At 59.3% G+C, this 229928-nt stretch carries 209 protein-coding genes, 2 tRNA genes and 1 pseudogene (2 of these 212 only partly in view); 96 read left to right on the top strand and 116 right to left on the bottom strand.

The window, feature by feature from the left end; genetic code table 11:
* A protein-coding gene (locus NL116_RS07100) for a LemA family protein (protein WP_494376570.1) crosses the window boundary here: on the bottom strand, positions 1-326 show its 5' portion. 283 nt of this gene lie to the left of the window's left edge; only the first 326 of its 609 coding nucleotides appear in the window; its start codon is at positions 324-326; the stop codon falls past the left edge of the window.
* Positions 327-561: 235 nt separating this feature from the next.
* On the opposite strand from NL116_RS07100, the gene bglX reads away from it, so the two are divergent.
* On the top strand, positions 562-2853 hold the full coding sequence (gene bglX / locus NL116_RS07095; RefSeq protein ID WP_494376569.1) for a beta-glucosidase BglX: 2292 nt from the start codon (positions 562-564) through the stop codon (positions 2851-2853).
* An 89-nt stretch (positions 2854-2942) separates the two neighbouring features.
* On the opposite strand, the gene NL116_RS07090 is transcribed toward bglX, so the two are convergent.
* The 5 genes from NL116_RS07090 to NL116_RS07070 form a co-directional block, all read right to left on the bottom strand.
* Positions 2943-4100 carry a phospholipase D-like domain-containing protein gene (locus NL116_RS07090; protein ID WP_494376568.1) on the bottom strand — a complete coding sequence of 386 codons (1158 nt, stop codon included), beginning with the start codon at positions 4098-4100 and terminating at the stop codon, positions 2943-2945.
* Between the two features lie 2 nt (positions 4101-4102).
* Positions 4103-4693, bottom strand: a complete 591-nt coding sequence (locus NL116_RS07085; protein ID WP_494376567.1) for a YceI family protein — start codon at positions 4691-4693, stop codon at positions 4103-4105.
* A gap of 104 nt (positions 4694-4797) precedes the next feature.
* A complete protein-coding gene (locus tag NL116_RS07080; protein WP_494376566.1) occupies positions 4798-5115 on the bottom strand; it encodes an amidase in 318 nt (105 codons plus the stop codon).
* Entirely contained in the window at positions 5112-6206 is a 1095-nt protein-coding gene (locus tag NL116_RS07075; protein ID WP_494376565.1) for a serine hydrolase domain-containing protein, read from the bottom strand. The genes NL116_RS07080 and NL116_RS07075 overlap by 4 nt, the downstream gene beginning before the upstream one ends.
* An 85-nt stretch (positions 6207-6291) precedes the next feature.
* Entirely contained in the window at positions 6292-7179 is an 888-nt protein-coding gene (locus NL116_RS07070) for an acyl-CoA dehydrogenase middle domain-containing protein (RefSeq protein WP_494376564.1), read from the bottom strand.
* 153 nt (positions 7180-7332) lie between these two features.
* Between NL116_RS07070 and olsB the strand changes: the two genes are divergently transcribed.
* Together olsB and NL116_RS07060 are read left to right on the top strand one after the other, a co-directional pair.
* The gene (gene olsB / locus NL116_RS07065) at positions 7333-8088 is read left to right on the top strand and encodes an L-ornithine N(alpha)-acyltransferase (protein ID WP_494376563.1); all 756 of its coding nucleotides are present in this window, start codon (positions 7333-7335) and stop codon (positions 8086-8088) included.
* Positions 8088-8879: a lysophospholipid acyltransferase family protein gene (locus tag NL116_RS07060; RefSeq protein WP_494376562.1), complete on the top strand. Its 792-nt coding sequence runs from the start codon at positions 8088-8090 to the stop codon at positions 8877-8879. The genes olsB and NL116_RS07060 overlap by 1 nt, the downstream gene beginning before the upstream one ends.
* 42 nt (positions 8880-8921) lie before the next feature.
* Here the strand turns inward: NL116_RS07060 and NL116_RS07055 are convergent, their stop codons facing one another.
* A complete protein-coding gene (locus tag NL116_RS07055) occupies positions 8922-9500 on the bottom strand; it encodes an acyl carrier protein phosphodiesterase (protein ID WP_494376561.1) in 579 nt (192 codons plus the stop codon).
* 171 nt (positions 9501-9671) lie between these two features.
* Here NL116_RS07055 and NL116_RS07050 point away from each other — a divergent pair, with 171 nt between their 5' ends.
* From NL116_RS07050 to NL116_RS07040, 3 genes are read left to right on the top strand one after another with little or no spacing between them, the layout of a single operon-like run.
* The gene (locus tag NL116_RS07050; RefSeq protein WP_007983055.1) at positions 9672-9974 is read left to right on the top strand and encodes an ArsR/SmtB family transcription factor; all 303 of its coding nucleotides are present in this window, start codon (positions 9672-9674) and stop codon (positions 9972-9974) included.
* Between the two features lie 35 nt (positions 9975-10009).
* The gene (locus NL116_RS07045; protein ID WP_494376560.1) at positions 10010-11176 is read left to right on the top strand and encodes an MFS transporter; all 1167 of its coding nucleotides are present in this window, start codon (positions 10010-10012) and stop codon (positions 11174-11176) included.
* A gap of 28 nt (positions 11177-11204) precedes the next feature.
* On the top strand, positions 11205-12254 hold the full coding sequence (locus tag NL116_RS07040; RefSeq protein ID WP_027925598.1) for an alkene reductase: 1050 nt from the start codon (positions 11205-11207) through the stop codon (positions 12252-12254).
* Positions 12255-12480: 226 nt separating this feature from the next.
* On the opposite strand, the gene emhR is transcribed toward NL116_RS07040, so the two are convergent.
* Positions 12481-13113, bottom strand: coding sequence for an efflux system transcriptional repressor EmhR (emhR, locus tag NL116_RS07035; RefSeq protein ID WP_494376559.1), 633 nt, complete (start codon positions 13111-13113; stop codon positions 12481-12483).
* Between the two features lie 266 nt (positions 13114-13379).
* Here emhR and NL116_RS07030 point away from each other — a divergent pair, with 266 nt between their 5' ends.
* The 4 genes from NL116_RS07030 (at position 13380) to NL116_RS07015 (ending at position 20747) form a co-directional block, all read left to right on the top strand.
* A complete protein-coding gene (locus NL116_RS07030) occupies positions 13380-14537 on the top strand; it encodes an efflux RND transporter periplasmic adaptor subunit (RefSeq protein WP_494376558.1) in 1158 nt (385 codons plus the stop codon).
* A 3-nt stretch (positions 14538-14540) separates the two neighbouring features.
* Positions 14541-17705 carry an efflux RND transporter permease subunit EmhB gene (gene emhB / locus NL116_RS07025; protein ID WP_494376557.1) on the top strand — a complete coding sequence of 1055 codons (3165 nt, stop codon included), beginning with the start codon at positions 14541-14543 and terminating at the stop codon, positions 17703-17705.
* Positions 17702-19162: an efflux RND transporter outer membrane subunit EmhC gene (gene emhC / locus NL116_RS07020; protein ID WP_494376556.1), complete on the top strand. Its 1461-nt coding sequence runs from the start codon at positions 17702-17704 to the stop codon at positions 19160-19162. Before emhB ends, emhC begins: the two co-directional genes overlap by 4 nt.
* Positions 19163-19490: 328 nt before the next feature.
* Positions 19491-20747, top strand: coding sequence for an OprD family porin (locus NL116_RS07015; protein WP_494376555.1), 1257 nt, complete (start codon positions 19491-19493; stop codon positions 20745-20747).
* A gap of 135 nt (positions 20748-20882) precedes the next feature.
* Here the strand turns inward: NL116_RS07015 and pcaC are convergent, their stop codons facing one another.
* The 11 genes from pcaC to pcaR all read right to left on the bottom strand — a co-directional run bounded on the left by pcaC (position 20883) and on the right by pcaR (position 31608).
* Complete coding sequence (pcaC, locus tag NL116_RS07010; protein WP_452625212.1) at positions 20883-21275, bottom strand: 4-carboxymuconolactone decarboxylase; 393 nt, start codon at positions 21273-21275, stop codon at positions 20883-20885.
* A 10-nt stretch (positions 21276-21285) separates the two neighbouring features.
* On the bottom strand, positions 21286-22077 hold the full coding sequence (gene pcaD / locus NL116_RS07005; RefSeq protein WP_494376554.1) for a 3-oxoadipate enol-lactonase: 792 nt from the start codon (positions 22075-22077) through the stop codon (positions 21286-21288).
* Positions 22078-22088: 11 nt separating this feature from the next.
* Positions 22089-23453 carry a 3-carboxy-cis,cis-muconate cycloisomerase gene (locus NL116_RS07000; RefSeq protein WP_494376553.1) on the bottom strand — a complete coding sequence of 455 codons (1365 nt, stop codon included), beginning with the start codon at positions 23451-23453 and terminating at the stop codon, positions 22089-22091.
* A 45-nt stretch (positions 23454-23498) separates the two neighbouring features.
* Positions 23499-24803, bottom strand: a complete 1305-nt coding sequence (locus NL116_RS06995) for an MFS family transporter (RefSeq protein WP_494376552.1) — start codon at positions 24801-24803, stop codon at positions 23499-23501.
* A 126-nt stretch (positions 24804-24929) separates the two neighbouring features.
* The gene (pcaG, locus tag NL116_RS06990) at positions 24930-25496 is read right to left on the bottom strand and encodes a protocatechuate 3,4-dioxygenase subunit alpha (RefSeq protein WP_494376551.1); all 567 of its coding nucleotides are present in this window, start codon (positions 25494-25496) and stop codon (positions 24930-24932) included.
* 1 nt (position 25497) lies between these two features.
* Positions 25498-26202, bottom strand: coding sequence for a protocatechuate 3,4-dioxygenase subunit beta (pcaH, locus tag NL116_RS06985; RefSeq protein ID WP_027925612.1), 705 nt, complete (start codon positions 26200-26202; stop codon positions 25498-25500).
* Positions 26203-26239: 37 nt separating this feature from the next.
* Entirely contained in the window at positions 26240-27445 is a 1206-nt protein-coding gene (gene pcaF / locus NL116_RS06980; RefSeq protein ID WP_494378017.1) for a 3-oxoadipyl-CoA thiolase, read from the bottom strand.
* Positions 27442-28221, bottom strand: coding sequence for a CoA-transferase subunit beta (locus tag NL116_RS06975; protein WP_494376550.1), 780 nt, complete (start codon positions 28219-28221; stop codon positions 27442-27444). The genes pcaF and NL116_RS06975 overlap by 4 nt, the downstream gene beginning before the upstream one ends.
* Positions 28221-29078: a CoA transferase subunit A gene (locus tag NL116_RS06970; RefSeq protein ID WP_494376549.1), complete on the bottom strand. Its 858-nt coding sequence runs from the start codon at positions 29076-29078 to the stop codon at positions 28221-28223. The genes NL116_RS06975 and NL116_RS06970 overlap by 1 nt, the downstream gene beginning before the upstream one ends.
* Positions 29079-29279: 201 nt before the next feature.
* A complete protein-coding gene (gene pcaK, locus NL116_RS06965; RefSeq protein ID WP_494376548.1) occupies positions 29280-30626 on the bottom strand; it encodes a 4-hydroxybenzoate transporter PcaK in 1347 nt (448 codons plus the stop codon).
* A 139-nt stretch (positions 30627-30765) separates the two neighbouring features.
* Entirely contained in the window at positions 30766-31608 is an 843-nt protein-coding gene (gene pcaR / locus NL116_RS06960) for a pca regulon transcriptional regulator PcaR (RefSeq protein ID WP_027925617.1), read from the bottom strand.
* Between the two features lie 674 nt (positions 31609-32282).
* Between pcaR and NL116_RS06955 the strand changes: the two genes are divergently transcribed.
* The 3 genes from NL116_RS06955 to NL116_RS06945 all read left to right on the top strand — a co-directional run bounded on the left by NL116_RS06955 (position 32283) and on the right by NL116_RS06945 (position 35765).
* Positions 32283-32483, top strand: a complete 201-nt coding sequence (locus tag NL116_RS06955) for a hypothetical protein (RefSeq protein ID WP_007935837.1) — start codon at positions 32283-32285, stop codon at positions 32481-32483.
* Positions 32484-32858: 375 nt separating this feature from the next.
* Complete coding sequence (locus tag NL116_RS06950; RefSeq protein WP_027925618.1) at positions 32859-34334, top strand: inorganic phosphate transporter; 1476 nt, start codon at positions 32859-32861, stop codon at positions 34332-34334.
* Between the two features lie 225 nt (positions 34335-34559).
* Positions 34560-35765 (top strand): ISL3 family transposase, encoded by a 1206-nt coding sequence (locus tag NL116_RS06945; protein ID WP_494373355.1) that lies wholly within the window; start codon positions 34560-34562, stop codon positions 35763-35765.
* A 67-nt stretch (positions 35766-35832) separates the two neighbouring features.
* Here NL116_RS06945 and ccoM read toward each other — a convergent pair whose 3' ends face one another.
* From ccoM to NL116_RS06930, 3 genes are all read right to left on the bottom strand, one after another.
* Entirely contained in the window at positions 35833-35946 is a 114-nt protein-coding gene (ccoM, locus tag NL116_RS06940) for a cytochrome c oxidase subunit CcoM (protein ID WP_027925619.1), read from the bottom strand.
* A gap of 143 nt (positions 35947-36089) precedes the next feature.
* Positions 36090-36251 (bottom strand): hypothetical protein, encoded by a 162-nt coding sequence (locus NL116_RS06935; RefSeq protein WP_007935839.1) that lies wholly within the window; start codon positions 36249-36251, stop codon positions 36090-36092.
* 59 nt (positions 36252-36310) lie between these two features.
* Positions 36311-36652 (bottom strand): aspartate-semialdehyde dehydrogenase, encoded by a 342-nt coding sequence (locus NL116_RS06930; RefSeq protein ID WP_494376547.1) that lies wholly within the window; start codon positions 36650-36652, stop codon positions 36311-36313.
* Between the two features lie 218 nt (positions 36653-36870).
* Here NL116_RS06930 and rapA point away from each other — a divergent pair, with 218 nt between their 5' ends.
* Positions 36871-39717: an RNA polymerase-associated protein RapA gene (rapA, locus tag NL116_RS06925; protein ID WP_494376546.1), complete on the top strand. Its 2847-nt coding sequence runs from the start codon at positions 36871-36873 to the stop codon at positions 39715-39717.
* Positions 39718-39813: 96 nt separating this feature from the next.
* On the opposite strand, the gene NL116_RS06920 is transcribed toward rapA, so the two are convergent.
* Positions 39814-41163 (bottom strand): spinster family MFS transporter, encoded by a 1350-nt coding sequence (locus NL116_RS06920; RefSeq protein ID WP_494376545.1) that lies wholly within the window; start codon positions 41161-41163, stop codon positions 39814-39816.
* A 290-nt stretch (positions 41164-41453) separates the two neighbouring features.
* On the opposite strand from NL116_RS06920, the gene NL116_RS06915 reads away from it, so the two are divergent.
* Complete coding sequence (locus NL116_RS06915) at positions 41454-41819, top strand: YkgJ family cysteine cluster protein (protein WP_494376544.1); 366 nt, start codon at positions 41454-41456, stop codon at positions 41817-41819.
* Between the two features lie 148 nt (positions 41820-41967).
* Positions 41968-44250 carry a putative bifunctional diguanylate cyclase/phosphodiesterase gene (locus NL116_RS06910; protein ID WP_494376543.1) on the top strand — a complete coding sequence of 761 codons (2283 nt, stop codon included), beginning with the start codon at positions 41968-41970 and terminating at the stop codon, positions 44248-44250.
* Here the strand turns inward: NL116_RS06910 and NL116_RS06905 are convergent.
* Positions 44141-45037: an NAD(P)-dependent oxidoreductase gene (locus NL116_RS06905; protein ID WP_494376542.1), complete on the bottom strand. Its 897-nt coding sequence runs from the start codon at positions 45035-45037 to the stop codon at positions 44141-44143. The genes NL116_RS06910 and NL116_RS06905 overlap by 110 nt on opposite strands.
* Before the next feature lie 196 nt (positions 45038-45233).
* Here NL116_RS06905 and NL116_RS06900 point away from each other — a divergent pair, with 196 nt between their 5' ends.
* Positions 45234-47435 (top strand): hypothetical protein, encoded by a 2202-nt coding sequence (locus NL116_RS06900; RefSeq protein WP_494376541.1) that lies wholly within the window; start codon positions 45234-45236, stop codon positions 47433-47435.
* Positions 47436-47738: 303 nt separating this feature from the next.
* Here NL116_RS06900 and NL116_RS06895 read toward each other — a convergent pair whose 3' ends face one another.
* A complete protein-coding gene (locus tag NL116_RS06895) occupies positions 47739-48044 on the bottom strand; it encodes a DUF2288 domain-containing protein (RefSeq protein WP_494376540.1) in 306 nt (101 codons plus the stop codon).
* 351 nt (positions 48045-48395) lie between these two features.
* On the opposite strand from NL116_RS06895, the gene NL116_RS06890 reads away from it, so the two are divergent.
* The 9 genes from NL116_RS06890 to NL116_RS06850 all read left to right on the top strand — a co-directional run bounded on the left by NL116_RS06890 (position 48396) and on the right by NL116_RS06850 (position 56123).
* A complete protein-coding gene (locus NL116_RS06890; protein WP_494376539.1) occupies positions 48396-49523 on the top strand; it encodes a branched-chain amino acid ABC transporter substrate-binding protein in 1128 nt (375 codons plus the stop codon).
* A gap of 232 nt (positions 49524-49755) precedes the next feature.
* Positions 49756-50679: a high-affinity branched-chain amino acid ABC transporter permease LivH gene (livH, locus tag NL116_RS06885; RefSeq protein ID WP_494376538.1), complete on the top strand. Its 924-nt coding sequence runs from the start codon at positions 49756-49758 to the stop codon at positions 50677-50679.
* Positions 50676-51932: a high-affinity branched-chain amino acid ABC transporter permease LivM gene (locus NL116_RS06880; RefSeq protein ID WP_494376537.1), complete on the top strand. Its 1257-nt coding sequence runs from the start codon at positions 50676-50678 to the stop codon at positions 51930-51932. The genes livH and NL116_RS06880 overlap by 4 nt, the downstream gene beginning before the upstream one ends.
* Positions 51929-52696 carry a high-affinity branched-chain amino acid ABC transporter ATP-binding protein LivG gene (livG, locus tag NL116_RS06875; protein WP_494376536.1) on the top strand — a complete coding sequence of 256 codons (768 nt, stop codon included), beginning with the start codon at positions 51929-51931 and terminating at the stop codon, positions 52694-52696. The genes NL116_RS06880 and livG overlap by 4 nt, the downstream gene beginning before the upstream one ends.
* Positions 52697-53398 carry an ABC transporter ATP-binding protein gene (locus tag NL116_RS06870; RefSeq protein WP_123433777.1) on the top strand — a complete coding sequence of 234 codons (702 nt, stop codon included), beginning with the start codon at positions 52697-52699 and terminating at the stop codon, positions 53396-53398. It abuts the gene before it with no gap.
* A gap of 304 nt (positions 53399-53702) precedes the next feature.
* Positions 53703-54005 carry a BufA1 family periplasmic bufferin-type metallophore gene (locus NL116_RS06865; RefSeq protein WP_059181510.1) on the top strand — a complete coding sequence of 101 codons (303 nt, stop codon included), beginning with the start codon at positions 53703-53705 and terminating at the stop codon, positions 54003-54005.
* A 26-nt stretch (positions 54006-54031) separates the two neighbouring features.
* Complete coding sequence (gene bufB / locus NL116_RS06860; protein WP_494376535.1) at positions 54032-54886, top strand: MNIO family bufferin maturase; 855 nt, start codon at positions 54032-54034, stop codon at positions 54884-54886.
* Positions 54883-55644 (top strand): HvfC/BufC N-terminal domain-containing protein, encoded by a 762-nt coding sequence (locus NL116_RS06855; RefSeq protein WP_494376534.1) that lies wholly within the window; start codon positions 54883-54885, stop codon positions 55642-55644. Before bufB ends, NL116_RS06855 begins: the two co-directional genes overlap by 4 nt.
* Complete coding sequence (locus NL116_RS06850) at positions 55641-56123, top strand: DoxX family protein (protein ID WP_494376533.1); 483 nt, start codon at positions 55641-55643, stop codon at positions 56121-56123. The genes NL116_RS06855 and NL116_RS06850 overlap by 4 nt, the downstream gene beginning before the upstream one ends.
* Positions 56124-56171: 48 nt before the next feature.
* Here the strand turns inward: NL116_RS06850 and NL116_RS06845 are convergent, their stop codons facing one another.
* Positions 56172-57086, bottom strand: a complete 915-nt coding sequence (locus tag NL116_RS06845) for a LysR family transcriptional regulator (protein ID WP_494376532.1) — start codon at positions 57084-57086, stop codon at positions 56172-56174.
* 104 nt (positions 57087-57190) lie between these two features.
* Here NL116_RS06845 and NL116_RS06840 point away from each other — a divergent pair, with 104 nt between their 5' ends.
* Positions 57191-57790, top strand: coding sequence for a short chain dehydrogenase (locus NL116_RS06840; RefSeq protein WP_494376531.1), 600 nt, complete (start codon positions 57191-57193; stop codon positions 57788-57790).
* Between the two features lie 19 nt (positions 57791-57809).
* Here the strand turns inward: NL116_RS06840 and NL116_RS06835 are convergent, their stop codons facing one another.
* A complete protein-coding gene (locus tag NL116_RS06835; protein WP_494378016.1) occupies positions 57810-58910 on the bottom strand; it encodes an acyltransferase family protein in 1101 nt (366 codons plus the stop codon).
* Between the two features lie 134 nt (positions 58911-59044).
* Between NL116_RS06835 and NL116_RS06830 the strand changes: the two genes are divergently transcribed.
* Positions 59045-59698 (top strand): COG3650 family protein, encoded by a 654-nt coding sequence (locus tag NL116_RS06830; protein WP_494376530.1) that lies wholly within the window; start codon positions 59045-59047, stop codon positions 59696-59698.
* A 94-nt stretch (positions 59699-59792) separates the two neighbouring features.
* Complete coding sequence (locus tag NL116_RS06825; protein ID WP_494376529.1) at positions 59793-61406, top strand: NAD(P)/FAD-dependent oxidoreductase; 1614 nt, start codon at positions 59793-59795, stop codon at positions 61404-61406.
* Positions 61407-61549: 143 nt separating this feature from the next.
* On the opposite strand, the gene NL116_RS06820 is transcribed toward NL116_RS06825, so the two are convergent.
* The gene (locus tag NL116_RS06820) at positions 61550-62647 is read right to left on the bottom strand and encodes a PLP-dependent cysteine synthase family protein (RefSeq protein WP_494378015.1); all 1098 of its coding nucleotides are present in this window, start codon (positions 62645-62647) and stop codon (positions 61550-61552) included.
* A 236-nt stretch (positions 62648-62883) separates the two neighbouring features.
* Between NL116_RS06820 and nhaA the strand changes: the two genes are divergently transcribed.
* The 3 genes and pseudogenes from nhaA to NL116_RS06805 all read left to right on the top strand — a co-directional run bounded on the left by nhaA (position 62884) and on the right by NL116_RS06805 (position 65282).
* On the top strand, positions 62884-64071 hold the full coding sequence (gene nhaA / locus NL116_RS06815) for a Na+/H+ antiporter NhaA (RefSeq protein WP_494376528.1): 1188 nt from the start codon (positions 62884-62886) through the stop codon (positions 64069-64071).
* A gap of 121 nt (positions 64072-64192) precedes the next feature.
* Positions 64193-65113 (top strand): annotated as a pseudogene (locus NL116_RS06810) (S-type pyocin domain-containing protein); the annotation flags it as partial.
* Between the two features lie 64 nt (positions 65114-65177).
* Complete coding sequence (locus NL116_RS06805) at positions 65178-65282, top strand: colicin E3-like toxin immunity protein (protein WP_494376527.1); 105 nt, start codon at positions 65178-65180, stop codon at positions 65280-65282.
* Positions 65283-65360: 78 nt separating this feature from the next.
* Here the strand turns inward: NL116_RS06805 and NL116_RS06800 are convergent, their stop codons facing one another.
* On the bottom strand, positions 65361-65825 hold the full coding sequence (locus NL116_RS06800; protein WP_123433764.1) for an outer membrane lipoprotein: 465 nt from the start codon (positions 65823-65825) through the stop codon (positions 65361-65363).
* Between the two features lie 132 nt (positions 65826-65957).
* On the opposite strand from NL116_RS06800, the gene NL116_RS06795 reads away from it, so the two are divergent.
* Positions 65958-66194, top strand: a complete 237-nt coding sequence (locus NL116_RS06795) for a hypothetical protein (protein ID WP_494376526.1) — start codon at positions 65958-65960, stop codon at positions 66192-66194.
* A gap of 5 nt (positions 66195-66199) precedes the next feature.
* Here the strand turns inward: NL116_RS06795 and pdxH are convergent, their stop codons facing one another.
* The 5 genes from pdxH to dinG form a co-directional block, all read right to left on the bottom strand.
* Positions 66200-66847 carry a pyridoxamine 5'-phosphate oxidase gene (gene pdxH, locus NL116_RS06790; protein ID WP_494376525.1) on the bottom strand — a complete coding sequence of 216 codons (648 nt, stop codon included), beginning with the start codon at positions 66845-66847 and terminating at the stop codon, positions 66200-66202.
* Positions 66848-66871: 24 nt separating this feature from the next.
* The gene (locus NL116_RS06785) at positions 66872-67972 is read right to left on the bottom strand and encodes an OmpA family protein (RefSeq protein ID WP_494376524.1); all 1101 of its coding nucleotides are present in this window, start codon (positions 67970-67972) and stop codon (positions 66872-66874) included.
* A 115-nt stretch (positions 67973-68087) separates the two neighbouring features.
* The gene (locus NL116_RS06780; RefSeq protein WP_494376523.1) at positions 68088-69233 is read right to left on the bottom strand and encodes a serine hydrolase domain-containing protein; all 1146 of its coding nucleotides are present in this window, start codon (positions 69231-69233) and stop codon (positions 68088-68090) included.
* 148 nt (positions 69234-69381) lie between these two features.
* Positions 69382-71883, bottom strand: coding sequence for a beta-agarase (locus NL116_RS06775; RefSeq protein WP_494376522.1), 2502 nt, complete (start codon positions 71881-71883; stop codon positions 69382-69384).
* A gap of 95 nt (positions 71884-71978) precedes the next feature.
* Positions 71979-74123 (bottom strand): ATP-dependent DNA helicase DinG, encoded by a 2145-nt coding sequence (dinG, locus tag NL116_RS06770; protein WP_494376521.1) that lies wholly within the window; start codon positions 74121-74123, stop codon positions 71979-71981.
* Between the two features lie 99 nt (positions 74124-74222).
* On the opposite strand from dinG, the gene NL116_RS06765 reads away from it, so the two are divergent.
* Positions 74223-74687: a CopD family protein gene (locus NL116_RS06765; RefSeq protein WP_494376520.1), complete on the top strand. Its 465-nt coding sequence runs from the start codon at positions 74223-74225 to the stop codon at positions 74685-74687.
* Positions 74688-74728: 41 nt separating this feature from the next.
* On the opposite strand, the gene NL116_RS06760 is transcribed toward NL116_RS06765, so the two are convergent.
* The 4 genes from NL116_RS06760 to NL116_RS06745 form a co-directional block, all read right to left on the bottom strand.
* Entirely contained in the window at positions 74729-75487 is a 759-nt protein-coding gene (locus tag NL116_RS06760) for a collagen-like protein (RefSeq protein WP_494376519.1), read from the bottom strand.
* Positions 75480-75758 carry a DUF1145 domain-containing protein gene (locus NL116_RS06755; protein WP_494376518.1) on the bottom strand — a complete coding sequence of 93 codons (279 nt, stop codon included), beginning with the start codon at positions 75756-75758 and terminating at the stop codon, positions 75480-75482. Before NL116_RS06755 ends, NL116_RS06760 begins: the two co-directional genes overlap by 8 nt.
* 148 nt (positions 75759-75906) lie before the next feature.
* Positions 75907-76626: a PA1041 family peptidoglycan-binding anchor lipoprotein gene (locus NL116_RS06750; RefSeq protein WP_494376517.1), complete on the bottom strand. Its 720-nt coding sequence runs from the start codon at positions 76624-76626 to the stop codon at positions 75907-75909.
* Positions 76627-76717: 91 nt separating this feature from the next.
* Positions 76718-77407: a PA1041 family peptidoglycan-binding anchor lipoprotein gene (locus NL116_RS06745; protein WP_494376516.1), complete on the bottom strand. Its 690-nt coding sequence runs from the start codon at positions 77405-77407 to the stop codon at positions 76718-76720.
* Between the two features lie 167 nt (positions 77408-77574).
* On the opposite strand from NL116_RS06745, the gene NL116_RS06740 reads away from it, so the two are divergent.
* The 4 genes from NL116_RS06740 to NL116_RS06725 are packed head-to-tail and all read left to right on the top strand — an operon-like array spanning position 77575 to position 79287.
* Positions 77575-78072 (top strand): DUF6231 family protein, encoded by a 498-nt coding sequence (locus NL116_RS06740; RefSeq protein WP_494376515.1) that lies wholly within the window; start codon positions 77575-77577, stop codon positions 78070-78072.
* A 4-nt stretch (positions 78073-78076) separates the two neighbouring features.
* A complete protein-coding gene (locus NL116_RS06735; RefSeq protein ID WP_494376514.1) occupies positions 78077-78553 on the top strand; it encodes a YchJ family protein in 477 nt (158 codons plus the stop codon).
* Positions 78554-78586: 33 nt separating this feature from the next.
* On the top strand, positions 78587-79081 hold the full coding sequence (locus NL116_RS06730) for an LEA/WHy family protein (protein WP_494376513.1): 495 nt from the start codon (positions 78587-78589) through the stop codon (positions 79079-79081).
* Entirely contained in the window at positions 79078-79287 is a 210-nt protein-coding gene (locus NL116_RS06725; protein WP_007906737.1) for an SEC-C metal-binding domain-containing protein, read from the top strand. Before NL116_RS06730 ends, NL116_RS06725 begins: the two co-directional genes overlap by 4 nt.
* Positions 79288-79413: 126 nt before the next feature.
* Here the strand turns inward: NL116_RS06725 and NL116_RS06720 are convergent, their stop codons facing one another.
* On the bottom strand, positions 79414-79965 hold the full coding sequence (locus NL116_RS06720; RefSeq protein WP_494378014.1) for a cysteine hydrolase family protein: 552 nt from the start codon (positions 79963-79965) through the stop codon (positions 79414-79416).
* 144 nt (positions 79966-80109) lie between these two features.
* Here NL116_RS06720 and NL116_RS06715 point away from each other — a divergent pair, with 144 nt between their 5' ends.
* The 11 genes from NL116_RS06715 (at position 80110) to pdeM (ending at position 93953) form a co-directional block, all read left to right on the top strand.
* The gene (locus NL116_RS06715) at positions 80110-80754 is read left to right on the top strand and encodes a glutathione binding-like protein (RefSeq protein WP_494376512.1); all 645 of its coding nucleotides are present in this window, start codon (positions 80110-80112) and stop codon (positions 80752-80754) included.
* 161 nt (positions 80755-80915) lie between these two features.
* Entirely contained in the window at positions 80916-83366 is a 2451-nt protein-coding gene (locus NL116_RS06710; RefSeq protein ID WP_494376511.1) for a penicillin acylase family protein, read from the top strand.
* A gap of 198 nt (positions 83367-83564) precedes the next feature.
* Complete coding sequence (locus tag NL116_RS06705) at positions 83565-84599, top strand: ligase-associated DNA damage response exonuclease (RefSeq protein WP_494376510.1); 1035 nt, start codon at positions 83565-83567, stop codon at positions 84597-84599.
* Positions 84596-86284, top strand: a complete 1689-nt coding sequence (locus tag NL116_RS06700; RefSeq protein ID WP_494376509.1) for an ATP-dependent DNA ligase — start codon at positions 84596-84598, stop codon at positions 86282-86284. The genes NL116_RS06705 and NL116_RS06700 overlap by 4 nt, the downstream gene beginning before the upstream one ends.
* Before the next feature lie 225 nt (positions 86285-86509).
* Positions 86510-87292, top strand: a complete 783-nt coding sequence (locus tag NL116_RS06695; protein WP_494376508.1) for a transporter substrate-binding domain-containing protein — start codon at positions 86510-86512, stop codon at positions 87290-87292.
* A gap of 56 nt (positions 87293-87348) precedes the next feature.
* Positions 87349-88077 (top strand): ABC transporter permease, encoded by a 729-nt coding sequence (locus NL116_RS06690; protein ID WP_494376507.1) that lies wholly within the window; start codon positions 87349-87351, stop codon positions 88075-88077.
* Positions 88074-88784 carry an ABC transporter permease gene (locus NL116_RS06685; RefSeq protein WP_494376506.1) on the top strand — a complete coding sequence of 237 codons (711 nt, stop codon included), beginning with the start codon at positions 88074-88076 and terminating at the stop codon, positions 88782-88784. Before NL116_RS06690 ends, NL116_RS06685 begins: the two co-directional genes overlap by 4 nt.
* A gap of 24 nt (positions 88785-88808) precedes the next feature.
* The gene (locus NL116_RS06680; protein WP_494376505.1) at positions 88809-89927 is read left to right on the top strand and encodes a succinylglutamate desuccinylase/aspartoacylase family protein; all 1119 of its coding nucleotides are present in this window, start codon (positions 88809-88811) and stop codon (positions 89925-89927) included.
* 13 nt (positions 89928-89940) lie between these two features.
* The gene (locus NL116_RS06675; RefSeq protein WP_027925665.1) at positions 89941-90705 is read left to right on the top strand and encodes an ABC transporter ATP-binding protein; all 765 of its coding nucleotides are present in this window, start codon (positions 89941-89943) and stop codon (positions 90703-90705) included.
* 105 nt (positions 90706-90810) lie between these two features.
* On the top strand, positions 90811-93297 hold the full coding sequence (locus NL116_RS06670) for a ligase-associated DNA damage response DEXH box helicase (RefSeq protein WP_494376504.1): 2487 nt from the start codon (positions 90811-90813) through the stop codon (positions 93295-93297).
* Complete coding sequence (gene pdeM, locus NL116_RS06665; protein WP_494376503.1) at positions 93297-93953, top strand: ligase-associated DNA damage response endonuclease PdeM; 657 nt, start codon at positions 93297-93299, stop codon at positions 93951-93953. The genes NL116_RS06670 and pdeM overlap by 1 nt, the downstream gene beginning before the upstream one ends.
* A gap of 48 nt (positions 93954-94001) precedes the next feature.
* On the opposite strand, the gene NL116_RS06660 is transcribed toward pdeM, so the two are convergent.
* Positions 94002-94211 (bottom strand): hypothetical protein, encoded by a 210-nt coding sequence (locus tag NL116_RS06660; protein ID WP_494376502.1) that lies wholly within the window; start codon positions 94209-94211, stop codon positions 94002-94004.
* Positions 94212-94318: 107 nt separating this feature from the next.
* On the bottom strand, positions 94319-94885 hold the full coding sequence (dcd, locus tag NL116_RS06655) for a dCTP deaminase (protein WP_007904652.1): 567 nt from the start codon (positions 94883-94885) through the stop codon (positions 94319-94321).
* A gap of 354 nt (positions 94886-95239) precedes the next feature.
* On the opposite strand from dcd, the gene NL116_RS06650 reads away from it, so the two are divergent.
* Entirely contained in the window at positions 95240-95449 is a 210-nt protein-coding gene (locus NL116_RS06650) for a cold-shock protein (protein ID WP_002554837.1), read from the top strand.
* A gap of 115 nt (positions 95450-95564) precedes the next feature.
* On the opposite strand, the gene NL116_RS06645 is transcribed toward NL116_RS06650, so the two are convergent.
* On the bottom strand, positions 95565-96572 hold the full coding sequence (locus tag NL116_RS06645; protein ID WP_494376501.1) for a DUF481 domain-containing protein: 1008 nt from the start codon (positions 96570-96572) through the stop codon (positions 95565-95567).
* A gap of 135 nt (positions 96573-96707) precedes the next feature.
* Between NL116_RS06645 and NL116_RS06640 the strand changes: the two genes are divergently transcribed.
* The 4 genes from NL116_RS06640 (at position 96708) to NL116_RS06625 (ending at position 101509) form a co-directional block, all read left to right on the top strand.
* The gene (locus NL116_RS06640; RefSeq protein WP_494376500.1) at positions 96708-97088 is read left to right on the top strand and encodes an MGMT family protein; all 381 of its coding nucleotides are present in this window, start codon (positions 96708-96710) and stop codon (positions 97086-97088) included.
* 44 nt (positions 97089-97132) lie between these two features.
* Positions 97133-98692: an AmpG family muropeptide MFS transporter gene (locus NL116_RS06635; protein ID WP_494376499.1), complete on the top strand. Its 1560-nt coding sequence runs from the start codon at positions 97133-97135 to the stop codon at positions 98690-98692.
* A gap of 130 nt (positions 98693-98822) precedes the next feature.
* A complete protein-coding gene (locus NL116_RS06630) occupies positions 98823-100538 on the top strand; it encodes a proline--tRNA ligase (RefSeq protein ID WP_059407885.1) in 1716 nt (571 codons plus the stop codon).
* 17 nt (positions 100539-100555) lie between these two features.
* Positions 100556-101509: a hypothetical protein gene (locus NL116_RS06625; RefSeq protein ID WP_494376498.1), complete on the top strand. Its 954-nt coding sequence runs from the start codon at positions 100556-100558 to the stop codon at positions 101507-101509.
* 99 nt (positions 101510-101608) lie between these two features.
* Here the strand turns inward: NL116_RS06625 and dinB are convergent, their stop codons facing one another.
* Positions 101609-102670, bottom strand: a complete 1062-nt coding sequence (gene dinB, locus NL116_RS06620) for a DNA polymerase IV (protein WP_494376497.1) — start codon at positions 102668-102670, stop codon at positions 101609-101611.
* Between the two features lie 300 nt (positions 102671-102970).
* Between dinB and NL116_RS06615 the strand changes: the two genes are divergently transcribed.
* The 4 genes from NL116_RS06615 to NL116_RS06600 all read left to right on the top strand — a co-directional run bounded on the left by NL116_RS06615 (position 102971) and on the right by NL116_RS06600 (position 107573).
* A tRNA-Met gene (locus tag NL116_RS06615) sits at positions 102971-103047 on the top strand.
* 233 nt (positions 103048-103280) lie between these two features.
* Positions 103281-103357: transfer RNA gene (locus NL116_RS06610), tRNA-Met, on the top strand.
* 278 nt (positions 103358-103635) lie between these two features.
* Positions 103636-106278 (top strand): bifunctional lysylphosphatidylglycerol flippase/synthetase MprF, encoded by a 2643-nt coding sequence (gene mprF, locus NL116_RS06605; RefSeq protein ID WP_494376496.1) that lies wholly within the window; start codon positions 103636-103638, stop codon positions 106276-106278.
* Entirely contained in the window at positions 106278-107573 is a 1296-nt protein-coding gene (locus NL116_RS06600; protein ID WP_494376495.1) for a virulence factor family protein, read from the top strand. The genes mprF and NL116_RS06600 overlap by 1 nt, the downstream gene beginning before the upstream one ends.
* A gap of 433 nt (positions 107574-108006) precedes the next feature.
* On the opposite strand, the gene NL116_RS06595 is transcribed toward NL116_RS06600, so the two are convergent.
* Both NL116_RS06595 and NL116_RS06590 read right to left on the bottom strand, forming a co-directional pair.
* The gene (locus NL116_RS06595) at positions 108007-108294 is read right to left on the bottom strand and encodes a type II toxin-antitoxin system RelE family toxin (protein WP_494376494.1); all 288 of its coding nucleotides are present in this window, start codon (positions 108292-108294) and stop codon (positions 108007-108009) included.
* A gap of 11 nt (positions 108295-108305) precedes the next feature.
* Positions 108306-108596: a Phd-YefM gene (locus NL116_RS06590; protein WP_027925020.1), complete on the bottom strand. Its 291-nt coding sequence runs from the start codon at positions 108594-108596 to the stop codon at positions 108306-108308.
* Between the two features lie 522 nt (positions 108597-109118).
* Here NL116_RS06590 and NL116_RS06585 point away from each other — a divergent pair.
* Positions 109119-109445, top strand: coding sequence for a DUF3077 domain-containing protein (locus NL116_RS06585; protein WP_494376493.1), 327 nt, complete (start codon positions 109119-109121; stop codon positions 109443-109445).
* 186 nt (positions 109446-109631) lie between these two features.
* On the opposite strand, the gene NL116_RS06580 is transcribed toward NL116_RS06585, so the two are convergent.
* A complete protein-coding gene (locus NL116_RS06580; protein ID WP_494376492.1) occupies positions 109632-111533 on the bottom strand; it encodes a potassium transporter Kup in 1902 nt (633 codons plus the stop codon).
* Between the two features lie 288 nt (positions 111534-111821).
* Here NL116_RS06580 and rimO point away from each other — a divergent pair, with 288 nt between their 5' ends.
* From rimO to tsaA, 6 genes are all read left to right on the top strand, one after another.
* Positions 111822-113159, top strand: coding sequence for a 30S ribosomal protein S12 methylthiotransferase RimO (gene rimO / locus NL116_RS06575; RefSeq protein WP_494376491.1), 1338 nt, complete (start codon positions 111822-111824; stop codon positions 113157-113159).
* Positions 113160-113272: 113 nt separating this feature from the next.
* Positions 113273-113746 carry a GNAT family N-acetyltransferase gene (locus NL116_RS06570; RefSeq protein WP_494376490.1) on the top strand — a complete coding sequence of 158 codons (474 nt, stop codon included), beginning with the start codon at positions 113273-113275 and terminating at the stop codon, positions 113744-113746.
* Between the two features lie 190 nt (positions 113747-113936).
* On the top strand, positions 113937-114647 hold the full coding sequence (locus tag NL116_RS06565; protein ID WP_027925014.1) for an rRNA pseudouridine synthase: 711 nt from the start codon (positions 113937-113939) through the stop codon (positions 114645-114647).
* Positions 114648-114723: 76 nt separating this feature from the next.
* The gene (locus NL116_RS06560; RefSeq protein ID WP_494376489.1) at positions 114724-115194 is read left to right on the top strand and encodes a YehS family protein; all 471 of its coding nucleotides are present in this window, start codon (positions 114724-114726) and stop codon (positions 115192-115194) included.
* A gap of 196 nt (positions 115195-115390) precedes the next feature.
* The gene (locus tag NL116_RS06555) at positions 115391-116161 is read left to right on the top strand and encodes an SDR family oxidoreductase (protein WP_494376488.1); all 771 of its coding nucleotides are present in this window, start codon (positions 115391-115393) and stop codon (positions 116159-116161) included.
* A 168-nt stretch (positions 116162-116329) separates the two neighbouring features.
* Positions 116330-117028, top strand: a complete 699-nt coding sequence (gene tsaA, locus NL116_RS06550) for a tRNA (N6-threonylcarbamoyladenosine(37)-N6)-methyltransferase TrmO (RefSeq protein ID WP_494376487.1) — start codon at positions 116330-116332, stop codon at positions 117026-117028.
* A gap of 83 nt (positions 117029-117111) precedes the next feature.
* Here the strand turns inward: tsaA and fpr are convergent, their stop codons facing one another.
* Positions 117112-117891 (bottom strand): ferredoxin-NADP reductase, encoded by a 780-nt coding sequence (gene fpr / locus NL116_RS06545; protein WP_003443014.1) that lies wholly within the window; start codon positions 117889-117891, stop codon positions 117112-117114.
* A 122-nt stretch (positions 117892-118013) separates the two neighbouring features.
* Here fpr and NL116_RS06540 point away from each other — a divergent pair, with 122 nt between their 5' ends.
* Positions 118014-118940: a LysR family transcriptional regulator gene (locus tag NL116_RS06540; RefSeq protein WP_494376486.1), complete on the top strand. Its 927-nt coding sequence runs from the start codon at positions 118014-118016 to the stop codon at positions 118938-118940.
* Here NL116_RS06540 and NL116_RS06535 read toward each other — a convergent pair.
* From NL116_RS06535 to NL116_RS06525, 3 genes are all read right to left on the bottom strand, one after another.
* Positions 118937-119299, bottom strand: a complete 363-nt coding sequence (locus tag NL116_RS06535) for a diacylglycerol kinase (protein ID WP_494376485.1) — start codon at positions 119297-119299, stop codon at positions 118937-118939. The genes NL116_RS06540 and NL116_RS06535 overlap by 4 nt on opposite strands.
* Before the next feature lie 76 nt (positions 119300-119375).
* Positions 119376-120026, bottom strand: a complete 651-nt coding sequence (gene erdR, locus NL116_RS06530; protein WP_494376484.1) for a response regulator transcription factor ErdR — start codon at positions 120024-120026, stop codon at positions 119376-119378.
* Between the two features lie 196 nt (positions 120027-120222).
* Complete coding sequence (locus tag NL116_RS06525) at positions 120223-120981, bottom strand: tRNA-uridine aminocarboxypropyltransferase (RefSeq protein WP_494376483.1); 759 nt, start codon at positions 120979-120981, stop codon at positions 120223-120225.
* Positions 120982-121170: 189 nt separating this feature from the next.
* On the opposite strand from NL116_RS06525, the gene NL116_RS06520 reads away from it, so the two are divergent.
* Positions 121171-121593 carry a PA3611 family quorum-sensing-regulated virulence factor gene (locus NL116_RS06520; protein ID WP_494376482.1) on the top strand — a complete coding sequence of 141 codons (423 nt, stop codon included), beginning with the start codon at positions 121171-121173 and terminating at the stop codon, positions 121591-121593.
* Here NL116_RS06520 and NL116_RS06515 read toward each other — a convergent pair whose 3' ends face one another.
* Positions 121594-121788: a hypothetical protein gene (locus NL116_RS06515; RefSeq protein ID WP_123433723.1), complete on the bottom strand. Its 195-nt coding sequence runs from the start codon at positions 121786-121788 to the stop codon at positions 121594-121596.
* Between the two features lie 371 nt (positions 121789-122159).
* On the opposite strand from NL116_RS06515, the gene NL116_RS06510 reads away from it, so the two are divergent.
* Positions 122160-123278: an LOG family protein gene (locus NL116_RS06510; protein ID WP_494376481.1), complete on the top strand. Its 1119-nt coding sequence runs from the start codon at positions 122160-122162 to the stop codon at positions 123276-123278.
* Positions 123279-123321: 43 nt separating this feature from the next.
* Here the strand turns inward: NL116_RS06510 and recX are convergent, their stop codons facing one another.
* The 6 genes from recX to NL116_RS06480 form a co-directional block, all read right to left on the bottom strand.
* Complete coding sequence (gene recX, locus NL116_RS06505; RefSeq protein ID WP_494376480.1) at positions 123322-123786, bottom strand: recombination regulator RecX; 465 nt, start codon at positions 123784-123786, stop codon at positions 123322-123324.
* A gap of 8 nt (positions 123787-123794) precedes the next feature.
* Positions 123795-124847, bottom strand: coding sequence for a recombinase RecA (gene recA, locus NL116_RS06500; protein ID WP_007907270.1), 1053 nt, complete (start codon positions 124845-124847; stop codon positions 123795-123797).
* Between the two features lie 83 nt (positions 124848-124930).
* Positions 124931-125431 (bottom strand): CinA family protein, encoded by a 501-nt coding sequence (locus NL116_RS06495; protein ID WP_494376479.1) that lies wholly within the window; start codon positions 125429-125431, stop codon positions 124931-124933.
* Positions 125432-125564: 133 nt separating this feature from the next.
* Entirely contained in the window at positions 125565-126137 is a 573-nt protein-coding gene (locus tag NL116_RS06490; RefSeq protein WP_494376478.1) for a glycoside hydrolase family 19 protein, read from the bottom strand.
* A 155-nt stretch (positions 126138-126292) separates the two neighbouring features.
* Complete coding sequence (locus tag NL116_RS06485) at positions 126293-126640, bottom strand: phage holin family protein (RefSeq protein WP_494376477.1); 348 nt, start codon at positions 126638-126640, stop codon at positions 126293-126295.
* Positions 126641-127440: 800 nt separating this feature from the next.
* A complete protein-coding gene (locus NL116_RS06480; RefSeq protein ID WP_494378013.1) occupies positions 127441-128175 on the bottom strand; it encodes an XRE family transcriptional regulator in 735 nt (244 codons plus the stop codon).
* Between the two features lie 213 nt (positions 128176-128388).
* On the opposite strand from NL116_RS06480, the gene mutS reads away from it, so the two are divergent.
* Entirely contained in the window at positions 128389-130956 is a 2568-nt protein-coding gene (gene mutS, locus NL116_RS06475; protein ID WP_494378012.1) for a DNA mismatch repair protein MutS, read from the top strand.
* Positions 130957-131098: 142 nt separating this feature from the next.
* On the top strand, positions 131099-131422 hold the full coding sequence (gene fdxA / locus NL116_RS06470) for a ferredoxin FdxA (RefSeq protein WP_140666315.1): 324 nt from the start codon (positions 131099-131101) through the stop codon (positions 131420-131422).
* A gap of 471 nt (positions 131423-131893) precedes the next feature.
* Here the strand turns inward: fdxA and rpoS are convergent, their stop codons facing one another.
* The 8 genes from rpoS to NL116_RS06430 form a co-directional block, all read right to left on the bottom strand.
* Complete coding sequence (rpoS, locus tag NL116_RS06465) at positions 131894-132901, bottom strand: RNA polymerase sigma factor RpoS (RefSeq protein WP_494376476.1); 1008 nt, start codon at positions 132899-132901, stop codon at positions 131894-131896.
* 106 nt (positions 132902-133007) lie between these two features.
* A complete protein-coding gene (locus NL116_RS06460; protein WP_494378011.1) occupies positions 133008-133865 on the bottom strand; it encodes a peptidoglycan DD-metalloendopeptidase family protein in 858 nt (285 codons plus the stop codon).
* Between the two features lie 212 nt (positions 133866-134077).
* Positions 134078-134713 carry a protein-L-isoaspartate(D-aspartate) O-methyltransferase gene (locus NL116_RS06455; RefSeq protein WP_197678969.1) on the bottom strand — a complete coding sequence of 212 codons (636 nt, stop codon included), beginning with the start codon at positions 134711-134713 and terminating at the stop codon, positions 134078-134080.
* A 41-nt stretch (positions 134714-134754) separates the two neighbouring features.
* Positions 134755-135504, bottom strand: a complete 750-nt coding sequence (gene surE, locus NL116_RS06450) for a 5'/3'-nucleotidase SurE (protein ID WP_494376475.1) — start codon at positions 135502-135504, stop codon at positions 134755-134757.
* On the bottom strand, positions 135492-136550 hold the full coding sequence (gene truD / locus NL116_RS06445; RefSeq protein WP_494376474.1) for a tRNA pseudouridine(13) synthase TruD: 1059 nt from the start codon (positions 136548-136550) through the stop codon (positions 135492-135494). The genes surE and truD overlap by 13 nt, the downstream gene beginning before the upstream one ends.
* The gene (ispF, locus tag NL116_RS06440; RefSeq protein WP_494376473.1) at positions 136547-137020 is read right to left on the bottom strand and encodes a 2-C-methyl-D-erythritol 2,4-cyclodiphosphate synthase; all 474 of its coding nucleotides are present in this window, start codon (positions 137018-137020) and stop codon (positions 136547-136549) included. Before ispF ends, truD begins: the two co-directional genes overlap by 4 nt.
* A 52-nt stretch (positions 137021-137072) precedes the next feature.
* Complete coding sequence (gene fghA, locus NL116_RS06435; RefSeq protein ID WP_494376472.1) at positions 137073-137918, bottom strand: S-formylglutathione hydrolase; 846 nt, start codon at positions 137916-137918, stop codon at positions 137073-137075.
* An 8-nt stretch (positions 137919-137926) separates the two neighbouring features.
* The gene (locus tag NL116_RS06430; protein ID WP_033059912.1) at positions 137927-139039 is read right to left on the bottom strand and encodes an S-(hydroxymethyl)glutathione dehydrogenase/class III alcohol dehydrogenase; all 1113 of its coding nucleotides are present in this window, start codon (positions 139037-139039) and stop codon (positions 137927-137929) included.
* A gap of 107 nt (positions 139040-139146) precedes the next feature.
* On the opposite strand from NL116_RS06430, the gene NL116_RS06425 reads away from it, so the two are divergent.
* Positions 139147-140043, top strand: a complete 897-nt coding sequence (locus NL116_RS06425) for a LysR substrate-binding domain-containing protein (protein ID WP_494376471.1) — start codon at positions 139147-139149, stop codon at positions 140041-140043.
* 163 nt (positions 140044-140206) lie between these two features.
* Here NL116_RS06425 and ispD read toward each other — a convergent pair whose 3' ends face one another.
* The 23 genes from ispD to rpsB form a co-directional block, all read right to left on the bottom strand.
* On the bottom strand, positions 140207-140914 hold the full coding sequence (gene ispD, locus NL116_RS06420; protein ID WP_494376470.1) for a 2-C-methyl-D-erythritol 4-phosphate cytidylyltransferase: 708 nt from the start codon (positions 140912-140914) through the stop codon (positions 140207-140209).
* The gene (gene ftsB, locus NL116_RS06415; protein WP_027924988.1) at positions 140911-141189 is read right to left on the bottom strand and encodes a cell division protein FtsB; all 279 of its coding nucleotides are present in this window, start codon (positions 141187-141189) and stop codon (positions 140911-140913) included. Before ftsB ends, ispD begins: the two co-directional genes overlap by 4 nt.
* Positions 141190-141360: 171 nt before the next feature.
* Entirely contained in the window at positions 141361-142650 is a 1290-nt protein-coding gene (gene eno / locus NL116_RS06410) for a phosphopyruvate hydratase (protein WP_494376469.1), read from the bottom strand.
* A gap of 157 nt (positions 142651-142807) precedes the next feature.
* Positions 142808-143653 carry a 3-deoxy-8-phosphooctulonate synthase gene (kdsA, locus tag NL116_RS06405; RefSeq protein WP_007949350.1) on the bottom strand — a complete coding sequence of 282 codons (846 nt, stop codon included), beginning with the start codon at positions 143651-143653 and terminating at the stop codon, positions 142808-142810.
* 5 nt (positions 143654-143658) lie between these two features.
* Positions 143659-145290: a CTP synthase gene (gene pyrG, locus NL116_RS06400; RefSeq protein ID WP_046029209.1), complete on the bottom strand. Its 1632-nt coding sequence runs from the start codon at positions 145288-145290 to the stop codon at positions 143659-143661.
* 292 nt (positions 145291-145582) lie between these two features.
* Positions 145583-146893: a tRNA lysidine(34) synthetase TilS gene (tilS, locus tag NL116_RS06395; protein ID WP_494376468.1), complete on the bottom strand. Its 1311-nt coding sequence runs from the start codon at positions 146891-146893 to the stop codon at positions 145583-145585.
* A 133-nt stretch (positions 146894-147026) separates the two neighbouring features.
* Entirely contained in the window at positions 147027-147974 is a 948-nt protein-coding gene (locus NL116_RS06390) for an acetyl-CoA carboxylase carboxyltransferase subunit alpha (protein WP_027924984.1), read from the bottom strand.
* A gap of 151 nt (positions 147975-148125) precedes the next feature.
* The gene (gene dnaE / locus NL116_RS06385; RefSeq protein ID WP_494376467.1) at positions 148126-151647 is read right to left on the bottom strand and encodes a DNA polymerase III subunit alpha; all 3522 of its coding nucleotides are present in this window, start codon (positions 151645-151647) and stop codon (positions 148126-148128) included.
* A gap of 76 nt (positions 151648-151723) precedes the next feature.
* Positions 151724-152350 (bottom strand): ribonuclease HII, encoded by a 627-nt coding sequence (gene rnhB / locus NL116_RS06380; protein ID WP_494378010.1) that lies wholly within the window; start codon positions 152348-152350, stop codon positions 151724-151726.
* A gap of 11 nt (positions 152351-152361) precedes the next feature.
* Positions 152362-153492, bottom strand: coding sequence for a lipid-A-disaccharide synthase (gene lpxB, locus NL116_RS06375; RefSeq protein ID WP_494376466.1), 1131 nt, complete (start codon positions 153490-153492; stop codon positions 152362-152364).
* Between the two features lie 2 nt (positions 153493-153494).
* Positions 153495-154271, bottom strand: a complete 777-nt coding sequence (gene lpxA / locus NL116_RS06370; protein ID WP_494376465.1) for an acyl-ACP--UDP-N-acetylglucosamine O-acyltransferase — start codon at positions 154269-154271, stop codon at positions 153495-153497.
* Positions 154268-154708, bottom strand: a complete 441-nt coding sequence (gene fabZ, locus NL116_RS06365) for a 3-hydroxyacyl-ACP dehydratase FabZ (protein ID WP_007907157.1) — start codon at positions 154706-154708, stop codon at positions 154268-154270. The genes lpxA and fabZ overlap by 4 nt, the downstream gene beginning before the upstream one ends.
* A 108-nt stretch (positions 154709-154816) precedes the next feature.
* Positions 154817-155872 carry a UDP-3-O-(3-hydroxymyristoyl)glucosamine N-acyltransferase gene (lpxD, locus tag NL116_RS06360; RefSeq protein ID WP_494376464.1) on the bottom strand — a complete coding sequence of 352 codons (1056 nt, stop codon included), beginning with the start codon at positions 155870-155872 and terminating at the stop codon, positions 154817-154819.
* Positions 155873-155874: 2 nt separating this feature from the next.
* On the bottom strand, positions 155875-156378 hold the full coding sequence (locus NL116_RS06355) for an OmpH/Skp family outer membrane protein (protein WP_008028980.1): 504 nt from the start codon (positions 156376-156378) through the stop codon (positions 155875-155877).
* A 45-nt stretch (positions 156379-156423) separates the two neighbouring features.
* Complete coding sequence (gene bamA, locus NL116_RS06350) at positions 156424-158814, bottom strand: outer membrane protein assembly factor BamA (RefSeq protein WP_494376463.1); 2391 nt, start codon at positions 158812-158814, stop codon at positions 156424-156426.
* Between the two features lie 74 nt (positions 158815-158888).
* Entirely contained in the window at positions 158889-160241 is a 1353-nt protein-coding gene (gene rseP, locus NL116_RS06345) for a sigma E protease regulator RseP (protein WP_494376462.1), read from the bottom strand.
* A 53-nt stretch (positions 160242-160294) separates the two neighbouring features.
* On the bottom strand, positions 160295-161485 hold the full coding sequence (ispC, locus tag NL116_RS06340; protein WP_494376461.1) for a 1-deoxy-D-xylulose-5-phosphate reductoisomerase: 1191 nt from the start codon (positions 161483-161485) through the stop codon (positions 160295-160297).
* A complete protein-coding gene (locus NL116_RS06335; RefSeq protein WP_494376460.1) occupies positions 161482-162288 on the bottom strand; it encodes a phosphatidate cytidylyltransferase in 807 nt (268 codons plus the stop codon). Before NL116_RS06335 ends, ispC begins: the two co-directional genes overlap by 4 nt.
* Positions 162288-163043 (bottom strand): polyprenyl diphosphate synthase, encoded by a 756-nt coding sequence (gene uppS / locus NL116_RS06330; RefSeq protein WP_494376459.1) that lies wholly within the window; start codon positions 163041-163043, stop codon positions 162288-162290. Before uppS ends, NL116_RS06335 begins: the two co-directional genes overlap by 1 nt.
* A 13-nt stretch (positions 163044-163056) precedes the next feature.
* Positions 163057-163614, bottom strand: coding sequence for a ribosome recycling factor (frr, locus tag NL116_RS06325; protein ID WP_007949335.1), 558 nt, complete (start codon positions 163612-163614; stop codon positions 163057-163059).
* The gene (pyrH, locus tag NL116_RS06320; protein ID WP_003172271.1) at positions 163611-164354 is read right to left on the bottom strand and encodes a UMP kinase; all 744 of its coding nucleotides are present in this window, start codon (positions 164352-164354) and stop codon (positions 163611-163613) included. The genes frr and pyrH overlap by 4 nt, the downstream gene beginning before the upstream one ends.
* Before the next feature lie 211 nt (positions 164355-164565).
* Complete coding sequence (gene tsf, locus NL116_RS06315) at positions 164566-165429, bottom strand: translation elongation factor Ts (RefSeq protein WP_007949329.1); 864 nt, start codon at positions 165427-165429, stop codon at positions 164566-164568.
* 191 nt (positions 165430-165620) lie between these two features.
* A complete protein-coding gene (gene rpsB / locus NL116_RS06310) occupies positions 165621-166358 on the bottom strand; it encodes a 30S ribosomal protein S2 (protein WP_007907989.1) in 738 nt (245 codons plus the stop codon).
* Positions 166359-166730: 372 nt separating this feature from the next.
* Here rpsB and map point away from each other — a divergent pair, with 372 nt between their 5' ends.
* The 4 genes from map (at position 166731) to NL116_RS06290 (ending at position 172630) form a co-directional block, all read left to right on the top strand.
* Positions 166731-167513: a type I methionyl aminopeptidase gene (map, locus tag NL116_RS06305; RefSeq protein ID WP_494376458.1), complete on the top strand. Its 783-nt coding sequence runs from the start codon at positions 166731-166733 to the stop codon at positions 167511-167513.
* A gap of 49 nt (positions 167514-167562) precedes the next feature.
* Positions 167563-170265: a [protein-PII] uridylyltransferase gene (locus tag NL116_RS06300; RefSeq protein WP_494376457.1), complete on the top strand. Its 2703-nt coding sequence runs from the start codon at positions 167563-167565 to the stop codon at positions 170263-170265.
* A gap of 43 nt (positions 170266-170308) precedes the next feature.
* Positions 170309-171508, top strand: a complete 1200-nt coding sequence (gene dapC, locus NL116_RS06295) for a succinyldiaminopimelate transaminase (RefSeq protein WP_494376456.1) — start codon at positions 170309-170311, stop codon at positions 171506-171508.
* A gap of 378 nt (positions 171509-171886) precedes the next feature.
* On the top strand, positions 171887-172630 hold the full coding sequence (locus NL116_RS06290) for a M12 family metallopeptidase (protein ID WP_494376455.1): 744 nt from the start codon (positions 171887-171889) through the stop codon (positions 172628-172630).
* A 22-nt stretch (positions 172631-172652) separates the two neighbouring features.
* Here the strand turns inward: NL116_RS06290 and NL116_RS06285 are convergent, their stop codons facing one another.
* Positions 172653-174287 carry a Na+/H+ antiporter gene (locus NL116_RS06285; RefSeq protein WP_494376454.1) on the bottom strand — a complete coding sequence of 545 codons (1635 nt, stop codon included), beginning with the start codon at positions 174285-174287 and terminating at the stop codon, positions 172653-172655.
* A 290-nt stretch (positions 174288-174577) separates the two neighbouring features.
* Here NL116_RS06285 and NL116_RS06280 point away from each other — a divergent pair, with 290 nt between their 5' ends.
* The 4 genes from NL116_RS06280 (at position 174578) to NL116_RS06265 (ending at position 177685) form a co-directional block, all read left to right on the top strand.
* Positions 174578-174886, top strand: coding sequence for an arsenate reductase (locus NL116_RS06280; protein ID WP_231986532.1), 309 nt, complete (start codon positions 174578-174580; stop codon positions 174884-174886).
* Positions 174887-174918: 32 nt separating this feature from the next.
* Positions 174919-175953, top strand: coding sequence for a 2,3,4,5-tetrahydropyridine-2,6-dicarboxylate N-succinyltransferase (gene dapD, locus NL116_RS06275; RefSeq protein WP_494376453.1), 1035 nt, complete (start codon positions 174919-174921; stop codon positions 175951-175953).
* A 125-nt stretch (positions 175954-176078) separates the two neighbouring features.
* Positions 176079-177284: an aminotransferase class V-fold PLP-dependent enzyme gene (locus NL116_RS06270; protein ID WP_494376452.1), complete on the top strand. Its 1206-nt coding sequence runs from the start codon at positions 176079-176081 to the stop codon at positions 177282-177284.
* On the top strand, positions 177281-177685 hold the full coding sequence (locus tag NL116_RS06265; RefSeq protein WP_494376451.1) for a SufE family protein: 405 nt from the start codon (positions 177281-177283) through the stop codon (positions 177683-177685). The genes NL116_RS06270 and NL116_RS06265 overlap by 4 nt, the downstream gene beginning before the upstream one ends.
* A 116-nt stretch (positions 177686-177801) precedes the next feature.
* On the opposite strand, the gene tcdA is transcribed toward NL116_RS06265, so the two are convergent.
* Positions 177802-178620 carry a tRNA cyclic N6-threonylcarbamoyladenosine(37) synthase TcdA gene (gene tcdA, locus NL116_RS06260; RefSeq protein WP_494376450.1) on the bottom strand — a complete coding sequence of 273 codons (819 nt, stop codon included), beginning with the start codon at positions 178618-178620 and terminating at the stop codon, positions 177802-177804.
* 212 nt (positions 178621-178832) lie between these two features.
* Here tcdA and NL116_RS06255 point away from each other — a divergent pair, with 212 nt between their 5' ends.
* The 4 genes from NL116_RS06255 to NL116_RS06240 all read left to right on the top strand — a co-directional run bounded on the left by NL116_RS06255 (position 178833) and on the right by NL116_RS06240 (position 184044).
* Entirely contained in the window at positions 178833-181424 is a 2592-nt protein-coding gene (locus tag NL116_RS06255) for a glycosyltransferase (RefSeq protein ID WP_494376449.1), read from the top strand.
* 197 nt (positions 181425-181621) lie between these two features.
* Entirely contained in the window at positions 181622-182773 is a 1152-nt protein-coding gene (dapE, locus tag NL116_RS06250; RefSeq protein ID WP_494376448.1) for a succinyl-diaminopimelate desuccinylase, read from the top strand.
* Positions 182773-183582, top strand: a complete 810-nt coding sequence (locus NL116_RS06245; RefSeq protein ID WP_494376447.1) for a putative RNA methyltransferase — start codon at positions 182773-182775, stop codon at positions 183580-183582. Before dapE ends, NL116_RS06245 begins: the two co-directional genes overlap by 1 nt.
* Before the next feature lie 84 nt (positions 183583-183666).
* A complete protein-coding gene (locus tag NL116_RS06240) occupies positions 183667-184044 on the top strand; it encodes a hypothetical protein (protein ID WP_007947690.1) in 378 nt (125 codons plus the stop codon).
* Between the two features lie 135 nt (positions 184045-184179).
* On the opposite strand, the gene NL116_RS06235 is transcribed toward NL116_RS06240, so the two are convergent.
* Positions 184180-184389: a cold-shock protein gene (locus NL116_RS06235; protein ID WP_010462862.1), complete on the bottom strand. Its 210-nt coding sequence runs from the start codon at positions 184387-184389 to the stop codon at positions 184180-184182.
* A 166-nt stretch (positions 184390-184555) separates the two neighbouring features.
* On the opposite strand from NL116_RS06235, the gene plsB reads away from it, so the two are divergent.
* From plsB to NL116_RS06220, 3 genes are all read left to right on the top strand, one after another.
* Positions 184556-187054: a glycerol-3-phosphate 1-O-acyltransferase PlsB gene (plsB, locus tag NL116_RS06230; RefSeq protein ID WP_494376446.1), complete on the top strand. Its 2499-nt coding sequence runs from the start codon at positions 184556-184558 to the stop codon at positions 187052-187054.
* A gap of 95 nt (positions 187055-187149) precedes the next feature.
* Positions 187150-187752 (top strand): hypothetical protein, encoded by a 603-nt coding sequence (locus NL116_RS06225; RefSeq protein ID WP_494376445.1) that lies wholly within the window; start codon positions 187150-187152, stop codon positions 187750-187752.
* A 101-nt stretch (positions 187753-187853) separates the two neighbouring features.
* Positions 187854-188543 carry a DUF4197 domain-containing protein gene (locus tag NL116_RS06220; protein WP_494376444.1) on the top strand — a complete coding sequence of 230 codons (690 nt, stop codon included), beginning with the start codon at positions 187854-187856 and terminating at the stop codon, positions 188541-188543.
* Here NL116_RS06220 and NL116_RS06215 read toward each other — a convergent pair.
* The 3 genes from NL116_RS06215 to NL116_RS06205 all read right to left on the bottom strand — a co-directional run bounded on the left by NL116_RS06215 (position 188425) and on the right by NL116_RS06205 (position 193988).
* Positions 188425-189720, bottom strand: coding sequence for a Fic family protein (locus tag NL116_RS06215; protein ID WP_494376443.1), 1296 nt, complete (start codon positions 189718-189720; stop codon positions 188425-188427). The genes NL116_RS06220 and NL116_RS06215 overlap by 119 nt on opposite strands.
* Before the next feature lie 95 nt (positions 189721-189815).
* Entirely contained in the window at positions 189816-192881 is a 3066-nt protein-coding gene (locus NL116_RS06210) for an efflux RND transporter permease subunit (protein ID WP_494376442.1), read from the bottom strand.
* Positions 192882-192887: 6 nt separating this feature from the next.
* Entirely contained in the window at positions 192888-193988 is a 1101-nt protein-coding gene (locus NL116_RS06205) for an efflux RND transporter periplasmic adaptor subunit (RefSeq protein WP_494376441.1), read from the bottom strand.
* 93 nt (positions 193989-194081) lie between these two features.
* On the opposite strand from NL116_RS06205, the gene NL116_RS06200 reads away from it, so the two are divergent.
* Entirely contained in the window at positions 194082-194726 is a 645-nt protein-coding gene (locus NL116_RS06200; RefSeq protein ID WP_494376440.1) for a TetR/AcrR family transcriptional regulator, read from the top strand.
* Positions 194727-194844: 118 nt separating this feature from the next.
* Here NL116_RS06200 and NL116_RS06195 read toward each other — a convergent pair whose 3' ends face one another.
* Positions 194845-195627 (bottom strand): class I SAM-dependent methyltransferase, encoded by a 783-nt coding sequence (locus NL116_RS06195; protein WP_027924956.1) that lies wholly within the window; start codon positions 195625-195627, stop codon positions 194845-194847.
* Between the two features lie 93 nt (positions 195628-195720).
* Between NL116_RS06195 and NL116_RS06190 the strand changes: the two genes are divergently transcribed.
* Positions 195721-196341 (top strand): energy transducer TonB, encoded by a 621-nt coding sequence (locus NL116_RS06190; protein ID WP_494376439.1) that lies wholly within the window; start codon positions 195721-195723, stop codon positions 196339-196341.
* Between the two features lie 34 nt (positions 196342-196375).
* Here NL116_RS06190 and NL116_RS06185 read toward each other — a convergent pair whose 3' ends face one another.
* The 6 genes from NL116_RS06185 to ppc form a co-directional block, all read right to left on the bottom strand.
* Positions 196376-197197, bottom strand: coding sequence for an isocitrate lyase/PEP mutase family protein (locus tag NL116_RS06185; protein ID WP_494376438.1), 822 nt, complete (start codon positions 197195-197197; stop codon positions 196376-196378).
* 34 nt (positions 197198-197231) lie between these two features.
* On the bottom strand, positions 197232-198092 hold the full coding sequence (locus NL116_RS06180) for a DUF72 domain-containing protein (protein ID WP_494376437.1): 861 nt from the start codon (positions 198090-198092) through the stop codon (positions 197232-197234).
* A complete protein-coding gene (locus tag NL116_RS06175; RefSeq protein ID WP_494376436.1) occupies positions 198092-198397 on the bottom strand; it encodes a hypothetical protein in 306 nt (101 codons plus the stop codon). The genes NL116_RS06180 and NL116_RS06175 overlap by 1 nt, the downstream gene beginning before the upstream one ends.
* A 185-nt stretch (positions 198398-198582) precedes the next feature.
* Positions 198583-199257 carry a tRNA (adenosine(37)-N6)-threonylcarbamoyltransferase complex dimerization subunit type 1 TsaB gene (gene tsaB, locus NL116_RS06170; protein ID WP_494376435.1) on the bottom strand — a complete coding sequence of 225 codons (675 nt, stop codon included), beginning with the start codon at positions 199255-199257 and terminating at the stop codon, positions 198583-198585.
* 88 nt (positions 199258-199345) lie between these two features.
* Complete coding sequence (gene adk / locus NL116_RS06165) at positions 199346-199993, bottom strand: adenylate kinase (protein WP_027924949.1); 648 nt, start codon at positions 199991-199993, stop codon at positions 199346-199348.
* A gap of 288 nt (positions 199994-200281) precedes the next feature.
* On the bottom strand, positions 200282-202912 hold the full coding sequence (gene ppc, locus NL116_RS06160; protein ID WP_494378009.1) for a phosphoenolpyruvate carboxylase: 2631 nt from the start codon (positions 202910-202912) through the stop codon (positions 200282-200284).
* Between the two features lie 214 nt (positions 202913-203126).
* Here ppc and NL116_RS06155 point away from each other — a divergent pair, with 214 nt between their 5' ends.
* From NL116_RS06155 to lptF, 3 genes are all read left to right on the top strand, one after another.
* On the top strand, positions 203127-203471 hold the full coding sequence (locus NL116_RS06155) for a pilin assembly protein (RefSeq protein WP_494376434.1): 345 nt from the start codon (positions 203127-203129) through the stop codon (positions 203469-203471).
* Between the two features lie 311 nt (positions 203472-203782).
* On the top strand, positions 203783-204184 hold the full coding sequence (locus tag NL116_RS06150; RefSeq protein WP_027924946.1) for a DUF4398 domain-containing protein: 402 nt from the start codon (positions 203783-203785) through the stop codon (positions 204182-204184).
* Positions 204185-204239: 55 nt separating this feature from the next.
* On the top strand, positions 204240-205028 hold the full coding sequence (lptF, locus tag NL116_RS06145) for a lipotoxin F family OmpA-related lipoprotein LptF (RefSeq protein ID WP_494376433.1): 789 nt from the start codon (positions 204240-204242) through the stop codon (positions 205026-205028).
* 108 nt (positions 205029-205136) lie between these two features.
* Here the strand turns inward: lptF and NL116_RS06140 are convergent, their stop codons facing one another.
* The 7 genes from NL116_RS06140 to prfB all read right to left on the bottom strand — a co-directional run bounded on the left by NL116_RS06140 (position 205137) and on the right by prfB (position 212037).
* Complete coding sequence (locus NL116_RS06140; protein WP_494376432.1) at positions 205137-205466, bottom strand: PA3694 family proteiin; 330 nt, start codon at positions 205464-205466, stop codon at positions 205137-205139.
* Positions 205463-206377 (bottom strand): alpha/beta hydrolase, encoded by a 915-nt coding sequence (locus NL116_RS06135; protein ID WP_494376431.1) that lies wholly within the window; start codon positions 206375-206377, stop codon positions 205463-205465. The genes NL116_RS06140 and NL116_RS06135 overlap by 4 nt, the downstream gene beginning before the upstream one ends.
* 149 nt (positions 206378-206526) lie before the next feature.
* On the bottom strand, positions 206527-207804 hold the full coding sequence (locus NL116_RS06130; protein WP_494376430.1) for a flavohemoglobin expression-modulating QEGLA motif protein: 1278 nt from the start codon (positions 207802-207804) through the stop codon (positions 206527-206529).
* Positions 207805-207840: 36 nt separating this feature from the next.
* The gene (locus NL116_RS06125) at positions 207841-208395 is read right to left on the bottom strand and encodes a hypothetical protein (RefSeq protein WP_494376429.1); all 555 of its coding nucleotides are present in this window, start codon (positions 208393-208395) and stop codon (positions 207841-207843) included.
* Positions 208396-208551: 156 nt separating this feature from the next.
* A complete protein-coding gene (locus NL116_RS06120) occupies positions 208552-209268 on the bottom strand; it encodes a TetR/AcrR family transcriptional regulator (RefSeq protein WP_494376428.1) in 717 nt (238 codons plus the stop codon).
* 99 nt (positions 209269-209367) lie between these two features.
* Entirely contained in the window at positions 209368-210870 is a 1503-nt protein-coding gene (gene lysS, locus NL116_RS06115) for a lysine--tRNA ligase (RefSeq protein ID WP_494376427.1), read from the bottom strand.
* Between the two features lie 71 nt (positions 210871-210941).
* Positions 210942-212037, bottom strand: a protein-coding gene (gene prfB / locus NL116_RS06110) for a peptide chain release factor 2 (RefSeq protein WP_095920368.1) whose coding sequence is annotated in 2 segments (ribosomal slippage) — positions 210942-211964 and positions 211966-212037 — 1095 coding nt in all. Because the reading frame shifts where the segments join, the coding sequence is not laid out codon by codon here.
* 253 nt (positions 212038-212290) lie between these two features.
* On the opposite strand from prfB, the gene NL116_RS06105 reads away from it, so the two are divergent.
* Genes NL116_RS06105 through NL116_RS06090 form a run of 4 tightly spaced genes read left to right on the top strand, consistent with a single transcriptional unit; the run spans position 212291 to position 219847 of the window.
* Entirely contained in the window at positions 212291-214357 is a 2067-nt protein-coding gene (locus NL116_RS06105; protein WP_494376426.1) for a type VI secretion system Vgr family protein, read from the top strand.
* Entirely contained in the window at positions 214354-215049 is a 696-nt protein-coding gene (locus tag NL116_RS06100) for a DUF4123 domain-containing protein (protein WP_494376425.1), read from the top strand. The genes NL116_RS06105 and NL116_RS06100 overlap by 4 nt, the downstream gene beginning before the upstream one ends.
* Complete coding sequence (locus NL116_RS06095; protein ID WP_494376424.1) at positions 215046-218783, top strand: toxin VasX; 3738 nt, start codon at positions 215046-215048, stop codon at positions 218781-218783. The genes NL116_RS06100 and NL116_RS06095 overlap by 4 nt, the downstream gene beginning before the upstream one ends.
* Positions 218783-219847 carry a hypothetical protein gene (locus NL116_RS06090; protein ID WP_494376423.1) on the top strand — a complete coding sequence of 355 codons (1065 nt, stop codon included), beginning with the start codon at positions 218783-218785 and terminating at the stop codon, positions 219845-219847. The genes NL116_RS06095 and NL116_RS06090 overlap by 1 nt, the downstream gene beginning before the upstream one ends.
* 413 nt (positions 219848-220260) lie before the next feature.
* On the opposite strand, the gene NL116_RS06085 is transcribed toward NL116_RS06090, so the two are convergent.
* From NL116_RS06085 to NL116_RS06050, 8 genes are all read right to left on the bottom strand, one after another.
* Positions 220261-221265, bottom strand: coding sequence for a diguanylate cyclase domain-containing protein (locus NL116_RS06085; protein WP_494376422.1), 1005 nt, complete (start codon positions 221263-221265; stop codon positions 220261-220263).
* 48 nt (positions 221266-221313) lie between these two features.
* Positions 221314-222324, bottom strand: a complete 1011-nt coding sequence (locus NL116_RS06080) for a chemotaxis response regulator protein-glutamate methylesterase (protein WP_494376421.1) — start codon at positions 222322-222324, stop codon at positions 221314-221316.
* Positions 222321-224591: a hybrid sensor histidine kinase/response regulator gene (locus NL116_RS06075; RefSeq protein ID WP_494376420.1), complete on the bottom strand. Its 2271-nt coding sequence runs from the start codon at positions 224589-224591 to the stop codon at positions 222321-222323. Before NL116_RS06075 ends, NL116_RS06080 begins: the two co-directional genes overlap by 4 nt.
* The gene (locus tag NL116_RS06070; protein ID WP_494376419.1) at positions 224588-225271 is read right to left on the bottom strand and encodes a chemotaxis protein CheW; all 684 of its coding nucleotides are present in this window, start codon (positions 225269-225271) and stop codon (positions 224588-224590) included. The genes NL116_RS06075 and NL116_RS06070 overlap by 4 nt, the downstream gene beginning before the upstream one ends.
* The gene (locus NL116_RS06065; protein ID WP_494376418.1) at positions 225268-226530 is read right to left on the bottom strand and encodes a CheR family methyltransferase; all 1263 of its coding nucleotides are present in this window, start codon (positions 226528-226530) and stop codon (positions 225268-225270) included. The genes NL116_RS06070 and NL116_RS06065 overlap by 4 nt, the downstream gene beginning before the upstream one ends.
* Positions 226527-227063, bottom strand: coding sequence for a chemotaxis protein CheW (locus NL116_RS06060; protein ID WP_494376417.1), 537 nt, complete (start codon positions 227061-227063; stop codon positions 226527-226529). Before NL116_RS06060 ends, NL116_RS06065 begins: the two co-directional genes overlap by 4 nt.
* Entirely contained in the window at positions 227063-228685 is a 1623-nt protein-coding gene (locus NL116_RS06055) for a methyl-accepting chemotaxis protein (protein ID WP_494376416.1), read from the bottom strand. Before NL116_RS06055 ends, NL116_RS06060 begins: the two co-directional genes overlap by 1 nt.
* 93 nt (positions 228686-228778) lie before the next feature.
* Positions 228779-229462: a tellurite resistance TerB family protein gene (locus NL116_RS06050; protein ID WP_494376415.1), complete on the bottom strand. Its 684-nt coding sequence runs from the start codon at positions 229460-229462 to the stop codon at positions 228779-228781.
* A 176-nt stretch (positions 229463-229638) separates the two neighbouring features.
* Here NL116_RS06050 and NL116_RS06045 point away from each other — a divergent pair, with 176 nt between their 5' ends.
* Positions 229639-229928, top strand: the 5' portion of a protein-coding gene (locus tag NL116_RS06045; RefSeq protein WP_027924928.1) for a LysR family transcriptional regulator. Its footprint extends 625 nt past the window's final position; 290 of the gene's 915 nt are visible here — the first part of the coding sequence; it begins with the start codon at positions 229639-229641; its stop codon lies off the right edge, out of view.

Here is a 229928-nt window from a genome sequence, read left to right as displayed (position 1 = left end):
TGATCCTGAGCCTGCTGGAACTGTTTGAGTTTTTCCGGGTTATCCAGGGTCTTGGCATCCACCTGGATGGAAGTTGCCTTGGCCCGTGCTTCGACCACCGCGGTCAGGGTTTCTTCTTCGTGCTTGGCATAGCCTTTGACGGTTTCCACCAGGTTGGGGATCAAGTCGGCGCGGCGCTGGTACTGGTTCTGCACCTGGCCCCACGCGGCTTTGGCCTGCTCGTCGAGGGTCGGAATCGTGTTGATGCCGCAGCCCGCGAGCACGGTGGTCAACAGCATCAAGGCTGCCACCTGCAAGCTTGAGCGATAGTGGTGTCTTGCATTCATCTGGGTCACTCCCTGGCACATTCCGTTGAAAAACCTATCACACCCTTCTGACCGGGCACTTGGGGCATAATCTGCCGCCGCCACTGGATTGCAGCGAGCCAATGGGCTAAAAGATGCCCCTGCACAAAAAACACGCAGAAGTGTGCTGCATTTACCTGAACAACAATAGTCGCTCCCTAACTTTTGGCTGATCGGCGCGTATTCACTGCCGTTTAGGCTTTTGAGAAAACTATTCATGAAGAAGCTGTGTTTGCTGGGCCTGTTCGTCAGCCTGGCCAGTCATAACGTATTGGCCGCCACGACCCCCGCACCCCTGGAGAACAAGGACGCCTTCATCACCAACCTGATGAAGCAGATGACCCTCGATGAAAAGATCGGCCAATTGCGCCTGATCAGCATCGGCCCGGAAATGCCACGCGAGCTGATCCGCAAGGAAATCGCCGCTGGCAACATCGGCGGCACGTTCAACTCGATCACCCGCCCGGAAAACCGTCCGATGCAGGACGCGGCCATGCGCAGCCGGTTGAAGATCCCGATGTTCTTTGCCTATGACGTGATTCACGGCCACCGCACCATTTTCCCGATCCCGATTGCCCTGGCCTCAAGCTGGGACATGAACGCCATTGGCCTGTCCGGGCGCATCGCCGCCAAGGAAGCCGCGGCGGACAGCCTCGACATCACCTTCGCGCCGATGGTCGACATCTCCCGCGACCCGCGCTGGGGCCGCACGTCCGAAGGTTTCGGTGAAGACACCTACCTCGTGTCGCGCATTGCCGGCGTGATGGTCCGCGCCTTCCAGGGCTCCGGCGCCAACGCGGCCGACAGCATCATGGCCAGCGTCAAGCACTTCGCCTTGTACGGCGCGGTCGAGGGCGGTCGCGACTACAACGTGGTCGACATGAGCCCGGTCAAGATGTACCAGGACTACCTGCCACCGTACCGCGCGGCGATTGACGCCGGTGCCGGCGGGGTGATGGTGGCACTGAACTCGATCAACGGCGTGCCGGCCACCGCCAACACCTGGCTGATGAACGACCTGTTGCGCAAAGAATGGGGCTTCAAAGGCCTGGCAGTCAGCGACCACGGGGCGATTTTCGAGCTGATCAAACACGGCGTCGCCGCTGACGGTCGCGAAGCCGCGAAGCTGGCGATCAAGGCCGGCATCGACATGAGCATGAACGACACCCTGTACGGTAAAGAACTGCCAGGGCTGTTGAAAGCGGGCGAAATTCAGCAAAGTGACATCGACAACGCCGTGCGTGAAGTGCTCGGCGCCAAGTACGACATGGGCCTGTTCAAGGACCCGTACCTGCGCATCGGCAAGGCTGAAGATGATCCGGCCGACACCTACGCCGACAGCCGCTTGCACCGCCCCGAGGCCCGTGACGTCGCGCGTCGCAGCCTGGTGTTGCTGAAGAACCGGAACGAAACCCTGCCGCTGAAGAAAACCGCGAAAATCGCGTTGGTCGGCCCACTGGCGAAGGCACCAATCGACATGATGGGCAGCTGGGCAGCCGCCGGTAAACCGGCGCAATCGGTGACCCTGTTCGACGGCATGAACGCCGCCGTCGCCGACAAGGCCACGCTGATCTACGCCCGTGGCGCCAACATCACCAGCGACAAGAAGGTCCTGGATTACCTGAACTTCCTCAACTTCGACGCACCGGAAGTGGTGGATGACCCGCGTTCGGCGCAAGTGCTGATCGACGAAGCGGTGAAAGCCGCCAAGGATGCCGACGTGGTGGTGGCAGCGGTGGGCGAGTCCCGTGGCATGTCCCACGAATCGTCGAGCCGCACCGACATCAACATCCCGGCCAATCAGCGCGATCTGATCAAGGCCCTGAAAGCCACCGGCAAACCGCTGGTGCTGGTATTGATGAACGGCCGTCCGCTGTCGATCCTCGAAGAGAAAGAGCAGGCTGACGCGATCCTGGAGACCTGGTTCAGCGGCACAGAAGGCGGTAACGCCATTGCTGACGTACTGTTCGGCGACTACAACCCGTCGGGCAAACTGCCGATCACCTTCCCGCGCTCGGTGGGTCAGATTCCGACCTACTACAACCACCTGAGCATTGGTCGGCCGTTCACGCCGGGCAAACCGGGCAACTACACCTCGCAGTATTTCGATGACACCACAGGTCCCCTGTTCCCGTTTGGTTTCGGTCTGAGCTACACCGATTTCAGCCTGAGCGACATGGCCCTGTCGTCGACCACACTGAACAAGACCGGCAAGCTCGACGCCAGCGTCACGCTGAAAAATACCGGCAAGCGCGACGGCGAAACCGTGGTGCAGTTGTACATCCAGGACGTGACCGGCTCGATGATCCGGCCGCTCAAGGAACTGAAGAACTTCCAGAAAGTCATGCTCAAGGCCGGCGAACAGAAAGTCGTGCACTTCACCATCACCGAGGACGACCTGAAGTTCTACAACACCCAGCTCAAGTTCGCAGCCGAGCCAGGCAAGTTCAACGTGCAGATCGGCCTGGATTCCCAGGACGTGACGCAGCAGAGCTTTGAATTGCTGTAATACCCGAAACACCGCAATACAACTGTGGGAGCGGCCTTCGCGAGTAAGCCCGCTCCCACATTAGGTTTAGGGTGTTCTCAAGATAGGGATCAGCCCCTACGATCCAGCAGGTTCACCACCAGCCGATCCACCCAGCCCCAGATCCGTTGCTTGACCCGCTTCCACAATGGCCGGCGTTGCCATTCTTCGAGGCTGACTTCCTGGCTCTGCGCAAAATCCCTTTCGAAACTCCCCGCCACGGCCAGCGTCAGCCCTGGGTCCAGTGCTTCAAGGTTGGCTTCCAGGTTGAAGCGCAAATTCCAATGGTCGAAATTGCACGAGCCAATGCTCACCCAGTCATCGATCAGGACCATTTTCAGGTGCAGGAAACACGGCTGATACTCGAAGATTTTCACCCCGGCCTTGAGCAGTCGCGGGTAGTAGCGATGCCCGGCGTAGCGCACCGACGGGTGATCGGTGCGCGGGCCGGTCAACAACAGGCGCACGTCCACACCTCGACCGGCGGCCCGGCGCAACGAGCGGCGGACTTTCCAGGTCGGCAGGAAGTATGGCGTCGCCAGCCAGATACGTTGCTGACCGCTGTTCAACGCGCGGACCAGCGATTGCAGAATGTCACGGTGCTGACGGGCGTCGGCATAGGCGACCCGGCCCATGCCTTCACCCATCGGCGGCACTCGCGGCAGGCGTGGCAAGCCGAAATGCGAAGCCGGTTTCCAGGCGCGTCGATGGCGGTTGGCGATCCATTGGCGGTCGAACAGCAACTGCCAGTCAATGACCAAAGGCCCGGTGATCTCCACCATCACCTCGTGCCATTCGCTGGTGTCTTCACCTGGCGTCCAGAACTCATCGGTGACGCCCGTGCCTCCGACCACCGCCAGGCTTTGGTCCACCAGCAACAGCTTGCGGTGATCGCGGTAGAAATTGCCAACCCAACGCCGCCAGCTCAGGCGATTGTAGAAACGCAGTTCGACCCCGGCCGCCGTCAGGCGTTGACGCAGCGTCAGGGTGAACGCCAGGCTGCCATAGTCATCGAACAGGCAGCGCACGCGCACACCGCGCTCGGCTGCCGACACCAGGGCTTGCACCATGGCCTCGGCGCAGGCGCCCGCCTCCACCAGATACAGCTCCAGTTCGACCTGTTCCTCGGCGCGAGCAATCGCGACCAGCATCCGAGGGAAAAACTGCGGACCGTCGATCAGCAGTTCAAAACTGTTGCCTTCACGCCAGGGAAAGATTGCGCCGGCCATGCTCAGCGCGCCGTGAAAATCAGTACCGCACCCACCGGTACCGACAGACTGATGGCCGACAGATCGGCGACCTTGCGCAACGCTTCCAGCCCGGGGGCCAGACCAAAATCTTCGGCATTGATCACCAACGGCTCCAGCGTTACCACTTGAAAGCGTCGATCGTCGAGACGCGTCGCCAGCAGTTCGGCGTTGTATTGATGTTGCTTGCCATGCAGGTTGACGGTCAGCGGCAAGCGCAACTCCAACTGCGCGCCGGGCGCGAGGTCGTTGATCGGACGCAGATCAATCTGCGCAGTAATCAACGCTTCAGGATAAGTCTGGATCTCGAACAACTCCTTGCGCATGCGTTCATCGCGCAGCGGGATGCCACTGTTCACCGACTCCAGCTCGACTTCCACCTCGGCCAGGCCCGTGGCGTCGACCTTGCCGTGCAACACCAGAAAGCGCTGCACTTCGGAGAGGTTGGCGTTTTTGGTGCTGATGAACGACAGGCGCGAGGACTCGCCGTCCAGGTACCAATCGGCGCGGGCCGACAGGCAGGCACCGGCCAGTAGCAGGAACGCGAGGGTTTTGCAGAGGGAGCGGTTGAACATAGAGACTCATGTGCGGATAAACCTGCACGAACCTTAACCGCCCGTGAGCAAGATGCAAACTGTCCATCACTGACACTCGCCACAGAAAGCTTCAGCACAAATCACTATTGCAGACGGCAGCCTTGGCGTTCACCCCTCCACACAGCGTTGTTGCTACGGCCCATGCCGCTGACCGTCACGCGTTTGCTCGCGGCGTCATCGACAAAGCTGCTGGTGGGCAGCCACTGTTTTACATAGCGGTGACAATAGCCGGCCTCGTTGTTCATCACATACCGGCACGAGCAGTATTCCTTGGCGGTGTAGGCGCTGATGATGTCGGGGAAGGCCCACAGTGCCATTCGCTCCTGCCAGATCCAGCCGAGCAATGCGACCAGCACTATCAGGACCATCGCGCTGAACGGTCTGTGTCTAAGAAACCTCATGGCTGCACCTTCTGAGCAAACGCCTTGAGCGCGAGCTTGAGCAATTCGTTGTGCTGGTAGCTCTCGTCACGATCATCGCCATAGCGCACGATCACCAGATTCTCGCTGGGGATCACGTACATCGCCTGGCCCCAATGACCCAGCGCCGCAAAGGTATCGGCCGGTGCATCGGGCCAGGGTCGTGCCGCCCCCTCCACCGTCAGATTGAGCCACCATTGACCGCCAGGCACGGCATCATCCTCATGCGCGTGATAGTGGGCGAACGGTTCGCGATTGAAGGCGACCCAGTCTTTGGGAAGCAACTGACGACCTTGCCAGCGCCCGTCGCGCGCCATCAACAGCCCGATTCGTGCCAGGTCGCGAGCCGTCAGATAGGCGTAGGACGAAGCGACGAAAGTGCCCGTGGCATCGGTTTCCCAAACGGCATGGCGGATGCCCAACGGCTCGAACAGTGCGGTCCATGGATAGTCTGGATAACGGGCCGGTCCGACAATGGTTTTGAGGGCGGCGGACAGCAGATTGCTGTCACCACTGGAGTAACGAAAGGCTTGGCCGGACTTGGCGTACTCGGCATGCTCGGCGGTGAACGCGGCCATGTCCTGATGGCCACGGGTGTAGAGCATCGCCACCACCGAGGACTTCAACGGGGCGTATTCATAGTCTTCCTGCCAGTCCAGCCCAGAAGCCCAATGCAGCAGGTCGTCCATGGTCACGCCGGGGTGTTTTTTCATCGGCGGATAAAACGTCTGCACCAGGTCCTGGCGTTTGAACAGGCCTTCGCCATACGCCACACCCAGCACCGTGGCCATGAGGCTTTTGCTGATGGACCAGGTCAGGTGTGGCGTGTCGGCGGTGGTCGGGCCGGCGTAGCGTTCGTAGATCAATTGACCGTCGCGGATCACCAGCAAGGCGTCGGTGCGCACGCCTTTTCGGGTGCTGTCGTCGCGGGGTGGGAAGGCGTAGGTTTCCAGGGCTTGAAGCGCTGGCCCGGTGATGACCGGGCCGGTTGACCATTGCTCGGCCGGCCAGTTTTCGGCGAGAGTCGGGAGGCTGAGCAGCAGCATGACAATGAGGGACAAGCCTTTGAACATGGCGTGGGCTCGGGAGGATTAACGTGCTGAGCCTAGTTGAGGTTGATGACAGTTTTGGGATTTGTGTTGCTCGCGAAGGGGCCAGTCAACTCAATGAAGATCCCGCTAATGCCTTGGCCAACCGCTTACCCCGAGCCCCCGCAGCCAAGTCCATCACCGCCTGATCGCGCTGCCACATCGCCGCCCAATGCGGCGGCCCATCGGCCAGCGCCTGGTCGATCTCGACCTTGAGCCCCTCGAACTGCGCAAACAACCCACCCAGCAACACATGCCCGGCCGCATTGTTCGGTGCCTGCCGACTGACTTCCGCGCACCCGGCCAGCAGCGCCAGTAACCGCAACTGCAACGCTTGCGGCCAGTCGCTGTCCTGACCAACGCCATACAGCCACGCCGTCATCGCGCTCAATACGCAGACATCTTCAAGGGTGCGGAACGGTTTGACGTAAGCCTCCCAACCATCCCCCGCCAACAACTCGCACTGAGCATTATCGAGAAACAAGCGGCCATGACTGATGTCCGGCATCAGCGGTATCGCCGGCAGTTTTTCCAGGCGCACGCCCGGTTCATCGGGATAGACCACCGCCAGGCTCAGGCTTGCCGCGTCGCCGGGCGCTTCACTGCGGGCAGCGACCAGCAGCCATTCAGCGGCATCACCGGCGGTGACGAAATCCTTGCGGCCGCTCAAGCGCAAATCGACGAGGCGGGTTTGCATGTCCGCCGGTCGCAGGCTGCGCTGCTCGGTCGCACACAGCGCACCGAGGCTCAACGGCGCACTTGGCCAGAGCATGCGCAATGCCGCCTGGTACCCCGTTAGAAACGCCAGCCCCGGCGTGGCCATCAAACGCCCGCCAACCACGGCCAGTTCAAACGGCGTCACCGTGCCCAACTGGTGCAACAAGGTCACGAACCCTTCCGCCAGATCCGCGTTGGCGGGCAGACGTTCGTGGCGGTTCAACAGGTTTTGCCAGGGCATAAGAGGCTCCTCGTGGGCTGTCATATAAGCATCACCAAATCTTAATGGCGATGACACCGGGGCTACATAGCCTGACCTTGCACAAAACGGCTGCATAAAGAAAGTCGATCCGCTGTAACCCAAGACGGGGAGCAGCCTGCACGGAGAATCGCCATGACTCAGATCGCCCGCATCCGCGACACCGGCAACGACCGCCGACTGCAAGCCGAACGCCTGATCGGCAGCCAAGCCTTGCAGGAAGCCCAGGCCTTGCGCTTCAACGTGTTCAGTGGCGAGTTCAACGCCAAGCTGAAGGGTGCTGAACGGGGTCTGGACATGGATGACTATGATGTTCATTGCGCCCACATCGGCGTGCGTGACTTGAACACCGGGCGCCTGGTGGCGACCACCCGTTTGCTCGACCACACGGCGGCCAGCAGCCTGGGCAAGTTCTACAGCGAAGAAGAATTCAGCCTGCACGGCCTGGTGCATCTCAAAGGCCCGATCCTGGAAATCGGCCGCACCTGCGTCGACCCGGCCTATCGCAACGGCGGCACCATCGCCGTGCTCTGGGGTGAACTGGCCGAGGTATTGAATCAGGGCGGCTACAGCTATTTGATGGGCTGCGCGAGCATTCCGATGCAGGACGGCGGCATCCAGGCCCACGCGATCATGCAGCGCCTGCGCGAACGTTACCTGTGCACCGAACACCTGCGCGCCGAACCGAAAAAGCCGCTGCCGACCCTGGATATTCCTTCCAACGTGATCGCCGAAATGCCGCCGCTGCTCAAGGCCTACATGCGCCTCGGCGCGAAAATCTGCGGCGAGCCGTGCTGGGACGAAGATTTCCAGGTCGCCGACGTGTTCATCCTGCTCAAGCGCGACGAGCTTTGCCCGCGTTACGCCAAGCACTTCAAGGCGGCCATGTGATGAGCCGGTTGCGGGTGTACGCGCGGATTGCGCGAGTATTGGTGGTGGTCGCATTCGGTTTGAGCATGGCCAGCCTGTTCGGGCTGTTCGAGCGCACAGGCATCGCCCACTCGATGGTCCGCCGCCAGCGCTGGTCGCGGTTTTTCATGGCGCGGTTGAGCAATGCCCTGCCCTTCCAGGTCACCGTTCAGGGTGAATTGCCCAAGCAACCGATGCTCTGGGTCAGCAATCACGTGTCCTGGACCGACATCCCGCTGCTGGGCATGCTCACGCCGATGTCGTTTCTGTCAAAGGCTGAAGTGCGCACCTGGCCGGTGGCGGGTTGGTTGGCGGCCAAGGCTGGCAGCCTGTTTATTCGCCGTGGGTCAGGCGACAGTCAATTGATCCGCAAACAAATGACCCGCCACCTGGAACAGGAACATCCGCTGCTGATGTTTCCAGAAGGCACCACCACCGATGGCCGTTCGTTGCGCACGTTTCATGGTCGCTTGCTGTCGGCGGCGATTGATTCAGAAGTACAGTTGCAACCCGTGGCGATTCGTTACCTGCGTGACGGTCAGCTCGATACCTTGGCACCGTTCATTGGCGATGATGACCTGCTGTCGCACTTGATGCGCTTGTTTGCCAATGACCGGGGAGATGTGGAGATACATCTGCTCAAGCCGATTGCTTGTGAAGGTCGCGAACGTGCGGCGCTGGCGTTCGAAGCGCAGCAAGCGGTGCAGAAGGCCTTGTTTGGGGCGATTGCGGAGAAGCAGGAAGCGCCGATGCGTCCCGCAATCGCCGCATAAACACCTGTCTAATGTGGGAGCAAGCCCGCTCCCACATTGGTTTTAGGGTGTTGGGTAGTTTTGGGCGAAGTCTTGAAGCTGTGGATAGAAAAGCCTGAAATCTTCGCTTAACGGTTCGTACAACACCCGCAATTCATGCATCGCCCCCGCCAGCTCCTCCGGCCGGGTCAACCGTCGCGAAATCCCCTGCAGCACCTGCTCCAGCACCTCGAATTGCTGATACGACCCCAACCAGTCATTCGCCACCATGTGCGGCGCGATTCTCGCCAACCGTTCCGGCAACTGCGGCTCGGCCGCCAGCACCCGGTACACCTGCGACGTGAACAGTTCCAGTGGCCGGTCGGCGTACAACGTCCAGTCCCGTGCCAGGCAGTGGTCGAAAAACACGTCGAGGACGATCCCGGCGTAACGCCGACGCGTGGTGGAAAACCGCGACAACGCAACGTCCACCAACGGGTGATGGTCGGTAAATACGTCGATGCTGCGGTGTAGCTGGATGGCCGCCTCGATCTCAGGCGCGAATTGCCCTTGCAGCCGTCCTTTGACGAAATCGCCATACAGGCTGCCGAGCCATTGACCGGGACGCTGGCCGCCGAGGTGAAGATGTGCGAGATAGTTCATGGGCGCAGCTTAGCATTGCGCCTTTGGATCGTTACACCCCACGTATCGTTATAACTCGATATACCGAATTGTTAGCGGCTCAGAGCCAAATCATATTTGTATATCGCGAAATACCGATTTAAAGTTCGCCTCATCGCGATATAGCGTTTTAACCATCACGAGCTGATCCCCATGACCATTAATCTCGACGAAATAATAAAAGCCCTGGCACACCCAGTACGGCGAGAAATCCTGCACTGGCTCAAAGACCCGACCGTCGAATTCCCGGACCAGTCCCACAGCAACGAGCATGGCGTTTGTGCCGGGCAGATCGATCAACGTTGCGGCTTGTCGCAGTCCACGGTGTCCGCACACCTGGCGACGCTGCAACGCGCCGGTCTGATCAGCAGCCGCAAAGTTGGCCAGTGGCATTTTTTCAAACGTAATGAGGAAACCATCCAGGAATTCCTCAAGACCTTCAGTAAAGAGCTCTGACCCTTAACGTCAGCCAGCCCAAAAGGAATTCAACAATGCCCCTCTCGCTTCTCATTCTGGCCTTGAGTGCCTTCGCCATCGGCACCACCGAATTCGTCATCATGGGCCTGCTGCCCGATGTGGCGGCGGACCTCGGTGTGTCGATCCCCGGCGCTGGCTGGTTGGTGACCGGTTACGCCCTGGGCGTGGCCATCGGCGCTCCGTTCATGGCGCTGGCCACCGCCCGACTGCCGCGCAAGGCCGCACTGGTGGCGTTGATGGGGATCTTCATCGTTGGCAACTTGCTCTGCGCCCTCGCCAGCGACTACAACGTGTTGATGTTTGCACGCGTCGTCACGGCGCTCTGCCACGGTGCCTTCTTCGGTATCGGTTCGGTGGTGGCGGCAGGCCTGGTGCCGGCCAACAAACGCGCTTCGGCCGTGGCCTTGATGTTCACCGGCCTGACCCTGGCTAACGTGCTCGGCGTGCCACTGGGCACCGCGCTCGGCCAACAAGCCGGCTGGCGCTCGACCTTTTGGGCCGTGACCGTGATCGGTGTGATCGCCCTGATCGGTCTGATCCGCTTCCTGCCGGCCAAGCGCGATGAAGAAAAACTCGACATGCGCGCCGAACTCGCCGCACTCAAGGGCGCCGGAATCTGGCTGTCCCTGAGCATGACTGCGCTGTTCGCTGCCTCGGTCTTCACCCTCTTCACTTACGTCGCGCCATTGCTGGGCGAAATCACCGGTGTCTCGCCACGAGGCGTGACCTGGACCCTGATGCTGATCGGCCTGGGCCTGACGGTCGGCAATATCATCGGCGGCAAGCTGGCGGACAAAGGCATGGCCGCAACGCTGATCGGTGTGTTCATCAGCATGGCCGTGGTCTCCACCGTGCTGACATGGACCAGCGTTGCGCTGATCCCGACCGAAATCACTCTGTTCCTCTGGGCCACCGCGTGTTTTGCCGCCGTGCCGGCCCTGCAAGTGAACGTGGTGACCTTTGGCAAAGCGGCACCGAACCTGGTGTCGACCCTGAACATTGGCGCTTTCAACATCGGCAACGCGCTCGGTGCCTGGGTCGGCGGCAGCGTCATCGCCCACGGCTTCGGCCTGACCAGCGTGCCCCTCGCGGCTGCCGCACTGGCGGTACTCGCCCTGCTGGTGACCCTGATTACTTTCCGCCAGAGCGGCAATCCCGAACTGGCTCCAGCGACTCACTAATCCACTTGAACCTCACGAGGGTACTTTCATGACGACAATTTTCGATCCAATCAAACTGGGCGACATCGAGTTGGCCAACCGCATCATCATGGCGCCGCTGACCCGCTGCCGCGCCGACGAAGGCCGTGTGCCGAACGCATTGATGGCCGAGTACTACGTCCAGCGCGCTTCCGCCGGCCTGATCCTCAGCGAAGCCACTTCGGTCACGCCAATGGGCGTCGGCTACCCGGACACCCCGGGCATCTGGTCCAACGACCAGGTTCGCGGCTGGGCCAACGTGACCAAGGCGATCCATGGCGCGGGCGGCAAGATCTTCCTGCAACTGTGGCACGTTGGCCGGGTGTCCCACACCTCGTACCTGAACGGCGAAGCGCCGGTCGCACCGAGCGCCATCCAGCCAAAAGGTCACGTCAGCCTGGTTCGCCCATTGGCCGATTATCCAACGCCGCGAGCCCTGGAAACCGCTGAAATCGCCGACATCATCGACGCTTACCGCACCGGTGCCGAGAACGCCAAGGCCGCTGGTTTTGACGGTGTAGAAATCCACGGCGCCAACGGTTACCTGCTCGACCAGTTCCTGCAAAGCAGCACCAACCAGCGCACCGACAACTACGGTGGCTCCCTGGAAAACCGTGCACGCCTGCTACTGGAAGTGACCGACGCAGCCATCGAAGTCTGGGGCGCCGGCCGGGTGGGTGTGCATTTGGCACCACGCGCTGACTCCCATGACATGGGCGACGATAACCTGGCGGAAACCTTCACCTACGTCGCTCGCGAACTGGGCAAGCGTGGCATCGCCTTCATCTGCTCGCGCGAGAAAGAAGCCGGCGACAGCCTCGGTCCACAACTGAAAGAAGCTTTCGGCGGCCCGTACATCGCCAACGAACGCTTTACCAAGGACAGCGCCAACGCCTGGCTGGCCAGCGGCAAGGCCGATGCAGTCGCCTTCGGCGTGCCATTCATTGCCAACCCCGACTTGCCTGCACGTCTGAAGGCCGATGCGCCGTTGAATGAAGCGCGTCCAGAACTGTTCTACGCAAAAGGCCCGGTCGGTTACATCGACTACCCGGCGCTGTAAGCATCAGTCACTGAAGACAAAAAGCCCCGACTCGTAAGAGCCGGGGCTTTTTGCGTTTTAAAACTGGCGTGTAGTCACACCACGTTCACACCCAAGACACAAAATTCCTACAAAATACGTAGCTCGCTACCTGTCATCCTAGCGAGCGTCCGTATATAAAAGCACCCCATGGCATCGACACCCGCCTCGAGAGTTGACACGGGCGAAGCCAATTACGCATGTTGTTTCATTTGCGCAGGCTGGGGCTCAAGCGCAGCATGTCCAGCCCGGTCTCGACCCAACGCTCGGCTTCGGCGTGTAATTGAAAGCTGTCGGGGGCCAGCAACCACTTGTACAGGATGCCGTCGATGTACGCGTGCAGGCTGATGGCAGCGCGCGCCGTGTCGAGGTCTTCGGGCATTTGCCCCCGATTCACGGCATTACTCAGGGCCAGGCCGATGCGCAGATTACAATCAAGGCTGGCCGTCAGGCGCTGTTGGCGCAGATCGCACATTTCATCGGTGAATTCGCACTTATGAAACAAAATCTCATTAATGCGTCGGGTTTTCGGGTCCAGTGCAACTTGATGAAACAAATGTATCAGCAGCTTGCGCATGCAGCCGAGCGGATCGAGCTCCTCTTCGCTTTCACTGGCCCGGGCCATCTCATCAAGCGGCTCATGCAAGGTATCCAGCATGGCCTGCACCAGATCGGCCTTGTTGCTGAAATGCCAGTAGATGGCACCGCGCGTCACGCCGGCCAGGGTCGCGATGTCCGCCAGTGTCGTGCGCGCCACGCCTCTTTCATAAAAGGCTTTCTCTGCCGCTTCGAGAATCTGGGCGCGGGTTTCTTGAGCTTCCTCTTTGGTGCGACGGACCATGGCAGTAAAAACCTCAATCAGGATGCTTCAGTGATGTCTGAACATCAGCTGAATAAAAGTGGAGCGTTCGCTCTTGGGCGCCGTCCCCGTCTTAGAATTCAAACCTTCGAACGGCTTTTGTAGCGAAGTGGGTACGCAGCCAAGGTGTTTACAAACAACCATGAACGTAAGTATATTCCTTAGCAAGCTACTTATCCACTCAGCACCCTATTTTTACCCTTCCACCTTTCTAGTGCGCACTTTGCGCGCCTGACCCGAGGATTTTCATGCAATTCAAGCCAGCTGTTACCGCTCTGGTCACTGCCGTCGCCTTGGCATCGCTGCTCAGCGGATGCAAAAAGGAAGAAGCGGCACCAGCCGCACCGCCTCCTCAGGTCGGCGTCGTTACCCTGCAACCGCAAACGTTTACGCTGACGTCCGATCTGCCGGGCCGTACCAGCGCGTACCGCATCGCCGAAGTGCGTCCTCAAGTGAACGGCATCATTCTCAAGCGCATGTTCAAGGAAGGCGGCGACGTCAAGCTTGGCCAACAGCTGTATCAGATCGATTCGTCGGTCTATGACGCCACGCTGAAAAGCGCAGAAGCCAACCTGCAACAGACCAAATCGATCTCCGATCGCTACAAGCAACTGGTCAACGAACAAGCCGTGAGCCGTCAGGAATACGACACGGCTGTGGCCAACCGGATGCAATCGGAAGCCGCCCTGCAAACCGCCCAGATCAACGTGCGCTACACCAAGGTCTACGCGCCGCTGACCGGTCGTATCGGTCGCTCCAACGTAACTGAAGGCGCGCTGGTCACCAGCGGCCAGGCCGAGCCGATGGCGGTGATCCAGCAAATCGACCCGATCTACGTCGACGTGACGCAGTCCTCGGTGGAATTGCTGCAACTGCGCCGTGAACTGGAAAGCGGTCGCCTGCAAAAGGCTGGCGATAACGCGGCAACGGTCAAGCTGACCCTCGAAGACGGCAGCCAGTACAAGCTGGACGGCAAGCTCGAATTTTCTGAAGTCTCGGTTGACCAGACCACCGGTTCCGTGACCCTGCGCGCGGTGTTCCCAAACCCGGATCACACCCTGCTGCCGGGCATGTTCGTACACGCCCAACTCCAGTCCGGTGTGAATGCCGCAGCGATTCTGGCCCCGCAACAAGGCGTGACCCGTGACCTTAAAGGCACCCCGACTGCACTGGTCGTCGGTCCTGACAACAAGGTTGAGCTGCGTCAGCTCAAGGCCAGCCGCACCGTCGGCAGCCGATGGCTGATCGAGGACGGCCTGAAGGCAGGCGATCGCCTGATCACTGAAGGGCTGCAATTCGTCAAGCCTGGCATCGAAGTCAAAGCCACTGAAGCGACTAACGTTGGCGTCCAGAACCCGGCCCCCGCACAGGCAGCTGATAAGGCTTCCAGCGGCAAAGGGGAGTAACCCATGTCGAAATTTTTTATTGACCGCCCGATTTTCGCCTGGGTAATTGCCCTGGTGATCATGCTGGTCGGTGCACTGTCGATCCTCAAGTTGCCGATCAACCAGTACCCGAGCATCGCGCCTCCGGCGATCGCCATCTCTGTGGCCTATCCGGGTGCTTCGGCACAAACGGTACAGGACACCGTGGTGCAGGTGATCGAGCAACAGCTCAACGGCATCGACCATTTGCGTTATGTGTCCTCGGAAAGTAACTCCGACGGCACCATGACCATCACCGCGACCTTCGAGCAAGGCACCAACTCCGATACCGCGCAGGTTCAGGTCCAGAACAAGCTGAACCTGGCCACCCCGCTGCTGCCGCAAGAAGTGCAGCAGCAAGGTATCCGCGTGACCAAGGCAGTGAAAAACTTCCTGTTGGTGATCGGTGTGGTCTCGCGTGACGGCAGCATGACCAAGGACGACCTGTCCAACTACATCGTGTCGAACATGCAGGACCCGATTTCGCGAACCGCCGGCGTCGGTGACTTCCAGGTGTTCGGTTCCCAGTACGCCATGCGTATCTGGCTCGACCCGGCCAAGTTGAACAACTTCAACCTGACCCCGGTTGACGTCAAAACCGCCATCGCCGCGCAAAACGTGCAGGTCTCATCCGGTCAACTCGGTGGTTTGCCGGCCCTGCCCGACACCCAACTGAACGCCACGATCATCGGCAAGACCCGTCTGCAGACCGCTGAGCAGTTCAATAAAATCCTGCTCAAGGTCAACAAGGACGGCTCTCAGGTTCGCTTGAAAGATGTCGCCGACGTCGGTTTGGGTGGTGAAAACTACAGCATCAACGCCCAGTTCAACGGCGCTCCGGCGTCCGGCCTGGCCGTGAAGCTGGCCACGGGCGCCAACGCCCTGGATACCGCCACAGCCCTGCGCAAGACCATTGACGACCTCAAGCCGTTCTTCCCGCAAGGGATGGAAGTGGTGTTCCCGTATGACACCACTCCAGTGGTGACCGAGTCGATCAAAGGGGTGGTTCACACCTTGGTCGAAGCCGTCGTGCTGGTGTTCCTGGTGATGTTCCTGTTCCTGCAAAACTTCCGCGCCACCATCATCACCACGATGACCGTGCCGGTGGTACTGCTGGGTACGTTCGGCATCCTCGCGGCCGCCGGTTTCAGCATCAACACCCTGACCATGTTCGGTATGGTCCTGGCCATCGGCTTGCTGGTGGACGACGCGATCGTCGTGGTGGAAAACGTCGAACGGGTCATGAGTGAAGAAGGCCTGTCACCCAAGGAGGCCACGAAGAAATCCATGGGGCAGATCCAGGGTGCACTGGTCGGTATCGCCATGGTGCTGTCGGCGGTACTGCTGCCAATGGCGTTCTTCAGCGGTTCCACCGGCGTGATCTACAAGCAGTTTTCGATCACCATCGTCTCGGCCATGGCCCTGTCGGTACTGGTTGCACTGATCTTCACGCCGGCGCTGTGCGCCACCATGCTCAAGGCCATTCCAAAGGGTGAGCACGGAACACCCAAGCGTGGCTTCTTCGGCTGGTTCAACCGCAATTTCGACCGTGGCGTAAGAAGCTACGAGCGCGGCGTGGGCAGCATGCTCGCGCACAAGGCGCCGTACCTGTTGGCCTACCTCATCATCATTGTCGGCATGATCTGGCTGTTCACCCGTATTCCGACGGCGTTCCTGCCGGAAGAAGACCAGGGTGTACTGTTTGCCCAGGTGCAGACGCCAGCCGGCTCGACCGCCCAGCGTACGCAGGTGGTCGTGGACGAAATGCGTGAATTCCTGCTGCGTCCGGGCAAGGATGGCGGTGAGGGCGATGCGGTGAACTCGGTGTTTACCGTGACCGGCTTCAACTTCGCCGGTCGTGGCCAGAGCTCGGGTATGGCGTTCATCATGCTTCGACCATGGGACGAACGTAACGCCGACAACAACGTGTTCAAGGTGGCGGCCCGTGCACAACAGCACTTCTTCACCTTCCGCGATGCCATGGTGTTTGCCTTTGCGCCGCCGGCGGTACTGGAACTGGGTAACGCCACCGGTTTCGACGTGTTCCTGCAAGACCGCGCCGGCATTGGTCACGAAAAGCTGATGGCTGCCCGTAACCAGTTCCTCGGCATGGCCGCACAGAGCAAGATTCTGACGCAAGTGCGCCCGAACGGCCTGAACGACGAACCGCAATACCAACTGGAAATCGACGACGAGAAGGCCAGCGCCCTGGGCGTGACCATCGCCGACATCAACAACACCCTGTCGATCGCGTTGGGCAGTAGCTACGTCAACGACTTCATCGACCGCGGTCGAGTGAAGAAGGTTTACGTGCAAGGTCAGCCCGGCTCGCGCATGAGCCCTGAAGACCTGAAGAAATGGTATGTGCGCAACAGCGCCGGCACCATGGTTCCGTTCTCGGCGTTTGCCAAGGGCGAATGGATTTACGGCTCGCCGAAGCTCGCCCGTTACAACGGCGTCGAAGCGATGGAAATCCTTGGTTCCCCGGCGCCGGGCTACTCCACCGGTGAAGCCATGGCCGAAGTCGAAGCCATTGCCGCGAAACTGCCGGCGGGTGTCGGTATTTCCTGGACCGGCCTGTCGTACGAGGAACGGTTGTCCGGTTCGCAGGCGCCAGCGCTGTACGCCCTGTCGCTGCTGATGGTGTTCCTGTGTCTGGCGGCACTGTATGAAAGCTGGTCGATCCCGATTGCGGTGATGCTGGTGGTGCCGCTGGGGATCATCGGTGCTCTGATGGCGACCAGCCTGCGTGGCCTGTCCAACGACGTGTACTTCCAGGTGGGCCTGTTGACGACCATCGGCCTGGCGGCGAAAAACGCCATTTTGATTGTCGAATTTGCAAAGGAACTGCATGAACAAGGGCGTAGCCTGCGTGATGCGGCGATTGAAGCCTGCCGGATGCGTCTGCGACCGATCATCATGACCTCGCTCGCCTTCGTTCTCGGCGTGGTACCCCTGGCGATTTCCACCGGTGCAGGTTCGGGTAGCCAGCATGCCATCGGCACCGGGGTGATTGGCGGTATGATCACCGCCACCGTTCTGGCGATCTTCTGGGTCCCACTGTTCTTCGTCACTGTGTCGTCCATCGGTCAGCGCAAAAAAGTCGACCAGGATGACGCCACTGAAACTCCTAAAGAGGCTGGCCAATGAGCAAGTCGCTACTCTCCCTAGCCATTGCCGCGTTTGTGCTCGGTGGTTGCTCGCTGATACCTGATTATCAGCAGCCTGCGGCACCAGTGGCTGCCCAATACCCGCAAGGTCCGGCCTATTCGCCGGCCCAGGCGCCAAGCCAGGCAGCTGCCGAACAAGGCTGGAAGCAGTTTTTCCATGACCCTGCTCTGCAACAGCTGATCCAGGTCGCGCTGGAAAACAACCGTGACCTGCGTGTCGCGGCGCTGAACATCGACGCTTTTGCGGCTCAATACCGCATCCAGCGCGCCGACCTGTACCCGGCCGTGTCGGCCAACGGTACCGGCAGCCGTCAGCGCGTTCCGGCTGACGCTTCGCAGTCCGGCCAGTCAGGCATTGTCAGTTCCTATTCGGCCACGGTCGGCATCAGTGCTTATGAGCTCGACCTGTTCGGGCGGGTTCGCAGCCTTAGCGAACAAGCGCTGCAGCAATACTTTGCCACGGAAGAAGGCCGACGCAGCACGCAGATCAGCCTGGTGGCCAGCGTGGCCAACGCCTACCTGGCCTGGCAGGCCGACAAGGAACTGCTGAAAGTGACCGAGGACACCCTCGGCGCGTTCGAGGAGAGCTACAAGCTCACCGCGCGCAGTGCCGACGTCGGTGTGGCGTCTGCGCTCGACCTCGCCCAGTCGCGCACCTCGGTGGAAACCGCCCGGGTGCAACTGGCGAAGTACACCCGCCAGGTCGCCCAGGATGAAAACAGCCTGGTGCTGCTGCTCGGCACCGGCATCCCGGCCAACCTGCAGGCTGCCAAGCCGCTGTCTGACGATTTGCTGAGCGACGTGCCCGCCGGTCTGCCATCGGACTTGCTGCAACGCCGTCCGGACATCCTCCAGGCCGAATACAACCTCAAGGCTGCCAACGCCAACATCGGCGCGGCACGGGCTGCGTTCTTCCCGAGCATCAGCCTGACGGCCAACGCCGGCACCCTGAGCCCGGACTTGTCCGGTCTGTTCAAGGGCGGTTCGGGCACCTGGCTGTTCTCGCCGCAGATCAACCTGCCGATCTTCAACGCCGGCAGCCTGAGCGCCAGCCTGGATTACTCGAAAATCCAGAAAGACATCGGCGTGGCGAACTACGAGAAGTCCATTCAAACCGCCTTCCAGGAAGTCGCCGACGGCCTGGCCGCCCGCGAGACCTACACCCACCAGTTGCAGGCGCAGCGTGACAACGTCACCGCCAACCAGGAATACTACCGCCTGGCCGAGCGTCGCTACCGCATTGGTGTCGACAGCAACCTGACCTTCCTCGATGCCCAGCGTCAGTTGTTCAACGCCCAACAAGTGCTGATCACCGACCGTCTGGCGCAGTTGGTCAGCGCCGTCAATCTGTACAAGGCACTGGGTGGCGGCTGGAATCAGCAGACCGCCAAGGTCGAACCGCTGAAAGAAGAAGCGCCGAAGATGAAGATGTTCTGATAGCGCTGTGAAAACAGGAAGCCCACCTTTTGGTGGGCTTTTTGTTGGGTGCGGGAAAAGGAGTGATGGTTTCACTGGCCCCTGAATCCAGATCAATCTTACGTTCGATAACCGCCCGAAACCCGCTTTCACCAATTGAACCATCCAGTCCATTCCCCGCACCATTCCTCGCACAAGACCAACAACATCAGGTTCACCCTCATGCTCCCGCGCCCTGCCCAGTCCGGCTGATTCCGCTGTTTTTTTCAATCGAACACATCTTTTTTCTGCAACCCAGGGTTGCGGCATCACCCCGCTTCATCCCCAACAATTAGAGAGACCCGAGCCCATGACGCCTTCCACCGCGCAGTATTTCTTCCCCGGCCTTCTGGCCATTGCAGTGGCCGCAGCCCTGCCCGCCCAGGCCGAGGAAGCGGGTTTTGTCGACGGCGCCAAGGTCAACCTGAACCTGCGCAACTTCTACATCAACCGCAACTTCACCAACCCGACCAAGGCCCAGGGCAAGGCTGAAGAGTGGACGCAAAGCTTCATACTCGACGCTAAATCCGGCTTCACCCAGGGCACTGTCGGCTTCGGCATGGATGTGTTGGGTTTGTATTCGGTGAAGCTCGATAGCGGCAAGGGCACGGGCGGAACACAGTTGCTGCCGCTGGACCATGACGGTCGCCCGGCGGACAATTACGGGCGCACCAACGTCGCGTTCAAGGCCAGGCTGTCTCAGACCGAAGTGAAGGTCGGTGAATGGATGCCGGTGCTGCCAATCCTGCGTTCGGACGACGGTCGCTCGCTGCCGCAGACCTTCCGTGGCGGCCAGATCACCTCGAAGGAAATCGCTGGCCTGACGCTCTACGGCGGTCAGTTCCGCGCCAACAGCCCGCGCGACGACAGCAGCATGAGCGACATGTTTATGAACGGTAAACCAGCCTTCACTTCCGATCGATTCAACTTCCAGGGCGGCGAATACGCCTTCAACGACAAACGCACCCAGATCGGCCTGTGGAACGCCGAACTCAAGGACATCTACAGCCAGCAATTCGTCAACCTGATCCACAGCCAGCCACTGGGCGACTGGACCCTGGGCGCCAACCTCGGCTACTTCTACGGCAGGGATGACGGCAGCGCCCGCGCGGGCGATCTCGACAACAAGACCTGGTCCGGCCTGTTCTCGGCCAAATACGGCGGCAACACCTTTTACGTCGGCCTGCAAAAACTCACCGGTGACAGCGCCTGGATGCGCGTCAACGGCACCAGCGGCGGCACCCTGGCCAACGACAGTTACAACGCCAGCTACGACAACGCACAGGAAAAATCCTGGCAGGTGCGCCACGACTACAACTTCGTCGTCCTCGGCATCCCCGGCCTGACCCTGATGAACCGCTACATCAGCGGCGACAACGTGCACATCGGCACCGTCACCGACGGCAAGGAATGGGGCCGCGAATCGGAACTGGGCTACACCGTGCAAAGCGGCGTGCTCAAGGACCTCAACGTCAAATGGCGGAACTCGACCATCCGCCGCGACTTCAGCAACAACGAATTCGACGAGAATCGGTTAATCGTCAGCTATCCGATCAGCCTGTTGTAAGCACCCGGCTGATACACCGCCATCGCGAGCAAGCTCGCTCCCACTGTTAACCGAGTTGTCCGGACGGGCACGATCTAATGTGGGAGCGAGCTTGCTCGCGATGGCGTCAGCTCACGCACCGGAAATCCCGAAGGGTCACTCCCGCGATTCAACCCCCAACTCATCCCAAACCGACTCCGCCAAATGGAACGTCGCATTCGCCGCCGGGATGCCGCAGTAGATCGCGCTCTGCATGATCACTTCCTTGATCTCGCCACGGGTCACGCCATTGTTGGCGGCCGCGCGCAGGTGCAGTTTGAGTTCTTCGTTGCGGTTCATGCCGATCAGCATGGAAATGGTAATCAGACTGCGGGTGTGGCGCGGCAGGCCCGGGCGGGTCCAGATGTCGCCCCAGGCGTGGCGGGTGATCATCTCCTGAAATTCCGAGTTGAACTCGGTCAGGGCATTGAGACTGCGGTCGACGTGAGCGTCGCCGAGTACGGCGCGACGGACTTTCATGCCCTCGTCGTAACGTTGTTTCTCGTCCACAACAATCCCCTTAATGAGCGTTCAAAAACGCCAGCACCCGCTCGCTGAACGCGGCGCCGGCCTGGACGTTGGACAAGTGCGCGGCATGGAACTCGGCGTATTCGGCGCCCTGCACATGCTCTTGAAGGAAGTGCGCGCCGGACGGCGGCGTCACCGCGTCTTCGGTGCCGGCGATGACCAGCAACGGCACCTTGATCGACGACAACTGATCACGGAAATCGGCATCCCGCACCGCCGCGCAATTCGCTGCGTAACCCTTAGGCGACGTGGCGGCCAGCATGTCGGTGATGCGCTTCGCGGCAGACGGATTGGCGGCAGCAAAGTCCGGAGTAAACCAGCGCGCAATCGACGCATCGCGCAGTGCGACCATCGCGGCCGGACCGTCACGCAGCACGGTTTCAATGCGAGGGTTCCAGATCGACGGATCGCCGATTTTTGCCGCGGTGTTGCACACCACCAGTTTGTTCAATCGATCACCGGCGTTGATTCCCAGCCATTGGCCGATCAAACCGCCCATTGACAGACCACAGAAATGCGCACGCTCAATGCGCAAGGCATCCAGCAGCGCCAACACGTCGCAACCCAGTTGCCCGATGCTGTACGGCCCCGGCGTCACCAGTGATTGACCGTGGCCACGGGTGTCGAAACGCAGCACCCGGAAATGTTCGGTGAACGCCGAAACCTGTGCGTCCCACATGTGCAGGTCGGTGCCCAGCGAGTTGGACAGCACCAGTACCGGCGCATCTTCAGGTCCATCCAGTTGGTAGTGCAGTTCGCCCTCGGCGAGTTGTACGAAAGCCACAGCAATCTCCTTCAGGCAGTCAACGCAGAATGTTCAGCCACCGCCCGCTCGACCCAGGTATGGGCTTGGCCGAGGTAATGGGCAGGGTCCAGCAAATGATCGAGTTCAGCGGCCGAAAGCTCGGCGGTCACTTGCGGTTCGTCGCCGAGAACCGCGCGCATGTGCCGTTGCTCAGCCACCGCACGTTTGCAGCAGAGTTCCAGCAAATGATGCGCGGTGTCGCGCCCGACCCGTTGGGCGAGGACGATGCTCACCGCTTCGGCCAGCACCAGGCCTTGGGTCAAATCGAGGTTGCCGGCCATGCGATTCGCGTCCACTTCCAGCCCCTGCGCCACCAACAAGGCTTGCTTGAGGCTGCCGGACACCAGGCAGCAAATCTCCGGCAGGGTTTCCCACTCGGCATGCCACAAGCCAAGGCTGCGTTCGTGTTCCTGCGGCATGGCGCTGAAGAGCGTCGAGAGCAAACCGGGAACCCGAGTCGCCGCACCGATCAGCACCGCAGCGCCGACCGGGTTGCGCTTGTGCGGCATGGTCGAGGAACCGCCCTTGCCCGGTGCCGACGGTTCGAACACCTCGCCCGCCTCGGTCTGCATCAACAGACTGATATCACGACCGAGTTTGCCGAGGCTGCCGGCAATCAATCCCAGCACCGAGCCGAACTCCACCAGACGATCACGTTGGCTGTGCCAAGGCTGATCCGGCAAGGTCAGTTGCAACTCGCCGGCCAGCGCTTCGGCAATCGGCATCGCTTGCGCACCGAGGGCGGCCAGGGTTCCGGAGGCACCGCCGAATTGCAGCACCAGCAAACGTGGCTTGAGTGCTTGCAAACGCTGACGGCTGCGGGTGACTGCCCCCAACCAACCGGCGATTTTCATGCCGAGGGTGACCGGTGTGGCGTGTTGCAACCAGGTGCGTCCGGCCAGCGGCGTGGCGATATAACGCTTGGCTTGAGTGGCGAGGGTGTCGCCCAATTGCGCGAGATCGCGTTCAATCAAAGCCAGTGCCTGACGTAGTTGCAGCACCAGACCAGTGTCCATCACGTCCTGGCTGGTCGCGCCCAAGTGCACATAGCGCTCGGCGTCGGCATCATTGGCCGCGATCTGTTTGCCCAACGCCTTGACCAACGGAATGGCGGAATTGCCTGCGGTGGCAATCGCCTCGCCGAGGGCGGCGAAGTCGTAATGCCCGGCCCGACACGCCGCTTCAATCGAAGCGACAGCCATTGGCGGTATCAGCCCGACACGTGCCTCGGCCCGAGCCAGCGCCGCTTCGAAATCGAGCATGGCCTGCACGCGGCCCTGATCGCAGAACACCTCACGCATATCGCGGGCAGTGAAATAGGCATCGAACAATTGATTGCCCGGTCGATCGTTCATAAACAGTCCTTGATGGCGCGGGCCGGTCACGCCCGCGCGGAAAGATCAGAGGTCGTGGTGCAAATACTTCGCCTGCTTGGGCAGACGCAAACTGAACAGGAACGCCACCGCCATCATCACCGTAACGTACCAGTAGAAGGAATTCTCCATGCCCACGGCTTTGAGGCTCAGGGCCACGTATTCCGCCGAACCACCAAAGATCGCATTCGCCACCGCGTAGGCAAGGCCAACGCCGAGGGCGCGTACTTCCGGCGGGAACATCTCGGCTTTCACCAGGCCGCTGATCGAGGTGTAGAAACTCACGATCGCCAGCGCCAGGGTAATCAGCACAAAGGCCAGGAACGGACTGCTGACACTTTTCAGGCTCAACAGAATCGGCACGGTGCACAAGGTCCCGAGGGCGCCGAACCAGAGCATCGAGTTACGCCGGCCGATCTTGTCGGCGAGCATGCCGAAGAACGGCTGCATGCACATATAAAGGAACAGCGCGCCGGTCATGATGTAGCTGGCGGTTTTGGCCTGCATGCCGGCGGTGTTCACCAGGTATTTCTGCATGTAGGTGGTGAAGGTGTAGAAAATCAGCGAGCCACCGGCGGTGTAACCGAGCACGGTGATGAACGCGGCTTTATGGTCGCGAAACAGTGCCGCGATACTGCCGGCGTCCTTGTTTTCGCGCATTTCCTTGCTGCTGGTTTCTTTCAGCGAACGGCGCAGGAACAGCGAAATCAGCGCGGCCGCCGCACCCACCACAAACGGAATCCGCCACCCGTAGGCACGCAACTCATCTTCACTGAGGAACTGTTGCAGGATCACCACCAGCGACACCGCCAGCAATTGCCCGCCAATCAGCGTCACGTACTGAAACGAAGCGAAAAAGCCGCGCTGGCCCTTGAGCGCCACTTCACTCATGTAGGTGGCGGTGGTGCCGTACTCGCCGCCCACCGACAACCCTTGAATCAAACGCGCGAGCAGCAACAGCACCGGTGCCCAGACACCGATGTCCTTGTAGGTCGGCAGGAAAGCGATCAACAACGAACCGAAGCACATCATCAGAATCGAGATCATCATCGAGTTCTTGCGCCCGTGCTTGTCCGCCACCCGGCCGAAAATCCAGCCGCCGATGGGGCGCATCAGGAACCCGGCGGCGAACACGCCCGCGGTGTTGACCAACTGCACCGTGGGGTTGTCGGAGGGAAAAAAAGCCGGGGCGAAATAGATCGCGCAAAAGGCGTAGACGTAGAAGTCGAACCATTCCACGAGGTTGCCGGACGAGGCGCCGACAATGGCGAAGATGCGCTTGCTGCGCTCTTCGCCGGTGTAGTGCTCTGTTGAAGCGCTGGTCGTTGTCATTGTTTTTCACTCAATGGGGACAATGAGAGTCTAGACATACTTCGCAACAGTCCTGTTCCCCCAGATAGATCAGCCACACAAATCCCCCAGTGGGAGAGGATCCCACAGGGGATTTGCGGTGTTCGCTTAATAGTCGAAGAACACCGTCTCGGCATCAGTGCCTTGCAGGATCACATTCCACTGGTAAACACCGGACACATCCTGCTTGGCCAGCAACGTGCTGCGGCGCTCGGCCGGTACACACTCCAGCAACGGGTCCGAGACGTTCGCCGCTTCACCCTCAAAATAAATCCGCGTCAGCAAATGCTTCACCAACCCGCGTGCGAACACCAGTACCACCAGGTGCGGCGCCTGGGTCGAGCCTTTCAGGCCTTCGACCGTGCCCGGCTTAATGGTGGTGAAACGAAAGCGCCCTTCTGCATCCACCGGCACGCGGCCAAAACCTTCAAAGTTCGGGTCCAGCGGTTTGTCCTGATCGTCTTCCGGATGGTCGTACTTGCCGGCGGCATTGGCCTGCCAGACTTCCAGCATCGCGTCATTGACGACATCGCCGTTGCCATCGATGACTTGCCCGGTAATCGCCACGCGTTGGCCCAGGGGTTGCGCAACGGTCAGGTCTTCGCGGTTCAGCCAGGTCAGGCCGATGTGGTAGTACGGCCCGACGGTGTGGGACGTGGTTGCGTTCAGCGTCATCTTATTTCTCCATCGGCGTGGCGTCGCGGCCGCGCAAGACGATGTCCCAGCGATAACCGAGGGCGTAGGAAGGGACGGTTTTTTCCAGATCGAACGTCGCAATCAAACGCTCTTTGGCGCGGGTGTCAGGCACGCAGTTGTAAATCGGGTCATAGGCCAGCAACGGGTCACCGGGGAAATACATCTGCGTGACCAGCCGCGTGAGAATGCTCGGCCCGAACAACGAAAAATGGATGTGCGCCGGGCGCCACGCGTTGTGGTGGTTGCCCCATGGATAGGCGCCGGGCTTGATGGTCTGGAATTGATACCAGCCATCGGCATCGGTCACCGTGCGGCCGGTGCCAGTGAAGTTCGGATCCAGCGGCGCGTCGTGCAGGTCGCGGGCATGGTTGTAGCGGCCGGCCGCGTTGGCCTGCCAGATCTCCACCAGAATCCCCGGCACCGGCAGACCGTTTTCATCGAGCACACGGCCGTGAATGATGATGCGCTCACCCAGTGGCTCGCCCTTGTGCTGAACGGTCAGGTCGTTGTCCTTCTCGTTGACGCGTTCGGCGCCGATGGTCGGGCCGGTGATTTCCGACAGCGAATGGGGCAGAAACACCAACGGTTTGGACGGCGAGCGAAGGTTGGTGGATTGATACGTCGGGTGCAGGTATTCCGGCTGAGTGCCTTCCTGCGGACGACGGTAACCAGGCTTGTCAGTCATTGCGCTTTCCTCTGTTCTTATTAGTCGACGCGACGTGTCAGACGCGTTCGATCGCCAGGGCCAGACCTTGGCCGACGCCCACACACATGGTCGCCAGGCCTTTCTTGCCACCGGTTTTTTCCAGCTGATGCAACGCGGTCAGTACCAGACGCGCACCGCTCATGCCCAGCGGGTGACCCAAGGCGATGGCGCCACCGTTCGGGTTGACCTGAGCCGCGTCGTCGGCAATGCCCAGTTCGCGCAGCACCGCCAAGCCTTGGCTGGCGAAGGCCTCGTTGAGTTCGATCACGTCGAAATCGCTGACCGTCACGCCGAGACGTTCGGTCAGTTTTCGCACTGCCGGGACCGGGCCGATGCCCATCACCCGTGGGGCGACGCCTGCGCTCGTCATGCCGAGCACTTTGGCGCGGGCAGTGAGGCCATGTTTTTTCACCGCTTCGGCCGAGGCCAGAATCAACGCCGCCGCACCGTCGTTGACGCCCGAAGCGTTGCCGGCGGTGACGGTTTTGTCGGGGCCGTTGACCGGTTTGAGTTTGGCCAACATCTCCAGCGTGGTGTCGCCACGAGGATGCTCATCCTGCGTTACGACCGTTTCACCCTTCTTGTGCGCAACTCGCACTTCGACGATTTCTTCAGCGAAAAATCCGGCAGCCTGCGCGGCGGCTGCGCGCTGCTGGCTGCGCAGCGCGAACGCGTCCTGATCCTCGCGGGACACTTCGTAATCGTCGGCCACGTTGTCGGCGGTTTGCGGCATCGCATCCACACCGTACTGCGCTTTCATCAACGGGTTGATGAAACGCCAGCCGATCGTGGTGTCTTCCAGCTTCATGTTGCGCGAGAACGCCGCGTCGGCCTTGCCCATCACGAACGGTGCGCGGGACATCGACTCGACGCCGCCAGCAATCGCCAGCTCCATTTCACCGCTGGCGATGGCGCGGAAAGCGGTGCCGATGGCGTCCATGCCCGACGCACACAGGCGATTGAGCGTAACGCCGGGAACACTTTCCGGCAGCCCGGCCAGCAGCAACGCCATGCGCGCCACGTTACGGTTGTCTTCGCCGGCCTGGTTGGCGCAGCCGAGGAACACTTCGTCCACTGCCGTCCAATCCACCGACGGGTTGCGCTCCATCAGCGCCTTGATCGGCACTGCCGCCAAATCGTCAGCCCGAACGGCCGACAGACCGCCGCCGAAACGGCCGATGGGGGTGCGAATGGCGTCGCAGATATAAACGTCACGCATCAGGCTTCTCCCGGTGCTTGGCCGTGGGCGGCGGCGGTGCGGGCTTCAAGATCCCGCAGCGCCTTCAATTCGACGTCGGTCGGCTCGGCGGTGTTTTCAACCGTGTCAGCGAAACGAATCGGCCAACCAGTGGCGGCGACCACTTGATCACGGGTCACGCCAGGGTGCAGCGCGGTGACCACAAATTCATGGGTGCCGGCTTCCGGTTCCATGATGCACAGATCGGTAATGATGCCGACCGGACCGGCGCCAGGCAGACCGAGACGCTTGCGCGAATCGCCGCCCTCGCCATTACCGACCGAGGTAATGAAGTCGAGCTTGTCGACGAAAGAACGCGCCGACTGCTTGAGGATGATCAATACACTTTTGGCCGAACCGGCAATCTCCGGCGCGCCACCGGCACCCGGCAGGCGAACCTTTGGCGCATGGTAATCGCCGACCACGGTGGTGTTGATGTTGCCGAAACGGTCGACTTGCGCAGCGCCGAGGAAACCGACGTCAATGCGCCCGCCCTGCAACCAATAGCGAAAAATCTCACCGGTCGGGACCACGGTGTCGGCGGTTTCCGCCAGCTCACCGTCACCAATCGACAGCGGCAATACGCTTGGCTTGGCGCCAATCGGACCCGATTCGTAGATCAGGACCACATCCGGCGACGACGTCAGGCGCGCCAGGTTGGCCGCTTTCGACGGCAGGCCGATGCCGACGAAGCACACTGAACCGTTCTTCAAACGGCGCGCGGCGGCGACAGTCATCATTTCATTGGTGGTGTAAGTCATTACTTGGCCTCCGAAGCAGCGGCCAGCTTGGCCTGGAACTCGCTGAAGTCAGCGCAGCCGTGGATGTATTCGTTGATCCACGCGGTGAAGGTTTCACGGTCCCGGGCAATCGGGTCCCAGGCTTGGTAGAAGCGGTTGTCACGCTCGTTGTAACCATGGGCGTAGGACGGATGCGCGCCGCCAGGGACGAGGCAAACCGCGCTCAAGGCCCAGGTTGGCAGGACGCAGGCGTTCATCGGTGCATGGAGGTCGTCGACGATTTCTTCGACGGTGACGATGCAACGCTTGGCGGCCAGCGCGGCTTCTTTCTGCACACCGAGGATGCCCCACAGCAACACATTGCCTTTGCGGTCGGCTTTCTGCGCGTGGATCACCGTGATGTCCGGTCGCACCGATGGCACGGCTGCCAGCACTTCACCGGTGAATGGGCAGGTGACGGTTTTGATCAGAGGATTGACCTTAGGCAAGTCGGAACCGGCGTAGGCCCGCAGCACCGCGAACGGCAGGCCGGAGGCGCCAGCGACGTAGGCATTGGCCAAGTCGGCGTGGCTATGCTCTTCAATCTCCAGCGGATGCGGCCACTGCTTCTCGACCGCATCACGCAGACGATGCAGCGAACCCACGCCAGGGTTGCCGCCCCAGGAGAAAATCAATTTGCGGGCACAACCGGCGCCGATCAACTGATCGTAGATCAGGTCCGGGGTCATGCGCACCAGCGTCAGGTCTTTCTTGCCCTGACGAATGATTTCATGACCCGCCGCCGTAGGGATCAGATGAGTAAAGCCTTCGAGCGCGACCGTATCGCCGTCGTTTACGAATTGCTTCACCGCGTCGTGCAGCGAAAGGATTTCAGCCATGGGGGCAGGCTCCCGTTTTGTGATCAACCGACAGTGGAAGAAAAAGGCGCGATGCGCAGCGCCGGAATGACTGAAGGTTATGCCTGTGCAAAACACCAAACAATCCGATAATCGACTAAGCGTTCGTTTATCGAACAGATTGTTGGCTGCCTATCGATGATCAAGAGCTTCGCGAGCAAGCCGAAATTCCAGATCAGTCCCTCAAGTCGCATCCGCATGACTGACCATGCCCTTGATCACCACCGCCGTGGTCGCCAACGCCGCCGGGATCACCAGTGCCGTCAGCACCTGCTCAAAATTCCAGCCCAGCCCGAGCAGCGTCGCGCCCATCCATGCCCCGAGAATCGCGCCAAAGCGGCCAATTCCGAGCATCCACGAAACCCCGGTCGCCCGCCCTTGTGTCGGATAAAACCGCGCCGCCAAGGAAGGCATCGCCGATTGCGCACCGTTGACGCACATTCCCGCTACCAGCACCAACGTCGCCAACAGCGTGATGTTGCCCAGGCTCTGCCCCACCGCGTAGGCAAACACCCCGGCCAGCAGGTAGAAAATGCCGATGACTTTGTGCGGATTGAACCGATCCATTGCCCAGCCCACCCCTACCGCACTCAACACCCCGCCAAACTGGAACAGTGCGCCAATGAACGCGGCCTGCTCCATGCTCGCGCCGCTGTCGCGCATCAGCGTTGGCAGCCAACTGGTCAGCAGGTACACGATCACCAGGCCCATGAAGTAAGTCAGCCACAGCAGCAACGTGCCGGTGCTGTAGGTGCCGGAGAAGATCACCGCGAACACGTTGCGGGCCTTCACGGTTTTCTGTTCCGGCACGCTGAAGCTGGAAGCCTGGGCGACGATGGTGGGGTCGATGGGCGCCAGGGTCTTGCGCACTTTGTCGGTGCCACGGTTGCGCACCACAAGGTAGCGCGCCGATTCCGGCAGCCAGAACAGCAGGACGACCGAGAGGATCAGCGGCAGAATCCCGCCGATCAGCAGCAAACTGTGCCAACCGAACGCCGGGATCAGCTTGGCGGAGATGAACCCACCACCGGCCATGCCGAGGTTGAAGCCGCAGAACATGCTGGTCACCAGCAAGGACTTCTTGCGCTCCGGGGTGTATTCCGACAGCAGCGTGGTGGCGTTCGGCATGCCGGCGCCGAGGCCCAGGCCGGTGAGGAAACGCAGCACCAGCAATTGATCGACAGTGGTGCTGTAGGCCGAGGCCAGACTGAAGGCGCCAAACAACAACACCGCGCCAACCAGCACGACTTTGCGCCCGAAGCGGTCAGCCAACGGGCCGGAACCCAGCGCGCCGAAGACCATGCCGATCAATGCGGCACTCATTACCGGGCCGAGACTGGCGCGGTCGATCCCCCAATCCTGCGACAACGCAGGCGCAATAAAACCCATGGCCGCAGTGTCGAGGCCATCGAGGAAGACAATCAGGAAACACAGGATCACCACTCGCCACTGATAGCGCGAAATGGGTTGAGCATTGATGAAGGACTGCACATCGAGGCAGTTACCTACAGCAGACTGGGGCTGGTTCATTATTTTTATTCCACGCAAGAACGCAGTCGGACAGGTGCCAGCCTGAGCTGGCGCTGCCGCGACAGTAATGATCCAAGGGAAAGAGCGTCAATTCGATAAACGCAAGTCTGTGCGTTTATCGAACAGCTTAGACAGAAGCTTAGGCGAAGAGCTGTGCGCTGAGGTCGCGACTGGCACTGAGCAATCCGGGCAGGAAGCGTTGTTCCAGTTCGTTGCGACTGACACGGCCGGCGTGGGTGCTGACGTTCAAGGCGGCCACCACCTGACCGGACGCGTCATACACCGGCACGGCAATCGAGCGCAGGCCCTGTTCCAGTTCCTGATCGACGATGCACCAACCTTGTTGCCGCACCTCTTGCAGGCATTCGAGCAATGCCTCGGGTGTGTGCAGGGTGCGGCTGGTCTTGGCTTGCAACTCCGCGTGGTCGAGGTATTCACGTAACGACGTGTCATCCAGCGCGGCGAGAAGTATCCGGCCCATTGACGTGCAATAGGCCGGCAGGCGACCACCGACTGAGAGGTCGACTGAAATCAGACGCTGAGTGGTTGCCGAGCGTGCGATGTACAAAATGTCATCGCCTTCGAGCGTGGCCATGTTGCAGGCTTCGTGCAGTTGCTCACTCATGCGGTCCAGGTAGGGCTGGGCCGACACCGCCAGGGGCGTCGACGACAGATAGGCGTGGCCCAGGGTCAACACCTTGGGCAGCAGCGAATAGGTGCGGCCGTCGGTGGTGGCGTAGCCGAGTTTGATCAAGGTGTGCAGGCAACGGCGCACGGCGGCGCGGGGAATTTCCGTGCGGTGGCTGATCTGGGCAATCGTCAGGTGGCGTTTGCGCTCTTGAAACGCTTGCACCACTGCCAGGCCACGGGCCAGGGATGTCATGAAATCAGGGTCGCCGGTCAGGGCCTGGATTCGCTTCGCGGGGGAGGCGACAATCGGCGGCGCCACAGAGGTGAAAGAGTTGCGCATTTGATCGTTCATGACAGGTCTTTTCCTAGGCGGATCAGCGGCTATTACACGCGGCCCCTGCTTCTGCATACAAGATAGGGATCGCCAAGATTGGGCGATTATCGGACGACAGACCGATAATCGCAATCGATGCCACGTGACGCCTGATGCGACTCACGCCATCAACCATCGGTTTTTATTTTTGTCTGGACGACTTCTTAAAGGACAAAGTAATGGGCGTAAGTTGTTCGACTTAATGGCGCCAGAAAGACATCACTGCACAATGACATCATCGGCATCCTAGTTGCCGTTAACACTTGTCAGTAACAAAACAATCACACATGACGAACTACTTTTAACGCCTCGGTGATAGTGTTCTTCGAATCGACCGCTATAATGCAATTCAGTGGCGAAACGGTTGGGTATCCACCGACGCTGTCACTTGGCAGCGCGATGTTCCATCGTCGCTGCCCGCAGCAAGCGCCTGACGCTCATTTCATATGCGCCGCCAATGCGCTCGCTGAAACAGAAACCTGATGCTGCGTCAGCTGTTTTTCTCTGGTGTCGTGGCCGCCTGCAACATGGAAGTATTGTTCACAAGCCGTCAAAAGGTTGCCTGCTCAGGCATTACCCTTCTACGTGCGTGGTCAATCGACTCGATGCAGCGCGTTTCACCGGAAATTATCTCAACTTATACAGGTAGCACTGTGACGAAAGACGAACTGCGCGCGGAACTTGAGCGCCAGGAACAACGTTACAAGGAAGTTTACGGCGGGGAAGTCACCACCTACGCCGCCCAGCCCGAACCGGAACGTAAACCCTGGCGTAAACGCGCCACCGTTCAGGATCAGGCATTCACTCAGGAATTGCAGAAGATGGAGAAGGAACTCAAAGCCGAAGAGCCGTGACCGCGTCGGCCGAATTCTTTCAAGGGCTGCTTCTGCTCCCGTTAAAAGCGGGTGGCATTGACGAGGCCTTTCGCGCCCGCTACAAGCGGGCAGTGGCCACCTCACCCTTCGGATGAGGCAAATGGCTCGTTTCTGATCCGCTTCTCAGATATTTCACACAAGCGTTCAAGCCTCTCGACTACACGAGAAAAACCCTTGTGCCTGCTGACTTTCCGAGCAAATTCAACAGGTTACAAAACCCGGTAAAACGCTGGGAGATTGGCGTTCGTCACAAACTAATTCGTTGAAGAATGTTACCGATGAGCAGCAAGTGCATTGATTAGCAGTCTTTTCTGGCATAATCGCGCCCCCTTATGACCGGGTCAGAAAACCTTCATGATCGATTTATTCAGCGGACTTGATGCTTGGGTGCTTGTGAGCCTCTTGCTCGCCCTGGCCTTTGTCCTCGCCTTCGAGTTCATCAACGGCTTTCATGACACCGCAAACGCGGTGGCCACCGTTATCTACACCAAAGCCATGCCGCCCCATCTGGCGGTGTTCTTTTCCGGTGTGTTCAACTTTCTCGGCGTGCTGCTGGGCGGTGTTGGCGTGGCATATGCCATCGTCCACCTGCTGCCGGTAGAACTGCTGATCAACGTGAACACCGGTCACGGACTGGCCATGGTGTTCTCGCTGCTCGCTGCCGCCATCACCTGGAACCTGGGCACCTGGTACTTCGGTATCCCGGCCTCCAGCTCCCACACGCTGATCGGTTCGATCCTCGGTGTCGGCCTGGCCAACGCGTTGATCAACGACATTCCGTTGGCCGATGGCGTGAACTGGCAGAAGGCGATCGACATCGGTGCCTCCCTGGTGTTCTCGCCAATGGCCGGCTTCCTTGTCGCGGCGTTGGTGTTGATCGGCCTTAAATGGTGGCGTCCACTGTCCAAGATGCACAAGACACCGGATCAGCGCCGCAAGCTCGATGACAAGAAGCACCCACCGTTCTGGAACCGTCTGGTCCTGGTGATCTCGGCCATGGCCGTGAGCTTCGTGCACGGTTCCAACGACGGCCAGAAAGGTATCGGCCTGATCATGCTGGTGCTGATCGGGATCGTGCCGGCACAGTTCGTCCTTGACCTGGGCAGCACGACGTACCAGATCGAACGGACCCGCGATGCGACCCTGCACCTGAGCCAGTTCTATAAGCGCAACGCCGACACTCTGGGTGAATACCTGGCACTGGGCAAAAGCATCGAAGGTGATCTGCCGGAGAAATTCCGTTGCAACCCGCAACAGACCGAACCGACCATTACCGCCCTGCTCGGCACCCTTAAAGGCGTGTCGGACTACCACTCCTTGTCGTCGGACAGCCGCATCGAAGTGCGTCGCTACCTGCTCTGCCTGGATGACACAGCGAAGAAAGTCGGCAAGTTGCCTGGCCTCAATGCCCGTGAAAAGGCCGACCTGGACAAACTGCGCAAAGACCTGACGACCACCACCGAATACGCGCCGTTCTGGGTGATTCTGGCGGTTGCCCTGGCACTGGGCCTGGGCACCATGGTGGGCTGGAAACGTGTGGTACTGACCATCGGCGAGAAGATCGGCAAGCAAGGCATGACTTACGCACAAGGCATGTCGGCGCAGATCACCACCGCGTGCATGATCGGTCTGGCCAACATCTTCAGCCTGCCGGTCTCCACCACCCACGTGCTGTCCTCGGGCGTGGCCGGGACTATGGTCGCGAACAAAAGCGGCCTGCAAGGCGGCACGGTGAAAACCATCTTGCTGGCCTGGGTCCTGACCCTGCCGGCGACGGTGGGCCTGTCGGCCGGCCTGTTCTGGCTGGCGTCGAAGGCACTGGGTAGCTGATACATCGCCGAGTAATGAGAAAGCCCGACCATTGAGTCGGGCTTTTTTGTGGGGGCAATTTCTAATTCAGCGGGAGATCACTTCTACAAGGGTTTTGTATTGCCAAATCTAAATTGCAGGCAAAAAAAAGGTTCTTCACGGAATCCCGGGAAACACAGAAACAAGAACGCCGATTTGATTGATGATGTTCGTGCGAGCAAACACATCTAACAAACCGGCGTTCTTATGCGCGATATTAATACTTTCCTTCCTTTTTGGGAGGGCTTTTCTGTCGTCACCATCAAGCCTGATGGCGATGCCCTACAGATCGATCTGACTCCTCACGCCACTCGATTTCCTTCCTGTGGCGGCTGCCAAAAAATCTGTTCAACCACGCATGAGTATTGCGAGCGAGTCATTCGTGATTTGCCCATTCTCGGTCGTGCGGTGCGCCTGAGCGTTTTGCTCCGGCGCGTTGATTGCCGCGATTGCGGCAAACGCATGGAGGCCGTCAGTTGGCTGGATCGCTATGCCCGTATGACACGTCGTCTGGCAGAGGCGGTCATTCAAGCCTGTGAACGCCTTCCCACGTTGCACGTGGCGCAGATGTTTGGGCTGCATTGGGAGACCGTTCGGTTGCTGGAGCGTCGAGCCTTGCAAGCAGCATTGAGCATTTTGCCAAAGGCGCAACCGAGACGTTTGGTGATGGACGAGTTCGCACTGTTCAAAGGTCATCGTTATGCCAGCGTTGTCCTGGATGCGGATACACGGCGGGTGCTGTGGATCGGCGAAGGCCGCAGCCGGGCGGCGGTCAGGCCATTTTTCGAAGAGCTGGGGCCAGAGGGTTGCGCTCGCATCGAAGCGGTGGCGATGGACATGAATACCGCTTTTGATCTGGAGGTTCGTCAGCACTGCCCGCAAGCACGCGTGGTCTACGACCTGTTCCATGTGGTGGCCAAATATGGCCGAGAGGTGATTGATCGGGTGCGCGTCGACGAAGCCAATCGACTGCGTCATGACAAACCGGCCCGAAAGGTCATCAAGCAGGCGCGATGGCTGCTTCTGCGTAATCCGCAGAACCTGAAAACACCGGAACAACAGGTTCGCCTGGGGGATCTGCTGGCGGCTAACCAGGCATTGATGACGGTCTATTTAATGAAGGCCGAACTCAAAACGCTCTGGACGCCGAGTACTGCCTGGAGCTGGAGATCGGCATGGAAGCAATGGCTGCGCCATGCTCATGAAAGCGAAATACCTGCTCTGATCCAGTTTGCCAAACGGCTAAAGGCTTACTGGCGGGGCATCGTGAGCCGGGTTCGCTGGCCGATGCACACCGGTCAGTTGGAAGGAATAAACAATCGAATAAAGGTCATAAAGCGGATGGCTTACGGTTACCGGGATAGCGAGTTCTTCTTTATGAAGATCAAGAGCGTCTTTCCCGGTAATCCGTGATGAACCAAAAAAAAGGGCAACCGAAGTTGCCCAAAATGCCTTGCGTGCTCGTTACATCCGGAAAGAACTACGGTTTGCGCTTGTGCGAATCCTTCCAGATAAAAAATCCAAACCCTGCGAAAAACATAACCATGAGGCTGACAGTCAGCACTCCGGCGATCACCACGTTGTCGAAAAACATGACTGGCCTCCTGGGCTTGCCCTGTTGCGATAGGGCTAAGTTAACCAAACAGGCAGAACAGAAAATTGACCTGGATCAATGTCGCCCGAGACTGGGCATAAAGGCGGGGGAATAACTGACCTGCATCAACAGATGCAGGGGTTTCAACGCTTTTTCGGTTTGTTCTTCGGTTTCTTCTTGGCTTTGCCTAATGGCATCGCCTGCTCGAACGCCTGACGAACTTCATTCAGACGTTTTTCATTAAGGTCGTGAACCCGCTTGGCGCGTTCAGAGTTGAGATCAATCAGCTTATCGTCTTGGCTCATGGTGCTCAGTGCATCGTTTGACGGGTATATCGCAATAATGCGGTCTGACCCGCCACAACTCAAATCTGAATATCGACCCACAAGCCCTGACGTGGCTGATCTTCCATCAGCGGCGCCACTGGCACGGTGTTGTCGGCATTCAGTTCGTCGCCGGGAATCGCCAGGTGCTCTTCAGGGTCTTGATCGGCTTCGCGACGGCGACGGTCCCGCTCGAGCTTGCGGCGTTGTTCCTCGCGCAGCTGAAAAGCCGCTTCTTCGGGATCGCGCTGCTGCAGGTCGATCGTGCTTTCGTTCGAGCTTTCCTGCACCGGCACCACTGGCGGAATATCCGGGCGCTGGCGAATCGGATCGTGCTGTGAGGTGATCGGCACGGCACTCAAGGGGAGCATCGGTAGCAGCATAATTTTTAGTCTCCTGTCAGCAGGCTGTCGGCTGCGGTGATGGCGACTTGAGCCATCGGTCGCAAACTGTGACCCGTTTGGCACGATTAGGTGCCCTGGCCGGCGAGCGCGACCTCATTGGGCTAACGTAAGACTGCGAGTTTTTATGAGAGTCCTTTGGCCCTGAGGGCCTCCTTCCGTTAAGATAGCCCGCTTTTTCAAGGTGGGAGTCAGGCAGCATGGCGCAGCAGTATCAACCGGGGCAACGCTGGATCAGTGACAGCGAAGCCGAGCTGGGTTTAGGCACCGTTCTGGCACAGGACGGCCGCTTGTTGACCGTGCTCTACCCGGCCACTGGCGAGACTCGCCAGTACGCGCTACGGAATGCGCCCCTCACCCGCGTGCGTTTTTCGCCCGGCGACTCGATCACTCACTTCGAAGGCTGGAAATTGACGGTCCAGGAAGTCGACGACGTCGATGGCCTGCTGGTCTACCACGGCCTCAACGCGCAGAACGAAAGCGTCACGCTGCCGGAAACCCAGCTGTCGAACTTCATTCAGTTCCGTCTGGCCAGCGACCGTTTGTTCGCCGGGCAGATCGATCCACTGGCCTGGTTCTCCCTGCGTTACAACACCCTGGAACACACCAGCCGCCAGTTGCAGTCCGCACTGTGGGGCCTCGGTGGCGTCCGTGCGCAACCCATCGCGCACCAGTTGCACATCGCCCGCGAAGTCGCCGACCGTATTGCGCCGCGCGTTCTGCTGGCGGACGAAGTAGGCCTGGGTAAAACCATCGAAGCCGGTCTGGTGATCCATCGCCAACTGCTCTCGGGCCGCGCCAACCGCGTGCTGATCCTGGTTCCCGAGAACCTGCAGCACCAGTGGCTGGTCGAGATGCGCCGCCGCTTCAACCTGCAAGTTGCGCTGTTCGACGAAGAACGCTTCATCGAAAGCGATGCGACCAACCCGTTCGAAGACACCCAGCTTGCACTGGTTGCACTGGAGTGGCTGGTCGAAGACGAGAAAGCCCAGGACGCGCTGTTTGCTGCCGGCTGGGACTTGATGGTCGTCGACGAAGCCCACCACCTGGTGTGGCACGAAGACAAGGCCAGCCCGGAATACACCCTGGTCGAACAACTCGCCGAGACCATCCCCGGCGTACTGCTGCTGACCGCGACTCCGGAACAGCTTGGCCAGGACAGCCACTTCGCCCGTCTGCGCCTGCTCGACCCAAACCGTTTCCATGACCTGGCCGCTTTTCGCGCCGAGAGCGAAAACTATCGCCCGGTGGCCGAAGCCGTTCAGGAGCTGCTGGACAAGGGGCGCCTGTCGCCTGAAGCACACAAGACCATTCACGGTTTCCTCGGCAACGAAGGCGAAGCCCTGCTGACCGCCGTGAACGATGGCGACACCGAAGCCAGCGCCCGTCTGGTGCGCGAACTGCTGGACCGCCACGGCACTGGCCGCGTGCTGTTCCGCAACACCCGCGCCGCCGTGCAGGGTTTCCCGGAGCGCAAACTGCACCCGTACCCGCTGCCATGCCCGGACGAATACCTCGAACTGCCACTCGGCGATCACGCCGAGTTGTACCCCGAAGTCAGCTTCCAGGCCCAGCCGGACGCCAACGAAGAGGAACGCTGGTGGAAATTCGACCCGCGCGTCGAGTGGCTGATCGACACCCTGAAGATGCTCAAACGCACCAAAGTGCTGGTGATCTGCGCCCACGCCGAAACTGCCATGGACCTGGAAGACGCCCTGCGCGTGCGTTCCGGCATCCCGGCCACGGTGTTCCACGAAGGCATGAACATCCTCGAACGTGACCGCGCCGCCGCTTACTTCGCCGATGAGGAATTCGGAGCACAAGTGCTGATCTGCTCGGAAATCGGCAGTGAAGGTCGCAACTTCCAGTTCTCGCACCACCTGGTGCTGTTCGATCTGCCGGCACACCCGGACCTGCTGGAGCAGCGTATCGGGCGTCTGGACCGGATCGGCCAGAAGCACATCATCGAGTTGCACGTGCCGTACCTGGAAACCAGCCCGCAAGCGCGTCTGTTCCAGTGGTACCACGAAGCGCTGAACGCGTTCCTCAACACCTGCCCGACCGGCAACGCCCTGCAGCATCAGTTCGGCCCGCGCCTGCTGCCGCTGCTGGAAGAGGCCGACGACGGCGAGTGGCAAGCGCTGATTGACGAAGCCCGCACCGAGCGTGAGCGCCTGGAAGCCGACTTGCACACCGGTCGTGACCGCTTGCTGGAACTCAATTCCGGCGGCGCTGGCGAAGGCGATGCGCTGGTCGAAGACATCCTTGAGCAAGACGATCAGTTCACCTTGCCGATCTACATGGAAACCCTGTTCGACGCCTTCGGCATCGACAGCGAAGACCATTCGGAAAACGCCCTGATCCTCAAGCCGAGCGAAAAAATGCTCGACGCCAGCTTCCCGCTGGGTGACGACGAAGGCGTGACCATCACCTACGACCGCAACCAGGCGCTGTCTCGCGAAGACATGCAGTTCATCACCTGGGAACACCCGATGGTTCAGGGCGGCATGGACCTGGTCCTGTCCGGCTCGATGGGTAACACCGCGGTTGCACTGATCAAGAACAAGGCGCTCAAGCCTGGCACCGTGTTGCTGGAACTGCTCTACGTCAGCGAAGTGGTTGCCCCGCGCTCGCTGCAACTGGGCCGTTACCTGCCGCCGGCCGCCCTGCGCTGCCTGCTCGATGCCAACGGTAATGACCTGTCCGCCCGCGTGTCGTTCGAGACCTTGAACGATCAGCTGGAAAGCGTCCCGCGTGCCAGCGCCAACAAGTTCATCCAGGCTCAGCGTGATCAGCTGACGCCACGGATCAACGCCGGCGAAGAGAAAATCCTGCCGCGTCATGCCGAGCGTGTGGCCGAGGCGCAGCGTCGTCTGGCGGCGGATACCGACGAAGAACTGGCGCGACTCACAGCGTTGCAAGCCGTGAACCCGACCGTGCGCGACAGCGAACTGGTTGCGCTGCGCAAACAGCGCGAGCAAGGGCTGGCCATGCTTGAAAAGGCTGCGTTGCGACTGGAAGCGATTCGGGTGTTGGTGGCGGGTTAAGCCCCCTGCTCTATCCGGCTAAATAAAGAAGGCCTGCAGTGATGCAGGCCTTTTTTGTCTGCTGATCGTTCCCACGTCCTGCGTGAGAACGATCATTTACGCCGTCGCCACAGAAACCCCAGGCTCAATCACCGCCACCAGCCCTTCCCTCATCCGCTTCGCATCCCGCACAAAACACCGCGACGCCATAAACAGAAACACCATGGTGAAGAACAGCGCCACCGGGATCAGGTACATCGCGTCATGCAGTCCGACGGCCTTGAACGCCTCGGTCATCTGCTCGGCACCGGCCGCCAGCATCGCCGTGTGGGCAAAGTGATCGGACAAACCGCCCACCACCACTGGCCCCAATCCACCGCCCAGCAAATACAAACCAGCAAAGAACAGCGCCATCGCCGTGGCGCGCAAACGCGGTTCGACCACGTCCTGAATCGCGGTGTAGACGCAGGTATAGAAGTTATAGGCAAACAACCAGCCCACACTGAAGACCGCCACGAACACGCCAATTTCGATGCGTCCGGAATGAAGCGCCCACCCCGTGCAGACGGTTGAGATAATCAGGCTGAACGCCGCAAACAACAGTCGCCCATTGGCCACTCGCTGGTGAATCTTGTCGGCGACCCAGCCGCCGAGCGTCAAACCGAACAAACCGGTGACACCGACAATGACGCCCGTTGCCACCGCGGCCTCTTGCAATGGCAACAGGAAGTAGCGCTGCAACATCGGCACCAGGAATGAATTGCAGGCATAAGTCGCGAAGTTGAAACACAGCCCCGCCATCACCAGCCACAGGAACGTCGGCACTGCCAGCACCCGGCGGATCGGCCGGTCGACACGTTCCTGCGACACCTGCACGGTTTCAGCGGCACCGCGTTTTGGCTCCTTGATGAAGAACATGAAGATCGCCAGCACCAGCCCCGGCACCGCCGCGATAAAGAACGGCGCGCGCCAGCTGTCGAACGCCTTGACCATCGCGCCGATGGTGAAGAACGCCAGCAACAGCCCCAGCGGCAGCCCGAGCATGAAGATGCCCATTGCCCGCGCCCGGCGATGTGCCGGAAACAGGTCACCGATCAGTGAGTTGGCAGCCGGTGCATAACTGGCTTCACCGATGCCGATGCCCATGCGCACGATCAGGAAACTCCAGAAGCTGCCCACCAGTCCGTTAACCGCGGTCAGCCCGCTCCAGACCGCCAGGCCCCAGCCCATCAACTTGCTGCGCGACCCGGTATCGGCCATCCGCCCAAGTGGCAAGCCGGCGATCGCGTAAACCAGGGTGAAAGCAGTGCCGATGATTCCCAGCTGAAAGTCGCTGAGGTGCCACTCCATGCGAATCGGTTCGATGATGATGGCGGGGATGGTGCGATCAAAGAAGTTGAACAGGTTGGCCAGGAACAACAGGAACAGAATGCGCCAGGCATTCGCCGCTTGGGTCGAGTTCTGCATGGGTCCGTCTCTTTTATTGTTATTGGGGCCTCACTGTCCCCGGAACCGTCAATCTAGACAGGCCCACCCACACTGTCTGTCATTATTTACAAGGCTGATATCAGGCCATGGTATTCACGCAAGCGGGATGGCCCTCAGGCCCAGGATTCATGGGGATCCGACCGCTATTTTCGCGGCGCCGTCCGTCGCTGAAAAATACCTTTCATACCCCCTTCCAATGCCCGTTACGAAGCCTAGAATAGCGCCCCTGTCCGCGCCCCTGCGTACCCCTCCTGCGTAGATCATCGACCATGTCCGAAGTCAGTCCGTGTCTGAATTGCGGTGCTTGCTGTTCCCATTTCCGCGTGTCTTTCTTCTGGGGTGAATGCGCTTCGTCCGGGGGAACGGTGCCGGATGATCTGGTCGCGTCAATCAGCCCCAGTCGCGTGGCGATGCTTGGCACCGACTGCAAACCCACCCGCTGCATCAGTCTGGAGGGAACAGTCGGCAGCGAGGTCAAATGCTCGATTTATAACGAGCGCTCCAGCACCTGCCGGGAGTTTGAGGCGTCTTGGGAAAATGGCGAGGCCAATGCGGATTGCGACGCCGCCCGTGCAGCGTTCGGTCTGCCAGCCCTGCAACCGGCGTTCGAAATACCTTTCGAACAAAGCGCTTAAGGCTTAGATCCAAACGCGATTAACGTGATGCCAAAATCATATGGAACCATTTTGACATCACCCCTTGCTCTCCAGACACGGCCTCTATACTCGATGACATTCGCCGGCGTTCATTGCGCCGGCCAGGATGAAAACGACGGGGCGTGCTATGGAGTGGCTTGGTCTGCATTTCATTACCGAGCTACCAGAGAGCGGGCAATTCATACTCAATTGCACGCATGACCCTTTTCTGGTGCTGCTGGCTTATGTAGTGGCATGTGTCGGCTGCTTTGCCACGCTGGATATGGCAGAGCGGGTGGCGCATGCGGAAAGCCCGGCCTCGCAGCGATTGTGGTGCTGCGTCGGCAGCGGGTGCCTGGCGGGTGGCATCTGGGCCATGCACTTTATCGGCATGCTGGCGTTTCAGGCACCTGTCGACATTCACTACCAACTCCCCGTCACCCTGCTCTCACTGTCAATCGCCCTGTGCTCCTCGTGGCTGGTGATGCGCACCCTCAGCCTCCCCGACCTGACTGTCCGGCACTGCTTCAAGGCCTCCGTGTGGGTCGGGCTGGGCATCACCACCATGCATTACGTGGGCATGGCGTCGATGCATTCGAGCGCCACGGTCTACTACCAACCGGTGTTGTTCGTCCTGTCCATCGGTATCGCGATTGGCGCCAGTCTGGCGGCGCTGTTGCTTTCGCGTTATCTGCGTGACGGCAGCGGCATGTTCCACCAACTGCTCAAATATAGCGCCAGCCTGCTGCTCGGAGCTGGCATCCTTAGCATGCACTTCACCGGCATGGCTGCCTTCAATCTGGTGATGCCCCGCGATAGCGTCATGGCGCCGTCCGGTGAACACAGTCACCTGCAACTGGCGTTGACGGTGGCGGTCATGACGCTGCTGATCATCGGCAGCAGCATCAGCGCGGCACTGGCGGACAAAAAGCTGCAACACAAAGAGCGTGATCTGCAGCGAGTCAATTCGCTGCTCAGCCAACTGGATCAGGCGCGCCTGTCGCTGCAACAAGTGGCGCATTACGACGCCTTGACCAACCTGATCAACCGCCGTGGCTTCAATCAGATATTCGCCGAGAAGTTGATCGAGAAAACCAATGAAGGCGGCATGTTGGCGGTGATGTTCCTCGACATCGACCACTTCAAGCGCATCAACGACAGCCTTGGTCATGACGCCGGCGATGAGCTGCTCAAGGTGCTGGCCGGCCATATCAAAAGCTCTGTGCGCAGCCACAAAGATGTCGTGGCCCGTTTTGGCGGTGATGAGTTCTGCATTCTCATCGGCCTCAATGATCCCGAAGAAGCGCAGCAAATGGCCCAGCGCATCATGCTGAAAATGAAGGAACCCATTGAGCTTTCCGGGCGCAACATGGTCATGACCACCAGCATCGGCATCAGCCTGTTCCCGCAAGACGGCAAGACCTGCGAAGAACTGCTGAAGAACGCTGACCTGGCGCTGTACCAGTCCAAGGGCGCTGGCCGCAACGGCCTGAATTTTTTCAGCTCCAACCTCAGGACCCGCGCCACGATGGAGCTACAGCTCGAAGAAGAATTGCGATGTGCCTTACGCAAAGCCGATGAGTTGATGTTGTATTACCAGCCGATCTTCGACCTGAAAACCGGGCAGGTCAGCAAGCTCGAAGCGCTGGTTCGCTGGCAACACCCGGTGCACGGTTTGCTCGCGCCTGACCGGTTTATCGCCATTGCCGAGGCTAATGGTCTGATCCATGAGCTCGATGACTGGGTGCTGCGCAAAGCCTGCGAGGACCTGGGTGAATTGTCCCGTCACGGGTGCGAAGAACTGAAGATCGCGGTGAATTGCTCACCGCTGAATCTTGCGCGTGAAGAGCTGGCGGACGACATCGAGTTCGCGCTGCACGCCTCCGGGGTCGCGCCTCATCGGCTGGAGCTGGAAGTCACCGAGAATGCACTGATGGGCAACCTCGCCAACACGCTGGTGCGGCTGCGACAGATTCGTGCCCTGGGGGTCTCGCTGTCGATTGATGACTTCGGCACCGGCTATTCGTCCCTGGCCTACCTCAAGCGCCTGCCGCTGAACACGCTGAAGATCGACCGCTCGTTTATCCAAGACATTCCCAAAGCGACCCAGGACATGGAAATCGTCCAGGCCATAATCGTCATGGCCCACAGCCTGCATTTGCAGGTGGTCACCGAAGGCGTCGAAACCTTTGAACAGTACGATTTTCTCGAACGCCTGGGCTGCGATTTTGTTCAAGGCTACTTGCTCAGCCGCCCGGTGCCATTGGCCGAGTTGCGCCCGGTGCTGAATGAAATCAACCAGCGCAGGCATTCGTGCAACGTCACTCCTTTGAGTCTGGGCAGCGGTACATCTGCACTAACGTCGATGGATCTTTTTCCAGGAATCCCTGGCTCCCATGCAGGCGCATCAGTTGCGCAGCCAATCCGCTGAGGGGGGTGGCCGAACCTTGTTCTCGGGAAAACTTCACGGCGGTGTCGAGGTCCTTGAGCAGCGTGCGCACATGCCATTTCACCGGTTCGAATTGGCTCTCGGCCATTTGCGGGGCGAGGATCTGCAACGGTTTTGAATCGGCAAATCCACCGGCCAGCGCCTCGGCGATCAAGCGCGCGTCAACGCCGGAAGACTCGGCCAACGCCACCACTTCGGCAATCACAAGCGCATTGCACGCCACGATCATCTGATTGCATACCTTGGTCACCTGCCCGGCCCCGACGCCACCCATGTGGGTGACACGCTGGCCCAATGTCAGCAATACCGAATGCACTTGCTGCAGATCTTCCGCTTCGCCGCCTACCATAATCGCCAGGCTGCCGGCTTCGGCGCCGATCACGCCGCCAGACACTGGTGTATCCAGCCAACGCATCCCGGTGCTGTCGAGCAGCTGTCTGGCCATTTCTCGTGTAGCACCGGGCTCCAGGCTGGAAAAGTCCACCAGCAACTGCGCGTTTTTCGCCCCCGAGGTTACTCCAGCCGGGCCAAACACCACCTCACGCACCACCACGGTATCCGCCAGGCACAGCATGACGATGTCGGCGTACTGACACAGCTCAGCAGGGGTTGACACTTGTCGGGCGCCGGCCTCGACCAGCGGCGCGCACTTGGCCGGGTTGCGGTTCCACACGGTCAACGGATAGCCCGCCGCCAACAGCCGCCGGCACATTGGCAAGCCCATCAGACCGATTCCGGCGAACCCCAACGAAGGTAGCGTTGACATCATTTAGCCTCCTTTTGATTAAAGATCGCCGAATATTGGCCGATCCATCATGACTAAGGAAAGGATTCCACCCACTGTTGCTCAGGCGAGTCCCTGAGGCTTTGGCCAAATACGCGCAAAAACAAGACGCGAGATCCCATTCCGTAAAGGTTTGACGACAGTTGTCGCTCAGCCAACCAGTCCAGGTAGATGGCGCCCAATGACTTCTAAAAATAACCCGGCCACTACGGTCTCCGAACTGACTCTGAGCCCCGCGGCGAACAGCCCCTCATCGTCGAAGCCATTGACCCCGACGCGCCCGCTGGCCACTCAGCAATACCTGTATTTCACTGAAACCAATACCGACCGCATCCTCGACAACCTCGACGGCCTGCGCGACATGGTGTTCCCGCGCCCGCCCCATCTGGAAGGCGTCAGCGAACAGCACAACGACCAGGAGTTCCCGTCTGTATGCCTGATCGGTCTCGGTCGCTGCGGCTCGAACATCGCTTTGGACGTCGCGGAACTGGTGTACAACGCCCGCAAGTTTTACCTCAACGAATTCAACAACGAAGACCGCCTGTCGCCGGACAAACGCTTTGCGGAAAAGGGCTATAGCCCGGCGCAATGGATTCGTAACAACCTGCGCCTGGGCACCAACAAGGGCGCCAAACCGGTGTTCCTGGTGGAACCGCTGGTGATGCTTGGCGACCTGGACAAAGACATTGCCGGTCGCATCCGTTTCTCGCGCAAGGGCGAAAAAAGCGGTTTCCTGCGCGATTACAGCAAAATGAAAATCATGGACTTGTCGGAAGTCCACGCCGGTGGTGCCGGTAACGCGCCGATTCTCGGTCAGTACCTGGCCAAGATCATCCTGAACAAGGACACCCAGCGTTTCTCCAGCCCTGACTGGAAGATGATTCACTCGTACCTGATCGACAGCTGTGGGATCAAGGCCAACCAGTCGCGCCTGTATTTCTCGATTTTCAGCGCCGGCGGTGGTACCGGTTCGGGCATGGCCTCGGAATTCGGCCTGGCCCAGCAGCACTCGTACATGAACAAGACGTTCGACACCAAACCGATGGACGAACATGACGGCAAGAGCGGTCATTCCTTCGTCTTCGAGCCGATCTTCACCAGCGGCATTTGCGTACTGCCGAACATTTCCGATCACCGCAGCGAAATGTCCGAGGCGCTGCACATCAACGCCGGTCGCCTGCTGTGTAAATACCTGTCGGAAGAGTGGGACTTCTCCTACAACTTCGCCAACGAAGACAGCAGCGAAGCCAGCGTCATGGGCCGTATCCGCCCATGGAACGCGATGATGCTGATCTCAAACGACATCATGCGTTATGCCGAAGAAAGCGATGACGGCAACATCCAGAACATTGATGTCAATGCGATGGAAAAACACGCCAACCAGTACATCTCGCAGCAGATCTTCAACATTCTGACGGCGCAGGCGGTCACGACTGACTACGACCAGAACTACTTCCGTCGCGCCGGCATCGACATCGGCGAAACCATTCGCCTGGACGCCAACGATTTGTTCATGAGCCTGGCCGGCCCGGTAGCGATTGCTTACGCCGAATCCGTGGTCCCGGAAACACCGCCGCCGAGCAGCGACAAGTTCAAGGTCTTCGAGAAAGAGCCGCAGCGCCTGAACATCGACGATTTGTTCTTCCGCTCCATCGACCTGCCGCACTTCAACAAAGTGACCCAGGCGATCGAAGGCATCAGCCTGCTGCCGATCGAGTCCAAGCGCTATCGTGCGTCGCTTGAGCAGTATAAGAATTCCGGTTACGACGCGGCCGCGCTGCACGACCTGCACTTCTTCAAGAACTGCTCGTCGGTGGTGTCGATTGTTTCATTGCCCAAAGACTACAAGCTGTCCTACATGGACCTGAACCGGTTGAAGACCCACCTCAACAGCTTGTTCCCGAACACCACGCTCAAGCGTTACGCACTGGTGATCGGCGCCTCGGCCAACTTGTCGCTGACCACCCTGATCGCCAAGAGCCCGTGCCTGTCGGACGATTTCCTGACCCTGATCGTCGCGTTCATCAAGCGCTGCTTCGCGAAGAACCCGTACCGCTTCGACGAGACGCTGGACAACTCGATCCTCGACTTCATCATCAATGAAGAATTCGACGAAGACCGGATCGATGACTTGCTCAACGAATTCGAAAACCCGGCAAAGATCCTCGACACCAACTGGTACGCGATCAAACCGATGTATGAGAAGAAGTACCGCGAACTGATCAACGACAAGGACAAATTTGTCTCGATCAACGACATTCGCCTGTCGCGTGATTGCGTGAAGAAGGCGATCAAGTACCTGCGTGAGATCTACCGTCATCGGATTGGCAAAACCAAGGTTATTTCGCTGAATAACCATACTGGCAAGACGTTTACTGTCTGATCCGATACCGCGTCGCCCCCTTCGCGAGCAAGCCCGCCCCCACCTTTAACCGCGTTCCTTCTGAAGGAATGCGGTCGAATGTGGGAGCGGGCTTGCCCGCGAAGGCGGTATCAGACTCAACACAAATCCCACATACAGAAACAATTAAACAGCCCTCAAGCTGCCCGACAAACTGTTCCCGTTACGTTTACGTCACCGTGATGCTGGCCACGCCTGTGGCCTTTCTCCACGGCAACGTGCCATCACGCTACTCACCTACACACTTTTCCCTGACCTCGTGACGCACCAACAAGGCGCAGCGAATCAGCTCGTCGCCCTTTCCTGGATCAGAATCCACGGCGAAACCACTACGGCCCACAGCTCCGGGTCGCGCTCAAAAAGATCCAGCGCCCGCGTTTCAGACAGCTTGGCGACTTGGTCGGCAGCCAGCCAGGCAGCCACTTTCTCGTCTTCATCCGTGGCCACGGCCTCGGCGGCCGCGATCAAATCCAGACCGGGGTCGACCCACAATAGGGCACCCTTGGCGAAGAACGGCTCCAGCTCTTTCCAGGTAATAGATGCGGTTTCACCAAGCAGCTTGGCATAGAGGGTGCTAGGTTCTTGAGTCATGGGTCCTGTCCGGAAAAGAAATCGACGCGAATGATAACGTTGGTGGTCCGCCAGAAAAACCCGGTTGCAATTGAGTCACCGATTGAAAAGAGCAGGAAAGCCAAGGAATGCCGCTGAATCAAGCAATTAGCCAGCTAACATCTCGCCGCAATTCTGTCTTTTTCTTTCAAAATAGCGACACCCTCTGGATTTGCCCCCTGACGCCAGCTTCCCAGGCTAACAATTGGCGCTCTACACTGTACCGGTACAGTTGCCGGGGGCATTTTCCGGAGGATATCGAAGATATCTGACCCGGTTCTGCTGCTACGGCGGCCAGGACTATAAAAACTACAACAGTAAGAGTGGAGCACTATGACTAAGGCTACTAAGCAGATTTCCAAACTGTTTGCCGCTATGGTTCTGGCCGGGGTTGCCAGCCATTCGTTCGCAGCTGACACCATCAAGATCGGCATCGCCGGCCCCAAGACCGGTCCTGTAGCCCAATACGGCGACATGCAGTTCAGTGGCGCCAAAATGGCCATCGAACAAATCAACGCCAAAGGCGGCGTAGACGGCAAGAAACTCGAAGCCGTTGAATACGATGACGCCTGCGATCCGAAACAAGCGGTAGCCGTCGCGAACAAGGTCGTCAACGACGGCGTCAAGTTCGTGGTCGGTCACCTGTGCTCAAGCTCCACTCAACCGGCTTCGGACATTTACGAAGACGAAGGCGTGATCATGATCACCCCGGCCGCCACCAGCCCGGACATCACCGCTCGTGGTTACAAAATGGTGTTCCGCACCATTGGTCTGGACAGCGCCCAGGGCCCTGCCGCCGGTAACTACATTGCCAAGTACGTCAAACCGAAAGTCGTCGCTGTGCTGCACGACAAACAGCAATACGGTGAAGGCATCGCCACCGCAGTCAAGCAAACCCTGGAGAAAGACGGCGTCAAAGTCGCTGTATTCGAAGGCATCAACGCCGGCGACAAAGACTTCTCCTCGATCATCGCCAAGCTCAAGCAAGCCAACGTCGACTTCGTCTACTACGGCGGCTACCACCCGGAGCTGGGTCTGATCCTGCGTCAATCCCAGGAAAAAGGCCTGAAAGCCAAGTTCATGGGTCCGGAAGGCGTGGGTAACGACTCCATTTCGCAGATCGCCAAAGACGCTTCCGAAGGTCTGCTGGTAACCCTGCCGAAATCCTTCGACCAGGATCCTGCCAACGTTGCCCTGGCTGACGCGTTCAAGGCGAAGAAAGAAGACCCGAGCGGTCCGTTCGTGTTCCCGGCCTACTCGGCTGTTGAAGTGATTGCTGAAGGCATCAAAGCCGCCAAGTCCGAAGACACCGCCAAAGTGGCTGCTGCCATCCACGCAGGCACCTTCAAGACCCCGACTGGCGACCTGAGCTTCGACGCCAAGGGCGACCTGAAGGACTTCAAATTTGTGGTTTACGAGTGGCACTTCGGCAAACCAAAAACTGAAGCTTCGCCTCAGTAAGGCCTTGCCTGACTGACTGCCAACAAAGCCCACGGCGTGCCGTGGGCTTTGTTTTACGAACGTTTTGGGCCGCGCTGGCGTGATCCGCCAGTCTCCCCACCTGAAAATCTCAAAACCGTCATCAGCGGTTCGCTGGCAAACCTCGCGTTCGAAGTGGATGCAGATCCACGGGGCCCGAGCGGGAAAATGACTCCACCAGTGAAATGCGTATCAGGTTTTTAGGAGCGCTGTAATGCCTGACATCTATCACTTTTTCCAACAGCTGGTTAATGGTCTGACCATTGGCAGCACGTATGCCCTGATCGCCATCGGCTATACGATGGTTTACGGCATCATTGGAATGATCAACTTCGCCCACGGCGAGGTGTACATGATTGGTTCCTACGTGGCGTTCATCGCCATCGCGGGCCTGTCCATGATGGGACTCGACAGCGTTCCGCTGTTGATGACTGCCGCTTTCCTCGCGACCATCGTCGTGACCAGTGCCTACGGCTACAGCATCGAACGGATCGCCTACCGCCCCTTGCGCGGCAGCAACCGTCTGATCCCGCTGATTTCCGCTATCGGCATGTCGATCTTCCTGCAGAACACGGTTCTGCTGGCGCAAGACTCCAAGGACAAATCCATCCCCAACCTGATCCCCGGCAACTTCACTATCGGGCCAGGTGGCGCACATGAAGTGCTGATTTCCTACATGCAAATCGTTGTGTTCGTGGTGACCTTCGTCGCCATGCTCGGCCTGACGCTGTTCATCTCCCGCTCTCGCCTGGGTCGCGCCTGCCGTGCCTGTGCCGAAGACATCAAGATGGCCAACCTGCTGGGTATCAACACCAACAACATCATCGCCCTGACCTTCGTCATCGGTGCTGCACTGGCGGCCATCGCGGCCGTGCTCCTGAGCATGCAGTATGGCGTGATCAACCCCAACGCCGGTTTCCTCGTCGGCCTCAAGGCCTTCACCGCCGCGGTACTGGGCGGCATCGGCAGCATCCCCGGGGCCATGCTCGGCGGGCTGGTGCTCGGTGTTGCAGAAGCCTTCGGTGCCGATGTCTTCGGCGACCAGTACAAGGACGTTGTAGCGTTCGGCCTGCTGGTTCTGGTGTTGTTGTTCCGGCCAACCGGCCTGCTGGGCCGTCCGGAGGTTGAGAAAGTATGACTAGGAATCTTAAACAGGCGTTGTTCAGCGCCTTGCTGGTGTGGGCGGTTGCCTACCCGGTACTGGGTCTGAAGCTGACCATTGTCGGCATCAACCTCGAAGTCCATGGCACCAGCAACGCAACGCTGATCACCATCGCCGTGTGCTCGGTCCTGATGTTCCTGCGCGTATTGTTCGATCAACAGATCAGCTCGGCCTGGCGTTCTTCGCCCAACATGCCGCTGATTCCAGCCAAGGCCAGCAACTTCCTGACCCTGCCTGGCACTCAGCGCTGGTTCATCATTGCGCTGATCGCCGGCGCGCTGGTCTGGCCGTTCTTCGGTTCTCGCGGAGCGGTGGACATCGCCACCTTGGTGCTGATCTACGTGATGCTGGGCCTGGGCCTGAACATCGTGGTGGGCCTGGCCGGTCTGCTCGACCTGGGTTACGTCGGCTTCTACGCCGTCGGCGCCTACAGTTATGCGCTGCTGTCGCACTACTACGGCCTGAGCTTCTGGATCTGCCTGCCGATTGCCGGCCTGATGGCGGCCACGTTCGGCTTCCTGCTCGGCTTCCCGGTGCTGCGCCTGCGGGGTGACTACCTGGCGATCGTGACCTTGGGCTTCGGTGAGATCATCCGTCTGTTCCTGCGTAACCTGACCAGTCTGACGGGTGGCCCGAACGGCATCAGTAATATCGAGAAGCCAACGTTCTTCGGCCTGACCTTCGAACGCAAAGCCGCTGAAGGCATGCAGACGTTCCACGAGTACTTCGGCCTGGAATACAACTCGATCAACAAGGTGATTTTCCTCTACCTGGTTGCCTTGTTGCTGGCCCTGGCTGCGCTGTTCGTGATCAACCGCCTGCTGCGCATGCCGATCGGCCGTGCGTGGGAAGCGTTGCGCGAAGACGAGATTGCCTGCCGTGCGCTGGGTCTCAATCCTACGGTCATCAAGTTGTCGGCCTTCACCCTGGGTGCCAGCTTCGCCGGTTTCGCCGGCAGCTTTTTCGCCGCCCGTCAGGGCCTGGTGACACCCGAGTCCTTCACCTTCATCGAGTCGGCGATCATTCTCGCCATCGTCGTGTTGGGTGGCATGGGCTCGCAACTGGGGGTGATCCTCGCGGCAGTGGTGATGATCCTGTTGCCGGAAATGATGCGTGAGTTCAGTGAGTACCGCATGTTGATGTTCGGCGCCTTGATGGTGCTGATGATGATCTGGCGCCCTCAAGGCCTGCTGCCCATGCAACGTCCTCACATGGAGCTGCGCAAATGAGCCGCGAGATCCTTAAAGTCGAAAATCTGAGCATGCGCTTCGGCGGCTTGCTGGCGGTCAACGGCGTCGCCCTGACCGTGAAGGAAAAACAGGTCGTGGCATTGATCGGCCCCAACGGCGCCGGCAAGACCACGGTATTCAACTGCCTGACCGGTTTCTACAAGCCAAGCGGCGGCAGCATCCTGCTGGACGGCGAGCCCATCCAGGGCCTGCCGGGCCACAAGATCGCCCTCAAAGGCGTGGTGCGCACCTTCCAGAACGTGCGGTTGTTCAAGGACATGACCGCGGTCGAAAACCTCTTGATCGCCCAGCACCGTCACCTGAACACCAACTTCCTGTCCGGCCTGTTCAAGACCCCGTCTTTTCGCAAGAGCGAACGCGAGGCCATGGAATTCGCAGAGTTCTGGCTGGACAAGGTCAACCTGACGCAGTTCGCCAACCGTCCGGCCGGTACCCTGGCCTACGGTCAGCAACGTCGCCTGGAAATCGCTCGCTGCATGATGACCCGCCCGCGGATCCTCATGCTCGACGAACCGGCCGCCGGCCTGAACCCGAAGGAAACCGAGGACCTCAAGGCGTTGATCAGCATGCTGCGTGAAGAGCACAACGTCACCGTGCTGTTGATCGAACACGACATGAAACTGGTCATGAGCATTTCTGACCACATCGTCGTGATCAACCAGGGCACGCCTCTGGCCGACGGCACGCCAGAACAGATCCGCGACAATCCTGAAGTGATCAAAGCCTACCTGGGGGAAGCGTAAATGCTGCAATTCGAAAACGTTTCCACCTTCTACGGCAAGATCCAGGCGCTGCATAGCGTCAACGTGGAAGTCCGCCAGGGCGAAATCGTGACCCTGATCGGCGCCAACGGTGCCGGCAAGTCGACCCTGCTGATGACGCTCTGCGGTTCGCCGCAGGCCCACAGCGGCAGCATCCGCTACATGGGTGAGGAACTGGTCGGCCAGAGCTCGTCGCAGATCATGCGCAAAAGCATTGCGGTGGTGCCGGAAGGTCGTCGAGTGTTCTCCCGCCTGACCGTGGAAGAAAACCTCGCCATGGGTGGCTTCTTCACCGACAAGGGCGACTATCAGGAACAGATGGACAAGGTTCTCGAACTTTTCCCACGCCTGAAAGAGCGTTTCGCCCAACGCGGCGGCACCATGTCCGGCGGCGAACAGCAAATGCTCGCCATCGGCCGTGCGCTGATGAGCAAACCCAAGCTGCTGCTGCTCGACGAACCTTCGTTGGGCCTGGCACCGATCATCATCCAGCAGATCTTCGACATCATCGAACAGCTGCGCAAGGATGGCGTGACCGTGTTCCTGGTCGAGCAGAACGCCAACCAGGCGCTGAAAATTGCTGACCGTGCCTACGTTCTCGAGAACGGCCGGGTGGTGATGCAAGGCACCGGTGAAGCACTGCTGACTGACCCGAAAGTGCGTGAAGCGTATCTGGGTGGCTGAGTCTGTGCGGTCAACATAAAACGGCCTTCGGGCCGTTTTTTTGTGCCTGCCACCAACCCTCCAGACAATGAAAATCCCTTGTAGGAGCCGAGCTTGCTCGCGATGACTATTTCACTTTCAACAAAGATGTCGACTGGTCTACCGCTATCGCGAGCAAGCTCGGCTCCTACAAGGGAGTGGTGGTGATTTGAAGTTTTTTAAAAAGTTTTGGGCACGGCTGTAACGCATCGCCATGACCTTTCTCTAGAGGGGTAAGCCAGCACAACCGCTGCTGACCAAAACCTCAGATCACCGGAGAAACATCATGACTGCTACCACCCGCACCCTGTCCGCCACTGCCCTGGTTCTGGCCCTTGGTTCTGCCTTGAGCATGGCCGCCGTGTCCACCGCCCACGCAGCCGACGACATGGAAAAATGCTTCGGCGTGGCCATGAAAGGTCACAACGATTGCGCAGCAGGCGCCGGCACCACCTGCGCCGGCACGTCGAAAACCGACTTCCAGCCTAACGCCTGGAAACTGGTCCCCAAAGGCACTTGCGCCACCACTGAAAGCAAGACCTCGCCGACCGGTTTCGGTCAGATGGAAGCTTTCAAAGCCAAAGCCTGATCCGCCTCCCAGCCTGAGTGTCGACCATGAACAATTCACCGTTCGGGCTCCCGCCCCGCGCCGGGCTGGGGCTCAAGACCGAGCACTTCCGCGAAGTGCTCGGTTCACAACCGGACATCGGTTTCTTCGAAGTCCACGCCGAAAACTACATGGTGGCCGGCGGCCCTTTTCATCACTATCTGGGGTTGATCCGCGAGCAGTATCCGCTGTCGCTGCATGGCGTTGGCCTGTCCATCGGTGCCGAAGGTCCGCTGGACATTCAACACCTGCAACGCCTTGCCGAACTGATCGAGCGCTATCAACCCCACTCCTTTTCCGAACACCTGGCCTGGTCCAGCCATGGCCCGGTGTTTCTGAATGACCTGTTGCCCCTGGCCTATGACAAATCGACGTTGAGCCGCGTCTGCGAACACATTGATCACGTACAGAGCACCCTCAAACACCCGATGTTGCTAGAGAACCCGGCTACGTATCTGGCGTTTGAACGCTCGACGCTCGATGAGGCAGACTTCATCACCGAAGTCATCCGCCGCACGGGTTGCGGGCTGTTGCTGGACGTCAACAACGTCTATGTCTCGAGCATCAATCATCAGCGCGATCCTTTGGCCTACATCGACGCCCTGCCCCTTCATGCCGTCGGCGAGATACATCTGGCCGGCTTCGCCGAGGACATCGACAGCATCGGTGACCGTCTGCTGATTGATGATCACGGCGCCCCCATCGACCACGCCGTCTGGTCCTTGTACCAGCACGTGCTGAAGCGAACAGGCCCGATAGGCACCCTGATCGAACGCGACAATCAGTTGCCGGCCTTCAGCGTCTTGCTCGCCGAGGCGCGTCAGGCCGATGAATTGTTGCTGTGCGCGAGGGGCCGGCCATGAGCACTCAAGCCGCTTTTTCTGCCGCACTGCTTGATCCCCAACTGGCCTGTCCAGCGGGTTTGATCAGTGCCAACGGTGCCGATCCCGCCAGCCGGTTCGCGGTGTATCGCAATAACGTACAGAGCTCGCTGATCAACGCCTTGGCGCACAGCTACGCCGTGGTGGTGCAATTGGTCGGCGATGAGTTTTTCCGCGCCATGGCCGGGGTCTATGTGCTCGGCCACGCGCCTCAGAGCCCGTTGATCAAGGATTACGGCCACGATTTTGCGGACTTTATCGAAGGCTTCGAACCGGCAGGCAGCGTGCCGTATCTGGCCGATGTCGCGCGGCTGGAGCGCCTGCGCACCCTTGCTTATCACGCGGCTGATGCCCAGCCGATAAGCCATGAACTGATTGGCGCAGCGCTCGCTGACCCGCAATACCTCAGCGAGCACAGCGTCGAACTTCACCCCTCGCTCAGCCTGCTGACATCGGCCTTCGCCGTGGTCTCGATCTGGGCTGCCCACCAACAAGACGCATCGCTGACGGGAATTGAACTGGGACACGCGCAACACGCGTTGATCCTGCGCAATGGTCTGGACGTCGAAGTCTTCGTCATCGAGCCCGGCGCCAGCGCCTTCATCCAGAACCTGAAAAACGGCCAACCGCTGATTCAGGCAGTGCAATCTGCCCCCGCGTTCGACCTCAACCAAATCCTGGCCCTGTTGATCAGCCACAACGCCATTACTCATCTGCACCACATCAAGGTATCGCTATGACCACTCACAACCCAATCAGCCGCGCCCTCGCGCTGCTGGAAATGATTCCACAGAGCCTGATCGCCTTTATTGCCCGGTTCTCCATCGCGGCGGTGTTCTGGAAGTCCGGACAAACCAAGGTCGAGGGCCTCGCCATTGATTTGATCGACGGCACGTTCCAGCTCGGCTGGCCGCGACTGGCCGATTCAACCATTCCGTTGTTCAAGAGCGAATACCCCGTGCCGTTGCTGTCGCCAGAGATCGCAGCGCACATGGCGGCGTTTGCCGAACACTTTTTCCCGGTGCTGATATTGATTGGTTTTGCCACGCGTTTTTCAGCGCTGGCCTTGCTCGGCATGACCCTGACGATTCAACTGTTCGTCTACCCGGATGCGTACCCGACCCACGGCACATGGGCGGCGGTATTGCTGTATTTGATGGCGACGGAGCCGGGGAAACTGTCGATTGATCACCTGATTGCCCGGCGCTTTGCCCGCTAGTACCAGTCGATGAAGAACCCTTGCAGGAGTGTGCTGAGGGTCCAAAATCTAGCGCTGAAGGCGGTCCAGCGCCTCTCCGCTGCGCTTGAACCAGCCGATCAGGTAATCTGCCAGCACCTGCGTGCGCTTCGGCAAACCACCCTGATACGGGTGAACCAGGTACATCGGCATGCGCCGCGTCTGATAATCACGCAGCAGCCAGCGCAATCGCCCGTCAGCCAATTCCGCCTGCAGTAAATAGGACGGAAGACGCGCAATGCCCGCCCCCGCCAACGCGGCTTTTTTCAGCAAGCTGTAGTGGTTGCTGGCAAACGGCCCCGACACCCGCACGCGCAGCAACTCGTGTTGCTGGTGATACAGCCATTCTTCACGACCGCTGTAATGGCTGTTGAGCAAACAACGGTGTTCGGCCAGGGCCTGCGGCGTTTGTGGCTCGCCATACTGTTCAAGATAAGCCGGGCTGGCGCAGGTCATCTCATGCCAGGCCAGCAACGGCCGGGCCACCAGACGCTCGTCTTTGCCTACCTCGGAGCGAATCGCCAGATCGAAACCATCCCGGGACAGGTCGTGAAAGTGGTTGTTCAGATCGAGCTCGATCTGCACCTGCGGATACTTGCCGGAAAACTCCAGCAACAAGCCATCGAAGAAGGTTTCCCCCAAAGATACCGGAACGGTCATACGCACCGGCCCGGCCATGTCGTCCTTCAGCCGCGCCAATGCCTGACGCGCCCTTTCGACCTGGACGACAAGTGCCTGAGCTTGTGGCAACAGCGCCGCGCCCGCCGCCGTCAGACTTAAACGGCGCGTAGTGCGCTGTAACAGCACCACCGCAAACCGTGACTCCAGCAAGCTGATGCGCTTGGACAACTGGCCTTTGCTACAGCCCAGTTGCTGCGCTGCCAGGGTAAAACTGCCTGCTTCGATCAATACCGCAAACGCCGCCAGGTCATCCATCTCGCTCATGGATTGTTTCCATTTGAAAACCAAAGGTTGCCTATTAGTGCGCTTATCAACGGAAAAAACCACTCTAGACTGAGATCACTTTTCAACCAATCGAGATCAGCACAATGAAAATTCTATTGATAGGCGCAAGCGGCACCATCGGCTCGGCCGTCGACAAGGAACTGTCCCAGCGTCACGAGATTCTCCGCATCGGCCGCAACAGTGGCGACTTTCAAGTGGATATCAGCGACAGCGCCTCAATCCGCAAGCTGTTCGGACAGACCGGCAAGTTCGACGCCCTGATCTGCGCGGCGGGTAACGTGACCTTCGCCCCCCTGGATGAAATGACCGGAGAAAGCTTCGCCCTTGGCCTCAAAGATAAGCTGATGGGCCAGGTCAATTTGTTGCTGATCGGTCGCGAATTCGCCAACGACGGTGCCTCGTTCACCTTCACCACCGGCGTGCTCAGCCACGATCCGATTCGCAGCGGCGCCTCGGCAGCGCTGGTCAACGGCGCGCTGGACAGCTTCGTCCGCGCCGCCGCCATCGAGCTGCCTCGCGGCCTGCGCGTGAATTCGATCAGCCCGAATGTGCTGGTGGAAGCAATGGGCAAATACGCGCCTTACTTCCGCGGTTTCAAACCGGTTCCCGCAGCCGATGTGGCATTGGCCTACGCCAAAAGCGTAGAAGGCTTGCAGACAGGTCAGACGTTTCACGTCGGCTGACCGTTTTTTCTGACAGGCGTTACTGGCGAGCGATCACGCCGCTCGCCAGGCGCTCGCGCCCGAACTGTCGCAACCACTGTTGCATGGGCCGTTCGAACCAGCGATGGCAGATCAGGCTGGCACCGATCAGCACCGCAAAGAACAGCAGCAACGTCCACGGCTGATAAAAGACGCTTCGCCCCGCAAAGAATCTATCGGCCAGCAACGCGGCGATAATTTGCAGCGGGAAATGCAGCAAGTAGGAGGCGTAGCTGATATCCCCCAGCCACGCCAGGCGCCGTGCAACCGGCTCCAGTAGCTGATGACAGCCTGCAATGGCCATGATGGTCAGCGGAAACAACAGCATAAACTTGATCAACGGCTGATCAGCGCCGAACAACCACCACCCTGCCACACACCCGATCGTCAAACCCGTTCCCACCCAGCGCGGTGGCATCCGATGCAGCAGCCACGCCACCGACACATAGCCGACGCCACCGCAGAAAAAACAGAACACGCCCAGCGTGATTTTGTACTGCGCAGGAAACACGTAAGCGGCTACGGCGATCAAGAAAAGGCTGATCAGCAGGGGCAGGGGCGAATAACGCCACAGCAGAAAGAATGCCGCGTAGAGCAGCACCTCAACCGAAACCGACCAGGCCGGGGCGTTGAATGACCAACCCTGTTCCAATCCCCAGGCCGGGGCGAGAAACACGTTCAACACGCCGTGATAGAGATCGTTGAACGGATAAACAAAAGCGTTGCCCGTATACCGGGTGTAGGCCATCTGTAACAGCGCAACAGCGGCGAAGGTCGCCAGATGCAGCGGATAGATGCGGCTGAAACGCTCAATGAAGAACTGTTTTCCGGCCAGGTCCCCGCGCGCCACGGCCTGACCGAACAACCAGAAAAAAATGAACCCGGACAAACTGAAGAACAACGCGACCGCATCGCCACCGTGTCGATAAAACAAGGCGAACACGCTATAGAAAGGTTGCTGTTCGGTTTGCAGCGGCCCTGGCAACGCCCCTTGGAAAAAGAAATGCTGCCAATGCCAAAACACCACCGCCAACGCCGCGATACCACGCAGCGCATCCAGTGCGTAAAGCCGTTTGGGGAAAACAGACAGGTGTTGATTCATGCGCAAGTGAGCCCGATCCTGGACAAGGGCGCCACTATGCTGGGACGCATCCGGCAACTCAATCCCTGGCACACAAGCCTTGTGATCACGAGCGCGCCTGAGTAACGTGGCGACACTTGTCTGGAGAGCCAAAGATGCGTGTTGCCCGTTCCTTAGTCGTCGTTGCCCTGCTGCCGCTGTTTGCCGCCTGTCAGTTGTTTGATGGCCCGCGTGAAAGCGCCTCCCACGTGGGCCAGACCCGCATGCAAGGCCAACTGACGGCAGCAGACGGCAAATTGCTGTTCCAGCCCTGCAATGAAACCAGCAGTTATGTGGTCAACGACACCGGCGGCACCAGCGTGCTGCAACAAGCGGCGTCCCTGGCCGATACCAAGGGCAAGTTGTTCGCCGATGTGCGTGGGCGCATCGTCGACAGCCGCCTCGATCTCGAGCAGCTGTACCGCGTCGAGCGCTCGAGTACGGCATGCGACGATCCGAATTTCAAACTGCAGATCCTGCGCGCGGCCGGTCATTCGCCTGAGTGGAGCGTCAAGGTCAGCGGCAAAGGCATGGTGATCGATCGTACCGGTCAACCACCGTTGGCCGTCCCGTATGTCGAAGAACAACTGGGCGATGGTCGCTTCAACCTCAGCACCGAAGCCAACAATCAGCACATCGAACTGTGGGTCGCACCGCAACGCTGCACCGACAGCACCACCGGCAGCGTCCAGCACATGAGCGCCGAACTGCGCATCAATGGCCAGGTGCAGCGCGGCTGCGCGTATTTCGGCGGTGCGCGTAACGACTGATCGTTTAAGCCTCACGGAATCCGCCTTTGGGGCTTATAATCACCGGTTTCCAACGCCTTGGCGCAGTTGTGCGCCCCGCGAACCGGGTCTTGCCATGTTACGAATCACTGAACTGAAGTTGCCGATCGACCATCCCGAAGAAGACCTGCGCCCTGCCATCGTGCAGCGCCTGGGCATCGCCAGCGATGACCTGCTCGATTTCACCTTGTTCAAGCGCAGCTACGATGCGCGCAAAAAGTCCTCCGAACTGTGCTTCATCTACACCATCGACCTAACCGCCAGGGATGAGGCCGCGATACTGCACAAGTTCGCCGATGACCGTAACGTCAACGTGGCACCGGATGTCAGCTACAAAGTAGTCGGCCACGCGCCGGCGGATCTTGAGCAACGCCCTGTTGTCGTCGGTTTCGGGCCATGCGGGATTTTCGCCGGGTTGCTGCTCGCGCAAATGGGCTTCAAGCCGATCATCCTCGAGCGCGGTACCGAAGTGCGTCAGCGCACCAAGGACACCTGGGGCCTGTGGCGTAAAAGCGTGCTGAACCCGGAATCGAACGTGCAGTTCGGTGAAGGCGGCGCGGGGACGTTCTCCGACGGCAAGCTCTACAGCCAGATCAAGGACCCGAAATTCATCGGCCGCAAAGTCCTGCACGAGTTCGTCAAGGCCGGTGCGCCGGACGAAATTCTCTACGTCAGCAAACCGCACATCGGTACGTTCCGTCTGACCGGCGTGGTGGAAAACATGCGTGAGCAGATTCGAGCGCTCGGCGGCGAAGTGCGCTTCCAGCAGCGGGTTACCGACGTGCTGATCGAGGACGGCCAACTGGTCGGCGTCGAGCTCGATGGTGGCGAGCAGATTCATTCGAAACACGTGATTCTTGCCCTCGGCCACAGTGCCCGCGACACGTTCCGCATGCTGCATGGCCGTGGCGTGTTCATGGAAGCCAAGCCGTTTTCGGTGGGTTTCCGCATTGAACACCCGCAGTCGCTGATCGACCGCGCACGCCTGGGCAAGTACGCCGGCCACCCGAAACTCGGCGCCGCCGACTACAAACTGGTGCACCACGCCAAGAACGGTCGCTCGGTCTACAGCTTCTGCATGTGCCCGGGCGGCACCGTGGTCGCCGCGACGTCCGAACCGAACCGCGTCGTCACCAATGGCATGAGCCAGTACTCGCGTAACGAACGCAATGCCAACTCCGGGATCGTCGTCGGCATCACCCCGGAAGTCGATTACCCGGGCGGCCCGCTGGCGGGCATCGAATTGCAGGAACGACTGGAATCCCATGCCTTTGTGCTCGGCGGCAGCAACTACGAAGCGCCGGCGCAACTGGTCGGCGACTTCATTGCCGGCAAGCCGTCGACCGAGTTAGGCAGTGTTGAACCGTCCTACAAGCCGGGTGTTGCTTTGGGTGATCTGGCGCTGGCTTTGCCGGCGTTTGCCATCGAAGCCATTCGCGAAGCGTTACCTGCGTTCGAGAAGCAGATTCGCGGTTACTCGCTGCATGACGCGGTACTGACCGGGATCGAGACACGTACCTCGTCACCGTTGCGCATTACGCGTAATGAGTCGATGCAGAGCTTGAACGTGAAGGGCTTGTTCCCCGCAGGTGAAGGCGCGGGTTATGCGGGCGGGATTCTGTCGGCGGGTGTGGATGGTATTCGGATTGCGGAGGCTGTGGCTCGCGACATCCTCGGCCTCGAGGCCTGATACTCACTCTTTGACACGATACAAAACCCTGTGGGAGCGAGCTTGCTCGCGATGACGGATCAATATTCGACAGAGATGTTGCATGATCTGCCGCCATCGCGAGCAAGCTCGCTCCCACAATGATCTTCAGCGTTTGAAAGACCTCAGATATTGGCGCGCAGCACGCTGGCCGGCAGCCCCTCACCGCGCTCGACACTCGCCGCCACCGTCTCCATCAAACCACTCAACTGATAGCCCTGGCCCTTGAGCCACTCCTGATCGTAATACGTGGTGGCATACCGTTCGCCGCCATCACACAGAATCGCCACGATCGACCCCGACTCCCCCGCCGCTGCCATCTGCTGAGCTGCCATCAGGGCGCCGATCAGGTTAGTCCCGCTCGATCCGCCTACCCGCCGACCCAGACGCTGTGCCAGATAGTGCATGGCCGCCAGGGACAACGCGTCCGGCACTTTGACCATGGCATCAATCACCTTGGGCAGGAACGACGCTTCCACCCGTGGCCGGCCGATCCCTTCGATTCGCGAACCGCACTCCAGGCGCAGGCTGGCATCGCCGGTCTGGTAGTAATCGAAAAACACCGAACGTTCGGCATCGGCGCACAACACGCGGGTGCAATGCTGGCGATAACGCACGTATCGCCCCAGCGTCGCGGTGGTGCCGCCGGTGCCGGGGCTGGAGATCAGCCAGCTCGGCTCAGGGTGCTTTTCGAAACGCATCTGATGGAAGATCGACTCGGCGATGTTGTTGTTTGCCCGCCAGTCGGTGGCGCGTTCGGCATAGGTGAACTGGTCGATGAAATGGCCGTCATGCTCGCGCGCCAACCGGTCGGATTCGGCGTAGATCTGAGTCGGGTCGTCGACCAGATGACTCTTGCCGCCATAAAACGCAATTTGCGCGATCTTCTCTTTCGAGGTGGTCGCCGGCATCACTGCAATAAAGGGCAAACCCAGCAAATTGGCGAAATACGCTTCGGAAATCGCCGTCGAACCGCTGGACGCCTCGATCACCGGCGCACCGGGCTTGAGCCAGCCGTTACACAGCGCATACAGAAATAATGAGCGCGCCAGGCGGTGTTTGAGGCTGCCGGTGGGGTGGCTGGATTCATCCTTGAAATACAATTCGATGCCCGGAAAACCCGGCAGCGGCAAGGGGATCAGGTGGGTATCGGCGCTGCGCTGGAAGTCCGCTTCGATAATCCGGATGGCTTCGCGAGCCCACTGTCGGTTGTCGCTCATGATGGTTTTCTCGTTGAGTCGGCCTTTTTGTAAGGCTCAGCCTTCAAGCTTAGGAAAAAACCTACATCACGCACAGGTACAGCTGTCGTTCAATACGGCCGGCAACTGCTAGGCTCAAGTCCGGTCCCGACCACTACGTTGTTACGGCATATAACAAAAAAGAATATAACTTTTGTTTTAACAACTAACAGTACGGGTTAGGGTGTGCCACCTTTTGAATTCATCGATGGAGAGCGACCTTGCCTCTGCGTAGCACTTTCACGCGTTTCTTTCAGTTGGAAGCTGCCAGCGGTCTGTTACTGATCGCCGCGGCAGCCCTGGCTTTAATCATCAACAACTCGTCCCTGTCGTGGCTCTACAGCGGGCTGCTCGACACCCCCGTCGTCGCGCAGATCGGCGCTCTGAAAATCGCCAAGCCGTTGCTGCTGTGGATCAACGACGGCCTGATGGCGATGTTCTTCCTGCTGATCGGCCTGGAAGTGAAGCGCGAAGTCCTCGACGGCCAGTTGTCGAAACCATCGCAAATCGTCCTGCCCGGCGCCGCGGCGATTGGCGGCATGGTCGTGCCGGCGCTGGTCTACTGGTTCTTGAACCGTGACGACCCGACAGCACTGGGCGGTTGGGCCATCCCGATGGCCACCGACATCGCCTTCGCCCTCGGCGTACTCGCCTTGCTGGGCAAGCGCGTTCCAGTATCGCTGAAGCTGTTTCTGATGACCCTGGCGATCATTGACGACCTGGGCGCAATCATTGTCATCGCGATCTTTTATTCCGGCACCCTGTCGACACTGTCGCTGGCACTGGCGGCCGCCTGCATCATCGCGCTGATCGCCATGAACCGGCTCGGCGTGGTGAAGCTCGGGCCGTACATGATCATCGGTTTGATCCTCTGGGTCTGTGTGCTCAAGAGCGGTGTCCACGCCACGCTGGCCGGTGTGACCTTGGCGTTCTGCATTCCGCTGCGCACCAAAAACGCCGAATCTTCGCCACTGCTGACCCTTGAACACGCGCTGCACCCGTGGGTGGCTTACGGCATCCTGCCGCTGTTCGCCTTCGCCAACGCCGGCCTGTCCCTGAGCGGCGTCACCGTTGAAAGCTTCACCCATCACGTACCGATGGGTATTGCGACCGGCCTGCTGCTGGGTAAAACCGTGGGTGTATTTGGCCTGACCTGGCTGGCGGTGAAAATCGGCATCGCCGCCCTGCCCCAAGGCGCCAACTGGGGCCATGTGCTGGGTGTATCGATCCTCTGCGGGATAGGTTTCACCATGAGCCTGTTCGTCGGCTCGCTCGCGTTTGAGCCAGGCGTCAGCGACTACGCAGGGATGGACCGGATGGGGATTCTGACCGGTTCGATTCTGGCGGCATTGATTGGTTATGCGGTGACGGCGATGGCGAGTCGCAAGAGCGCCGTGCTGCAATCCTGAGCAAAGGAGAACGCTCCTAACAGCATCAAAGATTCGTCCTACAGCCACGATCCGCCTCGTTCGTTAACGTCGCACAACTCCTTTATCGGGAGCTGTCGACGGACGAACGCAAGGAAGATCAGTGGCTGGCAACAAGGAAGTTCCCAGGGTTAAAACCCCACCCTCCAGTGGCGGTCATCACGTCCCCCACCGCTTCATGACGGCTACCGAACTGGCTGAGCGCGATGCGCGACAAAGCGCTTACGACGCCATGCTCGCCCGGCAGCAAGCTTTTGAAGATCGACTTCAGGCCTCGACGAAAAAATCCGAAATCCCTCGCGCGGGATGCGTCTTTGCCAAGTCCTGCAACCTGCCGGACGCCATCATCGATTACTCGAATCCTTCGGGCGTGGTTCCGACCGACAGCCTCAAGGATTACGGCGAAATGACCTGGCTCGGTGCTCGTGATACAGACGATGCCGGACTGCTGAACCTCGAAACCATCAGTGGCAGTGCCGTCTCCCTCGGCATCGGTCGACTGGCCCTTAAAGCCCCGGCGCTCGCTGGACCTTTATTGGCACTGGAGGCTGCCAGTGCCGCCACATTGGCCGGTGTCGTCGCCTTGTTCTGGACGCCGAGCCGGGGTGACAGCGCGCTCTATACCGAAGATCAACTGCGTACCCTGAAACAGGCCAGAACCCGCGTTCGCTTGCAGGTCGAGCAACTGGCTGACGGCAGCCTCAAGGGTTACGGGTTCTACACCGGCAAGAACCGCGACTGGGAAATGGTCGATGTCATGCAGTTCACCCTGCGCGGCAGCCAGCAGGTGGCGGATCTCGGGGAAGGCGTTGAACTGATCTGGACACCGGCTGCGGATGGCTCGGACATCCTCGGCATCCCGGCGCTGGAGGCTGCACCGCAGGCGCCGCATATCTGGGTGTATCCGCCAACGCCGGCGGCGGCCAGCATCATCGTGAATCCGGTGTATCCGCCTGAGTACATGGATTTCGTTCTTGTGTTTCCGACGGGGTCGGGGGTGAGGTCTCTATATGTGGTAGTGGCAAGGCCTATCAGCGGCGACCTCTCGGAATCCTTGTAGAGAACACCATTAACAACGGAGGTTTAATGTGGGTAGCCAATGGGTCGCCATTCTCCAACCTTACTTTCGCCACACGATTGAAATCACCGATTCTGACTACCAGATCTCTTTTGACGACCGCGAAAATTGGTAATCGAGAAATTACGAAAACCACAGACCAAAAAAAACCCGACCAGTCACCTGATCGGGTTTTTTCGTTACCCATTCCCGCTTAGTGCGAAACGCGGCTCGTCCCATCAACAGTAGCAATCCGTACCCGCTCGCCAACGCGGAACACTTCATTCTCCTGAACCTGCTGAACATAGGCGCGCATGCTGCCGTCGTCTTCGCGAACGGTGATTTCGACGCCTTGAGTGCGGGTCAGGCCTTCTTCGGCCGCCGAACCTACCAGGCCGCCAGCGACTGCGCCGATGACCGCGGCAACGATGCTGCCTTTGCCGCCGCCGATGGCACTACCGCCTACGCCGCCGACCACGGCGCCTGCAGCACCGCCGATTGGGGTTTTGGTGCCTTCGATTTTCACTGGGCGCAACGCTTCGATGGTGCCCATACGAATCGTTTGCACACGACGCGCTTCATCACGGGAGTAAGAGTCACCGGTCAGGCTGGATTGGCAGCCAGTGAGCAACATCGCCATCGTGGAAAAGGAAGCAACCAACAAAACAGACTTACGCATAGCATCAACTCCAAAGGACAGGTGATCATTAAACCCCGCAGCTTGACGCCTGTCACGGCATCGCCGGGATAAAAATGTTTTGATTCAGGCCCGGTACAGGCGCCACAACACATTCACGCCCCAAGGATTGTCATGGACTATTTCATCATTTTCATCACGACCGTCGCCGGTCTGTACTTCCATTGGTGGCTGTACGTGCGGATAAAACGCTGGATGGACCGCGACCTGGCGTTGGCCCTTGCCGGGAACAATGAACAGAAAAAAGCTTTCATGCTCCAGCAACTGGCGAACGCTCACGCACAGAAAATCAAGCGTCGAGACCTGCCCCAGTGGCTTGAGACCGCTGCTGCAGGGTATCCCGATCGGTAGACTTCTTAGGGTGCCAGACGTTCAAGAATCCAGTCGGCGCCCTGCAGGCGGTAGTTGAGGCGATCATGCAGGCGGCTCGCACGGCCCTGCCAGAACTCGATGCGCTCGGGCAGCAAACGATAACCGCCCCAGTGATCCGGGCAATGCGGTGCAGTGTCGCTGAAACGTTGCTCTGTGTTCTTGAGCAGCGCTTCCAGTTCGGCACGATCGGCAATCACCCGGCTCTGCGGTGACGCCCAGGCACCGAGTCGGCTGCCCAGCGGACGGACCTGGAAATAAGCATCGGACTCTTCCGGCGAGACCTTCACCACTTGACCTTCGATGCGCACCTGACGCTCCAGGGCCGGCCAGAAAAAGGTCATGGCGGCGAATGGATTCGCCGCCAGATGCTGACCCTTGGCACTTTCGTAGTTGGTGAAGAACGTAAAGCCCTGCTCGTCCAGACCTTTGAGCAAGAGAATGCGGCAATGAGGCCGACCGTCCTGATCGACCGTCGCCAATGTCATGGCGTTAGCCTCCACCGGCGCTTGCTCGGTTTTCACCGCGTCGGCAAACCACTGGTGGAACAGCCCGAACGGCTCTGCCGGGGCTTGCGCCTCGGCCAGGCCATCACGGGTGTAGTCACGACGCATATCTGCCAGGCCCTGGGTCATGGCGCATTCCTTTTGGTTAACGAATCACTTTTTGGTGGCGTCAGCCGCGACGTCGACTTTTTTGGCATCGGCTACGGCTTTGGCCGGCGCCGTTTTCTTCGCTGGTGTTGCGGTTTTAGCCGGCGCTTTCTTGGCGGTGGCTTTCTTGGCCGGGGCCTTTTTTGTCGCCGGCACAGCCGCTTTCTTCGCCGCTGGCGCAGGGGTGACCGGTGTCGCCACTGGCTTGATGTCCTTCGCCGCGATCATAGTCACTGGCGCCGGAGCCGGCATGTTGTACTTGGCCAGCAACGCCACCATGGTGTTCTGCGGGGTCACCAGCAATTCCACGCGACGGTTCAAGGCACGACCTTCAACACTGTCGTTAGCCGCACGCGGGGCGTCACCGCCCATGCCGCGGAGCATCAGGCGATCACGCTGCAAACCGCTTAGACGGAAGATGGCGGCGACGGCTTGTGCACGTTCCTGGCTCAGTTTCACATTGGCCGGTGCGGCACCCGCGGTATCGCTGTGACCGAGTACCAGCACGGACGTTTTCGGATCGACTTCAAGGATTTTCGCGACACGGGTGAACGGGCCGAGGGTGACAGGCAGCAGCATAGCTGGACGATCCGGGTTGAACGAGCCTTCTACCGGCGCAGTCACCACCAATACGTTTTCGCGGCGTTCAAGTTGCAGGTTGCTGTCCTTGATTGCTTCGCGCAGACGCGGTTCGTAGTCGTCGAGCCAAGCCTGGGTGACTTTCGGGTCTATTGGCGCAACTTTGGTAGCGCTCTGATCCTTGCCGCCGAACGGCCACCACCACGAGTTACCCGTGGTATCAGACTTGGCGACCGGGACCGGTTTGGCTTCAGGTTTTACTTCCGGCCTGGCAGCGGTCTTGTCAGCGGCATCATCGGAGCCGAACGGCCAGTACCAGGGGCTGGCGCTTTCACTTTTGGCAACAGGTGCAGTGGCAGCAACTTTCAGCGGGGCTGGGGCAGGAACCGGGCTCGGTTCTTTGGCCGCGACTTTGTCGGACGAACCGAACGGCCACCAACTGCCACCATCGGAATCACTTTTTGGGGTCTGTGCACAACCGGTGATAGCAAAGCACAGGGCCAGGGCAAGCGTTGGTTTGGATGACATCGGATATCCACAAAATATGAAGTAATGAAAAATCAGACCGAATCGGCCCGTACAAACTGACGTTATGAAACCGAAAAGACTGTCGGGTTCCGGTACAGGAACCCTTGAGCGGGTTTTACAGACAAGTGGCCAGTACTCGCGCAAGCTTCTGCGCGCGTGGATCCATCAAGACGTACGGCCCCAGGGTATTTGTCACAAAACCGAAGGCAACATCGTGTTCCGGGTCTGCAAAACCGATGGAGCCGCCAGCGCCCGGATGGCCGAACGCCCGTGGGCCGAGGCCGTAGGTCGCGTTGGGAACGTCCGGTTGATCGAGCATGCACCCCAGACCAAAGCGGGTCCGAGTCAATAAAGTCTTGTCGTCGCCGAGGCTGTGTTCCCGGGTCAGCTCATCGAGCATTTCGCCTTCCAGCAAACTGCCATCGAGCAGACCGGCGTAGAACCCGGCCAGGCTGCGTGCATTGCCATGGCCATTGGCAGCGGGTTGCTGCATGCGCCGCCACTCGGGTTTGTTGGTGCTGGTCATGATCGATGGCGGATTGGTGAAGGCCCGGGTGGTCATGGCCGTCGGTTCACGCAGGGTCACTTGAAGCAGGCGCTGGGCGGCGGCATCGCCGACATTACCCTTGCCACGCGCGATGTGCGCCACGCGATGGAATTCTTCATCAGACAGACCGACATGGAAATCCAGGCCCAATGGCTTGGCAATCCGCGCGACGATGGATTCGCCCGGCCCGCGACCGTCGGCACGGCGCAGCAACTCGCCCACCAGCCAGCCGTAAGTGATTGCGGCGTAACCGTGACCTTGGCCCGGCGTCCACCACGGCGCTTCGGCCGCAAGGGCATCGACCATGGTTTGCCAGTCGTAAAGCGCTTCCGGGGTCAGCAATTCGCGCAATGCCGGGAGGCCTGCCTGATGGCAGAGCAATTGGCGCAAAGTCACGGACTCTTTGCCGGCGGCAGCAAATTCGGGCCAATAGCGGGCAACCGGTGCATCCAGTTGCAACTTGCCTTCCGCCACCAGTTGCAGGGCCGTGACCGCGGTGAATGTCTTGGTGCAGGAGAACAGGTTGGCGATGGTGTCGCTATGCCAGGCTTCGCTGCCATCCTTGTCGGCGGTACCGGCCCAGAGGTCGAGGACGGTTTCACCGCCGACCTGGATGCACAAGGCTGCGCCACGTTCCTGAGGATCGTCGAACAGCGCCGCGAACGCTTCGCGTACGGCTTCGAACTTGAGCTCGTAATGACCCTGAATCTGCACCCGCATTGCTCCTGGATAATCGCTATACAAAGTGGCCCGCATTGTTCCAGCCCTAGAGGGATTTGGGAACAGGGTTAGGCTGGGCGGTCGCCAGGTTATCTGCTTGCCTGAACATATCGCTGATGCTGATGACGCGGTATTTCAGGACTCAGTGTCCCTGGCCAGAATGCCCACCGGCTCCCCTGCCCGGGCCTTTGCCGGCCTCGGCCTTTCTCCCGCCTTCGCCATCGTGGCTGGCCTTGTCTGCCTCGGCCGCCGCTTTCGTGGCCTCTTTGCTCAACTGATCGACAGCCGCCAGGTTGCTCTTGCGCACGGCCTCCACGAACCCTTGGAACGGCAGATCAGTCATCCCCACCAGACCGAAGTGACCATTCTCACCGTCCAGCAACCGCCCGGTCACGGGTTGGTCCAGGTATTGAAACCAATGCACACCGACAATCGACGGCTCGCTCAGCGCCTGCTTGAGGAAGTTCGCGTAGGCCGGCCCACGGTCTTCTTCCTTGGCCAATTGCGTCACGCCGCCCCAGAACGGCCCCCGATCCGCCGAGCCAACGTTGAATTCGGTGATCAGTATCGGTTTGTCGAGGCTGCGCAACCTGGCGAAGTCGTAACCGTCCTGCGGTTGCAAGGTGTACATGTTGAAGCTCAACACGTCGCAATACTGGGCGCAGGAGTCCACGGCTTCCGGGGTGCTGATGGCGAAACGACCGCCCAGCAACAGCTGGTTCGGTGCGTGCCACTTGAGCGAGTCCGAGATCGTCTTGAAGTAGGTATCCGCGAAGACCTTCTGGAAGTATTTGAAGTCGGCCTCGATTTCCGGGTGGTCAGCGCTTGGCAGCGGCGGCACGAACCCCGGGTCTTCCATCAATTCCCAGGCTGGCAAATCGATGCCCCACGCTTTGGACAGCCCCGCCTGATTGCGATATTTATCGCGCAGTTGCTTGAGAAACGCGCGTTTGGCCGGCACGTCAGTGGTCATTTTCAAGGTGCCGTAAGCCAGCGCATAACGGGCTTTCGGGTCGTCACCGGGACCGGCCCAGGCCAATTCGTTGTCGGCGTAGTAGCCGATCAGCCATGGATCGTCGCGATGATCGCGGGCGGCGATGGCCACGGCGCGTTCGGTGGCCATGGCGAAACGCGGGTCAAACGGGTCGGGCATGCCGCCCCACCAGTCGGTGCCGGTGCTGATGCTGGCGTAATCGCCGACGATCGACAGCGGCAAGGTGTAGGGCACGCGATCAGCATCGCCGAGCGCCGGGGCGCTCCAGTTGCCGAGGGTGTTGAAGCCCCAGGCTTGCAGACGATCGAGGGTGTGGCCGGTCCAGCGTGGTTCATCCACCACCGCTTTGCAGGGCTCCGCGGGTTTCTGTTCAGACGCTTTTACTTCGGTTGCTTCGGCTGCGCCGGTCTTGGCCGCTTCGGCGACACCGGATTCGGCGGTCGAAGACGTTACCGGTGGTTCGGCAGCCTTCTGGACCGTCGCTTCGACCGCATCGGCCTTGGCCGCTTCGGCAACACCGCCCTTGGTGTCGCTGCCCAGCGCACACGGTGCGCCATACAGGCGCTGCAAATTGGCACCGTAAAAATCGTACCAGCGACCAGCGTTGTAGCCTCGGCCCTGATCGGCACCGTTGCCGCCGCGGTTATCACCGTCACCAAAATGGGTGGCCAACGGCTCGTCGGGTGTTGGCAGGGATTGGAACATCCACTCACGGCCGGCGACGTAGGTCTGGTTGACGTCCGGGGCCACGGTATTGACCCCAAGCGAATAGAACGGATGCCCTTGAGGGGTTACCAGGTACCAGCGACCGTCACGTTTCTCGGTGCGGAAAAAGCCGCTGGCCTTGAATGTCGGGCCTGTGGTCCAGCCACCGAAGGTGTCCAGGGAGGATTTCTCACGCTCGGCCAGCCAGGTTTTCAGTTGTTGCTGTTCCTTGGCGGCGGCGCTTTTCAGTTGCTCATCGCTGCTGATTTTTTCCGGCCATTTGGCCCGGGTCGACTGACCGTAAGCATCCACCAACCCGCCATAGACGGCTTGAGTCACAGCCTCACCATCCTGCACGCCAAAGCGTTCCAGCAAGATGTTCTGGGCCACTTTTGGCTGATCCATCGACAAGGTCACCGACACCACCTGGCTGCGATCCAGTTCACCGGCACTGCTGGCCAACAAAATGCGCTGGCCGTCGACCGTCATCGGCATGGGCGGCCCGGCTTTCATGCCTTGGCTCAAGGGGGAGCTTGCCACCAACGGCACCAGTAAAGTCTGCGCAGGACCGGCCGGTAAATCGACGCGACTGACCAGCGTCTTGCCGTCGTTGCTCTGGATTTTCACGTACAGGGTCACGGCCCAATCCATTGCGCTCTGGATCCGCAGGCTCATGACGCCCGACTGCGACCAGTCCCAGGCACCGGTTTGCGGGGTCAAACGTAGACTCGGCTGGGCCACCGGGTTGAACGTCACCCGGCGCAACACTTCGCCTTCGGCTGTTTGCTCCGCATTGGACTGCGGCAGGCTGGCGTCCTGAGTCGCCACCTGGACCACGTCAGCGGGGCGTACGAAGTTAAACAGCGTCTGTTGGCCGGCAGGGGCCGCCAGCAACGGGGCTGCGAACATCAAGGCGAATACAGCAGGCAACGAGCGGCAAATCATAGGAACGTGGTTCTCCCTAACGACCTTCAAAGGTCAGTGGAAAAGCGATGGTAGAGAGATAGACAACGCGGCGGGCAAATGTGCCCACCGGTGTATCAGGAAATTTCGCGGCGGAACGGCGGTAGCGCATTGAGGATGGCTTTGCCATAACGCTGGGTAACCAGGCGTCGATCGAGCAAGGTGATGGTGCCGCGGTCTTCTTCGGTACGCAGCAAGCGACCGCAGGCCTGGACCAGCTTCAGCGAAGCATCCGGCACGGAAATTTCCATGAACGGATTGCCACCACGGGCCTCGATCCATTCCGCCAGCGCTGCTTCGACGGGATCGTCCGGCACCGAGAACGGAATCTTCGCGATCACTACGTGCTCGCAATACGCACCCGGCAGGTCGACCCCTTCGGCAAAACTTGCGAGGCCGAACAGCACACTGGAATCCCCGCCATCGACGCGTGCCTTGTGTTTGTTCAGGGTTTCCTGCTTCGACAGGTTGCCTTGAATGAACACTTGCTTGCGCCAGTCGCGGTCGAGGCCGTCGAACACGTCCTGCATCTGTTTGCGCGAAGAGAACAACACCAGCGTGCCCCGGGAGCCTTCAACCAGTTGCGGCAGATCACGAATGATCGCCGCGGTGTGGGCCGGTGCATCCCGCGGATCGGCTTTCAGGTCGGGCACTCGCAGCACGCCGGCATCGGCGTGGTGAAACGGGCTCGGGACCACCGCGGTCACGGCTTTTTTCGGCAGGCCGGCACGCATTCGGAAACGGTCGAAGGTGCCGAGGGCCGTCAGGGTTGCCGACGTTACCAACGCGCCGTAAGCGACGTTCCACAGGTTTCGTCGAAGCATTTCTGCGGCAAGGATCGGGCTGGCGTTGACCTCGATGTCGAACAGCGAACCGCTTTCTGCCAACGTCAGCCAACGGGCCATGGGCGGGTTGTCTTCCGGGTCTTCAGCAGTGAACGCCACCCACAGTTCCCAATTGCCCGAAGAACGGGACAACAGGCTGCCGAACAATGGATACCACTCTTCGGCCTGATTACTGGCGATGCCGATGTTGACCTCGCCGTCCATGCCTTCCTTGAGCAATTCAGTGAGCCGGGTAAACAGGTCGGTGAGCCGGGCAAAGCCCTTCTTCAGCTCGACACCCATCTCGCGCATGTGCTCGGGAATCACCCCGCCGACAAACCGGTGACGCGGCCGCTCGCGACCTTCGACGTCTTCGCCGGGTTTGAAATCAGCGACCTGCTCGCAAGCGGTGAACATGAATTGCTGCTGGGTCTTGATCTCGCGGGCCAGTTCCGGCACTTGTTCGATCAACTTGCCCAAATCGCCGGGCAGCGGATGCTGGGCCAGCAATTTAGTGAGGTTTTTCGCGGTGGTTTCCAGCCAGTCGGCGGTGGAACGCAGGCGGGTGTAATGGGCAAAGTGGCCGATGGCCTTGTCTGGCAGGTGATGGCCTTCGTCGAACACGTAGAGGGTATCGCGTGGGTCCGGCAGCACGGCACCGCCACCCAGCGCCAGGTCGGCCAGGACCATGTCGTGGTTGGTCACAATGACGTCGACCTTGCCCATGCCTTCGCGGGCCTTGTAAAAGGCGCACTGGCCGAAGTTCGGGCAATGGCGGTTGGTGCACTGGCTGTGATCGGTGGTCAGACGCGCCCAGTCGGCATCTTCCAGCGCGGTGGACCAACTGTCGCGGTCGCCGTCCCATTTATTGCCGGCGAGTTTTTCGATCATGCTGGTGAACAGTTTCTGGCTGGCCTCGTCGACCTCGATCTTGAAGCCTTCTTCTTCGAACAACTGCGCCGTGGCCGTTTGTGCGTGGCCTTCCTGCAGCAACATGTCGAGCTTGGACAGGCACATGTAGCGCCCCCGGCCCTTGGCCAACGCGAAGCTGAAATTAAGCCCGCTGTTGCGCATCAAGTCGGGCAAATCCTTGTAGACGATCTGCTCTTGCAGGGCGACGGTGGCCGTGGCGATCACCAGGCGTTTGCCGGCAGCCTTGGCGGTCGGGATCGCCGCCAGGCTGTAGGCCACGGTTTTGCCGGTACCGGTGCCGGCTTCCACCGCGACAATCGCGGGGTCGCCACTGCGCCGGCCTTCGTCGTCGGTGTCGATATCCCCGAGGACCTTGGCAATTTCGGCGATCATCAGGCGTTGGCCGTAGCGCGGCTTGAGGCTCTTGGCTTCGAGAAAACGCGAATAGGCGCCCTGGATCGTGGTTTTGAGTTCGGTGCTGATCATGGATTGTCGGGCGCTAAAAACGCTGGATAAATTTTCAGTGGTTTCGGATGGCGGCTATCATACCCCGCTAATTAATCCCGCGCAGAACGGAGTACCCCAATGACACCTTTTGGCATCGTTTATACCCTGCATGTCCTGTCCGCCCTGGTGTGGGTAGGCGGCATGTTTTTCGCCTGGATGGTCTTGCGCCCCGCGGCCATGAAGGCGCTGGAAGGCCCCGCCCGCTTGAAACTGTGGGTGGAAGTGTTTCAAGGATTTTTCCGTTGGGTCTGGGTCGCGGTGGTGCTGCTGCCAATCAGCGGCGTCGGCATGATTCATCTGCAATATGCCGGGTTCGAGGCCGCGCCGCGGTATGTGCAGGTGATGATGGGGTTGTACGTGGTAATGACGGCGCTGTTTATCCGGATCCAGGCATTGATGTTGCCGGAGTTGCGCGCAGCGGTGACGGCGCAGGATTGGCCGGCGGGCGCTGCGGTGCTTGGGAAGATTCGGCGGTTGGTGGGGATTAATCTGTTGGTGGGCTTGCTGCTGGTGGCGATTGCGGCTGCCCGACCGATGTTCTAATGATCGCTCCCACGCTCTGCGTGGGAACGATAGTGAACTGTTTACAACCGCTGAACAGTTACAGAACCCGCCGCACCGGCAGGCCCAGGCTGTCCATCCGCACCCGGATGGCCACTTTTGCCGCCATCGGCCTTGTACACCAGACAGCCTTTGGCCTGGCCACCCGCCCCCGGTTTACCGCCAGGGCCAGCGATGCCACCGGCGCCGCCAGCGACCTGCACCTTGATTTTATCCGCAGGGTAATCGCGCGGTACTTCCAGCTTCACCAGCGCACCCGCAGCCCCCGGCTGACCATCACTGCCATTGCTGCCATCGGCACCGCGACCGGCCTGGCCCCACGTGCAACCCGGATCCTGGCCATTGGCGCCGTCAAGACCAAAAAACCCCGGTGCGCCTGCGCCGCCGCGAGCATCTACCAACAATTGCGGAGCGTTCAACGCCTTGATCTGCAAATTCAGGTTACGCCCCGAACGTGCCGCCTTCTGGAAACTCCCCGGCGCCCCCCTCGCGGTGATCTGGCTGCCTTCCGACAACTCAGCACGATGCACTTTCAATTCCAGTGGTTGCTCACTCGGCACGATGGCAATTCGCGCCTCACGCCCAAGACGCAACTCACCCACGGTCACTTCGGTGACGTTCGAAGGAATCAACAACGTGCCGTAATCGGCGACGTCCAGCCGCTCCAGTTGCAAGGTGCTGGCCGTGTTGGGCAAGCGCATCAACGAGTTGGCTTCGACACTGACCACCTGAGCGCAGGCCAATGGACTGATAAATGCGGCGAGCAGACAGAGATTACGCATGGGAAGCCTTCGGTACGGAGGGAGCTGGGAGGGTTTGAAGATGGAAGACGCCGAAAATGGCAATTTGCAGACGATCACGCCAAGGGTGGGCGCGGCCTTTGAGGCTGCGGTTGCAGAACACCAGCTCCAGCAGATGGAACAGTGCCAGCAAGCCCCCGGCCAGATTGACCAACGGGTGCAGCGGATAAACAAACGGCGTGAGCAGATTGACCAGCACCACCATCCAGAACAGCAGGGTCAATAATTTCCCCAGCCCCCAAAACACCTTCATACGCTCCCCCGCCGATCATTATTCTTTGGACGCACAGTAACGGCTTCCACGCGGGATATGCCAGAGGGCAACGGAAAATTCTTCATGAAGACCGCCGAATGGCCATCGGCATCACCGACTGGGTGTGCCGATGGCTCTATTTAGCGACTTAGCGATTGATGTGCAATTCCACGCGACGGTTTTTCGCGCGGCCTTCGTCAGTCGCGTTATCGGCTATAGGCTGACTTTCGCCCTTGCCTTCACTGGTGAGTTTGTTCGGGTCCAGCCCCTGGTTCATCAGATAGGCCGCCACGCTGGTGGCGCGACGTTCCGACAAGAATTGGTTGTAGACATCGGAACCGACGCTGTCGGTATAGCCAACCACCTTGATACTCACCACATCGGCGCTTTGCAATTTCGGCATCAGCGCATTCAGCTGATTCTGCGCAGCCGGGGTCAGGTCGGATTTATTGAACGCAAACAGCACGTCGCCCGCATCGCTGAGGGTGATGACTTCCTCGGGTACAGGTTCGGCAGGTTTCACACTGACCTGATATTGCGGCAGTGGGCAACCACGATGATCGACCTGGGTATTGGCGGGTGTATCGGGGCAACGATCGCGTCGATCGAAAACGCCGTCGCCATCTTCGTCGCCATCCTGGGCGTAACAGATCAAGCCACCGGTCAAGATCCCGAGCGCTGCTCCGCCGGCCGCCCAGCCGCCACTTTCGATGGCGCCCAACCCGCCGCCCACCAGCCCGCCAATGACGCTGCAGATCGGCCAGGTGCGTTGATTGAGGGGGGCAGTGCCATCGCTGTGAGTTGCGCAACCGGTCAACACGCTGCCAAGCAGCAGAACCGGCAGGACGGTCCTTGTGAGAACGCTCATATTGAAAGCTCCTGTGTTACCGGCCCATACCGGTTACACAGGAGTAAAGACCCGCTTGCGCGACTACACAAGCCGCGGAGCGGAAGGGACTTTAACGGTTGATTTTGATTTCCGTGCGACGGTTCATCGCGCGGCCGTCAGCCGTTTTGTTATCGGCGACCGGCTGGCTTTCACCGGCACCGACCACAGACACGAAGCTGCTGCGTGGCACGCCTTGCGCGATGAGGTATTCAACCACCGAGTGAGCGCGTTTATCCGACAGTTTCTGGTTGTAGGCATCGCTGCCCACGCTGTCGGTATGACCCGTTACGGTCAGTTGTGCAGTAGGCGCTTCCGCCTTCAAGCGAGTGGCGATCTTGTCCAGAACCTGCTTGTCGGATGGTGTGAGTGTGGCTTTGTCAAACTGGAAGTGAACATCGCGGATGACGATGGTTTCTTCCTTGACCACAACAGCCTCTTCAACCACCGGTGCAGGTGGAGGGCAACCGTTGGCATCGACTTTCACGCCGTGCGGTGTGCCCGGGCACTTGTCACGGCTATCCGGTACACCATCACCGTCTTCGTCGCCATCACCGTGAACCCAGCAATAGGCCGCTGCCGTGCCGCCGACGAGCAGCGCGCCATAGCCTGCCCATGCGGAACTCTCGGTCGCGCCGAGACCCGCGCCCACGACACCACCGACAGCCGCGCAGGTCGGCCAGTCGGTTTTCTGCAAACCTGCGCAACCAGTCAACACACTGGTGAGCAGAACCAAGGGTAATGCTGTCCGAACTATGCTCATCTAGTTTTCTCCTGAGGGATCGGCTTAGAACCGATTCAGGTAGTAAAGACCCGACTATTAAACTCCGCCAGCAATAGGCCATGGCTGTTTTATTCCATTGCGGTAAACGCGCTCTAGGCCCGGACGTTCAGGCAGGCTAGTCTTGGTGCTCTGATTGAGGATCTTTAATGATTGCAGCAATTTCTTCACGCACGCCGCAACAGGCGCTGGCCGCTTTGCTGGACCTTTACGCTCCCGCGCAGCTGTTGCTGATCGGCGCAAGTGAGTTTCCCGCCCTGGAAGCGTTTAAGCTGGCCCACCCGGATACATGTGTTGCTCATGCGGCTCCGGGGCCGTTGCCGGCGGAACTGGCGGCACGCCGGTTCGATCTGGCGCTGGCGGTCGATTGCCTCGAACATTTGCCAAAACGCGATGGACTGAACCTGCTCGGCGGGATCCGCAACCTCAACGCAAGCCGCATTGCGGTGCTGGCCGACTTGTCGGCCAGCGGCTGGCAGGAGACGGATTTTTTCTCCCTGGCGCTGCAAGCCAGCGAGCGCTTCCAGCGCGATGAACAGGTATTGACCCTGTTCACCTATGATCTGCTTGACTACAAACAAGTACCCGACTGGCTCAACTCACGCTTTTGGGCCAACCCGGAAAACTTCGGGAAATATTGGTGGTAATGCAATGAGTACATCCATTTGCCCTTGCGGCAGCGGCACCCTGCTCGATGCCTGCTGCGGTCATTACCACGCCGGGCATCCGGCGCCGTGTGCCGAAGCCTTGATGCGCTCGCGCTACAGCGCCTACGTGCTGGGGCTGATCGACTATCTGGTGGCGACCACCCTGCCCGCGCAACAGGCCGGACTGGATCGTCAGTCCATCAGCAACTGGAGCGCGCAAAGCACCTGGCTTGGCCTGGAGGTGGAAAGCTCCGAAGTCTTCGGCGGCCAGCCGGAGCACGCCTTCGTGACCTTCACTGCACGCTGGCACGATGGCAGCGGCGAACACAGCCACCGCGAGCGCTCGTCCTTCGTGCAGAACGCCGGCCACTGGTATTTCATCGACCCGACGGTTCAACTCAAGGCCGGGCGCAATGACGCCTGTCCGTGCGCCAGCGGGCAGAAATTCAAGAAATGTTGCGCGGGGTATTTCAACACTTGAGGTGGGCGACAGGTTCAAGGGAGATACACGAGCATGATCACCCGGCGACACGCACTCAATCTGCTCAGCCTGCTCCTGTTTCTGGGGCTCGCTGGCTGTGCGTCGTGGTTCGATGACGACGAGCCGGACCCCGAGGTGCATCTCATCAAGGTTGAAGTGGTGCGGGCGAAACTGCTTGAGCAGAAATTTCTCCTGCACTTTCGCATCGACAACCCCAACGACAGCGACTTGACCGTGCGCAGCCTTGAGTACCGAATTCACTTGGGAGACATCTTGCTGACCGAAGGTGAGTACGATCACTGGTTTACGATCAGCCCCAAGCACAGCGCTTACTTCAAAGTTCCGATCCGCACCAACCTCTGGCCCAAGGTGCGCGACCTGGTGAAAATGCTGAAAAAACCCGACCAACCCATTCCCTATCGTCTGGAAGGTGAACTGGAAACCGGTTTATTCATCGCACATGACGTGCACCTTGCGCGCAATGGCGTGATAATCCCCGCCGATTTAATTCCGGAGCACACCCGATGACCCAGCAACCCCACGTCCATGGCCCTGACTGCAATCACGATCATGACCATCACGACCACCACGATCACGACCATGGCCATGTTCACGGCCCGAACTGCGGCCACGCTCACCAGGAACCGGTACGCAACGCCCTGAAAGACGTCGGCCGCAACGACCCTTGCCCGTGCGGCAATGGCAAGAAATTCAAGAAGTGCCACGGCGCTTGAGGCTTCGGGCGAAGAACTGCTTCGCCTGTTGAATCGCCTTCGCGAGCAGGCTCGCTCACAGGGGTTCTATGGACGACATATAACTCCTGTGCGAGCCTGCTCGCGAAGAGGCCCTCAAGGGCACACTCAGTTCAGAATCTGCGCAGTACTCAGGACCGTCGCATACTCCCCATGCAAATTCCCCAGCGACATCGCATGCACATCCTCAGCTGAACGCGCCGTGCCAAAATAATCCGCCTTGTCGAAGGTAAAGCACGCGTCCTCTGCCACCCACGTTTCAAACCCCAGATTCCCGGCCGTTCGCGCCGTGGACTCCACCGAGTTATTCGTCGCCACACCCACAATCACCAACTGCTCAATCCCCGCTTCGCGCAAACTCGCCTCCAGCTCCGTACCACAAAAAGCATCCGGCACCTGTTTCTGGATTAGCTGTTCGCCGGTCATTGGCTGGAACCGCTCCTGAAATTCCACCCCCGACTGCTGTGGCCAGAACACTGAATCCGGAGAGCGGGACAGGTGCTGCACATGAATCACCGGCCGCCCGGTTCGGCGCCAAAATGCCAACAGATCAAGGATTCGCTCCTCGGCCTGAGGATTATTCCGGCGACCGAGCCGGGGATGCAGAATGCCGTTTTGTTGATCGATGATGATCAATGCTGCGCGGGACTTGAGCGCCATGCCGGTTTTTTCTCCTGCGGGGTCATTGAATTTCACCCACTTCAGCATCACCTCCAATAACAGGCAAGCCATCGAACGCAAACAGGACGACCTGATGCCTGCGGTTGCTGTCTCACCTGACACCCTCCTGATGTGGAGCACTGCATGATCGACCTGTATTACTGGACCACCCCCAACGGCCACAAAATCTCGATATTCCTGGAAGAGACAGGTCTGCCCTACCACGTTCACCCGATCAACATCAGCCAGAACGAGCAGTTCAAACCCGGGTTCCTGACAATCTCGCCGAACAACAAAATCCCGGCCATCGTCGATCATGAGCCGGTCGATGGTGGTGAACCGTTATCGGTGTTCGAGTCGGGGGCGATCTTGCTGTACCTCGCGGAAAAAACCGGTCGGTTCCTGCCCAAGGACTTGCGCGGTCGTCAGCTGGCGCTGCAATGGCTGTTCTGGCAAATGGGCGGTTTGGGGCCGATGGCCGGGCAGAACCATCACTTCAGCCAGTTCGCGCCGGAGAAAATCCCCTACGCGATCAAGCGCTACATCGATGAAACCGCACGCTTGTACGGGGTGCTGGACAAGCACCTGGCGACCCATGAGTTTGTCGCCGGCAGCGAGTACAGCATTGCCGACATGGCGATCTACCCGTGGATCGTGTCCCACCAGTGGCAGAGCCAAAACCTGGAAGATTTCCCGAACGTGCTGCGCTGGTTCAACCACATCCAGAATCGCCCGGCGACCGTAAAAGCCTATGCCCTGGCAGCCAAAATCAACCCGCCAAAACCCTGAGCCTTTCCCCAAGATCATTCCCACGCTCTGCGTGGGAATGCCTCTACGGACGCTGCGCGTTCGGCTTCGAAAAGAAATAACCCCGTCGCCGCTTGCGCGCCCTCCTCCTGCTCACTAACGTAGCGCCTTTATTGCGTCTTTACCCCCGCAGGAGCTTTGCCATGGCCTCGCCAGCCCTTACACATTTTCTTCCCCGGTTCGGCGTTGCCGCAGCAGTGGCCGGCGTTCTGAGCCTGTCCGGTTGTCAGACCCGGGACGCTCAGGACACCCTCCTGCCGACCTCCGGTGTGCAGCCGCTCAAGGGCTTGGCGCAGAACGTTTCGGTGCGCCGCAATGCCATGGGCATGCCGTTGATCGAAAGCAACAGCTTCCACGACGCGTTGTTCACCCTCGGTTACGTCCACGCCAGCGACCGCATCACGCAAATGGTCACCCTGCGCCTGCTGGCTGAAGGCCGTCTCGCAGAGATGTCCGGCGCCGATTTATTGGACGCCGACCGCTACATGCGCGCAGTGAATCTGAAGAAGAGCGCCGGCGAACTGTACAAAGCTTCTTCGCCGCGCCTCAAACGCTTCTTCGAAGTCTATGCGCGAGGCGTCAACGCCTACCTGTTCCGCTATCGCGACAAGTTGCCAGCGGATCTCGCGGCCACCGGTTACACGCCTGAGTACTGGAAGCCGGAAGATTCGGCGCTGATTTTCTGCCTGCTGAACTTCAGTCAATCGGCCAACTTGCCGGAAGAAATTTCCTCGTTGATGCTGGCCCAGACCGTCACCACCGACAAACTCGCCTGGCTGACGCCGTCGGCGCCCGATGAAAAACTGCCGTTGGGCGAAGCCGATAAACTGCAGGGCATCAAGCTCAACGGCGCGATCCCCGGCCTGGCCGAAATCAGCAAAGCCACGGGCCAACTGTCCGACCTGAATCTGTTGGGCGCCACCTCGTCGAACAACTGGGCAATCGCCCCGCAACGCAGCCGCAGTGGCAAAAGCCTGCTGGCCAGTGACAGCCATGGCCCGCTCGGTGTGCCGTCGCTGTTCAGTTACGTGCAGATTCGCGCGCCGAAATATCAGGCGGCGGGCGTGACCATTGCCGGTTTGCCGATGGTACTCGGGGGGTTCAACGGCAAAGTGGCCTGGAGCATGACCACGGTCATGGGTGACAACCAGGACCTGTTCCTGGAAAAAATCAAACGCCAGGGCAACGGCCTCACGTATGAAGTGGCCGGCAAGTGGCAGCCCGTCGTCGTGCGCAACGAAACCTACTTCGTCAAAGGTCAGCGGCCGATTCGCGAAACGATATACGAAACCCGTCACGGCCCGCTGCTTAACAGCGCCCAAGGCACTACGCTGGCAAACGGTTTCGGCCTCGCCCTGCAAATGCCGAACTTCACCGACGACAAAACCCTGGACGCGTTTTTCGACCTGTCCCGGGCCCAGACCGTCGAGAAAGCCTCGGACGCCAGCCGCGAAATCCGCGCCATCGCCCTGAACCTGGTCTTCGCCGATGCGAGCAACATTGGTTGGCAAGTCACCGGCCGCTACCCGAACCGCCGCGAAGGCGAAGGCCTGCTGCCATCGCCGGGTTGGGAAGGTCGCTACGACTGGGACGGTTACGCCGACCCGATGCTGCACCCCTATGATCAGGATCCAGCCCAAGGATGGCTCGGCACCGCCAACCAGCGCGTCATTCCCCATGGCTACGGCATGCAACTGTCCAATTCCTGGGCAGCACCGGAGCGTGGCGAACGCCTGGCCGAACTGGCGGGCGCCGGCAAACACGACACGCGCAGCGTAATCGCGATGCAATACGACCAGACCACCACGTTCGCCGCCAAACTGAAGAAGGTGTTTGAAGCACCGGGCATGGCCCAGCCGCTCAAACAGGCCATCGAAGCGCTGCCGGTTGCCGATCGCGGCAAGGCTCACGAGGCGTATACCCGCCTGATGGCGTTCGACGGCAAACTCAGTTCGACCTCGGCTGACGCTGCGATTTACGAACTGTTCCTGCAGGAAAGCATGAAGCAAATCTTCCTCGACGAACTGGGTCCGGAAAGCAGCCCGACGTGGAAAGCCTTTGTCGCCAATGGCAAGTTGTCCTACGCGGCGCAGGCCGATCATTTGCTGGGACGCGAAGACAGCCCGTTCTGGGATGACGCCCGCACACCGCAGAAAGAAGATAAACCGGCGATCCTCGCCCGTAGCCTGGCGGCAGCAATCAGCGCTGGTGACAGTCAGCTGGGCGGCGATCACAAAGCCTGGCAGTGGGGGAAATTGCACCGTTACGAGTGGAAAAACGCCAACGGCCAGACCGTTCGCGGGCCAGTCGCAGCGGGCGGAGATCACACCACGCTGAACACGTCGGCTTTCGCTTGGGGTCAGGACTTCAACACCTCGCTGGCGCCGGCCATGCGCTTTATCGTCGACTTCGGCCAGCCCGAGCCGCTGATGGGCCAGAACGGCACCGGTCAGTCGGGCAACCCTGCCAGCCCTAACTACCTGAACAGCATCGATCCTTGGCTCAAGGGGCAATACATGAGCCTGCCGATGCAGCCGCAGAACTTTGACAAGGTGTACGGCAAGACTCAACTGACCCTGACACCCGGAAAGTAAGGCTCACCACCGAGCAAATGTGGGAGCGGGCTTGCTCGCGAAAGCGATCTGACATTCAGCATCGTCGTTGAATGTTAAGCCGCCTTCGCGAGCAAGCCCGCTCCCACATTGGAACGTTGTTCGCCAATGAAATCTCGATAGAACTTCTGGCTTCACGCCAACCTCATAGCTAACAAGTCCCTCCATTTTGGTAACGATATGGACCTTGTTATCGCGCGTCCTGAAGGTTTGTACTGCCCGGCCGGGGATTTCTACATCGACCCATGGCAGCCGGTCGAACGCGCGATCATCACCCACGCCCACAGCGACCATGCCCGTAGCGGCAATCGTCATTACCTGGCCGCATCGGCCGGCGAGGGCATCCTGCGCGCTCGTCTCGGTGCGGACATCAACCTGCAAACCCTGCCTTACGGCCAGCCCCTCCAACATCATGGCGTCACCCTCAGTTTTCACCCCGCTGGCCATGTGCTCGGTTCGGCCCAGGTGCGTCTGGAATACGAGGGTGAGGTCTGGGTTGCTTCGGGGGATTACAAAACTGAAGCTGACGGCACGTGCGCGCCCTTCGAACCAGTGCGGTGCCACACGTTCATCACCGAATCGACCTTCGGCCTGCCGATCTATCGCTGGCAGCCCCAGGCCGAGGTGTTCACCGAGATCAATCAGTGGTGGCAAGCCAATGCCGCTGCCAACATCGCTAGCGTGCTGTTCTGCTACTCGTTCGGCAAAGCCCAGCGCATTCTCCATGGCATCGACGCCAGCCTCGGCCCCATTCTGGTACATGGCGCCGTGGAGCCACTCAATCAGGTGTATCGCCAGAGCGGCGTTTACCTGGCTCCGACGATCTATGCCGGCGACGTCAAAAAGAGCGACCCGATGATGCCCAAAGCGCTGATCATCGCCCCGCCGTCAGCAGGCGGCAGCACCTGGATGCGGCGTTTCGGCGAGTACAGCGACGGCTTCGCCAGCGGCTGGATGCGCTTGAGGGGCACTCGCCGTCGGCGCGGCGTCGACCGAGGATTTGTACTGTCCGACCATGCCGATTGGCCGGGCCTGCTGTGGGCGATCAAACAGACCGGCGCCGAGCGCGTCATGGTGACCCACGGTTCGGTCGGCGTGCTGGTGCGCCATCTGCTCGAACAAGGTCTGGATGCACAAAGCTTCACTACCGAATACGGCGATGACGAGGAAGAAAGCGCCGGGACAGAATCCGAGAACGACAAGGTGCTTGCATGAAGGCATTCGCCGAGCTGTATGCCGAACTCGACGCCACCACGTCGAGCAACGCCAAATTGGTCGCGATGCAACACTACTTTACCCAGGCCACGCCGGAAGATGCCGCCTGGGCGGTGTATTTTTTGTCCGGTGGGCGACCTCGACAATTGGTGCCGGTGCGCGTGTTGCGAGAGCTGGCGCAAGCGCTTTCCGGGCTGGAACCTTGGCTATTCGAAGAGAGCTATCAAGCAGTCGGCGATCTGGCAGAAACCATCTCGCTGGTGTTGCCCGAGTCGCCGCACCGTTCCACTGAAGGGTTGGCGGTATGGATTGAAGACAAGCTGCTGACCTTGCGCGGCGAATCACCCGAATTGCTTGCCCAGCGTCTGCCCGAACTCTGGTCGCAACTGGATCGCGCCAGCCTGATGCTGTGCATCAAACTGATCACCGGCAGCTTCCGTGTTGGCGTCTCCAAGCTGCTGGTGACCCGAGCGCTAGCGGCCATGGCCGGGCTCGACAGCAAACGCGTGGCCCAGCGCATGGTCGGGTACACCGACCTGACAAATCGCCCGAATGCGGCGAGTTACCTGAAACTGATCGCCGTCGAATCCGCAAGTGAACACGCTGAACGGGGTGGTCAACCCTACCCTTTTTTTCTGGCCCATTCGCTGGCGCAACCCGTCGAGCAGTTCGAACGGTTGATTGGCCCCGCCAGCCATTGGCTGGTGGAATGGAAATGGGATGGCATTCGCGCCCAAATGGTCAAGCGTGACGGGCGGTTGTGGATCTGGTCCCGGGGTGAAGAATTGGTGACCGAGCGCTTTCCCGAGTTCGATCATCTAACACACGGCTTACCCGACGGCACCGTGATCGATGGTGAAATCGTCGCCTGGAAAAGCGCCCGCCCCGACACCGAAGATGCCTTCGATCCAGCCTCACCCGCCGCCCCCGCCGTGCAGCCGTTTGCCCTGTTGCAGCAGCGCATCGGACGCAAAGTCCTCGGCAAGAAAATTCTCGATGAGGTGCCGGTGGTCTTGCTCGCCTACGACCTGCTGGAGTGGGCCGGTGAGGACTGGCGCACGCGGCCTCAGGCCAGGCGGCGCACCCAACTGGAGCAGGTGATCGCCGCCTGCCACGACCCGGTGTTGTTGCTCTCCCCGGTATTGACCGGCGAGGACTGGCTGGACCTCGCCCGCCAAAGGGAAGCTTCCCGCCGTCTCGGCGTCGAAGGCATGATGCTCAAGGCGCGCGATGCGCTGTACGGCGTGGGTCGGACCAAGGACATGGGCGTGTGGTGGAAATGGAAAGTCGACCCGTTCAGCGTCGATGCGGTGCTGATCTATGCCCAACGAGGTCATGGACGGAGGGCCAGTCTCTACAGCGATTACACCTTCGCGGTCTGGGATGGCCCGCCCGACGCCAGCGAACGCACGTTGGTGCCCTTCGCCAAGGCTTATTCAGGACTCACCGACGAAGAAATGCGCCAGGTCGACAGCATCGTACGCAAAACCACGGTGGAGAAATTCGGCCCGGTGAGCAGCGTGAAACCCACCCTGGTGTTTGAGTTGGGGTTCGAAGGCATTGCCCTGTCAAAACGTCACAAGAGCGGGATCGCCGTGCGTTTTCCGAGAATGCTGCGCTGGCGTCAGGATAAGTCAATCGATGAGGCAGACAATCTCGGCACCCTGCAAAATTTACTGAGCTGAACCCCTCTCCTACATTAATTTGTGCCACCCCGAACCATCTTGGTGCGACACTTCCACGGCGCCCGTTTTCGTGCACAATTCCCGCGCAGTCACTTCTTGTATGACCTTTTAAAACGCTTGTTCGGGACTCTGGTTCGGAAATTGCTACTTTCAATAGGTCTTACGCTTACCAGTAACAATAACTCTGCGCCACAAGCGCTCATATTGGTTCTTAGGGATTGAATAATGAAAAAAGCATTGCTGACCCTTTCTGCACTGGCGTTGTGCATGGCTGCTGGTTCCGCCATGGCAAAGGAATACAAGGAACTGCGTTTTGGCGTTGACCCTTCCTATGCACCGTTCGAGTCGAAAGCGGCCGACGGCAGCCTGGTAGGCTTCGACATCGATCTGGGGAACGCGATCTGCGCCGAGCTGAAGGTCAAGTGCAAATGGGTCGAAAGCGATTTCGACGGCATGATTCCGGGACTGAAGGCCAATAAATTCGACGGTGTGATCTCTTCGATGACCGTCACCGAAGCCCGCGAAAAAGTCATCGACTTCTCCAGCGAGCTGTTCTCCGGCCCGACCGCCTACGTGTTCAAAAAAGGGTCTGGCGTGACTGAAGACGTCGCCTCACTCAAGGGCAAAACCGTCGGCTACGAGCAAGGCACCATCCAGGAAGCCTATGCCAAAGCCGTTCTGGACAAGGCTGGCGTGAAAACCCAGGCCTACGCCAACCAGGATCAGGTCTATGCCGACTTGACTTCCGGTCGTCTCGACGCAGGGATTCAGGACATGCTGCAAGCCGAACTGGGCTTCCTGAAGTCGCCACAAGGCGCCGACTATGATGTCAGCAAGCCGGTCGACGACCATTTGCTGCCGGCCAAAACGGCTGTCGGTATTAAGAAAGGTAACACCGAGCTGAAAGCGCTTTTGGATAAAGGTATCAAAGCGTTACACGATGATGGCAAATACGCCGAGATTCAAAAGAAACACTTTGGCGATCTGAATCTGTACAGCGGCAAATAATGCCCGGCGCCCATCTCGCGATGGGCGCTTTTTTCATCCGATCAGGTTGCTGATTTATGTTCGAAAACCTACTACAAAATCTGGGGCTCTCTGCCTTCAGCCTCAAGGGCTTCGGTCCGTTGCTGATGCAAGGCACCTGGATGACGATCAAATTGTCGGCGTTGTCGCTGTTGGTGGCCGTGTTGCTCGGCTTGCTGGGCGCCAGTGCCAAACTGTCCAAAGTCAAACTGGTGCGCGTGCCGGCGCAGGTCTACACCACGTTGATTCGCGGCGTCCCGGACTTGGTGCTGATGCTGTTGATTTTCTACAGCCTGCAAACCTGGCTGACGTCGTTCACCGACTTCATGGAATGGGAATACATCGAGATCAACCCATTCAGCGCCGGGGTCATCACCCTGGGCTTCATCTATGGCGCGTACTTCACCGAAACCTTCCGTGGCGCGATTCTCGCGGTACCGCGTGGCCAGGTCGAAGCCGCAACCGCGTATGGCCTCAAGCGTGGCCAGCGTTTCTGGATCGTGGTGTTCCCGCAAATGATGCGTTTTGCCCTGCCGGGGATCGGCAATAACTGGATGGTGATGCTCAAGGCCACTGCGCTGGTGTCGATCATCGGCCTCGCCGACCTGGTCAAAGCCGCTCAGGACGCGGGCAAAAGCACCTATCAACTGTTCTATTTCCTGGTGCTGGCCGCGGTGATTTACCTGCTGATTACCAGCGCTTCCAACTTCGTCCTGCGCTGGCTCGAGCGCCGTTACGCCGCTGGTTCCCGGGAGGCCGTACGATGATCGAACTCTTGCAGGAATACTGGAAACCCTTCCTTTACACCGACGGCCAGAACATCACAGGCCTGGCCATGACCCTATGGCTGCTCAGTGCCTCGATTTTCATCGGTTTCCTGGTGTCGATCCCGCTGTCCATCGCCCGGGTCTCGCCTCACTTCTACGTCCGTTGGCCGGTGCAGTTCTACACCTATCTGTTCCGTGGCACACCGCTCTATATTCAGCTGCTGATTTGCTATACCGGCATCTACAGCCTGGCCGCCATCCGCGCACAACCGGTGCTGGATGCGTTTTTTCGCGACGCGATGAACTGCACCATCCTCGCCTTCGCCCTCAACACCTGCGCCTACACCACGGAGATTTTCGCCGGGGCGATTCGCAGCATGAACCACGGCGAAGTCGAAGCCGCCAAAGCCTACGGCCTGACCGGCTGGAAGCTGTATGCCTACGTGATCATGCCGTCGGCCCTGCGTCGCTCGTTGCCTTATTACAGCAACGAAGTGATTCTGATGCTGCACTCGACCACCGTGGCGTTCACCGCGACCATCCCGGACATCTTGAAAGTCGCTCGGGACGCCAACTCGGCGACCTTCCTGACCTTTCAGTCATTCGGCATTGCCGCACTGATCTACCTGACCGTGACCTTCGCGCTGGTCGGCCTGTTCCGTCTCGCCGAACGCCGCTGGCTGGCCTTCCTCGGGCCGACCCACTAGGACCCGCTTTAGGAATAAAGAGACATGCGCCACCAGATTCATGACCTGCTGGCCCCGCTGCCGGGGACTGCACGACAGATTCACAGTTTTCATTACGGCCCCACGTCGGCCCAAGGCAAGATCTACATCCAGGCGTCCCTGCACGCCGACGAAATGCCCGGCATGCTGGTCGCCTGGCACCTCAAGCAACGCCTGGCCGAACTTGAAGCCAGCGGCCGCCTGCGCAGCGAAATCGTCTTGGTCCCCGTGGCCAACCCGGTGGGTCTGGAACAAGTGGTGATGGATGTGCCACTGGGCCGTTACGAGCTCGAAAGCGGCCAGAACTTCAACCGCTGGTTCGTCGATGTCAGCGAAGCAGTCGGCAACGAGATCGAAGCCCAACTCAGTGACGATCCGCAGCGCAACCTCGGTCTGATCCGCGACAGTTTGCGCGACGCCCTCGCCCGGCAAACCGCCAGCACCCAGCTGCAATCCCAGCGCCTGACCCTGCAACGGCTGGCCTGCGACGCAGACATGGTGCTCGACCTGCATTGCGATTTCGAAGCCGTCGCGCACCTCTACACCACGCCGGAAGCCTGGCCGCAGGTCGAACCGCTGGCGCGTTATATCGGTGCCGAAGCGAGTTTGCTGGCCACCGACTCCGGTGGTCAGTCGTTCGATGAATGTTTCACCCTGCTCTGGTGGCAGTTGAAGGAGCGCTTCGGCGAACGCTTCGACATTCCGCTGGGCAGTTTTTCGGTGACGGTGGAATTGCGCGGTCAAGGTGACGTCAATCATCCGCTGGCCAGCCTCGATTGCCAGGCGCTGATCGATTACCTGATTCACTTCGGCGCCATCGCCGGCGAACCGGCGCCACTGCCCGAGTTGCCCTACCCGGCCACACCGCTGGCCGGCGTCGAGCCGGTGGAAACGCCGGTCGGCGGTCTGCTGGTGTTCACCGCACTGCCGGGGGAATACCTGGAAGCCGGGCAACTGATCGCCGAAATCATTGACCCGATCAACGATCGCGTCACCCCCGTTCATTGCACCGCCGCCGGGTTGATGTACGCCCGTTCGCTACGGCGCATGGCCACTGCCGGCATGGTGATCGCGCATGTCGCGGGCGCCGAAGCCTATCGCAGTGGCTACCTACTTTCGCCTTGAGGATGTCTGCCCCATGTACAAACTGACCATCGAAGGCCTGCATAAAAGCTACGGCGATCATCAAGTCCTCAAAGGCGTTTCGCTCAAGGCCAACACCGGCGACGTCATCAGCCTGATCGGCGCCAGCGGCTCGGGTAAAAGTACCTTTCTGCGTTGCATCAACTTTCTCGAACAGCCCAACGACGGCGCGATGAGCCTGGACGGGCAGAACATCCGCATGATCAAGGATCGCCACGGCATGCACGTGGCCGACGCCAACGAACTCCAACGGATCCGCACCCGCCTGGCCATGGTATTCCAGCACTTCAACCTGTGGAGCCACATGACCGTGCTGGAAAACATCACCATGGCACCGCGCCGGGTGTTGGGCTGCAGCAAGGAAGAGGCCGAAGACCGCGCCCGGCGTTACCTGGACAAGGTCGGCCTGGCCGCGCGCGTCGCGGACCAGTACCCGGCGTTCCTGTCCGGCGGTCAGCAGCAACGCGTTGCGATTGCGCGCGCATTGGCGATGGAGCCGGAAGTCATGCTGTTTGACGAACCGACCTCGGCGCTCGATCCGGAACTGGTGGGTGAAGTACTTCGAGTGATTCAGGGCCTCGCCGAAGAAGGCCGGACCATGATCATGGTGACGCACGAAATGAGCTTCGCCCGCAAAGTCTCAAGCCAGGTGCTGTTCCTGCACCAGGGGCTGGTGGAAGAAGAAGGTGCGCCAGACGACGTGCTGGGCAATCCGAAGAGCGAACGGCTGAAGCAGTTCCTCAGCGGCAACCTGAAGTAACACCGCAAACCTATGGGAGCGAGCTCGCTCCCACAAGGGATTTTTAAACTTGTCCCCTTGCGCCGCGGTCACTGAAAGAAGACTTTCAGAGCGCACACCGCCGGCATGGGAACCTCCCCCGACTACGCAAAACAATGGTTCACCGCCCGCGGATGGAAGCCGTTCGCCTTTCAGAAAAGGGTGTGGACGGCGGTTAAACGCGGCGAGTCCGGATTGCTGCACGCCAGCACCGGCGCCGGCAAAACCTATGCGGTCTGGTTTGCCGCGCTCAATCGCTTTATATCGTCGGTCGCCCCCCCTGAAAAGCCACGCCAACGAAAACCGGTCGCCCAACCTCTGACAGTCCTGTGGATAACCCCCATGCGCGCGCTGGCGGCCGACACCGCTCGCGCCCTGGAAACGCCACTGCTCGACTTGCAGATTCCATGGAGTGTCGGCCTGCGCACCGGCGATACCAGCAGCAGCGAACGGGCACGACAGAGCCGGCGTCTGCCCACCACGCTGATCACCACGCCTGAAAGCCTGACGCTGATGCTCGCCCGCGCCGATGCGCAAACGGCGCTGGCGACCCTGCGCATGGTGGTGGTCGACGAATGGCACGAGTTGCTGGGCAACAAGCGCGGCGTGCAATTGCAACTGGCCCTGGCCCGTCTGCGCCGCTGGAATCCGGCATTGATCGTGTGGGGGGTTTCCGCGACGCTGGGCAATCAGGCTCACGCTGAACAGGTGCTTATCCCACAAGGGGGCGGCATCAGCGTTCAGGGCCAGACGTCCAAGGCGCTGCTCGTCGATACCTTGCTGCCGCCCGCCATCGAACGCTTTCCATGGGCCGGGCATATCGGTTTGAAGATGTTGCCGCAGGTCGTCGCGGAGCTGGAGTCCAGCCCCAGCAGCCTTGTGTTCACCAACACCCGCGCCCAATCCGAGATCTGGTATCAGGCGCTACTGGAAGCTCGCCCCGATTGGGCCGGGCTGATCGCCTTGCATCACAGTTCACTGTCGCGCGATACCCGTGACTGGGTCGAGCGAGCACTCAAGGAAGGTCATCTCAAAGCGGTGGTTTGCACCTCGAGTCTGGATTTGGGTGTGGATTTCTTACCGGTGGAGCGGGTGCTGCAAATCGGTTCGGCCAAAGGCGTGGCGCGGCTGATGCAGCGAGCCGGCCGTTCCGGGCATGCGCCGGGACGAACGTCACGGGTGACGCTGGTCCCGACGCACAGTCTGGAGCTCATTGAGGCGGCGGCGGCACAAGACGCCGTGGCGCAACGTCGTATCGAGCCCCGCGAATCACCGCATAAGCCGCTGGATGTGCTGGTTCAGCACTTGGTCAGCATGGCGTTGGGCGGTGGGTTTCTGCCCGTTGATTTGTATGAAGAAGTACGCGGTGCCTGGGCTTATCGCGACCTGACCCTGGCGGATTGGAGCTGGGCGCTGGCGTTCGTACGCCATGGTGGATTGTCTCTGACAGCCTATCCGGACTACCGCCGGGTTGAACCGGATGAACACGGCGTGTGGCGCGTGCCCGATGCGCGACTGGCGCGGCGCCATCGCATGAGCATCGGCACCATCGTCAGCGATGCGAGTATCCAGCTGAAGTTCTGGAGCAAGGGGGGTGGTGGCAAGCCATTGGGCAGTGTCGAGGAAGGCTTTATTGCGCGGCTAAAACCGGGTGACGGCTTTCTGTTTGCCGGGCGCCTGCTGGAGTTGATACGCGTGGAAAATATGACCGCTTATGTCAAACGCAGCACCGCGAAAAAAGCCGCGGTACCGCGCTGGAATGGCGGAAGGATGCCGCTTTCCAATGAGCTGGCGCAAGCGGTGGTCGAGCGTTTCAGTGCCGCGGCGCAGGGCGAATTTATTGGCCCGGAAATGCGCGTATTGCGACCACTTTTAGAGGTGCAGCAACGCTGGTCCGGTTTGCCGACCTCGACGACGTTGCTGGCCGAAGCGCTCAAGTCTCGCGAAGGCTGGCATCTGTTCCTGTATCCCTTTGCCGGGCGCCAGGTGCATCTGGGGCTGGCGAGTGTGTTGGCGTGGCGCGTGAGTCAGCGGCAAGCGGTAACGTTTTCCATCGCGGTGAATGATTATGGGCTGGAGTTGCTCAGCGCCACGCCTGTGGACTGGCCGCAAGTTCTGAACCCCGGACTGTTGAGCCCCGAGCACCTGTTGGAGGACGTGCTCGCCAGTCTGAACGCTGGAGAGCTGGCACTTCGCCGTTTTCGGGAAATCGCGCGGATCGCCGGGCTGGTGTTTGCCGGTTATCCGGGCGCGCCGAAAAGCACACGTCAGGTTCAAGCGTCGAGCGGGTTGTTCTTTGAAGTGTTCAAACAGTACGACGCCGGGAATCTGTTGCTGGCGCAGGCCGGGGAAGAAGTTCTGCGGGAAGAATTGGATATTCGACGTCTGGAGCAGACGCTGGAACGTATCAACCATCTGCAACTGGATCTGCATCAGCTCAAACGTCCTACACCGCTGGGGTTTCCACTGCTAGTTGAGCGCATGCGCGAAAGCATGAGCTCGGAGAAACTGGCAGACCGTATTCGGCGCATGGTCACCGACCTCGAAAAAACCGCCGAAACCGGGAAGAACTAATGAGTACGCCTTATCCCGTGCGACTGGCTGGTGAAGACATGTGGCTGCTGCCGGACAAAGCGCTCTACTGGCCGTCACAACAAGCCCTGCTGATCGCCGATGTGCATTTTGGTAAAGCGGCGGCGTATCGAAGCCTGGGCCAACCAGTGCCTCACGGCACGACCGCCAGCAATATCGCGGTGCTGGACGGGTTGCTGGCGGCCCTGCCCTGTCGGCAACTGATTTTTCTCGGGGATTTTCTTCACGGGCCTGGCTCTCATGCCGCGGCCACGTTGGGCGCGCTGGCCGAATGGCGGGCGCGGCATGCTGATTTGCCGATGACGCTGATTCGCGGCAACCACGACAAGCGAGCGGGCGATCCACCTGCCTCGCTGCACATCCGGGTAGTGCCTGAACCGTTGCTACTGGGGCCATTCGCCTTGCAGCATGAACCCGACCCTTATCCTGACCGCCACGTACTTGCCGGACACGTCCATCCGGTTTATCGATTAAAAGGCAGGGGTCGGCAAAGTTTGCGACTGGCGTGTTTCAGGCTGGGAGAAACCATCAGCCTGCTTCCGGCCTTCGGGGCGTTTACCGGCGGGTATCAGGTCGAGCGGGACGACCGTTGCAGGATCTTTGTCATCGGCGACAACGAAATATGGCCAGTCAGCTGAAGTCTTCAAGGACATCAGCTGACTGGCCATTCATTTTCAACCAGCCGATCACGCGACAGGCGCGGGAGGCGGCTCGTCCGGCAAAGTCGGTTCACCAGGTTCCGTAGGCTGTTCGTTCGGGGTATCGGGATCGGGTTGGCCGGGGATGCCCCCCGCCATGCTGACGGGAGGATGTGCCAACAAGGACCAGGCCAAAACGCCAATCTGATTGGGCTCAAGCCTTGCCAGTTCGGCACTTATTTGCGGATCGATCTTCATAAAGCACTCCTGAGCGATGGCCCCGTCCGCTGTGCGCGAACCGGGCAGTACACCCAATAGAGTGTCTACCCGCTCAAGAATTCCCGCTGACTGGCCAGATGAACGGATCAGGTGCGCGGCAGCGTCACGCCGCGCTGGCCCTGATACTTGCCGCCACGGTCCTTGTAGGAGACTTCGCACTCTTCGTCGGACTCAAGGAACAGCATCTGCGCCACACCTTCGTTCGCATAGATTTTCGCCGGCAGATTGGTGGTGTTGGAGAACTCCAGGGTCACATGACCTTCCCACTCTGGCTCGAGCGGCGTGACGTTGACGATGATGCCGCAGCGCGCGTAGGTGCTTTTACCCAGGCAAATGGTCAATACGTTGCGCGGAATGCGGAAGTATTCGACGGTGCTCGCCAGGGCAAAGGAGTTCGGCGGAATAATGCAGACATCGCTGTGGATATCGACAAAGCTGCCCGCATCGAAGTTTTTCGGGTCGACGATTGCCGAATTGATGTTGGTAAACACCTTGAAGTGATTGGTGCAACGCACATCGTAGCCGTAGCTGGACACGCCGTACGAGATCACTCGGCTATCGTCGCTGCCGCGCACCTGGCGCTCGACGAAAGGTTCGATCATGCCGTGCTCTTGCGCCATGCGGCGAATCCACTTGTCCGATTTGATGCTCATGGCGGGTGTCCTGAATAGCGAGGTGGAAAAATTCTGTCCGGCATCTTACCGGGCGCGCGCTCAGGGTTCAAAGCGCGGGGCGCAATTCTCGACGATGTCCCGTGAATTCAGGGCCTTTTCTCTTTTTTGATGGACCGTCAGTCCTGAAAACAGAGAAACCTTCGCAAGAAGCATTGGCACGTTCCGGAAAAAGGGTTAAGGTGGCGCCACTGTGCTGCTTGTGTCACTGAGAATCTCTACACGATATGTTGAATTTCGATCCAACCATCTACAAGAATTTTTCCTGCTCTTTGCACTCAGTCTCGGCCAGGGTTCTTCCTGCGTCGCAGTTATCTTTGTTCAAGGAGTTACACCATGTCTAATCGCCAAACCGGTACCGTTAAGTGGTTCAACGATGAAAAAGGCTTCGGCTTCATCACCCCACAATCCGGTGACGACCTGTTCGTTCACTTCAAAGCTATCCAATCCGACGGCTTCAAAAGCCTGAAAGAAGGCCAACAGGTTTCTTTCATCGCTACCCGCGGTCAGAAAGGCATGCAAGCTGAAGAAGTTCAAGTTATCTAACTTGTACTTGCTTTAGTAAAAAGCCCCGCCCTTAAAAGCGGGGCTTTTTTGTGCCTGCGTGTTTTGTTCGGGCAAAAAAAATCGCAGCCCAGGCTGCGATTTTTTCTTTGACGCTTTACCAGGACACACCAAAACCTGCGGTGTAGCGCGTCTTGTCCAGATCCTCATCATCGGTCCCGCTGATGATGTCCCGCTCCGCCTTCAGGTTAAGCGACGCCCACTCGGTCACCTTGTAGCGCAAGCCCATTTCGGCATCCAGAGCGTAATCAGCCACACCCGACAACGGCTTACCCACTTCGCCGCTGGTGAAAAACTCCACCTTCTTGCCGATCAGGTAGCGGTTGTAATCCCACGTCATCGCCAGGGCGTAGAAGTTTTCCTTGCTGCCATCGGTGAACTCATAGTCCGTACGGTTGACCAGAGAGCCCAAGGAGAATGCGCCCAATTCGTTGTCCCAGAATTGGTAGCCCGGGCCCGTACCGACGGTGCGCTGACGGGAAAGGTCTTCGACTTTGTCACGCTTGTAGACCGCTCGCCCCTCCCAGAACCATTTTTCGGTCAGGAAGCGGTCGAGCGAGTATTCGGCCCGCCAATTGTCAGTGGTCACCACGCCGTCCTGGAATTCGCGGTTGTATTCGCCTTCCGCCGTGTGTCGCCACCGGCCATGACGCGCAGTGGTCTTGAAGTCGATGTCATAGTCGTCGGTGTCATTTTCCGCCCGCTGGTAATCCAGCGCCGCGTCGATATTGCCCTTCCAGACCAGATCTTCCACTACCGGCTTGGGCTTGAGGATCTGCTGAATACTGGCCAACTCGACTGTCTTCGGCGCTTCGCCGTTTTGCAGCGTCACCTTGCCATCTTCCGCTGCATGCAGTGACTTGGCTTTCTCGCCCGTGTAGGCGTCCTGCTTGACCAGCAATTCCTGATCGCTTTCCAGGGTTTTGACCTGCTTCCAGTCGATCGGGACCGCTCCGGCGTACTCGGTTTGAATCAGCAATTTTCCGCCATCGAACAGTGTGATCTTGCCGCTCAGCTTGTCACCATTCTTCAACCAGACGGTATCGGCGAGCAAAGGTGAGGAGGCACTGGCAACAGCGAGGCACAGCAAGGTTCTGAACAACATAAGCAAAGACAGGCTCAAGATTGCGAAAAAAGTCGGCATTATCCTTACGAATATGGCCCTAGCAAGGACTGACCCGACTATGTCTATTGAGTTCATTTCTCAATCAGTGATCCACGACTTACTCTACCAACGGCAATGCGAACTACTTCAGGAACCTCGGACGTGACCGAACCCACCGCTGATACCGAAAGCCCGGCGCAAATCCGACGCACGGCGCTCTACCTGACCCTGGCGCAAGTGCCCGAGGGCAAAGTGGTGAGCTATGGTCAGTTGGCAGAGCTGGCCGGGCTCGGTCGCGCCGCTCGCTGGGTCGGACGCACACTGAGCCAGTTGCCGGGTGACACGAAACTGCCCTGGCACCGGGTTTTGGCTGCCGGCGGTCGGATCAGCCTGCCCGTGGGCAGCCCTTCGGGGGAGGAGCAGCGCGCGCGTTTACGCTCTGAAGGCATCAGTGTCCTGAATAATCGTGTTGATATTCAGCGCCATGGCTGGCGTCCGGTAGAGCACAGCGGTTAGAGTGCGCCCTTTGTTTCCGTATTTCTTGAGGCAGACTCCAGCCCATGCCCCGTAAAACCTGGCGCGCCGCGCTCGCCGCCTATGCCAGCCCCTCGACGCTCGTGTTGTTGCTGCTTGGTTTCGCCGCCGGCCTGCCCTACATGCTGGTGTTTTCAACGCTTTCCGTCTGGCTCCGCGAGGCCGGTGTAGCCCGCGAAACCATTGGTTATGCAAGCCTGATCGGCTTGGCCTACGCCTTTAAATGGGTGTGGTCCCCGTTGCTGGACCAATGGCGCCTGCCCTTTCTCGGCAAGCTGGGGCGACGACGCTCGTGGCTGGTGCTCTCGCAGTCGCTGGTGATCCTCGGCCTGATCGGCATGGGTTTTTGCGACCCACAAAAACATTTGTCCTGGTTGATCGCCATTGCGGTGGTCGTTGCCTTCGCTTCGGCGACACAAGACATCGCAGTAGACGCTTATCGACTGGAAATCGCCGAAGACAGTCGCCAGGCCGCCCTCGCCGCCAGCTATATGTCCGGTTATCGGATCGCCGCGTTGCTGGCGACCGCCGGCGCACTGTTCTTCGCCGAAGGCTTTGGCTCTACCGGTTTCAATTATCAGCATTCGGCCTGGGCCGGCACTTACGTGCTATTCGGCGCCTTGATGATCCCGGCGTTACTCACCTCGATATTCATGCGCGAACCGCCCGTGCCACTGCGCACCCAGCTTCAGGCCGGACGCTACAGCTTTGTGCATCAACTGGCGTCGGTGTTTGTGCTGATCGTATTGCTGGTGTCCGTGCCCGCCATGTTCACCCAGCTCTATAACACCGACTTCGCCAGCGTGCTGTTCGGCGGCGTCAGCCTGCTCGATCTGGTCCTCGAAGACCGGGCGCTGCTGCGGGCGATTCTCTACACCACGCTGACCGCCCTGTGCCTGTCGACCATGGGCCGTCGAGGCCTGGCGCCCGTGCTGACACCGGTCAACGACTTCATCACGCGTTATCGCTGGCAAGCGCTCCTGCTGCTGGGCCTGATCGCCACTTACCGGATGTCCGACACGGTCATGGGCGTCATGGCCAACGTGTTCTATATCGACCAGGGCTTCACCAAGGATCAGATTGCCGGCGTCAGCAAGATCTTCGGTTTGATCATGACCCTGGTCGGTGCCGGCATGGGCGGCCTGCTGATTGTGCGCTTCGGCATTCTGCCAATCCTGCTGGTCGGCGGCATTGCGTCGGCCGGCACCAACCTGCTGTTCCTGATGCTCGCCGACATGGGCGCCAACCTGAACATGCTCATCGTCACCATTTCCCTGGACAACTTCAGTTCCGGCCTGGCGACCTCGGCCTTCGTGGCGTATCTGTCGAGCCTGACCAACCTCAAGTTTTCCGCCACCCAATACGCCCTGCTCAGCTCGATCATGCTGCTGCTGCCACGCCTGATCGGTGGCTATTCGGGGGTCATGGTCGAGAAGTTCGGCTATCACAATTTCTTCCTGATCACCGCTTTGCTCGGCGTTCCGACACTGTTGCTGATCGCCCTGCACTGGTTCCAGGAGAGCCGTCGCGCGGGTCCAACGCCAACGCCGGAACCGGTGCCGACCCAGATCGTGGAAGAATCGTAGGAAGCATCGCAAAGGGCGGCGTGAATCCCGCTCTTGCGCCACACCACCGACCGCACGCCTGTACGCCAGCGGATCTCGCCCGTACAATGCTCCGTCATTTCTCGTCATCAGCAACCGACAACGGCCAACCATGCGCACCAGTCAATTTTTGCTCGCCACACAGAAAGAAACGCCTTCCGACGCGGTCGTGATCAGCCATCAGCTGATGCTGCGCGCCGGCATGATCCGCAAACTCGCCTCAGGCCTGTACACCTGGCTGCCGATGGGCTTGCGAGTAATGCGCAAGGTCGAAGCCGTCGTTCGTGAAGAAATGAACGCCGCGGGCTCTCTTGAAGTGTTGATGCCGAGCACACAACCGGCTGAGCTGTGGCAGGAATCCGGTCGCTGGGAAGAATACGGCCCTGAATTGCTGCGCTTCAAGGATCGTCACGGTCGCGATTTCTGCGCCGGCCCGACCCACGAAGAAGTCATCACCGATCTGATGCGCAACGAGTTGAGCAGTTACAAACAGCTGCCCATCAACCTGTACCAGATCCAGACCAAATTCCGTGATGAAATCCGCCCACGCTTCGGCTTGATGCGTGGCCGTGAATTCATCATGAAGGACGCCTACTCGTTCCACGCTGACCAGCCTTCGCTGCAAGTCACTTACGACCGCATGCACCAGGCATACTGCAACGTGTTCACCCGTCTGGGCCTGAAGTTCCGCCCTGTAGAAGCCGACAACGGCTCCATCGGCGGTGCCGGGTCTCACGAGTTCCACGTACTGGCTGAATCCGGCGAAGACGACATCGTCTTCAGCAACGGCTCCGACTACGCGGCGAACATCGAGAAAGCCGAAGCCGTGCCGCGCGAAACGTCGCGCCCAGCACCGGCAGAAGAGCTGCGCCTGGTCGACACCCCGAACGCCAAGACCATTGCGCAACTGGTCGAAGGCTTCAACCTGCCGATCGAGAAGACCATCAAGACCCTCGTGGTTCACGCCGAAGAAGCAGGCAAGCTGATTGCCCTGATTATCCGTGGCGACCACGAACTGAACGAAATCAAGGCGGCCAACCAGCCAGGCGTTGCCAGCCCGCTGGTGATGGCGTCCGAAAGCGAACTGCGCGACGCCATTGGCGCCGGCGCCGGTTCTCTCGGCCCGTTGAACCTGCCACTGCCAATCATCATCGACCGTTCGGTCGAGCTGATGAGCGACTTCGGCATCGGTGCCAACATCGACGACAAGCATTACTTCGGCGTGAACTGGGAGCGCGATCTGCCGGTTCCGACCGTTGCCGACCTGCGCAACGTGGTCGCCGGCGACCCAAGCCCGGATGGCAAGGGCACGCTGGAGATCAAACGCGGCATCGAAGTCGGGCATATCTTCCAGCTGGGCAACAAGTACAGCAAAGCGATGAAGTGCGAAGTGCTGGGCGAGAATGGCAAGCCGGTCACCCTGGAAATGGGTTGCTACGGCATCGGCGTTTCCCGCGTGGTGGCGGCAGCCATCGAGCAAAACAACGACGCCAACGGCATCATCTGGAGCGACACGCTTGCGCCGTTCCAGGTTGCGCTGGTGCCATTGCGCTACGAAACCGAACAGGTTCGCGAAGCCACTGACAAGCTCTATGCAGAGCTGACGGCTGCCGGCTTCGAAGTCCTGCTGGACGACCGCGACAAGAAAACCAGCCCAGGCATAAAGTTCGCGGACATGGAGCTGATCGGCATTCCTCACCGGATCGTGGTCAGTGACCGCGGCCTCGCCGAAGGCAATCTGGAATACAAGAGCCGCACCGAACCAGAAGCGCAAGCGCTGCCGGTCGCTGATGTGCTGTCTTTCCTCCAGGCCCGTATCCGCCGCTGACACCAGATAGAGAAGTCATGTTCAAGCGAAACACCTTAGGCCTCGGTGGTGCCGCCCTGTGCGGCACCCTGCTGGTCACCGGCTGCGCCAATCACATGTCGCAACGCAGCGAGCACGAGGAACGTGTCGAGCGCAAATTGCTCGATCACAGCCTGCAGATCGATGTCGGCGAGCCCAAGGTGCTTGATCTGCCACAACGTCGGGTGAAAATCCACGAGCAGAAGACGTTCGAAGTCACAGAATTCGAAGTCACGCGCCACTACGATCGCTATACGCCTTACCAACCCTGGCGGGAGGTCTATGAGATCCCGCTGGGCGCAGTGGCCGTCGTGGCGGGTGTGGGCGCGAACGTGGTCAACGTGTTTGCCCTCGGCAACCTGCCGGACAGCGTGACCAAGGATTGGCTAAGCTACGGTTTTGCCGGGCTAAACCCGTTCATGAACGTGCAATCCCACGGTCGTGCGCAGCAAAACCTCGCCGGCATCGACGAGGTTCAGCGCGACAAGCGCACCGAATACTCGAGCCTGCCCTGGAGCGAGCGCCCGGTAGAGGTCAAGGCGGGCAAGGAAACGTTCGAGCTCAGCACCGACAAAAACGGCGTTTTACGTCTGAATCTGTTGGACAGCCCGTTCGCTGAACATGACATCAACCATCTGAGTCGCCTGCTGATCAGCGTCGAAGATGGACAGGACGATGTGCATACCGACTCGTCCCTGGCGGTCAGCAGCTCTTTGCGCGGCAAGCTGCTCGAAGCCCACGGGCTGATTTACGACGACCTCGAAGACGACGAAGTGAGCCAGTGGGTACACCGGGTGAAGCGTCTATCGGATTTGGGCCTGGAAGAAGAAGCCAGCGAACTGGAACAAAGCCTGATCGAACTGACGCGCAATGATCCCGAGTTGCAGACTGAATTCCTCAAGTCGTTGACCAAGGATGCCGGACGTTTGGTCGCAGATCCGGGACCGAATTAAACGCTTCGCGAGCAGGCTCACTCTCACAGGGATCTACGGTGTTGCATAGATCCATTGTGGGGGCTTGCTCGCGATGAGGCCCTCAAATTCTCCCTCGCACTAACGCTCGAACAGCTCCATCTGCTCAAAGCCACCGCGAAAATCCTCCAGCCTGACCCCAACCCCCAACAACCGCACCGGTTTCCCGCCGCGATTGAACGCCTGGGTCAGTAAAAGCTGATAACTCCCCAAATCCCGCCCTGCCCCGGCCTGCTCGAGCGTGGTCTGGGTAAAGTCATGGAATTTCACTTTGACGAACGGCTTGCCCGGCCGATAACTGCTATCGATTCGCGACATGCGACCCGCCAGGGTTTCCAGCAGTTCGGGCAATTTATCCAGGCAGCTCACCAGGTCCGGCAAGTCTACGTCGTAGGTGTTTTCAACACTGATCGACTGCCGCCGACTGTCGTTGTGGACCAAACGGTCATCAATCCCACGAGCAAGGCTCCAAAGCCGTTCGCCGAAACTGCCGAATTCGCGCACCAGCGCCAATTTGTCCCACTCACGTAAATGCGAGCAATCGACGATGCCAAGCCTGCCCAGCTTATCGGCCGTGACTTTACCCACGCCATGGAGCTTGCTGACTGGCAAACCGCTGACAAAGTCCTCCACTTGATCCGGCGTGATGACAAACAGCCCGTTGGGCTTCTTCCAGTCACTGGCGATCTTGGCCAGAAACTTGTTCGGCGCCACACCCGCCGACACGGTGATATGCAATTGATTGGACACCCGACGGCGGATGTCCTGAGCGATACGCGTCGCGCTGCCACCGAAATGTGCGCTGTCCGACACGTCGAGGTAGGCCTCATCGAGGGACAGCGGTTCGATCATGTCGGTGTATTCGCGAAAGATCGTGTGAATTTCCTTCGACGCTTCTCTATATGCCTCCATGCGCGGCTTGACGATGGTCAGGTCCGGACACAGCTTCAACGCATGCCCGGAAGACATGGCTGAACGCACGCCATAGGCCCGCGCCTCGTAGTTACAGGTCGCAATCACTCCCCGCCGATCCGCAGAACCACCCACCGCCAACGGTTTACCGGCCAGGCGCGGGTCGTCACGCATCTCGATGGCGGCGTAAAAGCAGTCACAATCGACGTGGATGATTTTTCGCTGAGTCATAGGAAAGCGCAGTTTATGACGAAGAAAGGGCGTGCTGGCGCGTCGGATGAGCAGTATCTCACTGACACCTGTATATAGCACCAGTAGTCTGAATGTTCTTTTTCACATGTAGGAAAACACTCAGTGCATTTATTTTATCAATCGACCGGAAGCACCCAATAGAGTTGAAAGCCTTGCTGCGCGTGCCTCTCCGCTGTTACCCAAGCCATTCTTTCAGGCTAAGCGGTTGAACAGGAACAGGTTTTTCCATAATTGGCGGTTGACACCCCGGCGATCCTCTGTAGAATGCCGACACACAGACGCGGGATGGAGCAGTCTGGTAGCTCGTCGGGCTCATAACCCGAAGGTCGTCGGTTCAAATCCGGCTCCCGCAACCAAACATCAAAAAAGGCTACTCGAAAGAGTGGCCTTTTTTGTGCGCGCCTGTTTTGTAGGTGGGAGCGAAGAAATGGAGTCTTCAGACACTCAGGGTCCGAAATGAGAAATCGTTCTGATTCCGAAACTTAGGCCTCCCCCTGCAACCATTCGCCGCTCATTTACGCTTATTTGACCTATATCTGGATTAACAGTTGACACCCCGTCGTTCGCCTGTAGAATGCCGCCACACAGACGCGGGATGGAGCAGTCTGGTAGCTCGTCGGGCTCATAACCCGAAGGTCGTCGGTTCAAATCCGGCTCCCGCAACCAAACATCAAAAAAGGCTACTCGAAAGAGTGGCCTTTTTTGTATCTGCAGAAAAAGTCCTTTCGCAACAATGATCTGTCACAGTGTCGTGAAGCGTCGAGGATCATCAAACTGCCGAGTTCAGACTATGCTGCAACTCAGTCAATACCCTCTACGACTCATGACAGGCCATCGCCGCAAACCGGTGAGAGGCGTTAATATTCGTGATTATTTTTTTCTACAGGGATTGGTAACTTGGCTCGATACCTCCATCCTGTCGCGCACAATCCAAGAGGTGATTGATGCGCGCCAACTCGTCTGATCCACAAGACACCGTCACAGCGACACAACCGATCAAGGCCGGGCGTTTGCACCTGCTCGATCTGGTCAGCAAATACCGTCAGCCAATTGGACTGGCGGTTACCCTGCTGTTGTTCGCGATCGCGCTGATTGCCTGCCGTCATCTGTTGAGCGAACTTGACCTGTACGCTTTGCACGACTCGATCCTGGAAGTCCCGAAACCGGCGCTGTTGGGCGCACTGGCTGCGACCATCGTCGGCTTCATCATTCTGCTGGGCTACGAATGGTCAGCCAGCCGCTATGCGGGGGTGACGCTGGCGCCGCGAATCCTCGCACTCGGTGGCTTCACGGCCTTTGCCATTGGCAACGCCATTGGCCTTTCGATGCTCTCGGGGGGTTCGGTTCGCTACCGTTTATATGCACGTCATGGCCTGGGGGCTTCAGAAGTCGCCCACATGACGTTGTTTGCCAGCCTGTCGCTCGGTTGCGCCCTGCCACCGCTGGCCGCACTGGCGACCCTCAGTAACCTGCCGGCCGCGTCCACCGCCCTGGGTCTGTCCGAGACATTGCTCGGCACGATTGCCGCAGCGGTCCTGCTGCTCTTTAGTGTGCTGGCCATCGGTATCTACCGCCGTCGCCTGCCGGAACAGCCATCACCCGACAACCTGCTGGTCAAAGTCGGCCGCCGCACCTTGCGCCTGCCCGGTCGTCGCCTGACCTTCCTGCAATTGATCATCACCGCACTGGACGTGGCCGCCGCCGCGACCGTGCTCTATCTGTTGCTGCCTGAAGCGCCACCTTTCGGCGCCTTCCTGCTGGTGTATTTGCTGGCATTGGCCGCGGGCGTGCTGAGTCATGTGCCGGGCGGGGTCGGCGTGTTCGAAGCGATCCTGCTGGCCGCCTTTGCCGATTCTCTCGGCGCGGCACCACTGGCCGCCGCCCTGCTGCTGTATCGACTGATTTATGTGGTGTTGCCTTTGCTGGTGGCCTGCATCTTCCTGCTGATCAATGAAGGCCAGCGCCTGTTTCAGTCGCGCCAGTCCCTGCGCGCGGCGTCCGGCCTCGCCGCACCGATTCTGGCGGTGCTGGTGTTCCTGTCCGGCGTGGTCTTGCTGTTCTCCGGTGTGACCCCGGAAATCGACACCCGGCTGGAACACATCGGTTTCCTGATCCCGCATCGCCTGGTCGACGCCTCGCACTTTGGCGCCAGCCTGGTGGGCGTTCTGTGCCTGTTGCTCGCGCAGGGCTTGCGTCGGCGCCTGTCTGCAGCCTGGATGCTGACCACCATTTTGCTGCTGGTCGGTGCCCTGCTCTCCTTGCTCAAGGGTTTTGATTGGGAAGAAGCTTGCCTGATGACCTTCATCGCCAGCCTGCTGGGAGTGTTCCGTCGCTCGTTCTATCGCCCAAGCCGTCTCACCGAATTGCCGTTCTCGCCGTTGTATCTGGTGTCGAGCCTGTGCGTGCTGGGTGCCTCGATCTGGTTGCTGCTGTTTGCGTATCAGGACGTTCCGTACAGCCATCAACTCTGGTGGCAGTTCACCCTCGACGCCGATGCCCCGCGCGGCTTGCGCTCGCTGCTGGGCGCCGCCGTTCTGCTGGTCGTGGTGTCCCTCACCTGGCTGCTGCGCACCGCCCGCCCGGTTATCCATTTGCCGACGCCGGATGAACTGGAGCGCGCGTCCAAGATCCTCATGGCCTCAGCCCAACCGGATGGCGGCCTCGCCCTGACCGGTGACAAGGCGCTGCTGTTTCACCCTAACGACGAGGCGTTTCTGATGTACGCCCGCCGTGGGCGCAGCCTTGTGGCGCTGTACGACCCGATTGGCCCGACCCAGCAACGCGCCGAAATGATCTGGCAGTTCCGCGACCTCTGCGACGTCCACCACGCCCGCCCTGTGTTTTATCAGGTGCGCGCCGAGAACCTGCCGTACTACATGGACATCGGCCTGACCGCGATCAAACTCGGCGAAGAAGCCCGGGTCGATCTGAATCGCTTTGATCTCGAAGCCAAAGGCAAAGAGATGAAAGACCTGCGCTACACCTGGAACCGCGGGACTCGCGATGGCTTGTCGCTGGAGATCTTTGAGCCGGGTCATGCGCCGATGGATGAGCTCAAGGTGATTTCCGATGCGTGGCTGACCGGCAAGAACGTGCGCGAGAAGGGCTTCTCGCTGGGCCGTTTCAGCGATGATTACCTCAAGCACTTCCGCATTGCGGTGATCCGTTTCGAAGGTCGCCCGGTAGCGTTCGCCAACTTGCTCGAGACTTATGGCCATGACCTGGCCAGCCTCGACCTGATGCGTGCGCACCCGGAAGCCCCCAAACTGACCATGGAGTTCATGATGGTCGGCTTGATTCAACATTATAAAAATCATGGATACGCTCGTTTCAGCCTGGGCATGGTGCCGCTGTCGGGGCTGCAACCCCGTCGTGGTGCACCACTGACCCAGCGCCTGGGCTCGATGGTTTTCCGCCGTGGTGAGCAGCTCTACAACTTCCAAGGCTTGCGCCGCTTCAAAGACAAGTTCCAGCCTGACTGGGAACCCCGTTATATGGCCGTGCCCGCCGGACTCGATCCGCTGGTTGCCCTGGCCGATACTGCTGCCCTGATTGCGGGCGGCTTGACTGGATTGGTGAAACGCTGATGATTCAACGCTCCTTGCGGTACGTACTGGCCACACTGGTAGTGCTGGCCCTGATTGTCGGTGGCGGTTACTGGTATCTGAAACGGCCGGCACCGGCACCGACGCTCGAATTGCTGACGCCGGCTGATGGCGCGGTGATGACCCGCGTGATTCCCGGCACCACGCCGAAAGCCCAGGTACTGGTGGCGGTCAATGAAGAGCAAAAGCTCAGCGACCAGCAATTGATGACCCTGAGCCGCTCCAGTTCAGCGCAGATTGTCCAGGTGATCCTGCCCAAAGACTGCCTGCTGCAAAGCCGCGCCCTGCAATCGGGCCTGAGAGAACTCAAAGGCCCGGCGACCCTGGTCAGTGGTATCGGCCCTGGTGCCGTGCTGGCGTGGCGCTGGTTGTCCGAACAGAAGAGCGACAAGGCCCAGGCCGTCTCCGTCGACCTGGCCCTGGAAAAACCGGGCTGCACTCACCTGCTGCCGAAAAGCGCCGCTCACGGTCACTGGCTGGTGGCGTGGAACGACAACCCGGACGACACCAGCGCCGGCTTCGTGCGCGACCAACCCAACGCCGAAACCAGCATCAGCGACTACGACATCAACCTGCCGCAAGTGCTGAACAACGAACTGCGCAAGATCCTCGTCGGCGGTGACAAAGCCGCCGGTGGCCTGCAGATTCCAGTGGTCGAAGTGCCAGCCGGCCAGGCCAAAGACACCGTCACCCTGTTCCTCTCCGGTGACGGCGGCTGGCGTGACCTTGACCGCGACGTAGCGGGCGAGATGGCCAAGATCGGCTATCCGGTGGTCGGCATCGACACCCTGCGCTACTACTGGCAGCACAAGAGCCCGGAGCAAAGCGCCCTGGACCTCGCCGAACTGATGCAGCACTACCGGCAGAAATGGGGCACCAAGCGCTTCATCCTGACCGGTTACTCGTTCGGCGCTGACGTATTGCCAGCGATCTACAACCGCCTGGCCGAATCAGAACAGCAACGCGTCGACGCCATCATCCTGTTGGCCTTCGCCCGCACCGGCAGCTTCGAAATCGAAGTCGAAGGCTGGCTCGGCAACGCCGGCAAAGAAGCCGCCACCGGCCCGGAAATGGCCAAGCTGCCTCCGGAAAAAGTGGTGTGCATCTACGGCGAAGAAGAAGTCGACGAAAGCGGCTGCACCGACAAGACCGCCGTGGGCGAAGCGATGAAGCTGCCTGGCGGTCACCACTTCGACGAGAACTACCCGGCACTGGCCCAGCGTTTGGTGGACATCATCGTCAAGCGACAGGCCAAGGAAGAGGCGGCGCAGGAGTGATCTGAGCGTCGCGCACAAAAAAGCCCCCGCAGCTGTTTGGTTGCGGGGGCTTTTTTATATGTGCAGACATGAAGCGCTTACAGCTAGTAGACGGTATGTCGAATTCGACCACGACTCCATTTTCCTAAAAAGCTTTTTGCTTAGGTGCAGGCGGGCCATCTTGCACAAAGTAAATGTCTTGACTCTTCATCAACCTAGAAAGTCCAAGTGTCCACATTCCATAAAACGTGGACACTTTTGTTATTGGAAAAATCGAGCCGTCAGCACCGCTCAATAGATCCCGACCTCTCGATCGGCCCGGAGAAAGACCCGTCTGAAGAAGAACCGCCTGAAAGCAAGTAACACCGCCGCTCCCACAGGGGATGGTCAGTGGATTCAAAATCACCGGGCACAAAAAAACCCCGCTACTTTCACGGCAACGGGAGCTTCCTGGTTATAGGCGGCGCTCTGCGGCGTCATAGACCTCTTCGTCACGCCGGGCCCCGACTGCGACGATCAACACTTGAATCGCCTTGCCATCGACTCGATAAATAATCCGCGTGTCGCCTGTCCGGATCCGTCTGCAACCTGCAAGACTGGCTCTTAGGGGCTTGCCGCTTTTGTCCGGCTCACCATTGATAATCCGCTCTTCGATCACATCAAGAATGCGGTTCGCCGCCACAGCGCCCAGCAGATCCAGATCCCTCTGAACCTCTGGATGATAGATAACGCCCCAAACCATCCACAGCTCCTTTAGTCTTTCTTGGCGTACCGCGCCCGCATATCGTCGTGACTGACAGCCTTGGCCTGATCAAAACCGATCAATCGCTCTCGAGCCGCCGCTTCAACCCGAAGGTCCTCGAGCTCGTCGAGCATTTCCTGATACGCATCGACGTTGATAATGACCGCTGCGGGTTGGTTGTCTTTGAAAATGACCAGTCGTTCGGTGGCTCGGCTGGAAATCTCCTTTAGCCTCGCACTGAACCCCCTGACCATCGCAGTCACCGAAATTGCTTGGTCAGCACGCTCCAGTAATGCCGTCATACTCACCTCTCTACACAATCATGCAAATTTGAACACACAGATCTACGCGGAGTATTGCGTTGAATTTGACATACAGCAAGCTGCAAAAAACGCGAATTTTTCATCCAGGGCTTTTCATCCTGAGAAAAAGTGAGCCTAAGGATGTGTAAACGCTCTCGCCGTGTTTAGTTTCGTTTACTTCTGGTGTCGCAATATCGGATGACGCCCACAGACCTTGTAGGCAAACTCCGAATCGTACGTTTGGGCACTTTGATGTCTTGTTGTGCTTTTCTTTGACGGGATAGTCTCCAGACGTCGCTGCAGATGCAGTGATCGGGTGTGGTAACCCAGCAAAGCAAAGTGCAACAGCGCTCCCAACACGATCATGCGTTTTTCGCCTGTAATCCAGTGTCATGGCGGCTGTGCGTGGGAGACCTTCGGGTCTGCCGGTTCCTTGCTCTTCCGGTTTACCACCCTGCGTACAGCTGCCACCCATTCGTGTGGTAACGAATATGGCAGCTCCTCGTTTTAAGGAGCGAAACAATGAACAAAGTAAATCCGTCCGCGATTTCAGAACTAAAAACCATCGGCTTCACCCCACTCATCTACTGCTCGGATCAAGCGCTATTCAACGTCCGCGCCGGCGTCCACATCGTCGAAGCATTGGCCCAAGCCTCCGACCTCCTCTTCCTCGGCAAATCATTCGCCGAAGATGCCGCCTACGCAAAAGACACCGACCGCCACGCCTGGGCTGCGCACTACCTGACGGCAATGGGTAAGGCTGTGATTGATGATGTGTTAAAGGTCCTGACCCCGCGGCCTGCCCGGACAAAGACCGAATCCGAAGAAGAACTACCCCAAAGCAAATAACACCGCGAATCCCCTGTGGGAGCGAGCTTGCTCGCGATGACGGATTAGCAGTCACCACCGATGTCGACTGACAGACCGCTATCGCGAGCAAGCTCGCTCCCACAGGGGATGGTTAGCGGATTCGAATTCATCGGACACAAAAAAGCCCCCGCCACCTTCACGGCAACGGAGGCTTTTTGTTGGGGCTTACATTTCGACCTGAGTACCCAGCTCAATCACCCGGTTCAACGGCAGATTAAAGAAGCGCAAATTGCCATTGGCATTCTTCAACATGAACGCAAACAACCCTTCCCGCCAACGGGCCATGCCTTCCAGCTTGGAGGCGATCACCGTCTCGCGGCTGAGGAAGTAGGTGGTGCGCATCGGGCTGAAATCCAGGTCATCAAGGTGACACAGTTTCAGCGCTTGCGGCACGTCTGGTTCGTCGACAAAGCCAAAGTGCAGGATCACCCTAAAGAACCCTTCGCCGTAGGAATCGACTTCGAAGCGTCGGGTCGGCGGTACGCGCGGGATGTCTTCGTAGACCACGGTCAGCAGCACCACTTGCTCATGCAGTACCTGGTTATGCAGCAGGTTGTGCAACAGCGCATGAGGCACGGCGTCCGGACGCGCGGTCAGGAACACGGCGGTGCCCTGCACGCGATGCGGCGGTTGCACGCGGATACTGCTGATGAAAATCGGCAGGGGCAAGCCACCTTCGTCCATGCGTTCGACCAGCAGTTGCTTGCCGCGTTTCCACGTGGTCATCAGCACGAACAGCGCGATACCGGCGATCACCGGGAAGGCCCCGCCCTGGACGATTTTCGGCACGTTGGCGGCGAAGTACAGGCCGTCCACCAGCAGGAATCCAATCAGCACCGGCACCGCGAGAAGCGGTGGCCACTTCCACAGCAGCAACATCACCGCCGACACCAGGATGGTGGTCATCAGCATCGTGCCCGTCACCGCCACGCCATAGGCCGAAGCCAAGGCACCGGAGGACTCGAAGCCCAGCACCAACAGGATCACACCGACCATCAGCGCCCAATTAACCGCACCAATATAGATTTGGCCCTGTTCGGCGCTGGAGGTGTGGCGGATGTGCATGCGTGGAATGTAGCCGAGCTGGATCGCCTGACGGGTCAGGGAGAACGCACCGGAAATCACCGCTTGCGAGGCAATCACCGTGGCCAGCGTCGACAGACCCACCAACGGAATCAACGCCCAGCTTGGCGCCAACAGGTAGAACGGGTTACGAGCGGCTTCCGGATCCCCCAGCAGCAGCGCGCCTTGGCCGAAGTAGTTCAGCACCAGCGCCGGCAGCACGAGGATGAACCAGGCGCGGGCAATCGGCTTGCGACCGAAGTGGCCCATGTCGGCGTACAGCGCTTCGGCGCCGGTCAACGCCAGCACGACCGCGCCGAGGATCGCCACGCCCATGCCCGGATGCTGGGTGAAGAAACGAACGCCCCAGACCGGGTTCAGCGCTTGTAACACCTCTGGGTGTTGCATGATCCCGTAGACGCCCAGCGCCCCCAGCACCACAAACCAGGTGACCATGATCGGCCCGAACAGAATGCCGATCCGCGCCGTACCGTGGCTCTGGATCAGGAACAGCGCCACCAGCACGACCAGCGACAGCGGGACAACCCAATGGTCAATGCCATCGAATGCCAAGCCGAGACCTTCGATCGCCGAGAGGACGGAAATCGCCGGGGTGATCATGCTGTCGCCGTAGAACAGCGCCGCACCGATCAGCCCGCAGACCACCAGCAACCCTCGCAACTTGGGATACCCCGACGCCGCGCGACGAGCCAGCGCAGTCAGGGCCATGATTCCGCCTTCACCCTGGTTGTCGGCCCGCAGCACGAACATCATGTACTTGATCGAGACGACCCAAATCAGCGACCAGAAGATCAGCGCCAGTATGCCCAGCACGCCGTCATGGTTGACCGGCACGCCGTAGCCACCGGAAAACACTTCTTTGAGGGTGTACAACGGGCTTGTGCCGATATCGCCGTAAACCACCCCGACCGCCGCCACCAGCATGCCGATCGGCTTCGCCGCCGAATGCCCGGCGCTCGCTGCCTGACTACTTGCCTGACCCATCCACCACTCCTACTACCCAGAACGGACTTCTTTGGAAGAAGCACTATGCTTTGCCACGCAGCATGCGCTGTTTTACCTCAGGTTACAGACGATATGTTGACTGTAAAAATTCGGTAAAGCCTAACGGCGCGAAGCATAGCGCAGCACTCGTCGTATTTCCCTGCATAAAGCTGGTCAAGTGAACGACTCATCGCTAGAATTGCGCACTTTTTGATCAGAGGCGCAGCAAAGCGCCCGTTTGTCGCCTTGCCGACTCGGCTGGAGGCGTCACAAATACCGAGGTTAGACATGTCCACCACTCCTGCGCCGGCCAATCCAAAGGTTGGCTTCGTATCCCTGGGTTGCCCCAAAGCACTGGTCGACTCCGAGCGCATCCTTACCCAGCTGCGCATGGAAGGCTATGACGTTGTGTCCACTTACGAGGACGCCGATGTCGTGGTGGTCAACACCTGCGGTTTCATCGACTCGGCCAAGGCTGAATCGCTGGAAGTGATCGGCGAAGCCATCAAGGAAAACGGCAAGGTCATCGTGACCGGCTGCATGGGCGTCGAAGAAGGCAACATTCGCAAAGTGCACCCGAGCGTCCTGGCCGTGACCGGTCCGCAGCAGTACGAGCAAGTGGTCAATGCCGTGCACGACGCCGTGCCGCCGCGTCAGGATCATAACCCCCTGATCGACCTGGTGCCGCCACAAGGCATCAAGCTGACCCCGCGCCACTACGCCTACCTGAAGATTTCGGAAGGCTGCAACCACAGCTGCAGCTTCTGCATCATCCCGTCGATGCGCGGCAAACTGGTCAGCCGTCCGGTCGGTGACGTGCTCGACGAGGCCCAGCGCCTGGTCAAGGCCGGCGTCAAAGAGCTGTTGGTGATTTCCCAAGACACCAGCGCCTACGGCGTCGACGTGAAATACCGCACCGGTTTCTGGAACGGCGCGCCGGTGAAAACCCGCATGACCGAACTCTGCGAAGCCTTGAGCACCCTCGGCGTCTGGGTTCGCCTGCACTACGTTTACCCGTACCCGCACGTCGACGAGCTGATCCCGTTGATGGCCGCCGGCAAGATCCTGCCGTACCTGGACATCCCGTTCCAGCACGCCAGCCCGAAAGTCCTCAAAGCCATGAAACGCCCGGCCTTCGAAGACAAAACTCTGGCGCGCATCAAGAACTGGCGCGAGATCTGCCCGGACCTGATCATCCGTTCGACCTTCATCGTCGGCTTCCCCGGCGAGACGGAAGAAGATTTCCAGTACCTGCTGGACTGGCTGACCGAAGCCCAGCTCGACCGCGTCGGCTGCTTCCAGTACTCGCCGGTCGAAGGCGCCCCGGCCAACCTGCTGGACGCGGCCATCGTGCCGGACGACGTCAAGCAAGACCGTTGGGACCGCTTCATGGCGCACCAGCAAGCGATCAGCTCGGCGCGTTTGCAACTGCGTGTCGGCCGTGAAATCGAAGTGCTGGTGGACGAAGTCGACGAGCAAGGCGCAGTTGGCCGTTGCTTCTTCGACGCCCCGGAAATCGACGGTAACGTGTTCATCGACAACGGCAGCAACTTGAAGCCAGGCGACAAAGTCTGGTGCAAAGTGACCGACGCCGACGAGTACGACCTGTGGGCTGAACAGATCTAAACGCAAAAAATACGAAAAGCCCCGCTCTCTTGACGAGATGCGGGGCTTTTTTAGGTCTATCGTTTTGTGGGAGAAAGGACTCGCACACCCCACTGCACACAGGACATCCGGCCATGCGCCATCATTCGGTCATCCACACCCCGAAACACAGTGACTACGAAGAACTCACCCGGGTCTGGGAGGCCTCGGTGCGCGCCACCCATGACTTTCTGCCAGACAGTTACATCTTGTTGTTGAAAGATCTGGTACTGACGCGCTACCTCGATGCAGTGATGTTGATTTGCACGCGGGACCCGCGCCAGCGCATCACTGGATTCGCCGGGGTCGCCGCCGGCAAGATCGAAATGCTCTTCATCGATCCGGCCCACCGCGGCCAGGGCCTGGGCAAACAGTTGCTACGCTATGCCATGGAACACCTGAATGCCGACGAACTGGACGTCAATGAACAGAACCCGCAAGCGCTGGGGTTTTACTTCAAGCAAGGCTTCGAAGTGATCGGCCGCTCCGAGTTTGACGGCATGGGCCAGCCTTATCCGCTATTGCACATGCGTTTGCGCCAAAGTCAGCAACATTCGCGGCATGCCTGACACGACGCGGAACAAATGTGGGAGCGAGCCTGCTCGCGAATGTGGTGTGTCATTCAATACATAAATTGACTGAACTACCGCTTTCGCGAGCAGGCTCGCTCCCACAAAAAGACGTACCGTGCAAATGGACCCGCGATTAACCGGCGCCAGGCAGGTACAATGCCCACCCCTTTTTTGTTACGGCCCTGTCATGACTGACCCGATTCGTCTCTCCAAACGCCTCATCGAACTCGTCGGCTGTTCCCGTCGGGAGGCTGAGCTGTTCATCGAGGGCGGCTGGGTGACCGTGGACGGTGAAGTCATCGACGAGCCGCAATTCAAGGTCGGCACGCAAAAAGTCGAACTCGATCCCGAGGCCAAGGCCACTGCGCCAGAGCCGGTGACTATCCTGCTGAACGTGCCGGTGGGCATGGACGCGGATACCGCCATGGCCACCCTGAGCGCAGAGACGCTGAGCGAAGAACACCGCTTCAGCAAACGTCCGCTCAAGGGCCACTTCCTGCGCCTGACCGCCAGCACCGACCTGCAGGCCAACGCCAGCGGATTGCTGGTGTTCACTCAGGACTGGAAGATCTTGCGCAAACTCACTGCCGATGCCAGCAAGATCGAGCAGGAGTATGTGGTCGAGGTTGAAGGCGACATGGTGGCTCACGGCCTCAACCGCCTGAACCACGGCCTGACGTACAAGGGCAAGGAACTGCCGCCGGTCAAGGCCAGCTGGCAGAACGAAAACCGCCTGCGCTTTGCGATGAAGAACCCGCAACCGGGCGTGATCGCCCTGTTTTGCCAGGCCGTCGGCCTGAAGGTCGTCGCCATCCGCCGTATCCGCATCGGCGGCGTGTCCATCGGCAAAGTGCCGCTGGGACAATGGCGCTACCTGTCCGGCAAAGAGAAGTTCTAAGGCTTCTCCCGCCGTCACACATTCCGGCGCCGCTGTTTGCTGTGGCGCCCACTGCTGAATATCAGGATTGCACACCATGATTCATAACGACGTATTGCGCAGCGTTCGCTACATGCTGGACATCAGCGACAAGAAAGTCATCGAGATCATCAAGCTCGGCGGCATGGACGTGACCATGGAAGACTTGCTGACGTACCTCGACAAAAAAGAAGAAGACGAAGAAGGCTTCGTCCGCTGCCCGGATGAAGTCATGGCGCACTTCCTCGATGGCCTGGTGATCTTCAAGCGTGGCAAGGACGAAAGCCGTCCGCCGCAACCGATCGAAGTCCCGGTGACCAACAACATCATCCTGAAAAAGCTGCGCGTAGCCTTCGAATTGAAAGAAGACGACATGCACGCGATCCTCAAGGCTGCCGAGTTCCCGGTGTCCAAGCCTGAGCTGAGCGCGCTGTTCCGCAAGTTCGGCCACACCAACTACCGCACCTGTGGCGACCAGCTGCTGCGCAACTTCCTCAAAGGCCTGACCCTGCGCGTGCGCCCTCAGTAAGCGCCTGCCCCCCCCCGTAGGAGCACAGCTTGCCGGCGATGGCGATCTTCAAAATGCCATCGCCAGCAAGCTGTGCTCCTACAGAGGTGACCGCCGGCCAAGCTGTATAGCCCCCCATTCCTCGCAAAAATAGTGGCTCCGCTAACGGCGGCTGACGACTAGGGTGTATTGACCCCCTCAGTTCTCAGGATTCGCCATGCACCCGTACTTTTCCCTGCAAGGCCGCACCGCACTGGTGACCGGCGGCACCCGTGGTATCGGCAAAATGATCGCCAAGGCGTATGTCGAAGCAGGCGCCACTGTGTACGTCTGCGCCCGGGACGCTGAAGCGTGCCGGCAAACGGCTGACGAGTTGAGCGCATTCGGGCGCTGCCATGGGGTGGCGGCCAATCTGGCCACCGAAGAAGGCGTGCTGCAACTGGCAACGCGATTGGGCGAGCAGATCACTCATCTGGATATCCTGGTGAACAACGCCGGCACCACTTGGGGTGCTCCACTGGAAAGCTACCCGGTCAAGGGCTGGGAAAAGGTCATGCAACTCAATGTGACGTCGGTGTTCAACTGCATTCAGCAGTTTTTGCCGTTGCTGCGTAAATCTGGCTCTGAAGCCAATCCGGCGCGGATCATCAACATTGGCTCGGTGGCCGGGATTTCGTCCTTTGGTGAGCAGGCGTATGCCTACGGGCCAAGTAAAGCGGCCTTGCACCAACTGTCGCGAATTCTGGCGCGGGAGCTGGTGAGCCAGCACATCAACGTCAATGTGATTGCGCCCGGGCGTTTCCCGAGCAAAATGACCCAGCACATTGGCAATGATGAACAGGCGCTGGCAGAGGATACGGCGCTGATTCCGATGAAGCGTTGGGGTCGGGAGGAAGAGATGGCGGCGCTGGCGATCAGCCTGGCGAGTACAGCGGGGGCGTATATGACCGGGAATATTATTCCTTTGGATGGTGGGTTCAGCCTCTGATCTCCTCCTACTGATCGTTCCTGCGCTCTGCGTGGGAATGCCTCAATGGACCTTGTGCGTCCGCTGTCGGGGTGCGGAGCGTTCCGGATTGCATTCCGCACGCAGAGCGTGGGAACGATCACAGCGTGGGTTATCATGCCCGCCCTGACCCCGCCTCGACCCCAAACCATGACCTACAGCGTTTCCCCCATCGGCTTCGTGCGCTCCTGCTTCAAGGAGAAGTTCGCCATCCCGCGCCAGCCGCAACTGGCCCCGGCCGCTCGCGGCATTCTGGAATTGGTGGCGCCGTTCGATCAGGGTGATGCCGTGCAAGGCCTGGAGCAAGTCAGCCACGTCTGGCTGTTGTTCCTGTTCCATCAGGCACTGGAAGAAAAGCCTCGCTTGAAGGTTCGCCCGCCGCGCCTCGGCGGCAACAAATCCATGGGCGTGTTCGCCACCCGCGCCACGCATCGGCCCAATGGTATCGGTCAATCCGTGGTCAAGCTGGACAAGGTCGAAGCCAATCGCCTGTGGATATCCGGTATTGACCTGCTCGACGGCACGCCGATTCTCGACATCAAACCCTATGTGCCTTACGCCGACATCATCGACAGCGCCTCCAACAGCATCGCCAGCGCCGCGCCGCAGCTGATTCCCGTGCAGTGGGCGGACGAGGCCCTGGAACAGGCTCATAGCCATGCTCAGCGCCTTGAAGAGCCCTTGGTGGCGCTGATCGAGCAATGTTTGGCACAAGACCCACGCCCGGCATACCAGATTCCTGCACCCGAGCGCGAATACGGTGCGCAGTTCTGGGACCTGGACGTGCGTTGGCATTATCCCGAGGCCGGGATCATCCGGGTTCTCGAAGTCATCCCCGCAAAAGCCTGAAAGCAGAAACAACTGTGGGAGGTTCTATGTTTGGGGGGAACCCTCAAACATAGAACCTCCCACAGGTAGAACAGAGCTGCTGCTTACTTCTCGACGAACGCTCGCTCGATCAGGTAATCACCCGGCTCGCGCATCCGCGGCGAGACTTTCAGGCCGAAGCTGTTCAGCACTTCGCTTGTCTCGTCGAGCATGCTCGGACTGCCGCACAGCATGGCGCGGTCGTCCTGCGGGTTGATCGGTGGCAGGCCGATGTCGCTGAACAGCTTGCCGCTGCGCATCAGGTCGGTCAGGCGACCTTCGTTCTCGAATGGCTCACGGGTCACGGTCGGGTAGTAGATCAACTTGTCACGCAGGGCCTCGCCGAAGAACTCGTTCTGCGGCAGGTGCTCGGTGATGAATTCGCGGTAAGCGACTTCGTTGACGTAACGTACGCCGTGGCACAGGATCACTTTTTCGAAACGCTCGTAGGTTTCCGGGTCCTGAATGACGCTCATGAACGGCGCCAGACCGGTACCGGTGCTGAGCAGGTACAAATGTTTGCCAGGCTTCAAGTCATCCAGCACCAGGGTGCCGGTAGGCTTCTTGCTGATGATGATCTCGTCGCCTTCCTTCAGATGCTGCAACTGGGAAGTCAGCGGGCCATCAGGCACTTTGATGCTGAAGAACTCGAGATGCTCTTCCCAGTTCGGGCTGGCAATCGAGTAAGCGCGCATAAGCGGGCGGCCGTTGGGCTGTTGCAGGCCGATCATCACGAACTGACCGTTCTCGAAGCGCAGGCCCGGATCGCGGGTGCACTTGAAGCTGAACAGAGTGTCGTTCCAGTGATGAACACTGAGGACACGCTCGTGGTTCATGTTGCTCATGTACGTGGGACTCCTGGAGATTTAGCCTGCGCCGATGATGTGCGCAATTGCATCGCATTCTAAAGGCAGAGACAATATCTGTTAAATGGATTATTAAGATAAGGGTTATCGGTTATATCGATATGCGATTTACTCTCCGTCAACTTCAAGTATTCGTCGCCGTCGCCCAGCAGGAAAGCGTATCCCGTGCTGCGGGCCTGCTCAACCTTTCACAATCGGCGGCGAGTACCTCGATCACCGAACTGGAGCGCCAGTCCAGCTGTCAGCTGTTCGACCGCGCCGGCAAACGGCTGAGCCTTAACGCCCTCGGCAAACAGTTGCTGCCACAAGCCGTAGCCTTGCTCGACCAGTCCAAGGAAATAGAAGACCTGCTCAACGGCAAATCCGGTTTCGGCTCCTTGGCGGTCGGCGCGACCCTGACCATCGGCAACTACCTGGCCACCCTGCTGATTGGCAGCTTCATGCAGCGCCACCCGGAAAGCCAGGTGAAGCTGCACGTACAGAACACCGCCAATATCGTGCAACAAGTCGCCCACTACGAAATTGATCTGGGTCTGATCGAAGGCGACTGCAGTCATCCGGACATCGAGGTGCAGAGTTGGGTCGAGGATGAGTTGGTGGTGTTCTGCGCCCCGCAGCATCCACTGGCCAAACGCGGTATCGCGACCATGGAGGAGCTGAGTCATGAGGCGTGGATATTGCGCGAACAAGGCTCTGGCACGAGGTTAACCTTCGATCAGGCCATGCGTCACCATCGCAGCGCGCTCAATATCCGGCTCGAACTGGAACACACCGAAGCGATCAAGCGTGCGGTGGAGTCAGGATTGGGGATTGGTTGTATTTCACGGCTGGCACTGCGCGATGCGTTCCGCCGCGGCAGTCTGGTACCAGTGGAGACACCGGACCTGGACCTGGCGCGGCAGTTCTATTTCATCTGGCACAAACAGAAATATCAGACGTCGGCGATGCGCGAATTCCTCGACCTGTGCCGCGCTTTCACCGCAGGGGTTCAGCGCAGCGACGAGATCGTTCTGCCGAACATCGCTTAGAACAGAATGACGGCCCAGACCAGCGCGATCATGCTCAATGCCACGAATTGAGCAGCGCTGCCCATGTCCTTGGCATTCTTGGACAGCGGGTGCAATTCCAGGGAAATGCGGTCGATGGCTGCTTCCACCGCCGAGTTCAGCAATTCGACGATCAGCGCCAACAGGCAGACGGCGATCAGCAGCGCCTGCTCGACACGGCTGACGTTCAGGAAGAACGAAAGCGGAATCAGGATGACATTGAGCAACACCAGTTGGCGAAAAGCCGCTTCGCCGGTGAAGGCAGCACGCAGGCCATCCAGCGAATAACCGGAGGCATTGAGGATACGCTTGAGGCCGGTTTGGCCTTTGAAAGGTGACATAGAGTGGGCAACTGACCAGATAGGAATGGGAACGCTAGATCAACCAAAGTCAAAATAGCGTGAACATGGCGCCTTTTTAGTGGCTCGGAATTGACTCAAGTTGTTGCAAGAGTAACGCGGCCTGGGTCCGGGTCCGCACATTCAGCTTGCGGAAAATCGCCGTGACGTGGGCTTTGATCGTCGCTTCCGAGACACTCAGCTCGTAGGCAATCTGTTTGTTCAGCAAGCCTTCGCAGACCATGGTCAATACCCGGAATTGCTGGGGTGTCAGGCTGGCCAGGCCTTCGCTGGCGGCTTTGGCCTCGTCGGAAACACTGACCGCCTCAAACGCTTGCGGTGGCCAGAATACATCACCGTCCAGTACGGCACGGACCGCTTTCTGGATCACACTCAGGTCGCTGGATTTTGGAATGAACCCACTGGCGCCGAACTCACGGGACTTGACCATGATCGACGCTTCTTCCTGTGCGGACACCATCACCACCGGAATTTGCGGGTACTGACCGCGCAACAGCACGAGCCCTGAAAAACCGTAGGCACCGGGCATGTTCAGGTCCAGCAACACCAGATCCCAATCAGACTTTTCATCCAGGCGGGCCTCCAGCTCGGCAATGCTCGCCACTTCCACCAGACGAACATCCGGGCCCAGACCCAGGGTCACAGCCTGATGCAGCGCGCTACGAAACAGCGGGTGATCATCGGCAATCAGGATTTCGTATGTGGCCATTGTTCAAATGATCCTGTTTTTCAAACGACTCAAGGCACAGCCACGGAGCTGCACCCATGGGGCACGTTCAACGCCAATAACAGCTAAAAACGGCGTATCAAACCTGGCCGCGCCCCAATCGGCGCCAAGCATGCCCAGCGAAGACTGGGTGGTCAAGGTGCATGGGCAGTACAGTTCTTTGCAGTATGGGCGACAATCAGCAGATGGCTGGGGCCGCGTTTTGCACGAAGGGCATCAGTTCGGCATGAGCGGGCGTGGCGACGTTCATGTCCAGTTGCCGTTTCGCGTCCAGGTAATGCTGGCTGAACACGTCGAAATAAGCGTCCAGCGCCGAGGCGGCTGAGTTATCCCCCGCCAGATCGAGGCACAGTGCAGCCACTTCGGCGGTGCACAAATGCTCACTGCGGGTCGACCTGCGCAATCGGTATCGAGACAGCTTTTCGGGCAACAGGCTGAGGATCGGCAAACGATCAAAGTAAGGGCTTTTGCGGAAAATCTTCCGGGCCTCTGTCCAGGTGGCGTCCAGCAGAATAAACAGCGGACGCTTCGAACTGTCCGTGTCGACCGTGTTGGTGACACGCTCGGGCGCAACGTATTCCCCCGGAAACACCAGATAGGGCTGCCATTGCGGGTCGGCCAACAGCGCCAGCAGTTGCTCATCAACCTCAGTGCGCGACCAGATAAACGCATGGTTGTCGCGTACCACGTCGGCAATCAGCCAACCGGTGTTGCTCGGCTTAAACACTTCCTTGTTGGTCATGATCAGGCACACACCGGAGCGCGCCTCGACCTGTGGGCGCCAGGCGCACAGGCAATGACTCTCGATAACACGACAGGAACGGCAACGCGGCGCCCTCCAGCCTCGGGCCTGAATCGGCTTGATGCCCTCCTCTTCTCGCGAATCGCGCAAGCGGGCCACGGCGTTGGCGGCAAAGGGCAGAATGGCAGGTTTCATCGCTGGCAACGCCGGCAGGAGGAGAAAATCGACACGAAAAACACTCGGCAGGGCAAAAAGTGCCGCCAGTTTATCAGAGCAGCCGGCGCAAGCCTGTACCGTCCGGAGCGCGTCCCCTATAATTCGCCGCCACTGAACGCACAGTCATGTGACGGGTCGAAGCACCAGTCACTGAACCAGGAGAGTTTCATGCTGCGCCTTATCGTCCCCACCGCTGCCATTCTGCTGGCGTCGTCCTTCAGCGCTCAGGCTGCATCGTTGAAAGACACCGAACTGAACAAAATGCTGCAAAACGTAGCCGCCCAAAGCAGTGTCGGCACGCCACGGGCGATCAACGAAGATATTCTCGATCAGGGTTACACCGTTGAAGGCACCGAGCTGATCAACCACCTCAGCGTCCAGAGCAGCCACGCTGACAAGATGCGCGCCGACCCCAAGGCGGTTTACTTCCAGCTGGGTTCCACCGTGTGCAACAACCCTGGTTTTCGCAAGCTGATGGCCAAAGGCGCGACCATGCGCTACGAGTTCACCGAGGTAAAAACCAACCGTCCGGTGGCCAGCGAGCGTTTCAAGGAGTCGGATTGCCTGCAACCGGCCAAGAAGAAAAAGTAATCACCCGGATTTGGCGCGCCGCTGTTCATCCTCGGCGCGCAGTTCTGCCAGCAATGCCTGCAAGTAATGTGACCGTCGCTCAGTTCCCTCCAGGCGTCGGCAGCACTCCTCTTCGAGACTCAAATGATGAGTCTCGGCTGATGACTTGAGCAATCGATACAGTTGCGTATCGATCTCCAGAATCACTCTGGCCATAACATCCCGCCTCCCTGCTCCTCGCCCTGCTTGAGCGAAAAATCCTTCAATTTCTTGAACCGCGCGTCCTGCCTTTGACGCAAAGTTGTCGTGCCTTGCCTGTAACTTAGTAAATCAGAGCGCCAGGCACCCGGTGTGCGTTCAGACGAGCGGTGAAATCACCTTGCAAATCTTCAATAAGCGGTTGCCAGGAAAGACTTTGCAGCGCAATGATCAAGCCAGCGTAAATCTCTGCGAGGGTCTAGATTTATAGTGATCCCGTTCACTTTTCGGGCTGGAAAGGGGCCGCCCGCGACGCGTCTTATCGTGCCAAATTGTGCGAAGGTTTCCTGCTACAAGGGAAAACACAGCCTGTATGGAAGGAGAAATTGATGCCTTACCAACCGAATGACCTGTTAAGCCGTCATTTTGAAGAAAGCGGCCACGACCTCACTAGCAAGGTCGAAGAACAACTCAAGCTGGTGTCACCCAACAGCCCTAACACCCCCATTTACCGCGACATGATCCTGACCGTGCTGCGCATGGCACAGGAAGATCACAACCGCTGGAATGCCAAGATCACCCTTCAAACCCTGCGCGAGCTGGAACACGCCTTCCGGGTACTCGAGCAGTTCAGGGGGCGGCGCAAAGTCACCGTGTTTGGCTCAGCCCGAACCCCCATCGAACATCCGCTGTATGGTCTGGCCCGAGAACTGGGCGCCGCGCTTGCGCGCTCGAACCTGATGGTCATCACCGGCGCTGGCGGCGGCATCATGGCAGCAGCGCACGAGGGAGCCGGCAGGGAGCACAGCCTGGGCTTCAACATCACTCTGCCCTTCGAACAACATGCCAATCCTACCGTGCAGGGCACCGCCAATCTGCTGCCCTTCCACTTCTTCTTCACCCGCAAGCTGTTCTTCGTCAAGGAAGCCGACGCGCTGGTCCTGTGCCCAGGCGGTTTCGGCACCCTGGATGAGGCACTGGAAGTACTGACACTGATACAGACCGGCAAAAGCCCATTGGTGCCGGTGGTATTGCTGGACGCGCCTGGCGGCAAGTTCTGGCAAGGCGCACTGGACTTCATTCATCATCAATTGGAGGAAAACCGCTACATCCTGCCGACCGACATGAAACTCGTGAGCCTGGTCTACAGCGCCGAAGAAGCGGTGGAACAGATCAACCAGTTCTACAGCAACTTCCACTCCAGCCGCTGGCTCAAGCATCAGTTTGTGATTCGCATGAACCATCCCCTCAGTGAGCAAGCGCTCGATCATATGCAGGAAGCATTTGCCGACCTGTGCCTGAGTGATCGCTTTCATCAGCACGCCTACAGCGGTGAAGAACACGATGAAGCACAGTTCAGCCACTTGGCACGACTCGCTTTCAATTTCAACGCGCGTGATCATGGTCGCCTGCGCGAACTGGTGGACTATATCAACCTGCCGGGAAACTGGGCGCAGTCCAAACCCCAAGCGCAGCAACGCACACGCAACCCTTCCAAGGTAACGTGAAGCAAAAAAAATGGCCCGCTATCGAAATAGCGGGCCATTTTTTTCAATCATCCAACCGACCACTGAACAAGCGGCCGATCATCTCCATGGAGTATCCCCGATAACTCAGAAAGCGCCCTTGCTTTGCACGCTCCCGAGCATCTATCGGCAGGTGCCCGGAAAATTTTCGCCGCCAGGTATCCTCCAATTGCTCCTGCCAGTTGATACCGCTCTCGCGTAACGCGAGTTCGATATCGGCACGTTGCAGGCCGCGCTGGCCAAGCTCCTCGCGAATACGCAAAGGGCCATAACCGGAGCGGGCGCGGTAAGAAACAAAGCTTTCGAGGTAACGGGATTCGGACAGGAGGCCCTCTTCCGTCAAGCGGTCGAGTGCTGTGTCGATCATCTCAGGGAGGGCGCCGCGCTGACGCAGTTTACGCGTCAGCTCGACTCGACCGTGCTCGCGTCGTGCGAGCAGGTCCATTGCGGTTCGCCGCACCGCGACGAGTGTATCGAGTACGGCGGTCATCGGATCAATCAGATATCAGCGTCAGCCAGGTCATCAGCAGTCTCTTTGACTGGCGATGCTTTGACGTCCGGTGCTGGAGTCAGCAACTTGTCACGCAGTTGCTTCTCAAGCTTGGCGGCGATTTCCGGATTGTCTGCCAGGAACTTGGCCGAGTTGGCCTTGCCCTGACCGATCTTGGTGCCTTCATAGGCATACCAGGCGCCGGACTTCTCAACAAAACCGTGCAGAACCCCCAGGTCGATCATCTCGCCATTGAGGTAGATGCCCTTGCCGTAAAGGATCTGGAACTCGGCCTGACGGAACGGCGAAGCCACTTTGTTCTTCACGACCTTGACGCGGGTTTCACTGCCGACGACTTCATCACCTTCTTTCACCGCGCCAGTACGACGGATGTCCAGTCGAACCGAAGCGTAGAACTTCAGCGCGTTACCACCAGTGGTGGTTTCCGGGCTGCCGAACATCACGCCGATTTTCATACGGATCTGGTTGATGAAGATCACCAGACAGTTGGCGTTCTTGATGTTACCGGTGATTTTACGCAGAGCCTGGGACATCAGACGGGCTTGCAGGCCAACGTGCATGTCGCCCATTTCGCCTTCGATTTCTGCCTTTGGCACCAGAGCGGCCACGGAGTCGACAATGATCACGTCAACGGCGTTGGAACGCACCAGCATGTCGGTGATTTCAAGGGCCTGTTCGCCGGTGTCCGGCTGCGAAACCAGCAGGTCGTCGACGTTGACGCCCAGTTTGCCGGCGTACTCAGGATCAAGGGCGTGTTCGGCATCGACGAATGCGCAGGTCGCGCCGGCTTTTTGAGCCTGGGCGATCACGGACAGTGTCAGTGTGGTTTTACCGGAGGATTCAGGACCGTAGATTTCAACGATACGGCCTTTTGGCAGCCCGCCAATGCCGAGCGCGATGTCCAGACCCAGAGAGCCAGTGGAGATAGCCGGGATCGCCTGACGGTCCTGATCGCCCATACGCATTACGGCACCTTTGCCGAATTGACGTTCGATCTGACCCAGGGCCGCAGCCAAGGCTTTCTTCTTGTTGTCGTCCATTAAAGTCCTCACGTAATCAATAAGGCCTGACGGCCAACACCTGTATAAGTAGCCAGTATTATTCCACAGCGATTCAGGATCGCCTACCCCTGATTTGAGATTTCTGTGGCAGCATGGCGCAGCAGCCCCTCTAGCGCGGCCTTCACCGTTTGTCGGCGGACTTCGTCACGGTTGCCAGGGAAGTACTGCACCTCGCTGAACACCTGCTCACCGACGCCCCAGGCCAACCAGACCGTGCCCACCGGTTTGCTCGCAGAGCCGCCATCCGGCCCCGCCACACCGCTGACCGCCACGGCAAAATGGGCCCGACTCTGATCCTGTGCGCCGCGGACCATTGCCTCGACCACCTCGCGACTGACCGCCCCCACTGTCGAAAACAACTCGACCGGTACGTTCAATTGCTGGGTTTTCTGCCGGTTGGAGTAGGTGACATACCCGGCCTCAAACCACGCCGAACTCCCCGGAATACGGGTGATCGCCTCGCTGATCCCCCCGCCTGTGCAGGATTCGGCGGCCGTGACATGGGCATTGAGCACCTGCAAGCGTCGGCCCAGTTCAGCGGCCAGTTGGGTGATTTCTTTCACGGTCATCTCCTGAGCGAGCGGAAGCGGAATGAGAACTACCGTACACGAGCGCATCGCGCTTGCAAGGCGCAGGATCAATCAAAATGTGAGGGCGCTAGGGCTCTGATATGGGCCTGACAAGACCACAGGGCAATCAATCCATGGTCTCCGGTGTCAGGCATAACACCGTCCTCGCCCGCATCCACAGTTGCAGTCGATCCTGCAAACCGTTCAACCCTCCATTGATACGACGGGTAATACTGTTGAACTGGTCGCGGTCGGCGAGTTCGTTAAGATCGTTTTCCTCCCAGAACCAGGCGGCTGATTCGGCGGCCCATTGAGGTTTTTCCAACAGCTCCGGAATGAACAGCAAGCGATCATCGCCGAACAGTCCCAGACTGCATTCGCGATAACTGTCGCGGCCCGTGATCTGGATCAGGCCTCGGCCGCGGTACTTTTGGCCGTCGCCATCAGAGGCTGGTGAATTACCCAAACGACTGGCCAACTTACCTGTGTCGTATTTGCTCAAATACTGCTCACTGCCGAATTCACGCACGTACTGCAACTGGCCTGACTCGTGACCAACTTGCGCGATAAAGACAGCTATACGCTTCGGGGTGTTGATGCTGAAACGAGCCATGGCGGTGTTGAGCGCAGAAATAAAAACGCCCGCTTGAGAGCGGGCGTTGGGCATGATCTTTAAAACTTGCCCCTCTGTAAGCGACATAAAAGGTCCTCGATTTGCTTCTGTTTAGTAAAAGAAAAGTCAGAGCGGTAATGTATGAGTGGGTGTGAGTGGGCGCTACTGGCCATGGAAACCCGCATCCTTGCGGGTCGGATGCCGGTCGGCACCGCTGTTCGCCAATCCGTTGGACATGGATGTCAGTGATTCTGATGGGTGTCGTGCGGCGGCACCTCACACACGCCAATCCGCTTTGCCGCCCAGCGCTCATACAGCCCGATGGCAACGTCCGCCCCGGCCATGGCGGTGAGACATCCAAAAGCCCCCGCCGCCCAGATCGATACGCCGGCGGCGTACAACAGCATGATGGCCGACACCCCGCAGATCATGCAGGCTCCGGAGCGCAAGGCCAGACGCCGCAGCAATGACCAGCCACGAGCACCGTCCTTGTCGGCGCGCCACATTTCGCCGCAAATCCCGCCCACCAGGGCAAGGACAATGACGAGCCAGATCGGCATGTCCAGCAACGCTAGTTGCTCGTTTGTCATGTCGCGCCTCCTTGGGTGATTGATGGATGGCTCAATAAATGTGCTTCTTGAGGTGCCTGATGGTAGGCAGGCATTCCAAAAAGCCCGGCGATTGCCGTAATGCTCAAAAGCAATGGGTTTGAATTCAGGAAATGCTCCGTGCTCCGTGGGTAACCCGCAGGACGCCGGGTTAGCCGCGCCGGGCTTGGGATGGCCCATCGTGGCGACCCACGAAGCCATGCCTGAGCGACGCACCGAGTGGCGGGGCAAGAGCCTTTTGGTTACTTTTGGGCGCTCTCAAAAGTGACCCGCCGTAAGGGCGGTACCGCCAGAAGCCATCACCTGAAAAAACGGATGTACACCCAATCCAGGCATGCCCCTGCAACCCCCCAATCTAAAGTGAACAGCATTACGGCGATCGCCGGGCTTTTCAGTAATGCGGTCCTGCATTGACCTTTCGGTGCTACTGGCGCGGTACGAGTCCATTCATATTGTTTTTCCGACCGCGGTCCCTGCCCGCCGGATAACTGCTTCTGGTGCTTTACGCTGCACACCCGGGTCAGTTGCCTACCCTCTGAACCGTTGAGGCCGGTTCATCGCTGCCTTTGTGGTGGAACTGAAAACTTCATTTCGAGCTGCTTTGTTGAGCGGCTTGAGACAAAGAATATGCATGTATGCATACACAGTCAATGCATCAATGCATTTATTTATGCATCATGAATGCACTGACGCATTAGAGATCCCGAAGACAGAGACTCTAGAGGTTTCCAGATGGCGAAAAAAAACCGCCGAATGGCGGGCTTTATCAGAAGGTGGCGAAGTTAACGGGCGTACATGCCCCACCAGAAGACGTGACCGAGGATGACAATCTGCTCTTCCTGGATTTCCTGGAAGGTGTAGTCCTCGTCTGGGTGCTCATCGCGATTGAAGCTGCGCAGGCGAATGCCGGTCGGCAAGCGGTAGACCTGTTTTACCCGCAACTGGCCGTTATGGTTGATCGCATAAAGGTCGCCATCAACGATGTCGCCAATCCCGCACTTGCCGGCGTTCACGCCAACGGTGGCGCCATCGCGCAGCACCGGCAACATGCTGTTGCCGCGCACCGTCACGCATTTGGCCTGATCGAATTGCACGCCGTTGTGGCGCAAGCTGCGCTTGCCGAAGCGCAGGCTAGAGCGCTCGCTCTCTTCGATGACGAATCGTCCTGATCCAGCTGCCAATTCAACCTCGCGAAGAAAGGGGACCGATACCTCGTCTTCATCGACAGGGGTATCGTCGTCCCACAGACTTATGTCCTTGAGTCCGGAATGCACTTCATCTCGCGCAGCGCGGGCGACGGGCGCGACATCGGCGCGGCCACGCAACTGATCAGTGCTCACGGAAAAGTACTCGGCGATCTTCGAGATGTGTTTATCCGAAGGATCGACGATCTTCCCGCTGAGGATCCGCGAGAGTGTGGATTGAGGCACGCCGGTGCGACGGTGAAGCTCCGTGGGGGAGATCCCGTGATCATCGAGCAGTGCTCTCAAGACGGTAGAAACGTTGCGTTTTTGCATAACGCGCATAGTGCTTGTTCTTCTCGCCGAAAACAAATGCTGTTTTGCATAGATCGTGCATATCCGATGGAAATGTGCCCTCGGGCTTTCATGCCTGCGTCGGGCGGACCGCCCATGGTAATCTTGCGCCCATCGCGGAAAAGCCGGGCCGATGTCCCTCCTTTTGCCCTACACCTTTCAACGAGTTTTCCTGAATTTCCGATGAATAAAGCCATCTCCGATCTGTCTTCCCACACCCCAATGATGCAGCAGTACTGGCGCCTGAAGAACCAGCACCCTGACCAGTTGATGTTTTACCGCATGGGCGATTTCTACGAGATCTTCTACGAAGACGCGAAGAAGGCTGCGAAATTGCTGGACATCACCCTGACTGCTCGTGGGCAGTCGGCGGGCCAGGCGATTCCCATGTGCGGGATTCCTTACCATGCCGCGGAAGGTTACCTGGCGAAACTGGTCAAGCTCGGCGAGTCGGTAGTGATTTGTGAGCAGGTTGGAGATCCGGCGACCAGTAAAGGGCCGGTGGATCGTCAGGTGGTGCGGATCATCACACCGGGCACGGTCAGTGATGAAGCGCTGCTGGATGAGCGTCGGGACAACCTGATCGCCGCGGTGCTGGGTGACGAGCGTTTGTTTGGCCTGGCCGTGCTGGACATCACCAGTGGCAATTTCACGGTGCTGGAAATCAAGGGTTGGGAAAATCTGCTGGCGGAGCTGGAGCGGGTCAATCCGGTTGAACTGATGATCCCGGACGATTGGCCGAAGGATCTGCCGGCGGAAAAACGTCGCGGGGTTCGTCGCCGAGCACCGTGGGATTTCGAGCGTGACTCGGCGCTGAAAAGTCTGTGCCAGCAGTTCTCCACTCAGGACCTTAAAGGCTTTGGCTGCGAAAACCTGACCCTGGCCATCGGCGCCGCCGGTTGCCTGCTCAGCTACGCCAAGGAAACCCAGCGCACCGCCCTGCCGCATTTGCGCAGCCTGCGTCATGAGCGTCTGGACGACACCGTGGTGCTGGACGGCGCGAGCCGTCGCAACCTGGAACTGGACACCAACCTGGCCGGTGGTCGCGACAACACCCTGCAATCAGTAGTCGATCGCTGCCAGACCGCCATGGGCAGCCGTTTGCTGACCCGTTGGTTGAACCGTCCGCTGCGGGATTTGACCGTATTGCTGGCGCGTCAGACCTCGATCACTTGCCTGCTCGACGGTTACCGCTTCGAGAAACTGCAACCGCAGCTCAAGGAAATCGGCGACATCGAGCGGATTCTCGCGCGGATCGGCCTGCGCAACGCCCGCCCTCGCGACCTCGCTCGTCTGCGCGATGCACTGGGCGCGTTGCCTGAATTGCAAGTGGCGATGACCGAGCTGGAAGCGCCGCATATTATTCAACTGGCCAAGATCACCAGCACCTACCCGGAACTGGCGGCGCTGCTGGAAAAAGCCATCATCGACAACCCGCCTGCGGTGATCCGTGACGGCGGCGTGTTGAAGACCGGTTACGACAGCGAACTGGACGATCTGCAATCACTCAGCGAAAACGCCGGGCAGTTCCTGATTGATCTGGAAGCCCGCGAGAAAGCCCGCACCGGCCTGTCGCACCTGAAGGTCGGTTACAACCGCATTCATGGCTACTTCATTGAGTTACCGAGCAAGCAGGCCGAGTCGGCGCCGGCCGACTACATCCGCCGCCAGACGTTGAAAGGTGCCGAGCGTTTCATTACTCCGGAACTCAAGGCATTCGAGGACAAGGCGCTGTCGGCCAAGAGTCGTGCGCTGGCCCGCGAGAAAATGCTTTACGAAGCGCTGCTTGAAGACCTGATCGCCCAATTGCCTCCCCTGCAGGACACCGCCGCTGCGCTGGCCGAGCTGGACGTACTGAGCAACCTCGCCGAACGCGCGCTAAACCTCGACCTGAACTGCCCGCGTTTCGTCGACGAGCCCTGCATGCGCATCACCCAGGGGCGTCACCCGGTGGTCGAGCAAGTGCTGAGTACGCCGTTCGTGGCCAACGACCTGAGCCTCGACGACAACATACGCATGCTGGTGATCACTGGTCCGAACATGGGCGGTAAATCCACCTATATGCGTCAGACCGCCTTGATCGTGTTGCTCGCGCACATTGGCAGCTTCGTGCCAGCGGCCAGTTGCGAATTGTCCCTGGTGGACCGGATTTTCACCCGGATCGGTTCCAGCGATGACCTGGCGGGCGGCCGCTCGACCTTCATGGTTGAAATGAGCGAAACCGCGAACATTTTGCACAATGCCACCGAACGCAGTCTGGTGCTGATGGACGAAGTCGGCCGCGGCACCAGCACCTTCGACGGCCTGTCCCTGGCTTGGGCGGCTGCCGAGCGGCTGGCACATCTGCGCGCCTACACGCTGTTTGCCACCCACTACTTTGAGCTGACGGTGCTACCAGAGGCTCAACCGCTGGTGGCCAACGTTCACCTCAATGCCACCGAGCACAACGAACGCATCGTGTTCCTGCACCACGTGCTGCCCGGGCCTGCCAGCCAGAGTTACGGCTTGGCCGTGGCGCAATTGGCCGGTGTGCCGAGCGAAGTGATTGTGCGTGCTCGCGAGCATCTCGGTCGCCTGGAAGCCACCGCCCTGCCCCATGAAATACCTGCGCCTGCCAAGGGCAAACCGGCCGCGCCGCAGCAAAGCGACATGTTCGCCAACCTGCCCCACCCGGTGCTGGATGAATTGACCAAGCTCAATCTGGATGACATGACGCCGCGCCGTGCGCTCGAAATGCTCTATACACTGAAGAACCGGATCTAACGCACTTGCCTGCAAGCTGTTAGAATCTCGCGCGGTTTGGGATGCTGCTGGCTAATAGCCTGGCCAGCAGACTATCGCTCCCGAACCTGGCGACCCCAACGTGAAGGGGCTCCGCTGCCGCCGCCTGAGGAGAAAATTAGAAATGACCTTCGTCGTCACCGACAACTGCATCAAGTGCAAGTACACCGACTGCGTAGAAGTGTGTCCGGTGGACTGCTTTTACGAAGGCCCGAACTTCCTGGTAATTCACCCGGATGAGTGCATCGACTGCGCACTGTGCGAGCCAGAATGCCCTGCCGTGGCCATCTTCTCCGAAGATGAAGTTCCGGCAGAAATGCAGGAGTTTATTCAGCTGAACGTTGAACTGGCCGAAATCTGGCCCAACATCACTGAGAAGAAAGAATCCATGCCCGACGCTGAAGAGTGGGATGGCGTCAAAGGCAAGATCAAAGACCTCGAACGCTGATTTCCGCGCGTTCCCGAAAAGGCCCCTAGCGGGCCTTTTTGCTTTTCTACGAGCAAAAAAAGGGGCGGTTTGACCCGCCCACATTTTTTCCCTATTCCCTGTATTCCTTTTCATCGTCCTGATGAATCGCTTCCTGCGATGTCCGTTCCCCTCGTCCTTGAAGGGCGTGTCTGTCCGTCGACACAGTTCAGATACTAGAGGGTTCCCTGCCAGGTGCAATTGACCGGGATGGTAAAAAAAGTTTGCAATATGCTTTCAACAAAAATAAATACCCATATAAATCATGAAGATAGATATTTTCATGCAAGAAAATGGACGACTACTGCCCTGTAAAAATAACGAACACCTACGAAAGAGTAAGCAATCACTTACAGCTCAAGACTACAAACCAGCGAGAATTGCCACCCACTTGACAGGCAGTAAAAAACCCCGAGTCAGCCGGGGTTTCTTATTGCTGGTTGAGTCGATCGCTTATTGAAACAGCGATTCGCTCGACAGACCGTTCTTCTCGAGAATCTCTCGAAGACGCTTCAGGCCTTCCACCTGAATCTGTCTGACCCGTTCCCGGGTAAGGCCAATCTCCAGACCAACGTCTTCAAGCGTGCTGCTTTCGTGACCGCGCAAGCCGAAGCGACGTATAACCACTTCGCGTTGCTTGTCGGTCAATTCCGACAGCCACTGATCAATGCTTTGAGACAGGTCGTCGTCCTGCAGCAGCTCACAAGGGTCGGTTGGACGGTCATCAGTCAGGGTGTCCAGCAAGGTTTTATCCGAATCCGGACCCAGCGAGACGTCGACCGAAGAAACCCGCTCGTTCAAGCCGAGCATGCGCTTGACCTCGCCCACTGGTTTTTCCAGCAGGTTGGCGATTTCTTCGGGCGAGGGTTCATGATCGAGTTTTTGCGTCAGCTCCCGTGCGGCCCGCAGGTACACGTTCAGCTCCTTGACCACATGGATCGGCAACCGGATGGTCCGGGTCTGATTCATGATCGCGCGCTCGATGGTCTGACGAATCCACCAGGTTGCGTAGGTCGAAAAGCGGAAGCCGCGTTCGGGGTCGAACTTCTCCACTGCCCGGATCAGGCCGAGGTTGCCCTCTTCGATCAGGTCCAGCAGCGACAGCCCACGATTGACGTAACGCCGGGCGATTTTCACCACCAGCCGAAGGTTGCTTTCAATCATGCGCTTGCGCCCGGCAGGATCGCCACTTTGCGAAAGACGCGCAAAATGAACTTCTTCTTCCGGGGAGAGCAATGGGGAAAAGCCGATTTCATTGAGGTACAACTGCGTGGCATCGAGTGCCCGCGTGTAATCGATGTACTTGTGCTGTTTTAGCGAAGCGGAGTGTTTGGATTTAGCACGAGCAGAAGGTGGAGCAGCCCCTTCATCGCTCGACATCGAATCCGTGACGGTGCCGGTCTCCATCAGGAGAACCTCATCGTCGATGTCAAACTCCGGCACTTCTTTACTGAGAGCCATTGTTATAGTCCTTTGGTGAGTTCGACCTCAAGCTCAAGCGGCGCCTTTATCCTTGGCAACGCTGGAGCCTGTTCCCTCTACGTGACGGAACAGGCTGGCTAACAAATCAACGACGTGGCAGGAATTGCAGCGGATCTACAGGCTTACCTTGGCGGCGAATCTCAAAATGCAGTTTCACCCGGTCTGTACCCGTTGACCCCATTTCGGCAATTGTCTGTCCGACTTTGACCTGCTGCCCCTCCCGAACCAACAGCCTGCGGTTATGTCCGTAGGCACTGACGTAGGTTTCGCTGTGTTTGATGATGACTAACTCGCCGTAGCCCCTTAAGCCACTCCCGGCGTATACCACCGTCCCATCAGACGCAGCTAAAACAGGCTGTCCCAAATCTCCGGCGATATCAATTCCTTTATTCAAACTACCGTTTGAGGAGAATTTTCCAATCAGAATGCCATTAGATGGCCATCCCCAGCCGGTCGGGGCCGGGCCGGCGGGAGGCAGTGGAGCGGGTGCAGGTTTGTTGGCGACGGACGGTGCAACCACCGTGGTACTGGTAGTTGCGCCATTCGGCTGGCGCCGGATTACCGTGGTTTTCAGCGACGACGAAGGCGTTGAATCGGAGGTACTGGCGACCGCTGACGGCGTTGATCCGGTGCGACCATCGAAGCGAATTATCTGACCCGGATGGATCGTATAGGGTGTAGGAATATTGTTCCGTGCCGCGAGGGCTTTGTAGTCCCAGCCGTAGCGAAAAGCGATCGAGAATAGGGTGTCTTTTGGTCGAACCACATACTGGCCAGTCGTCGTTGCCGGACGTTGGGGGGCCGCGTTGTTGCGATCGACGACGCCGACGTTACTCGATTTTGTGCTGGAGCAACCGACCAGCAAGGTGCTCAAGACAAGGCCAGTCACCAGGCGCTGAAAGCTCGTTGTACTCATACGCTGCGCAATGACTGTGAGACTCACCCGCCGCTCCCTTTTTGGTGGCTGAAATTGTGGATTGCCGTGTTCCCGGCTCGAGATGTCGCAAGTATAACGGGCCGGACAGGCTTTACCTTTAATGAAGCGAATTCGCTCCGCGCACACGTTTGCTGACTGACGATAAATACCGTTTAACCAATCGATGCCGCTGTAAGACACGGCCAATCGAAGAGAATTCAGCACGCCAAAACAAATGCTCAGGCCAGTGGCCCGTTGAGTAATGGCACGAATCGCACCGACCCCAGAACACGTCGGGAAAAGCCGTTTTCTTCACGGATGATCAGCATTAATTGCTGCACTTCTCCGGAGCCGACGGGAATGACCAGGCGCCCACCCGGAGCCAATTGATCAAGCAAGGCCTGCGGCACATCAGTGGCCACCGCCGTGACGATAATACCGTTGTAAGGCGCCAGCGCAGGCCAGCCTTCCCAACCATCGCCCCAACGAAACACCACGTTGCGCAGGTTCAGCTCCACCAGGCGTTCCTTGGCCCGATCCTGCAAAACCTTGATGCGCTCCACCGAGAATACCCGCTCGACCAACTGCGACAGCACGGCCGTCTGGTAGCCCGAGCCGGTTCCGATTTCCATCACCTTGTCCAACGGACCTGCTTCCAGCAGCAACTCGCTCATGCGAGCTACCATGTAAGGCTGGGAGATGGTCTGGTTGTGTCCGATCGGCAGCGCCGTGTCTTCGTATGCGCGATGCGCCAGCGCCTCGTCGACGAACAAGTGACGCGGTGTACGGCGAATGACTTCCAACACTTTGGCGTTTGAAACACCCTCTTCATACAGGCGCTGGATAAGGCGTTCGCGGGTCCGCTGAGAAGTCATGCCGATGCCGCGGCGCAGCATATCGTCTTGTTCACGAGACATTAGCGCAGCCCCTCCAGCCAGCCATCGAGACTTCTGAAGGCATCGTTGAAGGTGCGATCCAGTTGCAGCGGGGTGATCGAAACGTAGCCCTGCATCACCGCATGGAAATCGGTGCCTGGGCCGCCATCTTCAGCATCCCCCGCGGCGGCGATCCAGTAACCGGACTTGCCCCGCGGATCCACCACTTTCATCGGCGCCGCAGCACGTGCGCGATGCCCGAGGCGGGTGAGCTGAATACCGCGGATATGGTCCAGCGGCAAGTTGGGAATGTTCACATTCAGTACCGTGCGCGGCGGCAGGTCAAGATCGCCATGGGCTTCAACCAATTTGCGCGCAAAGTAAGCGGCGGTAGACAGGTTCTCTATTTGTCGCGAGACAAAGGAAAAGGCAAACGAAGGACGCTCAAGAAAACGTCCCTCAAGGGCTGCCGCCACCGTACCGGAATACAACACGTCATCGCCTAGATTGGCGCCAAGGTTGATCCCCGAGACAACCATGTCCGGTTGCTGTTCCAACAAGCCATTAAGGCCCAGGTGCACGCAATCGGTGGGTGTGCCGTTCAAGCTGATGAAGCCGTTGGCCAGGGTTTGCGGGTGCAACGGACGGTCGAGCGTCAGCGAACTGCTGGCGCCGCTTTTGTCCTGGTCCGGGGCGATAACCACGCATTCGGTGTAATCCGCCAGCGCAGCATAAAGCGCGGCGAGACCGGGTGCGGCTACCCCATCGTCGTTAGAAATCAGAATACGCATGGGCTGTCCGTCTGCCCCACCGGCACCAGATCAACAAGCTCGCGCACCAATACGGTGGCAAAGCATCCGGCCGGGAGGACGAATTCCAGTTGCAGAATGTCAGGCTCGGGATAATGCCACGTCAACCCGCCAATGGGCAGCCGCAGGATGCGACGTTCGTGGCTCATACCGGCGTTAATCAACCAATCACGCAAGTCCGCTTCGCGAGCGGCGATGTCCTGCTCCAGTACATGGACAACGCCGGTCGCCGGCGAGTCACCTTCGCCCCACTGCGGGCCTGTCGGGTGCAGGTCGAGAATCGCCAGTCGCGGATCGCTGCACTCCGCTTCACCGGCCGGAAAGAAGCTACGGCTGTCGGTGAAGGCCAGCAGATCGCCGACCTGCGCTTGCTGCCATGTACCGTCGGCAACACGCGCCGCCAACACCTGGTTGAACAGAAAACTGCGCGCCGTCGAGAGCAGGCGCGAACGCACGTTGCGTTGCTCCGGTAACGCTTTACGCGCGGCCCAGGCCCGGGCATCGACCACGTTGCCGCCGTCAAAACCGAAACGCTGGGCACCGAAATAATTGGGAATACCTTGCTGGGCGATCAGTTGCAGCCGCTCTTCAATCGCGGCTTTGTCGCCGGCAAATTGCGTCAGGCGCAACGTGAAGCCATTGGCCGAGTGAGCACCGCGTTGCAACTTGCGTTTGTGCCGACCGGTCTGGAGGATTTTCAGCGTGTCGTTTTCCGCCGCCGACAGATCCGGGTCAGCCTTGCCTGGCAGCTGCACGCTGAACCATTGGCGCGTCAGCGCCTGACGGTCCTTGAGCCCGGCATAGCTGACCGTGCGCAATGGCACACCCGCTGCCTTGGCAATCCGCCGTGCGGCTTCCTCGGTATTCAACCCGCGTTTTTCCACCCAGATCCATAAATGCTCGCCATCACCGCTGAGGGGGATATTGAGCACTTCGTCGACCTGGAAATCTTCTGCCGTGGCTTTCAGGACAGCGGTGCCGAGCGCGTCACCATAGGCTCGCGGGCCGAGCAATTGCGATTCGTTCATGCGCGCAGCAACAAGGCAACGGAGTGCACGGCAATGCCTTCTTCGCGACCGACAAAACCAAGCTTTTCGGTGGTGGTAGCTTTCACGTTCACTTGATCCAACTCAACTTGAAGATCCGCGGCAATCAGCGCGCGCATCGATTCGATATGCGGGGCCATTTTTGGCGCCTGGGCAACAATGGTGTTATCAACGTTGCCGACTTTCCAGCCCTTGGCGTGGATCAGTGCGACGACATGACGCAACAGCATCCGGCTGTCGGCGCCCTTGTATGCAGGGTCGGTGTCCGGGAAATGTTTGCCGATATCACCCAGCGCGGCCGCGCCGAGCAAGGCATCGCTCAAGGCGTGCAGCAGGACGTCACCGTCGGAGTGAGCGAGCAGCCCGAAGCCATGTGCAATGCGCACGCCGCCCAGAGTAATGAAATCGCCTTCAGCGAAACGGTGCACATCATAGCCGTGGCCAATACGCATAAAAAACGCCCCGATTTTTGTCAGGGCGTGATTCTACCTGCTTTGTCGGAGATTAGGCGCCTAGAGCGCGCGCATGATGTTGCAAGTGGTCTTCGATGAAACTGGCGATGAAGAAATAGCTGTGGTCGTAGCCCGGTTGCAGGCGCAACGTCAGCGGATGACCGGCCAGTTTGGCGGCCTGTTGCAAGGCTTCAGGCTTGAGCTGAGTGGCGAGGAAATCGTCGCGATCACCTTGGTCGACCAGCAGCGGCAGCTTCTCGTCAGCCTCGGCGATCAGGGCGCAGGCATCCCATTCGCGCCACTTCGAACGGTCTTCCCCCAGGTAACGAGAGAAGGCCTTCTGACCCCATGGGCAGTCCATCGGATTGTTGATCGGCGAGAACGCCGACACCGATTGATAACGCCCCGGATGACGCAATGCGCAGACCAGGGCACCGTGGCCACCCATGGAGTGACCGCTGATGCCTCGTTTGTCCGATGCCGGGAAATGAGCCTCGACCAACGCCGGCAATTCCTGCACGACATAGTCATGCATCCGATAGTGACGCGACCACGGTTCCTGGGTCGCATTCAGATAGAACCCGGCGCCCAGACCGAAGTCCCAGGCGCCATCCGGATCACCCGGCACATCAGGACCGCGCGGGCTGGTGTCCGGCGCGACGATGATCAACCCCAGCTCGGCAGCCATGCGCAGGGCGCCGGCCTTGTGCATGAAGTTTTCGTCGGTGCAGGTCAGGCCGGACAACCAGTACAGCACTGGCAGCTTGCCGCCCTGCTCCGCTTGCGGCGGCAAGTACACGGCAAACACCATGTCGCAGCCGAGCACATCGGAACGGTGCCGGTAGCGTTTGTGCCAGCCGCCGAAGCTTTTCTGGCAGGAGATATTTTCCAGGCTCATGACCGACCTCAGAAATGGATGACGGAACGGATGCTCTTGCCTTCATGCATCAGGTCGAATGCCTTGTTGATATCTTCCAGGCCCATGGTGTGGGTGATGAACGTGTCCAGCGGGATTTCGCCGGTCTCGGCCATTTCGACGTAGCTTGGCAACTCGGTACGACCGCGCACGCCGCCGAATGCCGAACCGCGCCAGACGCGACCGGTGACCAGCTGGAATGGACGGGTGGAGATTTCCTGGCCGGCCCCGGCGACACCGATGATCACCGACTCGCCCCAGCCTTTGTGGCAGCACTCAAGGGCGGCGCGCATCAGTTGCACATTGCCGATGCACTCGAAGGAAAAGTCGACGCCGCCATCGGTCATGTCGACGATGACTTCCTGGATAGGACGGTCGAAGTCTTTCGGGTTCACGCAGTCTGTTGCACCCAGTTGCTTGGCGATCTCGAATTTGGCCGGGTTGATGTCAATGGCAATGATGCGGGCAGCCTTGGCTTTTACCGCGCCTATGACCGCCGACAGACCAATGCCGCCGAGGCCGAAAATAGCCACGGTATCACCCGGTTTCACCTTGGCCGTATTGAGCACCGCACCGATGCCGGTGGTGACACCGCAGCCCAGTAGGCAAACTTTTTCCAGTGGTGCTTCTTTAGGAATTTTGGCCACGGAGATTTCCGGCAGTACGGTGTATTCGGAAAACGTCGAAGTGCCCATGTAGTGGAAAATCGGCTGGCCCTTGTAGGAAAAGCGCGAAGTGCCATCTGGCATCAGGCCTTTGCCCTGAGTCGCGCGAATGGCCTGACACAGGTTGGTTTTGCCCGACAGGCAGAATTTGCACTGACGGCATTCCGGGGTGTACAGCGGGATCACATGATCGCCGACTGCAACCGAGGTCACGCCCTCACCGATGGCTTCAACCACGGCGCCACCTTCGTGACCCAGGATCGACGGGAAGATGCCTTCCGGATCCGCGCCGGACAGGGTGTAGGCATCGGTATGGCAAACACCGGAGGCAACCACACGCAACAGAACTTCGCCGGCCTTCGGCATGGCGACATCGACTTCGACGATCTCGAGGGGTTTCTTGGCCTCGAAGGCAACGGCAGCGCGCGACTTGATCATGTGGATTCTCCAGTGAATAAAAACGAGACAGGAAGTGTAATACACGGCTTTACGGTGAATAATCAGGACAAAAGCAAAACATTATTGCCATACAGGGATAATCAACGATGGCCGAAAGCCGCTGGGAAGGGATCGACGAATTCGTCGCCGTGGCTGAATGCAGTCAATTTACGGCCGCAGCGGAGCGTCTCGGGGTTTCTTCCTCCCATATCAGTCGACAAATCGTACGCCTTGAAGAGCGCCTGCAAACTCGTTTGCTGTACCGCAGCACCCGTCGGGTCACGCTGACCGAAGCCGGGCAAACCTTCCTGCAACATTGCCAGCGCCTGCAAGACGGTCGCGAAGAAGCCCTGCGCGCAGTGGGCGACTTGACCAGCGAACCCAAAGGCATGCTGCGCATGACCTGCGCCGTGGCGTACGGCGAGCGATTCATCGTGCCGCTGGTGACGCGCTTCATGGGGCTTTACCCGCAGCTGCGTGTCGACATCGAACTGAGCAACCGCCCGCTCGATCTGGTGCACGAAGGTCTGGATTTGGCAATTCGCCTTGGACGCCTGCAGGATTCGCGATTGGTTGCTACCCGCCTGGCGCCACGACGAATGTACCTGTGCGCCTCGCCGTCTTACCTGGAACGCTATGGCCGGCCGCACAGCTTGTCAGAACTGAGCCGCCACAACTGCCTTATTGGCAGCTCGGACATGTGGCAACTGGAACAGAACGGGCGGGAATTTTCGCAACGGGTCCAGGGAAGCTGGCGCTGCAACAGTGGGCAAGCGGTGCTGGATGCGGCATTGCAAGGCGTGGGGTTGTGTCAGCTGCCGGACTATTACGTGCTGGAGCATTTGAAAAACGGTGCATTGATTTCGTTGCTGGATGCGCATCAGCCACCGAACACGGCGGTGTGGGCGCTTTATCCGCAGCAACGGCATCTGTCGCCGAAGGTGCGCAAGTTGGTGGATTATTTGAAGGAAGGGTTGGCTGAGCGGCCGGAGTATCGGAGCTAAAGTATGTTTCAGTGCCAGTTTTGTTGACTGAGCTACCGCTTTCGCGAGCAAGCCCGCTCCCACATTCGACCGCATTCTTTCTGAAGAAACTCGGCTACATATGGGAGCGGCGGTGCGACGATTCGACTTGCTCGCGTAAGCAATTTGCCAGACACCACAGCAGTCAGCGGCGGTTGGACCAGCGCTGGCGCAACCACTCCAGATCTTCTGGACGCGTAACCTTGAGATTATCGGACCGCCCTTCAATCAATCGCGGCGCCAGACCCGACCACTCCATCGCCGAAGCTTCGTCAGTGATGACCGCATCAGCCACCAAACTGTCCGCCAACGCCCGATGCAGCGCGCCAAGGCGAAACATCTGCGGCGTATAAGCCTGCCAAATCACGCTGCGATCCACGGTTTCAACCACACGCCCGTGTTTGTCGACCCGCTTGAGGGTGTCGCGCGCCGGAACTGCCAGCAACCCGCCGACCGGATCATTTGCCAGCTCACCCAGCAATTTGTCCAGATCATCACGACTCAGATTCGGCCGTGCAGCATCGTGCACCAACACCCAGTCTTCATCATCAGCACCCAGCGCATGCAAATGCAGCAACGCATTCAGCACCGACCCGGAACGCTCCGCGGCGCCGTCAACCCGCTGAATTCGCGTATCGGCAGCACAAGCCAGGCTTGGCCAGTAAGGATCATCAACAGCAAGACTGACCACCAACCCTTTCAGGGACGGGTGATCAAGGAAACAGCCGAGGCTGTGTTCGAGAATAGTGCACCCGCCCAGTTGCAAGTATTGCTTGGGACGGTCAGCGGCCATACGGGCACCAACGCCCGCGGCAGGAATCACGGCCCAGAAGGCCGGTAACGGGGAATTCATCGAGCCAACTGGTAAAGGGTTTCACCGTCCTTGACCATGCCCAACTCATGGCGAGCCCGCTCTTCAACGGTCTCCATGCCTTTTTTCAACTCACCGACTTCGGCGTCCATGACCCGATTGCGCTCCAGCAACCCTTCGTTCTCAGCCTGTTGATCCTTGATCTGCTGAGTCAGCTCTGCCACTTGCGCCAGACTGCCATTACCCACCCACAGGCGGTATTGCAGGCCAGCCAGCAATAAGAGCAAGACGAGGAACAACCAATTGGGACTGCGCATCGAATATCAGGTTTCCAGTGAAAAAAGACAGCCATGCAAAAACATTGAAGCTTCTGATAGCACGAAGCCTGGAAAATCCAGGCTTGTGCTTATAAGGCATCAGATTAGTGGCAAATTCATCGCTGTAGCGACTTTTCCGACACAATCCGGTGTCTTTTTACCACGTAGCAATTAGCCGCGGAACTCGCTGCGGCCGTTGTACTTGGCTTTACCGTTCAACTGCTCTTCGATACGCAGCAGTTGGTTGTACTTGGAGACGCGGTCCGAACGGCACAGGGAACCGGTCTTGATCTGTCCAGCCGAGGTGCCCACAGCCAGGTCGGCGATAGTCGAATCTTCGGTTTCGCCGGAGCGGTGCGAGATCACGGCGGTGTAACCCGCGGCCTTGGCCATCTGGATGGCTTCCAGGGTTTCGGTCAGGGTGCCGATCTGGTTGAACTTGATCAGGATCGAGTTGGCGATCTTTTTATCGATGCCTTCTTTCAGGATCTTGGTGTTGGTCACGAACAGGTCGTCACCAACCAATTGGACTTTCTCGCCGATCTTGTCGGTGAGAATTTTCCAGCCAGCCCAGTCGGACTCGTCCAGGCCGTCTTCGATCGAGATGATCGGGTAGCGCTCGGTCAGGCCTTTGAGGTAGTCAGCAAAACCTTCAGCGGTGAATACCTGGCCTTCGCCGGACAGATTGTATTTACCGTCTTCGTAGAACTCGCTCGCCGCACAGTCCAGCGCCAGGGTCACGTCGGTGCCCAGCGTGTAACCGGCGTTGGCCACGGCTTCGGAGATCACTTTCAAAGCGTCTTCGTTGGAGGCCAGGTTCGGCGCGAAACCACCTTCGTCACCGACAGCAGTGCTCAGGCCACGGGCCTTCAGCACAGCTTTGAGGTGATGGAAAATTTCGGTGCCCATGCGCAGGCCTTCCGAGAAAGACTTGGCGCCAACCGGCTGAACCATGAATTCCTGGATGTCGACGTTGTTATCGGCATGCTCGCCACCGTTGATGATGTTCATCATCGGGACCGGCATCGAGTAAACACCCGGGGTGCCGTTCAGGTTGGCGATGTGGGCGTACAGCGGCAGGTCCTGGTCCTGTGCTGCCGCCTTGGCCGCAGCCAGGGAAACAGCGAGGATCGCGTTGGCGCCCAGGGAACCTTTGTTTTCAGTACCGTCGAGCTTGATCATCGCGTGATCCAGCGCTTTCTGGTCGCTTGGGTCCATGCCTTTCAACAGGTCACGGATCGGACCGTTGATGTTGGCCACGGCTTTCAGAACGCCCTTGCCCAGGTAACGGCCCTTGTCGCCATCACGCAGCTCGAGTGCTTCACGCGAGCCAGTGGAAGCACCGGATGGCGCGCAGGCGCTGCCGATGATGCCGTTATCGAGAAGCACGTCCGCTTCCACGGTGGGATTGCCACGGGAGTCGAGAACTTCACGACCTTTGATGTCGACGATTTTTGCCATTGTTGTAAACACTCCAAAGTTGACGAAAACGACGCAGCTAGAGGAAATCTTTTTACCGTCGGCAAGTGGTGTACAGCGGGCAGACTTGCGGACGACAAGGCTCAGGCCCGAGGGCCTGAGCAACAAATCGTGCGGTACTTTACCGGAGAATTGAGGTTTACGCGGTTTCTACCGTCGGAAAACTCTTCACCAGTTCGTCCAACGCTTTGAGCTGGGCCAGGAATGGCTCCAGTTTGTCCAGACGCAAGGCGCAAGGGCCGTCGCATTTGGCGTTGTCCGGGTCCGGGTGGGCTTCGAGGAACAGGCCGGCCAGCGACTGGCTCATGCCAGCCTTTGCCAGATCCGTCACCTGGGCACGACGACCACCGGCGGAATCGGAGCGACCACCGGGCATTTGCAGCGCGTGGGTCACGTCGAAAAACACCGGGTATTCGAACTGCTTCATGATGCCGAAGCCGAGCATGTCGACGACCAGGTTGTTGTAGCCGAAGCTCGAACCACGCTCGCAGAGGATCAACTGATCGTTGCCCGCTTCCACGCACTTGCTCAGGATGTGTTTCATCTCGTGCGGGGCGAGGAACTGGGCTTTCTTGATGTTGATCACCGCCCCGGTCTTGGCCATCGCGACCACGAGGTCGGTCTGGCGCGACAGGAAGGCCGGCAACTGGATGATGTCGCAGACTTCAGCGACGACCGCGGCCTGGTCAGGCTCGTGGACGTCGGTGATGATCGGCACGCCGAAGGCTTGCTTGATGTCCTGGAAAATCCGCATGCCCTCTTCCAGGCCGGGGCCACGGTAAGAGGTTACAGAGGAACGGTTGGCCTTGTCGAAGCTGGCCTTGAACACATAAGGGATACCGAGCTTCTCGGTAACCTTCACATACTCTTCGCAGACCTGCATCGCCATGTCGCGGCTTTCCAGCACGTTCATGCCACCGAAAAGCACCATTGGCTTGTCGTTGGCAATCTCGATATCGCCTACGCGGATGATCTTCTGCGCCATCAGATTTATGCCTTCTTCTGGTGTTGAATCAATGCTGCTTTAACGAAACCGCTGAACAACGGGTGACCGTCGCGTGGCGTCGAGGTGAACTCAGGGTGGAACTGGCAAGCGACGAACCATGGATGATCCGGGGCTTCGACCACTTCAACCAGCGCGCCATCACCGGAGCGACCGGAGATTTTCAGGCCGGCTTCCATGATCTGCGGCAGCAGGTTGTTGTTCACTTCGTAGCGGTGACGGTGACGCTCGACGATGACGTCCTTGGCGTAGCAGTCGTGCACCAGCGAACCCGGCTCCAGCAGGCAATCCTGTGCGCCGAGGCGCATGGTGCCGCCCAGGTCGGACGATTCGGTGCGGGTTTCGACCGCGCCGGTAGCGTCTTCCCACTCGGTGATCAGCCCCACGACCGGATGGCCGCTGGCACGATCGAATTCGGTGGAGTTGGCGTCTTTCCAGCCCAGCACGTTACGAGCGAACTCGATCACGGCCACTTGCATGCCCAGGCAGATGCCCAGATATGGAACCTTGTTTTCGCGAGCGTATTGAACGGCGGTAATCTTGCCTTCCACGCCACGCAGACCGAAGCCGCCCGGTACGAGGATCGCATCAACACCTTCCAGCAGCGCGGTGCCCTGGTTCTCGATGTCTTCGGAATCGATGTAGCGCAGGTTGACCTTGGTGCGATTGCTGATGCCGGCGTGACTCATCGCTTCAATCAGCGACTTGTAGGCGTCCAGCAGTTCCATGTACTTGCCGACCATCGCGATGGTGACTTCGTGTTCCGGGTTCAGCTTGGCGTCAACCACGGCTTCCCACTCAGAGAGGTCAGCGCTGCCGCATTGCAGGCCGAAACGCTCGACGACGAAATCATCCAGGCCCTGGGAGTGCAGAATGCCCGGGATCTTGTAGATGGTGTCAGCATCTTCCAGCGCGATCACCGCACGTTCTTCAACGTTGGTGAATTGCGCGATCTTGCGGCGCGAAGAGATGTCGATCGGGTGATCGGAACGGCAAACCAGCACGTCCGGCTGCAGGCCAATGGAACGCAGTTCCTTGACCGAGTGCTGGGTCGGCTTGGTTTTGGTTTCGCCGGCAGTGGCGATGTACGGCACCAGTGTCAAGTGCATCAGCATCGCGCGCTTGGCGCCGACTTCGAAACGCAATTGGCGGATTGCTTCCAGGAACGGTTGCGACTCGATGTCACCCACGGTGCCACCGATCTCGACCATCGCCACGTCGGCATCGCCGGCGCCCTTGATGATCCGGCGCTTGATTTCGTCGGTGATGTGCGGGATCACCTGGATGGTTGCGCCCAGGTAATCACCACGGCGCTCTTTGCGCAGCACGTGTTCGTAGACACGCCCGGTGGTGAAGTTGTTGTTCTGGGTCATGGTCGTGCGAATGAACCGCTCGTAGTGGCCCAGGTCCAGGTCGGTCTCGGCGCCGTCGTGGGTGACGAACACTTCACCGTGCTGGAACGGGCTCATGGTGCCCGGGTCAACGTTGATGTACGGGTCCAGCTTCAGCATGGTGACCTTAAGTCCCCGCGCCTCCAGGATGGCCGCCAATGAAGCCGATGCGATGCCTTTCCCCAATGAAGAAACAACACCGCCCGTGACGAATATGTAGCGCGTCATGAAAAACCCTAGAAGTCTGCGTTAAAGCGGTCCGAGCCGCCGGGGAAAGCGAAGGAAGGCCGAAGCCCCCGATCACCTGCATTAATCACAGTGCACCTTTCAAAAAAACCGCCGCGGTGGGACAGACCGGCAGATGAAACACCGGTACGTTGCTCGCTACACATTTTTTGGAATCGCCCAGCAAAGACTGCTTGGTAATCGGCAACTCCTGCAATTCAGGCGAATCCACAGAAGTTGTATCAAGAAGGGAGCGTAGTCTACCGGAAAGCCCCTTTCAGCTCAAACCTTGATCTTAGCCCGGTGGCTGCCAATGCAAATGCCAGCCATCCTGCCCACTTCCATTGAGGCCTTGTACATTGGCCACTGCCAGCAATTGCTTGCCGCGAAAGAGCAGCGGCAATCTGCCACGGGCGAAGGCCGGAACCCCGCGTTCATTGAGCAAACGCTTGAGGTCGCGGTGGCCGCGATCAGCCAAATGCATGACCTCGCCTCCCCCACGATAGCGGATTTGCAGCGAGCCATCGGGGATTTGCCCGGTGAGCGTGACCCAACCATTTTCCGGTAACGTCAGCGACCACGAGGGATCGGTCCATTGCATGGCAGGCGGTGGATTGCTCAGCCAACAGCCCGACAGCCACCAGATACGCCCGGCCGAGCGATGCAACTCGCCATCTGCCAGCCGCCAGACTGGACGCGCATCACCGGTGGCGTCGCGCAAATCTCCCCAACCCGACCAATGGTCGCTGTCCGGCAAACGGGTCAGCGCCGCAAGCCAGTGGCTTAGCGCATTGCGTTGGCGCGCGGCGGAGCGCAGTAAAAGAGGAGCGAGTGCCAATGAGGGCACGCCCAGCCAGTCGAAGTCATTAACCGTCGTTGCTTCAGCCAGATCGATGTGTGCCAGCTCATCCAGCAATACCTGCGCTTCGCTCAAGTGTGCGGCGCTACGAGCCATGGTCGCCATCGCTTGCGGCCAGCGCTCAGTCAATACCGGGAACACCTCATGCCGGAGGTAGTTGCGCGAAAACTGCCGATCCTGGTTCGAGGGGTCCTCTATCCAGTTCAGCTGATGTTCTGCGGCATAGGCTTCAAGTTCGGCGCGACTGACGTCCAGCAATGGCCGCAGCAGATGACCCCGACCCAACGGACGTGCGCTCGGCATCCCCGACAGACCTCGCACCCCTGCCCCGCGCAACAGCCGAAACAACAGGGTTTCCGCCTGATCGTCGCGGTGCTGTGCGGTCAGCAGCAGCTCTTGGGTCTGGGTGGCTTCAACGAAGGCGCCATAGCGCGCATCCCGGGCGGCACGCTCAAGGCTGGCGCCGGGCCGAACATCAACGTGAACCACTTGTAGCGGCACACACAAGGCATCACAGACGGACTGACAATGTGCTGGCCACGCATCTGCCGCAGGCTGAAGGCCGTGGTGGACATGAATGGCACTGAGCGCGGGCAAGGATTGGGTTTTTGCCAGGTGAGCGAGCAAGTGCAGCAGCACCGTGGAATCCAGCCCCCCGCTGAAAGCGATGCGCCAGGCCGTAGCGTTGCGCCACGGTTTCAGATTCAGCAAAAGCCTGGCGGGCAAATCAATTGTGAGCCGATCCATAACTTTCCCTTTGCACAAATCAAATGTGGGAGCGAGCTTGCTCGCGAAGGCGGCTTAACATTCAACACATTCGTTGCCTGTTATACCGCCTTCGCGAGCAAGCTCGCTCCCACATGGGAAAAGCGAGGTCAGTTCAGAGACCGTAGCTCATCAGTCGCGCGTAACGACGGGCCAGCAGCGCGTCGTTGTCGAACTTCTTCAGCATCGCCAGTTGCGAGCTCAGTTCTGCACGGATCGAGGCGGCCGCAGCAGCCGGGTCACGGTGTGCACCGCCCAATGGCTCGCTGATCACCTTGTCCACAATACCCAGGCCTTTCAGGCGTTCGGCGGTGATACCCATCGCTTCAGCAGCATCCGGCGCTTTTTCGGCGGTTTTCCACAGAATCGAGGCGCAACCTTCCGGCGAAATCACTGCGTAGGTCGAGTACTGAAGCATGTTCAGCTGGTCGCAAACGCCAATCGCCAACGCACCACCGGAACCACCTTCACCGATCACGGTGGCGATAATGGGGGTTTTCAGACGCGACATGACGCGCAGGTTCCAGGCAATCGCTTCGCTCTGGTTACGCTCTTCAGCGTCGATACCTGGGTAAGCGCCCGGGGTGTCGATGAAGGTCAGGATCGGCATCTTGAAGCGTTCGGCCATTTCCATCAGGCGGCACGCCTTGCGGTAGCCTTCCGGACGCGGCATGCCGAAGTTGCGGCGGACTTTCTCGCGCACTTCACGGCCTTTCTGGTGACCGATGATCATCACCGGCTGGTCGTCCAGACGGGCAATGCCGCCGACGATGGCAGCGTCATCGGAGAAGTGACGGTCACCGTGCAACTCGTCGAACTCGGTGAAGATGTGTTCGATGTAGTCCAGGGTATAAGGACGCTTCGGGTGACGCGCCAGACGTGCGATCTGCCAGCTGGTCAGCTTGCCGAAGATGTCTTCGGTCAGCGTGCTGCTTTTGTCCTGCAGGCGGGAGATCTCATCGCCGATATTCAGCGAATTGTCGTTACCGACCAAGCGCAACTCTTCGATCTTGGCTTGCAGGTCGGCGATCGGCTGTTCGAAATCTAGAAAATTCGGGTTCATAGGCGTCCGTCTTGGGTCGACGTCCAAGAGAGCTTGGGCCGGCCGGTTGTCTATTCGCGCCCTACCTTAAGGGACAGGCGCGTTCAGGTCGAGATTAAAAATGGGGTCGAGATCAGGGGCAGCTCTTAATCACAAGAATGCCACCTGACCGTCAACGGTATTGGAGGAAGACGTTGTCTCGCCCGAACTGGTCACGCAAGGCTTGAATCAACGCATCCGCCGGATCGATTCGCCAGGTCTCGCCAAACTGCAGCAAAGCCTTTGCATCAGGACTCGTGTACTCCATGGTAATCGGGCATGCGCCGCGATGGCGCTTGAACAACTCACCCAGCCAGCGTAGCTGATCGCCTTTCAAATCCTTGGTTTGCAGCTTCAGGCGCAAGCTTTCGGCAAGGTTAGTGCGCGCATCTTCCATGCTCATCACGCGCTTGACCCGCAACTTCAGGCCGCCGGAGAAGTCGTCATTGCTGACCTCCCCTTCGACCACCACCATCGCATCCGTCTGCAACAGCGACTGCGCGGTATGGAACGCCTCGGCGAATAGCGACGCCTCTATCCGTCCGGAGCGGTCATCAAGGGTGATGAAGCCCATCTTGTCGCCCTTTTTGTTCTTCATCACGCGCAGGGCGATGATCATGCCGGCGACGGTCTGGGTATCGCGCGCCGGCTTCAAATCGATGATGCGCTGCCGGGCAAAGCGACGGATTTCGCCTTCGTATTCGTCTATCGGGTGACCAGTCAAATACAGGCCCAGGGTGTCTTTCTCCCCTTTCAGCCGTTCCTTGAGCGTCAGCTCCTTGGCCTTGCGATGACTGGCGTAGACGTCTGCGTCTTCCTCGACAAACAGCCCGCCGAACAGGTCGGCATGGCCACTGTCCTGGGTGCGTGCGGTTTGTTCGGCAGCCTTGATCGCCCCTTCCATCGCGGCCAGCAGTACCGCGCGATTCTGGTCGATGCTCGCCTGATAGGCTTTCGGTTCGTCATGAAAATAAGGCCCCAGACGATCCAGCGCACCGCTGCGGATCAAGCCGTCGAGGGTACGTTTGTTGATTCGCTTCAGATCGACACGTGCGCAGAAATCGAACAGGTCCTTGAACGGACCGTCCTGGCGCGCCTCGGTGATCGCTTCCACCGGGCCTTCGCCCACACCCTTGATCGCGCCGAGACCGTAAATGATCCGGCCTTCGTCGTTCACCGTGAACTTGAACTCGGAGGCATTCACATCCGGCGCGTCGAGACGCAGCTTCATGCTGCGAATCTCTTCGATCAAGGTCACGACCTTGTCGGTGTTGTGCATGTCCGCCGACAGCACCGCCGCCATGAACGGCGCCGGGTAATGCGTTTTCAGCCACGCGGTCTGGTACGACACCAGGCCGTACGCCGCGGAGTGGGATTTGTTGAAGCCGTAACCGGCGAACTTTTCTACCAGGTCGAAAATGTTACCGGCGAGGTCGGCATCGATGTTGTTGGTCGCGCAGCCTTCGATGAAGCCGCCGCGCTGCTTGGCCATTTCTTCGGGCTTTTTCTTACCCATGGCGCGACGCAGCATGTCCGCACCACCGAGGGTGTAACCGGCCATGACCTGGGCAATCTGCATCACCTGTTCTTGATACAGGATGATGCCGTACGTCGGTGCCAGCACCGGCTTGAGGCCTTCGTACTGGTAATCCGAGTGCGGGTACGCGAGTTCGGCGCGACCGTGCTTACGGTTGATGAAGTCATCCACCATGCCCGATTGCAACGGGCCCGGACGGAACAGGGCCACCAGTGCGATCAAGTCTTCCAGGCAGTCGGGCTTGAGCTTCTTGATCAGCTCCTTCATGCCGCGGGATTCGAGCTGGAACACCGCCGTGGTTTCGGCTTTTTGCAGCAGCGTGTAGGTCGGCTTGTCGTCCAGCGGAATGAACGCGATGTCCAGCGGCGGCTGATCGACCTTGGCGCGGTCGCGGTTGATGGTTTTGAGTGCCCAGTCGATAACCGTCAGGGTTCGCAGACCGAGGAAGTCGAACTTCACCAGACCGGCGGCTTCAACGTCATCCTTGTCGAACTGGGTTACCAGGCCGTCACCGGCCTCGTCACAATAAATCGGCGAAAAGTCGGTCAGTTTGGTCGGTGCAATCACCACACCACCGGCGTGTTTACCGACGTTACGCACAACACCCTCAAGCTTGCGCGCCATTTCCCAGATTTCGGCGGCTTCTTCATCGACCTTGATGAAGTCACGCAGGATCTCTTCCTGCTCATACGCCTTTTCCAGGGTCATGCCGACTTCGAACGGAATCATCTTCGACAGACGATCCGCCAAGCCGTAGGACTTGCCCTGCACCCGTGCCACGTCCCGGACCACAGCCTTGGCCGCCATGGAACCGAAGGTGATGATCTGGCTTACCGCGTTGCGACCGTATTTCTCGGCCACGTATTCAATCACCCGATCACGACCGTCCATGCAGAAGTCGACGTCGAAGTCGGGCATCGATACCCGTTCCGGGTTGAGGAAACGTTCGAACAGCAGGTCATATTCCAGCGGATCGAGGTCGGTAATCTTCTGTACGTAGGCCACCAGCGACCCGGCACCCGACCCCCGGCCCGGACCTACCGGCACGCCGTTGCTCTTGGCCCACTGAATAAAGTCCATCACGATCAGGAAGTAACCGGGGAACCCCATCTGGATGATGATATCCAGCTCGAAATTCAGCCGGTCGACGTAGACCTGACGCTTCGCTTCATAGTCTTGCGTGGTGTCCTTGGGCAGCAGCACGGTCAGGCGTTCTTCCAGGCCATCGAACGACACTTTGCGGAAATACTCGTCGATGGTCATGCCATCGGGAATCGGGAAGTTGGGCAGGAAGTGCTTGCCGAGCTTCACTTCGATGTTGCAGCGCTTGGCGATTTCGACGGTGTTTTCCAGCGCCTCGGGCAGGTCACTGAACAGCTCGGCCATTTCCTCGGCGCTTTTGAGGTATTGCTGGTCGCTGTAATTCTTGGAACGCCGCGGATCGTCGAGGGCGCGCCCCTCACCGATACAAACGCGGGTTTCGTGAGCGGCGAAGTCTTCCTGCTTGATGAATCGCACATCGTTGGTCGCGACCAGTGGCGCGCCGATTTTCTCGGCCAAGGCCACGGCACCGTGCAATTGCTCTTCATCATTGGGGCGATTGGTGCGCTGGATTTCCAGGTAGAAACGATCCGGGAACACCGCCATCCATTCGCGCGCGAGGTTTTCCGCTTCAGCCGGGTTGCCACTGAGCATGGCCAAGCCGATTTCGCCCTCTTTCGCCGCCGACAGCATGATCAGGCCTTCGCTGGCTTCGGCGACCCATTCGCGCTCGATGATTACCGAGCCATTGCGTTGGCCGTCGATGAAACCACGGGAAATCAGTTCGGTCAGGTTGCGATAGCCGACTGCATTCATGGCCAGCAGGCTGATCCGGCTCAGCGCGTTGTCCGGGTCCTTGTTCGACAGCCACAAGTCGGCGCCACAGATCGGCTTGATCCCGGCACCCATGGCTGCTTTGTAGAATTTGACCAGGGAACACATGTTGTTCTGGTCGGTGACCGCTACGGCAGGCATGTTCATGCCGACCAGGGTCTTGACCAGCGGTTTGATCCGCACCAGACCGTCGACCAGGGAATATTCAGTGTGCAGGCGTAGATGAACGAATGAAGCCGGCATAGTGATCCTGCGTTATGTCATGAAAACAACAAGGCCCGGATTGTACCGGGCCTTGGCAAAAACATCAGCCTTGCGACTAACTCTCGATCAGACTTTCCCGCGCCTCGTACGCCAGGCGCACCGGGGCGAACGAGCGGCGGTGAATCGGCGTCGGCCCTAAGCGGGCTAGCGCTTCCAGATGAACGGGCGTCGGGTAGCCTTTGTGGCCCCCGATGCCGTAGCCCGGGTAAATCAGTTCGAATGCGGCCATTTCGCGGTCGCGGCTGACCTTGGCCAGAATCGAGGCCGCCGCAATGGCCGGGACCTTGCCGTCGCCCTGCACTACTGCTTCGGCACGCATCGACAGCTTCGGGCAACGATTGCCGTCGATCATGGCCAGTTTCGGCTGGATATGCAGACCTTCGACGGCACGTTGCATCGCCAGCATGGTGGCGTGCAGGATGTTAAGTTCGTCGATTTCTTCAACTTCGGCCCGGGCGATGCACCAGCTCAGGGCTTTTTCGCAGATTTCGTCGTAAAGCTTTTCGCGGCGGGCTTCGGTGAGTTTCTTTGAGTCATTCAGGCCGAGGATCGGTCGGCTTGGATCAAGGATCACCGCCGCCGTGACCACGGCACCGCAGAGTGGGCCGCGACCGACTTCGTCGACGCCGGCCACGAGGTCTTCGACTTCGGCGACCAGGGTGAAGTCCAGGCCCATCTGAATGCTGGTTTTGCTCATTGTGTTTTGCCGATCAGGTTCAGTACTGCATCCGCCGCTTGATTGGAGGCGTCCAGACGCAAGGTACGATGAATTTCGTCGAAGCCGCGAGTCTGCTCCTCGCCACCTTCGATCAGGGGTGAAAGCGTCTGAGCAAGGGCTTCGACCGTTGCGTCGTCCTGCAGCAACTCAGGCACCAAAAGGCGCTGGGCCAACAGGTTCGGCAACGACACGTATGGACTTTTCACCATGCGCTTGAGCATCCAGAAAGTCAGGGGCGCCAGTCGATACGCCACCACCATCGGCCGCTTGTACAACAACGCTTCGAGGGTCGCCGTACCGGAAGCGATCAGCACCGCGTCGCAAGCTGCCAAGGCCAGATGGGACTTGCCATCAAGCAAGGTCAGTGGCAAATCGCGGCCGACCAGCAGCTCTTCAAGCTGCGCGCGGCGCTCCGGGCTGGCGCACGGCATAACGAAACGCACGCCAGGACGCAGGGCGCGCAGGCGCTGGGCGGTGTCGAGAAACAACGCACCGAGCCGACCCACTTCACCGCCACGACTACCGGGCATCAGCGCAACCAGCGGACCGTCCGGCAAATCAAGCTCGGCACGCGCTGCGGCGCGATCAGCCTCAAGCGGAATCGCATCGGCCAGGGAGTGCCCGACAAAGCGCACCGGCACACCCTTCTCTTCGTAAAATTTCGCTTCGAACGGGAACAGCGTGAGCATCAGGTCGCAGCCTTCGCGAATCTTCAGCACGCGCTTCTGCCGCCACGCCCACACCGACGGGCTGACATAATGCACAGTCTTGATCCCGGCCTGACGCAGCTTGAGTTCGATGTTGAGGTTGAAGTCCGGGGCATCGATACCGATGAACACGTCCGGCTTCTCTGCGATCAGGTCGGCGATCAGCTTTTTGCGGCGCGCCATCAGCTCGCGCAATCGGCCCAGCACTTCCACCAGACCCATGACCGAAAGACGTTCCATCGGGAAGTACGAGGTCAGGCCCTCGGCCTGCATCAGCGGACCACCGACCCCGATGAATTCCACCGCCGGATGCTGAGCCTTGAGCGCACGCATCAGGCCCGCACCCAGAATGTCACCGGAAGCTTCACCCGCTACCAGCGCAATACGCAGATTAGCCATGATTAACGGGTGATGCCGCGAGTCGAAGACTGGATGGAATCACGGAACACCGCGACTTCCGGGAACTGATCCGAAGGTTCGGCCAGCTCGGTGAGTGCTTGCTCGACGGTCAGGCCCTGTCGGTAAACCACCTTGTAGGCACGACGCAGCGCGTGGATCGCGTCTTCGCTGAAGCCTCGACGACGCATGCCCTCGAAATTCATGCTTCGCGCTTCGGCAGGGTTGCCAAACACGGTGACGTACGCAGGAACGTCCTTGCCGATGGCCGTACCCATGCCGGAAAAGCTGTGGGCGCCAATGTGGCAATACTGGTGCACAAGGGTAAAACCGGAGAGGATCGCCCAGTCTTCAACGTGCACATGACCGGCCAACGCGGTGTTGTTGACCAGGATGCAGTGGTTGCCGATGACGCTGTCGTGACCGATGTGGGCATAGGCCATGATCAGGTTGTGATCGCCCAGGGTCGTTTCCGAACGATCCTGAACGGTCCCACGGTGAATCGTTACGCCTTCACGGATGACGTTGTGGTCACCGATGACCAGGCGGGTTTCTTCGCCCTTGTACTTCAGATCGGGCGTGTCCTCACCTACCGACGAAAACTGGTAGATGCGGTTGTGCTTACCGATTCGGGTCGGGCCTTTGAGAATCACGTGCGGCCCGATCACTGTTCCCTCGCCGATTTCCACACCTGCGCCGACGATCGACCACGGGCCGACCTCGACGTCGTCGGCCAGAACGGCCGTCGGATCGATGATTGCGCGAGGGTCAATCAAACTCATAGTTTGCGTTCCGCGCAGATGATTTCCGCGGAGCAGACTGGCTTGCCGTCGACCGAAGCCTGGCACTCGAACTTCCAGATCTGACGCTTGCAGCTCAGGAACTTGGCTTCAAGGATCAACTGATCGCCCGGCAGTACCGGCTGACGGAAGCGCAACTTGTCGGAGCCGACGAAGTAGTAAAGGGTGCCGTCGGCCGGTTTCACGTCGAGCATTTTGAAGCCAAGGATCCCGGCAGCCTGAGCCATCGCTTCGATGATCAGTACGCCCGGCATGATTGGATGCGCAGGGAAGTGACCATTGAAGAACGGTTCGTTGATGCTGACATTCTTGTAGGCGCGAATGCGCTTGCCTTCCACATCCAGATCCACGACCCGGTCCACCAGCAGGAACGGGTAACGGTGAGGCAGGTATTCGCGAATCTCGTTGATGTCCATCATTTCGGGGGGAAGCCTATGTAAAGATTGGGAGCGCGCGATTGACGCGCGCGCCTCTAGCAAATCAAGCAGGCAGTCTAACGGCTGTGCACACTTGATATGGAAATGGTATCAGCCATCTGATGAAGCATTACCGTCAGGGGTCACTTCCCCTACACGCTTTTCCAGCTGTCGCAGACGCCGCGCGATATCATCGAGCTGACGGATACGAGCCGCGCTTTTGCGCCATTCGGCTGCTGGCTGCATGGCCGTACCGGAAGAATAGGAGCCCTTTTCGGTAATCGAGTGGGTCACCATGGTCATCCCGGTGATGAAAACGTTGTCGCAAATTTCGATATGCCCCACCAACCCGACACCGCCAGCGAGCATGCAGTGCTTACCGATTTTGGTGCTGCCGGAGATACCGACACAAGCGGCCATCGCGGTGTGATCACCGACCTGCACGTTGTGGGCGATCTGTATCTGGTTGTCGAGCTTCACACCATTACCGAGCACGGTATCGGCCAATGCGCCGCGGTCGATAGCGGTATTCACGCCAATCTCCACATCATCGCCGACCAGCACACCACCGATCTGGGCGATTTTCTGCCAGACACCTTTCTCGTTGGCAAAGCCGAAGCCTTCACCACCGAGTACGGCACCCGACTGAATCACCACACGCTTGCCGATGCGCACGTCGTGGTACAGCGTTACCCGCGGCGCCAGCCAGCCGCCTTCGCCGATCTCGCAACGGGCACCGATGAAGCAATGCGCACCGATGGTTACGCCAGCAGCAATGCGTGCCGCGCTTTCGATCACCGCAAAAGCACCGATACTCGCTGCCGGATCAACCACCGCGTCCTCGGCCACAACCGCTGTCGGATGAATACCGGCAGTTGCTTTCGGCTTTGGATCGAACAGGTGGGAAATACGCGCGTAGGCCAGATACGGATCAGGCACCACCAACGCATTACCGGCAAAACCTTCGGCATCAGCGGCCTTCAGCAACAGCGCTGCGGCCCGGCTGTCTGCCAGGTATTTACGGTATTGAGGGTTTGCGAGAAAGCTCAACTGAGCTGGGCCAGCCTCTTGTAAAGTGGCTAGCCCAGTAATTTCTTTCTCCGGGTCGCCACGTAGCGTGGCGCCGAGGAACTCGGCCAATTGGCCGAGCTTTATGGTCGCTGTCATAGTTACTTCAGCTGATTCATGCGCTCGATCACCTGGCGAGTGATGTCGTACTGAGGTTTGACATCAATCACTGCGCCACGCTCGAAGACCAGGTCAAAAGCACCTTTCTTGATGACTTCTTCCACAGCGCTGTCCAGTTTCGGCTTGAGCTGCTTCAGCATTTCACGGTCGGCAACGGCTTTGGCTTCGTTCAGCTCCTTGGACTGGAACTGGAAGTCACGGGCCTTTTGCTTGAATTCCAGTTCAAGACGCTCACGCTCACCTTGCTGCATCTTGTCGCCACCGGCCATCAGACGGTCCTGAATGCCTTTGGCACTGCTTTCGAGTGTCTTGAGCTTGGTCAGTTGCGGGCCGAACTTCTTCTCGGCATCCACGGCGTACTTCTTGGCCGCGTCGGATTCCAGCAGGGCCATCTGATAGTTCAGGACGGCGATTTTCATGTCGGCAAAAGCCGGGCCTGCGACCAGTACGGTGGCGAGGAGAACCAATTGAGTCAACTTACGCACGATGCACCCCTACAAAATCCATTGTCATTATTTTGAGGCAGACGCTTAGAACGTCTGACCAAGAGAGAATTGGAACACTTGAGTTTCAGCGTTATCCGGTTCTTTGACTGGCATCGCCAGCGCGAAACTCAGCGGACCCAGCGCAGTGACCCAAGTCACACCTACACCGACGGAACTGGCCATGTTGCTGAGGCTGATGTCGTTGCACTGCGTATTGGACTTCACATTAGGGTTAGTGTTGGAAGTCTGCGTGCACTTGGAGTCGAACACGTTACCCACATCCCAGAATACCGAGGTACGCAGCGAACGTTGATCCTTGACGAACGGCAGCGGGAACAGAATCTCTGCGCCACCTTGAATCAGGACATTACCACCAAACGGCAGTGGGTCCTGGTCCGGGTCGGCAAGCGTACCGACGTTACCTGTAACAGGCTGACCACGGCTAGGCGTACTGCGTGGGCCCAGCGTGCTGTCCTTGAAGCCACGAACCGAGTTGAAACCACCAGCATAGTAGTTTTCATAGAATGGCAAGCCATCGGTCGAACCGTAACCATCGCCATAACCCAATTCGGTGTGCAGGCGCATGGTGTAGTTTTCAGACAGTGGCTGGAACAACTGGCCACGGTAATCGAGCTTGAAGAACGACAAGTCGCTGCCCGGCACAGTGGCTTCCGCCGTCAGGCTTTGAGAATGACCACGGGTCGCCAATACGCCTTTGTTCAGGGTCGACTCGGACCAACCGGCCGACGCCTTGAAGTTCAGGTATTGATCGCCTTCACGGTTAACGAAGTCGAAGATTTCGTCGACGGTGTATTGACCGGTCTTGATCTTGTCTTGCTGTGCAGTCAGGCCGAAGGTCAGACGCGATGTCTCGCTGATCGGGTAACCGACGCTCACGCCAGCACCCAGGCTGTCTACGGCATAGCTTGCTACGTTGACATCAAGGTCTTTGTAGTCGGTGGTGCGATAGAACGCGTTGTAACCCAGGCTTACACCGTCAGCAGTCCAGTACGGGTCGACATAACCAAAGTTGTAGCGGGTCTGGTATTCGCTTTTGGTCAGGCCGATGCTGACTTTGTTACCGGTACCCAGGAAGTTGTTCTGGGTGATCGAACCACCGAGGATCAGGCCGGCACTTTGTGCGAAGCCAATACTGGCAGTAATCGAACCGGAAGCCTGCTCTTCGACGCTGTAGTTCACGTCAACCTGGTCATCGACACTCGGTACAGCAGGAGTTTCGACGTTCACTTCTTTGAAGAAGCCCAGACGCTCAAGACGCGTCTTGGATTGATCGATCAGGTAGGTGGAAGCCCAGCCACCTTCCATCTGACGCATTTCGCGTCGCAGCACTTCGTCTTCGGACTTGGTGTTGCCACGGAAGTTGATACGGTTAACGTAGGCACGCTTGCCTGGATCGACAGCGAAAGTGATGTCGACGGTATGGTCTTCATCATGAGGCTGAGGCACGCCGCTGACGTTGGCGAAGGTGTAACCCTCGTTCCCCAGGCGGCGGGTGATCAATTCCGACGTAGTGGTCATCAGCTTGCGCGAGAACACCTGTCCTTTCTGAACCAGCAGCAGGGACTTGACCTGGTCTTCAGGGACTTTCAGGTCACCGCTGAGTTTGACGTCACGAACGGTGTACTTCTCGCCTTCGTTGACGTTGACCGTGATGTAGACGTGTTTCTTATCCGGAGTGATCGATACCTGGGTCGATGCGATATCCATATTGATATAGCCACGGTCCAGGTAGTAGGAACGCAGGCGCTCCAGATCACCGGAGAGTTTTTCACGGGCGTACTTGTCGTCGTTCTTGAAGAAGGACAGCCAGTTGGTGGTCTTCAGTTCGAACAGGTCGATCAGGTCTTCGTCAGGGAAGACGGTGTTACCCACCACGTTGATGTGCTGGATAGCAGCGACGGTGCCTTCGTTGATATTGACCTTCAAGCCGACGCGGTTACGTGGCTGCGGTACCACTTCGGTGTCGACGGTAGCCGAGTAGCGACCCTGAGCGACGTATTGGCGCTGCAGTTCGTTACGCACACCTTCGAGCGTGGCGCGCTGGAAGATCTCGCCTTCGGCCAGGCCGGATTGTTTGAGGCCTTTCATCAAGTCTTCAGTGGAGATCGCCTTGTTACCCTCGATCTCGATACTGGCGACCGATGGGCGCTCGACTACCGTGATGACCAGGACGTTGCCATCGCGACCCAGCTGGATATCTTGAAAGAACCCGGTTTTGAACAACGCACGAGTGGATTCCACCAGGCGACGATCGTCCGCCTGTTCGCCGACGTTCAACGGCAAAGCTCCAAAGACGCTACCCGCGGAGACCCGCTGGAGGCCATTGACGCGAATATCAGAGATAGTGAAGGACTCGGCGTGAACTTCGGCGATCATCAATACGGTGAGAACCGCAGTTAGCAGCAGACGTTTCATGAAGTCCTTTCTTATTCCAACTGGCAATAAACAAACTGCCGCAAAATGCGGCAGATTCGCAATTCAGCGAAGTGTTACAGACGGCCCAAATCATTGACCAGAGCAAGCAACATCACCCCGACCACCAAACTGATACCGATCTGTATCCCCCAACCCTGCACCCGATCCGACAAGGGACGACCACGCGCCCACTCGATCAGATAAAACAACAAATGCCCCCCATCCAGTACAGGAATGGGCAACAAATTCACAACTCCCAGGCTAATACTCAGATAAGCAAGGAAATTCAGGAAATCAGCAACGCCCGACTGGGCAGAAGCGCCCGCCACTTTAGCAATGGTTATCGGTCCACTCAAGTTTTTTACCGAGAGCTCTCCGAACAACATTTTCTTGAGCGAATCGAGGGTCAGTACACTCATGGTCCAGGTGCGTCGAGCACCCTCTCCAATCGCGGCCACAGGACCGTAACTGACCTCGCGAATCATCTCTGGTGGCCAATCGACCGCTTTCACCCCAGCCCCCATATAACCGGTTGGTGCCTTGCTCTCGCCGCGAGCGGCCAACATCACGGGGACGTCGATTTGAGCACCCTCGCGCTCGACGCGCAGCATGATTTTGGTATCCGGATGCATACGGACGCTGTCGACCACTTGCTGCCAGTCGTCCAGCGCCTTGCCATCCAGAGCCAACAAGCGATCACCGGTCTTCAGGCCCGCCGCTTGGGCCGGCCCTTTCGGATCGAGTTCAGCCAACACGGGCGGCAACGCCGGACGCCAAGGACGAATACCCAGCGAACGAATGGGATCCGGCTCGTCAGCACCCTTGAGCCACTTATCCAGAACCAGCTCGCGAGGAGAGTCCGCCGTGGAACCCTGCTCACGCACCAACAATTGAAGTGAACCGCTCTCGCCAAGACGGCGAACCAGTTGCAGATTTACTGAAGCCCAGCCAGTCGTTGGCTCGCCATCGATGGCAACAATTTCCTGACCCGCAGTCAAACCGGCCTTGGCGGCAATGCTGCCGGACTCGACCGCGCCAATAACTGGACGCACCTGCTCGCTGCCGAGCATTGCCAAGACCCAGAAAAACACCATAGCCAGCAAAAAGTTGGCAATCGGGCCGGCCGCCACGATTGCGATACGCTGGCGGACAGATTTGCGATTAAAAGAATGATCGAGCTGATCGGCCGGCACTTCCCCTTCACGCTCATCGAGCATTTTCACGTAACCGCCCAACGGGATGGCGGCCACTACGAACTCCGTGCCTTTCTTGTCGTGCCAGCGCAGCAACGGCATGCCGAAGCCTACGGAGAAACGCAGCACTTTGACCCCACAGCGACGCGCGACCCAGAAATGGCCGAATTCGTGGAAGGTGACCAGCACGCCCAAAGCCACCAGGGTGCCGACAATCATATAGAGCGCGCTCATCTACTTTCTCCGCAATCCTATCCGGTGCTGCATGGACCAACGTATTGCAGCACTTAACGCCCGTGACGACTCAACCATTGCCCGGCCAGTACTCGCGCTGTCGCGTCAGCCGTGAACACGGCCTCGAGATCATCCACCGCCACTACGGGCTCGAGGTTCAACACTTCCTCGATGATACTCGCGATTTCCGGGTAGCGAACCCGCCCGTCGAGAAACGCCGCCACAGCCACTTCATTCGCCGCATTCAGCATCGCCGGCGCGCTATTACCGGCTTCGGCAGCCTGACGCGCCAAGCGCAGGCAAGGGAAACGTTCTTCATCGGGTGCATGGAAGTCCAGGCGCGCAACAGCAAACAGATCCAGCGGCGCCACACCCGAGTCGATGCGCTCCGGCCAAGCCAGCGCGTTGGCGATCGGCGTGCGCATGTCCGGATTGCCCAACTGGGCCAACACCGAGCCATCGACGTAGTCGACCAGTGAATGAATCACGCTCTGAGGATGAATCACGACTTCGACCTGGGACGGCTCAGCATCGAATAGCCAGCAGGCCTCGATCAGCTCGAGCCCTTTGTTCATCATGCTGGCGGAATCGACCGAGATCTTACGACCCATGGACCAGTTTGGGTGAGCGCACGCCTGATCGGGGGTAACATGCGCCAGCTCAGCCAAAGGTGTCTGTCGGAACGGACCGCCAGAGGCTGTCAGAAGAATCCGGCGCACGCCAACCACACCCAAACCACGAGCGAAATCCTGCGGCATGCATTGGAAAATCGCGTTGTGTTCACTGTCGATCGGCAGCAACACCGAGCCGCTTTTGCGTACGGCTTGCATGAACAAGGCGCCGGACATGACCAGCGCCTCCTTGTTCGCCAGCAAAATCTTTTTGCCTGCCTCTACCGCCGCCAGGGTTGGACGCAAGCCCGCCGCGCCAACGATGGCCGCCATGACGGCATCGACTTCAGGATCGGAAGCGACCTGGCAAAGCCCCTCCTCCCCCACCAGCACACGCGTCGAGAGCCCGGCCGCGCGCAAATCGTCCTGCAGGGTTCGGGCGGCATCGGCTTGCGGCACGACCGCAAACCGCGGCGTATGAAGGACGCACAAGGCCAACAGCTCACTCAGACGAGTAAACCCGCTCAAGGCGAAAACCTGATAACGCGCTGGATGACGAGCAATCACGTCGAGGGTGCTCAGACCAATCGAACCGGTCGCCCCCAGCACAGTAATCTGTTGAGGGCGGCTCACGGTGCAGCCATCCACAACAGCACGGCAAACACGGGGATCGCAGCCGTCAGGCTATCGATTCGATCCAGCACACCGCCATGCCCCGGCAGAAGGTTACTGCTGTCCTTGATGCCAGATTGGCGTTTGAACATGCTCTCGGTGAGGTCCCCCACCACCGAAATGAAGACAATCACTGCCGCGCCGATCAATCCCATCAGCACCTGGGCGAAACTCCAGTCGCGCACCAGGCCGACGATCGCCGTGATAATCAGACTCAGCACCAGGCCACCGTAAACGCCTTCCCAGCTCTTGCCGGGACTGACCTGCGGCGCAAGCTTGCGCTTGCCAAAGGCACGACCGGAAAAATACGCGCCGATATCCGCCCCCCAGACCAGCACCATCACGGCCATGATCAACCAGTTCCCCAAGGGCTCCTGCTTGATCTGGACCAGACCTTGCCAGGCCGGCAACAAAATCAGCAAACCTATCACCAGTTTGCAGGCGGCACTGGCCCAGTGTTCGCTGGAACGCGGATAGGTCAGCACCAAGTACGTCGCCACCCCCCACCAGAGCACCGAAGCGCCCAGCACCCAGGGCGCAAGCCCCGGCAGGATGTGCATGACAAACAGCATCAACGCGACCACCGCGGCATAGGCAACACGAATCGGCTGGGCGGTAAAACCGGCCAGCCGCGCCCATTCCCAGGCACCAAGCGTCACGACCAGCCCGATGAACAGTGCAAAGCCTGAACCTTCGAGCAGGAAAAACCCGCACAAAGCGATCGGCAGCAGGATCAGTGCGGTGATGATTCGTTGTTTAAGCATTAAACCCGGGCTCCAGCCTCGACCTGCTCGCTCGTTTTACCGAAGCGGCGCTGCCGAGAAGCAAAATCGGCCAACGCAGTACGCATGGCATCGTGTTTGAAGTCCGGCCAGAACAGGTCGGAGAAGTACAGCTCGGCGTAAGCCAGCTGCCACAGCAAGAAGTTACTGATGCGGTGCTCGCCACCGGTACGGATGCACAAGTCCGGCAACGGCAGATCGCCGGTAGCCAGACAGGTTTGCAGCAATTCAGGGGTGATGTCTTCCGGGCGCAGATGCCCGGCCTGAACTTCCCGCGCCAGACGCTGAGCGGCCTGCGCAATGTCCCACTGACCGCCGTAATTGGCGGCGATCTGCAGGACAAAGCGGTTGGCACCGGCAGTCATCGCCTCAGCTTCACGCATGGCGGCTTGAAGCTCGGGATGGAAGCGCGAGCGATCACCGATGATGCGCAGACTGATGTTGTTGTCATTGAGGCGCTTGGCCTCGCGACGCAATGCCTTGAAGAACAAATCCATCAAGGCACTGACCTCATCGGCAGGGCGCTGCCAGTTTTCACTGGAGAAAGCGAACAGGGTCAGCACCTCGACCCCGGCTTCAGCGCACACCTCGATCACCGCACGAACTGCATCCACGCCCGCTTTATGCCCGGCGACACCCGGCATGAAGCGCTTCTTCGCCCAGCGATTATTACCATCCATGATGATCGCGACATGGCGCGGCACCGCGGACGGCGCAGTCTGCTTGGTCTTATCCATGAAAACGCGACCCTTATACGGCCATCAGGTCGGCTTCTTTCTGCTTGGTGGCCGCATCGATGTCAGCCTCAGCCTTGTCGGTCAGCTTCTGGATATCGGCAGCAGCACGACGCTCTTCGTCTTCGCTGATTTCCTTGTCTTTGACCAGCTTCTTAAGGTCACCCAAGGCATCGCGACGGATGTTGCGCACGGCTACACGAGCATCCTCAGCTGCGCTACGCGCCTGTTTGGTGAAGCCCTTGCGGGTTTCTTCAGTCAAGGCAGGCATGGAGATCAGCAGCAACTCACCCAGGTTGGTCGGGTTGAGGTTCAGGCCGGCACTCTGGATCGCCTTGTCGACGGCCGCGAGCATGTTGCGCTCAAACGCGACGACCTGCAGGGTGCGGGAGTCTTTTACCGTGATGTTGGCCACTTGAGTGATGGATGTGTCTGTACCGTAGTACGGCACCATCACGCTCCCCAGAATGCTTGGGTGCGCCTTGCCGGTACGAATCTGACCAAATGCATGGTTCAGAGAGTCCAGGGATTTCTGCATGCGCTCTTGAGCGTCTTTCTTGATTTCATTGATCATTGTTGGCCTTCCTCGATCAGGGTCCCTTCAGCGCCGCCATGCACGATGTTCAGCAGGGCGCCGGGCTTGTTCATGTTAAAGACGCGCAACGGCATCTTGTGGTCGCGGCACAGGCAAATGGCCGTCAGATCCATCACGCCCAGCTTGCGATCCAGCACTTCATCGTAAGTCAGATGATCGAACTTCTCGGCATGCGGGTCTTTGAACGGGTCAGCGGTATAGACGCCATCGACCTTGGTCGCCTTGAGCACGACATCGGCATCAATTTCGATTGCACGCAAGCAGGCCGCGGAATCCGTGGTGAAGAATGGATTACCGGTACCCGCCGCGAAAATCACGACTTCCTTGGCGTTCAGGTGGCGCATGGCTTTGCGACGATCATAGTGATCGGTTACGCCGACCATGGAAATGGCCGACATCACGATGGCCGAGATATTGGCACGTTCCAGCGCATCGCGCATGGCCAGGGCGTTCATCACAGTGGCCAGCATGCCCATGTGATCGCCCGTCACCCGATCCATGCCGGCCGCGCTCAGCGCTGCACCGCGGAACAGGTTGCCACCACCGATCACCAGACCGACCTGAACGCCGATACCGACCAATTGGCCGACTTCCAGCGCCATGCGATCCAGAACTTTCGGATCGATCCCGAACTCTTCCGAGCCCATCAGGGCCTCGCCGCTAAGCTTGAGTAGAATGCGTTTATAGCGAGCCTGATAACCACTGCCCTGCTGAGCCATTGCGAATCTCTCCTGCGGCGTATTTTAAAAAATTCTTTGCGAGCTGTTTGCAGCTGCGTTCACTCTAGCTTGGCGCTGCTTCAGCGCCATCGGAACATGGCTTTGTAAGCCAGTTCCAACGGGAAACCAATTAAAAATTGGCGACCCATCTGAAAAGAGGCTGCGCGCGTAAGCGGGCAGCCTCTTCAGGGCGACAGTTAAAAAAACCGTCTTACGACTTGGCAGCAGCCAGCTGGGCAGCAACTTCTTCAGCGAAGTTGTCCACTGGCTTCTCGATGCCTTCACCTACTTTGAAGTAGGTGAAAGAAACGATTTCAGCACCGGCTTTCTTGGCCAGCTCGCCCACTTTGATTTCAGGGTTCTTGACGAACGCCTGCTCAACAAGGCTTGCTTCAGCCAGGAACTTGCTGATACGGCCTTTGACCATATTCTCAACAATGTTTTCTGGCTTGCCTTTGATTTTTTCTTCGTTCAGCTGCAGGAACACAGCTTTTTCACGCTCGATCGCTTCGGCAGAAACTTCCGAAGGCAGCAGGAACTCTGGGTTGCTGGCCGCTACGTGCATAGCGATGTCTTTGGCCAGTTCAACGTTGCCGCCTTTCAGGACAACTGCGACGCCGATCTTGTTACCGTGCAGGTAACCACCCACAACATCACCCTCAACACGTACCAGGCGACGGATGTTGACGTTTTCGCCAACCTTGCCAACCAGTACCAGGCGATCAGCTTCTTGAGCGGCGATCAGCGGAGCGACGTCAGTCAGTTTGTCGGCGAACGCTTTTTCAACGCTAGCAGCAACAAATGCCTTGAAGTCGTCCTGCAGGGCCAGGAAGTCAGTCTGCGAGTTCACTTCCAGCAGAACAGCAGATTTGCCGTCTTCTTTCAAAGCGATTGCGCCTTCAGCAGCTACGTTGCCTGCTTTCTTGGCAGCCTTGATTGCGCCGGAAGCGCGCATGTCATCAATGGCTTTTTCGATGTCGCCGTCAGCCTTTTCCAGGGCTTTCTTGCAATCCATCATGCCTTCGCCGGTACGCTCACGCAGTTCTTTAACCAACGCTGCAGTAATTGCTGCCATTTTCAAAATCCTCTTGGATAGGTTTTCAACCATTCCACCCGATCGAACGGGCGATCAATTCTTCCCGAACCACCGTTGTAAGCCGCTGCACGTTACAGCTCTGCAAGTGCGGGGCCGACAAACGGTTTTCGAGGTGGCAAAAAGGGGGCCAAGCCCCCTTTTTGCTTACTGAGTCAACGCCAAGGCGTCAATTACTCAGCTGCTGCTGCCGGAGCTTCTTCAACGAACTGCTCGGTGCCGCCAGCAACGTGGTTGCGACCGCGGATTACAGCGTCAGCCATCGAACCCATGTACAACTGGATAGCGCGGATTGCGTCATCGTTGCCTGGGATGATGTAGTCAACGCCTTCCGGGCTGCTGTTGGTATCGACTACGCCGATAACCGGGATGCCCAGCTTGTTGGCTTCGGTGATCGCGATGCGCTCGTGATCAACGTCGATAACGAACAGTGCGTCTGGCAGACCGCCCATGTCCTTGATACCACCCAGGGAACGATCGAGCTTCTCAAGATCGCGAGTGCGCATCAGCGCTTCTTTCTTGGTCAGCTTGGCGAAAGTACCGTCTTCGGCTTGCACTTCAAGGTCACGCAGACGCTTGATGGAAGCACGGATGGTTTTGAAGTTGGTCAGCATGCCGCCCAACCAGCGGTGATCGACGTACGGCGAACCGCAACGTGCTGCTTCTTCAGCAACGATCTTGCCAGCGGAACGCTTGGTGCCGACGAACAGAATCTTGTTTTTGCCCTGGGCCAGACGCTCTACGAAAGTCAGAGCTTCGTTGAACATTGGCAGGGTTTTTTCAAGGTTGATGATGTGAATCTTGTTACGCGCGCCGAAAATGTATTTACCCATTTTCGGGTTCCAGTAACGGGTTTGGTGACCGAAGTGCACACCGGCCTTCAGCATATCGCGCATGTTGACTTGGGACATGATAGTTCCTTAATAAGTCGGGTTTGGCCTCCACGTATCCCAATGACCAACCAGCAGCATCAGCTGAAGGCACCCAGGTCATCGTGTCGACACGTGTGTGGATTTAAGCCTTTCGGGGTATCCCCGGAAAGCGGCGCATTTTATACCACAAGGCTGAAAAAAACGGAACCCGGATTCTCAAATCCTGCCGCACACCCTTAATCGACCCGTGGAATCGTTCAAGAATGCGCCGTTCTATACAGAGATGCGACGCACAGAGGCTCAGATTTGCACTGATCGTCTGATAGAATCAGGTTTTTCAGGGCCGCGAAGATCGATCGCACACCGCCCATTTCGTTTTAACAAGCGCCATCGAGCGCAGAGAGAGCCTGTATGACCGTCACCCTCAAAACCCCAGAGGACATCGCAAAAATGCGCATCGCCGGCAAACTGGCCGCCGATGTGCTGGAAATGATTGCCGCACATGTCAAACCGGGCATCACCACCGATGAACTGGACCGCATCTGCCACGACTACATCGTCAACGAGCAGAAAGCCATACCCGCCCCGCTCAACTACAAAGGCTACCCGAAGTCGATCTGCACCTCGATCAACCACGTGGTCTGCCACGGAATTCCAAACGACAAGCCGCTGAAAAACGGCGACACCCTGAACATCGACGTAACCGTGATCAAAGATGGCTACCACGGCGACACCAGCCGCATGTTCCACGTCGGTGAAGTGCCGGTGTGGGCCGAGCGCCTGTCGCAAGTGACCCAGGAATGCATGTACAAGGCGATTGAAATCGTCAAACCCGGCTGCCGCCTCGGCGACATCGGCGAAATCATCCAGAAGCACGCGGAAAAGAACGGTTTCTCGGTGGTTCGCGAGTTCTGCGGTCACGGCATCGGCAAAGTGTTCCACGAAGAGCCGCAAATCCTGCATTACGGCCGCGCCGGCACTGGCATGGAACTGAAAGCGGGCATGACCTTCACGATCGAGCCGATGATCAACCAGGGCAAGGCCGACACCAAGGTATTGGGCGACGGCTGGACCGCCATCACCAAGGACCGCAAGCTGTCGGCCCAGTGGGAACACACCCTGCTGGTCACCGAAACCGGCTACGAGATCTTCACCCTGCGCGCCGACGACACCATCGCCCGCGTCTCGGCCTGATCCGGACTGCTCAGCTCTCAGCCTTATAGACAGACAGGAAAGCCAATCGATGCCGCAGGTGGATCCCGAACTCTTCGACCGCGGCCAGTTCCAGGCTGAACTGGCCCTGAAGGCAAGCCCGATCGCAGCCTTCAAGAAGGCGATCCGCCAGGCCCGCGAGGTGCTCGACGGGCGCTTTCGCAGCGGCCGCGACATTCGCCGGCTGATTGAGGATCGTGCCTGGTTCGTCGATAACATCCTGCAAAAGGCTTGGGAGCAGTTCAATTGGAGCGAAGACGCCGACATCGCGCTGGTCGCGGTCGGCGGTTATGGCCGCGGTGAACTGCACCCGTATTCCGACATCGATCTGCTGATCCTTCTGGACAGCGCCGACCACGAAGTTTTTCGCGATTCCATTGAGCGTTTTCTGACGTTGTTGTGGGACATCGGCCTGGAAGTGGGTCAGAGCGTTCGTTCGGTGGATGAATGCGCCGTGGAAGCACGCGCTGACCTGACCGTTGTCACCAACCTGATGGAAAGCCGCACCATTTGCGGTCCCGAACGCCTGCGCCAGCGCATGCTGGAGGTCACCAGCACCGCACACATGTGGCCAAGCAAAGACTTCTTCCTGGCCAAGCGTGCCGAGCAAAAAGCCCGTCACCACAAATACAACGACACCGAGTACAACCTGGAACCCAACGTCAAAGGCTCGCCCGGCGGCCTTCGGGATATCCAGACGATTCTGTGGGTGGCCCGTCGCGAATACGGCACCCTGAACCTGCGTGCACTGGCCGGCGAAGGGTTTCTGGTAGAGAGCGAAAACGCCCTGCTGGCCTCTTCCCAGGAATTCCTCTGGAAGGTCCGTTACGCGCTGCACATGCTCGCCGGTCGCTCCGAAGATCGCTTGCTGTTCGATCACCAGCGCTCGATTGCCGGGCTGCTGGGCTTCGTCGGCGATGACGCCAAGCAAGCCATCGAAAACTTCATGCAGCAGTACTACCGGGTGGTCATGAGCATTGCCCAGCTCAGCGACCTGATCATCCAGCACTTTGAAGAAGTCATCCTCGCCCCGGAAGACGAAGCGCCGCCGCAGCCGATCAACTCGCGGTTCCAGCTACACGACGGTTATATCGAGGCGCGCAACGACAACGTATTCCGTCGCACGCCCTTCGCCATGCTCGAAATCTTCGTGCTGATGGCCCAACAGCCTGAAATCAAAGGGGTTCGCGCCGATACCATCCGACTGCTGCGCGAACATCGGCACCTGATCGACGATGAATTCCGTAACGACATTCGCAATACCAGCCTGTTTATCGAGCTGTTCAAGTGCAAGATCGGCATCCACCGCAACCTGCGCCGGATGAACCGTTACGGCATCCTCGGGCGCTATTTGCCGGAGTTCGGCTTCATCGTCGGCCAGATGCAACACGATCTGTTCCACATTTATACGGTCGACGCCCACACCCTGAACCTGATCAAACACCTGCGTAAGCTTCAGTATTCACAAGTTTCGGAAAAATTTCCGCTGGCAGCCAAGCTCATGGGCAAACTGCCCAAGCCCGAGCTGATCTATATGGCCGGGCTTTACCACGACATCGGCAAGGGCCGACATGGCGATCACTCGGAAATCGGCGCAGTGGATGCCGAAGCCTTTTGCCAACGCCATCAGTTGCCGGTGTGGGACAGCCGCTTGATCGTCTGGCTGGTGCAAAACCACTTGGTGATGTCGACCACGGCCCAACGCAAGGACTTGTCCGACCCGCAGGTGATCCACGATTTCGCGCAGATTGTCGGCGACGAAACTCGCCTCGATTACCTGTACGTGCTGACGGTTGCCGACATCAACGCCACCAATCCGACCCTGTGGAACTCCTGGCGCGCCAGCCTGTTGCGCCAGCTCTACACCGAGACCAAGCGCGCTTTGCGCCGCGGCCTGGAGAATCCGGTCGATCGTGAAGAGCAGATCCGCCAGACCCAAAGCGCCGCACTGGACATCCTCGTGCGCGGCGGCACCGATCCGGACGACGTCGAGCAACTGTGGGCGCAGTTGGGCGATGATTACTTCCTGCGTCATACCGCTGGCGATGTGGCCTGGCACAGTGACGCGATTCTCCAGCAACCGGCCGACGGCGGGCCGCTGGTGCTGATCAAGGAAACCACTCAGCGTGAATTCGAGGGCGGCACGCAGATCTTCATCTATGCACCGGACCAGCACGACTTCTTCGCCGTGACCGTGGCCGCGATGGATCAGCTCAACTTGAACATTCATGACGCCCGGGTCATCACCTCCAGCAGCCAGTTCACCCTCGACACCTACATCGTGCTTGATACGGACGGCGACTCGATTGGCGATAACCCGGCGCGGGTCAAACAGATCCGCGACGGCCTGACCGAAGCCCTGCGCAACCCGGACGATTACCCGACCATCATCCAGCGCCGGGTGCCGCGCCAACTCAAGCATTTCGCCTTTGCGCCCCAAGTGACGATCCACAACGACGCCCAGCGCCCGGTGACGGTGCTGGAACTCACGGCGCCCGACCGTCCGGGCCTGCTGGCGCGAATCGGCACGATCTTCCTGGAGTTCGACCTGTCGCTGCAAAACGCCAAGATTGCCACGCTGGGTGAGCGGGTAGAGGACGTGTTCTTCATTACCGACGCGAACAACCAGCAATTGTCGGACCCGCTGCTGTGCAGCCGCTTGCAGGATGCAATCGTTGAACAGCTGAGCGTCAGCCACGAACCCGATATCAAACTGTCGCGCATCAGTATCTGACCGCGTGCCAGGATTCAGCCGCTTTGAACGAGACCCCGCACCGATGAACAACGCTCTGAACCAGTTGCAGCCCTACCCTTTCGAGAAACTCCGCGCCCTGCTCGGCAGCGTCACGCCAAACCCGGAAAAACGCCCAATTGCCCTGTCCATTGGCGAGCCGAAGCACCGCTCGCCAAGTTTCGTGGCCGAAGCCCTGGCCAGCAATCTGGATCAGATGGCCGTGTACCCGACCACCCTCGGCATCCCCGCCCTGCGTGAAGCCATCGCCGCCTGGTGCGAACGCCGCTTCAGCGTCCCGACCGGCTGGCTCGACCCGGCGCGCAACGTGCTGCCGGTCAACGGCACCCGTGAAGCGCTGTTCGCCTTCACCCAGACCGTGGTCAACCGTGGAGATGATGCCCTGGTGGTCAGCCCGAACCCGTTCTATCAGATCTACGAAGGCGCAGCGTTCCTCGCCGGGGCCAAGCCACACTACCTGCCCTGCCTGGACGAAAACGGCTTCAACCCGGATTTCGACGCTGTCTCGCCGGACATCTGGAAACGCTGCCAGATCCTGTTCCTGTGCTCGCCAGGCAACCCGACCGGCGCGCTGATTCCGGTCGACACCCTGAAAAAACTGATCGCCCTGGCTGACGAATACGACTTTGTGATCGCTGCGGACGAATGCTACAGCGAGCTGTATTTCGACGAGCAAACCCCGCCGGCCGGCCTGCTCAGCGCTTGCGTGGAGCTGGGCCGCAAGGACTTCAAGCGCTGCGTGGTGTTCCATAGCCTGTCCAAACGCTCCAACCTGCCGGGCCTGCGTTCAGGTTTTGTCGCCGGCGATGCCGACATTCTCAAAGGCTTCCTGCACTATCGCACCTACCACGGCTGCGCCATGCCGGTTCAGACCCAATTGGCCAGCATCGCCGCCTGGAATGACGAAGTGCATGTCCGCGCCAACCGTGCGCTGTACCGCGAGAAGTACGATGCGGTGCTGGCAATCCTCAGCCCGGTGATGGACGTGCAGCGTCCGGATGGTGGTTTTTACTTGTGGCCAAATGTTGAAGGCGACGACGAGGCGTTTTGCCGTGATCTGTTTGTGGAAGAACACGTGACCGTGGTCCCGGGCTCATATTTGTCCCGTGCGGTTGATGGCTTCAACCCGGGTGCAGGTCGCATACGCTTGGCGCTCGTTGCGCCACTGGCAGAATGCATAGAAGCCGCAGAACGCATTCGCGCCTTTATTACGCGCAATAAATAACACTGCCACCCGCGCCATACCCCATGGCGCGGGACAATGTTATAAAGCCGAACTCAACCCACTGCAAACATCCAAACTACTTGAGAGCCCTTCTAACTCTTTAGTAGCGCCTTCGCATGCCCACAACAAAAGAAACCACACAGCCACCTGCAACCACCCTCAAATATATAACCAACTAGAGAACTTTTAATATCCACAACGCGCAATGCAATGTGAAAGAGCGAAAAACATAAACATACTGAAACACCACAACATTCGCCACTTATCTTGATATCGATTACAACTTACCGGATGCGAAACACTTTAAACTGCCACCCGCACAGTTTTCCTGCACCTTAAAAAATCAAAACCATTAACACCCACACGTAGCGAAAACATATGAATATTCCAAAACCCTGCTGCCGCATGTACGACCTCAACGATGCTGGCTCTACTATTAACGCTTCCGAAGCCTCCGATAACGAGGCGAGCGGCAACTGCCTATCACCCACCGCACGAAGCGTCGTGGCGCTTACCAAATTCTGGACCAACGGCCAAACGCTGCGCATTGCCATTACACGCTATGACGAAGCCATGTTTCAGACCGTCGTCGCCGCCATCAACCAATGGGCGCCCCACGTAAACCTGGAATTTGAATTCATCGAACTGGACGATAACGACGAGTTGTATGACGGGGACATACGCATATTACTGTCTCACTTCTACGATGGCGCAGGCAGCTCTGTCATTGGGACAGACGCACGAAACATTCTCCCGCATCTGCCCACAATGGTGCTGGGCACCGACTACCAGTCTCCTTTTTTCACGGTAGCAGTCATGCATGAATTTGGTCATGCCCTTGGGGTTGAACATGAACATCAACATCCCGATGCGCCGCTGGACTGGAATCTACCCGCCCTCTATCACGAATTCAAAAAACACGGTTGGACCGAAGAAGAGATTTACCGGAATGTCCTGAAAAAATTTGATGACCGCCAGATCCGCCAAACACCTTATGACCCGAAATCAATCATGCATTACGCCTTTCCCGCGAGTGTCATGTGGGACAAGATCGAAGTTGCTCAAAACAACCAACTGTCCGAGCAAGATATCAAGTTCATCAGCTCGGTTTATCCACGCTGAAAAACCCTGGGTCGCCATTAGCTCAGGACTTCACTTGACCCAGGTTCGCCTCACTCAAATCCAGTTCCCCCAACACTTCTCGCAACACGTCATCGGCAATCTGGTGATGACGGCTGAGTTTGTACAACTCCAGGCGCTGCGCTCGTAGCGCCTTCAACCGCAGACGCCGCTCCAGCAAGTCCATCTGAAAGGCCAGTGCCTGGGCTTCCGCCGAATCATTGAACACGTCCAGTTGATGGCGATACTCGGACATGATCCGCGCTTTCAGTTCGGCGGCCAACGCGGACTGAGCGGCGTCCTGGGGAGTGGCCTCCTCGGCTTCGAGTGCATGAATCGCCGCTTCTGCGGTTTTTCGCCAGGCATCTCGCACTTCATTGCGGCGCTTGTCGTCGGGACTTTTCTCAATGCCGCGCAGCAACAACGGCAGCGTGATACACGCGGCAATCAGCGACAGCAGAATCACCCCGGCGGCGATGAAGATCAGCAGATCCCGCTCGGGAAACGCGTCGCCGCCCATCAGCAGCGGCACCGACAGTACACCTGCCAGCGTCACGGCTCCGCGGACGCCGCCGACCGTCAGCAACCAGCAGGAGCGCGCGGTCGGCACTTGAGTCATGTCGCCTTTGCCGCGCAATCGTCGCAGCAGAACCGACAAACGCCAGATGCTCTGCACCCAGACAAAGCGCAACACCAGCAGCACCAGAAAAATCACCACCACGTCGAGGCAGCGGTAAAGCAAGGTGGGCCACAGCGAGGTTTCGTGGCTGCCCACCGCCTTGATGATGTCCGGCAACTGCAAGCCCAGCAGGAGGAAGATCAAGCCGTTGAACGCGAACTCCAGCAACGACCAGACACTGCGGTTGAGCAGCCGGGTACTCGTCTGGCGCGGCAGCAGATCGAGCCAACTCTGCATCATCCCCGCTGCCACCGCCGACAGAATGCCCGAGGCGCCAAGGCGCTCGGCCAGCACGTAGGCGGCAAACGGCAGCAGCAACATGAAAACGACGTGGGTCGCCGGATCATCCCAGCCACGAGCGATCATCCACGACCTCAAACGCCCCACCAGCCAGCTCAGCGCCACGCCCACGGCCAGGCCGCCAACTGCCACCAACACGAACGTCACGCTGGCGTTGGCCAGTGAAAACACGCCGGTTACCGCTGCGGCCAACGCAAACTTGAACGTCACCAGGCCCGAGGCATCGTTCATCAGCGCCTCGCCTTGCAGCATATGCATCAGCGGCGTCGGCAAGCGGTTCTGGGAAATCGCCGAGACCGCTACGGCATCCGTCGGCGACAGCACGGCCGCCAGCGCAAAGGCCACCGGCAGAGGAATGCTCGGCAGCAACCAATGAATGAAATAGCCGGCGCCGACCACCGTAAACAACACCAGCCCCACCGCCAGGGTCAGGATCGGCCCGCGCAATCGCCATAATTCACGCTTGGGCATGCGCCAGCCGTCGGAGAACAGCAGCGGGGGCAGGAACAGAAAGAGGAACAATTCGGGATCCAGCGCCACATGCAGACCCAGGGTCGGCCAGGCCAGCACCGCACCCGCGGCAATTTGCACCAATGGCAACGGCAGCGGGATCACCCGTCCGATCAAGCGTGAAACGCCGACCAGCATCAGCAGGATCAGGACGGTGTAGGCGGTTTGCATAAAGCGCGGTTCCCAGGCAATCGACAGCATTGAAGTGCCATATTAGCCGCTTAGACTGCGGGCTGACCGTTGCACCAATGTCGCATGCAGTCGCGAACTGCCTGACAACCTCTGTGGGAGCGAACTCACTCACACAGGGGTTGCGATGACTTAACGACCGTGGCCGCCGCGAAACCGTCCGGTCATGGCATAATCCGTCACCTTTTATTTCCAGCACCTGCAAAGGGGGCAATTCCTTGACCGTTTCAAGCAAAACGTTGCACCTTTTCGGCATCAAAGCCTGCGACACCATGAAAAAGGCGCGCACCTGGCTCGATGAACACGCTGTCAGCTATGACTTTCATGATTACAAAACGGCCGGAATCGACCGTGAACACCTGACCCAATGGTGCGACGAGCACGGCTGGCAAGTGGTGTTGAACCGTGCAGGCACGACCTTTCGCAAGCTCGACGACGAACGTAAAGCCGATCTCGACCAGCCGAAAGCCATCGAACTGATGCTCGCACAACCCTCGATGATCAAGCGCCCGGTGCTCGATCTCGGTGACCGAACCCTGATTGGCTTCAAGCCAGATATCTATGCGGCAGCGCTCAAGTAAGCCTGCCCGTTCAATTTCGTAGAGGTATTCACATGTCCAATTCCCTGTTCAGCCTGGCCTTTGGTGTCGGCACTCAAAACCGTCAAGGCGCATGGCTGGAAGTGTTCTACGCCGCTCCTGTCCTGCATCCGTCGGCTGAAGTCATCGCTGCCATCGCGCCGGTCCTGGGTTACACCGAAGGCAATCAGGCCATCGCTTTCAGCACCGCTCAGGCGTCGCAACTGGCTGAAGCGCTGAAAAGCGTCGACGCCGCCCAGGCTGCCCTGCTGACCCGTCTGGCCGAGAGCCACAAGCCGCTGGTCGCAACTATCCTGGCCGAAGATGTGCAACTGACTTCCACGCCTGAGGCTTACCTCAAGCTGCACCTGCTGTCCCACCGTCTGGTCAAGCCGCACGGCCTGAACCTGGCCGGCGTGTTCCCGCTGCTGCCGAACGTGGCATGGACCAGCCAGGGCGCGATCGACCTGGCCGAACTGGCTGAACATCAACTGGAAGCCCGCCTGCGTGGCGATTTGCTGGAAGTGTTCTCGGTGGACAAGTTCCCGAAAATGACCGACTACGTGGTTCCGGCCGGCGTGCGTATCGCTGACGCGGCACGTATCCGTCTGGGCGCCTATGTGGGCGAAGGCACCACCGTCATGCACGAAGGTTTCGTCAACTTCAACGCCGGCACCGAAGGTCCGGGCATGATCGAAGGTCGCGTATCGGCAGGCGTATTCGTCGGCAAGGGCTCGGACCTGGGCGGCGGTTGTTCGACCATGGGTACCCTGTCGGGTGGCGGCAACATCGTGATCAAGGTCGGTGAAGGCTGCCTGATCGGCGCGAACGCCGGCATCGGCTTTCCGTTGGGCGACCGCAACACCGTTGAGTCGGGCCTTTACGTGACCGCTGGCACCAAAGTGGCGCTGCTGGACGAAAACAATAAGCTGGTCAAAGTCGTCAAGGCGCGTGAACTGGCCGGTCAACCAGACCTGTTGTTCCGCCGCAATTCGGAGACCGGTGCCGTGGAATGCAAAACCCACAAATCGGCCATCGAACTGAACGAAGCGCTGCACGCTCACAACTAAGCGTTGCGGCCAACGTAACCGATCACCTGTGGGAGCGAACCTGCTCGCGAAGCTTTTCGGCGGCCTCAAGGACGCCTTCGCGAGCAGGCTCGCTCTCACAAGGTCATGCGCATGGGCCGAATGACATGATGATTCACTCTCCCTGGCGCGCCGATTTTCCGGCCATCGCCGCTCTGCAACGGCAAGACCAGACCTATCTGGACAACGCCGCCACCACGCAAAAGCCTCAAGCCCTGCTGGATGCCCTCACGCATTACTACGCCAACGGCGCAGCCAACGTGCATCGGGCGCAACATCTGCCCGGCGCCCACGCCACCCAGGCGTTCGAGGCCAGCCGCAGCAAGGTCGCGCAATGGCTGAATGCAGGCGATTGCGGACAGATCATCTTTACCCACGGCGCGACTTCCGCGCTGAACCTCCTGGCCTATGGCCTGGAGCATCTTTTCAATCCGGGCGATGAGATTGTCATCAGTGCTCTGGAACATCACGCCAACCTGCTGCCGTGGCAGCAACTGGCTCAGCGGCGCGAGTTGAAACTGGTGATCCTGCCGCTGGACGCCGGCGGCTTGATTGATCTGGATGCCGCCGCGCAGTTGATCGGGCCGCAAACCCGCTTGCTGGCGGTCAGTCAGCTGTCCAACGTGCTTGGCGCGTGGCAGCCGTTGCCCGCCTTGTTGGCAATGGCCGAGACGCACGATGCGTTGACCGTCGTCGATGGCGCACAAGGCGTGGTGCATGGCCGGCATGACGTGCAGGCGCTGGGATGCGACTTCTACGTATTTTCCAGCCACAAACTCTATGGCCCCGACGGCTTGGGCGTGCTGTTCGGACGCAACGAAGCGCTAAAACAACTGCGTCACTGGCAGTTCGGTGGCGAAATGGTGCTGGATGCCGATTATCACCACGCACGCTTTCGCCCGGCCCCGCTGGGTTTCGAGGCTGGAACACCACCCATCGCCAGTGTGATTGGTCTGGGCGCGACGCTGGACTACCTCGCCGGGCTCGATCAGGACGCCGTTATCGCCCATGAAGCGGCGCTGCATGATTATTTGCTGAAGGGGCTTGAGGCCCGTAACGGCATCCGCCTGCTGGGTAAACCGCAACTGGCCCTGGCGAGTTTTGTCGTCGAGGGTGTGCATAACTCGGATCTGGCGCATTTGCTGACCGAACAGGGGATTGCCGTTCGCGCCGGTCATCACTGCGCGATGCCGCTGCTCAAAAGCTTCGAACTGGCTGGGGCGATCCGGGTCTCGTTGGCGCTGTACAACGATTCCGAAGACCTGGAGCGGTTCTTTGAAGCGCTGGATCAGGCGCTGGAGCTGTTGCGATGAGTCTGCCTGCCGATGCGGTGACGGCGCTGGAGACGTTCCATAACGCCGCCGGCTGGGAACAGCGGGCGCGATTGCTGATGCAATGGGGCGACCGCCTGCCGGCATTGAGTGATGTGGATAAAGTGGATGCCAACCGGGTGCACGGCTGTGAAAGCCAGGTGTGGTTGGTGGGCGCGCTGCAGGACGGCCATTGGCAGTTTGCAGCGAGCAGCGATGCGCGATTGATTCGCGGGTTGGTGGCGTTGTTGCTGGCGCGGGTTAACGGCTTGTCGACGGTGGAGTTGCGGCTGGTGGATTTGCCGGAGTGGTTCCATCAGCTTGGGCTGTCGCGGCAACTGTCGCCGTCACGCAGCAATGGCCTGAATGCCGTGTTCCAGCGGATGAATGAGTTGGCGGGTTAATCGCCTTCGCGAGCAAGCCCGCGCCCACAATGGATGTGTGGTGTATCCGGATTTTGTATCCAACACCGATCAAATGTGGGAGCGGGCTTGCTCGCGAAGGGGCCATCAGCCCCCCATCAAACCCCAGGTTTAACCCGGTCCGAAGGACGCCGAACACCCGCAACAATCTTGTCCACAGCCTTGGTCGCCGCGACCATCCCGAAGGTCGCCGTCACCATCATCACCGCACCAAACCCGCCAGCACAGTCCAGCTTCACGCCATCACCGACAAAACTTTTCTGCAAACAGATGCTGCCATCCGGTTTCGGGTAGCGCAGTTGTTCGGTGGAAAACACACATGGCACGCTGTAATGGCGGGTCACGGTCCGGGAGAATCCGTAATCACGACGCAAGGTCGAGCGCACCTTCGACGCCAACGGATCATTGAACGTACGGTTCAAGTCGCACACCTGGATCAGCGTCGGATCAATCTGCCCTCCCGCCCCGCCGGTGGTGATGATCTGGATCTTGCGACGCTTGCACCAGGCAATCAGCGCGGCCTTGGCGTTGACGCTGTCGATGCAGTCGATCACGCAGTCGATGTTCGGCGTGATGTATTCGGCCATGGTCTCGCGGGTAACGAAATCCGCCACCGCATGCACCGTGCACTCCGGGTTGATCCCGCGCAGGCGCTCGGCCATTACCTCGACCTTGGGTTTGCCGACGGTGCTGTCCAGTGCGTGCAACTGCCGGTTGGCGTTGCTGACGCAGACGTCGTCGAGGTCAAACAGCGAAATCTCGCCCACGCCACAGCGGGCAATGGCTTCCGCTGCCCACGAACCCACGCCGCCGACGCCAACGATCGCCACATGCGCCGCGCGCAGGCGCTCCAGCCCCTCGATGCCATACAAACGGGCGATGCCTGCAAACCGCGGATCTTCTGTACTCATGACCATTACCCCAAAAACCGGCGCGCATTATAGGGCTTCGCTGGGCCAAATTTTGAATTTCAATCTACAAGTGTAAGAACTTATGTGAAAGCCAACTGCCCAACGTCCGGTAATTCCCTGTCTGCTGTACGTAAAGAGAATGCCCGGTGTAGGATGCGCGCCCCTTGGCGACCGCCAACCGTTCCTTCGTTCCACAGTCTTTGGAACCTGAAATAGCTATGTCATCCCGCAAATTTGGACTCAACCTGGTCGTGGTGCTCGCCATCGCAGCCTTGTTTACCGGCTTCTGGGCGCTGATCAACCGCCCGGTCACCGCCCCCAACTGGCCTGAACAGATCTCCGGCTTTTCGTACTCGCCATTCCAGCAAGGCCAGTACCCACAGAAAGAGCAGTACCCGACCGACGATCAAATGCGTCGCGACCTGGAGATCATGAGCAAGTTGACGGACAACATCCGTACTTACTCGGTCGACGGCACCCTGGAAGACATTCCCAAGCTCGCCGAGGAATTCGGCCTGCGCGTGACCCTGGGGATCTGGATCAGCCCGGACCAGGAACGCAATGAGCGCGAAATCACCCGCGCCATCGAAATTGCCAACACCTCCCGTAGCGTGGTTCGCGTGGTTGTAGGAAACGAGGCGATCTTCCGTAAGGAAATCACCGCCGCCGAACTGAGCGTAATCCTCGATCGCGTCCGCGCCGCCGTAAAGGTGCCGGTGACCACGTCCGAGCAGTGGCACGTCTGGGAAGAACACCCGGAACTGGCCAAGCACGTCGACCTGATCGCCGCCCACGTTCTGCCTTACTGGGAATTCATCCCGGTGGACAAGGCCGGTCAGTTCGTCCTCGACCGCGCCCGCGACCTGAAAAAGATGTTCCCGAAAAAACCGCTGCTGCTCTCGGAGGTTGGCTGGCCGAGCAACGGCCGTATGCGTGGCGGCACCGATGCGAGCCCGGCGGATCAGGCGATCTACCTGCGCACCCTGGTCAACAAACTCAACCGCCAGGGCTTCAACTACTTCGTGATCGAAGCGTTTGACCAGCCGTGGAAGGCCAGCGACGAAGGCTCGGTGGGCGCGTATTGGGGCGTGTTCAACGCCGCGCGCCAGCAGAAATTCAACTTCGAAGGCCCGGTCGTCGCAATCCCGCAATGGCGGGTGCTGGCGATCGGCTCGGCCGTCTTGGCGTTGCTGTCCCTGACCCTGCTGATGATCGACGGCTCGGCCCTGCGCCAGCGTGGCCGCACCTTCCTGACCTTTATCGCCTTCCTGTGCGGTTCGGTACTGGTGTGGATCGGTTACGACTACAGCCAGCAATACAGCACCTGGTTCAGCCTGACGGTCGGATTCCTTCTGGCACTCGGCGCACTCGGGGTCTTTATTGTTCTGCTGACCGAGGCGCATGAACTGGCCGAAGCGGTCTGGACCCACAAGCGTCGGCGTGAATTCCTGCCGGTGGTGGGCGATTCGGACTACAGACCAAAAGTCTCTATCCATGTGCCCTGCTACAACGAGCCGCCGGAGATGGTCAAACAGACCCTCAACGCCTTGGCCAATCTCGATTACCCGGACTTCGAAGTCCTGATCATCGACAACAACACCAAGGACCCGGCGGTCTGGGAACCGGTGCGCGATTACTGCGAAACCCTCGGCCCGCGCTTCAAATTTTTCCACGTCGCACCGCTGGCCGGTTTCAAGGGCGGCGCGCTGAACTACCTGATCCCACACACCGCCAAGGATGCCGAAGTGATCGCGGTGATCGACTCGGACTACTGCGTCGATCCCAACTGGCTCAAGCACATGGTGCCGCACTTCGCCGACCCGAAAATCGCTGTGGTGCAGTCGCCGCAGGACTATCGCGATCAGAACGAAAGCACCTTCAAAAAGCTCTGCTACGCGGAATACAAAGGCTTCTTCCACATCGGCATGGTCACCCGTAATGACCGTGACGCGATCATCCAGCACGGCACCATGACCATGACCCGGCGCTCGGTGCTTGAAGAGCTCGGCTGGGCTGACTGGTGCATCTGTGAAGACGCCGAGTTGGGTTTGCGTGTATTCGAAAAAGGCCTGTCGGCGGCGTATTACCACACCAGCTACGGCAAAGGCTTGATGCCCGATACCTTTATCGACTTCAAGAAACAGCGTTTCCGCTGGGCCTACGGAGCGATTCAGATCATCAAGCGCCACACCGCCAGTCTGCTGCGCGGCAAGGACACCGAGCTGACCCGTGGCCAGCGTTACCACTTCCTCGCGGGCTGGCTGCCGTGGGTCGCGGATGGCATGAACATCTTTTTCACTGTCGGCGCATTGTTGTGGTCGGCGGCGATGATCATCGTGCCGCAGCGGGTTGATCCGCCGTTGCTGATTTTCGCGATCCCGCCATTGGCGCTGTTCGTGTTCAAGGTCGGCAAGATCATCTTCCTGTATCGCCGCGCCGTCGGCGTGAACCTCAAAGATGCGTTCTGCGCGGCTCTGGCCGGGCTCGCGTTGTCGCACACCATCGCCAAAGCGGTGCTGTACGGCTTCTTCACCAGCAGCATTCCGTTTTTCCGCACGCCGAAAAACGCCGATAACCACGGCTTCTGGGTGGCGATTTCGGAGGCCCGTGAAGAGGTGTTCATCATGTTGCTGTTGTGGAGCGCGGCGCTGGGGATTTTCCTGGTCAACGGCCTGCCGAGCAATGACATGCGCTTCTGGGTGACTATGTTGCTGGTGCAGTCGCTGCCGTATCTGGCGGCGCTGATCATGGCGTTCCTGTCCTCGCTGCCGAAACCGGCCGCCGAGCCGGAGCCGGCACCGGCTGTCTAAATCCTTAGAGATGCACTAAACGGCGGCCAATGGCCGCCGTTTTGCTTTAAGATAACCGCCATTTTGCGCGCCCAGCACCAATTCCTGTAGGCGCAAAGCGTGCTCGCGATTGATGCGACCTGGTGTAACAGAAAGACCTCATCATCGTTCATCGCGAGCAAGCTCTGCTCCTACACAATTAGCTTCCGGAGTTTTCCATGACGGCCCACGCCGACCTTTCGCCGACCCTTCAACTCGCCATCGACCTGATCCGCCGTCCGTCCGTGACGCCGGTCGACGCCGATTGCCAGAAGCAGATGATGCAGCGCCTGGGCGATGCCGGCTTCATGCTGGAACCGATGCGCATCGAAGATGTGGATAACTTCTGGGCGACCCACGGCAAACACGACGGCCCGGTGCTGTGCTTCGCCGGTCACACCGACGTGGTGCCGACCGGTCCGGTCGCCGCCTGGCAGATCGACCCGTTCAACGCGCTGATCGACGAACACGGCATGCTCTGTGGCCGTGGCGCGGCGGACATGAAAGGCAGTCTCGCGTCGATGACCGTGGCCGCCGAGCGCTTCGTTGCCGATTACCCGGATCACAAGGGCAAGGTCGCTTTCCTGATCACCAGCGACGAAGAAGGCCCGGCGCACCACGGCACCAAGGCAGTGGTGGAACGCCTTGCCGCGCGTAAAGAACGTCTGGACTGGTGCATCGTCGGCGAACCGTCGAGCACCACGCTGGTAGGCGACGTGGTCAAGAACGGCCGTCGCGGCTCCCTCGGTGCCAAGCTGACCGTTCGCGGTGTGCAGGGCCACGTGGCCTATCCGCACCTCGCCAAGAACCCGATCCACCTCGCGGCCCCGGCCCTGGCCGAACTGGCCGCCGAGCATTGGGACCACGGCAACGATTTCTTCCCGCCGACCAGTTTCCAGATCTCCAACGTCAATTCCGGCACCGGCGCGACCAACGTGATTCCGGGCGATCTGGTGACGGTGTTCAACTTCCGTTTCTCCACCGAATCCACCGTTGAAGGCCTGCAAAAACGCGTCGCCGACATCCTCGACAAGCATGGCCTGGACTGGCACATCGACTGGGCGCTGTCCGGCCTGCCGTTCCTGACCGAGCCGGGTGCGTTGCTGGATGCCGTGGCGTCGAGCATCAAGGACATCACCGGTCGCGATACCAAGGCGTCCACCAGCGGTGGCACCTCCGACGGGCGCTTCATCGCGACCATGGGTACGCAGGTGGTTGAACTGGGCCCGGTCAACGCAACGATCCATCAGGTCAACGAGCGTGTACTGGCCGCCGACCTCGACGTGCTGACCGAAATCTACTACCAGACCCTGATCAAGTTGCTCGCCTGATGCTCGCGTGCCCGATCTGCAGTGAACCGCTGAACGCGGTGGACAACGGCGTGGCCTGCCCCGCCGGGCATCGTTTCGACCGTGCGCGCCAGGGTTACCTGAACCTGTTGCCGGTGCAGCACAAAAACAGCCGCGACCCTGGGGATAACCTGGCCATGGTCGAAGCCCGCCGCGACTTCTTGAACGCCGGCCATTACGCACCGGTGGCCAAGCGTCTGGCCGAACTGGCGGCGCACTACGCGCCACAGCGCTGGCTCGACATTGGTTGCGGCGAGGGTTACTACACCGCGCAAATCGCCGAGGCCGTGCCCAACGCAGACGGTTACGCGCTGGACATCTCCCGCGAAGCGGTCAAACGCGCCTGCAAACGCAACCCGCAACTCACCTGGTTGATCGCCAGCATGGCGCGGGTGCCGTTGGCCTCGGGCAGTTGCCAGTTTCTCGCCAGCGTCTTCAGCCCATTGGATTGGGAAGAGGCCAAACGCTTGCTCAGCCCCGGCGGCGGTTTGATGAAAGTCGGGCCGACCAGCGGCCATTTGATGGAGTTGCGCGAGCGGCTGTACGACGAAGTCCGCGAGTACACCGACGACAAACACCTGGCCTTGGTGCCGGACGGCATGGCGTTGGCTCACAGTGAAACCCTGGAATTCAAACTGACGCTTGCAGAGGGTCAGGACCGCGCGAACCTGCTGGCCATGACGCCCCACGGCTGGCGCGCCAGTGCCGAACGCCGCGCAGCGGTCATCGAACAAGCCGAGCCGTTCGAGGTCACTGTTTCAATGCGCTACGATTACTTCGTTCTTCAATAAACCCTTAATTTTTTGGTCTTGAGCAACGGCTCGAGGCCGGCTAAATCCGCGAATGGATTTTTCAGACCCGCAGTGAGGATATCCATGCGCCAACCCGATATCGAGATTTACCTGAAAGACGCCGACGTCGACTACAAAGCCATCGCGGCCTGGCTCGGCACTGCATTGGGCCCGTGCACCGACTGGGTCCAGAAAGGCCAGACCTACAAGTGCAAGGCCGGCAACGTGCCCGTCACCTGGCTGCCCAAGGCCGTGGGCAAATGGAACAGCCTGTTCCTGGACAGCGACCAGACCCCATGGGAAGACGACATCGCCTGCGCCCGCGCCGCCTTTGCCGCGCTGAACGTCGAAGTGCGTTGCGCGCCGGGGACGTGGGTCGAGGAAGAAGGTGAAGAGACAGCGGATCGCTGGATGCGTATCAGCGCTGATGGTGAAGAAGAAATCACCTGGAAAACTGCTTAAAACCAGTACACAAAACCTGTGGGAGCGAGCTTGCTCGCGATGGGGCCCTGTCAGCCAACATCAATGTTGAATGTCAGTCAGTCATCGCGAGCAAGCTCGCTCCCACAGTGGTTCTGGGTGATCTGAAGATCGGGTTTACAAACCTACAACGTCCTCAGCCTGCAGCCCTTTCTCGCCGGTCACCACGGCGTATTCAACCTGCTGGCCTTCAGCCAGCGAACGGTGACCTTCGCCGCGAATCGCGCGGTAATGCACGAACACGTCCACTCCGTCCTCGCGTTGAATAAAGCCGTAGCCCTTGGCGTCGTTGAACCACTTCACATTGCCGGTTTCGCGCGTAGCCATGAATCAGTACCCCCCTTGTTTTTATTTTGAACGGCCGAGTATATGACAGCCGTCAAAACTCTCAACTCACTTTACTTAGCCGCTTTTTTGCCGATTTTCGGTGAATACGGCACACTATCCGGCGCCCGAGCATTTGCTCGGTTTTACTCACTCACGCAGAAGTCGTATGACCCGCTCCCCGTTCCGCCGTCTTGTGTTTGGCACCCTGCGCCGATTGCTCTATCTCTGGGTTCGCTCGGAGACGATCAACCAGTCGTCGTTCACCCTTGACCTCGATCGCAGTCGCCCGGTGTTCTACGTGCTGCAAAACCCTTCGCTGACCGACCTCGCCGTGGTCGACACCGAATGCAGCAAGGCCGGCCTGCCCCGCCCGGTGTTGCCGGTTTCAGTGGGTAACCTGGTGGAACCCGCCGCGTTCTTTTACCTGACGCCTGAGCCCGACTGGCTCGGCCGTCAGGACAAACGCGGCGCGCCGCCGACCCTGACCCGACTGGTCAGTGCCCTGAGCCAGAATGCCGCCGAAGATGCGCAGATCATTCCGGTCAGTGTGTTCTGGGGCCAGTCGCCGGACAGCGAATCGAGCCCGTGGAAATTGCTCTTCGCCGACAGCTGGGCGGTGACCGGGCGTCTGCGCCGCTTGCTCAGCATCATCGTGCTGGGACGCAAGACCCGCGTGCAGTTCTCCGCACCGATCCACTTGCGTGAGCTGATCGATCACAACAAAGGCCACGAGCGCACCGTGCGCATGGCCCAGCGGATCTTGCGGGTGCACTTTCGCAACCTCAAGGCCGCCGTCATCGGCCCGGACATTTCCCACCGTCGCAATCTGGTCAAAGGTTTGCTCAACCAGCCACTGGTCAAGCAAGCGATCCTCGACGAAGCCGAGCGCGAAAACATTTCCCCGGAAAAAGCCAAGGCCCAGGCATTGCGCTACGGCAACGAAATCGCCTCCGACTACACCTACACCGCGATCCGCTTCATGGAAGTGGTGCTGAGCTGGTTCTGGAACAAGATCTACGACGGCATCAAGGTCAACAACATCGAAGGCGTACAAAAGGTCGCACCGGGTTACGAAGTGATCTACGTACCCTGCCACCGCAGCCATATCGACTACCTGCTGCTGTCCTATCTGCTGTTTCGCAATGGCCTGACCCCGCCGCACATCGCCGCCGGGATCAATCTCAACATGCCGGGTATCGGCGGTCTGCTGCGGCGCGGCGGGGCGTTCTTCATGCGCCGTACCTTCAAGGGCAACCCGTTGTACACCTCGGTGTTCAACGAATACCTGCACACGCTGTTCACCAAAGGTTTCCCGGTCGAATACTTTGTCGAGGGCGGCCGGTCGCGTACCGGACGCATGCTGCAACCAAAAACCGGGATGCTCGCAATTACCCTGCGCAGCTTCCTGCGTTCGTCGCGCATGCCCATCGTGTTTGTGCCGGTGTACATCGGCTACGAGCGCGTGTTGGAAGGCCGGACCTACCTCGGCGAGCTGCGGGGCGCGACCAAGAAAAAAGAGTCGATTTTCGATATTTTCAAAGTCATCGGCGCACTCAAGCAGCGCTTCGGCCAGGTGGCGGTGAATTTCGGCGAACCGATCAAACTGGCGGAGTTCCTCGACAGCGAACAGCCAGACTGGCGCCAACAGGAACTCGGCCCGCAATTCAAACCGGCCTGGCTCAACGAAACAACTAACCGACTCGGCAAAAAAGTCGCGCAGCATTTGAACGAAGCGGCGGCGATCAACCCGGTGAACCTGGTGGCCCTGGCGTTGCTGTCCACCAGCCGTCTGGCGCTGGATGATCGCGCCATGGCACGGGTGCTCGATCTGTATCTGGCGCTGCTGCGCAAGGTGCCGTATTCGCCGCACACCACGCTGCCGGAAGGTGACGGTCGTGCGCTGATCGAGCACGTGAAGGACATGGACCTGCTGTCCGAGCAGAGCGATGCCCTGGGCAAAATTTTGTACCTGGACGAGCAAAACGCTGTCCTCATGACCTACTACCGCAACAACGTCCTGCACATCTTTGCGCTGCCGGCGCTGCTGGCGAGCTTCTTCCAAAGTGCCTCGCGCATGAACCGCGAACAGATCCTGCGCTACACCCGTGCGCTGTATCCGTATCTGCAATCGGAACTGTTTATTCGCTGGTCCATGGATGAACTCGACAGCGTGATCGACCAATGGCTGGAAGCGTTCGTCGAACAGGGCCTGCTGCGTTTCGAAAACGATGTGTACCTGCGTCCGGCGCCAAGCTCCCGGCATTTCGTGTTGCTGACCTTGCTGTCGAAGAGCATCGCCCAGACCTTGCAGCGCTTCTACATGACCGTCTCTTTATTGCTCAACAGCGGCCAGAACAGCATCAGCGCCGAAGAGCTGGAGGACTTGTGCACGGTGATGGCCCAGCGCCTGTCGATTCTCCATGGCCTGAACGCCCCGGAATTCTTCGACAAGAGCTTGTTCCGTCACTTCATCCAGACGATGTTGGATCTCGACGTCCTCAAGCGCGACGAAGTCGGCAAATTGAGCTATCACGAATTGCTCGGCGAACTGGCCGAAGGCGCGGCCAAACGCGTATTGCCGGCGGAGATTCGCTTGTCGATCCGTCAGGTGGCGCTGCATCGCAGTGAAGATGCGGCGGATCAGGCCAAGTTGGAGAGTCTGTAACTTGCTGACAATGACTATAAGAACAAGGACGTTCTTATCTTCGCTCAGCTATGGATTAATAGACGCACCCCACTAATCCCGATACGGATATCGCGATGAACTCATTAGAAGATAACCAACACTACATCACCCTGACTTTTAGTTTGCCTGAAGACTTTCTACCGCCCAGCGATGGCGACGGTCAAACGTCTATAACTGTTCAAACTGCAAATTCTATGACGCCTGTGAAAGTCGCACATTATCAAGAGCCGGTACTGCGCAGCGGGCGCTGGAACTTCTCGTTTGCCCACAACTATTTCGATGTAAGCGTCAAATACCGCGTCACGGTCAGCATGACCCATAACGGTGCTCCGCTGCTGATTGACCTGGACTACTTCGTGATTGTTCACCGTGCACCGCACCGCCAAACCCTGCACTTGAGCCCTATCGGCCGCCTCTACATTCAAGCGCAAGAACCTGAAGTAGTCGAACCCGAACATGCGGTGACCATTATTGCCCATGAGCACGACAACGCGACGGTGCAACTGACTCAGGTGCATATCAGTGAACACATGGCAGAGGCGTTTTATCTCGAGTACGATCCGGACACTGTGGTGCCGGGCAAGCGCTATACCCTGAGGGCGACTGAAAATGAATACCGCAATTCAATAGAGGTGTCTCCCCACTCCGTTGTGTTGAAACCCTTCAGTAAAGTCTGAAAATAGTGTTCATCAACGCTACACGGGCGAAACTGCTGTAAAAATCCGTTAGATTATCGCCAGCGTTTCACTCCACTCCTCTTTCGAACAAGGAAGCTGCCATGCTTCGCCCTACCCTTCGCTTCGCCGGCCTCTGCGCAGGCTTGCTGATCTCTGCCAGCGCACTGGCGCTGACGCTCAACGACCTGTCGCAAAAAGACGCCACCGGCGGCCTCAAGGATGCCTTGACCCAAGGGGCGCAGCTGGCGGTCAAACAACTCGGCACACCCGGTGGTTTCAGCAACAACCCGGAGGTGAAAATCGGTTTGCCGGGCAAACTCGGCAAGGTCGCCGGCAAGATGAAGCAGTTTGGCATGGGCGATCAGGTCGACGAACTGGAAGCCAGCATGAACAAAGCAGCTGAAACCGCCGTGACCCAGGCGCAGCCAATCCTCGTGGACGCGGTGAAGAAAATGAGTGTGGAAGATGCCAAGGGCATCCTCAGCGGCGGCAACGACTCGGCCACTCAGTACCTGAACAAAACCAGCCGCGAACAGATCCGCGCCAAGTTCCTGCCGATTGTGAAGCAAGCCACTGATCAGGTCGGTCTGGCCAAGCAATACAACACGTTCGCCGGTCAGGCGGCGACCATGGGCGTGCTGGACACCAAGAACGCCAACATCGAAAGCTACGTCACCGAGCAAGCCCTGAACGGCTTGTTCGAGATGATCGGCAAACAGGAAGAAACCATCCGCCAGAACCCTGCGGCGGCGGCGACCAGTTTGGCGAAGAAGGTGTTTGGGACGTTGTAATTTCGAGTAACTGACCGCTGTAAAAAAGCCCGCTGACCTTTATTGGTTCAGCGGGCTTTTTCAACCAGCGATCAAAGCGCTCGGTGCAAGCCAGACTCTTGCGATAGACCTCGGTAAAACCACTGACGGCCCGCAGGATCACCGAACACTGGAAATCGATGAAGTAAGTCAGGTCCAGTTCATCGGCTTCGGTATTCAAATACGACCGCCCGTATTTCACGGGTGCGTTGCGCAGCAACACGCTGATCGCAATGTAGCGAAACGCCGAGAAGTCACTCTTGAACATGAACCAGTAGAACAGCGCCCGCGCGACACGACCATTGCCATCGCGAAAAGGATGCTCGTACCCCAAGGCAAAATGCAGCGCGATGCCTTTCACCAGCGGATGGAGGTAGTCCCCACGGTTGATATCGTTGTTGGACTGATTGATCCACTTCGACAGCAGCTGCAAGCGCGACACCAGCCCTGCTGCGGGCGGCGGTGTATGAACCGTGTTGCCCTCGCCGTCCTGCACCACTACAACATCATTGCCTCTGAATTCGCCCGGCGAATACTGCGCATCATTAATACCCTCGACGCCAACACGATGCATCGCGGCGATGAGTTCCACACTCAGTGGTTCATAACGCTGCTCCCAGGCAAAGTTCATCATCTGGTAGTTGCCAATGACCATTCGCTCGTCGGGCGTACGCGGCAGGCGATGGCGCTTGAGCATGTCCTTGGCCACTCGCGTGGTCGTTGCAGCGCCTTCGAGTTGGCTGCTGCTAATGGCTTCGTCTTCGATCAGGTCATTGAGCAGATAGCTGAAATGCGCGCGTTCACCGATCTGGCTGGTCATGTATTCCAGCGCGGCGGTGGTGGTTTGCCGATCGACTGCCGAAATGGCTTTCTGCGCCAACGGCGTCAGCACGAAGTGGCCCCACTGGACCGGCTCCCCCAAGGGCAGAAGGGAGGAATACTGTGCTGTCCGGGCCTTTTTGATCAAGGCCCAGCACACTCTTGAATCCAGCCCCGGCGCCCAGCGGTAACGTAATTCATCGAAAGGAAGGTAACGCCCCTGATCATCCAGAGGCTTTAGCAGGGCCAGGTAGTCCGGAAGGCGCTCCTTGTGGGGCGATTTCATCAACAGGTCGAACACAGGATCGGTCCTGCCCGTTACAACCGGTGGTTTCTTCATGACGACTGACTCAATACTCGTAAAACTGAGTCGCGAGTACAGCATTCAGATCCCCCTGACTCAATATCAGAGGTTTCTGAAATACATGTAGGAAGTCAGACCGGCTCTTTCTTGACCCTGAACCACGCCGCATACAACGCCGGCAAAAACAGCAACGTCAACGCCGTCGCCACAATCAGCCCGCCCATGATCGCCACCGCCATCGGCCCGAAGAACACACTACGTGACAACGGAATCATCGCCAGTACCGCCGCGAGTGCAGTCAACACAATCGGGCGGAAGCGACGCACCGTTGCCTCAATGATCGCCTGCCAGGGCTTGAGGCCTGACGCGATGTCTTGCTCGATCTGGTCCACCAGAATTACCGAGTTACGCATGATCATCCCGGACAGCGCGATGGTCCCCAGCATCGCGACAAAACCGAACGGCTGCCGGAACACCAACAGGAACAAGGTCACGCCGATCAGCCCCAGCGGCGCGGTGAGGAACACCATCACCGTGCGCGAGAAGCTGCGCAGTTGCAGCATCAGCAACGTCAACACCACCACGATGAACAGCGGCACGCCGGCCTTCACCGAATTCTGGCCACGAGCGGAATCCTCGACCGTGCCGCCGACGTCCAGCAAGTAGCCGTCAGGCAATTCGGCGCGAATCGGATCAAGCGTCGGCATGATCTGCTTCACCAGCGTGGCGGGTTGTTCCTTGCCGTAAATGTCGGCACGAACGGTGACGTTCGGCAGGCGATTACGGTGCCAGATGATGCCTTCTTCGAAGCCGTATTCCAGCGTCGCGATCTGCGACAGTGCAACGCTTCGGCCATTGTCGGTCGGTATCGCCAGGCTCGGCAGCAACGACAGTTCGGTGCGTTCGTGCAGGGTGCCGCGCAGCAGGATTTCGATCAACTCGTTGTCTTCGCGGTACTGGCTGACGCTGGAACCGGTCAAGGAACTTTGCAGGGATTTCGACAGGTTCGCCGTGCTCACGCCCAGCGCTCGTGCGCGGTCCTGATCGACGTTCAGGTACACGACTTTGCTCGGTTCTTCCCAGTCCAGGTGGACGTTGGCCACGTGCGGATTCTCGCGAACCTTGGCCGCCACTTTACGTGCCAGCGCGCGGACCTCGTCGATGTGCTCACCAGTGACCCGGAACTGCACCGGATAGCCCACGGGCGGCCCGTTTTCAAGACGCGTGACGCGCCCACGCAGAGCCGGGAATTGTTCGTTGAGGGTTTCGATCAGCCAGGTGCGCAGGCTTTCACGGTCCTCAATGGTCTTGGCCAGCACCACCACCTGCGCGAAGCTTGCCGCCGGCAATTGTTGATCCAGTGGCAGGTAGAAACGCGGCGAACCGGTGCCAACGTAGGCCACGTAGTTGTCGATACCGGCGCGGTCCTTCAGCAAGGCTTCCAGGCGTTTGACCTCGTCGGCGGTGTTGCTCAGGGAGGCGCCTTCGGCCAGTTTCAAATCGATCATCAGCTCCAGCCGCCCCGAGGCCGGGAAGAATTGTTGCGGCACGAAACGGAACAGCATGACCGAGGCAACAAACATCATGATCGTCAGCACGATCACCGTTTTGCGTCGCCGTACGCACCATTCCACCAGACGCCTGACCCGCTCATAGAAAGGCGTGCCGTAAGGGTCAGGCTGATCCGTGCCGTGTTTCGCCGCATGAATTTTCGCCAGATCCGGCAGGAGCTTTTCCCCCAGGTACGGTACAAAAACCACGGCAGCCACCCATGAGGCCAGCAGCGCGATGGTCACCACCTGGAAGATCGAGCGGGTGTATTCGCCGGTGCTCGATTGCGCAGTGGCGATCGGCAGGAAACCGGCGGCGGTGATCAGCGTACCGGTGAGCATCGGGAACGCCGTGCTGGTCCAGGCATAACTGGCGGCCTTGATACGGTCGAAGCCTTGCTCCATTTTAATCGCCATCATTTCCACGGCGATGATCGCGTCATCTACCAGCAATCCCAGCGCCAGTACCAATGCGCCGAGGGAAATCTTGTGCAGGCCGATGCCCAGGTAATACATGCAGGCAAAGGTCATCGCCAGCACCAGCGGGATCGCCAGCGCTACGACCATGCCGGTGCGCACGCCGAGGGAGAAGAAGCTCACCAGCAACACAATCGCCAGGGCTTCCACGAGCACCTGAATGAACTCACCGACCCCGGTTTTCACCGCCGCTGGCTGGTCTGAGACCTTGCGCAACTGCATCCCGGCGGGAAGGTTGTTCTGGATGCGATCGAACTCGATTTCCAGCGCCTTGCCCAACACCAGAATGTCGCCGCCGTCCTTCATCGCCACGGCCAGACCAATAGCGTTTTCGGCCATGAAGCGCATGCGCGGTGCAGGAGGATCGTTGAAACCACGGCGGACATCAGCTACATCGGAAATGCGAAACGTGCGATCGCCGACGCGGATCGGGAAGTTCTTGATCTCATCGACCGTCTGAAAATTCCCCGATACCCGTAGCTGCAATCGCTCACTGGTGGTTTCAAAAAACCCCGCCGTCGACACCGCGTTCTGTTCTTCAAGCGCTTGCTGCACGGCGGCCAATGGCAAGCCAAGGGTGGCGAGTTTGACGTTGGACAGCTCGATCCAGATCTTCTCGTCCTGCAGCCCAAGCAAGTCGACCTTGCCCACATCCTTGACCCGTTGCAGCTGGATCTGAATGCGGTCGGCGTAATCCTTCAACACGGCGTAATCAAATCCGTCGCCGGTCAGGGCGTAGATGTTGCCGAAAGTAGTGCCGAATTCATCGTTGAAAAACGGCCCCTGAATCCCCGGCGGCAAGGTGTAGCGGATGTCGCTGATCTTCTTGCGGACCTGATACCAGAGCTCGGGAATGTCCTGCGAGTGCATGGCATCGCGAGCGATAAAGGTCACTTGGGACTCACCCGGACGGGAGAACGAGACGATGCGCTCGTACTCGCCGGTTTCCATCAGTTTTTTCTCGATGCGTTCGGTGACCTGGCGTGACACTTCTTGAGCCGTGGCTCCCGGCCAGTTCGTACGAACCACCATGGCCTTGAAGGTAAACGGCGGGTCTTCACTTTGGCCGAGCTTGGTGTAGGAAAGTGCGCCAACGACGGCCAGCAAGAGCATCAGGAACAGTACGATCTGGCGGTTGCGTAACGCCCATTCGGAAAGATTGAAACCCATCGGGAATTACTCCTTGTCCGCCAGATTGACCACGCGGTTGGAGCGATCCACCGGACGCACTTGTTGCCCGTCGTGCAGCACATGGACACCAGCGGCCACCACCCAGTCGCTGGCGTTCAGCCCTTCGAGCACCGACACGGTTTTCTCGCCGAACGGACCGACCCGCACCGGGGCTTTTTTCAGGGTATTGTTGGCGCCGAGCACCCACACGTAGGTCGCACCGTTTTCTGCGGTGACCGCCGATAACGGCACCGACAGCGCAATGGTCTCTGCCGTCTGGATGAATACCCGGGCGCTTTGGCCGAGCTCCGCCGCGACTTTGCCAGCGGTGAATGCGATGCGGGCGGCGAAAGTGCGCGATTTTGGATCGGCGGCGGGCGACAGTTCGCGGATGCGGCCGGCGAAGCGTTGATCCGGTTGGGTCCAGAGTTCTACCGACACTGGCTGACCCACCTTGAAGCGGCCGAAACTCTGTTCTGGCAGGCTGATCAACACTTCACGTTCGCCATCGGTGGCGAGGGTGAAAACGGTTTGCCCGGCGGCCACCACTTGCCCCACTTCCACGGCACGCTTGGCCACCACGCCATCCTGAGGCGCGCGCAGTACCGCGTAGCTCGCCTGATTGGTCGAGACATTGAATTCGGCTTTGATTTGCTTGAGGCGGGCTTCACCCGAGCGGTAAAGGTTTTCCGCATTGTCGTACTGCGAATGGCTGACCATCTGACGGTCCATCAAGGTCTTGTAGCGATCCCGCTCGGCACGCACCAGGCTGAGATTGGCCTCGGCGGCGGCGACCTGGGCGCGGGTGGCTTCCAGTTGCAGGCGTACGTCCTGTGGATCGAGCTCTGCCAGCGGCTGGTCAGCCTTGACACGCTGCCCTTCCTCGACCAGTCGTCGGCTGACTTTACCGCCAATGCGGAACGCCAGGTCCGGCTCGTAACGCGCCCGGACTTCACCGGGATAGCTTTCCATGGCCTGCGCCGAAGGCTCTGGCTGAACCACCATGGCCGGACGAATAGTCACTTGCGGCGCCTCTTCGTGACCGCACGCCGTCAATAAAAACGCCAGACCAGCTGGCAACGCGAGGGACAAGGCATAGCGGAACATGGTGAACGACCTTTCGCTAATAGTGCTTGGAATAATTATACTGAGCAGTATGGTATTAATAGCAAACTCACCAGTCCAGTATTAAAGCGAAATATGGCGAACAATCTTTCAGCACCCAGCGGTCCGGGCCGCCCCAAGGATCTGGCCAAGCGCCAGGCCATCCTCGATGCAGCGAAAATCCTGTTCGTGAGCAACGGTTACGCGAACACCAGCATGGACGCCGTGGCGGCTGAGGCTGGCGTATCCAAGTTGACGGTCTACAGCCACTTCAACGACAAGGAGACGCTGTTCTCCGCCGCCGTGGTCGCCAAGTGCGAAGAGCAACTGCCACCACTGTTTTTCGAACTCGCGGACGGGGTTGCGGTGGAAACGGTGCTGCTGAACATTGCGCACGGTTTTCATCAGCTGATCAACAGCGACGAATCAGTGAACCTGCACCGCCTGATGATCACCCTCGGCAGCCAGGATCCGAAACTCTCGCTGATCTTTTTCGAAGCCGGGCCGCAACGCATGCTGGATGGCATGGAGCGGTTGCTGACTCAGGTTGATCAGAGCGGCGTGCTGAGCATTGATAAACCGCGTAATGCGGCTGAACATTTCTTCTGTTTGCTCAAGGGTGGAGGCAATTTTCGGTTGCTGTATGGCTGCGGCGGACCGGTGACCGGGGTGGCGGCCGAGGAGCATGTGCAGGAAGTGGTGGGGTTGTTTATGCGGGCGTATCGACCAGAGACAACCTGATAGGTTTGGGGTTGCCAATTCTGGCCCCTTCGCGAGCAAGCCCGCTCCCACAGGGGGTCTCGGGTGTCGCTCAGATCCAGTGTGGGAGCGGGCTTGCTCGCGATGGGGCGACGCGGTGTCAGGGTTTGAGCGCTTTCTTCGGATAAATGTCATACCGGCTGGATTTTCCGTCCAGTGCATGACTCGGCTTTGGCCCGGCAATACACGGCGCCTTGCGCGGCCGCTTGACCACCACCCGGTGGCTGGCCAACGCCAATGCCGCCTCGAGCAACGCCGGCGCATCCGGGTCATCGCCCACCAATGGCCGGAACAAGCGCATTTCCTTCTTCACCAACGCGGTTTTCTCGCGATGGGGAAACATCGGGTCAAGGTAGATCACCTGCGGCGGCTCACCTTCCCAATTGCGCATCACCTCAATCGAATTGCCCTTGAGCAAGCGCATGCGCGCCACGATCGGGGCCACGTCGAAATCTTCCGCGCCGCGTGCCAGGCCATCCTCCAGCAAAGCGCCGATCAGCGGCTGACGTTCGATCAGGCTCATCTCGCAGCCCAGGCTCGCCAGCACGAACGCATCCTTGCCCAACCCCGCCGTGGCATCCAGAACACGCGGACGCACGCCCTGCGCGATGCCAACGGCCTTGGCGATCATTTGCCCCGTGCCGCCACCGAACAATCGGCGATGCGCTGCCCCGCCTTCGACGAAGTCCACCCGCACCGGCCCCGGTGCATCCGCCCCGAGCTGTTGCAGTTGCAAACCCTGCTCGCCGACCTGCAAGGCAAACTCGCCATCATCCACTTGCAACGGCAAGCCCAGGCGCTCGGCCCATTGCTCGGCCTGGGGCTGAAAGGTCGTGCCCAAGGCCTCGACATGGATGCGGCAAACCGCCGGTTGATCAATCATCGGAAAACACGCTCAAAAAATTAATGATCGGCAAAAACGGCCGATAACAAAACTAACGGGCATTTTGCCAGAGCTGAGCGTCGACCGAGAGAAATGTCAGACTTTCAACCCACAATCACAGGTTTTATCTCGCCCTACGGCGATTACAACCTGCGAAACACCCAGGCGTTGGGCGGTGTCAGTCACCTGTGGCAAGATTTTTTTGCCCGGGCGCTGGCCGATCAGCCGGGTGATGGGGTTCCTGAGTCGCTCAAGTTTCCACCGGTCGATCTCGACAGCCCGGTCGAACCTACCGTCGGCAGTGAGCTGCTGGCGCACATCGTCTCCCAGCGCGAATGCAACGTGACCGAAACCGTGGTCCGCCCGCCGGAGCCGCTGTTTTTGCCGATTGCCGAGTTTGAAATGGACCTGGCCGACAAACCGGCTCCACCGTTCCCGCCGGAAGAAATCGTCACTCAGCAAAAACAACAGGATTTCGAAAGCGGCTGGGTTCGCCCAATCGTGCTCACCGCCGGCCAACCCGTGCCAGAAGCCGGGCCGGCGCCACAACCGCGTCCGCTGCACCTGCCCATCGCCGAGTTCGAAATGGACCTGCTGGACAAACCGTTCCCGCCGTTCTCCGCGGAAGAGCTGGTGGAGCAACAGAAACAACTCGATTTCGATAACGGCTGGGCTCGCCCGATCGTTCTGCAAAACCTGCGCATCGCCGCCTGACCTTCAATAACAGGCTCTCAGCAAAACCGCTGCCTCAAACTTTGAACAGTTGGTTAGCCTTCGCATACGGCATGGATCGCGAGGTAAACCCGAACGTGCCCGAGGTCTTGATCTCTTCAGCTGCACGGAAAAACTCGCCATACGCCGCCAGGGCCAGCGCCGATCCAACGCTGATGCGCTTGACGCCCATTTCGCTCAATTGCTCGACCGTCAACTTGAGCCCGCCAGACATCAATATATTGACCGGTTTGGGCGCGACCGCACGGACGACCGCCAACACGTCTTCAGCGCTGCGCAGCCCCGGCGCATAGAGCACGTCGGCACCCGCCTCGGCGAACGCCTGCAAGCGGCGAATGGTGTCAGCGAGATCGGGGTTGCCATGCAAAAAATTCTCTGCGCGCGCAGTCAGCATGAAGGGGAACGGCAGGCTCCGCGCGGCCGCCACTGCCGCTTCAACCCGCGCCACGGCATGTTCGAAGCAGTAGATCGGCGCCGCTTCACGGCCCGTGGCATCTTCGATAGAACCGCCGACCGCACCGGCCTCGGCCGCGCGCAAAATGCTCTGGGCGCATTCCACGGGGTCGTCGGCAAAACCGTTTTCCAGATCCACCGCCACCGGCAGATCAGTGGCCGCGACAATCGCCCGTACATTCGCCAGCGTATCGTCGAGGGTCAACGCGCCATCAGGGCGTGCATTGGAAAAGGCGTAACCGGCACTGGTGGTTGCCAGCGCCTCGAAACCGAGGCTGGCGAGCATCTTCGCCGAGCCGGCGTCCCACGGGTTGGGAATGACAAAGGCCCCGTCGCGTTCGTGCAGCGCTTTGAACGCCAGGGCTCGAAGGGTTTGCGCATCCATTGGGCAGGCTCCTGAGAAGGGAAACGAATCCGCCTCAGAGCAAGCCAAGTTGCTCCGCTGCGGGTTCTCTGTATAGCTCAGGCAGCGGCGGCAGGCCAGGCAATCGCAGCATCAGTTGTGCGTGAAAACGTTGCGCCAGTCTGGCGGCGAGCACGTTATCGGCGGTGTGCAGGAAGATGTAGGGCGAGCGCCCCTCTTCGATCCACGCAGCGATTTTCTCGACCCATGGCAGCAGAAACGGATCGTTGGCTTCCAGTTGGGGATGGCCGATGAAACGCACCTGCGGGAACTGGGTGAACGCGGCCGGGCGGGGCGGCACTTTGGGCTTTTTCGATTGGGCATGAAGCACCGAAGGATCGGTCGACGTGCAACTGAACAGCGCACGCGGATCAAGGCAGATGCGCTCGACCCCACGATCCAGCAGCAGGCGATTGAGCCTGCGCTCGGCATCACCCTTGGCAAAGAACGCATCGTGGCGCACTTCGACGGCCAGCGGTCGCTCCAGCGCGTCAATGAACGCGGTCAGTTCGGGCAATCGCTGCGGCGTGAAGCTTTTCGACAATTGCAGCCACAACGACGACACCCGCTCACCCAAGGGGCTGAGCAATGACACGAAGGTTTCGGCGGCGGTCAGTTGTTCACGCAAGTCACCGCCGTGGCTGATGTCACCGGGGAACTTGGCGGTGAAACGAAAGTGTTCGGGCATGGCCTCGGCCCAGCGCTCGACAGTGGTCGCAGCCGGGCTCGCATAGAAGGTCGTATTGCCTTCTACGGCGTTGAAGACTTGGGTATAGAGATTCAGAAATTCGGAGGATTTCGCGTCTGGCGGATAGAGGTAATCGCGCCAGGCGTTTTCACTCCAGGACGGGCAGCCGAGGAAGTAAGGCAGTCGCATCAGATGTACAGGTCGAGACCCATCACATCCGTATCCCAATCGACAAAAGTGGCCGTGCTCAGGTAGCTGGCGAGTGCCGTGGCCACGCTTTTGCTCATGGCGCGGTGGTAGATCATGTCTTGTTGACGCGCAGGCAGATTGCTCAGGCGTTGCGCAGAGGCTTTGGCGGCCCGGGCAGCCATTTGCTCTTCGGACGGAATTTCCAGTTCACCGTCGATATCGACGTAATCATCTTCCGCCACAGGGCCTTTGCGAGGCTTGCGCTTGATGGGGTAGGACTGAGAGGAAACGCCGTCTATACGCATGAGTACATGTCCGGTATCAATGATGGCAGTTTAGTGGCGCACAGACCACTTCGCAAACCGCTTGGTGATAACTAGAACACAGAATCGGCAAAAGGTTTAAAAGCGGGGGGTATAAATCGACGATTGGCAGAACTGGAAGACCTTGTGGCGAAGGAGCTTGTCCGTCACCACAAATACCAGGCGGATCAGCGCGCTTTAGGCGTCGCCACTTTATCGCGCAGATAAACCGGCTGAGCCTCATCCGCCACAATCGCCTCACCTCGCGCCCAGGCAAACCGCGCCAGCGTCAGCAGGTCTTCGGCATGCGGCAACATGCCCGCGTCCTGCCCGGTCAGGCTGACGGCAATGCGCTCGGTGTACCCCCAACCCGTGCCCGCACCAAACCAGTCGCCGCTGGCATCCGCTGGCAACGCCACCCCTTCCGGCGGCAACACTGCTTCATTGCCCACCAGGCGCATTTCCCCGGCCGTTTCGCGGTAGCAGCCCCAATACACTTCATCCATCCGCGCATCGATGGCGGCCGCCACTTGACTCACACCGTGCTCGCGATACGCGCGTTGCGCCAGCACGGCCAGGTTCGACACCGGCAACACCGGGCGATCCAGCGCAAACGCCAAACCTTGCACCACACCGATGGCGATCCGCACACCGGTAAACGCGCCCGGCCCACGGCCAAACGCGATGGCATCGACCGCTTGCAGCGTGGTCCCGGCGTCGGCGAGCAATTGCTGGATCATCGGCAACAGCTTCTGCGCATGCAGGCGCGGGATCACCTCGTAATGGCTCGTGACTTTGCCGTCATGCAGCAAGGCAACGGAGCAAGCTTCAGTCGCGGTGTCCAGGGCCAGCAAGGTGCTCATCGATGTTTCCGTAAGAGAGGTCAGAAAAAGTGCGCCAGTATAAACAACTACGGCCCGCAAGCGGGCCGTAGAAGATGAAGCGTTTTTTTTAGCTCAGTGCTTCAAGTACTTTGCCGGTGATCGCTTCAACCGAGCCAACACCTTCGACGTGGCTGTACTTCGGTTTGCCTTGAGCGGCGGACAACTCTTGGTAGAACTTCACCAGAGGCTCGGTCTGCGCGTGGTAGACCGACAGGCGATGACGCACGGTTTCTTCGGTGTCGTCCTTGCGCTGTACCAACTCGTCACCGGTGATGTCGTCTTTACCGGCAATTTTCGGCGGGTTGTAGACGATGTGGTATACGCGGCCGCTGGCCTCGTGCACACGACGACCGGCGATGCGCTGGACGATGTCTTCGTCTTTGACGTCGATTTCCAGTACATGGTCCAGCTCGACGCCGGCCTTCACCAGGGCTTCAGCCTGAGGAATGGTGCGCGGGAAACCGTCGAACAGGAAACCGTTGGCACAATCGGCCTGGCTGATACGTTCCTTGACCAGGTTGATGATCAGGTCATCGGAGACCAGACCGCCGCTGTCCATGACGCTCTTGGCGATCAGGCCCAGTTCGGTGCCGGCCTTGACGGCTGCACGCAACATGTCGCCAGTGGAGATTTGCGGAATGCCGAATTTCTCGGTGATGAACTTAGCCTGAGTACCTTTACCGGCCCCGGGAGCTCCCAGCAGAATGACGCGCATCGATGTGCTCCTCAATTTTTTATATGGATAACGTCAGATTCGCCTCGTGGGGCCAATCTCAAAAATAGGGTCGTGGCCGCCCAAACGGCCAAAGGCTGATCAAGATACACAGCAGATCCTACGCACACAAGCCGCCGAAAGTCGGAGAAACCGCTGCCTGACATGACCTTTTGATGGAGTGCCCCAAGTCGCAACCCCATCATTAACTGTCGCCTGACTGACCTTTTCCGGCCCTCGCCAACAGGCGCCCGACGTCCGCGCCGAGCGCCTCGCCCCACGGCAAAAACCTTAGCCGGTATTTCGCAAACCGGCGGCAATCCCCGCCACAGACACCAGCAACGCCTGTTCTACCGGGCTGCCTTGTGCCACATCCTGTTGCCGCGAACGAGCCAGCAATTCCGCCTGCAATAGATGAAGCGGGTCCAGGTAGGTATTGCGCAAACGGATGAATTCAAGGGTGTCTGGGCTATGTGCCAGCAGCTGTGACTGACCCGTCAACCCAAGAACCACAGCGCACGCCTGCGACAATAGGTCGCGTAAATGCACACCTAAAGGAAGCAAATCTGGCTCGACCAGTCGCTCATCGTAGGATTGGGCGATGTCCGCGTCCGCTTTGGCCAGGACCATTTCCAGCATGTCGATGCGGGTGCGGAAGAATGGCCATTGCTCGCGCATCTGCCCCAACAACTCGCCCTCGCCGCGCTCCAGCGCCTTGCTCAGCGCGGCTTCCCAGCCCAGCCAGGCCGGCAACATCAGGCGAGTCTGGGTCCAGCCGAAGATCCATGGAATCGCGCGCAGGCTTTCTATTCCGCCGGCGCGACGCTTGGCCGGGCGACTGCCCAGCGGCAAGCGCCCCAGTTCCTGCTCCGGCGTCGACTGGCGGAAATACTCGACGAATTGCGGATTCTCGCGCACCACGGCGCGATAGGCCTTGACCCCATCGGCGGCCAATTCGTCCATCAAATGCCGCCACGCAGGCTCGGGCGGCGGCGGTGGCAGGAGGGTCGCTTCGAGCACGGCGGCCAGGTACAGATTGAGGTTTTGCTCGGCGATGTCCGGCAGTCCGAATTTGAAACGAATCATTTCCCCTTGTTCGGTAGTACGGAAACGCCCGGCAACCGAACCCGGCGGCTGCGACAGAATCGCCGCGTGCGCCGGACCGCCGCCGCGCCCCACGGTGCCACCGCGACCGTGGAACAACAGCAGTTCCACTTGCTGCTCGCGGCAGATGTCGACCAAGCGCTCCTGCGCCCGATATTGCGCCCAGGCCGCCGCTGTCGTGCCGGCATCCTTGGCCGAGTCGGAGTAGCCGATCATCACTTCCTGCGGGCCTTGCAAGCGCGAACGATAGCCCGGCAGCAGCAACAGTTTTTCGATCACCGGACCGGCGTTGTCGAGGTCCGCCAGGGTTTCGAACAGCGGCACCACGCGCATCGGACGCAGCACGCCAGCCTCTTTGAGCAGCAGTTGCACCGCGAGCACGTCAGAGGCGGCACCGGCCATGGAGATCACATACGAACCCAGCGATGCGCCGGGTGCAGCGGCTATTTCCCGGCAGGTCGCCAGCACTTCAGCGGTGTCGGCGGAAGGTTTGAAATACGCCGGCAGCAACGGTCGACGGTTGTTCTGCTCGCGCATCAGGAAAGCAATGCGCGCCTCCTCGCTCCAGTCTTCGTAGCGACCGAGGCCCAGGTAGTCAGTGATTTCGGTCATGGCGGCGGTATGCCGCGACGAATCCTGACGCACGTCGAGGCGCACCAGGAACAGGCCGAAGGTCACCGCCCGACGCAGGCAATCGAGCAAAGGGCCGTCGGCGATCACGCCCATACCGCACTCATGCAGCGACTGGTAGCAGAGCTCCAATGGATCGAGCAGGTCGCGGTTGTTTTGCAGCACATCGGCCGGTGCCTGGGTGGTGCTCGTCAAGGACGCCTGCGCCCAGCTGCGCGTCGCCCGCAGACGTTCGCGCAGTTGTTTCAATACCGAACGATAAGGTTCGGCGCTGTCCCCGGCCTTGGCTTTCAATGCCTCGCTGGCCTGCTGCATCGACAATTCGGCGGCGAGGTGATCCACATCACGCACGAACAGGTCTGCGGCCATCCAGCGCGCCAGCAGCAACACTTCACGGGTCACGGCAGCCGTTACATTCGGGTTACCGTCGCGGTCGCCCCCCATCCACGAGGCGAACCGAATCGGCGCAGCCTCCAACGGCAAGCGCAGGCCGGTGGCGTCAAACAGGGCTTTATCGGCCTTGCGCAGGTAATTCGGGATGGCTTGCCACAGCGAATGCTCGATCACCGCGAAGCCCCATTTGGCTTCATCAACAGGAGTCGGGCGGGTGCGGCGGATTTCTTCGGTGTGCCAGGCTTCGGCGATCAGGCGCTGCAATTTCGCCTGGATCTGTTCGTGTTCAGCCGGGGTCAGGTCGCGGTGGTCTTGGACAGCCAGTTGTGCGGCAATCGCGTCGTACTTCTGGATCAGCGTACGGCGCGCCACTTCGGTCGGGTGCGCGGTCAGCACCAGCTCGATCTCAAGTCGCCCCAGTTGCCGGGCCAGGGCGTCGGCGCTGTGGCCCTCGGCGCGCAGGCGTGCGAGCAATTCCGGCAGCACGCGCGCTTCGAACGGCGCGGGCTGCGACGCTTCGCGGCGGTGAATCAGCTGATATTGCTCGGCGATGTTGGCCAGGTTGAGAAACTGGTTGAACGCCCGCGCCACCGGCAACAACTCGTCTTCACTCAATTGGTTGAGGCTGGCGCTCAGTTCGGCGTCCATGGAACCGCGTCGGTCGGCCTTGGCGCCTTTGCGGATCTGCTCGATCTTGTCGAGAAAACCGTCCCCGTACTGTTCACGAATGGTGTTGCCCAACAACTCACCCAGCAGGTGAACGTCTTCGCGCAAGCGTGCATCAATATCGGTCATCAGCAGTTCTCCAGCAATAATCCGGGCGGCCATGAACATCATGCGTTGATCCCAAGAGTGCCGCCGTAAAGCCGTTCTTACAAGCAAACGACGAAGGGACTTTAAACCCGGCGCGCAGAAGCTAGTCTGAAGAGGAAGCCGCACAACGGCTTTCGCCCGGCCATTGCCGGACACTGTCACGGCCTGCCACGAGCAGGAACGCATTGAGGTCATTATGAAAATTCGCGAGCTTGCCCAGCACTGGGAAGAAAACGCCAAGGGTCGTCTGACCGAGACGGGCTACACGATTCACCTGGACGTGGAAGCCGCCGCACGGCTGGCGGCCATTACCGAAATGTACCCCAAACGCCAACCTGAAGAATTGCTCGGTGAGCTGATTGGCGCCGCCCTGGAAGAGCTGGAAAAAAGCTTTCCGTATGTGAAAGGCTCGACCGTTGTGGCGACTGACGAAGAAGGTGATCCGCTGTATGAAGACGTCGGTCCTACACCACGTTTTCTCGCGTTGTCGCGTCGACATTTGCATGATTTGTCAGGAGGTAGCGACAAGCCAAAACATTGATCCTGCCGATGAAAAACGATGGGAGCCCCCTCGCCACAGGTTGCTCCCACAGGGGATGTAAATAGCCATCTAAAAGGGCGTGTTTTCCAGCGTTAAAAAGCTTGGGAATACCACCTCCCGCCGCCAAAGTTCCCGTCCTAGAGCCATGCGTGCTTTTTTCCAGGGACGGTTAATTTCTCTGAACTTTTAAAAAATGCTTTCGGTCGTAACCAGTAACCACGCCTGGTACGGTCGTTTCATTTCGCACATCACGTCAGTCGGTTACGGCTCCATACCAGGATGGATATTCAAGTTTTACAGGAGTTATTCCAATGGAGTTGAAGACTATGAAAACCACCTCATCCACCCACTTGCGCGGCCTGAAACTGGCCGCCCTGGCCATCGGCAGCAGTTTCATTCTGGCCGGTTGCGCGGGTAACCCGCCGACCGAGCAATACGCGGTGACCCAATCCGCCGTCAATGACGCGGTCAGTGCCGGCGGCACCGAGTTTGCGGCCGTGGAGATGAAGTCTGCGCAGGACAAATTCAAACAAGCCGAAATCGCCATGCACGACAAAAAGTATGACGAGGCCCGCATGCTCGCCGAACAAGCCGAGTGGGACGCTCGCGTCGCTGAACGCAAGGCTCAGGCGATGAAAGCTCAACAGACGCTGAAGGATTCTCAGCAAGGTGTTCAGGAACTGCGTCAGGAAAGTCAGCGCACCGTGCAGTAAGCGCGCATCCAGACCCCAGACCTGAAGCTCTAATCGATAGAAAGGACGAATGATTATGCGTACACAATTGATGATCCCCGCGCTCCTCGCCGCCAGCGTTGCCCTGGCCGCCTGCTCCACCCCGCCTAACGCGAATCTGGAACAGGCGCGCACCAACTACAGCGGTCTGCAAGCCAACCCGCAAGCAAGCAAAGTCGCGGCACTGGAAACCAAAGACGCCAGTGATTACCTGGACAAGGCCGATCAGGCGTATCGCGACAAGCAAGATCCGGCCAAAGTCGATCAACTGGCTTACCTGACCAATCAACGCGTAGAAGTGGCCAAGCAGACCATTGCCCTGCGCACCGCTGAAGCCAGCCTGAAAAACGCCTCGGCACAACGTGCCCAGGCACGTCTGGATGCGCGCGATGCGCAGATCAAGCAGCTGCAGAACAGCCTGAACGCCAAGCAAACCGATCGCGGCACGTTGGTGACGTTCGGTGATGTGTTGTTTGCCACCGATCGCGCTGACCTGAAGCCAAGTGGTCTGGCGAATATCAATAAACTGGCGCAGTTCCTCTCGGAAAATCCGGATCGCAAAGTGATCGTCGAGGGTTACACCGACAGCACCGGCACCGAGAGCCACAACCAGTCGTTGTCGGAGCGCCGGGCCGGGTCCGTGCGCGCGGCACTGGTGAAGATGGGCGTTGATCCGGCGCGTATTGTTGCTCAGGGCTATGGCAAGGAATACCCGGTTGCAGAGAACGCGAGTGCGTCGGGCCGAGCGATGAACCGTCGGGTTGAGGTGACCATTTCCAATGACAACCAGCCGGTGATTCCGCGTTCGGCCGTCAGCTCGAACTAACCAACACCTGTTGAAACATAAAAGCCCCGCCTGATCTGATCAGGTGGGGCTTTTTCAGGGGCAACACACAAAACCCTGTAGTTGATCTTTGGTGAATGCAGGAGGGGATTACTGCTCCAGCTTCTGCGGGGTTTCCTGCCCCATGCAGCGCACGGCTTTTTTCTTGCTGTCGATCAGCACACCGGTCAGGCCTTTTTGCTCGGTATCAAACAGCACCAGCACGCCATCAATGCACTGCGCCACTTGCGCGGCGGGCTCCAGGGAGACTTTGTAGTTCTCGCCCGGCACGGTCTTGAGCATGGTGAATTCGTTGAGCAGCAACGCATCCTCAGGCTTGGCGAAATGCAAGTAGCCGTAGTACCACAAGGCGCCCACGGTGCCGAGGATGCTACAGATACCGGTGATGATCAGCGGGATGGCGTTACGTTCTTCACTCATTGCGGACTCTCTGGTGGTTCATCTTCTGAATTCGGGGGTGCCGGGTAATTGGGGATTTCACCCAGGCGGCGCAGGCCGTTGAAATGCTGCGGGTCGTCGAGAAAACGCAGCATGACTGTTCGCCAGACCGGGTCGGCGAATGTCTGCACATGACCGCCTCGGGTCAGTTGCAACACACGCGGCGGCGGCGCAGCTTGATACAGACGGATGCCGTTGGAAAGGGGCACGATCCGATCGTCGATACTGTGGTAAAGCAGTTTTGGCACACCCTTGAGCTGCGGCATCGAGTTGATCGCGCTGTCACCGTCCGGCACCAGCCAGGACAACGGCACCTGGAATGGCCAGGTCAGCCAGGAGGTACTCAAGGCAAATTGGCCGACACTGCGATAGCTGGCGGGCGCGCCGTCAAGGACCAGGGCCGTGAGCTGCTTCTCACGCTCGGGGTGTTGAACCAGGTAGTGCACGGCCATCGAACCGCCGAGGCTTTGGCCGAGCAGGATCAGCGGTTTGCCTTTGACCTCGGGGGCCTGGTCGAGCCATTTGAACGCGGCGTCAATGTCCTGATAGATCGCTGGCAGACTTGGCTTTCCTTCGGATAAACCGTATCCGCGATAGTCAATCGACAGAACTTGATAGCCTTCCTTGGGCAACCACCAGCTCCCGCCCAGATGCATCGGCAAGTTGCCGCCGTTGCCGTGCAGGTGCAGCACCGTGCCTTTGACGTCGACGCCCTTTTTGGCCGGCAACCACCATGCGTTGAGCTTGAGGCCATCGGCTGTGATCAGGGTGACATCGCGGTAATCGAGATGAGCTTTTTCCGGGGTGAACAATTGCCCCGGCTCGGGATAGAACAGCAGGGAGCTGCAGCCGCCGAGGGTCAAAAGCAGGCAAACAATGCCGAGGAATCTCATCCGTTGAAACCTCGCGAAAATGGATTGGAATATAGATCAAACGTGGGAGCGGGCTTGCTCGCGAAAGCGGTCCAACATTCAACATTTCAGTTGCCTGACACACTGCTTTCGCGAGCAAGCCCGCTTCCACATTTCGACCGTGTCGATCGTTAGAGGATGTTGGAGTAATCCGCTTCGATCCGGTCCAGGCTCAGGTGGTTGAGGAAGTTGGAAAAGCACATCCACGCCGACAGCGCGTTCAGGTCGCGGAACTGATCCGGTAAATACTTCGGCGGCACCACCAACCCTTCATCCACCAACTGGCGCAGCGTGCGCATATCTTCCAGCGTGGTCTTGCCGCAAAACAGCAGCGGAATCTGCTCAAGCTTGCCTTTACGCACGGCCAACTGAATGTAGTTGTAAACCATGATGAAGCCCTTGAGGTAGGACAAGTCTTTGGTAAATGGCAGACCGTTTGGCACCGAACCACGGAACACGCGGCTGGCGTTGCCGTAGCTTTCCGCCATTTCGAAGCCTTGCTCGCGGAAGAACTCGTAAATCTGCAGAAAGTCTGCGCCCTCCTCCACCATGTGAATGGCGCGGGTGCGGTTGGTGAGTTTACGCAGGCGACTCGGGTAGGAGGCGAAAGTGATGATTTCCATGAGGATCGCCAAACCTTCCTGGGTCACCGTCGACGATGGCGGGCCCTTGGACAGGAAGGTGCAGATCGGCTGGTTCAACCCGTTAAGCGTGGTGCCGACATGCACCAGCCCTTCGTGGACTTCCAAAGCGCGCACGTCACGGTCGTTGAACATCGCATCGGCGCGGATCTTGATGTAGTCGGCGCCGGCCGCCGCATCGGCAACGATACCGTCGGACTCAAACACTCGAATGGTTTCTTCGGCCTCGCCAAACACCTTGTTCAAGCGGGTTTGCAGCAGGTGTACGGCCTCCTTGGCTGTAAGAATTTTTGGCTCATCCTTGAGATCGCCACGGCCATCGATGTTGTTCAGGTAATCGGACAGCATCAGCCCCAAGTCCGCCAGGGTCGGGTCGCCGGCATGGAACGCATCGGACGCGGCGCCGTACAGTTCCTGGGAAATCAGTCCGAAATCCTCGGTGCCGCGCGCTTCCAGCATGCGCACCACCATCCGGTATTCCTTGCACATGCGGCGCATGATCTGGCCGACCGGGTTGAACTGGCCGAGCTGGCGAGTGATGTCGCGCTCGATGTTCTGGAATTCCAGTTTCACTTTGCTGGAGTCGAATGTCAGTGGCCGATTGAGGTAGTAATCGCGGTCCACCGCCGGCATTTCCTTGCCCTTGGCCTTGAGGAATCCCTTACGGATGTTGTCATCCCACTTGACCGCATCGAGGACGCGAATCGGCGTCTGCGCCAGCACAATGCGATCGGACAAAATGCGTATCGTCTGCTGGTAATCGTCCACCCGAAACTCCTGTAGAAAAACCGTTATGTGCTGAGTCTATTGCCTGTTGCCCTGACGCTGATAGCGCACTGCTTCGACGAAGACATCGGAATTGGCCGGATCGTCGAGGTAGCTGAAGACCTGATCCATTGCGTTGTCGACCAATACGCCATCGCCGTCGTCGGTCTGGAAGCCTCTGCCGCTCAAGACTTTTTGTCCGAGGGCCTGGTTGATCTGCTCGGGGTCGAGGTTGTAGATCACCAATTCATGCTTGTCCGTAAGCTCGAAACCGGCAATGGTGAAATGGCCGCCGTACTTGGCAGGCACCTTTGCCGACAGGTACCAGCGGCTGCCATGGCGCGAGACGGTGAAGGGATAGGCTTCGCGTTCGTCGGGTTTGGCCTTGAAGTAGCTGACCGCCTGATAGCGATGGTCGCCGATGCGCGTCAGCTCCAGGTTCATCGGCTCGCCCCAGGCGTTGGTGCTGGTCCATTTGCCGAGTAAACCTTTGGGCGCGGGATCGCTGGCGGGCAGCGGCTCCCTGAAGGTCACCAGACAGCCACTGAGCAGCAGGAACGACAAGGCGATCACGATGACGCGCCAGGCTTTCATTCAACACTCCCTATGAACACAGTCCTCAAGTGGCCTCCGGCCCCTGTGGGAGCGAGCGTGCTCGCGATAGCGGTGTGTCAGCCAACAGAGATGTTGAATGTCAGGCCGTCATCGCGAGCAAGCTCGCTCCCACAGGGTTTGAAGTGCCCACTCGGCTTACACCGACGCGAGCACCAAGTGCAGGTAGCGATTGAGGATACCGAGCATTTCTTCTTCACCCACAGGCCCGGCGTCGTTGAGCAGGCCCTGATATTCCATCCGTCCGATAATCGCCGTCAACACCTTGGCATCCTCTCGTGGCTCGCGGGAACCCAACACCTCGAAAAGCTGGCAGGTGCCCTGGAGGAGAATCTGCTGATGCGAGCGCACCAGCTCCGCCAGGCGCGGGTTCAACAGGGCCTCCTGACGGAACGCCTGTTCCGCCATCAAGTGTTCGCGACGGTTGATCAATTGCCGGTGCACATAGTCCGTCATCAACCGTGCAATGTCGTCCGCCAGCTGCGAGCGTGACTCGGGGCTGCCGTCGCCGCTGACCACCATCTCGCGCAGCAAGCCTTCGTTGTTCACCCACAACTTGGCCATGAACGCCGCGCTGCGTTCCACGTATTGGGCGAAGGTATCGGTGAGCAAGTCATCGATGTCCTTGAAATAGTAGGTGGTGGCCGACAACGGCACACCGGCTTCGGCCGCCACCGCACGGTGGCGCACGGCCCGCACACCATCGCGCACGACAATGCGCATGGCCGCATCAAGAATGTCCTGTCGACGCTGTTCGCTGCCCTGCCGGCTGGCCTTGCGGCCCTGGTACTGAACACTTTCAGCGACCGCAGTGGCGATACCCGCTGCACCTTCTTGAGCCATTGCACGATTCACGACAGGTCTTTCCTCTCAGATGAAAGCAATAAATTGATACGTTTGTACCAGACAGGCAATAAAAAGCCGCCTGAAAAGGCGGCTTTTTAATTGAAACACTTACGCTTGCGGCCGCATGTGCGGGAACAGGATCACGTCGCGGATCGACGGAGAGTTGGTCAGCAGCATCACCAGACGGTCGATGCCGATGCCTTCACCGGCGGTCGGCGGCATGCCGTACTCCAGCGCACGAACGAAGTCGGCGTCGTAGTGCATGGCTTCGTCGTCGCCCGCGTCCTTGTCGGCTACCTGAGCCATGAAGCGCTCGGCCTGGTCTTCCGCGTCGTTCAACTCGGAGTAGGCGTTGGCGATTTCACGACCGCCGATGAACAGTTCGAAACGGTCGGTGACGTTCGGGTTGTCATCGTTGCGACGAGCCAGCGGCGACACTTCGAACGGGTACTGGGTAATGAAGTGCGGCTGTTCCAGCTTGTGCTCGACCAGCTCTTCGAAAATCATCACCTGCAGCTTGCCCAGACCTTCGAAGCCCAGCACCTTGGCGCCGGCTTTCTTGGCGATGGCGCGAGCCTTGTCGATGTCGTTCAGGTCGTCAGCGGTCAGCTCAGGGTTGTACTTGAGGATCGAGTCGAACACCGACAGACGCACGAACGGTTCGCCGAAGTGGAACACCTTGTCGCCGTAAGGCACATCGGTGCTGCCCAGGACCAGCTGCGCCAGTTCGCGGAACAGTTCTTCGGTCAGGTCCATGTTGTCTTCGTAGTCGGCGTACGCCTGGTAGAACTCCAACATGGTGAATTCAGGGTTGTGACGAGTCGAAACGCCCTCGTTACGGAAGTTGCGGTTGATCTCGAACACTTTCTCGAAACCGCCGACAACGAGGCGCTTGAGGTACAACTCAGGCGCGATACGCAGGAACATTTCCATGTCCAGCGCGTTGTGGTGAGTCTCGAACGGCTTGGCCGCCGCACCGCCAGGAATGGTTTGCAGCATCGGCGTTTCGACTTCCAGGAAGTCACGCTGCATCAGGAAGCTGCGGATGTGCGCGATCACTTGCGAACGAACGCGGAAGGTCTGGCGCACTTCTTCGTTGACGATCAGGTCAACGTAACGCTGACGGTAGCGTTGTTCGGTGTCGGTCAGGCCGTGGTGTTTGTCCGGCAGCGGGCGCAGCGACTTGGTCAGCAGGCGCACGGTGGTCATTTCGACGTACAGGTCGCCCTTGCCGGAACGGGCCAGGGTGCCTTCGGCAGCAATGATGTCGCCCATGTCCCAGGTTTTCACCGCGGCCAGGGTGTCTTCGGACAGGGTTTTACGGTTGACGTAGACCTGGATGCGACCGGTCATGTCCTGGATCACCATGAACGAGCCACGGTTGAGCATGATGCGACCGGCAACCTTGACCGGGATTGCAGCCTCTGCCAGCTCTTCCTTGGTCTTGTCCGCGTACTGCTTCTGCAAATCGTTGCAGTAGTTTTCGCGACGGAAGTCGTTCGGGAAGGCATTGCCCTTGGCGCGCTCGGCAGCCAGCTTTTCCTTGCGCAGGGCGATCAGGGAGTTTTCTTCCTGTTGCAGGGCTTGCGGGTCGAGTTCTAGGTCGCTCATGTCTTTAAAAATTCCATCACAGGTTCGTTGCCCCCACCGGTGGCAGGGGACTTGAGGTCTTGACTGGCGGGTTACAGGCCTTGTTTCAGGCTGGCCACCAGGTATTCGTCGATGTCACCGTCGAGCACCTTGTCGCAGTCGCTGCGTTCGATGTTAGTGCGCAAATCCTTGATTCGCGACGCATCGAGTACATACGAGCGGATCTGGTGGCCCCAGCCGATGTCAGACTTGGTGTCTTCCAGGGCCTGGGACGCGGCGTTGCGTTTCTGCACTTCCTGCTCGTACAAGCGCGCCCGCAACATTTTCATCGCGGTGTCTTTGTTGGCGTGCTGGGAGCGTTCGTTCTGGCAGCTGACCACAGTGTTGGTCGGTACGTGAGTAATACGTACGGCCGAGTCGGTGGTGTTTACGTGCTGACCACCGGCACCGGAGGAGCGGTAGGTGTCGATGCGCAGGTCCGACGGGTTGATGTCGATTTCGATGTTGTCATCGATTTCCGGCGACACGAACACGGCCGAGAACGAGGTGTGACGACGGTTGCCGGAGTCGAACGGGCTCTTGCGCACCAGACGGTGCACACCGATCTCGGTGCGCAGCCAGCCAAAGGCGTATTCGCCCTTGATGTGCACGGTCGCGCCCTTGATCCCGGCGACCTCACCGGCGGACAGTTCCATGATGGTCGCGTCGAAACCGCGTTTGTCAGCCCAGCGCAGGTACATGCGCAGCAGGATGTTGGCCCAGTCCTGGGCTTCGGTGCCACCGGAGCCGGCCTGGATGTCCAGGTAGGCGTTGTTGGCATCCATTTCACCGCTGAACATGCGACGGAATTCGAGTTTTTCCAGCGACTCGCGCAGGCGCTCGACTTCGGCGGCGACGTCATCGACGGCGGCCTGGTCTTCTTCTTCGGCGGACATCAGCAGCAGGTCTTTGGCGTCGGCCAGGCCGGAGTGCATTTCGTCGAGGGTTTCGACGATCTGCGCCAGCAGGGACCGCTCGCGGCCCAGTTCCTGAGCGTACGACGGGTTGTTCCAGACAGACGGATCTTCAAGCTCGCGATTGACTTCAGTCAGACGCTCATGCTTTTGATCGTAGTCAAAGATACCCCCGAATAGTTTCGGAGCGCTCGGACAGGTCCTTGATACTGTTAAGGATCGGGTTGATTTCCATGGCGGGCAGCACTCGTTGGCGAACTTTTGAAAGCCGGCGAGTATAACGCAATCATGCTGTCACGGCAGCCCGCCTGGCGGACTGAATGCCGTCCCATTCCGTTTTGACAGCCTCAAAGAGAGGAAAACTTCTCAAAGAAAAATCCTACCCAGCAAAAGCACTCTTCCCACACCAGAAACAGAATTCCCCGGCATCAACCCCGCTTTTACTCCTTCACAGTCCCGCCCTTCCAAATCAGCACAAGGGACGTGTGATGTCCAGCCCTGCCAACCCAGCCTCTTTCCTCCTGGACATCGAGGGTTGCACCCACGACCTGCAAGTTCTTGAGTTCACCGGAAAGGAGGCCATCAGCCAGCCCTTTCGTTTCGATCTGAAACTGGTCAGCGAGCGCACCGACCTAGACCTGCAAAGCCTTCTGCATCGGATGGCTTTTCTGAGTTTTAATCGTCACGGCACGGGTATTCATGGCCAGGTTTACAGCATCGGCCAGGGCGACGCTGGCAAGCGCCTGACCCACTACCAGCTCAGCCTGATGCCCAGCCTTGCCTGGCTGGGCCACCGTTTCGATCAGAAAATGTTCCAGAAACTGAGCGTGCCGCAGATCATCGCCCAGGTACTGGAAAGCCACGGCATCTTGCGCAATGGCTACCGTTTTGCCCTCGGCACGGATTACCGCCCACGGGATTATTGCGTCCAGTACGGCGAGAGCTGCCTGCATTTTCTGCAACGACTTTGCGAAGAAGAAGGCCTGCACTTCCACTTTGAGCACAGCCGCGAGGGGCATGTGCTGGTGTTCGGGGATGATCAGACCGTGTTTCCCAGGCTTCACCGCCCCACCGCTTACCTGCAAGACAGTGGACTGGTCGCCGATGACACGGTGATAAAAGGGTTCACCCTCGCGATGGAAACCCGCCCCACTTGCGTAACCCGTCGCGATTACGACTTCGAGAAGCCGTTGCTGCAACTTGAAAGCGCCGCGAAAGTCTCGTCGCTGCCGCGCCTCGAAGACTACGGATTTCCGGGCCAATTCACCGATCGCGAACACGGCAGACACCGCGCCCGCCGAACACTTGAACGACACCGCAGCGATTATCGCCAAGCCACTGGACGCAGCGATCAGCCCATGCTGCTCAGTGGTCATTTCCTGCCCATGACCGGCCACCCGCGCCGTGAATGGAATGACCTGTGGTTGCTGACCGAAGTCATCCACACCGGCAAACAACCGCAAGTGCTTCAGGAGTCAATCACCAGTGCCCCCGGCGGAGAGTTTTCTCAGGGCTACCACAACACCTTTCTTGCCACACCGTGGGACACCCCTTTCAGGCCCGCGCTGGCCCACCCCAAAGCCACGATCTACGGCTATCAGCATGCCGTGGTCTGCGGCCCGCCCGGTGAAGAAATCCATTGCGACGAATACGGCCGAGTTCGCATTCAACTTCCCTGGGACCGGGACGGTGAGCACAACGATTACTCCAGTTGCTGGGTGCGAGTTGCCAGCAACTGGGCGCATGACCGTTATGGCAGCGTGCTGATCCCCCGCGTTGGGATGGAGGTGATCGTCGGGTTCTATCAAGGCGACCCGGACAAACCGTTGGTCGTCGCCTGCTTGAGCAATGGCGCCAATCGCCCTCCGCTCGATCTGCCCGCCGAGAAAACACGCAGCACCTTCAAGACCCAAAGCAGCCCCGGCGGCGAAGGCTTCAACGAACTGCGCATCGAAGATCGCAAGGGGGCCGAGGAAATCTCCATCCGCGCCCAGCGCGATTACGTACAACACGTGCTGAACGACGAGCGAGCGCACGTCGACAACCAGCGCAGCATCGTGGTCGGGGGCAACGCCCGTCATGAGTTGCGCGCCGAAGAGCAGCGCATCACCCACGGTAACCGGCTGACAGAAATCCGGCAAGACGACCACCTGACAGTGCATGGCGACCGTCATGTTCGCGCCACCAGCCATCGGTTGAGCGCTCAACAGCAGATCCACCTCAGTGCCGGCCAAAACATCGTCATCGATGGCGGCGCCAGCGCCACGATCCAGGTCGGAGGTGCGTGGATCACGATCAATTCAGCAGGGGTTTTCAGCAGTGTGCCCATTCAGGTTGGCGGTGTACCGATACCGCTCATGGCAGCGAATCCGGTGGCGCTCGACACGCGCGAACCGCCACGCCCCGAAACGGTTTCAACCGCACTACTCAAGCAACTGCTCGGCATCGAGGCCTTGATTGAGCTCTGCCAGATGCCGAGCGGTGGAACGCCGATGGACTGCCCGTTGAGCGACTGCCAATGCCGTAAAGCCCTGGGCTATGGAGATCGCTCATGAACACCTGGATGCTGTTGGAGCGCCCGGCCGCTCAGCTCAAAACCCTTTACAGCCTGTCGACACATCCCGACACCCAGAGGCTGTTCGCCGACACTTCACTCAACAGTTTCGCCGAGCACGGGCCCCTGCTGATCAGGCTGCACAACCAGCCAACGCTCAAGCAGGCGATCGATCAAACTCCGGCTGCATGGCCCGGCCTGCTGATCGAAAGCACCTTTGACACCCCCTCGGTACTCGCGCATTTGCGCCAGATTCTGATCGTCAAGTTCGACCAGCAGCGCAAAGGCGTGCTGCGTTACAGCAACCCGACCGTCGCGAGTTATCTTTTTGGTGCCTGTTCGGCGCAAGACCTCAGCGTGTGGCTAGGTCCGATCCATGCTCTGCGCTGGTTCGGCGCAACGTGGGCCAGCCAAGCGACAGGTGAAATCGGCTGGCGGCAACTGAACAACCTCAATGCGTCGGATTGGCGCATTGAGCGGACACTCCGGGAAATGGTCCTGAGCATCGCCCAGGAACACGCCTTGACGCGCCAGCGCAATGAACAGTTTCTCTATGACTGGTGGCAGCAACATCCCCAGCACTCGTTTATGCAGGCCAATGAGTTGTTCCAACAAGCGCTGGCCCAGGGCATCGACGACAGTGACGCCCTCAGTGCATTCCTGAGCGCCCACTGCACGCAGGCTCAGCCATGACGCGCCTCGGGAAGTTGACCAATGGCCCCGTCTGCGAACGCGACAAGCTGATTGTTCAAGTGATTGGCACGGGGCATTCCAAAAACCAGCGACTGCTGATCGTTGATCAGTCCGGCGTGGAGCCCCTCCAGGCCCTGAGCGATGAAGCGGTGTGCGAAACCGAACGTTTGACCAGCGTCCACAGCGAATTGTTTGTGTGGGATTGGTCGGCACAGCTCAAGCATCAGTTGTGGCTGGAGATTGCCACGACCCAAGGCCCGCCCATTCGCCTGCCGTTGCTGGACGAGGTACGGGTCACCCCGCGTCAATTAAAAGCCCAGTGGAATCAGATCGTACCGATCCTGCCTTTTGTCGCGCTGCCCGGTACTCGCAGCCAGCACGACCTCGGCACGCCGGTACTGTGCCGCAGCGGCTATGTGTATGTGTTTTACCGCAATCGCCTCTGGCGTGAACTGCAAGTGCAGCAGGACGACGAACTCACGACTTACCGTGACATCGATCTGCAGGCGTATCGCCTGAATCAGGAACTCAGCAACGATTACCGACAGGCCAGCGGTGTCGATCTCAGCGACATTTGGCTGCCCGCGACCTGGAACCAGCAACCTGCCGAAACCGTGCAACTGTGTTTCAGCGAGGTCCAGCTCAGCGCTGCACGCCTCAAACTCCTGGAGGAAGATTCGGCGTTGCGCGCCCAGCGTTGTCAAAGCCCCGCGTTGCAGTGCGAGAGCCACACGTTCGAACGGCTTTTCGACCAGCAGCCTGATGGGCAGGCGATGTTGGAGGCCTTCAGTCGCTTCAACACATGGGATGCACAAGCGTCCGATAGCGCGACGAAAGCCAGCGTTACCTGGCGCAACCTGGCCGAGATCGCCTTCCCGGTCAGCCTGATCGCCGCGCAACGGGCGCGCCAAAGCGGTTTCGAATACGTGCTGGAGCATCCGGGGCGTTACGTGTGCGACCTCTCGGGGCAATTCGCGGCACAGCGCAAAACCGAAGCCCAGGACTGCCTTGATCAGTGGGAGCAAGGTGCCACCCCTTCTTTGCCTACCACCTTCGAAAGCAGCGCCTGGGCCGATTGCCTCGCCACGCTGCTGGATCATTTGCGTGAGCAAACGCCGAGCGCCGATGAAGCGGACCTCTGGCAACCCCAGCCCACCGTCGTCGATGTGCTGGAAGCCGCTCGGCAACGACGCGTGTGCGGCGTACTGCTGGAAGACCCGCGCTACCGCGTGCGGCATCTGGTTTCGCAGATCCAGCAACAACAGCAATTGCTGGCGCAGTATGCCGAGCGCGCCAGCCTGCATCCGCATCACGCCAGCGCGGTCATGGTCCAGCAACTGATCGTGCCCGCGACGATCGGCGGCCAGAAAAACCCGTTGCACGCCTGCTTCGACAAGGTGAAAGAGGCCGGCCGTCGCGACATCAACCGCTTCACCGCCACCGCTGAACGCGCCCTGCTCTGGCAACAACTGAACAGGGCGCAGACGCTGCTCGCCGAGTGCCTGCAACAACCGGTGACGCAGCAAACCCTGGCCGATCATTTGAGTTTGGAAGGTTTTGACTACCTCGCCGCACTGTTTGCCGTCAGCCAGACCTTCGCGGCCCTCGCCACCGTGCCGGCGCAACTCGATCCGCTGGCCAGCAATGGCGACGCCACCAACGCCGTGACCGGTTTGAGCCTTTACAGCCCGCAGGCCAGTGTCGGCCAGACGTTGCTCAACGACATCGCCCACGACCCGGCGCACCCGCTGCACGGGATGCTCTGGCCCGCCATCGATAACGCCGCACTGGCCGCGCCGTACCTGCCGCCCTCCGAGAAAACGCTTAACGACGGTGATGGCCGTTTACGCGCCGAACACCTCGCCGTATTTGAAAACGATCCTGGGCCATATTACCCGCAAGTCGAACACCTCGACGGGCACCTGCTCGAAGCCCTGCTGGCCAGCGGCAGCCTGAACAGCACGCTGACCGGCCAATCGAAAGCGGCGGTCGGGACGTTGATCAGCATTTACGAAAATCTTGCGGGCGCCCTCAAAACCGCCAGCAGCGCGGTGAACAAACCGTCCGGGGCGCAGAGCGCGAGCGTGGCCCCAACCAGCGCCTATCTGCATGGGCTTGGCGTGGGTCTGTTGCGCAGCTTCATGCCCAAGACTTTTGGTGAAATGCACTTCATCAATCGCCGGGATGCCGATCCGCAGCGGTATCACCTCTTTGGTTTGTCCGATGTGCCGGCTGGCGATCAACGGCCTCGGGGGGTGATGGGGGAGTATCTGGATGCAAAAGGTCGGTTCTTGACAGTGGGAAATACAGCTGATGCATATGAGATACCGAGCGCACCTCGTACGGGTAATTACAAACTGCTGGTGATGCCGGTGGAGCACTCGACGGCGCGCAGCCTTAGTGCGCTGAACCGGCGGATCAATGCGGTTCATAAAGAGGATGTTGAAGCTCGGGCGGGTGACAACGCAAAAGTGAAAGGCGCATTGCAAAAGGGCGTGGATGAGCATGCGGGTTTGGGGAACAGCCGGGTTTTTCGGGTGTTGAACTCGTTGCCGTTTGCGGCGGGGGTTTTGATGTTGGAGGTTTGGAATGTAAGGATGGAGTTGGCGGCGGCAGAGCAAGTAACGAGGGAGAAGGGTTCATTTCGTGTAAGTGCTGGCTTTGCTGGTGCAGTTTTGGACTTGGCCATTGCGCTGGAAATGCTTACGGTGAAACTCGCCGGCACCCAATCCGTTTTAGCGACTGGTCGCAAGGTTCTTTTTACTATTCCAGCTGATGCCTCGAAAAAAATCTTCGGTTCTTATGCCAAGCGCTTAGTCAGAGAATTTACCGGCCGCCTTATCTCACAAATACTATCGGCATCTGTCTTTACCTCCATTAGTTTGTACGACGCCTGGTATTCCCAAAGATGGGGCGACGACGCCATGTGGGGCTATCTGATGATGTCCTTGGGCGGCTCCATTAGCGCCCTCAGTAGCCTGATTGTCAGCACCGTCCCCTTTCTTAAACTGGGTCCAGGCGGTTGGGCAGCGCTGATATTAATCGTGATCGGCGCAGGCCTGGCCTGGTGGCTGACCGACAAACCCATCGAAGAATGGCTGGTCAATGGCCCGTTCGGCACTCAAGTTCATCCAGACAATGCGCACCTGCTGGATCCGCAACGCGGTTTCTACTACCTGATCAGTTTGTTTGCCGACATTCGCATCAACGTGGGTTCCAACCCCGAATTTGTCCCCAATGCCAAACATGACATTCACGCAAAGACGCCTTTTCAAGTGATCTCGTCCAATACCTGTATTCGCATCGAAAGTAACTTACCGGGGTTGGTTACCCACTTGGGCGCAATCAATATCAATGCTCACTGCCGACTCAATACATTCGAACTCAAAGGCGGGCGCCTCAAAAGTGAAACCGCGCCGTTTACAAAACTGATTAACAGTCAACTCGTCTCACCCAAAGCGCAACGGCTGCTTTCGCAGGGACTGGAACTTTTTTTCGAAACGCCACCAAGCTACGCCTTCGATTCGGTCACAGGTTCATCAGGCATCGCACAACAATGGCAAGTGCGAGCGCAGTGTGTGCTGGAGCAAAAAAATGAACGCTGGCACTTTCCTGCACCACCGCCCAAGGATGGTACGCCATTTGATCTAACCCATAACAAACCAAAATTCGGTAGTGAGGGTGAGCTTTACTGGGCAGACGAAGTGACAAATAAATCGCGGAAAAGTAACTGATGACTGACGAATCGTGGTACGCCGAGAGGGCCTATGGGGTGAGCGAAGTACCTCTGCAAGAGCGTTCATCTGAACGATCGTGGATCATTCGTTTTGCCAAGGTCAGACTGCCTTGGGGCAACGCAGATGATGTATGCCCGGTAAGTTTTGTAGAGCTTCAATCGCCAAGCGACCTTCGATACCAAGAAAAAATCAAGAGAGAGCGCGATGAGCAGATAGCCAGAGAAATCTATGCTCCGAGCCCATATGAACTAATTGATTTTCACATGAGGGATGACCACGAGCGTTTCAGGCATGCCCTGCTTCCGGCAAGCTCCCACTTCTGGCTGTACATGAGGCTATTGGGGAAATTCTTCTTTTACATATTTTTTATAATTAGCATTCCAAGTCACTTCGTGATGACGTCAGCAACAACAGAACCATTCTGGGAACTAACAACACGTTCAATATTCGAGTACTACTCTTGGATTCTAGGTCTACCACTACTATCGTGGGCAATCGGTTCAATAGTCATAAAACACTTTCCCAGCCTCTGGATAAAACCCTCCCGAGGCCCCATCTGGGAACTCAACCGCCGCACCGGCCTGGTCACTGTCTTCGACTACAAAAACAACGGTGAATATAAAAAGAACGGCACCATCGGTGAACTCACCGCACCCTTCTACGAATTTGACGCCTACATCGCCACCTCCCCGGACAGTCAGGGCATGCCGATGAACGTGCTCTACCTCGCCCATCGCTACCGCAACATCATGATCAACTTCGGCGCGCTGCTTTGCCCCAGCCCCGACACGCAACCCGCGTGCGCCCTGTGGGATTTCATCCAGAACTACATGAACGTCAGCCGCCCGTTACCGGACTTGCCGCAATACGAGGAATACCGCCACCTCGACCCGACCACTGCCGAATACGACCGCCTCACCGGCCGCAACCCGCGTTGCTGGATCGACATGGACGACGCGACGTTCAAGCAGGTGGTCAAGGAGATGCATCAACGCGTCGACAGCATCGACACGTTTGAACGACCGAACTTGATGGCCCGGTATGTGACCTATGTCGATTGATCAGAGCGAGCAATGCTCATCACTTGATTCAGAGCCCGGGGTGAGCTTCCTTCACACCCCTATGACAACCGATATCAATAACTACGCGATCACCCGAGTGCGCCACACAAAGTCGGGAGCCATGGCTTGGCGGATAACGTTGTAACGGGGGGCAAACGACGCCCCGTGACGGCAAAAAGCTTTCCCGGTCCTTCAATGTGGAAACGTTCGGTGAGGAACAGGCGAAACAAAAGGCTATCGAGGCACGAAAGCAGCAGCTAGCGACCATCGTGCATCGGACTTTTTCGTCATCACGCCGGCGAGAAACTCTAAGGTGAATTGCTGCTGGGGGTCTCGACAGCACACGAAGAATCTAAGAAGCACCGTTGCCGTACTCGAATAACCTGTGGCGAGCCTGACGAGGGCATCGCGCGTTACTCGATGCCCACTTGATTGCGCCCATTATTCTTCGCCAGGTACAGCCCCTTGTCCGCCGCCGAGATCAATTGCCGGCAATCGCTGCCCGGTTGCGGGACCATGGTGGACAGGCCAATGCTGATGGTCAGGCTGGAGCCTTCGGCCGGTGAAATATGCGGGATCTTCAGCGCGGCAACCGTCTGGCGAAGTTTCTCCGCCACCAGCCGCGCACCGCCCGGCGTGGTGTTGGGCAATACCAACGCAAACTCCTCGCCACCGTAACGGGCCGGCAGGTCGGACGGGCGAGCGCTGGCCTCGCGAATCGCAGTCGCCACCTTGCGCAAGGCTTCGTCGCCTTCCAGGTGGCCGAAACTGTCGTTGTAGGACTTGAAGTAGTCGACATCGATCATCAACAGCGACAACTGGCTCTGATCACGCAGCGAACGGCGCCATTCCAGCTCCAGGTATTCATCGAAGTGCCGGCGGTTCGACAGCCCGGTCAGGCCATCGGAGTTCATCAACCGCTGCAGCACCAGATTGGTGTCGAGCAATTGCTGCTGGCTGACCCGCAACGCACGGTACGCGGCATCGCGCTGCAACAGCGTCATGTAGGAGCGTGAGTGATAGCGGATCCGCGCCACCAGTTCGATGTTGTCCGGCAGCTTGACCAGGTAATCATTGGCCCCGGCCGCAAACGCCGCGCTCTTGATCAGCGCGTCTTCTTTGGTCGACAGGACAATGATCGGAATGTCCTTGGTCGCCGGGTGATTGCGGTACTCGCGCACCAGGCTCAGGCCGTCCAGACCGGGCATGACCAGGTCCTGAAGGATCACCGTCGGCTTGATGCGGATCGCCTGGGCGATGGCCTGATGCGGGTCGGCGCAGAAGTGGAAGTCGATATTGTCTTCGGTCGACAACCCCCGGCGCACCGCTTCACCGATCATCGCCTGATCGTCTACCAACAACACCATGGCGGCGTTTTCGTCAGTGGTTTTGAAGTCGTCGAGCTGTAATTCATTCATGGGCGGTCACCTGAGTACTACTGGGGCCAGGATTGCGGCTAATGGCGGTCATTTCGCAAATATCTCCAGCAATCGTGGCGCTATCTTGTCCAGCGGGCGAATTTCCATGGCGGCTTCGATGGCCGCGGCCGCTTTGGGCATTCCGTATACCGCACTGCTTTTCTGGTCCTGAGCGATGGTCAGGTAACCTTGTTGGCGCATGAGTTTAAGCCCCTGAGCGCCATCACGCCCCATGCCCGTCAACAAAACCCCTACGGCGTCACCGTTCCAGTAATTGGCCACGCTCTCGAAAAACACATCGATCGAGGGCCGGTAAATTTCGTTGACCGGTTCGGCGGTGTAGGCCAGCGTGCCGTTTTTCAATAATCGAATATGGTGGTTAGTGCCGGCCAGCAACACGGTTCCGGCCTGAGGGGCTTCGCCCTCGACCGCCAGACGCACGTTCAAGCCGCTGGCGCTGCCGAGCCATTCGGCCATGCCAGCGGCGAACACCTGATCGACATGCTGCACCAGCACGATGGCCGCCGAAAAATCCCGCGGCAAGCCCTTGAGCAGAATTTCCAGCGCTGCCGGCCCTCCGGCGGATGAACCGATGGCGACCAGCCGCTGGCGCGAGGCGGAACTTCGCAGCGGGCTCGTCACCGACCGCTCCTGATTACCCCGCTCGCCGATCAGCCAGCCGATGTTCATGATCTTGCGCAACAACGGCGCGGCCGCTTCCTGGGCGTTGCCGGCACCGAGCGACGGGGTATCGACCACATCCAGCGCGCCATGGCCCATGGCCTCGAACACCCGGTGCACATTCTGCTGGCGGTCGACGGTGACAATCACAATGGCGCACGGCGTTTCGGCCATGATCCGCCGGGTGGCCTCGACCCCGTCCATGACCGGCATGATCAAATCCATCAGGATCAGGTCCGGCGTCTGTTCGGCACACTTTTGCACGGCCTCCTTACCATCGCTGGCGACCCAGATGACCTGGTGCACCGGCTCAAACGCCAGGGCGCGGCGCAAGGCCTCCACCGCCATGGGCATGTCGTTGACGATCGCGATTTTCATGCCCGTGCTCCTCCGATGAGCTCAACCACTGCATCAAGCAGGGCGTCGTCATGAAAACTGGCCTTGGCCAGATAATAGTCGGCCCCGGCGTCCAGTCCACGACGACGGTCCTCTTCACGATCCTTGTAAGACACCACCATCACTGGCAGCGATTGCAGGCGAGTGTCGCGGCGCAACAACGACACCAGTTCGATGCCATCCATGCGCGGCATATCTATGTCAGTGATCAGCAGATCGAAATCCTCCGAACGCAGGGCGTTCCAGCCATCCATCCCATCAACCGCCACGGCCACCTCATAGCCGCGATTGAGCAGCAACTTGCGTTGCAGCTCGCGAACCGTCAGCGAATCGTCGACCACCAGAATCCGTTTGCGCGCCGCTTCGGCCACTTGATTGCTGTGGCGGGCAATGCGTTCCAGGCGCCCGGTATTGAGCAGTTTATCCACCGAGCGCAACATGTCTTCGACGTCGACAATCAACACCACTGAACCGTCGTCGAGCAAGGCCCCGGCGGAGATGTCCTGCACCTTGCCCAGACGTTCGTCCAGCGGTAATACGACTAATGTCCTCTCGCCGATAAAACGCTCGACCGCTACGCCGTAAATTGCATCGCGCTCGCGGATGACCACGACTTTGAGGGTTTGCTGGCTGTTCGGGTTGATCGGGCGCTGCAACAGCTGACTGGCCGCCACCAACCCGACATGCCGCCCTTCGTGCCAGAAGTGCTGACGCCCTTCGACCTGCACGATGTCTTGCGGCTCGAGGTCGCACATGCGTTCGATGTGGGCCAGCGGAAACGCATAAGCCTCATCACCGACCGCCACCACCAGGCTGCGGACCACAGACAGCGTCAGCGGCACTTCAAGGTGAAAACGACTGCCCTCGCCCGCCGTCTGCTCCAGCACCACCGCACCGCGCAACTGGCGGACCATGTGTTGCACCGCATCCAGGCCCACGCCACGCCCGGACACTTCGGTGACCGTGTCACGCAGGCTGAAACCCGGCAAGAATAAAAACGTCAGCAGCTCTTCTTCACTCAGTTGAGCGGCGGTTTCCGCTGGGGATAACTGCCGCTCGATGACGGTGCGGCGGACCTTTTCCAGATCGACACCATGGCCGTCATCACTCAATTCCAGCATCAGCAGGCCGGCCTGGTGCGAAGCGCGCAGACGAATCACACCTTCCGCCGGCTTACCGGCCAGCAGCCGTTGTTCAGGGGGTTCAATGCCATGATCCACGGCATTGCGCAGCAAATGCGTCAGCGGCGCTTCAAGTTTCTCCAGGACGTCGCGGTCAACCTGGGTTTTCTCGCCCTCGATTTCGAGTCGAACCTGTTTGCCCAGGTCCCGGCCCAAATCGCGAACCATGCGCACCTGCCCGGTCAACACATCGGCAAATGGACGCATGCGACACGCCAGCGCGGTGTCGTACAACATCTGCGCGCGTTGACTGGCCTGCCAGGCAAATTCATCCAGCTCGGTGTTTTTTTCGATCAGCAGTTGCTGGGATTCCGCCAGCAAGCGCCGCGCGTCTTCGAGCGCCTCTTGGGCTCCCAGACTCAAGGCGTAATCCTGGAGATGCACATTGAGATTCTCCAGCGCCCGCAGCCCGTTGTTCTGCATACGTTTGAGACGTTGCATGGTGGCCAGGTACGGCTTGAGGCGCTGGGTTTCCACCAGGGATTTACTCGACAGGTCGAGCAGGCTGTTCAAGCGTTCGGCCGTGACGCGCAGCACGCGCTCACCGTTTTCGGTGGTGCGTTTGGTCTTGCGCGGAGCCTCAACCGGCGCGGTGGGAGGCGGTTCGACCACCGGGACTGGCAGCTCGACGCGGGGCTGTTCGGGTTGACGCTCGATCACCCGGGGCGCGGCGGCGGCGAGCGGATCGAGCAACCGCGTCATCAACGCCACATAGGCTTCGATATCCGCCGCTGTCACGCTGTTGTTGGGCGTGGCGATGCGCATCAGCAGGTCGGTGCCTTGCAACAACGCATCGATGTGTTCGGGATGCAGGTACAGGCGCCCTTCTTGAGCACTGACCAGACAATCTTCCATCACATGCGCGACGCTGACCCCGGCATCGACACCGACGATCCGCGCCGCGCCCTTGAGTGAGTGCGCCGCACGCATGCAGGATTCGAGTTGATCGGCCTGCGTCGGATTGCGTTCCAGCGCCAACAGCCCCGCGCTCAGGACCTGGGACTGAGCCTCGGCTTCGAGGCTGAACAGCTCCAGCAATGAGGCATCGCGCATTTGTTCGGGGGTCATGTGAGGCTCCGGGTCACAGCGCAGAGCAATTGTTCTTCATCCAGCCAACGCAAGCTTCGACCTTTGAAGGGCAACACGCCGCGGGTGTACTTGCCGCTCGCCTGAGTGCCGGATTGTGACGCGGCATCGAGAATCCGCTCATCGATGGCATGAATGCCGTCGACCTCGTCCACCGGCACCACCACCGGCCCACCGTGGGCGGAGATGATCAACATGCGCGGCATGACTCGCACACTGGAAGCCACATTATGGGTGGCGTCGAGCCCGAGCAACTCCACCAGCGACAAACAGGCAACCAATGCGCCGCGCACATTCGCCACGCCGAGCAAGGCCCGGGAGCGCTGATGCGGCAAGGAATGGATCGCTTGCAACGGCGCCACTTCAACGAGGCTTCGAGTGGCCAGCGCCAGCCATTCTTCACCGAGTCGGAACATCAACAGCGAACGGGTTTTTACCTCGGTTCCGGCCGTCGCCGAGTGTTGCACGCGGTCGTCCTGCTGCAACGCATAGCGATCAAGCAAACGCGTGGCGGCGGCCGAGTACACCGCGCAGTTGCGGCAGTGAATGTGCTCGGCCAGCAGCGGGCAGGACTTGTCACCGCGGATGCCGATGCGGTTCCAGCAATCGTCGATGGCCTGGGCATCTTCGTGGGTGACGTTCAAGGTGTCGGAGGCGTTCATCGTTTACGCTCACTGTCGGCGCGCTCGCTACGGGCGGCGCGGTCCTGCAATCGTCTGGCGCCCGCCGCATCGCCCTGGGATTGCAGCAAGGCTGCCAGGTGCATCAATGCGTCGGGGTGTTGCGGTTCAAGGTACAACGCCTTGCGATAAAAGCCTTGGGCTTCGAGGGCATTGCCGCCGACATCGCTGAGCAATCCCAGCCAATAAAACACCTGGGCGACCGGTTCGTGAAGGCGCAAATACTGTTCGCACACAATGCGCGCTTCAACACTTTTACCTTCGTTGGCCAGCCCGGCGATGTTCGCCAGCAACGCGGCGGCGTCCGAGGCTTTCGCCGTGACGGGGGGCGGTGCGACGGTGGCGAACGGTCGTTTACGCACCGGGGGCGGTGGCACGCTGCGCGCCGGTTGGTGCAGCGGCAGCGGAGTCGGCACGAACACGGGAAACGGTTCGGGCTCCGGCACACTCTGACGGCTGAACGCAAACGACTGCGCAATGCCAATCGACCGCATACCAAAACGCCCGAGCAAACTGCCCTCGGCCGGACCGATAAACAGCACGCCGTCGACATGGGTCAGGCGCTTGAGCACCTCGAATACCTGTTGCTGGGTGGGCTGATCAAAATAGATCAGCAGGTTGCGACAGAACACAAAATCATAAGGTGCCTCGCTGGCCAGCAACGCCGGATCCAGCAGGTTGCCGACCTGTAAACGCACCTGTTCAAGCACGCGTTCACTGAGGCGATAGACGTCGCCTTCGGCGCTGAAATGTCGGTCGCGAAAGGCCACGTCCTGACCGCGAAACGAGTTTTTGCCGTACAGCGCGCGCCGGGCTTTTTCCACCGACAGCGGGCTGACGTCCATGCCTTCCACCTTGAATTGATGGGGCTTGAGCCCGGCATCAAGCAAGGCCATGGCGATGGAATAGGGTTCTTCACCCGTGGAGCACGGCAGGCTGAGAATCCGCAGCGCGCGCATGTTTTTAATCTCGGCCAGGCGTTTGCTGGCCAGTTTCGCCAGCGTCGCGAACGATTCCGGGTAACGGAAAAACCAGGTCTCGGGCACGATCACCGCTTCGATCAGCGCTTGCTGTTCGTCCGCCGAATGCTGCAACGTCTGCCAATACTCGTCAGCCGTCAGCGCATTAGAGGCAATACTGCGCTGGCGCACCGCGCGCTCGATGATCGCCGGCCCCACCGACGTGACGTCGAGGCCGATGCACTCCTTGAGGAAATCGAAAAACCGTTGATCGCTGCTCATGGCCGCTCCCCAAGCAGCGCCGGATCGAGAGGCGGCGACGGAAACAACAACGCGCGCACCTGATCATCGAGCAAATCGGTGACCCGCACCCATTGCAGCAAACCTTGCGCATCTTCGCGCACCGGCCCGAGGTAAGGCGCCTGCCGATTGTCCAGGCCATAGGGCTTGAAGTCCGCCGGATTGCAACGCAGCGTTTCAGTCGCCTGCTCCAGAATCAGCCCCAGCCATTGCGTGGGAGTTGATTCATCTGGGCGGTAATTGACCAGCACCAGGCGCGTACTGGTGCGGGCCTGTGCAGGTTGCCCGAAGGTCAGCGCACTGAGGTCGATCACCGGCACTACCGCGCCGCGATAGGCAAACACCCCCGCGACCCAATGCGGCGCCTGGGCAATCGGCTTCAACGGCAGACGCGGCAACACCTCCGCCACCTCAATGGCCTGCAAGGCAAAGCGCTCGCTGCCGATGCGAAACACCAGGTACAACGATTGCTTGGCCGGCACCTCGGCGCTGCGTTTGGTCGCGAGTTCGCTCATCAGACTTTGAATCGCGAAACGCCGCTGCGCAGTCCTACGGCCACCTGACTCAGCTCGTCGATGGCAAAACTGGCCTGGCGCAACGACTCGACGGTCTGGCTGCTTGCATCACTCAATTGCACCAACGCGTGGTTGATCTGTTCGGCGCCGGTGGCCTGGGCCTGCATGCCTTCGTTGACCATCAACACCCGCGGCGCCAGCGCCTGTACCTGGTGGATAATCTGCGACAGCTGCTCGCCGACCTGCTGCACTTCGGACATGCCTCGGCGTACCTCTTCAGAGAACTTGTCCATGCCCATGACCCCGGCGGATACCGCCGACTGGATCTCCCGCACCATCTGCTCAATGTCGTAAGTGGCGACAGCCGTCTGGTCCGCAAGACGTCGCACTTCGGTGGCAACCACGGCAAAACCGCGACCGTATTCCCCCGCCTTTTCGGCTTCGATGGCAGCGTTCAGCGACAGCAGATTGGTCTGGTCGGCGACTTTGACGATGGTCACCACCACTTGGTTAATGTTGCCGGCCTTCTCGTTGAGGATCGCCAGTTTGGCGTTGACCAGATCCGCCGCGCCCATCACCGAGTGCATGGTGTCTTCCATGCGAGCCAGGCCTTGCTGACCGGAACCGGCGAGCACCGAGGCCTGGTCAGCCGCGGTGGACACTTCAGTCATGGTGCGCACCAGATCACGGGATGTCGCGGCAATTTCACGGGAGGTGGCGCCGATTTCGGTGGTGGTGGCGGCGGTTTCGGTAGCGGTGGCTTGTTGCTGCTTGGACGTGGCGGCGATTTCGGTGACCGAGGTGGTGACCTGCACCGACGAGCGCTGGGCCTGAGACACCAGCGACGTCAGCTCGGTCATCATGTCGTTGAAGCCGGTTTCCACGGCACCGAACTCATCTTTGCGCTCCAGGTTCAAGCGCCCGCTAAGGTCGCCAGTGCGCATGATTTCAAGGATTTCCACGATCCGGTTCATCGGCGCCATGATCGCGCGCATCAGCAGCAAACCGCAGAAACCGGCAGCCAATACCGCCACGAGCAGGGAAATGCCCATGCTGATTTTTGCCGTCAACACCGCGTCGTCGATGGCGGCCATGTCGTTGTCGGCCACGGTTTTGTTTTCGCGGATGATGTCATTGAGTTTCATCCGGCCGGCAGTCCATGCCGGGGTCAACTGTTCGTTGAACAGTTTGATCGCGTCGGCTTCCTGATTGTCCTTATGCAGGCCCAGCACCTTCATCAGGATTTTCTGGTAATCCTCATGCAGTTTTTCGAAGGCCGCGATTTCGACCTTGTCCTCCTCCGTGGTCACCGTGCTGCGATAGTTGTTCAACTGCTCCTCCAGTCGCGCCTCGAACGCCTTGAAGTCGGCGGCGTCTTCGGCACTGATGCCCTGGCCTTCCTTGAGGCCAAGCATTTCCTGGGTCCGAAGGAAACTGTCGACCCAGGCACTGCGAACCATCGAGCTGAAATACACCCCCGGCAACGCGTCATCGCGAACACTTTCTTCGCTCGCCTCGATCTTCAACAGCCGTGAATACGAGACGACCACCATCAACAGCATGATGGCGATGATCACCGCAAAACTCGCCAAGATGCGTTGGCGCAACGTCCAGTTTTTCACAGTCAGTCCTCGGGGCGGTTCAAATGCTGGGGAGTATAGCCGAGGGCGGTGTTTCATTTATAAGACGGTGTGAAGCGTCTCTCATTCCAGGATTTACAGGGAAGGCTGGCGCACCTGTTGCTCCAATTCAGCCTTCAATCCCGGCTCCAGCTTCAACTGACGCGCCAGTTCATCGAGGTAGGACTTCTCCATGAAATTCTGCTCATCCACCAGCATAATGCTGGCGATGTACATCTCAGCGGCCATTTCCGGCGTGCTGGCAGCCCGGGCAACTTCCGTCGGGTCCAGTGGCTTGCCGAGTTCGGCATGCAGCCACTGCTGCAACTCCTGATCGTTGTCGAGCCTGGTGAACTCGCCTTCGATCAACGCTCGTTCGCGCTCATCAACATGGCCATCGGCTTTCGCGGCGGCAACCAGCGCCTTGAGGATCGCCTGGCTGTGCTGTTCGACTTGCGCCGGGGGCAAGCGGTCGAGTGTTTGCGGTTCAGCGTTCGGCGCCGTGCCTTGCCGGGCCTGCCAGTTGCCAAAGGCCTTGTAGGCAATCACGCCCAACGCGGCGAGGCCACCGTAGACGGCGACTTTGCCGCCGACGCTGCGGGCCCTTTTACTGCCGAGCAACAGGCCCATGGCGCCCGCCGCCAAAGCACCGCCGCTGGCGCCCGAAAGCAATCCCCCCAACCCAGCGCTGGACGCCGTGTTCTGATTGCCTCCTGCCTTGTTCTGCAGCAGGTCCTGACCGGACTTGAGCAGTTGATCGAGCAAACCACGGGTATTCATTTTGCCGCCTCCACGAAAGGGATAACCGGCCACCAGCCTAGATCGAAAGTAACCGGCGTCTCTCGGCGAGTGTGCTTCCAGATGTTGCGCATCTCTTGTAACCCCCGACGGGTCCATCAGTTAAAACGATATACACTCAAGCGAATCTAAAAAAACCGCCCACCGGGTACTTCCCCATGATGACCTTGCGTCAGATTCGTCACTTCATCGCCGTGGCCGAGACCGGCTCGATCTCCGCCGCCGCGCAAACCGCGTTCATATCCCAGTCGACATTGACTCTGGCAATCCAGCAATTGGAAGAGGAAATCGGTGTCGGCCTGTTTAACCGACACGCTAAGGGCATGAGCCTGACCCACCAGGGCCACCAATTCCTGCGCCAGGCACACTTGATTCTGGCCACCGTGGACAATGCCAAACGCAGCCTGCAACAGAGCACCGATCAGGTGGCCGGCCAGTTGATCATCGG

The organism is Pseudomonas sp. FBCC-B1667, assembly GCF_059133255.1.
Note: the sequence above shows the minus strand (reverse complement) of the source record. Positions and strands in the feature narration are given on the sequence as shown.

What these genes read in the sequence shown, in the direction of transcription:
- lpxD (WP_494376464.1), bottom strand. Translation starts at nt 155,872, where the DNA reads ATGACAGCGACCATAAAGCTCGGCCAATTGGCCGAGTTCCTCGGCGCC.
- NL116_RS06190 (WP_494376439.1), top strand. Translation starts at nt 195,721, where the DNA reads ATGTCAGACTTTCAACCCACAATCACAGGTTTTATCTCGCCCTACGGC.
- NL116_RS06800 (WP_123433764.1), bottom strand. Translation starts at nt 65,825, where the DNA reads ATGCGTAAGTCTGTTTTGTTGGTTGCTTCCTTTTCCACGATGGCGATG.
- NL116_RS06220 (WP_494376444.1), top strand. Translation starts at nt 187,854, where the DNA reads ATGCTTCGCCCTACCCTTCGCTTCGCCGGCCTCTGCGCAGGCTTGCTG.
- frr (WP_007949335.1), bottom strand. Translation starts at nt 163,614, where the DNA reads ATGATCAATGAAATCAAGAAAGACGCTCAAGAGCGCATGCAGAAATCC.
- NL116_RS06740 (WP_494376515.1), top strand. Translation starts at nt 77,575, where the DNA reads ATGATTGCAGCAATTTCTTCACGCACGCCGCAACAGGCGCTGGCCGCT.
- NL116_RS06070 (WP_494376419.1), bottom strand. Translation starts at nt 225,271, where the DNA reads ATGAACGCCTCCGACACCTTGAACGTCACCCACGAAGATGCCCAGGCC.
- map (WP_494376458.1), top strand. Translation starts at nt 166,731, where the DNA reads ATGACCGTCACCCTCAAAACCCCAGAGGACATCGCAAAAATGCGCATC.
- NL116_RS06455 (WP_197678969.1), bottom strand. Translation starts at nt 134,713, where the DNA reads ATGACTTCTCAGCGGACCCGCGAACGCCTTATCCAGCGCCTGTATGAA.
- NL116_RS06515 (WP_123433723.1), bottom strand. Translation starts at nt 121,788, where the DNA reads ATGGCCAGAGTGATTCTGGAGATCGATACGCAACTGTATCGATTGCTC.
- NL116_RS07045 (WP_494376560.1), top strand. Translation starts at nt 10,010, where the DNA reads ATGCCCCTCTCGCTTCTCATTCTGGCCTTGAGTGCCTTCGCCATCGGC.
- dapE (WP_494376448.1), top strand. Translation starts at nt 181,622, where the DNA reads ATGACGGCCCACGCCGACCTTTCGCCGACCCTTCAACTCGCCATCGAC.
- lysS (WP_494376427.1), bottom strand. Translation starts at nt 210,870, where the DNA reads ATGAGCGACCTAGAACTCGACCCGCAAGCCCTGCAACAGGAAGAAAAC.
- NL116_RS06210 (WP_494376442.1), bottom strand. Translation starts at nt 192,881, where the DNA reads ATGGGTTTCAATCTTTCCGAATGGGCGTTACGCAACCGCCAGATCGTA.
- NL116_RS06595 (WP_494376494.1), bottom strand. Translation starts at nt 108,294, where the DNA reads ATGGTTTGGGGCGTTATCTATCATCCAGAGGTTCAGAGGGATCTGGAT.
- dnaE (WP_494376467.1), bottom strand. Translation starts at nt 151,647, where the DNA reads ATGCCGGCTTCATTCGTTCATCTACGCCTGCACACTGAATATTCCCTG.
- NL116_RS06200 (WP_494376440.1), top strand. Translation starts at nt 194,082, where the DNA reads ATGGCGAACAATCTTTCAGCACCCAGCGGTCCGGGCCGCCCCAAGGAT.
- emhB (WP_494376557.1), top strand. Translation starts at nt 14,541, where the DNA reads ATGTCGAAATTTTTTATTGACCGCCCGATTTTCGCCTGGGTAATTGCC.
- NL116_RS07060 (WP_494376562.1), top strand. Translation starts at nt 8,088, where the DNA reads ATGAGCCGGTTGCGGGTGTACGCGCGGATTGCGCGAGTATTGGTGGTG.
- rapA (WP_494376546.1), top strand. Translation starts at nt 36,871, where the DNA reads ATGGCGCAGCAGTATCAACCGGGGCAACGCTGGATCAGTGACAGCGAA.
- NL116_RS06520 (WP_494376482.1), top strand. Translation starts at nt 121,171, where the DNA reads ATGCTGCGCCTTATCGTCCCCACCGCTGCCATTCTGCTGGCGTCGTCC.
- NL116_RS06840 (WP_494376531.1), top strand. Translation starts at nt 57,191, where the DNA reads ATGAAAATTCTATTGATAGGCGCAAGCGGCACCATCGGCTCGGCCGTC.
- fabZ (WP_007907157.1), bottom strand. Translation starts at nt 154,708, where the DNA reads ATGATGGACATCAACGAGATTCGCGAATACCTGCCTCACCGTTACCCG.
- NL116_RS06910 (WP_494376543.1), top strand. Translation starts at nt 41,968, where the DNA reads ATGGAGTGGCTTGGTCTGCATTTCATTACCGAGCTACCAGAGAGCGGG.
- NL116_RS06635 (WP_494376499.1), top strand. Translation starts at nt 97,133, where the DNA reads ATGCCCCGTAAAACCTGGCGCGCCGCGCTCGCCGCCTATGCCAGCCCC.
- NL116_RS06050 (WP_494376415.1), bottom strand. Translation starts at nt 229,462, where the DNA reads ATGAATACCCGTGGTTTGCTCGATCAACTGCTCAAGTCCGGTCAGGAC.
- NL116_RS06390 (WP_027924984.1), bottom strand. Translation starts at nt 147,974, where the DNA reads ATGAACCCGAATTTTCTAGATTTCGAACAGCCGATCGCCGACCTGCAA.
- NL116_RS06270 (WP_494376452.1), top strand. Translation starts at nt 176,079, where the DNA reads ATGATGATTCACTCTCCCTGGCGCGCCGATTTTCCGGCCATCGCCGCT.
- NL116_RS06510 (WP_494376481.1), top strand. Translation starts at nt 122,160, where the DNA reads ATGCCTTACCAACCGAATGACCTGTTAAGCCGTCATTTTGAAGAAAGC.
- NL116_RS06995 (WP_494376552.1), bottom strand. Translation starts at nt 24,803, where the DNA reads ATGACAACGACCAGCGCTTCAACAGAGCACTACACCGGCGAAGAGCGC.
- NL116_RS06775 (WP_494376522.1), bottom strand. Translation starts at nt 71,883, where the DNA reads ATGATTTGCCGCTCGTTGCCTGCTGTATTCGCCTTGATGTTCGCAGCC.
- NL116_RS06060 (WP_494376417.1), bottom strand. Translation starts at nt 227,063, where the DNA reads ATGAGCGAACTCGCGACCAAACGCAGCGCCGAGGTGCCGGCCAAGCAA.
- tilS (WP_494376468.1), bottom strand. Translation starts at nt 146,893, where the DNA reads ATGGATCGGCTCACAATTGATTTGCCCGCCAGGCTTTTGCTGAATCTG.
- NL116_RS06970 (WP_494376549.1), bottom strand. Translation starts at nt 29,078, where the DNA reads ATGGCTGAAATCCTTTCGCTGCACGACGCGGTGAAGCAATTCGTAAAC.
- NL116_RS06300 (WP_494376457.1), top strand. Translation starts at nt 167,563, where the DNA reads ATGCCGCAGGTGGATCCCGAACTCTTCGACCGCGGCCAGTTCCAGGCT.
- pyrG (WP_046029209.1), bottom strand. Translation starts at nt 145,290, where the DNA reads ATGACGCGCTACATATTCGTCACGGGCGGTGTTGTTTCTTCATTGGGG.
- NL116_RS06155 (WP_494376434.1), top strand. Translation starts at nt 203,127, where the DNA reads ATGAAAATTCGCGAGCTTGCCCAGCACTGGGAAGAAAACGCCAAGGGT.
- fpr (WP_003443014.1), bottom strand. Translation starts at nt 117,891, where the DNA reads ATGAGCAACATGAACCACGAGCGTGTCCTCAGTGTTCATCACTGGAAC.
- NL116_RS06680 (WP_494376505.1), top strand. Translation starts at nt 88,809, where the DNA reads ATGCGCCACCAGATTCATGACCTGCTGGCCCCGCTGCCGGGGACTGCA.
- pcaK (WP_494376548.1), bottom strand. Translation starts at nt 30,626, where the DNA reads ATGAACCAGCCCCAGTCTGCTGTAGGTAACTGCCTCGATGTGCAGTCC.
- pdeM (WP_494376503.1), top strand. Translation starts at nt 93,297, where the DNA reads ATGAGTACGCCTTATCCCGTGCGACTGGCTGGTGAAGACATGTGGCTG.
- NL116_RS06235 (WP_010462862.1), bottom strand. Translation starts at nt 184,389, where the DNA reads ATGGCTACGCGCGAAACCGGCAATGTGAAGTGGTTCAACGACGCCAAG.
- NL116_RS06585 (WP_494376493.1), top strand. Translation starts at nt 109,119, where the DNA reads ATGAACAAAGTAAATCCGTCCGCGATTTCAGAACTAAAAACCATCGGC.
- NL116_RS06705 (WP_494376510.1), top strand. Translation starts at nt 83,565, where the DNA reads ATGGACCTTGTTATCGCGCGTCCTGAAGGTTTGTACTGCCCGGCCGGG.
- NL116_RS06285 (WP_494376454.1), bottom strand. Translation starts at nt 174,287, where the DNA reads ATGCAAACCGCCTACACCGTCCTGATCCTGCTGATGCTGGTCGGCGTT.
- NL116_RS06105 (WP_494376426.1), top strand. Translation starts at nt 212,291, where the DNA reads ATGTCCAGCCCTGCCAACCCAGCCTCTTTCCTCCTGGACATCGAGGGT.
- NL116_RS06625 (WP_494376498.1), top strand. Translation starts at nt 100,556, where the DNA reads ATGTTCAAGCGAAACACCTTAGGCCTCGGTGGTGCCGCCCTGTGCGGC.
- NL116_RS07040 (WP_027925598.1), top strand. Translation starts at nt 11,205, where the DNA reads ATGACGACAATTTTCGATCCAATCAAACTGGGCGACATCGAGTTGGCC.
- NL116_RS07050 (WP_007983055.1), top strand. Translation starts at nt 9,672, where the DNA reads ATGACCATTAATCTCGACGAAATAATAAAAGCCCTGGCACACCCAGTA.
- NL116_RS06245 (WP_494376447.1), top strand. Translation starts at nt 182,773, where the DNA reads ATGCTCGCGTGCCCGATCTGCAGTGAACCGCTGAACGCGGTGGACAAC.
- NL116_RS06715 (WP_494376512.1), top strand. Translation starts at nt 80,110, where the DNA reads ATGATCGACCTGTATTACTGGACCACCCCCAACGGCCACAAAATCTCG.
- dapC (WP_494376456.1), top strand. Translation starts at nt 170,309, where the DNA reads ATGAACAACGCTCTGAACCAGTTGCAGCCCTACCCTTTCGAGAAACTC.
- NL116_RS06265 (WP_494376451.1), top strand. Translation starts at nt 177,281, where the DNA reads ATGAGTCTGCCTGCCGATGCGGTGACGGCGCTGGAGACGTTCCATAAC.
- NL116_RS06845 (WP_494376532.1), bottom strand. Translation starts at nt 57,086, where the DNA reads ATGAGCGAGATGGATGACCTGGCGGCGTTTGCGGTATTGATCGAAGCA.
- NL116_RS06650 (WP_002554837.1), top strand. Translation starts at nt 95,240, where the DNA reads ATGTCTAATCGCCAAACCGGTACCGTTAAGTGGTTCAACGATGAAAAA.
- NL116_RS06795 (WP_494376526.1), top strand. Translation starts at nt 65,958, where the DNA reads ATGGACTATTTCATCATTTTCATCACGACCGTCGCCGGTCTGTACTTC.
- NL116_RS06215 (WP_494376443.1), bottom strand. Translation starts at nt 189,720, where the DNA reads ATGAAGAAACCACCGGTTGTAACGGGCAGGACCGATCCTGTGTTCGAC.
- recA (WP_007907270.1), bottom strand. Translation starts at nt 124,847, where the DNA reads ATGGACGACAACAAGAAGAAAGCCTTGGCTGCGGCCCTGGGTCAGATC.
- NL116_RS06720 (WP_494378014.1), bottom strand. Translation starts at nt 79,965, where the DNA reads ATGGCGCTCAAGTCCCGCGCAGCATTGATCATCATCGATCAACAAAAC.
- NL116_RS06890 (WP_494376539.1), top strand. Translation starts at nt 48,396, where the DNA reads ATGACTAAGGCTACTAAGCAGATTTCCAAACTGTTTGCCGCTATGGTT.
- NL116_RS06670 (WP_494376504.1), top strand. Translation starts at nt 90,811, where the DNA reads ATGGGAACCTCCCCCGACTACGCAAAACAATGGTTCACCGCCCGCGGA.
- tcdA (WP_494376450.1), bottom strand. Translation starts at nt 178,620, where the DNA reads ATGGTCATGAGTACAGAAGATCCGCGGTTTGCAGGCATCGCCCGTTTG.
- NL116_RS06125 (WP_494376429.1), bottom strand. Translation starts at nt 208,395, where the DNA reads ATGAAAGCCTGGCGCGTCATCGTGATCGCCTTGTCGTTCCTGCTGCTC.
- pyrH (WP_003172271.1), bottom strand. Translation starts at nt 164,354, where the DNA reads ATGGCTCAGCAGGGCAGTGGTTATCAGGCTCGCTATAAACGCATTCTA.
- NL116_RS06700 (WP_494376509.1), top strand. Translation starts at nt 84,596, where the DNA reads ATGAAGGCATTCGCCGAGCTGTATGCCGAACTCGACGCCACCACGTCG.
- NL116_RS06930 (WP_494376547.1), bottom strand. Translation starts at nt 36,652, where the DNA reads ATGCTGCTACCGATGCTCCCCTTGAGTGCCGTGCCGATCACCTCACAG.
- lpxB (WP_494376466.1), bottom strand. Translation starts at nt 153,492, where the DNA reads ATGGCTAATCTGCGTATTGCGCTGGTAGCGGGTGAAGCTTCCGGTGAC.
- NL116_RS06135 (WP_494376431.1), bottom strand. Translation starts at nt 206,377, where the DNA reads ATGAGATTCCTCGGCATTGTTTGCCTGCTTTTGACCCTCGGCGGCTGC.
- surE (WP_494376475.1), bottom strand. Translation starts at nt 135,504, where the DNA reads ATGCGTATTCTGATTTCTAACGACGATGGGGTAGCCGCACCCGGTCTC.
- NL116_RS06485 (WP_494376477.1), bottom strand. Translation starts at nt 126,640, where the DNA reads ATGACAAACGAGCAACTAGCGTTGCTGGACATGCCGATCTGGCTCGTC.
- NL116_RS06525 (WP_494376483.1), bottom strand. Translation starts at nt 120,981, where the DNA reads ATGAAACCTGCCATTCTGCCCTTTGCCGCCAACGCCGTGGCCCGCTTG.
- fdxA (WP_140666315.1), top strand. Translation starts at nt 131,099, where the DNA reads ATGACCTTCGTCGTCACCGACAACTGCATCAAGTGCAAGTACACCGAC.
- rpoS (WP_494376476.1), bottom strand. Translation starts at nt 132,901, where the DNA reads ATGGCTCTCAGTAAAGAAGTGCCGGAGTTTGACATCGACGATGAGGTT.
- NL116_RS06785 (WP_494376524.1), bottom strand. Translation starts at nt 67,972, where the DNA reads ATGTCATCCAAACCAACGCTTGCCCTGGCCCTGTGCTTTGCTATCACC.
- NL116_RS06660 (WP_494376502.1), bottom strand. Translation starts at nt 94,211, where the DNA reads ATGAAGATCGATCCGCAAATAAGTGCCGAACTGGCAAGGCTTGAGCCC.
- NL116_RS06085 (WP_494376422.1), bottom strand. Translation starts at nt 221,265, where the DNA reads ATGAATGAATTACAGCTCGACGACTTCAAAACCACTGACGAAAACGCC.
- rseP (WP_494376462.1), bottom strand. Translation starts at nt 160,241, where the DNA reads ATGAGCGCGCTCTATATGATTGTCGGCACCCTGGTGGCTTTGGGCGTG.
- kdsA (WP_007949350.1), bottom strand. Translation starts at nt 143,653, where the DNA reads ATGGCGCAGAAGATCATCCGCGTAGGCGATATCGAGATTGCCAACGAC.
- NL116_RS07070 (WP_494376564.1), bottom strand. Translation starts at nt 7,179, where the DNA reads ATGCCCTGGCAAAACCTGTTGAACCGCCACGAACGTCTGCCCGCCAAC.
- eno (WP_494376469.1), bottom strand. Translation starts at nt 142,650, where the DNA reads ATGGCAAAAATCGTCGACATCAAAGGTCGTGAAGTTCTCGACTCCCGT.
- NL116_RS06690 (WP_494376507.1), top strand. Translation starts at nt 87,349, where the DNA reads ATGTTCGAAAACCTACTACAAAATCTGGGGCTCTCTGCCTTCAGCCTC.
- NL116_RS06835 (WP_494378016.1), bottom strand. Translation starts at nt 58,910, where the DNA reads ATGAATCAACACCTGTCTGTTTTCCCCAAACGGCTTTACGCACTGGAT.
- NL116_RS07090 (WP_494376568.1), bottom strand. Translation starts at nt 4,100, where the DNA reads ATGGCCGGCGCAATCTTTCCCTGGCGTGAAGGCAACAGTTTTGAACTG.
- ispD (WP_494376470.1), bottom strand. Translation starts at nt 140,914, where the DNA reads ATGAATTCCCCGTTACCGGCCTTCTGGGCCGTGATTCCTGCCGCGGGC.
- NL116_RS06850 (WP_494376533.1), top strand. Translation starts at nt 55,641, where the DNA reads ATGACCACTCACAACCCAATCAGCCGCGCCCTCGCGCTGCTGGAAATG.
- NL116_RS06590 (WP_027925020.1), bottom strand. Translation starts at nt 108,596, where the DNA reads ATGACGGCATTACTGGAGCGTGCTGACCAAGCAATTTCGGTGACTGCG.
- NL116_RS06935 (WP_007935839.1), bottom strand. Translation starts at nt 36,251, where the DNA reads ATGAGCCAAGACGATAAGCTGATTGATCTCAACTCTGAACGCGCCAAG.
- NL116_RS06870 (WP_123433777.1), top strand. Translation starts at nt 52,697, where the DNA reads ATGCTGCAATTCGAAAACGTTTCCACCTTCTACGGCAAGATCCAGGCG.
- plsB (WP_494376446.1), top strand. Translation starts at nt 184,556, where the DNA reads ATGACCCGCTCCCCGTTCCGCCGTCTTGTGTTTGGCACCCTGCGCCGA.
- NL116_RS07030 (WP_494376558.1), top strand. Translation starts at nt 13,380, where the DNA reads ATGCAATTCAAGCCAGCTGTTACCGCTCTGGTCACTGCCGTCGCCTTG.
- NL116_RS07000 (WP_494376553.1), bottom strand. Translation starts at nt 23,453, where the DNA reads ATGAACGATCGACCGGGCAATCAATTGTTCGATGCCTATTTCACTGCC.
- NL116_RS06570 (WP_494376490.1), top strand. Translation starts at nt 113,273, where the DNA reads ATGCGCCATCATTCGGTCATCCACACCCCGAAACACAGTGACTACGAA.
- NL116_RS06555 (WP_494376488.1), top strand. Translation starts at nt 115,391, where the DNA reads ATGCACCCGTACTTTTCCCTGCAAGGCCGCACCGCACTGGTGACCGGC.
- tsaA (WP_494376487.1), top strand. Translation starts at nt 116,330, where the DNA reads ATGACCTACAGCGTTTCCCCCATCGGCTTCGTGCGCTCCTGCTTCAAG.
- NL116_RS06695 (WP_494376508.1), top strand. Translation starts at nt 86,510, where the DNA reads ATGAAAAAAGCATTGCTGACCCTTTCTGCACTGGCGTTGTGCATGGCT.
- emhC (WP_494376556.1), top strand. Translation starts at nt 17,702, where the DNA reads ATGAGCAAGTCGCTACTCTCCCTAGCCATTGCCGCGTTTGTGCTCGGT.
- NL116_RS06900 (WP_494376541.1), top strand. Translation starts at nt 45,234, where the DNA reads ATGACTTCTAAAAATAACCCGGCCACTACGGTCTCCGAACTGACTCTG.
- NL116_RS07080 (WP_494376566.1), bottom strand. Translation starts at nt 5,115, where the DNA reads ATGAGGTTTCTTAGACACAGACCGTTCAGCGCGATGGTCCTGATAGTG.
- tsf (WP_007949329.1), bottom strand. Translation starts at nt 165,429, where the DNA reads ATGGCAGCAATTACTGCAGCGTTGGTTAAAGAACTGCGTGAGCGTACC.
- mprF (WP_494376496.1), top strand. Translation starts at nt 103,636, where the DNA reads ATGCGCGCCAACTCGTCTGATCCACAAGACACCGTCACAGCGACACAA.
- NL116_RS06580 (WP_494376492.1), bottom strand. Translation starts at nt 111,533, where the DNA reads ATGGGTCAGGCAAGTAGTCAGGCAGCGAGCGCCGGGCATTCGGCGGCG.
- pcaR (WP_027925617.1), bottom strand. Translation starts at nt 31,608, where the DNA reads ATGAACGATCAAATGCGCAACTCTTTCACCTCTGTGGCGCCGCCGATT.
- erdR (WP_494376484.1), bottom strand. Translation starts at nt 120,026, where the DNA reads ATGGCCACATACGAAATCCTGATTGCCGATGATCACCCGCTGTTTCGT.
- NL116_RS06075 (WP_494376420.1), bottom strand. Translation starts at nt 224,591, where the DNA reads ATGACCCCCGAACAAATGCGCGATGCCTCATTGCTGGAGCTGTTCAGC.
- NL116_RS06480 (WP_494378013.1), bottom strand. Translation starts at nt 128,175, where the DNA reads ATGCAAAAACGCAACGTTTCTACCGTCTTGAGAGCACTGCTCGATGAT.
- NL116_RS06745 (WP_494376516.1), bottom strand. Translation starts at nt 77,407, where the DNA reads ATGAGCATAGTTCGGACAGCATTACCCTTGGTTCTGCTCACCAGTGTG.
- ccoM (WP_027925619.1), bottom strand. Translation starts at nt 35,946, where the DNA reads ATGTTTTTCGACAACGTGGTGATCGCCGGAGTGCTGACTGTCAGCCTC.
- NL116_RS06765 (WP_494376520.1), top strand. Translation starts at nt 74,223, where the DNA reads ATGACACCTTTTGGCATCGTTTATACCCTGCATGTCCTGTCCGCCCTG.
- dapD (WP_494376453.1), top strand. Translation starts at nt 174,919, where the DNA reads ATGTCCAATTCCCTGTTCAGCCTGGCCTTTGGTGTCGGCACTCAAAAC.
- emhR (WP_494376559.1), bottom strand. Translation starts at nt 13,113, where the DNA reads ATGGTCCGTCGCACCAAAGAGGAAGCTCAAGAAACCCGCGCCCAGATT.
- NL116_RS06685 (WP_494376506.1), top strand. Translation starts at nt 88,074, where the DNA reads ATGATCGAACTCTTGCAGGAATACTGGAAACCCTTCCTTTACACCGAC.
- NL116_RS06730 (WP_494376513.1), top strand. Translation starts at nt 78,587, where the DNA reads ATGATCACCCGGCGACACGCACTCAATCTGCTCAGCCTGCTCCTGTTT.
- NL116_RS06280 (WP_231986532.1), top strand. Translation starts at nt 174,578, where the DNA reads ATGAAAAAGGCGCGCACCTGGCTCGATGAACACGCTGTCAGCTATGAC.
- NL116_RS06630 (WP_059407885.1), top strand. Translation starts at nt 98,823, where the DNA reads ATGCGCACCAGTCAATTTTTGCTCGCCACACAGAAAGAAACGCCTTCC.
- tsaB (WP_494376435.1), bottom strand. Translation starts at nt 199,257, where the DNA reads ATGAGCACCTTGCTGGCCCTGGACACCGCGACTGAAGCTTGCTCCGTT.
- adk (WP_027924949.1), bottom strand. Translation starts at nt 199,993, where the DNA reads ATGCGCGTCATTCTGCTGGGAGCTCCCGGGGCCGGTAAAGGTACTCAG.
- NL116_RS06560 (WP_494376489.1), top strand. Translation starts at nt 114,724, where the DNA reads ATGATTCATAACGACGTATTGCGCAGCGTTCGCTACATGCTGGACATC.
- NL116_RS06710 (WP_494376511.1), top strand. Translation starts at nt 80,916, where the DNA reads ATGGCCTCGCCAGCCCTTACACATTTTCTTCCCCGGTTCGGCGTTGCC.
- NL116_RS06240 (WP_007947690.1), top strand. Translation starts at nt 183,667, where the DNA reads ATGCGCCAACCCGATATCGAGATTTACCTGAAAGACGCCGACGTCGAC.
- NL116_RS06750 (WP_494376517.1), bottom strand. Translation starts at nt 76,626, where the DNA reads ATGAGCGTTCTCACAAGGACCGTCCTGCCGGTTCTGCTGCTTGGCAGC.
- NL116_RS06140 (WP_494376432.1), bottom strand. Translation starts at nt 205,466, where the DNA reads ATGAGTGAAGAACGTAACGCCATCCCGCTGATCATCACCGGTATCTGT.
- NL116_RS06095 (WP_494376424.1), top strand. Translation starts at nt 215,046, where the DNA reads ATGACGCGCCTCGGGAAGTTGACCAATGGCCCCGTCTGCGAACGCGAC.
- ppc (WP_494378009.1), bottom strand. Translation starts at nt 202,912, where the DNA reads ATGACCGATATTGATGCACGCTTGCGCGAAGACGTTCACCTGCTGGGT.
- fghA (WP_494376472.1), bottom strand. Translation starts at nt 137,918, where the DNA reads ATGAGCCTGGAAAATATCTCCTGCCAGAAAAGCTTCGGCGGCTGGCAC.
- dinB (WP_494376497.1), bottom strand. Translation starts at nt 102,670, where the DNA reads ATGACTCAGCGAAAAATCATCCACGTCGATTGTGACTGCTTTTACGCC.
- NL116_RS06755 (WP_494376518.1), bottom strand. Translation starts at nt 75,758, where the DNA reads ATGAAGGTGTTTTGGGGGCTGGGGAAATTATTGACCCTGCTGTTCTGG.
- NL116_RS06205 (WP_494376441.1), bottom strand. Translation starts at nt 193,988, where the DNA reads ATGTTCCGCTATGCCTTGTCCCTCGCGTTGCCAGCTGGTCTGGCGTTT.
- NL116_RS06080 (WP_494376421.1), bottom strand. Translation starts at nt 222,324, where the DNA reads ATGAAAATCGCGATCGTCAACGACATGCCCATGGCGGTGGAGGCCTTG.
- NL116_RS06225 (WP_494376445.1), top strand. Translation starts at nt 187,150, where the DNA reads ATGAACTCATTAGAAGATAACCAACACTACATCACCCTGACTTTTAGT.
- livG (WP_494376536.1), top strand. Translation starts at nt 51,929, where the DNA reads ATGAGCCGCGAGATCCTTAAAGTCGAAAATCTGAGCATGCGCTTCGGC.
- NL116_RS06425 (WP_494376471.1), top strand. Translation starts at nt 139,147, where the DNA reads ATGGCCGAAAGCCGCTGGGAAGGGATCGACGAATTCGTCGCCGTGGCT.
- dinG (WP_494376521.1), bottom strand. Translation starts at nt 74,123, where the DNA reads ATGATCAGCACCGAACTCAAAACCACGATCCAGGGCGCCTATTCGCGT.
- NL116_RS06150 (WP_027924946.1), top strand. Translation starts at nt 203,783, where the DNA reads ATGGAGTTGAAGACTATGAAAACCACCTCATCCACCCACTTGCGCGGC.
- NL116_RS06195 (WP_027924956.1), bottom strand. Translation starts at nt 195,627, where the DNA reads ATGATTGATCAACCGGCGGTTTGCCGCATCCATGTCGAGGCCTTGGGC.
- NL116_RS06335 (WP_494376460.1), bottom strand. Translation starts at nt 162,288, where the DNA reads ATGCTTAAACAACGAATCATCACCGCACTGATCCTGCTGCCGATCGCT.
- NL116_RS06760 (WP_494376519.1), bottom strand. Translation starts at nt 75,487, where the DNA reads ATGCGTAATCTCTGTCTGCTCGCCGCATTTATCAGTCCATTGGCCTGC.
- rpsB (WP_007907989.1), bottom strand. Translation starts at nt 166,358, where the DNA reads ATGTCCCAAGTCAACATGCGCGATATGCTGAAGGCCGGTGTGCACTTC.
- ispF (WP_494376473.1), bottom strand. Translation starts at nt 137,020, where the DNA reads ATGCGTATTGGCCACGGCTATGATGTGCACCGTTTCGCTGAAGGCGAT.
- pdxH (WP_494376525.1), bottom strand. Translation starts at nt 66,847, where the DNA reads ATGACCCAGGGCCTGGCAGATATGCGTCGTGACTACACCCGTGATGGC.
- NL116_RS06600 (WP_494376495.1), top strand. Translation starts at nt 106,278, where the DNA reads ATGATTCAACGCTCCTTGCGGTACGTACTGGCCACACTGGTAGTGCTG.
- lptF (WP_494376433.1), top strand. Translation starts at nt 204,240, where the DNA reads ATGCGTACACAATTGATGATCCCCGCGCTCCTCGCCGCCAGCGTTGCC.
- NL116_RS06905 (WP_494376542.1), bottom strand. Translation starts at nt 45,037, where the DNA reads ATGATGTCAACGCTACCTTCGTTGGGGTTCGCCGGAATCGGTCTGATG.
- bglX (WP_494376569.1), top strand. Translation starts at nt 562, where the DNA reads ATGAAGAAGCTGTGTTTGCTGGGCCTGTTCGTCAGCCTGGCCAGTCAT.
- NL116_RS06830 (WP_494376530.1), top strand. Translation starts at nt 59,045, where the DNA reads ATGCGTGTTGCCCGTTCCTTAGTCGTCGTTGCCCTGCTGCCGCTGTTT.
- NL116_RS07055 (WP_494376561.1), bottom strand. Translation starts at nt 9,500, where the DNA reads ATGAACTATCTCGCACATCTTCACCTCGGCGGCCAGCGTCCCGGTCAA.
- NL116_RS06855 (WP_494376534.1), top strand. Translation starts at nt 54,883, where the DNA reads ATGAGCACTCAAGCCGCTTTTTCTGCCGCACTGCTTGATCCCCAACTG.
- NL116_RS06535 (WP_494376485.1), bottom strand. Translation starts at nt 119,299, where the DNA reads ATGTCACCTTTCAAAGGCCAAACCGGCCTCAAGCGTATCCTCAATGCC.
- NL116_RS06825 (WP_494376529.1), top strand. Translation starts at nt 59,793, where the DNA reads ATGTTACGAATCACTGAACTGAAGTTGCCGATCGACCATCCCGAAGAA.
- pcaH (WP_027925612.1), bottom strand. Translation starts at nt 26,202, where the DNA reads ATGACTGACAAGCCTGGTTACCGTCGTCCGCAGGAAGGCACTCAGCCG.
- NL116_RS06540 (WP_494376486.1), top strand. Translation starts at nt 118,014, where the DNA reads ATGCGATTTACTCTCCGTCAACTTCAAGTATTCGTCGCCGTCGCCCAG.
- NL116_RS06725 (WP_007906737.1), top strand. Translation starts at nt 79,078, where the DNA reads ATGACCCAGCAACCCCACGTCCATGGCCCTGACTGCAATCACGATCAT.
- livH (WP_494376538.1), top strand. Translation starts at nt 49,756, where the DNA reads ATGCCTGACATCTATCACTTTTTCCAACAGCTGGTTAATGGTCTGACC.
- NL116_RS06640 (WP_494376500.1), top strand. Translation starts at nt 96,708, where the DNA reads ATGCGAACTACTTCAGGAACCTCGGACGTGACCGAACCCACCGCTGAT.
- NL116_RS06675 (WP_027925665.1), top strand. Translation starts at nt 89,941, where the DNA reads ATGTACAAACTGACCATCGAAGGCCTGCATAAAAGCTACGGCGATCAT.
- NL116_RS06065 (WP_494376418.1), bottom strand. Translation starts at nt 226,530, where the DNA reads ATGAGCAGCGATCAACGGTTTTTCGATTTCCTCAAGGAGTGCATCGGC.
- NL116_RS06100 (WP_494376425.1), top strand. Translation starts at nt 214,354, where the DNA reads ATGAACACCTGGATGCTGTTGGAGCGCCCGGCCGCTCAGCTCAAAACC.
- bufB (WP_494376535.1), top strand. Translation starts at nt 54,032, where the DNA reads ATGAACAATTCACCGTTCGGGCTCCCGCCCCGCGCCGGGCTGGGGCTC.
- lpxA (WP_494376465.1), bottom strand. Translation starts at nt 154,271, where the DNA reads ATGAGTTTGATTGACCCTCGCGCAATCATCGATCCGACGGCCGTTCTG.
- NL116_RS06975 (WP_494376550.1), bottom strand. Translation starts at nt 28,221, where the DNA reads ATGACTTACACCACCAATGAAATGATGACTGTCGCCGCCGCGCGCCGT.
- NL116_RS06865 (WP_059181510.1), top strand. Translation starts at nt 53,703, where the DNA reads ATGACTGCTACCACCCGCACCCTGTCCGCCACTGCCCTGGTTCTGGCC.
- NL116_RS06880 (WP_494376537.1), top strand. Translation starts at nt 50,676, where the DNA reads ATGACTAGGAATCTTAAACAGGCGTTGTTCAGCGCCTTGCTGGTGTGG.
- uppS (WP_494376459.1), bottom strand. Translation starts at nt 163,043, where the DNA reads ATGGATAAGACCAAGCAGACTGCGCCGTCCGCGGTGCCGCGCCATGTC.
- NL116_RS06090 (WP_494376423.1), top strand. Translation starts at nt 218,783, where the DNA reads ATGACTGACGAATCGTGGTACGCCGAGAGGGCCTATGGGGTGAGCGAA.
- NL116_RS06180 (WP_494376437.1), bottom strand. Translation starts at nt 198,092, where the DNA reads ATGCGACTGCCTTACTTCCTCGGCTGCCCGTCCTGGAGTGAAAACGCC.
- recX (WP_494376480.1), bottom strand. Translation starts at nt 123,786, where the DNA reads ATGACCGCCGTACTCGATACACTCGTCGCGGTGCGGCGAACCGCAATG.
- NL116_RS06945 (WP_494373355.1), top strand. Translation starts at nt 34,560, where the DNA reads ATGCGCGATATTAATACTTTCCTTCCTTTTTGGGAGGGCTTTTCTGTC.
- olsB (WP_494376563.1), top strand. Translation starts at nt 7,333, where the DNA reads ATGACTCAGATCGCCCGCATCCGCGACACCGGCAACGACCGCCGACTG.
- NL116_RS06950 (WP_027925618.1), top strand. Translation starts at nt 32,859, where the DNA reads ATGATCGATTTATTCAGCGGACTTGATGCTTGGGTGCTTGTGAGCCTC.
- NL116_RS06255 (WP_494376449.1), top strand. Translation starts at nt 178,833, where the DNA reads ATGTCATCCCGCAAATTTGGACTCAACCTGGTCGTGGTGCTCGCCATC.
- pcaG (WP_494376551.1), bottom strand. Translation starts at nt 25,496, where the DNA reads ATGACGCTGAACGCAACCACGTCCCACACCGTCGGGCCGTACTACCAC.
- NL116_RS06565 (WP_027925014.1), top strand. Translation starts at nt 113,937, where the DNA reads ATGACTGACCCGATTCGTCTCTCCAAACGCCTCATCGAACTCGTCGGC.
- NL116_RS06185 (WP_494376438.1), bottom strand. Translation starts at nt 197,197, where the DNA reads ATGGATGCGCAAACCCTTCGAGCCCTGGCGTTCAAAGCGCTGCACGAA.
- NL116_RS06490 (WP_494376478.1), bottom strand. Translation starts at nt 126,137, where the DNA reads ATGTCGCTTACAGAGGGGCAAGTTTTAAAGATCATGCCCAACGCCCGC.
- bamA (WP_494376463.1), bottom strand. Translation starts at nt 158,814, where the DNA reads ATGAAACGTCTGCTGCTAACTGCGGTTCTCACCGTATTGATGATCGCC.
- NL116_RS06175 (WP_494376436.1), bottom strand. Translation starts at nt 198,397, where the DNA reads ATGCGTATAGACGGCGTTTCCTCTCAGTCCTACCCCATCAAGCGCAAG.
- NL116_RS07085 (WP_494376567.1), bottom strand. Translation starts at nt 4,693, where the DNA reads ATGTTCAACCGCTCCCTCTGCAAAACCCTCGCGTTCCTGCTACTGGCC.
- ftsB (WP_027924988.1), bottom strand. Translation starts at nt 141,189, where the DNA reads ATGCGCAGTCCCAATTGGTTGTTCCTCGTCTTGCTCTTATTGCTGGCT.
- rimO (WP_494376491.1), top strand. Translation starts at nt 111,822, where the DNA reads ATGTCCACCACTCCTGCGCCGGCCAATCCAAAGGTTGGCTTCGTATCC.
- dcd (WP_007904652.1), bottom strand. Translation starts at nt 94,885, where the DNA reads ATGAGCATCAAATCGGACAAGTGGATTCGCCGCATGGCGCAAGAGCAC.
- NL116_RS06430 (WP_033059912.1), bottom strand. Translation starts at nt 139,039, where the DNA reads ATGATCAAGTCGCGCGCTGCCGTTGCCTTCGAGGCCAAGAAACCCCTC.
- NL116_RS06895 (WP_494376540.1), bottom strand. Translation starts at nt 48,044, where the DNA reads ATGACTCAAGAACCTAGCACCCTCTATGCCAAGCTGCTTGGTGAAACC.
- NL116_RS07015 (WP_494376555.1), top strand. Translation starts at nt 19,491, where the DNA reads ATGACGCCTTCCACCGCGCAGTATTTCTTCCCCGGCCTTCTGGCCATT.
- NL116_RS06290 (WP_494376455.1), top strand. Translation starts at nt 171,887, where the DNA reads ATGAATATTCCAAAACCCTGCTGCCGCATGTACGACCTCAACGATGCT.
- NL116_RS06645 (WP_494376501.1), bottom strand. Translation starts at nt 96,572, where the DNA reads ATGTTGTTCAGAACCTTGCTGTGCCTCGCTGTTGCCAGTGCCTCCTCA.
- NL116_RS06915 (WP_494376544.1), top strand. Translation starts at nt 41,454, where the DNA reads ATGTCCGAAGTCAGTCCGTGTCTGAATTGCGGTGCTTGCTGTTCCCAT.
- NL116_RS06735 (WP_494376514.1), top strand. Translation starts at nt 78,077, where the DNA reads ATGAGTACATCCATTTGCCCTTGCGGCAGCGGCACCCTGCTCGATGCC.
- NL116_RS07075 (WP_494376565.1), bottom strand. Translation starts at nt 6,206, where the DNA reads ATGTTCAAAGGCTTGTCCCTCATTGTCATGCTGCTGCTCAGCCTCCCG.
- NL116_RS06920 (WP_494376545.1), bottom strand. Translation starts at nt 41,163, where the DNA reads ATGCAGAACTCGACCCAAGCGGCGAATGCCTGGCGCATTCTGTTCCTG.
- truD (WP_494376474.1), bottom strand. Translation starts at nt 136,550, where the DNA reads ATGAACGAATCGCAATTGCTCGGCCCGCGAGCCTATGGTGACGCGCTC.